The following is a 227,424-nucleotide window of genomic DNA, read 5'->3' as shown; positions in this document are numbered from 1 at the left end:
ACCCGCTCGGCCCGCCCGCCGCCGGCCGCGTGTCCGTCCAGGTCGACTCCGGGCGCGGGGCCGGGGTGGAATCGATCGTCGGTGGCTGCTCGGCGAGCGACGGCAGGCCGGAGGCGAACGAAGCCTGGGACGGCTCGTCCTCGGGCTCGGAGCGCAGGTCGGCGAGCGCGGCGTACGGGTCGCGAATCGGCGGGTCCTCCGCCCGGGACTCGCCGAACGCGTTGAACGGCCGCGGCTCCGCCACCTCCTCGAAGAACGGGCGCTGCTCGTCCTCGCGGGCCGGCTGGTCGCCGAAGAAGCTCCGCTGCGGTTCGGCGGCCGGCGGCTGGACCTCGGCCCGCCCGCTGAAGAACGTCCCCGGGGCCTCGTCGACGGCCGGCTCGGCCGGCGACGGGGTGCCCCAGGCGGAGAAGGGCTGCTCGGCGGGCTGGCTGTTCGCCCACGCGCTGTCCGCCCAGGACGTCTGGCCGCTCTCGGGGCGAGCCGGCTCGGCGGGCGGCTGTTGCGGGTGCGAGGACGGCTCGAACAGACTCCGGCCGCCCGCGTCGGACCCGCCGCCGAAGAACGGGTGCTCGTCGAGGTCGGCCGCGCGGCCGAAGCCGGCGCTGCGCGCCGCCGAGGACGTGTCACCGAACGACTCGGACGAGGGCTCGTCGGCCTCGGGGCTCTCGACGTCGAGGCGGCTGAAGCCGGGCCGGTCGAACACCGGGCGGTCGAACGGCAGCGGCGCGGACGGGTCCGGGTCGGGCGCGGGCGGCACCGGCGTCGGGGCGGCGGAAGCGGCCTGCGACCACGACTGGCCGCCGTTCGGGGGCTCGGCGGGCTGGAAGGCCTCGCCACCGCCGTGGGCGGCGAGTCCGGGCCGGCCGGGGCGGACGTCGGCGGAGCCGCTCCACCCGGACCGGATCGGCTGCGTCGCCTCGCGCGGCACGACGGGCTCGGCGGGCGGGTAGGGCGCCGGCTCGGCGGGGACCGGCCGGGACGGCAGCGGGTCGCCGGACCGATAGGAACCGGAGCGGTAGGAGCCGGTGTCCACGGCACCGGGCCGCGGCGGCAGGACCTCGCCCGAAAGCGGCCGGGACGGCAAGGGCTCGCCCTGGACCGGCCGGGGCGGCAGCGGCTCGCCCGAGCGCGGGCCGGTGCCCGAGCCCGAGCCCGGTCGCTGCGGCAGCGTGCCACCGGGGCGGAACGTCGGCTGCGAGTCCGCCTCCGGCCGCGAGGTCTGCGGCTGCCGGGTCGGCAGCGGCGGCCCCGACGTCAGCGGAAGGTCCGGCGGCGGCTGCCACGCGGCCGGAATGACCGGCTCCGCGTGCTCGGTGTAGATCTCGCCGAGGCTGCGGGCGGGCTCGCGGCGCGGCCAGTACCGGCGCGGATCCCCGCCCTCGTCGCCACCCCCGGCGGGCCTTGAGGGCAGACCGGAGTCGCTCACCGGGCGCTGCGGCAGGCCGGAATCCCCGGAGGGGCGCTGGGGCAGACCGGAGTCGCTCACCGGGCGCTGCGGCAGGCCGGAATCCCCGGAGGGGCGCTGGGGCAGGCCGGAGTCGCCGACGGGGCGCTGGGGCAGGCCGGGATCGGCCGCGGGGCGCATGGGCGGGCCGGGGTCGCTGAGCGCGCGGGAAGGGCGGCCGGTCGGGCGCCCGGGCAGGATGGACGGCGGGCGCTCGGCGGGCGGGCCCGAGGCGGGACGGTCGACGCCCGAGAACAGCTCGCGCTCCCCGGGCACGTCCAGCGACTTGCGGTCGGAGTCGTCGAAGAGCCCGCGCGGCGCCGCCCCGGGGAACGACGCGCGGCCGCGGACCGACCCGGCGCCCGAGGTGGGCGCGGGCAAGGTCGGGCCGTTGTCGGCGGGTGGCGGAGGTGCGGGGCGAGCGGGCGCGGCCGGTGGGGGCGTGAAGGACCGGCCCGCGGAGCGCTCGAAGTTGATCGGGCGATCCGCCCGAGTGGGCAGGAAGGCCCCGGGAGGCGCCACATCCGGCATCGGTACCTCGCGCCGAGGCGGCGCGGGCGGGACCGGGGGCACCGGGGGCTGCTCCGCCTTCATACGCTGACGCTCGATCGGCGTCGGCGCGGGCTGGTTCGGCACCGGGCGGACGGGCACCTGCGCGGTCGCGCGGGTGCGCTGCGACGCCTGCTCCATGCGCGCCCGCGCCCCGAGGGTGCGCCCGGGCAGCCGGACATCGCCGCGGCTGATCTGGGTCACGAACCACGACGGCAGGTAGCCCTCGATGGGCAGCCCCGGATTGACCGCGAGCCACCACTCGACGTTGGGCCAGATCCCCGCGAGCTCGCGGAACGGAACCCGCCGGTGCGTGCCGGGGTGCCCCGCGAGGCACTCCTGCAGCGCGGACGGTGAGGTGAAGGCGAGCACGTGCGTGCGGCCCTCGGTGGTCCAGGTGCCCCACCCGCCGTCGCTGCCGGGTGAACTGTCGGGCGCGATCGGCAGCAGGACGTCGGTGCGCGCCAGGATGCGGAAATACTGCTCCTGGTCGTTTGCGCGCAGCGCGTCACGCATGGCGACCTCGGCCTCGGTGGCCGGTTCCCACTCGCTCAACGGCCACCCCCTCTTCGGGCTCGGAAACCGCCGCGTCGCGAAACCTAACCTATACGGCCACGGCAATTCGAGGGGTACGACGCGGGCAAGCGCTTCGGCCAGCATAGCGATCGAAGGCCGGGGGCTCACAGGGCTGTCTCATTCGCGGCACCCGTACGAGCCGTTCGACGCCTGAACCCGTCGAGTCGGACGACAGGAGCGCAGCGACGGGGCAGCCCATCGATGCCTCAGCCCCTAGCATGACGCCCATGCCCCGCCGGCGCATCTCGACCGCTTTGGCGGCTTTGTCGACTTTTGCGGCAATGCTCAGCATGAGCCCGATCGCGCACGCTTGGGCCCCCGTCGCCTGCCCGAGCCCGCCACGCCGGCCCGAGCCCGCGCCGACCGGGGTGCCGTGGCCTTGGCAGCGGTACGACCAGTCAAGGCTCAACGCTCTCGCCGACGGCCACGGGATCGTGGTCGCGGTCGTCGACTCCGGCGTCGACGCGCGCCACCCCCAGCTGCGGGGCGCCGTCGAGCCCGGCCCCGACCAGCTCGACGGCGGCGACTCCGCGCTCGACTGCGTCGGCCACGGCACCGGCGTCGCGGGCATCATCGCGGCCCGTCCGTCCCCGGCGACGGCGTTTCGCGGCCTGGCCCCGGCGGCCACGATCCTCGCCCTGCGCGTCAGCGAGCAGACCGAGGGCGGCGACGGCACCCCGACCGGCCGCCGCGGCACGCCCGCCGGCCTCGCCAACGCGATCCGCGACGCCGTCGCCCACAAGGCGCGGGTCATCAACCTCTCGCTGGTGTCGTACTCCGACGATGCCGCCGTCCGCGACGCCGTCGCGTTCGCCCAGCGCAACGACGTCGTGGTCGTGGCCGCGGTGGGCAACGGCGCCGAGCGGGGCAACCGCACCCCGTTCCCGGCGGCCTACGACGGCGTCATCGGCGTCGGCTCGATCACGCCGGACGGCCAGCGGGCCCCGTCGTCGCAGACCGGCGCGTACGTGGACCTGGTCGCCCCCGGCGCCGGGATTGTGACGACCGCAACACCGCAGGGCTGGGCGACGATGGACGGCACCAGCTTCGCCGCCCCGTTCGTGTCGGCGGCGGCCGCGCTCCTGCGCCAGTACCGCCCCGAGCTCTCCGCCCCGGAAGTGGCCGCCCGGCTCATCGCCACCGCGGACGGCGGACGGGCCGGACCGGGCTACGGCGCCGGGGTCCTGAACCCTCTCCGCGCCCTCACCGAGCTCACCGGCGCCTCGCCGGACCCGGGCGCCCGCGCCCCGGCCGAACCCGCCCGGCCCGACGCCGCCGCGCGAGCCGCGGCCACCCGAACGACGGTGGGCTGGGCGTCTGCGGGCCTGGCCGCGGTGCTCCTGGCGCTCGTCCTGTCCGCGGTCCTCCCCCGAGGCCGCCGGCGCGGCTGGCGACCCGGCCTCCGAGCACTCCGATCCGCATCCGAGCCGCCCGCGGATCCCACGGCACCGGCATTCGGCCCGCCGAACTGAGAGACGGCGCCCCCCGCCCAGGGGCGCGCCTCTCCCGGGTCTGCGCTCCTCCACAATTGGGGGGCAGCGCCCCCTGCCCAGAGGCGCGCCGCCCCGGGCCGCCGGTGACCCCCGGCGGCACCGGCGTTCGGCCCGCCGAACTGAAGGGCGGCGCCCCCTGCCCAGAGGCGCGCCGTCCCCAGGCCGCCGGTGACCCCCCGGCGGCACCGGCGTTCGGCCCGCCGAGTTGAGGGCAGCGCCCCCTTTGCTCGGAGGCGCGCCGCCCACTCACGCCGGGAGCCGCGCGTCAGCCGCTGCCCGGGAAGAGGTGCGTGTTGCGGGCCTCGGTCTCCTGGTACCGCTGCATCGCCTCTTCGACGCCCACCTTGATGTCGCGCAGCATCTGCGCGAGGTCGGCGCCGGCCCGCTCCCAGTTCGCCTGCCGCAGCGCGTAGGCGTCCTTGGCGTCGCCCTCCCAGCCGCCCGTGAGGCGCCGGCCGAGCTGCGACACCTCGTCGAGGCGCGAGTGCAGCGTGTTGAGCGCGGTCTGGATGGACTGACTCGTGTGCTCCAGCGCCCCGAAGTCGACTACCAGCATGTCGTCCATGTGAGCCTCCGGTCTCAGCCGCCGAGCGCGGACAGGTCGGCGTTGCCCGCGCGGCGCATCGCCCCGGCCGCCTCGGCATCGGTGGCGCCGTAGTTCCGCCCCGCCGTGCGCAGCCCCTCGGACGTCTCGAGCAGGTTCCGGTTGAGCACGCCCTGGTCGTGCTTGAACGCGAGCTTCACCTGCTCGAAGGTGCGCCCGCCGGCCCCCTGCCAGCCCGCGCGCGTGACTTCCAGCTCCCGCATCAACGTGTTGAGCATGCCCTGCAGCTCGCCGTTGACCTGTTCGAACCGCTGCGCGGCCGAGCTGAGCTCGGCCTGTTGCGCCTGCGTGGTCTGCACCACCGGCGATCACCCCGTTTCTCCTAGTGGACGCCGGGCCGGACCGGAGTTCCGCACGCAACGACAGCGGCCGATAACCCTTGGTCAGCCCGAAAACAGGCCGACCGTATCGGCCTCGACCGATCCCCCACCAGTCCCAATGCTTCGCTGTGGATAACTTCCGGCATTTCGCCCACCGGCACCGCCGCGCTCTCGGCTTCGCAGGCCCGGATCTGCTCCTGTCCGGCGCGGCGTTCACCGGCACCGCCTGCTTGGCGGCAGTCGATCAGCGCGGAGGACGCCGCACCCTGGCGGCCGCCGGCAACGGCGCTGACCAGCGCGCCGGCCCCGAGCGGTGGTGCCGAAGGCCGAACGAAGGCCGCCGTGGGCGTCGGCCTTTAAGATGTCCGGCATGGCGGAGGGCCGCTCGTTCATCAAGTGGGCCGGCGGCAAGACGCGGTACGCCGCCCAGCTCGTCGCCGCCGCGCCGCCGTTCACCGGCCGATACTGGGAACCCTTCATGGGCAGCGCCGCCGTCTTCTTCGAGCTGCGCCCGGCCAAGGCGGTGCTCTCCGACGCCAACCCCGAACTTGTAGCCTGCTTCCAGGCCGTCGCCGCCCAGCCGGAGGCGGTGATGGAGCGCCTGGACGCGATGGCGAACACGCCCGAGGAGTTCGAGCTCGTCCGGCGCCAGGACCCCGCGAGCCTGGGCCCGGTCGAGCGGGCCGCGCGCGTCATCTACCTCAACAAGACCTCCTTCCGGGGCCTGTGGCGCGTCAACCGCCGCGGCGCGTTCAACGCTCCCTATGGGGCCTACGACCGCCCGTACTATCGCCGCGAGACGCTCCTGGAGGCCTCCCAGGCGCTCGCCGGGGCCGACGTTCGCCTGTGCGACTTCGCCGACGCGCTGCGCGAGGCGGCCGCGGGTGACTGGGTGTTCCTGGACCCTCCGTATCTGCCGGAGGGTGGGTTCGCGGATTTCAAGCGGTACACGCCGGGGCAGTTCCGAAACGCCGACCACGAACGGCTGGCGGCCGAGATGCACGACGCGTCGAGGCGCGGGGTGTTCCTGACGATGACGAACAGCGACACCGCCGCGACGCGGCAGATCTACGCGGGCTTCAACGAGACGCGCATGGCGACGCGCCGCGACATCAACCTGCGGGCATCCGCCCGAGCGAGCTTCGACCTGGTGCTGACGAACTACTGACGGCTCCTCCTCCCTAGGCCCCGTGCTGCGCGGGTTACGACACCGGTAGCCAGGCCCGCGCGGGTCACACGCAGACGAAATCTCGGCTCCGCGTCGCTCCGACCCCAGTCATGAAACAGGCGCTAGCCGACGACGGCGGCGGCCGCGCCCGGGTCGAGCGCCGGTCCCGCGGGCAGGAGCGCGACCACCTGACTCGGGACGGTGACGGGCCGCTCGCCGTCGAACCCGAGCGCGCCCAAAGCGTCGGGCACCGGCACCGCGTGGCGCTTTCCGAGATCGGTGACGAGGGTGAGAACACCTGTGTCCGTCCGCACCAGCGCGCCGGTTCCGGGCCGGATCACCACGCGATCGGCCAGCACCGCGCCCTCCGCCGTGGCCGCGGCCGTGCGCAGCGCGTGCGTGAGGTCCGGGAGCTTGGGGTCGAGGGTGAGGGCATCGGCGGCACAGACGGCGTGGGGAGGGCTGTCGACCAGCTCCGGCGGCGTGACGGGCAGCGCACCGGCGCCGCCCGGGTCCGGTGCGAACGCCTCGACCCGCCGGCCCTGCACCAGCGCGGAGAACTCCGCGGGGCTGAGCGGCAGGAGCTTCCCGCCCGGCTGCACGCCCTGCGTCTCGGGCGCGGCGAGCAGGAGCTGGGCCTGCAGCGGCGTGACCGAGGCGAGCCCGTCGGCGGTGACGATGAACGCGTCGGTGCGTTGGCCGGCTGACACGCCGTACAGCTGCCCGATCTTGCCGGCCGGTGCCGAGTCTCCGCGGTCGGGCACGGCCGGGGTGACGAGGTCGGTTCCGCTCGGCACGGCGTGCAGCAGCGCCTGCGCCGCCGCCACCTGCGGTCGCGCCGACCAGACCAGCGCGGGCAGGGCCGTGGCGGGCTGCCGGACGAGGTGCTTGAACCCGTGCCACAGCAGATAGGTCTGCCGGTCCGCGGAGGTCATCAGCAGGCCTTTGTCGGCTGCGGGTGTACCGCCCGAGGGCCCCCCACCCACGAACAGCACCGACCCCTCGGGCGTCGAGCACACCGCCCACGGGTCCTTGAGCAGGGCGGACGCGGGCGGCAGCGAGCTCGGCGCGCCCGGGATGCCCAGGGTCTCGCCGCGCGGCGCCCCGGACAGCGCCGAGCGGGGCACGACCACGGTCGGCGCGCCGGTCGAGCCGAGGATGAGCAGCGCGGAGGCCTGGTTGAGGACGGGGTGGAGGACCTCGTCGCGGTACACGAACAGGGCTCCCGACTCCTGCTCGACGATGACCGCTCGGTCGTTGCGCCATTTGCCAGAACTCCCCGGGCGCAGCGCCCCGACCGCCGCCGCGCCGCCGACACCCAGCGCGGCGAGCAGAACGCCGACCAGCGTGGCCCCGGCGACCCGGCGAAATGGCGGCTGAGCAGGGTCGGTGTCACGGACGACGAGGGCGGAGACGACCCGCTGAACCACGAACTGGTACGACTGCAGCTGGTCCTGCCGCGACGCCATCGGCCCCCCAAAATTGTCGTACCGGCGCCATACGATAAGTCCCTCACTTCATCGGCGGGGGGCGATATGTCGACGGGGACGCGAGTGGTGCTCGGCCAGGGCGCGGTCGCCCTGGCCGCCGTGGCCTGGGCGCTCGGCGGCTGGGCGCTCGCGGCGATCCCGGTCGCCCTGGTGCTCCTGGCGCTCACGCCCCTGCCGCTGGCGCGGTGTCTCCGGCGGCGGGATCTCCCCGTGGGCGCCGGACCAGCCGCGCTGCTCGGCCTGATCCGGCCGGGCGCGACGACCTCGACCATCGACGTCGACGGCGCCGACGTCGGCGTGCTCGAGGACACCGACGGGCTCGCGGCGATCATCCGCGTCGGCGACCTGTCCGCCCTGCTCGGCACCGCCTTACCGCCCTTACCCGCGCTCAGCTCGCTGGTGCCGGCGCCCCGGCCGGGCGTGCCGGAGGTGCGCGTCCAGCTGCTGATCAGCGCGGTCACGGCCGCGGCACCGTCGCCCGCGCCGTCCATGACCTCATATCGGCAGCTCACGGACGGCCGCGTGCTCGCGCACCAGCGAGTGCACGTCGCCGTGCGGGTGCGCCGGGCGGGCGGGTTCCGGCGAGCTGATCTGGAGCAGTCTCTTCTGGTTGCGGTACGGCGTGTCGAGCGCATGCTCGCCCGAGCGAGACTGCCGGCTCGGCCGCTGTCGGAGCTCTCGGCGCTGGCGGCGATCGCGGAGGCGGCCCAGCACGACCCGGCGCACGCCGTGCGCGAGACGTGGTCGGGCCTGCGGCTCGGCGGGCTGCACCAGGCGGTGTTCCGGGTCCGGCGGTGGCCCGAGCAGGGCCCGCTGATGAGCCGCCTGCTGGCCCTGCCGACCTCGGTGACGACGCTTTCGCTGGCCGCCCAGCCCGTAGCCCGCAGCGGCGGAGCGCTCGGCGATGGAGCACTCAGCGGCCGAGCACTCAGCGGCCGAGCACTCAGCGGCCGAGCACTCAGCGGCCGAGCACTCGGCGGCCGAGCACTCGGCGGCGGAGCGCTCGGCGGCGGCTCCGGCCCGCCCGCCGACGCCGGCGGGCCGCCGGTCCGGGCCGAGCTCGTCGTGCGGCTGGCGACGCCGGACGCGGCCACGCTGACGCAGGCGAGCACGGCGCTGCTCCGGCTGGCCGAGAGCATGGGGGCGCGGGTGGCGCGGCTCGACGGCGCTCAACTCGACGGCCTCGCGGCGACGCTGCCGCTGGGCGGGGGCGCGCCCCGCGACGACGCGGTGCTCGCCGGGCTCGTGGCGGGCCGCGACGGGCTCGCGCTGCACGGTGGCGAGCCGGTGAGCGTGAGCGGGCCGCGGCTGGCGGCGGCCGCGCCGGCGATCGGCGGCGAGGGCGTCATGCTCGGCGTCGACCGCAGCGGGGAGCCGATGGTCGTGCGCCTGTTCCGCCCGGAGCCGACGCGAGCGACGCTGATCGGCGGCGCGCGGTGCGCGCAGTTGGTCATCCTGCGAGCCCTGGCCACCGGCGCGCGGGTCGTGGTCCAGTCCACGCGCCCGCACGAGTGGGAGCCGTTCCGCCGCAGCCTGGGCAACGCGGAGTCCCTGGCCATGATCCCGCCGGGCCGCGTGGCCGACCCGCCCCCGGCCACGGCCACGCGCCCACAGCTGCTGGTCGTGGACGTGGGCCCGGTCCCGGGCCGAGCAACCCCGATGCCGGAGAGCGCCTGGCGCTCGGTCCTGTTCCTGCGCGACGAGCTGACCGGGGCGGACGTCGACCTGCTGACCCGCTCCGACCTGGCCCTCCTCCAGCCCTTGAGCCCCCGGGAGGCCGCCCTCGCGGGCGAGGCTCTGGGCCTGGGCGACTCCCGCAACTGGCTGACAAAGATCGGCCCCGAGATGCTGGCCGTGGTGGTGAACCGCCAGACCGTGCGCTGGACCCACCTGTCGACGACACCGATCGAGCTCCACCTGACGGGAGGCCCCGCCCGCTGACCACTCCCCCCGGCGACCTGTGCGGGCCGTGCGCCGACTCCTCGCGGCTGAGACCCGGCCGGGCTGGGCCAGCGCCAAGGTCACACGCCCAGGCCGAGCAGTGCTCACGACACGGCGAAATCACATCGGAACAATCGGTAGTCCAGCGGGCCGAGGACGGCAGGCGGCCGACGACTGCCACAACAGCGCGCGGGACAGCAGAGAGCGACCGCAACGACCACGCCAGACGGCAGGCGGCCGACGACTGCCACAACAGCACGCGGGACAGCAGGGAGCGACCGCGACGGCTACGGCAGGTGGAAGAGGGCGGCCAGCGGTCAACGATGGCGGCGCCGACGGCCCGTGCGAGCCCTCGGAGGCGCGCGGCGAGCGGGTGCGGGCCCGCCGCGGACGGCGCGAGCCCAAGGGGCGGCCCACAGGAGGCGGCACGAGCCCGCGGGCGATACACGGCAGGCGCCGCCGCCAACCGCCTCGACGGCCCGACCGCTGTGCGGGCGACGCACGGCAGGCTGTGCGGGCGACGCACGGCAGGCTGTGCGAGCGACGGACGGCAGGCTGTGGGGCCGGGTGCGGACAGCGCGAGCCACAGCGGGCGGCAGGCGGCGGGCCCGAGGCTGCGAAGGTACGACCGCAGCGGCCGATGGCACCGTCGTCGACCGACCCCGCGACGGCGGCTGCGGCATGGCGGCGGGCTAGACGACCAAGCAGCGGGCCTCACCGACGCCGTGAGGCAATTCGGGCGGCACCGGAGCAGCGAGCCCTCGTGCTGGGGTGCGCGCGAGAGCCGGGTGAGGAGGGGTCCGGCGGACGCTATTCGGTGGTAGGTGAGGCGGGTGGTGGTGCTTCGGTCTCGTCAAACGGGGATTGGGGTGATAGCGGGGTGTTCCGGGCTGGCCGCGACGTGGCACGATCACCCGCATGGGAATCCTCATCCGGCTCGCCGTGAGTGCGTTCACGGTCTGGCTGGCGACGCTGGTGATCTCCGGGATCACGGTTGAGGGCGACACCGGGCGCAAGGTGGTCACGCTCGTCGCGGTGGCGGCGATCTTCGGGGTCGTCAACGCGGTGCTGCGGCCGATCATCAAGACGATCGGGTGCTTCGCGTACATCCTCACGCTCGGGCTCGTCTCGCTCGTCGTCAACGGGGCGTTGCTGCTGCTGACGAGCAAGATTGCCGAGTATCTGGATCTGCCGTTCCGGGTTGACCGGTTCTGGCCCACGGCCGTGCTCGGGGCGCTGTTCATCGGCGTGGTCAGCTGGCTGCTCAACTTCTTCGTGCCGGACGGCAAGGACAAGAAGCGTCGGCGGGACGACCGCGACGACTACGACCGGCGTCCCCCGCGCCCGCAGCAGTACGGCGGCGGCTACCAGCAGGGCTACGGCGGCGGCAACCGTGGCAACCAGGGCTACGGCGGCAACCAGGGCTACGGCAACCAGGGATACGGCGGCGGCAACCAGGGCTACCGCTGAACCAGAGGCAGGACCGAGCGCCGTAGGGCCGCAGGCGAAGAGCGGTGACGAAGAACATCACGTGAGGGGCGGGTCCGCGACCCGCCCCTTACCGTTTGGGCATACGGTGTAGGGCGTGGACCCGCTGCGCCGAGGATATGTCTCCGCACTCTCCGCCAACGTGCTCTGGGGCGTCTTTCCGCTGTACTTCCACGCACTGCGCCCCGCCGGCGCGGTCGAGGTGCTCGCGCACCGCATCGTGTGGTCGGTCGTGGCGATGACGCTCGTGCTCGTGGCCATCCGGCACTGGCGACGGGTCCGGGAGCTGCTGCGGCAGAAGAAGCGCATGGCGGGCCTCGCGGTCGCGGCGGTGCTCATCGCCGTCAACTGGGGCGTCTACATCTTCGCGGTGAACACGGATCGGGTGGTGGAGGCCTCGCTCGGGTACTTCATCAACCCACTCTTCGTCATCCTGCTCGGCGTGCTCGTCCTGCGCGAGCGCCTCCGCCCGCTGCAGTGGACCGCGCTCGGCATCGGCGCGGTCGCGGTGGTCGTGCTCAGCGTGGACTACGGGCACCTGCCGTGGATCGCGCTCACCCTGGCCGCGTCCTTCGGCTGCTACGGGCTGGTCAAGAAGCGGCTCGGGCTCCCCGCGGCCGAGGGGCTGTTCCTGGAGTCGGGCGTGCTGACCCTGCCCGCGCTCGCGTACCTCGTCTGGCTCACGACCCAGCACCAGTCGACGTTCGGCACCGTCTCCGTGTGGCACTCGGTGATGCTGGCCGGCAGCGGCGTGCTGACCGCGGTACCGCTGCTGCTGTTCGCGGAGGCCGCCAATCGCGTGCCGCTGTCCGGGCTCGGCATGCTGCAGTATCTGACGCCGACCCTGCAGCTGATCATCGGCGTCGCGGTCTTCAGCGAACCGCTCCCAGCGGCGCGGCTGGCGGGCTTCGCGATCGTCTGGCTCGCGCTGGCCGTCTTCAGCTGGGACGCGATCCGAGTGGCCCGCCGAAGCCGGGCCCGGCGCGACGCGGCGGCGGCCGCCCAGAAGGAGGCGACCGCCGCGGCCATCTGAGTGAGCAGAGCCGAGCGTCAGGTCCGCAGCAGCGCCGTCCCATCGCCCTTGCGGATCTCGATGTGGTCGATGTTCGACTCCTTGATGGCACTGTGCGCCGACAGCTGCATCTCGTCCCCCGGCCGGGCGGTCCACGTGCTGACCACTTCGGCCTGACCGGACTTCGGCACCACCACGAGCGTGTACGTCCACTTGGCGTAGTCGTCGCTCTCGCCGCTCTTGTACGCGCAGCGCATCCGCACGGTAGCCCCGGCCGTGTCCGGCGAGACGGCGAGCGACGCCGTGATCGGCACGGTCGAGGCCACCTCACGCATCGACTCGTAGTCCGGCTGCCCCACGCCCGCGGCGCGCACACCGATCACCGCGAGCACGCCGATGAACGCGGCCACGAGCGCGGTGCCCACCGTCTGCCAGCGGCGCCGGCGACGGGCCGTGCGGCGGGCGCTCTGGGCCCGGTCGAGCACGCGCGGCAGCAGCGGGTCGACCGCGCCGCCGCTGACGGTCGCGGGCACCGCGGTGGGGCCGGCCCGGCGCGCATCGGCCGGGAACGGCGGGCCGGCCGGGTCCGGGCCGTCCGGGTCCGCGGCGCCCTCGTCCGGCTCGAGGGCGATCTGCGCGGCGATCTCCGGATCGAGCCGGCCGAGCAGCCCCGGCAGGTCGGAGAACTCCGCCACCTCCGCACGGCACTGCGCACAGTCGGCGAGATGCCGCTCGTATGCCTCGCGCTCGGGCGGAGACAACGCCCCCAGCACGTAGACGGCCGAGTCATGGAGGTGCTCACACCTCATTGCGTCACCCCCAACTCCTCTAGGACGACCTTCAGCGAACGCAGTGCGTAGTATGTGCGCGATTTGACCGTGCCCACGGGCACGCCGAGCCGCTCCGCCGCCTCGGCCACGGTGCGCCCCTGGTAGAAGCACTCCACCAGGACCTCGCGGTGCGGGCGGGAGAGCCGGGTCAGCGCCTCCGCGACCACCCAGGACTCCACCGCGCGCTCGGTCTCGTCGACCACGATCCAAGTCTCCGGCATCTGGTCGGTGTAGACCTCGCCCACCCGCGCCGAGCGTCTTCGCCATGCGTCGATGGCGAGATTGCGGGCGGTGGTGAAGAGCCAGGCGCGGACCGAGCCACGGGCCGGGTCGAGCGCCTCCGGGTGTTGCCAGGCCCGCAGCAGGGTTTCCTGCACGAGGTCCTCGGCCCGTTGGCGGTCGCCGGTCAGTCGCAGGGTGTGTGCGAACAGCGCGTCGCCGTGCTCCGCGTGGAGCGCCTTCAGCAGGTCAGCATCGTCTCTACTCACGCTTCGTTATGTTTCCGATCCCTTCCACCAGCTTCTACGCACTGATACGCGGAGAGGTTCAGGTGGAGAAGACATGTCGCGGATGCGACACGGGTCACGTGCGCGCGAGCGGTCGGGATGTGGGCAAAAGCCCTGGATGCGGCCTACTCGGCGAGGACGGTCGCCAGGTGGTGAGCCGTGGCCAGGAGCCGTGTGCGCACGACCTTGGCCGACGACATCAGCTCCGCCGGCGGCAGCGCGCACGCCAGCACCACCCGCCGGTCCTGGTCGCGGTCGTTGACCACCATCACGGCGGCGCACGCGAGTCCCTGGCGGAACTGCCCGATCTCGATCTGCATCCCCCGGCGGTCGCCGGCGGCCAGGTCCGAGTCCAGCGCCTCCGGGGAGGTCAGGGTCGCCGAGGTGTAGGCGCGCATGCCGTACTCCTTCAGGAACCGCCACCGCTGGTCCGCGCTCATCGTGGCGAGCAGCGCCTTGCCCAGCGCGGTCGCGTGCGCGGCATCGTCGTAGCCCGGCACGAGATCGTCCGCCGGCGGGGTGCGCGGCCCCTCGGCCATCGCGGTCACCGCCACCCTGCCACCGACGAAGCGGCCCAGGTAGTGCGAGTAGCCGGTCTCGGCCGCCGCGCGACGCAGACGGTCGATGACGGCGCCCGGGCCGCGGAACGCGAGCACGAGCTCGCGGTAGCGGTCGGCGATCTCCAGGCCGACCACATAGGTGCCGTTCTCCCGGCGGATCACGTAGCCCTCGTAGGCGAGGGTCCGCACCAGGTGGTACGTGGTGGCAACGGTGAAGTCACATCGCCGCGCGATCTGCTTCACGGTCAGGCCACGCGGCGACTGACCGACCGCCTCCAGCACTCGTAGGGCCCTCGAAACGCTTCGAATCAAATCCGAGGGTTCGGCTTGTGGATCCCGCACGCCGCCCCTCCCAGACCACAGCAGCAACCGGAGTCACACCATATGAAATCGGAGAGGGTGGAGGGAACATGCTGATCATTCATCGCGCCAGGTCAGGGGAAATGCAAGGGCTGCACATAGCGATGAATGCACCATTTTGGACATGGTGATCGTGTTACTCACCCAACGACACGCCGTGGTGCTTGAGTAATGGCCCTAGGTCAGGGCGAACGACTTGAGTAAGTAATTGCCAACCTAGCGAGTACTGCGAGCGCAAGTGCGCATGCGCCACTTCGGGGTGTCATCGTGCCGTCGCACGCCGATGTCGGGGCGGGTATCGCGCCATATGGCTTTGAGCAACGTGGACTTGCCCGGCATGCTCCCGGTCCAACCGGTACCAGCGCATGAAAAAGCGACCGACGCCGGTGATAGTTACATTGACCGGCGTCGGTCGATACCGCGAAAGGTCAGTTGGTGCGGTCCGCGATGAAGTCGCAGAGGGACTCGAGGGCGGCCCGAGCGGGCGCGTCCGGCAGCACCGCCAGGGAGGCCCGGGCGGCGTCCGCGTAGCCCCGCACGGTCTGCCTGGCCTGCTTCAGGGCGACGGAGTCGCGAAGCAGGCCGAGCGCCTCGGCGTGCAGGGCGTCGTCGGTCACCGGGCCGGCCGCGAGGATCTCGCGCAGCCGGACCGAGGCCGCGTCGTCGTCGGAGGAGGCCAGCGCATACAGCACGGGAAGCGTCGGCACTCCCTCGCGCAGGTCGGTGCCGGGCGTCTTGCCCGACTCCGTGGCGTCGCTGGCGATGTCGATGAGGTCGTCGGAGAGCTGGAAGGCGATGCCGAAGGTCTCCGCGAACCTCGCCAGCGCCTCGACCTGCTCCGGCGGGCACCCGCCGAACATCGCGCCGAAGCGGGCGCTGGTCGAGATCAGCGAGCCGGTCTTGTGCTCGAGGACGCGCAGGTAGTGCTGGATCGCGTCCTCGCCGTCCAGCGGGCCCGCGGTCTCGTCGATCTGACCGTGCACCAGGCGGGAGAACGTGCTCGCCTGGATCTTGACCGCGTCGACCCCGAGCTCCGCGGCGAGGTCGGCGGCGCGGGAGAAGAGGTAGTCGCCGACCAGGATGGCCAGCGCGTTGCCCCAGCGGGAGTTGGCGCTGGGCGCGCCGCGGCGCACCTCGGCCTCGTCCATAACGTCGTCGTGGTAGAGCGTCGCCAGGTGGGTCAGCTCGACGACCGCGCCGGCGATGACCACGTCGCGGGAGGTCCCGTCGCCGAACTGCGCGGCCAGGCCGACCAGCAGCGGGCGCACCCGCTTGCCGCCCGCGTCGACGAGGTGGCGGGCCGCCTCGGTGACCAGCGGGTTGGCGCTGTGCACGGAGTCGATCAGCACCGCCTCGACGTCCCGCAGGATCGCCGCCACGTTGCGCTCCAGCTCCGGATCGGCCAGGGTCAAGCCCACCGAAGCGACCGACTGCACGGTTCCCGTACTCACCACAGCTCCAACGATGCCATACGAACTCCCGACTCCCGATACAGGGACGTCCCCACGTGGCAGGCCACGGGGGACGTCACCGTCGGTGTTGCTGACAGGCTAGCTGAGGAACTTGCCCGCGTTCTGGGTGACCTCGAGCAGCGCCCCCGGCGCGATGCCCAGCACCAGCGTCGCGACCGTCCCGATGACCAGCGCGGCCGCCGTCATGGCGCCCGGGATGGACACGGCCGGCGTGGCCTCGCCCGGCTCGGACAGCCACATCATGACGACCACACGCAGGTAAGGGAAGGCGAGGATGGCGGAGCTCACCACGCCGGCGATCACCAGCCAGGTCTGGTTCCCGTCGACCGCGGCCGCGAACACGCCCACCTTAGCGGTGAAACCGCTGGTCAGGGGCAGACCGGCGAAGGCCAGCAGGATGAACGTGAAGAGCGAGGCGTACAGCGGCGAGCGCCGCCCCAGCCCGGCCCAGCGCGACAGGTGCGTGGCCTCGCCGTCGGCGTCGCGCACCAGGGTGACGACCCCGAACGCGGCGAGCACGGTGAAGCCGTACGCCACGAGGTAGAACAGCGAGCTGGACAGGCCCTTCTCGTTCAGCGAGATCACGCCGAGCAGCAGGTACCCGGCGTTGGCGATCGACGAGTAGGCCAGCAGGCGCTTGATGTCGGTCTGGGTGACCGCCAGGATCGCGCCGATGATCATCGTCAGCACCGCGATGGTGCCCAGCACCGGCTGGATCGTCCACTCGGTGCGGTGGAAGCCCACGTAGACCAGGCGCAGCAGCCCGCCGAACGCGGCGACCTTGGTGCAGGCGGCCATGAGCGCGGTGATCGGCGTCGGGGCGCCCTGGTACACGTCCGGCGTCCACACGTGGAAGGGCACCGCGGCCGCCTTGAACAGCAGACCGATGGCGAGCATGGCCAGCCCGACGTACAGCAGGATGTCGTCCTTGCCCCCGGACTGGATGGCCGCGTCGATCGCCTTGAAGTCCACCTGGCCCGCGTAGCCGTAGACCAGCGCGATGCCGAACAGGAAGAACGCCGACGCGAACGAGCCGAGCAGGAAGTACTTCATCGCGGCCTCCTGCGACAGCAGCCGCCGGCGGCGAGCCAGCGCGCAGAGCAGGTACAGCGGCAGCGAGAAGACCTCGAGCGCGACGAACATGGTCAGCAGGTCGTTCGCCATGGTGAACAGCAGCATGCCGCCGAGGGCGAACATGGCCAGCGGGAAGACCTCGGTCGCCCCGCCCAGGCGCTGGGCCTGCTCGCGGTCCCGGTCCGTGTTGGCCGTGACCGCGGCCTGGGCGACGAACGCGCCGCCCGGCTCCAGCGTCCGCTCGCCGATCAGCAGCAGCGCGACGATGCCGAGCACGATGATCGCGCCCGAGAGGAACAGGCCCGGCTTGTCCACGGCGACCGCGGTCGCGGCGGTGATGACCGGCTTGTCGCCCTGGCGGATCACCATGACCAGCGCGGCCACGAGGCCGGCCAGCGCCAGGGTGAGCTGGACGCTGTGCCGCACCCGCTTGGGCACGAAGCCCTCGACGAGGACCCCGACGCAGGCAACGCCGAAGAGGATCAGCATCGGGGCCAGCGCCGCGTAGTCCAGGTGCGGCAGTTGGAGTTTGTCGTTCACTTGCCGGCCTCCACGGTACCCACGTTGGGTTTCGGGTCTTGCTTGCCGACGTCCTGCATCGTCGCCTTCACCGCCGGGTTGATCACGTCGGTGAGCGGCTTCGGGTAGAAGCCGAAGAGCAGGATCAGGGCAATCAGCGGGGCGACCACGACCGCCTCGCGCACTGACAGGTCACGCCCCATGGCCTTGATCTCGGCCAGCTGCGGGTTCGGAGTGCCCTGCGTGGTGCGCTGGATCATCCAGAGCACGTATCCGGCCGCCAGGATGATGCCGGCGGTGGCGATGATCGCGACCGTCTTGTTCACCGTGAACGTGCCGATGAGCACCAGGAACTCGGAGACGAAGGGCGAGGTGCCGGGCAGCGCCAGCGAGGCGAGACCGGCGATGAAGAACACGCCCGCCAGCACCGGCATGAGCTTGCCGGCGCCGCCGAAGTCGGTCACCAGCGCGCTGCCCCGGCGGGCCACCAGCATGCCGACGACCAGGAACAGCAGGCCGGTCGCGAGGCCGTGGTTGACCATGTACAGCACCGCGCCCGTGCCCGCCTGAGTGGTGAAGGCGAAGATGCCGATGCCGATGAAGCCGAAGTGGGCGATGGACGTGTAGGAGACCAGGCGCTTGAGGTCCTTCTGCCCGATCGCCACGAGCGCGCCGTAGATGATGCCGACCAGCGCGAGCGCGAGCCCGAGCCACGCGAAGTGCTTCGACGCGTTCGGGAAGAGCGGGAGGCAGTACCGCAGGATGCCGAACGTCCCGACCTTGTCCAGCACGCCGACCAGCAGCGCGGCGGCCCCGGCGGGCGCGGCGCCACCGGCGTCGGGCAGCCAGGTGTGGAACGGGAAGAAGGGCGCCTTGATCGCGAAGGCGACGAAGAACCCGAGGAACAGCCAGCGCTCGGTGTTGGTGGAGAAGTCGGCGTTGACCAGCGTCTGCCAGTCGAACGTCTGGCCGCCCAGCACCCACAGCCCGACGAGCGCGGCCAGCATGAACAGGCCGCCGAGCAGCGAGTAGAGGAAGAACTTCACCGCGGCGTACTGCTTGTTCTTCCCGCCGTAGGAGCCGATCAGGAAGTACATCGGCACCAGCATGACCTCGAAGAACACGTAGAACAGGAACACGTCCTGGGCGGCGAAGACGCCGATCATCGTGCACTCGAGGGCGAGGAGCAGCGCGAAGTACGCCGGGACGGACCGCTTGCTGTTCTCCGCGTCGTGCCAGGAGGCCAGGATGACCAGCGGCACCAGCAGGGCGATCAGCGCGATCATGACCAGCGCGATGCCGTCGACGGCGAAGGTGAACTTGGCCCCCCACTGCGGGATCCAGGTCCAGGAGTCCTTGAGCTGGAAGCGGTCGCCGTCCGGCTTGAACTGCGTCCACAGGCCCACGCCGAGCGCCAGGATCAGGACCGACCAGCCCAGCGCGACGCGCTTGGCGAGCTCGGGCTTGTCCTTGGGCAGCAGCGCGACCGCCGCCGCGCCGACGAGCGGCGCGGCCGTGAGGACGGTCAGGTATGGAAAGTGGCTCATCCGAACCTCACCGCGAGCGTGGCGGCCACCACGAGCACCGCACCTCCGAGAATGGAAAGGGCGTAGGAGCGCACGAACCCGGTCTGGGCCCGGCGCATTCGGCCCGATCCGCCGCCGATGCCCGCGGCGAGGCCGTTGACCAGCCCGTCGATGCCGCGGTTGTCGAGGTAGACCAGGGCGCGGGTCAGGTAGCGACCGGGCGCCTCGAACACGATCTCGTTGAACGTGTCCGTGTAGAGGTTCCGGCGGGCGGCGGTGACCAGCGCACCGGCCGGCTGCTCTTCCTTCGCGGTGCCCTTGTTGAACAGCAGGATGGCCAGGCCCGCGGCGAGAACCGTCAGCACCAGCGACAGCGTGGTGATCAGCCAGTGGGCCAGCACCGGCTCGTGCTCGACGTGCTCGGCGCCGAAGGTCGGCGTCAGCCAGTCCGGCACCGAGGTGGCGAGCAGGCCACCGGCGGCCACCGATCCGATCGCCAGGACGATCAGCGGGATCGTCATGACGGCCGGCGACTCGTGCGGGTGCTTGATGTCGTCGGTCCAGCGCTTCGGGCCGTGGAAGGTCAGCCAGAACAGCCGGGTCATGTAGAAGGCGGTCAGGGCCGCGCCCAGCATCGCCGCGCCGCCGAAGAGCCAGGCCGTCCAGCCCTCGCGCTCGAAGGCGGCCGCGATGATCGGCTCCTTCGAGAAGTAGCCCGAGAACGGGAACATGCCGATGATCGCCAGCCAGCCCAGGCCGAACGTGACCCAGGTGATCTTCATGTACTTCCAGAGCCCGCCGAAGCGGCGGATGTCGGTCTGGTCGTGCATGCCGTGCATGACCGAGCCGGCCCCGAGGAACATGCCGGCCTTGAAGAAGCCGTGCGCGAGCAGGTGGATGAGGGCCAGCGCGTAGGCGCCGCCGCCGAGCCCGACGCCCAGGAACATGTAGCCGATCTGGCTCACCGTCGACCAGGCCAGCACCCGCTTGATGTCGTCCTTGGCGCAGCCGATGATGCAGCCGATCAGCAGCGTCAGCGCACCGACCGCGACCACCACGGTCTGCGCGTCGGGCGACGCGTTGAAGATCGGGTGGGAGCGGGCGACGAGGTAGACGCCCGCGGTCACCATCGTGGCCGCGTGGATCAGGGCCGAGACCGGGGTCGGGCCCTCCATCGCGTCGGGGAGCCAGGCCTGCAGCGGGAACTGGCCGGACTTGCCGGCCGCGCCGAGCAGGAGCAGCAGCGCCATCAGCAGCACCGTGCTCTGGCTCAGGCCGCCGACGCTGTTGAAGACCTCGTCGTAGTTCACGGTGCCGAGGTAGGCGAACATGATGAAGATGGCGATCGCGAAGCCCGCGTCACCGACGCGGTTCATCAGGAACGCCTTCTTCCCGGCGGTCGCCGCGCTCGGGCGCAGGTACCAGAAGGAGATCAGCAGGTAGGAGGCGAGACCGACGCCCTCCCAGCCGAAGTAGAGCATCACGTAGTTGTTGCCGAGGACCAGCAACAGCATCGCCGCGATGAACAGGTTGAAGTACCCGAAGAACTTCCGCCGGCCCGGGTCGTGCTCCATGTAGCCCACCGCGTAGAGGTGGATCAGGGAGCCGACGCCGGTGATGAGCAGGACGAACATCGCCGACAGCGGGTCGAAGAGCAGCCCCATGTCCACGTGGAAGTCCCCGACGTGGATGTAGTCCCAGAGGGTGATCTCGACGCCGGAGCGGTTCTCCAGCCCGCGGAGCGTGAAGAAGTACGTCAGGCCGAGCACGAACGACGCGGCGACGCTCAGGACGCCGAGCCAGTGACCCCAGCGGTCGGCCCGCTTGCCGAGCAGCAGCAGGATCGCCGCGCTGGCCAGCGGGATCACCGGAAGCAGCCAGAACGAGCCCAGCCACCCGGTCGCCGCCGAGTAGGCGATATGTTCCACCACCCGCTCCTTAGTACTTCAGCAGGTTCGCGTCGTCGACGCTGGCCGAGCGCCGAGTCCGGAAGATCGACATGATGATCGCCAGGCCGACGACGACCTCGGCCGCCGCCACGACCATGACGAAGAACGCCATGATCTGCCCGTCGAGCGTGCCGTTGATCCGGCTGAACGTGACCAGCGCGAGGTTGGCCGCGTTCAGCATCAGCTCGATGCACATGAACAGCACGATCGCGTTCCGGCGGACGAGCACGCCCATCGCGCCGATCGTGAACAGGATCGCCGCGAGGACGATGTAGTACGTCGGAGTCACTTCTCGGTCCCCTTTGGTGCGACGTCGGCGGACGTCAACTCCCGGGTCGGGAGGATCTTGGAGATGCTGCGGTCGGACGGCGTTCCGTCGGGCAGCCGCGCCGGGGTCGCCACCGAGTCGGAGCCGGCGAACACGCCGGGGCCGGGCTTCGGCGCCGGGTAGTTGCCCGGGCGGAAGCGCGCCACCATGCGCTCCGGCTGGCTGATCTTGTCTTCCTTGCGCTTCTCGATGTGCGCCAGGATCATCGCGCCCACCGCGGCCGTGATGAGCAGCGCGGACGTGACTTCGAAGACCCAGACGTACTTGGTGAAGAGCAGGCGGGAGATGCCCACCACGTTGCCGGGCGCGTTCGCCTCCACCAGGCCCTTCGGCTCGATGCCGCCGAGCGCCCGGTAGAGGCCGATGCCCAGCAGCAGCGCGAGGCCGACGCCCAGGATGATGGCCGCCATCCGCTGCCCGCGCAGGGTCTCGATCAGCGAGTCCGAGGAGTCGCGGCCGACCAGCATGAGCACGAACAGGAACAGCATCATGATCGCGCCGGTGTAGACGATGATCTGCACCATGCCGATGAACGGGCCGGCCTGCAGGATGTAGAACACGCCCAGGCTGAGCATCGTGATGACGAGCGACAGCGCGGAGTGCACCGCGTTGCGCGCCCAGACCATGCCGATCGCGCCGAGCACGGCGAGCGGCCCGAGGATCCAGAAGGTGACGGCCTCGCCGCCCTTCACCTCGCCCGCCGACGCAAGCGTCTGCAGCGCCAGGGTACTGGTCACGAATGAACCCCCTTGTACCGCTCGGCACCCGCGGAGGTGCCCGGGTTCTCCAGCGCCCCGACGTAGTAGTCCTTCTCGGAGTTGCCCAGGCGCATGTCGTGCGGCGGGCGCTCCATCCCCGGCAGCAGCGGCGCGAGCAGCTGCTCCTTGGTGAAGATCAGGTCGCGGCGGTTGTCGCGGGCCAGCTCGTACTCGTTGCTCATGGTGAGCGAGCGGGTCGGGCAGGCCTCGATGCACAGCCCGCAGAAGATGCAGCGGGCGTAGTTGATCTGGTACGTCTGGGCGTAGCGCTCACCGGGCGAGAAGCGCTCGTCCTCGGTGTTGTCCGCGCCCTCGACGTAGATCGCGTCCGCCGGGCAGGCCCACGCGCACAGCTCGCAGCCGATGCACTTCTCGAGCCCGTCCGGCCAGCGGTTGAGAATGTGCCGGCCGTGGTACCGCGGAGCGGGCGGCTTGCGCTGCTCCGGGTACTCCTCGGTGACCACCTTCTTGAACATGTGCGAGAAGGTGACCCCGAACCCCTTCAGGGTTCCACCAATGCTCATGCCAACACTCCGCTTCGCTCCGCGTCGGCCTGAGTACGAGGCTGCGACATGATTCGCTCGCTTCGCTCACTCATAAGTCAGCTCTCCTTGCCGGTCGGGACGGTTTCCCGCTCGACGATCACGCGCTTGGCCCGCGGGCTGGGCGGCACCTCGAGGTTCATCGGCGGCAGCGGGAACCCGTTCGCCCCGCCGACGCGGCCGCCCGGGTGGACCTTCGGCAGGTCGACGGCGGCGCCGCGGCGGGTGCGCTGCAGCGCGACGAGCGCCAGGACCAGCACCACCAGGACGACGATGCCGATGATCACGCCGGTGCGGGCGCCCGTGCTGATGCCGCCGTTCTGCAGCACCCGGATGCCGGACAGCGCCAGGATCCAGACCAGGTTGGCCGGGATGAGCACCTTCCAGCCGAAGCGCATGAACTGGTCGTAGCGCAGCCGGGGCAGGGTGCCGCGGAGCCAGACGAACACGAACAGCAGCAGCAGCACCTTGATCGTGAACCAGAGCACCGGCCACCACCCGTGGTTCGCGCCGTCCCAGAGGGAGAGCGGCCACGGGGCGCGCCAGCCGCCGAGGAAGAGCGTCGTGCACAGGCCGGAGACGGTGACCATGTTGACGTACTCGGCGAGGAAGAACAGTGCGAACTTCAGCGACGAGTACTCGGTGTGGAAGCCGCCCACCAGCTCGGACTCGGCCTCGGGGAGGTCGAACGGCGCCCGGTTCGTCTCACCGACCGCGGCGGTGAAGTAGATCAGGAAGCTCGGGATGAGCAGGATGCCGTACCAGGCCGGCAGGTGCCAGGTCATCCCGAAGACCTCGGCGGTGCCGTTGCCCGCCTGCGCCGCGACGATCTGCGAGGTGGACATCGAGCCCGAGACCAGGAAGACCGAGACGATCGACAGGCCCATCGCGACCTCGTAGGAGATCATCTGGGCGCTCGAGCGCAGACCGCCGAGCAGCGGATACGTCGAGCCGGAGGCCCAGCCGCCGAGCACGACGCCGTAGATGCCCATCGAGGAGCAGGCGAGCACCAGCAGCACGGCCACCGGGATGTCGGTCAGCTGCAGCGGCGTGTGGTTGCCGAAGACCGAGACCACCGGCCCGAACGGGATCACCGAGAACGCGGTGAACGCGGTGATCGTCGAGATGACCGGTGCGAAGAAGAAGACGACCTTGTCCGCGAGGCGCGGCATGATGTCTTCCTTGAACGCCAGCTTGAGCCCGTCGGCCAGCGACTGCAGCAGACCGAACGGCCCGTTGCGGTTCGGACCCGGCCGCACCTGCATGCGGGCGACGACGCGGCGCTCGTACCAGATGGCGAAGAGCGTCATGACGACCAGGAACGCGAAGATGATGACGACCTTCGCGAGCACCAGCCACCAGACGTCTTTGCCGAACTCGTCGAGGTTGCCTGCAGCGGTTGTCATCGTGCGCTACCCCCAGTGCTGATCTCGACCAGCGCGCCCTCCGTGACGCCGAGCGTCCGGCGCAGGGTCGAGCCCGGTGAGTTCGTCGGGATCCACACGACCCCGTCGACCATGTCGGTGACGAGCGCCGGCAGGGTGATCGCACCCCGCTCGGTGCCGACGGTCACCGCGTCCCCGTCCACCACGCCGAGGTCGGCCGCGGTGCTCTTGGAGATCCGGACCACGGCGGGGCGAGCGGTCCCGGCCAGGTGGCCGTCCCCGTCCTGCAGCGAGCCGCCGTCGATCAGGTGGTGCCAGGAGGCGAGGATCGCCTGCCCGCTCGCGGGCCGCGCGGGCGCGCCCGGGGCGACGTCCGGCGCGGTGCCGCGCACCAGGCTCGGGTTGCCCGCGCCGACGGTGCCGACCGCGACCGTGCCCGGCAGCGGCAGCTGAGCCAGGGCGGCCAGCTGTGCCCGCACCAAGGCTACGTCGCCGACGCCGAGCTGCACGCCGAGTTCGCGGCCCAGCGTGTCCAGCACGCGCGCGTCGGTCATGGCCTGCGTCTTGAGCACGGTGCCGAACGGGCGGACCCGGCCCTCCCAGTTGATGTAGGAGCCGGACTTCTCGGCCGCCGGGGCGACCGGCAGGACGACGTCGGCGCGCTTGGCGACGGCGCTCATCCGCAGCTCCAGGCTGACCAGGAAGCCGACCTTGTCGAGGGCCTCCTCGGCCGCGATCGGGTCGGTCAGGTCCGCGGGGTCCACGGCGCCGACCACCAGCGCGCCGAGCCGGCCCTCGCGGGCGGCCTCGACGATGGCGTCGGTGTCGCGGCCGGAGGCGCTGGGCAGCACGCCCGCGTCCAGCCCCCACGCGGTGGCCACCTCGGCCCGGGCGGCCGGGTCGAAGACCTGGCGACCGCCGGGCAGCAGGGTCGGCAGCACGCCGGCCTCGACCGCGCCCCGGTCGCCCGCGCGGCGGGGGACCCAGGCGATGCGAGCGCCGGTGGATTCGGCCAGGCGCGCGGCGGCGGAGAGCCCACCGGGCACGCTCGCCAGGCGCTCGCCGACGAACAGGATCGCGCCCTCCTCCGACAGCGCGGTGCGCAGCTGCTCGGACTCGGCGAGCACCTCCGCCTCGGCGCCGGGGGCGGTGAGCAGGACCGTCGCGCCGAGCTTGGTGTAGCCGCGGCTCACGAACGGGGCGACCGCGTAGCTGGGCAGGGCCCGCTTGAGGTAGGCCTTGCGCGCCCGCAGGAAGATGATCGGGCACTCCTCCTCGGGCTCCAGCCCGACGAAGACGACCGCGGGGGCCCGCTCGATGTCGGCGTAGGTGACCTCGGCCCGCCCGACGACGTTGGAGCCGAGGAACTCGGTCTCCTCCGTCGACAGCGGCCGGGCGCGGAAGTCGACGTCGTTGGTCCCGAGGGCGACGCGGGCGAACTTGGCGTACGCGTAGGCGTCCTCGACCGTGAGCCGTCCGCCGGCCAGCACGCCGACACCGCCCTGCTCCTTCGCGGCGGCCAGGCCGGCCGCGGCGACGCTGAGCGCCTCGGGCCAGCTGGCGGTGCGCAACTCGCCGGTCTTGCGGTCGCGCACGAGCGGCGTGGTCAGGCGGTCGGTGGCGGTGACGTACTGGAACGCGAAGCGCCCCTTGTCACAGTTCCACTCCTCGTTGACCGCCGGGTCGTCGCCGGCCAGGCGCCGCATGACCTTGCCGCGGCGGTGGTCCGCCCGCTGGTCGCAGCCCGCGGCGCAGTGCTCGCACGTGTTGGGCGTCGACACCAGGTCGAAGGGCCGGGCCCGGAATCGGTACTGCGAGCTGGTGAGCGCCCCCACCGGGCAGATCTGGATCGTGTTGCCGGAGAAGTAGCTGTTGAAGGGAGCGTCGTCCTCGGGCGACTCCGGGTTGCCCCGGAACACGCCGATCTGCTCGTTGCTCGAGCGCTCCATCAGGTCGATGAACTTGTCGCCGGCGATCTCGTCGGAGAACCGCGTGCAGCGCTGGCAGAGCACGCACCGCTCGCGGTCGAGCAGCACCTGGGTGCTGATCGGCAGCGGCTTGGGGTATTCCCGCTTGTGCTCGACGAACCGGGACTCGGACTGGCCGTTGCTCATCGCCTGGTTCTGCAGCGGGCACTCGCCGCCCTTGTCGCAGACCGGGCAGTCGAGCGGGTGGTTGATCAGGAGGAACTCCATGATTCCCTCCTGGGCCTTCTTGGCCACTTCGGAGGTCATCTGGGTCTTGACCACCATGCCCTCGGCCACCGGCTGGGTGCACGAGGCGACCGGCTTGCGCTGGCCCTCGATGTCGACCAGGCACTGGCGGCAGGCGCCGGCCGGGGCGAGCAGCGGGTGGTCACAGAAGCGCGGGATCGAGATGCCCACCTGCTCGGCGGCCCGGATGACGAGCGCGCCCTTCGGCGCCTCGACCTCGATGCCGTCGATGGTGAGCTTGACGGTTTCGACCGCCGGCACAACGTCCGTCATCAGTGAGCTCCTACCAGCTCGCCATGGAACATCGGCGCCTTGCGACCCTCGATGTAGTCCAGGTAGTCCTGCTTGAAGTACTTGATCGAGGACGTCACCGGGCTGGTCGCGCCGTCGCCGAGCGCGCAGAACGAGCGGCCCAGCAGGTTGTCGCAGGCGTCCAGGAGGGTGTCGAGGTCCTGGTGAGTGCCCTGGCCGGCCAGGATGCGGTGCAGGATCCGGACCATCCAGTAGTTGCCCTCGCGGCACGGCGTGCACTTGCCGCAGGACTCGTGGTGGTAGAAGGCGATCCAGCGGTACGTCGCGTAGACGATGTCGTCCTGGTCGGAGAAGACCTGCACGGCGGTGGTGCCGAGCATGGTCCCGACGCTCATCATGCCCTCGAAGTCCATCGGGGTGTCGAGGTGCTCGTCGGTCAGCATCGGCGTGGAGGAGCCGCCCGGCGTCCAGAACTTGAGCTGGTGGCCGTCCTGCATGCCGCCGGCCAGGTCGATGAGCTGCCGCAGCGTGACGCCGAGGCCGCACTCGAACTGGCCGGGGTGCTTGACCCGCCCGGAGATCGAGTAGATCTTCGGGCCCGGGGACTTCTCGGTGCCCATGCTGCGGAACCACGCCGCGCCGCCGAGCACGATGTACGGCACGCTGGCGATCGTCTCGACGTTGTTCACGACGGTCGGGGAGGCGTAGAGGCCGTGCGTCGCCGGGAAGGGCGGGCGGAGCCGGGGCTGGCCGCGGTAGCCCTCCAGCGAGTCCAGCAGCGCCGTCTCCTCGCCGCAGATGTAGGCGCCCGCGCCGCTGTGCACCACCAGGTCGAGCGAGAAGCCGCTGCCCAGGATGTTCGCGCCGAGGTAGCCCTTGGCGTAGGCCTGCTCGACCGCCGAGCGCAGCCGCCGGGCCGCGTGCACCGCCTCGCCGCGGATGTAGATCGCGGCGAAGTTCGCGCGGATCGCGTAGGAGGCGATGATGACGCCCTCGACCAGCGCGTGCGGGTCGGCCATCATCAGCGGCAGGTCCTTGCAGGTGCCCGGCTCGCCCTCGTCGGCGTTGACGACGAGGTAGTGCGGCTTGCCGTCGTTCTGCGGGATGAAGCCCCACTTCATGCCGGTCGGGAAGCCGGCGCCGCCGCGGCCGCGCAGCCCGGAGTCCTTGATCAGCTGGATCAGGTCGTCCGGGTGGGCCTTGAGCGCCTTGCGCAGGCCGGTGTAGCCGTCGAGCCGCTCGTACACGTCGATCTTCCACGCGTCCGGCGAGAGCCAGCGCTTGGTGAGCACCGGCGTGAGCTTCGACAGCGCCTCCTGCGAGGGCTGGTAGTCAACCGTCATGACTTCGCCTCGTCCTTCTTGGCGATGGGCGTCTCCGGGTCGAAGCCCGGCACCGAGATCCCGAAGCGCTCGGCGAGCCGGTTGCCCGCGAGGGTCGGCTCACCGGCGGGGCCGTCGGCCATGACCTCGTCGCCGCGGTCATCGGCGAAGCCGGCCAGCTGCACCGCCATCTCCTTGAGCGTGCAGAGCCGGGTGCCGCGCGTGGGCTGCGGGCGCTCGCCGTCCTGCAGCTGCTTGACCAGCTTCAGCGCGGTGTCGTCGTTCACCTGGTCGAAGAACTCGTAGTTGACCGTCATGACCGGCGCGTAGTCGCAGGCCGCGAGGCACTCGGCGTGCTCCAGGGTGATCTTGCCGTCGGCCGTGGTCTCGTCGTGCCCCACACCCAGGTAGTCGCTCAGGGCCTGGTAGGCCTTGTCGCCGCCGAGCACGCCGCACATCGTGTTGGTGCAGACGCTCACCAGCCAGTCGCCGGTCGGCTTGCGCTTGTACATGGTGTAGAACGTCGCGACCGCGCCGACCTGGGCCTTGGTGATCCCGAGGATCTCGGCGCAGAAGGCGATGCCGTCGGGAGAGACGTAGCCCTCCTCCGACTGCACCAGGTGCAGCAGGGGCAGCAGCGCCGAGCGCGAGCGGCCCTCGGGGTAGCGCGCGATGATCTGACGCGCGCGTTCGCGCGTGAGCTCACTGAACACCATTAACGATCACACCCACCCATGACGGGGTCGAGCGAGGCGCCACCCACGATGACGTCGGCGAGCAGGCCGCCCTCCGCCATCGCCGGGATCGCCTGCAGGTTGACGAAGCTGGGCTCGCGGTAGTGCACCCGGAACGGGCGCGTGCCGCCGTCGGAGATCGCGTGCACGCCGAGCTCGCCGCGGGGCGCCTCGATCGGCACGTAGACCTGGCCGGCCGGCACCCGGAAGCCCTCGGTCACCAGCTTGAAGTGGTGGATCAGGGCCTCCATCGACTGGCCCATGATCTTCGCGACGTGCTCGAGCGAGTTGCCGAGGCCGTCGCCGCCGATCGCGAGCTGGGCCGGCCACGAGATCTTCTTGTCGGCGATCATGATCGGGCCCGGCTCGAGCCGGTCCATCGCCTGCTGAATGATCTTCAGCGACTCGCGCATCTCGTTGAGCCGCACCTTGTACCGGCCCCACGCGTCGGCGGTGGTCTCGGTCGGGACCTCGAAGTCGTAGGTCTCGTAGCCGCAGTAGGGCTGCTGCTTGCGGATGTCCCAGCCGAGGCCGGCCGAGCGCAGCACCGGCCCGGTGATGCCCAGGGCCACGCAGCCGGTGACGTCGAGCACGGCGACACCCTGGGTGCGCTCGCGCCAGATCGTGTTGCCGGAGAGCAGGTCCTCATACATGTCGATGCGGTCCGGCATCCAGCCGAGCAGCTCGCGGATCTTGACGATGGCCTCGTCGTTGAGGTCCTGGGCGAGGCCGCCCGGGCGCACGTAGGCCATGTTCATCCGCAGGCCGGAGACCAGCTCGAAGATGTCGAGGATGTACTCACGCTCGCGGAAGCCGTAGATCATCATCGACAGGGCGCCGAGCTCCATGCCGGTCGTGGCGAGCCAGACCAGGTGCGAGGAGATCCGGTTGAGCTCCATCATCAGCACGCGGATGGTCTTGGCGCGCTGGGTGATCTGGTCCTCGATGCCGAGGAGCTTCTCGACCGCCATGCAGTAGCCGGTCTCGTTGAAGATCGGCGCCAGGTAGTCCATGCGGGTCACGAACGTCGTGCCCTGGGTCCAGTTGCGGAACTCCAGGTTCTTCTCGATGCCCGTGTGGAGGTAGCCGATGACGGTCCGCGCCTCGGTGACCGTCTCGCCCTCGAGCTCGAGGACCAGGCGGAGCACCCCGTGGGTGGACGGGTGCTGCGGGCCCATGTTGACGACGATGCGCTCTTCGGAACCGGCCTCGTTGACGACCGAGTCCCAGTCACCGCCCGTGACGGTGAAGACCTTGCCCTCGGTGGTCTCGCGAGCGGCCGCGTAGTCGGTGGTCACTGGTAACTCCTCCGCTGGTCCGGCGGCGGGATCTCCGCACCCTTGTACTCGACCGGCACGCCGCCGAGGGGGTAGTCCTTCCGCTGCGGGAAGCCCTCCCAGTCGTCCGGCATGAGGATCCGGGTCAGGTTCGGGTGGCCGTCGAAGATGATGCCGAACATGTCGTAGGTCTCCCGCTCCTGCCAGTCGGCGGTCGGGTAGACCTGGGTGACGCTCGGCAGGTGCGGGTCCTCGGCGGTCACGGCGGCCTCGAGGCGGATCCGGCGGCGGAACGTCATCGACGTGAGGTGGTAGACCGCGTGCAGCCGGCGGCCGTCGCTGCCCAGGTAGTCCACGCCGGAGACCGAGGAGCACAGCTCGAAGCGCAGCGCGTGGTCGTCCCGCAGCGCCTGGCAGACCTCGGCGATGCGCTCCGGCACGATGTGCAGCGTCAGCTCGCCGCGGTCGACGACGATCCGCTCGATCGCGTCGTTGAAGCCCGGGTAGGCCTCCTCGAGAGCGTCCACGACCTCGTCGTGCTCGCCGCCGAAGGGCCGCGGCGAGTCGAGGTCGCCCGTGCGCCGGCGACGCAGACCGCCGAAGCCGGAGGTGTCGCCGGTGCCCTGCACGCCGAACATGCCGCGCCCGGCGCCGCTTCCGGGCGGGGTCTGGGCGGCGGACCCGAGCTGGGCGCCGACCGGCTCTACTTCAGTCACTTCATGCCCCCTTGTTCCCGGGGTTCGCCAGGCTCGCCCGCTCTTCCATCCACTTCTGGATGCGCAGCTGCTCCTCGGTGCCCTGGGCCACGGCCTTGGTCCACTCGGCGCGCTTGACCTTGTCGTAGCGGTAGCTCGACGGCATCGCGCCCGGCGCCACCACCGGCGCGCCGTCGCGCTCGACCCGCGCCTCGATCATGCGGCGGCGCCGGTCACCCAGCGGCTCGGCCATGACCTTGTCGTGCAGGCGCAGGATGGCATCGATGAGCATCTCCGGCCGCGGCGGGCAGCCCGGCAGGTACATGTCCACGGGCACGATGTGGTCCACGCCCTGGACGATCGCGTAGTTGTTGAACATGCCGCCGCTGGAGGCGCAGACGCCCATGGAGAGCACCCAGCGGGGCTCCGGCATCTGGTCGTAGATCTGGCGCAGGACCGGGGCCATCTTCTGGCTCACCCGGCCGGCCACGATCATCAGGTCGGCCTGGCGGGGGCTGGCCCGGAAGACCTCCATGCCGAAGCGCGCGAGGTCGTAGCGGGCCGCGCCGGTCGCCATCATCTCGATGGCGCAGCAGGCCAGGCCGAACGTGGCCGGCCAGAAGCTCGCCTTGCGCGACCAGTTGACCAGCTTCTCGACCGTCGTCAGCAGGACGCCGGTCGGAACCTTTTCCTCGATGCCCATGGCTCAGTCCCAATCCAGCCCGCCGCGGCGCCAGACGTAGGCGAACGCGACGAACACGGTGACGATGAACAGCACCATCTCCACGAACCCGAAGAGGCCGAGCGCGTTGAAGTTCACGGCCCACGGGTAGAGGAAGATGATCTCGATGTCGAAGACGATGAACAGCATCGCGGTCAGATAGAACTTGACCGGGAAGCGGCCACCGCCCACGGGCTGCGGAGTCGGCTCGATGCCGCACTCGTAGGCGTCGAGCTTCGCGCGGTTGTACCGGCGGGGGCCGACGAACGGGGCGGCCGCCACCGAGAACAAGGCGAATGCGGCGGCGAGGGCGAAGAGCCCAAGAATCGGTACGTACGGCGCGAGCGACATCGTGCTGCTCCGTCCTTTCGGCGAGCCCGAGGGGCGTTCGGCCCCGGGGACCACTCAAGCTGTATGCGGTTTAACACTATTCGGTGAGTCCTGGACGGCTTCGTCCGGGGCACCCCAAATGCGGCTTTGGCCAGCGCCTTTGGGGGTCAGGCAGCCGGCGCGAGCCGGGTCATCGCGTTGATCACGCGGTCCATGGCGTCTCCACCTCGCGGGTCGGTGAGGTTGGCGAGGAGTTTGAGCACGAACCGCATGAGGGTCGGGTGGGGCATGCCGTGCTTGGTGGCGATCCGCATGACCTGTGGATTGCCGATGAGCTTGACGAACACGTTCCCGAGCCGGTAGTAGCCGCCGTAGCGGGCCTTGAGCTCGGTCGGGTAGTTGGCGAGCACCCGCTCGCGCGCGGTGCCCTGCGGCCGGGCCAGCGCCTGGACGGCGATCTCCGCCGCCAGCTCGCCGGACTCCATGGCGTAGGCGATCCCCTCGCCGTTGAAGGGGTTGACCATGCCACCGGTGTCGCCGACGAGGAGCACGCCCCGGGAGTAGTGCGGCACCCGGTTGAACCCCATCGGCAGCGCCGCCCCCTGGGGCTTGCCGTCGGCGTTCGCCGGGTCGGACAGGCCCCAGTCGGCCGGCGTGTTGTCCAGCCAGTCGGCGAGCAGCGTCTTGTAGTTCGTCTTGCCGTAGGCGACGCTGCTGTTGAGCACGCCCAGGCCGACGTTGACCCGGCCGTCACCGAGGCCGAAGATCCAGCCGTAGCCCGGCAGGAGCTTGTCGCCGGACTCGCGGCTGCGCAGCTCCAGCCAGGACTCCAGGTAGTCGTCGTCGTGGCGGGTCTCGCTGCGGAAATACTGCCGGACGGCCACGCCCATCGGCCGGTCGTCGCGCTTGGCGATGCCCAGCGCGAGCGCGAACCGCCCGGAGACGCCGTCGGCCGCGATGACCAGGGGTGCGCGATACTCCCGTGGCTCCCGGTCCGGCCCGGTGGCCGTGACGCCCACCACTCGGCCGGTCCGGTCGAGGATCGGCCCGGTCACGTTCGTGCCGCTGCGCAGCTCGGCCCCCGCGTCGATCGCGGCCGTGGCCAGCATGTGGTCGAAGTCCATGCGGGTGCGGGTCAGCCCGTAGTCGGGGAAGCTCGCGAGCTCCGGCCAGTCCAGCTCCAGGCGCACGCCGCCACCGATGACGCGCAGGCCGCGGTTGCGCAGCCAGCCCTTCTCCTCGGTGGTGTCGATGCCCATCTTGACCAGCTGCTTCACCGCGCGCGGGGTGAGGCCGTCGCCGCACACCTTCTCGCGCGGGAACTCGGTCTTCTCCAGCAGCAGGACCTTCAGCCCGTGCCGGGCGAGATGAAACGCCGCGGCCGACCCGCCCGGTCCGGCGCCAACGACGATGACATCCGCATCTTTTCCGGTGTCGGTCACAGCCGTCACACCTCCAACCGTTCTGCTTCTGCCCGGCTCGTGAAAGTCTTCACAAAGTCATCCGTGCAGCAGTCTAGAACCGTGAAGTGCGCCGCTGTCGGTAAGGCGACCCTAATTTTTCACCCGGTCGGGGGGAGACTTGACCGGTCCACCCGACGCGCGTTTCGTGATCCACTGACCCAGCTTGTCGTGGACAGCACGTGACCGCACGGTTATTTGGAGTAACCGCGCGGTGTGAACGTGAAAGAACTCAGATTCGGAAGCCGCGGTGGAGCGCCACCACGCCGCCGGTGAGGTTGCGCCAGGCGACCTTGCGCCAGCCGTTGTCGGCGATCTTCGCGGACAGGCCCGCCTGGTCCGGCCACGCCTTGATCGACTCGGCCAGGTAGACGTAGGCGTCGGGGTTGGACGACACCCGTTTGGCGATCGGCGGGATCGCGCCCACCAGGTAGCCCTGGTAGACGGCCCGGAACGGCCGCCACGTCGGGGTCGAGAACTCGCAGATCACCAGGCGCCCGCCCGGCTTGGTCACGCGGGCCATCTCGGCCAGCGCGGCGTCGGTGTCGGCGATGTTGCGCAGCGCGAAGGAGATCGTGACCGCGTCGAACGTCTCGTCGGCGAACGGCAGGTGCAGCGCGTCGGCGGCCAGCAGCGGCACCTCGGGGCGCTTGGCCCGCCCGGCCTGCAGCATGCCGACCGAGATGTCGGCGCCCACCGCGTAGGCGCCCGAGCGGCTCAGCTCCAGCGTCGAGACCCCGGTGCCGGCGCCGAGGTCGAGCACCTGCTCGCCCGCCTTGAGCCCCAGCGCCAGCCGGGTCTCCTTGCGCCACATGCGGTCGCGGCCGCCCGAGAGGACCGTGTTGGTCAGGTCGTAACGGCGGGCCACGCCGTCGAACATCGCCGCAACCTCGTGCGGCTCCTTGTCCAGGCTGGCGCGCGTCATGAGTTCACCGGAGTCAGGGGAAGGCTGCGGCCCGTGCCGCCGCCGGGGATGGCGATGGAGGAGAAGTGCGACTGGACCCGCTCGTCGGTCGGGTCGTCCGCCTCGGTCCAGTGGACCTGCAGGTGGCGATACTGCGTGTCCCGCTGCGCCGGGATGCGATCGGCCCCGCGGATCATCTGCACGAGCTCGGTCAGGCGCGAGCGGTGCCGGGCGCCGGCCGAGGAGATCACGTTCTCCTCCAGCATGATCGAGCCGAGGTCGTCGACGCCCAGGTGCAGCGACAGCTGGCCGACGTCCTTGCCGGTGGTCAGCCACGACGACTGCAGGTGCGGGATGTTGTCCATGAACAGCCGGGCGACCGCGACGAGCCGCAGGTATTCCATGCTCGTGGCCTGCGTGCGGCCCTTGAGGTGGTTGTTCTCCGGCTGGTAGGTCCACGGGATGAAGGAGCGGAACCCGCCCACCGTCCCGGCGAGGTCGGCCTCGACGGAGTAGCCGTTGGCGACCGCCTTGTCCTGCACCTCGCGAATCAGCCGCAGGTGCTCGATGCGCTCGGCGTTGGTCTCGCCGGTGCCCATCATCATGGTCGCGGTCGAGGACACGCCGAGCCGGTGCGCGACGGTCATGACCTCCAGCCAGCGGGCGCCGGACTCCTTGAGCGGCGCGATCGCCTTGCGGGGCCGCTCGGGCAGCATCTCCGCGCCGGCGCCGGCGATCGAGGCCAGGCCCGCCGCCTTGATGCGCAGGATCGCCTCTTCGATCGTGGTGCCCGAGACCTTCGCCATGTGCAGCACCTCGGACGGGCCGATCGAGTGCACGACCAGGCCGGGGAAGGCCTGGTGGACGGCGGAGAAGAGCTCCTCGTAGTACTCGACGCCGTAGTCGGGGTGGTGACCGCCCTGCAGCATCACCTGGGTCGCGCCGAGCTCGACCGCCTCCGCGCAGCGGCGCAGGATCTCCTCGGTGCTGTGCGTCCAGCCCTCGGCGTGCTTCGGCGCCCGGAAGAACGCGCAGAACTTGCAGGCCGTGACGCACACGTTGGTGTAGTTGATGTTGCGGTCGATGATGTAGGTGACGATGTTGTCCGGGTAGCGGCGGCGGCGCACCGTGTCGGCCGCCTCGCCCAGCGCGTGGAAGGGCGCCTCCGTGTAGAGCAGGAGCGCCTCGTCCGGGCCGATCCGCCCGCCGTCGGCGGCACGCTGCAGAATCTCGCTGATCACCGGAGCAGTCACACCCAGAGCGTACCCAGCTCCCCCGGCCGGTCGAGCAGGCGTGCCTAGGATCATAGGAGTGACTGATATGCGCTACCGGCGCCTCGGGCGCTCCGGGCTCACCGTCTCCGTGGTCGGCATCGGCTGCAACCAGTTCGGCCGGATCGATGCCGCGAGCAGCGCGGAGGTCGTCGGGGCGGCCCTTGACAACGGCGTCACCCTCTTCGACACCGCCGACATCTACGGCGCCATGCCCGGCGCCTCCGAGGAGGCGCTCGGCGCCGCCCTCGGCAAGCACCGCGACGAGGTGGTCGTGGCCACCAAGTTCGGCATGGACGCCCGCGGGCTGCACGGGCCGGACTGGGGTGCCCGCGGCGGCCGCCGCTACATCATGCGCGCCGCGGAGGCCTCGCTGCGCCGGCTCGGCACCGACTACATCGACCTCTACCAGATGCACCAGCCGGACCCGGCCACTCCGATCGAGGAGACCCTGGCCGCGCTGGACGACCTGGTCCGCTCGGGCAAGGTCCGCTACATCGGGCACTCGAACTTCTCCGGCTGGCAGACCGCCGACGCGGCCTGGGAGGCCGAGACCGGGCACATGACGCCGTTCGTGAGCGCCCAGAACCGCTACTCGCTGCTCGACCGCTCCGTCGAGGCCGAGCTCGTGCCGGCCCTGGAGCGCTTCGGGCTCGGCCTGCTGCCGTACTTCCCGCTCGAGATGGGCCTGCTCACGGGCAAGTACCGCCGCGGCGACGCCCCGCCGTCGGGCACCCGTCTGGCCCGCGAGGGCATGGAGCGCGTCCTCGCCGAGGCGCCCTGGGACCGCATCGAGCGGCTGGCCGCGTTCGGCGCCGAGCGCGGGCTGGACCCGCTGACCGTCGCGATCGGCGGGCTGGCCGCCAAGCCGACCGTGACCAGCGTCATCGCCGGGGCGACCCGGGCCGAGCAGGTCACGGCGAACGCCGCCGCGGCGGACTGGGAGCCCACCGCGGACGACATGGCCGAGCTAGCGCAGATCTAGCTTCCCGACGACCTCCGTCGGGGTCTTGGACCCGCCCTTCGGCTCCTTGCTCAGGCCGAAGGCCGGGGCCAGACCCTTGATGTAGAAGCGGCCACTGCCCGACTCCGTCAGGCCGACCGGACGAGCCGTGGCGTCGATCATCCACAGCTGATACGAGCCCTCCGGCGGCTTGAGGCCGGACAACAGCGCCACCGCCGCGTCGCGGGACGGGGAGACGATCATCGTGATCTGGCCGCCCTCGACGCCCTGGGTGACCATGCGGGCGTCGGCCGCCGCCAGCACCGCGTCGACCTGCGAGGCCTGGTCGATGAAGTGCTGCCGCGTGATCGCCCAGGTGCCGGTGCCCACGCCGCCGGCGAACAGGACGGCGGCCGCGACGGAGGCGACCCAGGCCCACCGGCGGCCGGGCTCCGCGCGCTTCGCCGGCGGCTGCTTCGGACGCTCCTGAGGCGTGTGCGCGATCCGCGCCAACACCGAGTCCCGCAGTCGCGGCGGCGGCGCCTCGGCGACCGGCTGCGCCAGCCGGGCCGCGGTCTCACGCAGCTCGGCGACCTCGGCCGCACAGGTCGGGCAGTCGCGCAGGTGCCGCTCGAACGCGACCCGCTCGAGGTCGTCGACGGCGTCGAGGGCGTACGCGCCGACGAGCGAGTGAATGTCCACGGCGGTCATGCGAGCGTCACCCCCAGGCAGTCGCGCATGCGGATGAGTCCGTCGCGCATGCGGGTCTTGATCGTCGGCAGGGCCGCACCGAGGAGATCCGCGACCTCCCGATAGCTGTTCCCGCCGTAGTAGGCCAGCGTGATCGCCTCGCGCTGCAGCTCCGTCAGCGCGCCCAGGCACCGGCGCACCTGCTGCTGCTCGATGCGGGCGGTCGCGGATTCGACCACGTCGTCGTAGGGCGTCTCGGCGCTGACCGCGGCGGCCCGCCGGACCCGCTCGGCCCCGGCCTGCTCGGAGCGCACCCGGTCCACGGCCCGGCGGTGCGCGATGGTGAAGACCCAGGCGGTGGCCGAGCCGCGCCCGGGTTCGTAGCGGGCGGCCGTGCGCCAGACCTCGACCATCACCTCCTGGGCGACCTCCTCGGACTGGGCGGGGTCCCGCAGCACCCGGCGGATCAGCCCGAAGACGCGCGCGGACACCAGATCGTAGAGCTCGGCGAAGGCTCGCTCGTCGCCGCGCGCCACCCGGGCCAGCAACTCGTCCGCGTCCGGCGCGCGAAGCTGGGGCGGGGGCACCGCGACGAGCCGCTGGGTGGGCGGCTCCTGTTCCGGTCTCATGTCGCTCATTCGCGGCGGCGGCCGTCGCGGATGGGTGTGACTCCCGTCATACGTCGAAGTCGACCACGACCCGGTCGGTGATCGGCATCGCCTGACAGGTCAGGACATATCCGGCGGCGAGCTCGTCGGGCTCCAGTGCGAAGTTGCGCGCCATCTCGACCCGGCCCTCGACCACCTTGGCGCGGCAGGTCGAGCAGACACCGCCCTTGCACGCGTAGGGCAGCTCGGGCCGCGCCCGCAGCGCCGCGTCGAGCACCCGCTCGTCGTGCGCCATGGTGAACGTCGTCGTGCGCCCGTCGAGCACGATGCCGACCTCCGCGCGCTGCGCGGTGTCCTCGGGGGCCGCGGCGGGGCGAGCCACCGGGGGCGCGTCGTCGACGTGAAAGAGCTCAGTGTGTACCGCCGAATCATCGACGTCCCGCGTGGACAGCGCGACCTTCGCGTCCAGCACCATGCCGTGCGGGCCGCAGAGGAACCACTCGTCGACCGTCCCGGCCGGCAGGAGGGCGTCGAGGACCGCGCCGATGCGCGCCTCGTCGAGCCGGCCGGACAGCAGCGGCGACTCCTGCGCCTCGCGGGACAGCACGTGCATCACGTGCAGCCGCTCCCGGTACCGATCCTTGAGGTCGGCCAGCTCCTCGGCGAACATCACCGTGCCGGCCGCCCGGTTGCCGTAGACCACGGTGACCCGGCTGTCCGGCTCGGTCTCCAGCGCCGTCGCGGCCAGCGAGAGCACGGGGGTGATGCCGGAGCCGGCCGCGATCGCCGCGTAGTGCCGGGCCCGGGCCGGGTCGAACTCGGTCGTGAAGTGCCCGAGCGGGGGCAGCACGTCGACCTCGTCGCCGGGGGCGAGCCCGGACAGCGCGTAGGTCGAGAACGCCCCGCCGGCGACCCGCTTGATGCCCACCCGCAGCTCGCCCTCGTCGCGCAGGCGGGACGGGGTCGAGCAGATGGAGTACGACCGGCGGATCTCCTCCCCCGACTCGGCGTGCCGCCGGACGGTGAGGTGCTGGCCGGCCCGGAACGCGAACAGCTCCCGCAGCGCGACCGGAACCTCGAAGGTGACGGCCACGGCGTCGTCGGTCAGCCGCTCGACGTCGAGCACGGTGAGGCGGTGGAACCTGGGCCGCCGCTTCACGGGCCGCCGGATCTCGGAAACGGTCATCGGCTCAGATCGCCTTCACGCGCTCGAACGGTTCGCGGCAGGCCCGGCAGCGCCAGAGCGCCTTGCAGGCCGTGGCGCCGAAGCGGGACAGCTCCTCGGTCTCGGGCGATCCGCAGCGGGGGCAGCGCACGGTCAGCGTCAGGCCTCTCTTCGTGGAGCTGGGCGGCGCGATCCCGGCCGCGGCGAGCTTCTCGAGGCCGGCGGGCGTGATCCAGTCCGTGGTCCACGGCTCGGTCAGCGTGGTGTCGACCCGCACGTCGCCATACCCGTCGGCGTGCAGGGCCGCGGTGATGTCGGCGCGGATCGCGTCCATGGCGGGGCAGCCGGAGTAGGTCGGTGTGATCGTGACCGTCACGCGCCCGTCCCGCTCGGCGACGTCGCGCAGGATGCCGAGCTCCTCGATGGTGACGACGGGCAGCTCCGGGTCGCGCACCGCGGCCACGGTCGAGCGCGCGCTCACCAGGTCGCCCCGGGGTGTGCGCGATGCAGGACCTGCATCTCGGCGAGCAGTTTGGACAGGGCCTCGGTGTGTACTCCACGCCGCCCGCCCGAGGGCGCCCAGCCGTCGGCCGGGCGGTGCAGCGTCGCCTCCCGCAGCACCCCGGTGATCTCGGCCTCCCAGGCGTCGCGCAGGCTCGCCGCCTCGCCCTCGAACAGCTCATGCGTGTAGGGCCACAGCGCGTCGACGGCGGCCTGCATGCGCCGGTGCGACTCCTGCGTGCCGTCGCCGAGGCGCACGGTCCAGAGGGCGGCGTGCTCGGCGTGGTAGACGGACTCCTTGCGCGCCTTGGCCCCGATCTCGGCCAGCCGCGCGTCGTCCCCGGCGGCCAGGCGCTCGTAGCGCAGCCGCTGGTACACCGCCAGGAACAGCAGCTTGCCGATGGTCACCGCGAAGTCGCCGTTGTCCAGCTCGACCAGCAGCGCGTTGCGGAACTCGCGGTCCTCGCGCAGGAAGGCCAGGTCGTCCTCGGTCCGGTTCCGGGACTCGCCGGCGTAGGTGAGCAGGAGCCGGGCCGCGCCGAGCTGGTCGAGGGCGATGTTGGCCAGCGCGATGTCCTCCTCCATCTCGGGCGCGCGCGAGCACCACTCGGCGAGGCGCTGGGCCGCGATGAGCGCGTCGTCGCCGAGTTCGAGGGCGATGTCCGGGCTGGTCATATGTGTTGCGCACCCTCGGGGACGGCGTAGAAGGTCGGATGGCGGTACACCTTGTCGGCCGCCGGCTCGAAGAACGCGTCCTTCTCGTCGGGGCTGCTCGCGGTGATGGCCGTCGCCGGCACCACCCAGATCGACACCCCCTCCTGGCGGCGGGTGTAGACGTCGCGGGCGTTGCGCAGGGCCATCTCGGCGTCGGGCGCGTGCAGGGAGCCCACGTGCGCGTGCGAGAGCCCGCGGCGCGGCCGGACGAACACTTCCCAGAGCGGCTCAGACACCGACGGCCCTCTTCTCGGCGTGCTTTCTCGCGGCCTCACGGACCCACGCGCCCTCTTCGTAGGCGCGGCGACGGTGGTCCATCCGCTGACGGTTGCAGGGACCCTCGCCCTTGATAACGCGCATCAGCTCGTCGTAGTCGGGCTGGGTGAAGTCGTACCTGTTCTCCTGCTCGTTCCACCGCAGGTCGGGGTCGGGCAGGCGCAGGCCCAGGATCTCGGCCTGCTGGACGCACATGTCCACGAACCGCTGCCGGAGCTCGTCGTTGGAGAAGCGCTTGATCTTCCAGGCCATCGAGCGCTCGGAGTGCGTGGAGTCGCCGTCCGGCGGGCCGAACATGGCCAGCGACGGATACCACCAGCGGTCGACGGCGTCCTGGGCCATGGCCTTCTGCGCCTCGGTGCCGTGCGAGAGCGTGTGCAGGATCTCGTACCCCTGCCGCTGGTGGAACGACTCCTCCTTGCAGATGCGGATCATGGCGCGCGCGTAGGGCCCGTAGGAGCAGCGGCACAGCGGGACCTGGTTCACGATCGCGGCCCCGTCCACGAGCCAGCCGATCGCCCCGATGTCGGCCCAGGTCAGCGTCGGGTAGTTGAAGATGGAGCTGTACTTCTGGCGCCCCTCGACCAGCATCTCGACCAGCTCCTCGCGGGAGACGCCCAAGGTCTCGGCGGCCGCGTAGAGATACAGCCCGTGCCCGGCCTCGTCCTGCACCTTGGCCAGCAGGATCGCCTTGCGCTTGAGCGTGGGCGCGCGCGAGATCCAGTTGCCCTCGGGCTGCATGCCGATGATCTCGGAGTGGGCGTGCTGAGCGATCTGCCGGATCAGCGTCTTGCGATACGCCTCCGGCATCCAGTCCCGCGGCTCGATCTTCTGGTCGGCCGCCACGATCGCGTCGAAGTACTCCTGCAGGTCACCGTCCTTGACCAGGACCCGCTCGTTCGTCAGCTCGCGCTCGGCGCTGTCGACCTCGTCGTCGTACACCCCTTCAGTGTTACAGCTTCCGACACGACCGGCAAGAAGGTGTCACATCGCAACGAGCCAACTACCAGGGACTTTTGAGCGCGTCCGGGCTGCGGGTGACTCGGTTGAACGACAGGATGAGTGGGCAATAGCGCACGCCGGGTGAGCGTTCCGTTTCGCTTACGTGCTGTTAACACCGGGAACACCTGTTCATGACCGGCGGTCGATGGAATTCGATCTCACGCATCGCCAGGGAGGGACCACCGACTCATGCGTAAGCGTGTCGGACTGACCGCATTCGTGCTGCTCGTGGGGGCACTCCTGGTCGGCGTGCCCTTCGTGTGGGGCAGCGACCTGCTCGGGCCCACCGCCGACTACGCGGCACCGGCGGCCACGGTCGGCGAGAGCATGGCGGCCAGCGAGGCGCCCACGCGCAAGGCGGCCCCGGCCCCGCCGACCGCCCCGCCGCTCCCGCCCGCCCTGCTGCACCCGGCGACCGTCGCCGTCGACGCGACCGGCTTCTGGTCGTGGACCGTCCTGGACCGCCGCACGGGCGCGCTGGCCGGCTCGGCCAACGCGAACTCCGCGCAGCGCACCGCCTCGATGATCAAGGCCTGGCTCGCGTCGGACTACCTGCGCCGCAACCCCGACCCGAGCAGGTCGAACCTGTCCGAGCTCAGCGAGATGATCCGCAACAGCGACAACGACGCGGCCTCGTACTTCTGGGGGCTCGACGGCAGGAGCGCCAGCATCACGCGACTGATCCAGACGTGCGGGCTGACGGACTCGAAGGCCTACATCGACTGGGCCTCGACCCTCATGTCGGCCCGCGATGCCGCTCGGATGGGCGCGTGCATCGGCGACGGGCGCGCGGCCGGCCCGAAGTGGACGGACTGGCTGCTCAACGAGATGCGCAACGTCGCCAAGGATCAGAAGTTCGGGATCACGCCGGCGCTGCCCGCTTCGGAGCAGGCGGGGACGGCGGTGAAGAACGGGTGGATCGCGCGCAGCGACGGGAAGTGGCACGTGAACTGCCTGGCCATCGGGGGCGACTGGGTGCTCAGCGTGCTGACGGTGTACCCGGCCTCGAAGGGGCAGGGCTACGGCGAGAACATCTGCTCGAGCGTGGCGAAGCAGCTGCAGGCGTGATGCTCGGCCTCTGTGTCTTCGGGCGCTCGGGTGTGGCCCGGATAAGTCCGACACTTCGTGATCGGACTTATCCGACTTTTCGCCTGACAGGTCATAAATACGAAAAGTCGCGGCGCGGAGCGCTCGACTTTTCGCAAACAGCGCTTTTCGGGCACTTCCTCGCCGAGTCCGCTGCCAGGAACGCCGGGCCGCCTGACAGCAGCGTCGGCACCGCCCGCCGCACGAACTTACGGCCGTGCGGCCCCCAAGACATCGCGGCCCAGAAGGTGCGCGCGGGCTGGGAGGACGTCATCCTCGCCCGCGGCGGAGAAGCCGAACAGCAGCGCGGGCGTCCGCGCCGAGACCGCCGTCGAAGAGGACAAGCCGCCCGACGGCAGCGCGGGGCGGCCCGCGAAAGCGCAGCTCGGGCGGATCAGCCCTCGAAGAACGCCGGGCCGCCGGACGGCAACGCCGGCGTCCGCGCCGGGTCGGCCCGCAGCAGCAGCCCGAGCGGGTCAGCCTTTGAAGAACGCCGGGCCGCCGGACGGCAGCGCCGGCACCGCCCCCCGCTCCGCCGCCCGCCGCGCGAACTCGCGAACGCCCGCGACCTGGCGCTCGCCCAGCGAGAAGTCCAGCACGCGGAAGTAGGTCGCCAGCGTCTCGGCCGACAGCGTCTCCCAGCGCGCCGCCGCCGCCGCGACCTCGTCCAGCTCCGTCAGGCACAGCTCCCGAGAGCGGAGGAACGCCTCGTGCACGTCCTTGACCAGGCCCGGATGCGCCGCGGCGAAGTCCTTGCGCACGGCCCAGGCCGCGAACACCATCGGCAGCCCGGTCCACTCGCGCCAGGCCTGGCCGAGGTCGGTGACCTGCCAGCGCTGCCGCGGCGCGTCGTGCATGGCGCGCAGGGCCACATCGCCGATGATCACCGCGGCGTCGGCCTCGTCGAGCATGCGGGCCAGGTCGGGCGGGCTGTTGAAGTACGTGGGGCGGACGCCGACGTGCGACTCGAGGTACATCTGCGCGAGCATCACCCCGGTGCGCGAGGTGGCGCCGAGCGCGACCCGGCGGCCGTCCAGCGACTCCAGCGGCACCGTGGACACGAGGTTCACGGACAGGACCGGGCCGTCGCTGCCCACCGCGAGATCGGGCAGCAGGAGCAGGTCGTCGGCGTTTCGGAGGTACTCCACCAGCGAGATCGGCCCGATGTCGAGATCGCCCGCGACCAGCGCCGTGTTGAGCCGCTCCGGAGAGTCCTTGAACAGATCGACGTCGATCAGCGCCCCCGATCGCATCAGACCCCAGTAGATGGGCAGGCAGTTCAGGAACTGGATGTGGCCGACGCGGGGCCGCTGCAATGCAGGCACAACGCCCATGTTGCCCCAGTGGTCGGGCGCCACGCGGGCGGGGCGGCGATTCTCACAGCGGATACCCTCGGCTGATGCGACGCCCCCTCGCTGTGCTCGCACTCGTCCTGGTCACCGCGACCGGGTGCTCGGCCAACGCCGCGCCGAAGGCCGCGAGCAGCCGCGTCCCCGCCGCCGACACCTCGCAGTCGCCGGCCGCCGAGCCCAGCGCCGCCCCGAGCACGGCGCCGAGCGGACCGCTGTTCACGCCGACCCAGCCGGTCACCATGAACGTCAAGGGCTTCTGGTCGTGGGCCTACTACGACCACAAGACGGATCAGATGTACGGCTCCACGCCATACACCACCAGCGACACGGCATCGATGGCCAAGGCCTGGGTCGCCGCGGACTGGCTGCGGCGCCAGGCGGAGTCCGGCAAGCAGCCCGGCAGCACCGCGCTGAACGAGCTGAGCCGCATGATCCGCGATTCCGAGACCGAGAACACGTTCAAGTACCACGTGCAGAACGGCAATCTCGCGTCGATCAAGCGCATGATCTCGCTCTGCGGCCTGACCGAGACCAAGGGCACCCAGAACTCGTGGAGCCTGACCCAGATGTCGGCCCGCGACGTGGCGCGCCTGGCCAGGTGCATCGGCGACGGGCGCGCGGCCGGCCCGAAGTGGACGGGCTGGCTGCTCAACGAGATGCGCGGCGTGCGCGGGCCGGGGCGCTTCGGGCCGATCGAGGTGCTGCCGGCCGACGTGCAGAAGACCACGGCGATCAAGAACGGCTGGCTGGCCCGCGACGACGGCCAGTGGCACATCGCGTGCATGGCGCTCGGCGACGGCTGGAGCCTGGCGATCATGGCGCACTACCCGAGCTCGCTGGGCAAGGACTACGGGGTCAAGACCTGCCGCGAGGTCACGAAGCAGCTGCTGACCCAGCACTGAGCAGCCGCCCGGTGACGCTGGGGATTCACGTGAAACGGTCCCTTCAGACGATCAATATCATCTGACCTTTTCCTTACCCTGCTTACGTGCGAGTACGAGGCTATGCGCCCGCGACGCCCTGCTGGTCGGTGCTGACCAGCCCCGACCCGACTGCCGCGGCCGCGTTATACGCCGGCCTGTTCGGCTGGACCACGAGCGCGGCCGAGGACGGGACCACGCTGCTCCTGCTGCGCGACCTGGTCGTGGCGGGCGTCGCCGCCGGGGAGCGGGCGGCCTGGCTCACGTACGTGGCGAGCGAGGACACCGACGCGACGGCGCGGGCCGTCCTCGACGCGGGCGGCACCGTGCTCGGGCAGTCGACGTCGAGCCTCGGCCGCGCGGCCCTGTTCGCCGACCCGGCGGGCGCGGTCTTCGGCGCGTGGCAGGGGGAGCGCTTCGCCGGCGCCCAGGTCCACGACGAGCCGGGCTCGATCTGCTGGAGCGAGGTGGTGACCCGCGACATCGAGGCGACGGCCGCCTTCTACGGCAAGGTCTTCGGCTGGGTCGACCAGCAGGGCACCTTCCCGGGGATGATCCACGAGTACCACGAATGGATCTTGAACAACCGCGTGGTCGGCGGCCTGAGCATCATGGACGCGAACTACCCGCCGGCGACCCCGCACCACTGGCGCACCATCTTCTCGATCGATGACTGCTCCGGCTTCATCGCGCGCGCCGCGGACCTGGGCGGCCGCGTGCTGGCGGGCCCGGTGGACGCGGGCATCGGCCAGGCCTGCCAGATCCTCGACCCGACGGGCGGCCCGTTCCTGGCCATCGAGATCATCCCCGAACTGCGCGACCTGACGGGCTGACCCGCCGGCCGTCACCGTCGGCGCAGCAGCGCTCGCGTCTCGATCTCGATGGCGAAGGGTCCGTCGGCGGTGAGCGTCTCGCCGTCCTTCGCCACCGCGTGCTCGACGTAGTGGTGGCCGTCGAGCCGGAGCAGCCGCAATGTGATCGAGCCCGTCGGCTCCGGCTCGACGAGCAGATACCACTCGATCCGCGCGGCCGCGTACAGCTGCATCTTGAGCACGCGATCGGCTCCGGCATTGCCCGGTGAGACCACCTCGCCGACCAGGACCACGTCAGCGGCATCGAATACCGTGGCGTTCTCGACCGGGGTCACCACCAGATCGGGAATGAAGATTTGCCCGCTGGCGAGACGAACGTTCACCGCCTCGTAGACCCACAGATCAGCCGCGTCCGCAGCCTCGTCGATCAGGCCGGCCAGCCGCCGGGAAATGTGCTGATGCCGCGGGGTTCGCGCCGGGCTCACCAGCAGGCTCCCATCGAACAGCTCGATTCGATTCGGGGTCTCGCCGAGAGCGAGATACTCGTCTTCGGTCCATGGGCCGACGTGCTCCAGCACGGCCACGCTCATCGGCGACTCACCTCCTGACGAATCCTTCAATAAGGTTGCCACGCCTACTGCCCCGAGTCTGCGGGAAACTCGGTGGGCAGGCCGAGAAGATCGCGTAGGATGATTGGCCGCTTGACGGCCGCGGTGAGGTAGGCACCGCAGCGGACGTCCCCAGGCGCCGGGTGGAGCAAGGCCCGGATACGCGAGCGAGCCGAACGCGACCTCGAAGAGGATCACCGTGCCCTCACTCGAAACCGAGCTCGCCCAGGAGCGAGCGCATCTCGACGCCTCCCGGCTGGCGCTCAAGCGCATGCGCGAGCGCGCCGAGGACCTGTTCGCGACCGGAGATCAGGTCGCGGGAGATCCGTTCGCGGCCGAGACGCTCGGGCGGGCCCTCGCGCGGAGGATCGCCGATCTCGCCGACAACCCCGACACACCGCTGTTCTTCGGGCGGCTCGACATCGAGGAGCACCAGTACCACGTCGGCCGGTGGCACGTCATCGACGCCGTCGGGGAGCCGATGGTGCTCGACTGGCGCGCGCCCCTGAGCCGCAAGTTCTACCAGGCCAGCGCCGTCGACCCGCAGGACGTCGAGGTGCGGCGGCGCTTCGGGTCGTCAAGGGCGAGCTCACCAGCTTCGAGGACGAGCACCTGGGCCGGGGCGAGCAACAGCAGACCAGCCAGATCCTGCTCGACGAGATCGAGCGGCCGCGGCACAACGCGCGGTGCGTCACGTTCGCCGCAGGCAACCTCACGGCAGACGAGATGATCGCCCTCTTCGTGCAGCGCCTTCCGGCCATCGCGAGGATCGCCGAGGATCCTGGCCCCTTCGTCTATCACCTGACCCGAGATCGCCTGGTCAAGATGGCGCTGGACGCTTCTTGCAGCGCGGTGAGCAGGAGGAGCGCCCGCCGGTATCGGTGCTTGTCGCCGCTGTCGTTCACCTGAATCCGCTCACGGAATGGTCAACGGCGCCGGGTGTCGGTCTGCTTCGGGTGACCGGTGCCGGCCCGCGTGATCCACAAAGTTCGGGCGTCGTCGTCGATCGCATACCAGATCCGACCGCCGCCGGTCACCTCGAACTGCCACTGCTCCAACGCCGCGCCGCCGACCTTGACCACACCCAGCGCACCCTTCAACGGGTGCTGACGCTGATCGATGCGTCGTGGATCGCTGGTCAGCGCGACCCAGGCACGATCCAGGTTCTCCGCGGTCCCGGCCAGCAACTGCTGCCAGCCCTGATACGCCTGGCGGTCCGCGGCACGCACCGACCACGGCCGCGGACGCGGCAGCTCGTCGCCGCGGCCGCTCACGCCGCCGCCGGGCGGTCGATCGCCGGACCGTCACCATCGAACGGCCCCTGCAACTCACGAGCCAGCCGCGGGTCCGACCACGCCTCGGCGGTCGAACGCCACGACACCAGGTTGCGGGCGAACGGCGTCAACAGTCCGGTGTCGGCCCCCGCCACCAGGTCCGCCAGCAACTCCTCGACGCAGGCCACCCGCTCGGCCGGCGGCAGCCAGGTCAGCCAAGGCAGTTCCTCGGCCAGCAGCTCCTCGGCCAGCGCCCGATCGCGCCGAGCGAGCATCGCGAACGACCGCGCGGCGATCCGCAGCCCGGTCGCCGTCGCCTCGAACCGCTCGGCCCGCATCAACACCAGGTTCTCGTCGTCGCGCCGCTCCAACACCACGTCGGCGTCGGCCAGCGCGGGCAGCACCCTTGAGGGCCCACGCAGGAACGCGCTGTACTGGAACGTCTGCACCACCATACAGCGAGTATATCTGCACTAGTTCAGATCAGCCATGGCCACGAGAGAGGCCTCGCAGCCACCGCTTGCCCTGCTCGCTGCTGTGCCACCACGCGAAGCCGCGCGACGGCCGCCCGGCAAACCGTCATATGAACTCGCACCATCGATGCTGGCCAGCGTGACCATCTGCTGGAGCAGCCGCTTGTGGCGCTCAGTCCGCTTGCCCCGGCTGCTGCACCAGCTCGAACTGCAGCCCCAGCGCGGGTTGCTCGTCCTCCTGACAGTCCGTCCGCGGGCTTGCGACGGCACTGACCAGTTTGGACACGGCGCCTTCCCAGGCCGGTGCCCTCACCACGCGACCACGGCCGCGCGGCTGCTTCGCGGCGGCGGGCCGACGGGTCTCGCCGGCAGGAGCTTCCTCGGCTGACGCGAGCAGCGCCAGCGCCTCGGGGCGAACGCAGTCGCCCCGGTCGGCACAGGTGCACGAGCCTTCGAACCGCGTGCACTCACCCTCGCGGATCGCGAACGTCGCGGTCACTGACGCCGAGCGAGGGCTGACCAACCGGCCTTCGAACAGTCCCTGCTCCGGCCGCCAACCAAGCCCGACGACCTCGCCCTGCGCGGCGCTCTGCCGGGCTCGTAGGAAGCTGCGGTGTGCCGAGGAACGCCCGAGGCGCTGCCTCCGACTCTGACAGCAACAGCCGCATGATCCGGTTCTCCCGTAGCTTGCTGACCAGTTCGGACCACCGTAGCGCCACAGGATGTACGGGTACGCCATAGGAAAATCGATGGTGTGACGACCGCGCCGGCAGTAATGTGGTTGGCCGCTTGACGGCCGCGGTGAGGTAGGCACCGCAGCGGACGTCCCACGCGCCGGGTGGAGCAAGACCCCGGATACGCGAGCGAGCCGAACGCGACCGCCAAGAGGATCACCGTGCCCGCACTCGAGACCGAGCTCGCCGCCGAGCGAGCCCACCTCACCGCGTCCCGCCAGGCGCTCAAGCGCATGCGCGAACGCGCCGAGGACCTGTTCGCCACCGGAGACCAGGTGGCCGGCGACCCGTTCGCGGCCGAGACCCTGGGACGGGCCCTGGCCCGGCGCATCGCCGACCTGGCCGACAACCCCGACACCCCGCTGTTCTTCGGGCGGCTCGACATCGACGAACACCGGTACCACGTCGGCCGCCGCCACGTCACCGACGCCGTCGGCGAGCCCATGGTCCTCGACTGGCGCGCACCCCTGAGCCGCAAGTTCTACCAGGCCAGCGCCGCCGACCCGCAAGACGTCGAGGTGCGCCGGCGGTTCGGCTTCGTCAAGGGCGAACTCACCAGCTTCGAGGACGAACATCTCCGGCAGGGCGAGGAGCACGCGACCAGCCAGATCCTGCTCGACGAGATCGAACGGCCCCGCGTCGGACCCATGCGCGACATCGTCGCCACCATCCAGCCGGAGCAGGACGCGCTCGTGCGCGCCGAGCTCGACGAGTCCATCTGCGTGCAGGGAGCGCCCGGCACCGGCAAGACGGCCGTGGGGCTGCACCGCGCCGCGTACCTGCTGTATCTGCACCGCGAGCGCCTCCGCCGCGCCGGCGTGCTCATCGTCGGGCCCAACTCGGCGTTCCTGCAGTACATCGCGAGCGTTCTGCCCACCCTCGGGGAGCTCGAGGTGCGCCAGTCCACGATCGAGGGCCTGCTCACCACGCCGGTCCGCGGCACCGATTCCGAGGCCGCCGCCGAGGTCAAGAACCGCGAAAAGATGGCAGGCGTACTGCAGCGGCGCCTGCTGGCCAAGATCGGGCGCCCGGAGGAGCCGCTCACGGTGTCGGACGGCTCGTACCGCTGGCGGATCTCGGCCGACGCGCTGCGGCGGGTCGTCGACGACGTGCGGCGGGAGGCGCCGCCCTACGGCATCGGCCGCGAGCGCGTCCGCGCCCGGATCGTGGGCCTGCTCATGCGCCAGTCCGAGGCCCGCCGCGGCGACTCCCCCAGCGAGGGCTGGCAGCGCCGGATGGGCAAGGCCGCCCCGGTGACCGAGGTGCTCGACGCGGTCTGGCCCGCGGTCACGCCGGAGCAGCTCGTGTTCGAGGTCCTGACCGACCCGGCCGACGACGAGCTGGACGAGGCCGAGCGCGCGGCGCTCACGTGGGCCAAGCCGCCGAAGACGGCGAAGTCGGCCCGCTGGAGCACGGCCGACGCGGTGCTCATCGACGAGGCCGCCGGGCTGATCGACCGGGTCGCGAGCTTCGGGCACGTGGTCGTCGACGAGGCGCAGGACCTCTCCCCGATGCAGGCCCGCGTGATCGCGCGGCGCAGCGAGCACGGCTCGATCACGCTGCTCGGCGACCTGGCGCAGGGCACGGCGCCGTGGGCCGCGCGGGACTGGCGGGGGCTGCTGGCGCACCTCGGCAAGCCGGAGGCCCGGGTGGTACCGCTGACCACCGGCTTCCGGGTGCCCGCGGCCGTCATCGCGCTCGCCAACCGCCTGCTGCCGGCGCTCGGGGTGCAGGTGCCCGAGGCGCGCTCGCTGCGGACCGACGGGGCGCTCACCGTCAGTGCCGTCGCCGACGTCGAGGAATCGGTCGTGGACGCCACCCTGGCCGCGCTCGGCCACCTCGGCTCGGTCGGGGTCATCGCCGCCGACGCGACCGTCGACGTGCTGGCCGAGTCGCTGCGCAAGGCCGGCGTGGCGCTCGCCGACGCCGACCCCGAGGCCCGGGTGACGGTCCTGCCCGCGACCCTGGCCAAGGGCCTCGAGTACGACCACGTGATCGTGGTCGAGCCGGCCGACATTGTCTCCGCCGAGCCCCGCGGCCTCAACCGGCTCTTCGTCGTGCTGACGCGCGCCGTCTCCCGGCTCGACGTGCTGCACTCGCGCCCGCTGCCGGCCGCGTTGGAGGGAACCGCCGCCTGATGGCACCATCTCGCCATGCGAATTCGGGGTTATGCGCCGGGCACGCCGTGCTGGGCGGAGCTGGTCAGCCCTGACCCGGCCGCGGCCGAACGCTTCTACGGCGAGCTGTTCGGCTGGGCCCGCAACGCCGACGGGCACTTCACGCTGGGCGGGCGGGCCGCGGCCGGCCTGCGCGAGGGGCGCCGGGGCGGCTCGGCGGCCTGGCTGATCTCGATCTCCACGGACGACCCCTCGGGCACCGCCGGGGCCGTCGAGCGCTCCGGCGGGGCCGTGCGCGTCCCGCCGGCCAGCGTGCGTGACCTCGGTACCGCCGCCGTCTTCTCCGATCCCGGCGGAGCGCTCTTCGGCACCTGGCTGCGCAGCCGGTTCGGCGGGGCTCAGGTGTCCTTCGAGCCCGGCGCGATCTGCTGGTACGAGCTGGCCACCCACGATCTCGACCGGACCGGCGCCTTCTACAAGGAGGTGTTCGGCTGGCACACCGTCGAGGCGCCCAGCGACGGCCGGCCGTACTTCGAGCTGCACCACCACAACGACACCGTCGGCGGGCTGCTGCCGATCGACGACCGCTTCCCGCCCGGCATCCCCGACCACTGGACGGCCTGCTTCATGGTCGAGGACGCGGCCGCCGCCTGCGCACGGGCCACCGAGCTCGGTGGCTCGGTGGCCCATGCGGCTGCACCGGCCTCGGCCGGCCGCTATGCGCGCCTGGCCGACCCGACCGGCGGGCACTTCGCGGTCATCGAGCTCAGCGAGGACTGGGCGCTGTAGCGCACAGCTGCTGCTTGCCGATCACGCGGTACGCGCAGTCCGCGTACTCGGCGAGCGTCAGGCTGGCGTCCTGGTTGCGGGCGGTCTGCGCGTCGATGACGCTCGCGGGCGGGTAGAAGCCGCCCTTGGACGGCGAGTTCGGGTACATCTCGAACGTGAACGCCCAGACGCCCTGGGTCGCCCAGAGCCAGTCGATGATCGAGCCGTCGGTGATGTACAGGCTGCTGGACTGCTCGGGCGTGTACCCGTTGCTCCGGGCGAACGTGCGGCCCAGCGCCGCGAAGGTCTTCTGCTGGTCCGGGCCGAGCCCCGCGGCCGTCGTGTTCATCGTGTACCCGTACGGCCAGAGGATCAGCTCGGAGTACGTGTGGAAATCGATGGCCGCCTTGATCTGCTGCACCCCGCCGACCCGCCGGCTCAGCACGAAGTCGCGCAGCCGCTGGGTCTCGGGGGCGGAGAACGCCTGCGGGCCGTGGTAGGTCTCCGACGACAGCGCCGAGCTCGACCCGTTGCAGCAGGCGAACTTGTAGCCCCAGTTGCGGTTGAGGTCGACGCCCTTGTAGCCGCCGCCGACGGGCTGGCGGTTCTTGCGCCAGTTGTGGTACTTGCCGCCGGCGAGGTCGTACTCGCCGCCGTCCGGGTTCATGTCCGGCACGATCCAGATCTCGCGGGTGTCGACGAGCCTGGTGACGCGCGGGTCCTTGCCGTAGCCCTCGGTGAACATCCTCACCAGGTAGAGGGCCATCTCGACGGTGAGGTGCTCCCGCGCGTGCTGGTGGGCGTCGTAGAGGATCTCGGGCTCGTCCTCGTCCTTCGCCACGTTGTCCGAGATCTTGATCAGCGGTATGTCGCGGCCCTCGTACGTCTTGCCGAGGCTGAGCTTCTGCATGATCTTCGGGTACGCCTTGGCCGCCCTGTCGAGCTCGGCCTGCATCTCGGCGTAGTCGTGGTAGCCGGAGTCGGCGGCCGGGAAGCCCTCGGTCCGGGTCCGGCTGATGCTGAACCCGAGCCGCTCGATCTGCCTCGCCTCGTCCGGCGTGGCCGTCACGGCGGCCGTGCCGTTCTCGATGCTGTCGATGCTGGCTCCGGTACCGCCGACACGGTTGCGATCCGCGGCGCTTTCGACCCCGCGGACGACGTAAGGTCCGGACTTTTGCTGATATTTCGGACTAGCCGGGCTCGCGTCGGCCGGGTTGACCGCGAAGAGCGTCACCACCCCGACGACTGCGAAGGACACCACCGACACGAACCTGCGACCCATCAAGCCCCCTGGAGTGACTAAGCGCCATCCAAGGCTTAAGTGGTTTCAGTCCGATTTGGTGGCGCTTTCACCCCCATCATCATCCCCGTTGAGGGCGGCACGCAGCCGTTTCTTGTTGTCGGCTCGCTTCTGGGCCATGCCGACGGCCTGCACGGAGGCCTCCTCGCGCAGCCCGCGGAGCAGGAAGAACGCGGCCACGGCCGAGACGATCACGGCGATCATGAGCTTGAGGAGCACGCTGACGTCGAGCGGAATGGAGAGCATCACGAGCGCGGCGAGCCCGAAGAGGCCGAGCCGCGCGAGCGTGTACTTCAGAAACGGTGACATGGTGACCCCAGCCTAGCCTCAGGCCCAGACCTTCTGCGGTTCGCTGCGGCGCTCGGCCAGGGGCGTCGGCTTGTCGTACTCGCGGACGACCTCGTACTTCGTGTTGCGCTCGACCGGCTGGAAGCCCGCGTCCCAGATGAGGTGCAGCAGGTCCTCGCGGTGCATGGTGTTCGGCGTGCCGTAGCTGTCGGCGTCGTGCGTGATCTTGTACTCGACCACCGAGCCGTCCAGGTCGTCCACGCCGAAGTTGAGCGACAACTGGGCGACCGAGAGCCCGTGCATGACCCAGAAGCACTTCACGTGCGGCACGTTGTCGAACATCAGGCGCGACACCGCGAAGGTCTTCAGGCTCTCCGCCGGCGAGGCCATCCTCGTGCGGGCCTGCAGCCGGTTGCGGATCTTGCCGTCGGCGGAGTCGACGAAGTCGTGCTGGTAGCGCAGCGGGATGAAGACGCTGAAGCCGCCGGTCTCGTCCTGCAGCTCGCGCAGGCGCATGACGTGGTCGACGCGGTGGCGGGGCTCCTCGATGTGGCCGTACAGCATCGTGGAAGGAGTCCGCAGGCCCTTGCTGTGGGCCAGCCGGTGGATGCGCGACCAGTCCTCCCAGTGCGTGGCGTGGTCGACGATGTGCTGGCGGACCTCCCAGTCGAAGATCTCCGCGCCGCCGCCGGTCAGCGACTCCAGGCCGGCGTCGATGAGCTCGTCGAGGATCTCGTCGGCGGGCAGGCCGGAGATCTTCTCGAACCACTGGATCTCGGTCGCCGTGAACGCCTTCAGGTTCACGCCGGGCAGGGCGCTCTTGAGCTCCCGCAGGACCTTCGGGTAGTACTTCCACGGCAGCGTCGGGTGCAGGCCGTTGACGATGTGCAGCTCCGTGAGCTGCTCACCCTCCATCTCCTTGGCCTTCTCGACGGCCTCGTGGACCCGCATGGTGTAGGCGTCCTTCTCGCCCGGCTTGCGCTGGAAGGAGCAGTACGCGCAGCTGGCGGAGCACACGTTCGTCAGGTTGAGGTGCCGGTTGACGTTGAACATCACCCGGTCGCCGTTCTTCTCGGTGCGCACCTGGTGCGCGAGCCGGCCGAGCCAGACCAGGTCGTCGGACTCGTAGAGCGCGACACCGTCCTCCCGGCTCAACCGCTCGCCGGCGGTGACCTTGGCCTCGAGTTCGCGCTTCAACCCTGCATCCACGGCCGCCAGCCTACTTCGGACCCCTCGTTACCCCCGCATTCACCTCTTGACGACGAAGCTGACATTGATCGCCACTCGACGCGTGTCGCTTCGTGAGGTAAACAAAAGTGGGCAGGAACACGGTCGGGCGGCAGACCGACTGATCGATCGGCGACGATCGACCATGTGGCATGGCTAACCGACTGGGGACGGTGGCGATGAGTGGGTTGGTGCTGAGGGCTGCGTATCCGGGCGAGATCCCGGCCACGCCTTCGGTTGAGCAGGCGCATCCTCCTGCGGTTATGCGGCAACGCACCCGCCGGCGGCCGGGTCCGGTGAGGACCGCGGTCGTGGTGTGCGGGATGCTCTGCGCCCTGATCGCGCGCCCGGCCTACGCCGACCCCGGAAGCGGCATTCCGGACACCGGCTCGCGGCCGGTCGCCTCCGGCGAGCTCCTCCTGCCGGGCGCCACCGGCGCGGCGACCCTGCCGCCGGCCACCACGACGACCCAGCGCGGGCCCAAGGCCGCCGAGCTCGCCCAGCTCGAGCTGACCGTCGCCCAGCTCGGGGAGAAACGCAACCGGGCCTCGACCGACCTCGACACCGCGCGCAACACCCTCGCCGACGCCCAGGTCAAGCTCACCGAGGCGGGCAAGCGCGTCGAGGAGCAGCGGCAGCGGGCCGACGACGCCGCGGCCGAGGCGTACAAGCGCGCCCAGCAGCTCGGACCGCTGAACGGCTACGCCAACGACCTGCACCAGTTCGGGCTGATCGCGCCCGGGCTCGGCGGTCAGCCAGGCGGCGAGGAGGCGGCCCGCGACCTGCTGCGCGCCCAGGAGGCCGAGTCGGCCGCGCGCCAGGAGGTCCAGGCGGCGCAGGACGCGATGCAGGCCGCGCAGGGCACCTACACGCCGATCGACACCGAGTTCCAGGCCAAGAACACCGAATACGTCAACCTGCGCGCCCAGAACGACCAGCTCGTGCTCCAGCTCGAGGCCGAGCAGGACGCGGCCGAGCAGGCGCTGAGCCCCAACCTGGCCGACAACCCGAACATCGACGGGATGGTGGCCAACCCGAAGGCCGTCCAGGCGCTGAACTACGCGCTGAGCAAGGTCAACATCGCCTGGTACGTCTGGGGCGACGAGGGCCCCGACACGTTCGACTGCTCCGGTCTCGCCTACTGGGCCTACGGCAAGGTCGGCGTCCGCGTCCCGCGCGTCGCCGCCGACATGTACCACGGCACCCACGCCATCCAGGTGACCAAGAACAGCCTCGGCGACCAGCTGCTCCCCGGCGACCTCGTGTACTTCGCCACCGACAAGAGCGACTGGCGCTCGATCTACCACATGGGCATCTACATCGGCGGCGGCAAGATGGTCAACGCCCCGACGAGCGGCCAGAAGGTCAAGATCGCCGAGGTGCGCTGGTCGAAGCTGTACGGCGCGACGCGAATCTTCGACGCGGTGCCCGGCCCCGGCGCGAACCCGACGACCTCGGCCCCGCCGGCCAACGGTGGCGGCGGGACGAACCCGTCGAACTCCGCCTCGCCGTCGCCGTCCAACTCGGCCTCGCCGTCGCCGACGCAGAGCACCTCGCCCTCGCCGTCGACCCAGCCGCCCTCGTCGGCGCCGCCCTCGCCGACCGCGAAGCCGTCCGAGACCCCGTCCGAGACCCCGTCCGAGACCCCGTCGGTGATCCAGTCGGCGCCGCCGAAGGTGCCGGCCAAGCCCTCCACGGCGGCGGCGTCCTCGCAGCCGGCCACGGCCCAGTCCTCGGCGGCCGGCGCGAGCACGGAGGCCAAGACGTCGGCGAGCGCCTCGGGAAGGTGACCCTTCCCGGGGATTGCGACGCGGAACCCTCGCTGAGGGTTGTGATCCAAAACCCGACGGACTCCGATCCAGCGCTGCGTGACTCGATGTGGCACCGTGGACCCGTTGACTGACGGACGGGGAGCCCGTCGGGCACGTAATGATGCCCGTCTCATGGAGGCAGCGATGGACGATCGGGAGACGCGGGACGGTACACGCGGCGAGGCGGCTCGCAGCGGCCCGCCCCCGGGCGACGGCGCCGACCTGCCGCCGTTGCCGCCCCCGCCCCCCGTGGGCGCGGAGCTGCCGCCGGAGCCCTCGGACGAGGAACTGCCCGACCAGGCGTACGAGCCGCCGCCGACCCCGGTGGACGGCGCGCTCTGGCCCGGGGCGAACCCGTTCGAGTCGGCGGGTGGCCAGGACGAGGACGACCCGGAGCTGGCCGCGATGATGGCCGCCTTCGGCGACAGCTCGGACGCGGCCCCGGCTGCCCCGCCCTCCGCTGCACCGGCTTCGACCCCGGCGGCAGCGGCCCCTTCGCCAGCCCCTGAGTCGGCCCCGTCCCCGTGGGAGCCTTTCGCGCCGTCGTCGTCCGCGCCCTCTGCGGCGCCGACGTCCTCGGGGTCCTCGTGGGAGGCCTTCACCCCACCGGCGCCCTTCTCGGTGCCGACGTCGGAGCCTTTCGCGGGTGTGCAGCAGGGGGCGCACGCCGCCGAGCCGAGCTCCGCGCCTCCGGCTTATGAGCCGCCGTCCTTCGCGCCCGCCTCGGCGCCTCCCGCCTACCAGCCTGGCGCCTATGAGCCCGACGCCTACGCGCCCCGCTCCTCGTCGCCGGCCCCCGAGCCTGAACCCTCGGCGGCGGTCGACGAGTCCCCGGCGTTCCAGCTGCCGAACCTGAACCCGTCTCCGGGCGTGTACGGGCCGCCCCCGACCGACCCGACGCCTCCGCCTCCGTCGGCCCCGGAGCCCCACGCCGCGGACGAGCCCTCGGACGGCCTGGCTCCCCCGTTCGCCCCGACCCCGCTGGAGGGCTTCGCGCCGGCGGCCGAGGAGTCGGACTCATCGGACATTTCGGGCTCTTCGACTCCGCTGAACCCGGTGGTGGGCCGCGCCACCGTGGCGGGCATCACGTCGCCGAACACCGATTACGAAGAGGTACGACACGAGGCCGGCATGTACCGCGCCAACGTCTACTCCTCCGACCCCGAGCCGTCGTCCCCCGGCCGTCCCGCCGACTCGGACGCGCCCGATTCCGACTCGTCGTCGTCCTACGAGCCTCCGGCCTCTTCTTCGGCTTCTTCGGCTTTTTCAGCTTCTTCGGCCGAGCCGGATGCCCCGTCGTCCTACGAGCCGCCGGCCTTCTCAACTTCGGAGCCGCCGCCCTACCAGCCCTTCGGCACCACCTCGGCCCAGCCGGACGCCCCGTCGTCCCACGAGCCGCCGGCCTTCTCCTCCTCGGAGCCGCCGCCCTACCGGCCTCTCGGCACCACCTCGGCCGAGCCGGACGCCCCGCCGTCCTACGAGCCGCCGGCCTTCTCCTCCTCGGAGCCGCCGCCCTACCGGCCTCTCGGCACCACCTCGGCCGAGCCGGACGCCCCGCCGTCCGTGCCCGCCGAGGAGGAGCCGCCGCCGCTGCCGAGCCGCTCGCGCGCCCCTCGCCCCGCGGCGGAGTCGTCGTGGGACGCGTTCGCCCGCCCGTGGAAGGCCCCCGAGCAGCCGGCCGCCGAGGCCGAGCCCCCGGCCTACAACCAGCCGTCCGACCCGGCCCCGGCATACGGCGCCTCGGACGAGCCCGCACCGGCATACGGCGCCTCGGACGACCCGGCCCCGTCGCACAGCCCGGTGGGCGAGTCGGCACCGTCTTCCGCACCTCCCGCGTACGAGCCCGCACCCTCCTACGGCCAGGCCGACGAGCCCGCGCCGTCCTACTCGCCGCCCAGCGAGCCTGCCCCCGCGTTCGGGCAGGCGAGCGAGCCGGCGCCGGTGGTCCACCCGTTCGCGATCCAGCGCTCGCAGGTCCCCGCGGCCGATGCGCCGAGCGACGCTCCCTCCGGCGCCGGTTCGCCGTTCGCCGGAGCCGGAGCCGGTGCTGGTGCCGCAGTCGCCGGGGTCGGAGCCGGTGCCGCGGTCGCCGGGGGTGCCGTCGCGGCCGCGCGGGCCAGCGCTTCGGTGCCGGGCCTGCACACGGTCAGCGCCGAGGAGGCGGCCCAGGCGGCACGGGGGTCGACCCCCACCGTGTACCGCGGCGGGGGCGCCCTCACCGCCGACCAGTCCGCCGCGAGCGACTCGCCGTCCGAGGACGAGCCGGCCGAGCCGATCCCCGGCCCGGCGCCCTCGCCCTTCCCGAGCCCGGAGCCGGCCCCGCGGCCCGAGCCCTCGCCGTTCCCGCCGGCGCCGGCTCCCGAGCCGATCCCGCACCCGTACCCGCCCGCGCCCGAGCCGGAGCCCATCCCCCAGCCGGAGCCGACGCCGCAGCCCGGCCCGACGCCGGGGCCGTTCCCGGAGCCCCCGCCGCGCCCGCCGTTTCCCGGCCCGTCGCCGTTCCAGCCCGGCCCCTTCCAGGCCCCGGACGCACCCGACGCCCCGGCGTTCAACCCGCCCCCGATCCCGGGGACGCCCGACGCCCCGGCCTTCAACCCACCCCCGATCCCGGGCACCCCGGACGCGCCGGCCTTCAACCCGCCGCCGATCCCAGGCACCCCGGCGTACAACCCGGCGGGCTTCCCGCCCCCGATCCCCGGCACGCCCGACGCTCCGGCGTACAACCCGCCGCCCATTCCGGCCGCGCCCGAAGCACCGGCCCCGGCGTACAACCCGCCGCCGATCCCGGGCTCCCCGACGTACAACCCGGCAGGCTTCCCGCCCCCGATCCCCGGCACGCCCGAGGCGCCCGAGGCGCCCGCCTACAACCCGGCCGGCTTCCCGCCGCCGATCCCGAGCACGCCGAGTTATCCGGGCGCGCCCGGCATGTCGACGCCGCCCGAGCCGCCCGGCCCGCCGAGCTTCGGCCCGCCGCCGATCCCGGATGCCCCGTCGTACGGAGTCCCCGACTCCCAGCCCGCCCCGTCGTTCGGCGGGGCCAGCGCGCCATCATCCGGAGCCCCGTCCTACGGAGTCCCCGACTCCCAGCCCGCCCCGTCGTTCGGCGGAGCGAGCGCGCCCTCGTCCGGAGCGCCCTCGTACGGCGTCCCGGACTCCCAGCCCGCCCCGTCGTTCGGCGGAGCGAGCGCGCCCTCGTCCGGAGTGCCGTCCTACGGAGTGCCGGACTCGCAGCCGGCCTCGTCGTTCGGGCCCGGCGGAGGATCGGCGTACGGGCTGCCCGACAACAGCCCCGCCCCGCCCTTCGGCGGCGACCGCACCCCGCCGCCGGTCTCCAGCTCCCCGTTCCTCGTGGCCGAGGAGCCGCCGCCGCTGCCGGACGACGAGGGCGCGGACCCGAGCAGCGACGCCCGGCCCGACGAGGGCAGGCCGGGCGGCAGCCAGCCCGCGTACTCGATGCCCTCCGCGGAGCACCCGTGGGGCCACAACGGCGACGCGTCCGCGGAGCAGGAGCAGCCGCCGCCGGTGCAGCAGGGGTGGAACCGCCCCGGCTACGTCGCGCCGCTGCCCGGGCAGCAGAGCTGGGGCCCGCCGCCCGCCCAGCCCCCGCACGGGAACGCGCAGCCGGCCTGGCAGGGTCACCCGCCGCAGCCCCAGCCGGGCCAGCCGGTTCAACCGGGCTGGCAGCCGCCGCAGCACCCGCCCCAGCAGCAGGGCTGGAACCCGCCCGGCCAGCAGCCGCCCGTCCAGGGCTGGCAGCCGCAGGCCGGACAGCCTCAGCCCGGGCAGCCGCAGCCGGGCTGGCAGGGCCAGCAGCCCCAGCCGGGCCAGCCGGGCTGGCGTCCACCGCAGCCCCAGCCGCCGGGCTGGCAGCAGCCGGGCTGGAACGCACCCCAGTCGGCACCTCCGGCGCAGCAGCCGGGCTGGAACGCACCGCAGTCGGCACCTCCGGCCCAGCAGCCGGGCTGGAACGCACCCCAGTCGGCGCCACCGGCCCAGCCGGGCTGGAACCAGCCGCAGAGCGGACCCCCGGCCCAGCAGCACGGCTGGAACCCGCCCCAGTCGGCCCCGCCGGCGCCGCAGGGCTGGAACCAGCCGCAGAGCGCACCCCCGGCCCAGCCGGGCTGGAACCCGCAGCAGCCGCCCCAGTACGGACAGCAGCCCCCGCAGTACGGGCAGCCACCGGCGTACGGGCAGCAGCCGCCACCGCCCCAGCACGGTCAACCCCAGTACGGACAACCGCAGTACGGCCAGCAGCAGCCGGGTTGGAACCCGCCCGGCCAGCCGCCCGCCTGGGCACCGCCGCCGGTGCCGGGCGCGCCGGGAACGGAGAGCGACGAACATGAGGTACAGCAGCAGAACTGGCCCGGTGCCGGGGGCTATCCGCCGCCGGCCAACCGCGCGCCCGGCAGCGTCTACCCGTCCAGCGGCGCGCCTTCGCAGCACGGACCGGAGCACGGCCAGCCCCCGGCCATCCCTCCGCCCGACAAGGAGGGCGAATTAGCCGAGGACGAGGCGGAGTCCGAACGGGACGAGGCCGAAGTCGCGCAACCGGCCCCAGCGGCCGACAGCTACGGGAAGTGGGCCCGTAACGAGCGGGCCTCCGCCGGCACGGTTTACGGCGGGAAGGGCGGCGCATCGCCGACGCCCCTCCCCGCCGTCGACGGCGGGGGCAGCTTGTTCGAGAACACCGGGTCACTCACCGGGCACATCCTGAGTCAGGGCACCGTGGAGTCGGACGACGACGAGGAGCCCAGCAAGTCCGGCGATCGCCGGGTGTGGATCATCATCGGAGTGCTGGTGGTCGTACTCCTGGTGGGCGGCTACTTCGCCGTCACGCTCGCCCACAACCTCATCGACGGCGTGAGCTCGCCCAAGTGAGGCGCGACACGGCGGCTGGGACCCTTCGGGGGAGATCGGATACTCTTAACCGTTCTCCAATCGGAAGGTCCCAGCTCCTTGCTGCTCGCTGACCCCAGCTCGTATCCCTCCCTCTTCGAATCGACCACCGAGCAAGAGCCGGCCACCGGGCCCGGGTTCGCGAGCCTCGGACTGCCGCACAAGCTGGTGCGGGCGCTGGCCAAAGAGGGCATCACCGAACCGTTTCCGATCCAGTCGGCGACCGTCCCCGACGTGCTCGTCGGCCGCGACGTGCTCGGCCGCGGCCGCACCGGCTCGGGCAAGACGCTCGCGTTCGGCCTGCCGCTGCTCGCCCGGCTCGCCGCCTCCGGCCGCTCCCGGCCGCACGCGCCCAAGGCTCTCGTCCTGGTGCCGACCCGCGAGCTCGCGATGCAGGTCAATGACGCGCTGACCCCGCTGGCCAAGGTGCTCGGCCTGTTCTGCAAGACCGCCGTGGGCGGCGTGCCGTACGACCGGCAGATCTGGTCCTTGGAACGCGGTGTCGATGTGCTGGTGGCGACGCCGGGCCGGCTCGGGGACCTCATCAAGCGGGGCGCCTGCCGCCTGGACGCGGTCGAGATCACCGTGCTCGACGAGGCCGACCAGATGGCCGACATGGGCTTCCTGCCCGAGGTCACCGAGATCCTGGGCCAGACGCCGGCGAGCGGGCAGCGGCTGCTGTTCTCCGCGACGCTGGACAAGGACGTCGACGCGCTGGTGGCGAAGTTCCTGGTCGACCCGGTGACGCACTCGATCGAGCCGCCGGTGGCCTCGGTGGGGTCGATGGATCACCACGTGCTGCTGGTGCCGCCGCACGACAAGATGGCCATCGCCGCCTCCATCGCCGCTCGCAAGGGTCGCACGATCCTGTTCGTGAAGACCCAGCTGGCCGTGGACGAGCTGGTGGAGCAGTTCGCGCGGGTCGGGGTGCGGGCCGGGGGGCTGCACGGCGGCAAGACGCAGCGGGTGCGGACCCGCACGCTGGCCGAGTTCCGCGAGGGCACGGTCGACGTGCTGGTCGCGACCGATGTGGCGGCGCGCGGGATTCACATCGACGATGTTTCCCTGGTCGTACACGTGGATCTCCCACGGGACCAGAAGGACTATCTGCACCGGGCGGGCCGCACGGCTCGGGCCGGGGCCGCGGGCACAGTCGTCTCGCTGGTGCTGCCGCGGCAGCGACGGCGGGCGGCGGCGCTGCTGGCCAAGGCCGGCGTCACCCCCCACGAGCTGCGCGTCCGCGCGGGCGACCCGGCGCTGGCCGAGGTCACCGGCGCGCGTCAGCCGAGCGGGGTGCCGGTGCGCTTCACCCCGAAGGCGCCGACCAACGCGCCCGGTCGCCGATTCGCGAACGACCGGCGCCCACCCCGCAATCGCTAACCCTCGGTAGCGAGGCCCACACGAACGCTCGCGGTCGAGTACGGTCCGGGGATGACCGTGCTACCGCGAGCGTTCGCCTGGCAGCGGACCGACACCGTCGGCGGAGAGTTCGTCACCCTGGATGACAGGCGGGGCCTGCACGCCAAGGGGGTCGCGTTCGCGGCGGACAACGCGCTGTACACCTGCCGCTATGACCTGCACGCCGACGAGTCGTGGGCGAGCACCCGGCTGGAGGTCGCCGCCGAGGGCGCCGGCTGGCTGCGGACCCTGCGCATGGAGCGGGCCGCCGGGCGCTGGCGGGTCACCACCAGCGAGCAGGGCAACCTCGAGCGGCTCCTGCCGACCGCGCCGATGTCGGGCATCGAGGAGCCGGACCGGCTGCACGCTGTGCTCGACGTGGACCTGCACAACTCGCCGCTGACCAACACGCTGCCGATTCGGCGCCTGGGGCTGCACCGCGCCGAGCCCGGCACCAAGGTCGACATCGAGGCGGCATGGGTCCTGCTGCCGAGCCTGGCCGTCCTGCCCTATGCGCAGAGTTACGAGGTCATTGCGAAGAGCCGGATACGGTACCGCTCCGAGAACTTCGTCGCCGACCTCGACCTCACCGCGGACGGTTACGTCGCCGAATATTCGGGCCTGGCGACGCTGGCATGAACCGCCTTCGTGGCCCGGACCTACCTCGCCGGATTCGTTCAGCCGGCCGGCCGGATCCGCCCCTCCCATTTCGTGGAAAGCGCGACGGTGGTGCGCGTCCGGGCCACGCCCTTGACGCGGTTCAGGTCCACGATGAGCCGTTCGAGATCACCTATCGTTTTCACCCGCGCCTTGCACAGAAACGATTCCTCGCCGGCCATGAAGTAACACGACTCGATCTCCTCGCGTTCGCGCAGGGCATCGAGAACGGCGTCGGTGTCACCGCTGCTGTCCTGCACGATTCCGATCACGGCGGTCAGCGGCAGGCCCAGCGTCTCGGGCTCGACCTCGGCCCGGTAGCCGCGGATGACGCCGGAGGACTCGAGCTTGCCGACGCGCTCGTGCACGGCCGGGGCGGAGAGGCCGACCTTGCGGGCGAGCTCCGCATATGGAAGCCGGGCGTTGTCCCGCAGGAGGTCGATGAGTTGTCGGTCGATCGCATCCATCGCGACAAGCCTAACGGTCCGGCTTTTAACACAGCTAAATACCCAGAAGTGCGTTTTCCTCGTTTCCCGGACACGGCACGTGAGCGGTGCTGTAATGGGCGTACATCCCAGGATGACTCGCGCTTTCAGACTCGCAGCATGGGGGTGCGCGAGCCCGGCGAGCCACCCAGGGTAAAGGAGGGGCCGTGGAGACGGGAGATCGTCTGCTGACGCCCGGTGAGGTCGCTGCCTTGTTTCGCGTCGATCCGAAGACGGTGACACGTTGGGCCGCGGCCGGCCGGATCAGCAGCATCCGAACCCCGGGTGGACACCGGCGGTTCCGGGAATCCGAGGTGAGGGCGTTGCTCGAAGGGGATGACGCTCTTGATGACACCTCTAACGGGAATGGCCGAGCTCACCCGACCAACGAGTGAACAGGCTGTGCGATACGGCGACGGCGTCGAGAACTTTGCCGGCGACGAAATCGACCAGCTGAGCGGCCGTGGCCGCGGCACCGGCGGCATAGAAGCCGGGGCTCGCGGGCAGGATCACCGCACCCGCGTCGTGTAAGGCGATGAGGTGCTCCAGGTGACTGCGTGTCACCGGGGTCTCTCGTGGCACGACCACGACCGGGCGGCGTTCCTTGAGGTTCACCTCGGCGGCGCGCTGAAGGAGGTCCTTGGACAATCCGATGGCGATACCGGCACACGCGGCCGTGCTCGCCGGCACCACCAGCATGCCCTTGACCGGGTATGAACCGCTGCTCGGCCCGGCCGCAAGGTCACCGGCCGGCCAGTAGGCGACGTCGGCGCTCTCCAGCGACCGGCCGAGCCAGGCGGCGAGATCGTCCTTCCAGTGCGCGTCCCGGAAGGACACTCGGGTCTCGTCGAGGATCGTGAGCCGTGCCGCACGGGAGACGACGAGGTCGACGGCCTCGCCGGCGTCGAACAACGCCCGGAGCACGGCCGCCGCATACGGTGTGCCGGACGCCCCGGACACCCCGACGACCCACGGGCTGCGCTGATACACGCGACAACTCTGCCACGACGGCCCCGAAAGGCCGGGCAGGGAGGGGCGCCGACGAAAATGTCGTACCCGGTTGCGAGGATGCAGGCATGGCTCGCGGATTTCCCTATGCAGACCTCAACGAGTTTTTGGCCGCCCTGCAGAAGGCGGGAGAGCTGCATCGGGTCGCGGCGCCGGTCGACCCGCACCTGGAGATCAGCGAGATCGTCACCCGCACCGTGCGGGCCGGCGGTCCCGCCCTGCTCTTCGACAAGCCGACCCGCGGCGACATGCCGGTGGCGATCAACCTGTTCGGCACCGAGCGGCGCACGGCGATGGCGCTCGGCGTCGAGCACCTCGACGAGGTCGGGGCGCGCATCGGCGAGCTGGTCAAGCCCGAGCTGCCGGTCGGCTGGGCGGGCATCCGCGACGGCATCGGCAAGCTCATGCAGCTCAAGTCGGTGCCGCCCAAGCACGTCAAGACCGCGCCCTGCCAGGAGGTCGTCTACAAGGACGACCAGGTCGACCTCAACCGGCTGCCCGGCCTGCAGGTGTGGCCCGACGACGGTGGGATCTACCACAACTTCGGCCTGACCCACACCCGGCACCCGGAGACCGGCAAGCGCAACCTCGGGCTCTACCGCCTCCAGCAGCACAGCCACAACACGATCGGCATGCACTGGCAGATCCACAAGGACTCCACGGCGCACCACGCGGTCGCGGAGCGGCTCGGCCGGCGGCTGCCGGTGGCGGTCGCGATCGGGGCGGACCCCGTGGTCTGCTACACCGCGAGCGCCCCGCTGCCCTCCGACATCGACGAATACCTGTTCGCGGGCTTCCTGCGCGGCGAGCGGGTCGAGATGGTCGACTGCCTCACGGTGCCGCTGCAGGTGCCGGCCAACGCGCAGATCGTGCTGGAGGGCTATCTCGAGCCCGGCGAGCGGCTCCCCGAGGGCCCGTTCGGCGACCACACCGGCTTCTACACGCCGGTCGAGGACTTTCCGGTGCTGCACGTGACGTGCATGACGACCCGGAAGCAGCCGATCTACCACTCGATCATCACGTCGAAGCCGCCGCAGGAGGACCACGGCCTGGGCAAGGCGACCGAGCGCATCTTCCTGCCGCTGCTCAAGCTGCTGATCCCGGACATCGTGGACTACGACCTGCCGGCCGCCGGGGTGTTCCACAACTGCGTGATCGTCTCCATCCGCAAGCGATACCCGAAGCACGCGCAGAAGGTGATGAGCGCCGTCTGGGGTGCCCACCTGCTGTCGCTGTCCAAGCTCATCGTGGTCGTCGACGACGACTGCGACGTGCACGACTACGCCGAGGTCGCCTTCCGCGCGTTCGGCAACGTCGACTACAAGCACGACCTGCTGCTGACCGAGGGCCCCGTCGACCACCTCGACCACGCGTCCTACCAGCAGTTCTGGGGCGGCAAGGCGGGGCTGGACGCCACGCGCAAGACGCCGGCCGAGGGCTACCATCGCGGCTGGCCGGAAGAGATGATCATGTCCCCCGATGTCGTGGCGCGGGTCGACAAGCGCTGGAGAGAGTATGGGTTCAAGTGACGATCGCTGAGGCACCTCCGAGCCGGGTCAAGGCGTTCCTGCGGCTGGTCGCGATCGAGCACTCGGTGTTCGCGCTGCCGTTCGCCTACCTGGCCGCACTGACGGTGATGACCACCACCGGCGGCGACCGGCCCCGCATCGGCTGGCTCGACCTGCTGCTGGTCACGATCGCGATGGTCGGCGCGCGCACGTTCGCGATGGCCGCCAACCGGATCATCGACCGGCACATCGACGCGCGAAACCCGCGCACGGCCCGGCGCGAGCTCGTGACCGGCTCGGTGAGCGTGCGCACGGCGTGGACGGGCGCGATCGTCGCCATCGTCGTGTTCCTGGGGGCCGCGGCCCTGCTCAACCCCCTCTGCCTCGCCCTGGCGCCGCTGGCGGTGGTGCCCCTGATCGTCTACCCCTACGGCAAACGCTTCACCAACTGGCCCCACGCCATCCTGGGCATCGCGCAGCTGGTCGGGCCGGTCGGCGCCTGGCTCGCGGTCACGGGCGACCTGCGCGGCTCCGGCCCGGCGTGGGTGCTCGGCGTCGCGGTCGGGCTCTGGATCGGCGGCTTCGACCTGATCTACGCGTGCCAGGACACCGAGATCGACCGGGAGATCGGCGTGCACTCGGTGCCGGCCCGCTTCGGCGTGCCCTTCGCCCTGCGGCTGTCCAGCATCGCCCACGTCGTCACGTTCGGCCTGTTCGTCTGGTTCGGCCAGCTCGTCGGCCTCGGCTGGCTGTGGTGGATCGGCCTCGCGATCACGGCCCTGGCCTTCGTCTACGAGCACGCGATCGTGCGCCCGAGCGACCTGTCCCGCGTGAACCGCGCCTTCTTCACGGCGAACGGGTTCGTGGGGATCGCCCTGTTCGTGTTCGCGCTGCTCGACCTCGTGGTCCGCGGCGGGCTACGAATCTGACGATGGGCGCCTCTACGATGCCGCAGATGGCCGACGACCCCGAGGACCGCTCGAGCACCCACGCGTCCCCCGCACGGGCCGAGGCGTCCGCTGGACGACCGTCGTCACCCGCGGAGTCGCTCGCCACCGCCCGGCTCGGGGCGTCCGCCGGGGGAACGTCGTCGGCCGCGGATTCGGCGTCCCCCGCACAGGCCGAGGCGTCCGCTGGAGGCCCCTCGCCGGCCGCGGAGCCGGCATCCCCCGCACAGGCCGCGGCATCCGCCGGAGGACCCTCGCCGGCCGCGGAGCCGGCATCATCCCCCGCACAGGCCGCGGCATCCGCCGGAGGACCCTCGTCGGGGGCCGCGGAGCCGGCGTCTCTCGCACGGCCCCGCACCGCCCCGGACGCGGCGGGGTCGCCCTCGGCCGCTGAGTCGCTTGCCGCCGCGACTCCCACGACCGCATCTCCCACGACCGCGTCCCCCGCAGCTTTGTCGCCCGCGACTGCGTCCTCTGCCGTTGTGTCGCCCGCGACTGCGTCCTCCGCCGCTGTGGCCGAACGGCTGCCGGCAGCGCTCACCCGGGCGACGGCCGACCAGACAGCGGGGCCGGGCCGGGCCACTGCGTCGGGGCCGAGCGGGGCGGCGGCGGGGCCGAGCGAGGCGGCGGCGTCAGGGCCAGGCCGGGCCACTGCGTCGGGGCCGAGCGGGGCGGCGGCGGGGTCGAGCGGGGCGGCAATGAGCGCGGTGGCCGACGGACGAGCGTCGGTGACAGCGGCGCCGGGCGACGAAGTGCTGACAAAGCGGACGAAGCCCACCGAACCGGACGAGCCGACGGGGCCCGAGGCCGGGACGGTGGCGGGCGGGGACCGGCCGTGGCGGCGGGCGTTGCTCGCCGGGTTCGGGATCTTCGCCGCGAGCAAGATCGCGCTCGCGGTCGTCACGGCGTTCGCGTGGATCGGGGAGAAGCGGCCCAACGTCACGGCGACGTACATCGCGGCGCAGTGGGCCTCACAGTGGGACTCGAAGTGGTTCATCGACATCGCCCAGCGCGGGTACTACCCGGATCCCGACAAGGCGCCCGCCGCCTTCTTCCCGATGTACCCGATGCTCATCCGCGCGCTCACCCCGCTCTGTCTCGGCAAGCCCTGGGTGGCCGCGCTGCTCGTCGCCAACCTCGCGTCGCTCGGGGCGCTGGTGGTGCTCTACCGGCTCGCCGAGCGCGAGCTCGATCGCGTCGTGGCCGGCCGCACGGTGCTCTACCTGGTGGCGTTCCCGACCGCGTTCTTCCTGACCGCGGGCTACAATGAGGGGCTGTTCATCGGGCTCATGCTCGCGTCGCTGTACTGCCTGCGCCAGCAGCGCTGGTGGTGGGCCGGCGTGTTCGGCGGGCTCGCGGTGTTCACTCGGTCCGCCGGGGTGCTGCTGGCGGCGGCGTTCGTGTGGGAGTACGTCCGCGTCAATCGCTTCAAACTGCGCAGTAGCGCGCTCGCGGTGCTGCTCATCCCGGTCGGGGTGGCCGGGGTCGTGGCGTTTTCGCTCAATGCGTACGGGGAGCCGTTCGCGTTCCTGAAGGCCCAGCGCTACTGGGGACGGCACCTGGACTGGCCGTGGGCGCCGGTCTGGCGCGGGTTCCAGTCGCTGCACAGCGGGTTCGGCCTGCGCTTCGGCTTCAGCGACCTGTGGGTGCACAACCTGCTGGAGCTGGCGACCGCGCTCGCGAGCATCGCGCTGCTCGTGCTGTGCTTCGTCGGGCCGTGGCGGCTGCGGCGCGACCAGTGGGTGCTGCCCCTGGTCGGCGTCGGGCTCACGCTGCTCATGATCAGCTTCCCGTCGTCGCACATGCCCTATCCGCTGTACTCGGCCTCGCGCTTCGGCCTCGAGGTCTTCCCGGCGTTCATGATCCTGGCGCGCATCGGGGCGCGGCCGTGGATCGATCGGATCGTGATCGCCCTCTTCTTCATGCTGCAGGCGATTCTGGCCGCTTACTTCGTGCGGGGCGGCTGGGTCGCGTAATCGTAGGGATGTGCGGATGCGCAGTGGTGCCTTCTCCGAGCAGCCCGCCGCCGATGAGCCGGACGGCCCCGAGCCGACGACCATGCGGTGGCGGGTCTCGCCCGGCTTCACGGCCCTCAAGTGCGCGGTCACGGTCGCGCTCGGACTCGGCGCCGCGTTCCTCGCCGACGACCGGCCGGCCCTGAGCGCGGCCATCGTCGCGACCGTCGTCGCCGGGGCCTACGCGCTGCGCGACCTCCTCGCGCCCGTGCGCCTCGCCGCCGACCCCGACGGCGTGACGGTCGTGTCGGGCTACGCGGGCCACCGCCGCCTGGCCTGGCCCGAGATCGAGCGCGTCCGCCTCGAGTCCCGCTCCCGCGCGGGCCTGCGCAGCGAGTTCCTGGAGATCGACACGGGCGACAACCTGCACCTGCTCAGCACGTACGACCTGAACGCCCGCCCCGCCGACGTCGCCGCCGCCCTGGACCGCATCCGAGCCGCCAGTGGCGCCACCGGCTGACCCGAGCCCGCCCCCGCCCCCGACTCCGGCTCCGTCGGCGGAGTCGCCGGGCGAGCCGAGCGCGGGAGACCCAGCGCTCAAGCCGAACGCGGCCGAGACAGCGCCGGCGACCCCGCCTGCCTCACCGCAGATAGCGCCAGCCTCGACGGCGGCGGCCAGGCCCAGCGGTGCGTCAGCGACGGCGGCGACGGTGGCCAAGCCGAGCGCAGCGTCAGCGGCGACGACGGCGGCCCAGCTGAGCGCAGCGACGACGACGACGGCCAAGCCGAGCGCAGCGCCGGCGGTGACGGCGGCGACGGCGAGCGCAGCGCCGGCGGTGACGACGGCGACCCCGGGCACAGCGGAGGCGGCGCGTCAGCCGAGTCGGAAGGCGCCCGGTCAGAGGCGGCCGACCAACGCCGATGGCGAGGCGGACGGGGCCGCCAGGCGGGCCGGGGATCGTCCTTGGCGGCGCGCGGTGCTGGTCGGCGGCGCGACCTTCGCCGCGAGCCGGGCCGGTCTCGCGGCCGTCTCCGTGTTCGCGTGGGTCGGCGACCAGCGGCCGCACCGGACGCCCGTCCAGGTCGCCCGGCTGTGGGCATCGCAGTGGGACTCCAAGTGGTTCGTCGCGATCGCCGAGCACGGCTACCAGCCCACGCCCGACGCCTCGCCCGCGGCCTTCTTCCCGCTCTACCCGCTGCTCATCCGAGCCTTCACGCCGCTGTGCGTGGGCCGGCCCTGGGTCGCGGCGCTGCTCGTCGCCAACGGGGCCCTGCTGGCCGCGCTCATCCTGTTGTACCGCCTCACAGACCTCGAACTCGGCCGAGCCGCCGCCGCACGGGCGACCTTCTACCTCGTCGCGTTCCCGACCGGCTTCTTCCTGAGCGCCGCCTACAACGAGGGCCTGTTCCTCGCGCTCATGCTGGCGACCGTGTACTGCCTGCGCCGCCGCCTCTGGTGGTCCGCCGGCGCGCTGGGCGCCCTGGCCGCGACGACCCGCTCGGCGGGGATCCTGCTCGCGGCGGCCTTCGCGTTCGAGTACGTGCGGGTCCACCGCGGCATCCCCGCCCTCCAGCACCTGCGGGCACGTCGCGGTATTTCCGCCTTCCGCTACGTACGGGTCCGCCGCGGCATCCCCGCCCTCCGGCACCTGCGGGCGCTCCGAGGTATCCCCGTCCTCCGGCGCCTGCGGGCGCTCCGCAGCATCCCCGCCCTGCCGCGCCTGCGGGCGCTCCGCCGCGTCCCCGCCTTCGGACACCAGCGGGTGCACCCCCGCGTCCCCGGTCTCGGACACCAGCGGGTGCACCCCCGCATCCCCGGTCTCGGACACCAGCGGGTGCACCGCGGCGTCCCTGCCTTCCAGCCCAAGGGCGCCGGAAATCTCCGCCGCTGGTCCGAATTATGCGCATTTATCGTCATCCCTTCCGGGCTCGGCGCGGTGATGCTCGTGAACCTGAAGGCGTACGGTGACCCGCTCGCGTTCTCCCACACCCAGGCCGCGCACTGGGGCCGCCATCTGACCTGGCCCTGGGTCGCGCCCATCAACGCCGCCCGGCACGCCGGTCCGTGGTTCACGGAGATCTGGGCCCACAACGTCCTCGAGCTCGCCACGGTCGCGACCCTCGCCGTGTTGCTGATCCCCTGGTTGCGCCGAGGATGGGACCGGGCAATCTTTCCGCTGCTCGGGCTGGCGCTGGTGGTGTTCATGGTGAGCTTTCCCAGCCGGTACACGAGCGATATCCCGTATCCGCTCTACTCCGCTTCCCGCATCGGGCTGGAGGTGTTCCCCGCGTTCATGGCGCTCGGCGCGCTCGGGAGGCGCCCATGGCTCGACCGCGCGGTGCTCGCCACGTTCCTGAGCACCCAGGGAGTGCTCGCCGCCTACTTCCTGCACTCCGGCTGGGTGGCCTGAACGACGACGGCCCGACAAAACGCCACGAGTCGCTCAAAAACCACGAAAGCGGAATAACGCCACAGAGCGGGCCGCGCGGGTGCCAGGGGCGCGGGTGCAAAAGGGCCGCGCGGGCACCGAGGACCGCGGACGCAGAGGGATCGCGCGGGCAAAAAGCGCCGCGGGCGAGGCGGGCAAGGCGGGCGAGGCGGCAAGGCGGGGCTGCGCGGGGGAAGCGTCAGGCGTCGTTACGAACCGCGAAGATGGCGATGTCATCACGCGGGATCTCCGGCGAATAGCTCAGCGTCCGCGCCCGCAGCCGCGCCGCCACCACATCCGCCGGGAAGCCGGCCAGATTCGCCGCCTCCTCGCGCAGCCGGTCAACCCCGAACAGGTCGACGCCGCGCCGCCGCTCGGTCACCCCGTCGGTGAAGAAGATCAGGGTGTCGCCGGGGTCGAGCAGGACCTGGCTGCGCGGGGTGTTGATGGTGTCGAGCAAGCCCAGGGCGGTGCCGCAGGCGCCGACGAGCTCCGTGCTGCCGTCCGCGCGCAGCAGAACCGGCTGGTCGTGCCCGGCGAGGTGGAGCGTCACGTCGAGCCGGTTGTCCCCGCGGCGCAGGATCTGGGCCAGGCAGAGCGTGCAGAACCGCCCGCCGCCGCGCTCGAGGAGGGTGTCGTTGAGCCGTACGAGCACCTCGGGCAGCGGCCGCCCGTCGCGGACGAGGACCCGGGTCACGTCGCGGACCAGGCCGGTCACGGTCGCGGCCTGCACGCCCTTGCCGGAGACGTCGCCGACGACGACCATCCAGCGGCGGGCGGAGAGCGACACCACGTCGTAGAAGTCGCCGCCGACGTCGACGCCCTCGCCCGTGGGCACGTACTCGGCGCCGAACTCGACCCCGTCGGCCTTCGGCAGCTGGGGCGGCAGCAGCGAGCGCTGGAGGGTCTGGGCCACGCGGCGGCGCTCGGCGTGGATGTTGGCGTTGTCGATGGCGAGCGCCGCGCGGCGGGCCACGTCCTCGACGACGGCCACCTCCTCGGCGCGCTGCCAGGTGTCGCCCTTGCCGCCGACCGCCAGCGTCCCGAGGTGCTGGTTGCGGGCGATGAGCGCGACGATGTAGCCCTCCAGGGGCGCACCGAGCGGCACCACGGCGTCGGTCGCCATCGCCTCCTTGAGCTGCGGCGCGGCCTGGGCGAGGGCGTCGAGGAGGCCGGCGACCTGGGACTCGTCGGCGTGCGTGGCCGCGGCCAGGCGCAGCTCGCCCCCGGCGTCCGCGGAGTGGATGGCGCACCACTGCCCGAGCCGCGGTACCACCAGCCGCGGGATCAGCGCCAGCGTGAGCTCGACGTCGAGGGACTGGGCCAGCAGCTCGCTCGCGTCGGCGAGGAACGTCAGCCAGGTCCGGCGCTCGGCGTCGGCGCGGCGCAGCCGGTGGTTCTCGACCAGCAGCGTGAGCCGGTCGGCGGCCAGGGCGATGAGCGGCCGCGCGTAGGGGCTGCTCCCGCCCCCGGCCACGAGCAGCTCGGCGCGCCACGGGCGGGCCACGCGCAGCGGTACCCGGCGGCCAAACCCGCCGCCGGCCGACTGGGTCTGGACCGACGCGGCCGGTGTCGCCTGACGGCCGCCGCCGGCCGACTGGGTATCGACCGACGTGGCCTGCGTCGCCTGACTGCCGATGCCGCCGCCGAGGCGCCCGTAGGCCGTGACGGTGTGCGGCCCGTCGCCCTCGTCCACGGTGAGCGCCGCGCCCTGGGCCCCGATCGCCCGGCACAGCCGCTGCAGCAGCTCCTCGGCCAGCTCCTCCAGCGAGACTCCGGTGCCGGACCAGATCAGCGAGTCCACGGCGGAGGGCAGGTCGAACGAGGGCACGTCGAGGCGATCGGCCGGCGTGACGTCGAGGCGGAACCAGACGCCCTTGCCGCCGGTGAAGTGCACGGTGCCCCAGGCCGTGGCCATCTGCTCGACGAGGAGCAGGCCGCGCCCGCGCTCGGGCAGCTCGCCGCCGGTCTCCGAAGACCTGGGCGTGACGACGCCCGGGCTGAAGTCGAGCACGGCGACGGTGAGCGAGGTGTCGCTCGCGGTGATCTCGAGGTCGACCTCGGTCCCGGCGTGCACGACGCTGTTGGTCGTAAGCTCGGTGACGAGCAGCAACGCCTCGTCGAGCACCGGGACAAGGTCCCGTTCGTGCGCGATCGTCCGGATCGCCTCGCGGGCCAGACCGGGAGAGCTATGGTCGGCCGGGAGCCTGAGCCTCCGGACGGTCTGGGTTGTCACATCTCGCAGTCTCCACTGAACGGTGGTAACAATCCAACCTGAAGGACGACGATGGGTGGACGCCGCCTGCCCCCGAGACCGGTGGAGACGCCATGACCACAGTCGACGAAGTCACCCGGAAGAGTCCGGAAACGCTGCTCCTGGAGGAGCTGTCCAAGGCGCTGGACCAGATGCTGTCCGGCAATCTGAAGATCAGGCTGAGCCGCCGCGACGGGCTGCCGGGCGAGGTGGTCGAGCGCTTCAACCGGCTCGCCGAGACCAAGCAGCGCCAGAATCGCGAGCTGCTGCGGATCAGCCGGGTCGTCGGCCGCGAGGGCCGGATGACCGAGCGGCTCGACGAGGAGGGCTTCGAGGGGTCGTGGCTCGACCACATCCGCGCGGTCAACTCGCTCATCGATGACCTCGGCCGCCCGACCACCGAGATCGCCCGCGTGATCGTGGCGGTCGCCGAGGGCGACCTGTCGCAGCAGCTGGCCCTGGAGATCGACGGGCGGCCGCTGCGGGGCGAGTTCCTCACCATCGGCCGCACCGTGAACACGATGGTCGACCAGCTCTCGTCGTTCGCCGACGAGGTCACGCGCGTGGCCCGCGAGGTCGGCACCGAGGGCAAGCTGGGCGGCCAGGCCCAGGTCACCGGCGTCGCCGGCACCTGGCGCGACCTCACGGACTCGGTGAACTCGATGGCCGCCAACCTCACGGGGCAGGTGCGGTCGATCTCGGCGGCGGCGACGGCGGTGGCCCGCGGCGACCTGTCGCAGAAGATCACGGTGAGCGCGAAGGGCGAGATCGCCGAGCTGTCGGAGACGATCAACTCGCTGGTCGACACGCTGCGGATCTTCGCCGAGCAGGTGACCCGGGTGGCCCGCGAGGTCGGCACCGAGGGCAACCTGGGCGGTCAGGCGGAGGTGCCCGGCGTGGCCGGCACCTGGAAGGACCTGACCGACAACGTCAACTCGATGGCGTCCAACCTGACCAGCCAGGTCCGCAACATCGCCCAGGTCGCGACCGCGGTGGCCCGCGGCGACCTCTCGCAGAAGATCACGGTGGCCGCCCAGGGCGAGATCCTGGAGCTCAAGGACACCGTGAACACGATGGTCGACCAGCTGTCCTCCTTCGCCGACGAGGTCACCCGCGTGGCCCGCGAGGTCGGCACCGAAGGCAAGCTCGGCGGCCAGGCCCAGGTCACCGGCGTCGCCGGCACCTGGCGCGACCTCACCGACAACGTCAACTTCATGGCGTCCAACCTGACCAGCCAGGTCCGCAACATCGCCCAGGTGTCCACGGCGGTCGCTCGGGGCGACCTGTCGCAGAAGATCACGGTCGACGCCCGCGGCGAGATCCTGGAGCTCAAGAGCACCGTCAACACCATGGTCGACCAGCTGTCCTCGTTCGCCGACGAGGTCACCCGCGTGGCCCGCGAGGTCGGCACCGAAGGCAAGCTCGGCGGCCAGGCCCAGGTCACCGGCGTCGCCGGCACCTGGCGCGACCTCACCGACAACGTCAACTTCATGGCGTCCAACCTGACCAGCCAGGTCCGCAACATCGCCCAGGTCGCGACCGCGGTGGCCCGCGGCGACCTCTCGCAGAAGATCACGGTCGACGCCCGCGGCGAGATCCTGGAGCTCAAGAGCACCGTCAACACCATGGTCGACCAGCTGTCCTCGTTCGCCGACGAGGTCACCCGCGTGGCCCGCGAGGTCGGCACCGAAGGCAAGCTCGGCGGCCAGGCCCAGGTGCGCGGGGTGGCCGGCACCTGGCGCGACCTGACCGACAACGTGAACTTCATGGGCTCGAACCTCACCGCCCAGGTCCGCAACATCTCGCAGGTCGCGACGGCCGTGGCCCGGGGCGACCTGTCGCAGAAGATCACGGTCGACGCCCAGGGCGAGATCCTGGAGCTGAAGTCGACGGTGAACACGATGGTCGACCAGCTGTCCTCGTTCGCCGACGAGGTCACCCGCGTGGCCCGCGAGGTCGGCACCGAGGGCAAGCTGGGCGGTCAGGCCCAGGTGAAGGGCGTCTCCGGCACCTGGCGGGACCTCACCGACAACGTCAACTCGATGGCGTCCAACCTGACGAGCCAGGTCCGCAACATCGCCCAGGTGACGACGGCTGTGGCCCGCGGCGACCTGTCGCAGAAGATCACGGTCGACGCGCACGGCGAGATCCTGGAGCTCAAGAGCACCGTCAACACCATGGTCGACCAGCTGTCCTCGTTCGCCGACGAGGTCACCCGTGTGGCCCGCGAGGTCGGCTCGGAGGGCAAGCTGGGCGGTCAGGCCCAGGTGAAGGGCGTCTCCGGCACCTGGCGGGACCTCACCGAGAACGTGAACCAGCTCGCCTCGACGCTGACCACGCAGCTGCGCGCCATCTCGCAGGTGTCCACCGCGGTGACCCGGGGCGACCTGACCCAGCGGATCGCGGTCGAGGCGCTCGGCGAGGTGGCCGAGCTCAAGGACAACATCAACCAGATGATCGTCACGCTCCGCGAGACCACGAAGAAGAACGCGGAGCAGGGCTGGCTGGACTCCAACCTGGCCCGCGTCGGCGGCCTGCTGCAGGGCCAGCGCGACCTCGGCGAGGTCTGCCGCATGATCATGGCCGAGGTGACGCCCCTGGTCGACGCCCAGATCGGCGCGTTCTTCCTGTCCGGCGCCGACCCTGAGATCGGGCTGCGGCTGCGCCTCGAGGCCTCGTACGGCTACGTCGCCCCCGGCGCCGACATCAGCTTCGCGCCCGGCGAGGGCCTCATCGGCCAGGCTTCGCTGTCCCGCCGGGCGATCCGTGTGCAGGCCGCGCCCGAGGCGCGCCTGCGGGTGCGCTCGGGCGTGACCGAGACGGCCCCGGCCGACCTCGTCGTGCTGCCGGTGCTCTTCGAGGGCGAGCCGCTCGGCGTGATCGAGTTCGGCAGCGTCTCGCCGTTCAGCGACCTGCACCTGTCCTTCCTCGACCGGCTCGTGGTCACCATCGGCGTGGCGCTCAAGACGATCCTGGCCAACCGGCGCACGGAGGAGCTGCAGGACCAGTCGGCCGAGCTGCAGCGGACCAACGCCGAGCTGGAGGAGAAGGCGACGCTGCTGTCGGAGCAGAAGGGCAACATCGAGAAGCAGAACCGCGAGATCGAGATGGCGCGGCTCGGCCTGGAGGAGAAGGCACAGCAGCTCGCGCAGGCGTCGCAGTACAAGTCGGAGTTCCTGGCCAACATGAGCCACGAGCTGCGGACCCCGCTCAACTCCATGCTGCTGCTGTCGCGGCTGCTGGCCGACAACCCGGACGCGAACCTGACCGCGCGGCAGATCGAGTTCGCGGCGACCATCCACAACGCCGGCTCGGACCTGCTCGCGCTCATCGACGACATCCTCGACCTGTCCAAGATCGAGGCGGGCCGGATGGACGTGGAGCCGGGCGAGGTCTCGTTCGAGGAGATCCGGGCGTACGTCGAGCAGGCCTTCGCCCCGCAGGCCGAGGACAAGGGCCTGGAGTTCACCGTCGTCGCCGACCCCTCGCTGCCGCCCGCGATCGTCACCGACCCGCAGCGGCTCCAGCAGATCCTGCGCAACCTGGTCTCCAACGCCGTCAAGTTCACCGACCACGGCACGGTGACGCTGGCCATGGGGGTCGCCCCGGCCGACCTGGAGTTCCAGGCGCCGACGCTCGCCGGTGCCCGCCGGGTGATCCAGTTCGCCGTCTCCGACACCGGCATCGGCATCTCGGACGACAAGGTGGCGCTCATCTTCGAGGCGTTCCAGCAGGCGGACGGGACGACCAGCCGGAAGTACGGCGGAACCGGCCTCGGCCTGTCGATCAGCCGCGAGCTCGCCCGCCTGCTCGGCGGCGCGATCGGGGTGACCTCGCAGGTCGGGCACGGGGCGACGTTCACGCTCTACCTGCCCGACGTCATCGCGACCGAGGTCACGCCGACCCTGCACCAGCAGCTGCACCAGTCGCTGTCGACCCAGCCGCAGGCGCTGCCGCCGGCGAACCGCCCGCTGCCCTCGGCCCCGCCGATGCTGCGCTCGTTGCCGTCGGCGGAGCGCCGCTCGACCACCGCCGCGGCCCACCAGCTCGACGGCGCCACCGTGCTCATCGTCGACGACGACGTGCGCAACGTCTTCGCCCTGACCAGCGCGCTGGAGCTGCACGGGATGACGGTGCTCTACGCGGACAACGGCGCCGACGGCGTGCGCATCCTCTCCGAGCACCCCGACGTCGACATCGTGCTGATGGACGCGATGATGCCCGACCAGGACGGCAACGAGACGACCCGCGCGATCCGCCGCAACCGCCGCTTCGCGGAGCTGCCGGTGGTGTTCCTGACCGCCAAGGCGATGCCGGGCGACCGCGAGTCGTCCCTCGCCGCGGGGGCCAGCGACTACATCACCAAGCCGGTGGACCTGGACGAGCTGCTCGACGTCATGGCCGCCTGGGTGAACGGGGAGGGCCGGGCCGTCTGAGGCCGGTATCGAAGCGGGGGTCGGGCCGGGCCGGCCGCGGCCCGGCCATCCGCTTCGGCCCGGCCGCTGGGTGTAGGTTGCTGTGGTGACTGGACCGGACCGGCCCGCGAAGGTGCTGCTCGTCGACGACCGGCGGGACAACCTGCTCGCCCTCGAGGCGATCCTGCAGGGCCTTCCGGTGCAGACGGTCGGGGCGGACAGCGGCGAGGACGCGCTCAAGCGGCTGCTCGTGGACGACTTCGCGCTGATCCTGCTCGACGCCCAGATGCCCACGATGGACGGCTTCGAGACCGCCCGGCACATCAAGCGCCGCGAGAAGACCCGGCACGTGCCGATCATCTTCCTCACGGCCGCCGACCGGGACTCTCACCTCGCCCTGCGCGGCTACGCGGCCGGTGCCGTGGACTACCTGACGAAGCCGTTCGATCCGTGGGTGCTGCGCGCCAAGGTCTCCGTCTTCGTCGAGCTCTGGACGATGACGCAGCAGCTCGCGGCCCAGTCGGAGCTCGTGCGGGTGCGCGAGGCCGAGCTGCGCGCGGCCGGCCTGGCCGTGGACGAGGCCACCGCCCTGCTCAAGGGCGCGCTGGCGGCCGACGGCGAGCTCGGCCGGGAACAGGTGGAGAAGGCGATGGCCGCGCTGGCGAAGGCGCGCGCGAGGATCTAGGCCTCCTGGATCATCAGCGCGTTGCGCAGCCCGGTGATGTCCAGCACCCGGATCAGGAACGCGCCCACGTTGACCAGCACCAGGTAGCTCTGCGCCAGGGTGGCCTTGCGGCTCAGCACCACCAGCGTCCCGAGGCCCTGGGAGTCACAGAACGTCACGCCCGCCATGTCGAGCACCACGCGCGCCGGCGGCTCGTTCAGCACGTCGTCCACGGCCGCGGCCAGGCGGGGAACGGTCGACATGTCGATCTCACCGGTCAGCGACACGACGGTCTCGCTCGGTGCTCGGCGCACGGAAACGGAGAGATCGGGTCGATCCACGACACCAGCCTATATCTGATCAGGCCTCGCAGTGGCGTCGGGCACACGGGCCCGAGGGCCGCGCGTCGCACGCCCGGAGCGGCTGTCAGAATGGGCAGGCTGTGACCGATATTGACACCGCCGGTCTCGGCCCGTTCGCGGGCGACGCGCCGGCCTCGCAGGCCCTGTTCGACCGTGCCCAGGCCATCGTGCCGGGTGGGGTGAATTCACCTGTCCGGGCCTTCCGGGCGGTCGGGGGCACCCCGCGCTTCATGGTCGGCGGCTCCGGCTGCTGGCTCACCGACGCCGACGGCCGGCGCTACCTGGACCTCGTCTGCTCGTGGGGGCCGCTGATCCTCGGCCACGCCCACCCCGAGGTCGTCGCCGCCATCACCGAGGCCGCCGCGCGCGGCACCAGCTTCGGCACGCCGACGCCCGGCGAGGTCGACCTCGCCGAGGAGATCGTCGCCCGCACCCCGATCGACCAGGTGCGCCTGGTCAACTCGGGCACCGAGGCGACGATGAGTGCCCTGCGCCTGGCGCGCGGGTTCACCGGGCGGTCCAAGGTGATCAAGTTCGCCGGCTGCTACCACGGGCACGTCGACGCGCTGCTCGTCGCGGCCGGGTCCGGGGTGGCCACGCTGGCGCTGCCGGACTCGCCCGGCGTCACGGGCGCGGCCGCGGGCGACACGATCGTCCTGCCCTACAACGACGTCGCCGCGCTCGAGGAGGCCTTCTCGGCCCACGGCGACCAGATCGCCGCCGTGATCACCGAGGCCGCCGCCGGCAACATGGGCGTGGTCGCGCCGCGCGACGGGTTCAACGCGAAGCTCGCCGAGCTTGCGCACCGCCACGGCGCCCTGCTCATCCTCGACGAGGTCATGACCGGGTTCCGGGTCAGCCGCGGCGGCTGGGCCGGGCTCGAGCCCGTGGACGCCGACCTCTACACGTTCGGCAAGGTCATGGGCGGTGGCATGCCGGCCGCGGCGTTCGGCGGACGGGCCGAGATCATGTCGCGGCTCGCCCCGGCCGGCCCGGTGTACCAGGCCGGCACGCTCTCCGGCAATCCGCTGGCGTGCGCGGCGGGCCTCGCGACCCTCCGGCTGGCGACCCCGGACGTCTACCACCGCCTGGACGCCACCGCCGCGACGGTGTCGAAGCTGGCCTCCGATGCCCTGACCGCTGCCGGTGTACCGCACGTGCTGTCCACCGCCGGCAGCATGTTCTCGATCTTCTTCACCGACCGGCCGGTGCGCTCGTTCGCCGACGCGCAGACGCAGAACGTGGCCGCGTTCCGGGCCTTCTTCCACGAGATGCTCTCGCGCGGCGTCTACCTGCCGCCGAGCGCGTACGAGTCCTGGTTCGTCTCCACCGCGATCGACGACGAGGCGCTCGGCGTGCTCGCGGCGGCCCTGCCGCACGCGGCCCAGGCGGCGGCGCGGGTGGCGGCATGAAGACGATCGTCCATGTGCTGCGCCACGGCGAGGTCTACAACCCGACGAAGATCCTCTACGGGCGCCTGCCCGGCTTCCGCCTCTCCGAGCTCGGCGTGCAGATGGCCAAGGCCGCGGCCGAGTCGCTGGCCGGCCACGACATCACGCACCTGGTCGCGAGCCCGCTGGAGCGCGCGCAGCAGACCGCCGAGCCGTTCGCCGAGCAGCTCGGGCTGCCGGTGGCGGTCGACGAGCGGCTGATCGAGAGCGCGAACTTCTTCGAGGGCAAGCAGGTCGGCGTCGGCGACGGCTCGCTCAAGGACCCGCGCAACTGGTGGGTGCTGCGTGACCCGATGACCCCGTCCTGGGGCGAGCCCTACAACGTCATCGCCGCACGGATGTACCAGGCCATCCTGACCGCCCGCGAGGCGGCGGAGGGGCACGAGGCCGTGTGCGTCTCGCACCAGCTGCCGATCTGGACGCTGCGCCGGCACATCGAGAAGAAGCGGCTCTGGCACGACCCGCGGCGCCGCGAGTGCTCGCTGGCCAGCCTCACCAGCTTCCACTTCGACGACACGAAGATCGTCGGCATCGCCTACTCGGAACCGGCCGCGCACCTGGTCGCCCTCTCGGCCTCGGCCCGCAACGCCAAGGGCGCCTGAGATGCGCCGGGCGCTCGTGCTGGTCCTGGTGCTGCTCCTGGCCGCCTGCACCAGCAGCACACCCAAGAACGCGCTCGGCAGCCGCAAGATCGACGTGGCCAACCGGGTCGCGGCGCCCACCATGGGCGGCGAGCTCATGGACGGCTCCGGCCGGTTCGAGCTGGCCCAGCACAAGGGCCAGGTCGTGGTGGTGAACTTCTGGGCGTCGTACTGCCCGCCCTGCCGCTCCGAGGCCCCCGAGCTGGAGAAGGTGCTCGCGGCGACCAAGGCCCAGGGCGTCACCTTCATCGGCGTCAACATCCGCGACCAGCGTGACCCGGCCGAGGCGTACCTGGCCGACATCAAGCCGACGTACGGCAGCATCTTCGACCCGTCCGGATCGCTCGCGCTCAACTTCGACGTGCCCCCGAACTCGATCCCGGCCACGCTGGTGATCGACAAGGCCGGGCGCATCGCGGCCGTCATGCGCTCCGAGGTCGACCAGGCGCTGCTCGAACCGGTCGTTCGCGACCTGCTGGCCGAGAAGGCCTGATGGACGCCGGCTCGGTCGCCGCGAGCGGTCCCCTGCTGCTGGCCATCGCGGTGGCCGCGCTCGCCGGGCTGGTCAGCTTCCTGTCGCCGTGCATCCTGCCGCTCGTGCCGGGCTACCTGTCCTACGTCACCGGCCTGGCCGGCGCGGACCTCGACTCCGGCAGGCGCCGCGGCCGGGTGCTCGCCGGCGTGGGCCTGTTCGTCGCGGGCTTCGGCGTGGTGTTCGTCGGGCTGATCGTGCTCGCCACCCAGGCCGCGATGGCGATGGTCGTGCACCGCCGGACGATCGAGATCGTGGTCGGCGCCGCCGTGATCGTGCTCGGCCTGGCCTTCATGGGCCTGGTGCCGGGCCTGGAGCGGCAGTGGCGCATCCAGCGGCTGCCCTCCGCGGGCCTGGTCGGCGCGCCCGTGCTCGGCGTGGTGTTCGCGCTGTCGTGGGCGCCGTGCACCGGCCCGACCCTGGGCGCGATGATCGCGCTCGGCTCGACCAGCGGCTCGCAGGCCCGGGCGGTCACGCTCGCGGTCGCGTACTCGCTGGGCCTCGGCATACCCTTCATCGCCATGGGGCTGGGCTTCCAGCGGCTCATCGGGGTCGTGAAGTTCATCCGCCGCAACAGCCGCTGGGTGACCCGCATCGGCGGCGCCCTGCTCGTGCTGATCGGGCTCGCCCTGGTCACCGGCGTCTGGAGCTACCTCATGACCGCCCTGCAGGCGAACATCGGGCCGGCCGGAACGGTGCCGATCTGATGCGCCGGCTCTACCACTCGGTCGTGGCCGTGAGCCGCCGCGCCTGGCGCCAGCTGACCAGCATGCGCACCGCGCTGGTGCTGCTGTTCCTGCTCGCCGTGGCCGCGATCCCGGGCTCGGTGCTGCCGCAGCGCAACGTGTCGCCGGAGAAGGTCGACACCTACCTCGACACGCACAAGCAGTGGGGGCCGACGCTCGACCGGCTCTCGTTCTTCGACGTCTACGGCTCGCCCTGGTTCTCGGCGATCTACCTGTTGCTGTTCGTGTCGCTCGTCGGGTGCCTGGTGCCGCGGTTCCGGCAGCACTTCGTCGCGCTGGTGAAGGTACCGCCGAAAGCTCCGGCTCGTTTCGAACGGCTGCCGCAGCACGCCGTGCTCGCCGGGTCGGGGACCGCCGAGGACGCCGAGCGCATCCGTCGCGTGCTGCGCAAGCGCCGCTTCCGCACCACGGTGCGCGCGGACGGCGAGGTGCTGGAGATCTCCGCCGAGAAGGGCTACCTGAAGGAGACCGGCAACCTGGTCTTCCACTTCGCCCTGCTGTCGCTGCTCTTCGGCGTCGCGTTCGGCTCGTGGTTCGGCTGGCACGGCAACCGCCTGCTGGTGGAGGGCGACGACTTCGCCTTCTGCAACACGCTGCTCAACTACGACGAGCACGCGCTGGGCGCCCAGGTCGGCGAGAACGACCTGCCCCGGTTCTGCCTGCGGCTGGACAAGTTCAACGCGAGCTATCTCGACAACGGCCAGCCGGTGACGTACAAGGCCGACGTCCACGTGACCCAGAACGGCAAGTCGTCCGAGCGCCGCCTGCAGGTCAACGACCCGCTGCGCCTCGACGGGGCGAACGTGTCGCTGCTCGGGCACGGGTACGCGCCGGTCCTGCGGTACACGGACAGGTATGGCAAGACCTCGGAGAACGTGTCGAACTTCCTGCCCTCGGACGGCCTGCTCACCAGCCAGGGCGTGGCCACGTTCCCGGACGTGAACATCAACCCGCAGACGCACACCCGCGACGACAAGGCGCAGATCGGCTTCTCGGGCATCTACCTGCCCACGGTCCCGTCCGACCCGTCCGTCAACTCCTCCGCGTTCCCGGCCGAGAACGATCCTCGCCTCATGCTGCAGCCGTACCGCGGGGTGCTCGGCTTCGACGCGGGCGCCCCCCTGTCCGTCTACACCCTCGACACCCGCCAGATCGAGGCCGGACGGCTCGCGAAGTTCGGCGACCCGCTGATGCTCAAGCCCGGGCAGAGCGCGACCCTGCCCGACGGCACCACCGTGCAGTTCGTCGGCACCCGCCAGTGGATCAGCATCTCGGTGCGCCACGACCCCGGCCAGCCGATCGTGCTGGGCGGCGCCATCGCGCTGCTCGCCGGCCTGCTCGGCTCGCTGTCGGGCAAGCGCCGCCGGGTCTTCTTCCGCATCTCCCCCACCGGCATCACGGCCGGCGGCCTGCCGCGCAGCGACCACCCCGGCTTCGCCGAGGAGTTCGCCGAGATCGTGCGCGCGGCCGCCCCCGCCGCGTCCGTGCCGGAGCAGGTGGCGCAGACTGAGTCCGTCGAGGAGGTTGTGTGATGGGCGGGTTGTCGAACCAGCTGTTGGTCGTCACGATCTTCAGCTACGTGCTGGCGATGATGGCCTACGCGGTTGAGTACGCGTTCGGCGGCCGCGGCGTGGTCGCCCGCCTGGCCGTGCGGGAGCTGGCAACCGTGGGCGGCGGCGGAGCCTCGCCCGAGGTCGCGGCCGAGGAGGTCGTCACGGCCCCCTCCCCCGGCGCCCGGCGGGCCGGCGTCACCGCGATCGTGCTCATGGTGCTGGGCTACCTCGCCCACGTGGGCGCCCTGGTCACGCGGGGCATCGCCGCGGACCGCGCCCCCTGGGGCAACATGTACGAGTTCGTCATGATGGCCACCGCGGTGGGCATGACGGCCTGGCTGTTCACGATGGTCCGCCTGCCCCACCTGCGCCACCTGGGCCTGTTCGTCACCCTGGTCGCCGCGGTCCTGCTGTCGATCGCCGGCATGAGCCTCTACGTGCCGGTCGGTCCGCTGGTGCCCGCCCTGCACTCGTACTGGCTGGTCATCCACGTGGGTGCCGCGTCGACGGCATCGGGCATCTTCCTGGTCGGCTTCGTGGCCGCCGCGATGCACCTGATCCGCATGGGCTACGACGCCGGCAAGACCCGCTTCCCGTACTCCCTGGGCGAGCGCCTCCCGGCCGCCGAGACCCTGGAGCGCGTGACCTTCCGGGTCCACGCCTTCGCCTTCCCGATCTGGACCTTCGGCGTGATCTCGGGCGCGATCTGGGCCGAGGCGGCCTGGGGGCGGTACTGGAACTGGGACCCGAAGGAGATCTGGTCCTTCATCGCCTGGGTCGTGTACGCCGGCTACCTGCACGCGCGGTCAACCCCGAGCGTGAGCCGCCGGGTGACGTCCTGGATCGCCGTGATCGGCTGGTGCACCATGCTGGTCAACCTGTTCGGCGTCAACCTGGTGGCGAACGGCCTGCACTCCTACGCCGGCGTCTGACCCGCGCGCCCGGCGGTTCTGGCGCCGCGTGCGCGGCGTCGTCGGCTTCGTCCGCCGCGGCAGCCACCGCACCACCGCACGGCGGACTCGCAGCGCCGCGACCACCGCGGCCCGCACCGGTCGCGGCGGGTCCGGCAGGCCCACCGCGGCCCGCACCGACGGCAGGAGCAGCGCGGCCACCACCGGGCGGACCAGAAAGCGCAGCCAGGGACTGACCCGAGCCCGGGCCATCGCCAGCGTGCGCTCACTGCACACGCGCCCGGCCTCGGAGCGGGCGAACTCCGCCTCACGCGCGGCGAGGTAGGCGAACGGGTCGCTCGGGAAGTCGCGCACGCCCATGCGGTGCGCCAGCGCGGCGTAGAAGCCGATCAGCGCGTCCCGCTCGGCCGGCGTCAACGGGCGCCAGCCGTAGGCGTCCAGCCACCGGATCAGCGTCACGGCGAGGGCGGCCAGGGCGAAGCGGTTGTGCTCGGCGGTCACCGGGGTGCCCCGGTGGCTGCGGTTGACAAAGCGCAAGATCTCCCGGCCGCGCGGGGAGTCCAGGCCGTGCTCCACCAGGTCGCCGAAGGTCAGCGACGTGATCTCGGCCCGCGTGAGCAGGTCGGAGGTCGAGCCCACCGCGGCCGCCGTCGGTGGCCAGGCGTAGAGGTGCCAGATCATCAGGCGGCCGGCCATGCGCACGTCCCACGGGAAGTCGTAGAACATGATCCGCTGAACCGGCATGCCGCCCGAGGTTAGCTACTTCGTCTTCGTTATCGAGGTTGCTGTCATGGACCCGTCAGCCTGCTGGCCCTGGATCGTCACGGTCGAGCCCGCGGTCAGGTCCTTCAGGGCGCCCGGGGCCGAGACCGTGGTCTTGTCGCTGGTCTTCACGATCACCGTCTGGCCGTCCGCGGTCTCCACGTACACCGTGGCGCCGTCGACCAGCTTGACCGTGCCGGTCACCCCGCCGCGGGTGCCCGTGCTGCCCTGGCCGCCACCCTGGGCGCCGCCACCCGGGAACTGGCCGCCGTTGCGGCCCGCGAAGGCGCTCGCGAGCGCGGCCGGGTTGGCGCCGCCGCCCGGGCCCGACGCGGCGGGGGCGGTGCCGTAGGACTTCTGCACCTGGGCGCCGACCACGAAGCCGACCACCAGCAGGGCCAGGCCGGCCAGGACGTAGGTGGCGCGGTTGGCCAGGCGCCGCGGGGCGGCCTTGGCGATCCGCTCGTTCAGGTCGTCGTCCAGCGGCGGCTCGGCCAGCAGGTCGGGCTCGTCCAGCAGCGCCGGCTCCTCCGGCGGGGCGGGCAGGAGCTCCGTGTCGTCATCGGCGGAGCGGTCCGGGCGCTCGTACGGCGACGCGTCCGGACGGCGGAAGGGCGAAGCGGCGTGGGTCACGGAAACTCCTTCTGGAACACCGGCCGTGCGAATGGGACCGGGTTGCGATGCCCGCGGGGGGTTTGGCACCGCAACCGGGACCTACCCGTGCGGAGAACGACAGGGCATTTACTCGTACCGAAGGGCCTCGATCGGGCGCAGACCGGCCGCCCGCGAGGCGGGGTAGCTGCCGAAGAACAGGCCGATCGCGACCGAGAAGCCCAGGGCCAGGGCGACCGAGCTGGGCACGATGACCGGCTTGATGCTCACGATCGTGAACTGGCTGCCGATGATGGCCGCGGCCACGCCGAGCAGGCCGCCGATCAGCGACAGCACCGTCGCCTCGACCAGGAACTGGGTGAGGATCGTGCGCTTCGGGGCGCCGAGCGCCTTGCGGATGCCGATCTCCCGGGTCCGCTCGGTGACGGTCACCATCATGATGTTCGTGATGCCGATGCCGCCGACCAGGAGACTGATGCCGGCCACGGCGCCGAGCAGCAGCGTGAACGTCTCGGCGGTGTTGGCCCGGGTCTCCAGCAGCTGCGACTGGTTGAGGATGCGGTACGCCGACGTCGTCGAGGACCCGCTGATGTTCAGCTTCTCGTTGAGGATCGCGGTGATCTCGGACTGCGCCGCGCTGACCGCGTCCGGCGAGGTCGCCTGCACGAGGAGCTGGTTGAGCGAGCCGTACCCGGTCAGCGACTCCTGCACCGCGGAGACCGGCGCCATGGCCACGTCGTTGGGGTCGTTGAAGCCGCTGCCGCCCTTCTCCGCGAGCACCCCGATGACGGTGAAGAGCTTGCCGGAGACGGTGATCTGCTTGGACAACGGGTCGACGGAGCCGAAGAGCTCCTCGGCGACGGTCGCCCCGATCACCACGACCTTGCGCGAGTCCTTCACGTCGTCGTCGGTGAACAGGGACCCCTTCGAGATCTTGAAGTTGGACGCCGCGACATAGCCCGGATACGTACCGACGAACTGCGCGATGGTGTGATCCGTGCCCTCGTAGGTCGCCGCCTGCGACCCGGTCACCACCGGCGAGACGCTCTTGACGTGCGGGGCCTCGTCCTTGTTCTCCAGGGCCGGCACGAGATCCATGTTCAGCGCGGTGTTCTGCGTCGAGGCCGCACCGCGCGCCCCGCCGCCGGCCCCGGCCGTGACGGTCAGCGTGTTGGTGCCCAGCGACTCGATCTGGTTCTGCACCGCCTGGGCCGAGCCGTTGCCGACCGCGACGAGCAGGATGACCGCGGCGACGCCGATCAGGATGCCCAGCACCGTGAGGCTGGAGCGCAGCTTGTTCGCCGTGATCGCGCGCAGCGCGAAGCGGATGGTCTCGAAGATGTTCACTTCAGCCGCTCATCCTGGACGATGCGTCCGTCGACCAGCCGGATCAGCCGCTTGGCGTGCTCGGCGACGTCCGGCTCGTGAGTGATCAGCACGATGGTGCGGCCCGACCGGTTGAGCTGGTCGAACACCGCGAGCACGTCGTTGGTGGACTGGGTGTCGAGGTTGCCCGTGGGCTCGTCGGCCAGCACCAGGGCCGGCGCGGTGACCAGCGCCCGGGCGACCGCGACGCGCTGCTGCTGGCCGCCGGAGAGCTGGTTGGGCTCGTGGTCCTCGCGCTGGGCCAGGCCGACCATGTTCAGGGCGGCCCGGGCGCGGCGGCGGCGCTCGGCGGCCTTGACCCCGGCGTAGGCGAGCGGAAGCTCCACGTTGGCCAGCGCGGTGGTGCGGGCGATGAGGTTGAACGACTGGAACACGAAGCCGATCCGGCGGTTGCGCACGAGCGCGAGCTGGCGGTCGTTGAGCCGGCTGACGTCGACGCCGTCGAGGAGGTACTGCCCGGACGTCGGAATGTCGAGGCAGCCCAGGATGTTCATGAGCGTCGACTTGCCCGAGCCCGACGAGCCCATGATCGCGACGTAGTCGCCGCGCTCGACGGTGAGGGTCACGCCCCGCAGCGCGTGCACCTCGGTCTCGCCCTGCCCGTAGATCTTCTTGACGTTCTGGATGTCAAGAACGGGCTTGGTGCTCGACTCGACCACGGTCATCGTCTGCGTGGTCATGTCAGTTGCCCCCACGACCGCCGCCGCGGATGGTCCCGCCCCCGCCGAAGTTGCCGCCGCCTCCACCGGGGAAGTTGCCCCCGCCGGGGAACTGGTTGTTCGTGCCGGTGGTCGAGTTCGTCGTGGTCGTGGTGATCACGACCTGCTCGCCGGCCTGCAGCCCGGACTTGACCTCCACGAAGCCGCCGCCGGTGATGCCGACCTCGACCTGCCGCTCCTCGGTCTGCCCGTTGACCTGCACCTGCACCGTGCGCCGGCCGCCGGCGGTGCGCAGGGCGGCGCTCGGGATGCGCAGCACGTTCTGCGCCTCGGCGACCGTCACCACCGCGGTGGTGCTCTGACCCAGCCGTACACCTTCCGGAAGCGAGTCCAGCGAGATCGTCACGGCGTAGGAGTTCACGTTGTTGCTGGTCGTGGCCGTCGGCGAGATGGCGGCCACCTTGCCCGTCGCCCGCGTGCCGGACAGCGCGCTCCAGGTGATGCTGGCGGTCTGGCCCGCCTTGAGCTTGGTCGCGTCCGACTCGGCGAAGCTCGCGTTGACCTGCAGCTTCGACAGGTCCGCGATCTGCACGAAGCCGCTGCCCGAGCTCGAGGAGCTCGACGTCGCCGAGCCGGTGGAGCCGTTGCCGCCGCCACCGCCGCCGGACGAGCTGGAGCCGCCCGACGAGGAGCCGACCGCGCCGCTGACCGCGGTGACCGTGCCGGCGATCGGGGCCGTCAGCACCGTGCCGTTGACGTTGGCCTGTGCCGAGGTCACGTTCGCCTGCGCGGTCGCGACCTGGGCCTGGGCCGAGGCGATCGTGGCGTCGTCGGCAGAGTTGTTCTGGTCGCGGGTCAGCGCCGCCCTGGCCGCGGTCAGGTTCGCCTTCGCGGTGTCCAGCGCGGCCTGGGCCGCGGTCGGGTCCACCTTGGCGAGCGTCTGGCCCTTGGTGACCACGTCGCCGACCTTCACGTCGACCTCGGTGACCGTGCCCGAGGTGGTGAAGTTCGCGTTCGCGGTCGAGGCGCTGGCCACCGAGCCGGTCGCCGAGACCGTCTCGGAGACCGTGCCCTCGGTGACCGCCACGTTGCGGGTACGCGTGGTGCTCGTCCCGGTGCCGGCGTTCGCGGCCGGCCCGCTGACGATCTGGTAAGCCCAGAAGGCCCCGCCGACCGCGGCGAGCACGAGCACGGTGTTCACGAGGGTCACGGAGTTGAGCCGTGGCTTGCCCGCAGAAGGCAGCGACAAACGCATGAGGGGAATGGTGGTGGAAATCGCTCGGAGCAAACCTCAGCGAACCTCGGAGTTGCCTCGGAATCCCGTTGCCCGCATTTCCACCGATTCGTCGGGGCGTTCGGGCTCCGATTCGACGCCCTCATCGAGGTCGATGTCGACGAATTCGTCGGGAAGGTCGTCGGGAAGGTCCAGAGCCGGCAGCAGCACCCGGAACGTGGCGCCCTGCCCCGGAGCCGTCCACAGCTCCACGCGCCCGCCGTGCGCCTGCACGATCGAGGCGACGATCGACAGCCCCAGGCCGGCGCCGCCGTAGCGGCGGGAGCGGGAGCCCTCGGCGCGGTACAGCCGCTCGAAGACGCGCACGGCGTCCTCCGGCTTCATGCCCGGGCCGGTGTCGCTGACCTCGATGCAGCCCAGCGGCGCGCCCTCGGGCAGCGTGGCCCCGACGGTCGCGATCGGCAGCATCTTCGGCGGCCCGGCGCGCCCGACCCTGACCACGATCCGGGTGTCCTCCAGCGTGTGCTGCAGCGCGTTGCTGACCAGGTTCGCCACCACCTGCCGCAGCCGGGCCTCGTCGCCCGCGACCGTGATCGGCTCGAAGGTCACCGAGCGCTCGTCCAGCGCCGCGAGCTGCACGAACCGCGTCGGCACCCGCACGTGCGCGTCCCGCACGGTGTCGGCGGCGACGGCGAGCAGGTCGACGGGGTGCTGCTGCAGCGGGCGCTCCTCGTCCAGGCGGGCCAGCGTCAGCAGGTCGTTGACGAGCAGACGCATCCGGCTGACCTCGGCCTCGATGCACTCCATCGCCTCGTCCAGGGCCGGTCCGGGCGGGGCTCCGCCGCGCCGGTACAGCTCGGCGAAGCCCTGCACGCTGGTGAGCGGGGTGCGCAGCTCGTGCGCCGCGTCGGCGAGGAACTGCCGGAGCCGCCGCTCCGAGGCCGCGCTTTCGTCGACCGCGCCCTCGATGCGGGTCATCATCGTGTTGAGCGCGATGCCGAGGCGGCCCGACTCGGTGTGCGAGTCGGCGTCGTCGATGCGGCGGGACAGGTTGCCGGCGGCGATGTCGGCCGCGGCCTCCTCCATGCGCGTCAGCGGCGCCAGCCCGACCCGGACCAGCGCGGCGGTGGCGATGCCGACCAGCGCGAGCAGGAAGAGGCTGATGCCGGAGGTGTACTGCACCATCTGGTCCCGCGTCGCCGCAGCGTCCTTGAGGGAGATCGCGAACGCCATGTAGCCGTTGCCCGAAGGCCATTCCTGCACGCGAACCCGCCACTGCGCGTTCGGGCCGTCGACGGTGAAGGGCTTCCCCTGCGTGGCCCGCTGCTTGATGTCGCCGAAGAGCTTCGGGTCCACGAGCGGTGTCTCGACGGTGCTGTCGAGCTTGCCGTCGCCGTTGAAGCGGAACACCTGGAACTCAGGCCCGGGCGAGAACTGGCCCTCCTGGCGCCGGTACTGGGTCGAGCTGGCCGGCGGACGAGCCCGCGCGGGGCCCATGAGCTGCTGGTCGACGCGCTGCATGAGGTACCAGTTCAGGAACAGCACACCGATCACATTCGCGGTGACCAAGGCGACCGCGGCGATCGACACGACCGAGACGACGATCCGCGTCCGGACCGTCCACTGTCGCCAGGGCCGCGGGTTCACCCCTCGGTTCTCGGCAGTCTCAGCGCGTAGCCGACGCCGCGGACCGTGTGGATCAGCGGCGGGTCCCACTTGTCGATCTTGCGGCGGAGGTAGTAGACGTAGCTCTCCACGATCCGCCCGTCGCCGCCGAAGTCGTAGTTCCAGACCCGGTCGAGGATCTGGGCCTTGCTCACCACGCGGCCGGCGTTCGTCAGGAGGTACCGCAGCAGATTGAACTCCGTCGGGGACAGGTCGACGCGAATGCCGCCGCGGCGCACCTCGTGCGCGTCCTCGTCCATCTCCAGGTCGGCGTAGCGCAGCACCCCGCCGTCGACGAGCTGCTGCTGCTCGCCCAGGCTGCGGCGCAGGATCGCACGGATCCGCAGCACGACCTCCTCGAGGCTGAACGGCTTGGCCACGTAGTCGTCGGCGCCGACGGTCAGCCCGGAGATGCGGTCCTCGACCGAATCGCGCGCGGTCAGGAACAGCACCGGCACCGGCTGGCCGCTCGTGCGCAGCCGCTGGGCGACCTCGAAGCCGTCGAGGTCGGGCATCATGACGTCGAGCACGACGAGATCGGGGCCGAACTCGGCGGCCGTGGCCAGCGCCTCGTTGCCCCCGGTGGCGACCCGGACCTCGAAGCCGGTCAACCGCAGCGTGGCCGAGAGCAGGGCGCGGATGCTGGCCTCGTCGTCGACGACGAGGACCTTCGGCTGGCGTTCGGTCGCCTGCGTCGCGATCGGCATCGGCTCCATCGTCACTGACCCGCCGCCAGGATCTCGTCGCCCTGGGCAAGTCCGCTCTTGATCTCGGTGTTGACGTCGCCGCGCAGCCCGGTCTCGACGGCCCGTTGCTCGTCCTTGCCGTTCACGCGCACGGTGACGAACCCGTCGTGCACGGCGGTCGAGGGGACGAACAGCACGTCGTCCGCGGACGCGGTGACTACTGCGACAGTAGCGCTCTGACCGTAGAGCAGCGTGTCGGGCACCTTGTCGAAGGAGATCAGGGCCGCGTAGCGCACCAGGCGGTTCGACACCGTGCCGGCCGGGTCGATCTGCAGGACCTTGCCGGCGTACTTCTCCGAAGCGTTGTCCGGCAGGCTGATCTGCGCCGTCTGGCCGACCTTGAGCGCGGCCACCTCGGCCTCGGTGAACTGGGCCTTGACGACCGCGTCGCCGGTGCCGGCGAGCGTGATCACGTTGGAGCCGGCCTGGCTGCCGACCGAGCCGCTGACCGAGAGGATCTTGCCGCCGATCGGTGCCGTGATGACGGTGCCGGCGAGCTTGGCGTTGGCCTGGGTGAGGCTCAGCTTGGCGTTGTTGAGCCGCTGCTGGGCGTTCAGGAGGTTGTCGCTGGTCTGCTGCACCTGGTTGGCGCGGGTCTGGGCGGCGTTCTGAGCATTACCTTGGGTTTTCTGCCCGACCTGACCGGCCTGACCGCCAGTCTGCCCGCCGGTCTGCCCGCCGGTCTGGCCGCCGGTCTGGCCGCCGGTCTGGCCGCCGGCCGATCGTGACGGATTCACGGCGGCCGCCGTCGTCGGGTTGCTCGTGGGCAGGGCCAGCGCGGTGTCGTGCGCGGTCACGGCCTTGGTCAGCGCGTCCTGCGCGTTGGAGACGCTCTCGGCGGCCTGGTCGACCGCGTCCTGCGCCGACGAGTCGTCGATCTTCGCCAGCACCGCACCCTCGGCGACGACGTCGCCGGCCTTGACGTTGAGCTCGGTGAGCGTGCCGCTGGTGGTGAACCCGAGATTGCGGGTGGCCTGGGCCTGCACCGTGCCGGACGCGGACACCGTGCTGCTGACCTGTCCCCGGCCCACCTTGGCGGTGCTGACCCGCACCGGGGCCTTCTCGTCGGCACTCGTCAGCACGACCGTCGTCACGGCTGCGGCCGCGAGCACGGCGACCCCTCCGGCCAGCCACCAGACCTTCATGGGAACGTAGTTCAGCGGGTTCTCCTCCCGGCCAGCTAGGCCCGACCTCAAAGTTCCCTGGGAGCCGCCGTCCGGCCGAATCGCGGCATTTACGCGCCTTGCGGTTGTGAGGAAATTTTGAGCTTCGGCCGACTTCCCGTCGAGCTTGGCGACGTTGCATCACACGGGTGACGAACAAGCGGATCGGCGGCGCCGCTCTGGCGCTCGCCGCGGTGGCGCTCTTCGCCGCCGCCTGCGGCTCCTCCGGCGACAACACCCCGACCGCCGCGGGTGCGTCGGGCGGCACGGACTACGCGTCCTGCCTGCGCAACAACGGCGTCGACCTCCCGCAGTTCAACGCGTCCGGCCGGCCCACCGCGCGCCCGTCGGACTTCCCCGACAGCCGCCCCTCCGGCCGGCCCCGCCCCTCCGGCGAGCCGCGCCCGTCCGGCAGCGCCGGCTTCCGCGGCGGCAACCCGGGCGGTGGCGGCTTCTTCGGCACGGCGGCCCCGAGCGGCGTCGACCAGCAGACGTGGGAGAAGGCCCAGAAGGCGTGCGCGTCGCTGCGCCCGAGCCGCTTCCCCGGCAACGGCGGCGGCAACCGCGGCAACGGCCAGGACGCGGCGTACCGCAACTGCCTCACCGATCACGGCCTCACCATCACCGGCCCCACCGACCAGCTCGACACCTCGGACGCGAAGGTCGCGGCCGCGGTGCAGGCGTGCGCCCCGCTGAAGCCCAGCCCGCGGGCGTCCTGACCATCGACCACCCGACCCCGCGCGCGTCCTGACCCATCGACCACCCGACCCGCGCGCTCCTGACCCATCGACCACCCGACCGGCCGGGCGCTGGACCCGGCGGTGCACGCCACCGGGTCACTGCGCCCAGCGCCTGGCCGGTCGGGTCGACACTTTCGGGCACACCGGGCTGGTGGCCGGTTCCCCGGCGGGTCACCGGGAACCGGCCACCGCGAACCATTCGGGCATGTCCGACACGCCGGACTCGCCCGAACGCGTGAAGGTCTTCACTCCAGGGTGCGCCGGCGTCGCACCCGCTGTGCGCCGGTCTCGCGGCCGCGAATCGGCCAATCCGGACATCGTGGGAGTGTCCGGATGCCGAGGCCGCGAGATCGGCGCTCCAAACGCGTGTCGGTGCGCGATCCCTCTCGTTGCGCACGGTATGGAAGCGCTGGACACCTTCTCACGGACGTTCCTGCCGGCCACGGCGCTGGCGAAGCTGCCGGGCGGCACCGTCGCGCGCCATGTCCAGGTGCTGCGCCGCTGCGCCGGGGACCGCGACGCGGTCGCCGTGGTCGCGCGGTGCACGACGAGCCGCGGCCGGCGCAACGTGCTCATGTTGACGCGCAACCGCCTCGTGGTGACGAGCGAGTCGGCGGTACTGCGCCGAGTCAGCCTCCACCTCAACGCCGACCTCCACCAGCTGGCCGAGGTGGCGTGGACGCCGGAGCCCGAGCGCACCGGGATTCAGCTGGGCGTGACGGCCATCGACGGGGTGCGCGAGAACCTTTGGATCCGCCTCGACTCGACGGCCGAGATGTGGCGGTTGGACGAGGCTCTGAAGCAGGCGTTCCGCACGCCTTGGGGCGTCATCGAGCCGGCGCGCGCCGCGGCTTCGACGGCTTCCGCGGCTTCCACTGTCCGCGCCACGGCACCCGCCAAGTCCCGCCCCGAACTGCGCCTCGCCTGACCCTCTCGCCGGCTTCGCGACCCCTCACCGAGGCCTCGCCTGGCCTCGCCAACCCCGCTGGCCGCCCGCTCGTCGCACCGCCGCCCGAACGCGCGCCCGCTCGTCGCACCGCCGCCCGAACGCGCGCCCGCACGCCGCACCGCTGCCCCGCTCGCCGGACCGCCGCCCGAACGCGCGCTCGTCGGACCGCTGCCCGAACGCTCGCCCGCACGCCGCCCCGCACGCCGCTACCCCGCTCTTCTCGCGGTGCGGCGTGCCGCATTGCTTGCTTGTCGCGTTGTGGCTCTAACGCGCTCCGATTCCGCCGAATCGTATTTATGCCCCGACAGGCGAAAAGTCCGATAAGTCGCGGCGCGGAGCGCCCGACTTATCGAGCAGCAGAGCGCGGCAGGAGCCCACACATGTGATCGGCCCGCCTCGACTGCGGGCGCTGGCTGCCGCCGCGAGGGGGCCGATCGCCATATTGATTTCCGCGGTGGCGCTTCCCCAAACATCTCCCGAACATGCCCAAGGCGCGAAAACCGTCAGAATGTGACGGTGGATCAGGGCAAAGGCCTCGTGGTCGTCGTCGAGGACGAGAAGCCGATCGCCGACCTCCTGCGGATGTACCTCGCCCGCGAAGGCTTCGGCGTGCACGTCGAGCACGACGGCCCCGGCGGGCTCGCGGCCGCGCGCAAGCTCCGGCCCGTCGCGTGCGTCCTCGACATCGCGCTGCCCGGCCTCGACGGCACCGAGATCTGCCGGCGGCTGCGCGAAGCGGGCGACTGGACGCCGGTGCTGTTCCTGACCGCCCGCGACGACGAGGTCGATCGCATCCTCGGGCTCGAGCTCGGCGGGGACGACTACATCACCAAGCCGTTCAGCCCGCGCGAACTGGTCTCACGCGTGAAGGCGGTGCTGCGCCGCACCCAGGGACCGCCGGACGTGGAGCAGGTGCGCACGGTCGGGCCGATCACGATCGACCCCGCGCGCCGTGAGTGCCGGGTCGGCGACGCCCCCGTGAGCCTCACGTCCACCGAGTTCTCCCTGCTGGCGCACCTCATGGGCCGGCCCGGGCGGGTCTTCACGCGGGAGGAGCTGCTGGGGTCGGTCTGGGGGTACGCGGCGCACAGCGGCACCCGCACCGTCGACGTCCACGTGGCCCAGGTGCGCGGCAAGCTGGGCGAGGCCGCTTCGGTGATCCGTACCGTGCGCGGCGTCGGATACACCGCCGATGCTTAAGTCCCTGGCCGCCCGCACGGCGCTCGTCACCTGCGTCGTCGCCGTGGTGTCGGTGCTCGTCACCGCGGCCGTCGGCATCCCGCTCACCGCGACGCAGGCCAACAGGGCCGCCCGGCAGCGGCTCGCCGACGACACCAAGCTCACCGCCGAGTTGCTGCGCCCGCGCTTCGTGAACACGCCCCGCAACCCCACCGACGAGGAGAACGTCGCCAAGCGCCTGGCCGAGCAGAACATCGAGGTGTACCTCATCCGCTCCGGCAAGCCCGACCGCGAGGGACTGCCCGCGAGCGTGGTCAAGGCGATCGCCGCCGGCCAGAACGTCGAGGTGCGCCTGGCCAAGGTGGGCGGGCGGGTCCGGCTGGTGGCCGGGCGCCCGATCGGCAAGGACGGCAACGGCGTGGTGCTGGCCGAGGCGCCGCCGGGCGGGGCGCTCAAGCGCTTCTCCAGCCAGTTGTGGATCGCGCTGCTGGCCGGGCTCGCCGCCGGGCTCATCGCCGGGCCGCTGCTCGCCCGGCGCATCGCGCGGCCGATCCGCAACGTGGCGACGGCGGCGAAGCGGCTCGGCGCGGGCGACCGCACGGTGACGCTCTCCCCCGAGGGGCCGGCCGAGGTCGCCGAGCTCGCGCACGCGGTCAACGCGCTCACCGCCGCCCTGGCCACGAGCGAGGGGAGGGAGCGGGAGTTCCTGCTGTCGGTCTCGCACGAGCTGCGCACTCCGCTGACGACGATCCGCGGCTACGCCGAGGCCCTCGCGGACGGGGTGGTCGGCGAGGAGGGCGCGCAGCGGGCCGGGCAGACGGTGCTCGACGAGGCCGAGCGCCTCGACCGGCTCATCGCCGACCTGCTCGTGCTGGCCCGGCTCGAGGCCGCGGACCTGCCGATCGAGGTGGTGGACGTCGACCTCACGCAGCTGCTCGCCACGACGGCCGAGGCGTGGGGCGGGCGGGTCGCGAGCGCGGGCCTGGTGCTGCGCACCGAGCTGCCGCCGTTCGGTGTCCCGGTGTCGACCGACCCGGGGCGCATCCGGCAGATCCTCGACGGGTTGCTGGAGAACGCGCTGCGGGTGGTACCGGCACAGGCCCCCCTGGTGCTCGCGCTCTACACGAGCCCGTCGGCGGCCTGGATCGAGGTGCGCGACGGCGGGCCCGGGTTCACGGACGAGGACCTGGCGGTGGCGTTCGAGCGGGGGGCACTGTCGCGGCGGTACCAGGGCATGCGCAAGGTCGGCAGCGGGCTCGGGCTGGCGCTGGCGGCACGGCTGTCGCGGCGGCTCGGGGCCCGCATCGACGCCGGGCACGCGCCCGAGGGCGGCGCCAAGTTCACGGTCAACTTCTCGTTGCGCACCGTGTCATGAAGACCGCCGGGGCGCGCCGGGGTTTGCGGCGCGGGATCTGAGGTATGGCACACCCTCGCCCTCTTGCGAGGAGGTACCCCGATGAAGCGACTAGGCCTGCTCTGCGGCGCGGCGGTCCTCACGTTCACCGGCGCGCTGCCGCCCGTCGCCGCGGCCGCGCAGCCGGCCCCGCAGCCCAGCGCGCCGCCGTCCGGGTCGCACGGCGACATGTTCAGCGACGTGCTGCACGGCGAGGGGCTCGTGCAGACGAAGCACGGCCCGGTGCGCGTCGCCATCCAGAACGGCGACGCGACGAAGGTGACCGACACCGCGCTGACCGTCCGCTCGTCCGACGGCTTCACGCGCACCTGGCAGCTGCCGAAGGACCTGAAGGTGTACGCCAAGCGGCAGGCCATCCAGCCCAGCGACATCAAGCCCGGCACCGAACTGACGGTCGCGGGCACCGCACCGGCTGAGAAGTCGGCCACGTGGACCGCGAAGCGGGTGATCGTGCGGACGCCCTCCCAGCCGTCCGGGCCCAACAGTTAGTCGCGCAGTTCGGCGACGCAGCACTTCACGCTGCCGCCGCCCTTCTTGAGTTCGCTCAGCTCGACCGGGACCGGCACGTAGCCGGCCTCGCGCAGCCGCGCCGCCAGCCCGGTCGCCTCGCTGTTGAGCACCACGTTGCGCCCGTCGGAGACGAGGTTGAGGCCGAACGCGAGCGCGTCGGACTCCGTCGCGATCACGGCGTCGGGGAAGAGCTGGGCGAGGACTCGCCGCGAGGACTCGGAGAACGCCTCCGGGTAGTACACGACGTTCGCGTCGTCCAGCGGGGCCAGCGCCACGTCGAGGTGGTAGAAGCGCGGGTCGACGAGCCGGAGCGAGACCACCGGCCGGCCCAGCGTCTCCTGCGCCTCGGCGTGCGCGGCGACCTCGGTGCGGAAGCCGTGCCCGGCGAGCACCAGGCCCCCGAGCGCCGCGGGCAGGTACGTGAAGTCGCCCTCGCCCTCGTTGGTCTCCGACGCCAGGTGGTAGCGCCAGCCGAGCGTGTCGTAGAACCGCCGGTGCGCGGCCGCCTCGGCGGTGCGCTGCGGGTATTTGAACTTCGCGCCGTAGACGACCCCGTCGACCGAGAAGGCGCCGTTGGCCGCGTAGACCATGTCCGGCAGGCCGATCTCCGGCGGTAGCACGTGGACCTCGTGGCCCAGGCGGACCAGCGTCTCGCGCAGGCCCTCCCACTGCTTCACGGCCAGCTCGGTGTCCACCCGGGCGGTGGTGTCCATCCAGGGGTTGATCGCATATTCCACCACGAAGTGCTCGGGTGGCGACATCAGGTAGGACCGCGTCACGAGATCAAACGGTAGATTTCCCGTGTTTCATAAAACAGCGAGAAAAGTTGCTTTCGAGAGGGGATTCGTTGCGCCTCGACCCGATTGACCAGCGAATCATTGCGCTGCTGCAGGAGGACGCCCGTTCATCGTATGCGGACATCGGCGAGCGGGTGGCGCTGTCCGCTCCGGCCGTGAAGCGACGCGTCGACCGGCTCCGATCCAGCGGTGTGATCCGCGGCTATACGGCCCTGATCGACCCGGGCGCGGTGGGCTGGACCACGGAGGCGTTCGTCGAGCTCTTCTGCACCGGGCGCACCTCGCCGGCCCAGTTGAAGGCGGCGGCCAAGCGGCATCCGGCGGTCGTGGGGGCGTACACCATCTCCGGCGAGGCCGACGCGCTCGTCCATCTGCGGGCGATGGACATGGCCGGGCTCGAGGAGGCCCTCGAGCGGCTGCGCGCCGAGCCGTTCGTGACCTCGACCCGCAGCATGATCGTGTTGTCGCGGCTGGTGGAGACCCTGGCCCCGCGAATCGCGGCCGACCCGGGAACCGTCGGGGGCCCGCCGCCGTCCTAGAGCCATGAACCGCGCCGCCGCCACGCTGAGCGCCCTGTGCCTGGTGCTTTCCGGGTGTACCGCGACATCGTCGGACCTGTCCGAAGTAGCCCGGAGCGGCCCCGCCCCCGCGCTGCGCCTCGTCGCCTTCGACGACTGCGAGAAGCTGGCCAAGGGGCTGCGCAAGGCCACCATGGACGCGGTCGGCCCGTGGGGCTTCAACACCCTGCCCGGAGGCATGCGCACCACCCTGAACAGCGGTGCCGTGCCCGAGGCGCAGGCGAAGGCCGCGGGCGGCGATCAGAGCTTTTCCGGTACCAACACCCATGAGGCGGGCGTCGACGAGCCCGACGTGGTGAAGACCGACGGCAAGCGGATCGTGACCCTCGCGCACGGCCGCCTCGTCGTGGTCGACGCCGCCTCGCGGAAGGTCGACGGCACGCTGGCGCTCGACGGCGCGAGCGACAGCGCCAAGCCCGCCGCCGGCGCCGACCGGCTGCTGCTGGCCGGCGACCGGGCGCTGGTGCTCGGCTTCGACTACGCCGATCCGCAGCAGGGCGGGCCGCTGCTCACCCTCGTCGACCTGGCCGGCGCGCCGAAGGTCGTGAGCACCTACCGCACCGACGGCGCCCTGCTCGACGCGCGCCAGGTCGGCGGCGTCGCCCGCGTCGTGATCCGCTCGGCGCCGCGGCTGGCGTTCCCGGAGCACTCGAAGTTCCCGGACGACGAGGCCCGGCTGGCCGCCAACCGCTCGGCCGTCGCCGCCGCGCCCGTGGAGGCCTGGCTGCCGCGGTGGAGCTCGACGGACGCCGCGGGGAAGAAGACCGACGGGCACGTCGGGTGCGGGGCGGTACAGCTGCCGGAAACGTATTCGGGGACGTCGCTGCTCACCGTGGCCACCTTCGACCTCGGCGCGGCCGGCCTCGGATCCGGCGAGCCCGTCTCGGTCGCGGCCGACGGCGGCATCGTCTACGCCAACGGCCCGAGCCTCTACGTCGCCAACGACCAGCGCTGGCGCGTGAACGGGCCGCTGGTCAAGCGGGCCGGCGCGGCGCCGGACCCGAAGACGCAGCTGTTCAAGTTCACGATCGCGGGGACGGCCCGGCCGAAGTACGCGGCGGCGGGTGAGGTGCCCGGGTGGCTGCTCAACCAGTACTCGATGTCGGAGTGGGACGGCCGGCTGCGGGTGGCGACGACCGCGGACGACGCCTCGACCGTCTACGTCCTCGAGCAGCGCGCCGGCGCGCTCGCCGAGTCCGGCAAGGTCGGCGGGCTCGGCCGGGGCGAGAAGATCTACTCGGTGCGGTTCATCGGCACGACGGCCTACGTGGTCACGTTCCGCCAGACCGACCCGCTCCACACCCTGGACCTGAGCGACCCCGCCGCGCCCCGCGCGCTGGGCGAACTCAAGATCACCGGGTATTCGGCGTATCTGCACCCGGCCGGCGACGGACGCCTGCTCGGCGTCGGGCAGGAGGCCAACGAGCAGGGCCGCGTGCAGGGCCTGCAGGTGTCGCTGTTCGACGTGCACGACCTGACCGCCCCGGCGCGGCTGGCCCAGTTCCAGGTGCCGGGGTCCGGCTCCGAGGCCGAGTTCGACCCGCACGCGTTCCTGTTCTGGCCCGCGACGGGCGCCGTGGTCCTGCCGGTGCGCGGCGAGCAGCCCAGCGCCCTGGTCCTGTCGGTGCACGACAACCAGGTCACGGAGGCGGGGTCGATCACGCACCCGGCGGCGCGCTACGCCCAGATGCGGCGCTCGCTCGTGATCGGCGGGACGCTGTGGACGCTGTCCGACCAGGGCCTGCAGGCGAACGATCTCGTGACGCTCGCCCAGCAGGCCTGGCTGCCGCTGGTCTAGAGGTTCCTAGAGGTACATGCCCGTTCGCTCGCTGTCGCCGGTGATCGCCGGCTTCGGCTTGTCGCCCTCGCCGAAGAAGCGCTTCCCGCCGAACTCGCCGTGCAGGCGGTCGTCGAGCTCGTCCGCGAGCCCGGTCATCACCTGCACGGCGAGCATGAGGTGCGTGGCCTGGAAGTCGCGGCCGAACACGGGGACGCTGGCCCAGACCGTGTCGTTGGTGCAGTACAGCCGGCCGATCGGCATCCGGTTGGTGAGCTCCGACAGCTTGACGTAGAGCCGCTCGGTCGGCTCGATCTCGGTCAGGATCGGCGAGAAGACGTCGACCAGGGGCGGGTTGTCGCGCACCCGCACGAACACCATCGCCGAGCCGGAGCGGATGCCGATGTCCCCGTCGGGATCGATCGGCAGCTCCTCGGGCGTGGTCTTCATGAGCTTCGCGACGACCGTGGTCACCTTGTCGTAGAGCGGCAGGTCCTCGGTCTGCTCGTTGAGCTCCGCGAGGCTGCCCGCGCCGGGCCGGACCGCGTCCGCGGCCTCCACCAGCGACGCCAGCGACCGCGCCACCCCGAGCGCCGGCACCGGGGCGATCTGCCCTTCGGCGTCGTGCGCCAGGTAGGTCAGGAACGCCGGGTGCGGCGCGCCGTAGATGTCGCGCAGCGTGCGCGTGATCAACCGGCTCAGCTGCGGCGCCTCGGCCTTGCCGACCCGCAGCCCGAACGACTCGCCGGAGCCGGCCACGACTCCCGGCGGCGACCAGCCGAGCGCCACGATCTCCGCGATGACGGTGCGGTCCAGCCGATACGCGGCGGGCAGGTCGGCATTGCTCACCGCCGTAGCCGCGAGCTGGTCGCCCTCCTCGCCGGTGACCTGGACCGAGTAGATCGCGTCCCCGGTCCCGGAGGCCGTGGGGTCGAGCGTCAGGTCGAGCGTGGTCCCGGGCGCGAGGTCACGCAGCCCGTCCACGAGGTGCCGCGCAAAGTCCCGCCAGGCCTCGGCCACCTTCTCCTTGAGGTTGCCGCCCGCGGGATCCTCGTCGTCGAACAGCGCACTCTCGAATGCCGCGCCGCCGTCGCCGGGCTCACCAGCCATGATCGCCTCCCTATCCCCGCGCCCTCACCCTATCCAGAGTCGATCGCTCACTCGGCGGGGGTGGCCAGGCGGGTGAACTCAGCGGTCGCGGCCTGCACATCTGCCGCACGGACCACCGCCGGCCCCAGCGGACCCGGGCAGGGCGGATCGATCATTCGCCGCCGATGGCCAGCCGGCTCAGCTCACCGCTCGCGGCGTGCACGTCCGCCCCGCGCCCCACCGCCAGCCCCAGCAGAAACGCGGTGAGGGGCGCCCCGGGCCGGGCCACGTTGTGCGCCACGTCCCGCGCGAGGTCGAGCACCGCCTTGCGCGTCTCACCGTCGGGCGCGTCGACGCCGAGCGCCGCCGCCGCGGTGTCCAGCCACTCCCCGAGCACGTTCTCGCTCACAGCCCCACCCTTCGGAGATCTTCCTCGGTATCGCAGTCGACGTACGGCGCCTTCGCCCCGTCCCACCGCACCTCGACAACGCTCAGGTCCTTGACGAGCCGCCGAAGCGACCCGCCGGCGGTGTCCCCGAACGCGTGGATCGCCCGCCAAAGCGCGGCGCGGTTCCAGACCCCGCAGAGCAGCTGCCGCCGCCCGTCCTCGTCCACGAACAGCGCCCCGTCGGCGTCTCCAAGTGCATCCATCAGGACACGGAGCGCCTGCGCGGACATATACGGCAGATCCGCGGCAAGCAGCGCGACGACGCCGACTTGCTCGAGTCCGGCCAGTCCGGCAGCGGCCGCGGCGACCGGCCCTCCCCCGGCGGGCTCCTCCCGGACGACCCGCACACCGGCCGGCATCTCGCCCCGGTCGGGCCCGACCACGACGACGGGCGCGGCCCCGGCCTCCACCGCGGCGCGCACAACCCGCGTCAACATGGGCACCCCGCCGACGGCGATCATCGGCTTGTCCCGTCCGTGGAGCCGCGAGGCCCCGCCGCCGGCGAGAATCACCGCCGCGAGCGTTTCCAGTTGGCCGTCGAGCACAACGAGAACTTACCGTCGGACGAGAACGGGAAACGCCGACGAACGCCGCCGTCAGGAGGGCCGCACCATGGGCCGCGTCACGCAACGCCGCACCATCGTCCGGATGCACCTGGCCGCCGGCCAGACCGAGCCTGCGCCCCCACGGCCACCGGCGACCGCAACGCCCCCACCCGCTCCCGACGCCGCACGGCTCACCGCCACCATCTCGCGGCCGACCGACGAGCGGGTCGAGGCGCAGGTCGAGGCGCGGGTCGGGCCGGACACGCTCGCCGCCGAGGAGCCGCTCGAAATCCGAGTCGGCGGGCAGGCCCTCGCCGTCACCATGCGCACGCCCGGTGACGACCTCGACCTCGCGATCGGCTTTCTGCTGACCGAGGGCGTCATCGGGCGAGCCGCGGACGTGGTCACCGCGAAGTTGTGCGCCGGCGACGAGGAGCCGAACTCGTACAACGTCGTGGACATCCGGCTGGGCGCCGACGTCCCCGCGCCGGTCGCTCAGCAGGCCGCCCGCAACTTCTACACCACCTCCTCGTGCGGCGTGTGCGGCAAGGCGAGCATCGACGCCGTGCGCACCCGCTCGACGTTCGACGTGAGCCGCGACCCCCTCACCGTCACGCCCGCCGTCCTGGCCGGGCTCCCCGGCACGCTCCGGCGTCGCCAGCGCGCGTTCGACACGACCGGCGGCCTGCACGCGGCCGGGCTGTTCACGGCCGGCGGCGAGCTCGTCTGCCTCCGCGAGGACATCGGGCGGCACAACGCGGTCGACAAGGTCGTCGGGTGGGCCGTCCGCCAGGAACGGCTCCCCCTCGCCGAGCACATCCTCATGGTCAGCGGGCGGGCCGGCTTCGAGCTGTGCCAGAAGGCCTGGATGGCCGGCATCCCGCTGCTCGCCGCCGTGTCCGCGCCGAGCACCCTCGCCGTGGACATCGCGGCCGAGGCGGGGCTCACGCTCGTCGGCTTCCTGCGCGGGCCGACGTTCAACGTGTATGCCGCCCCTCATCGTGTCCAGGGCGCTCCGGCCCTCCCTCGCCGTTGACGGGCGCGTCTTCCTCGCCGAGGCCGGCGGCCCTCAGGCTGTCCTCGGGCCCGAAGACCCAGAAAGCGGGGGCCGTGTTGCCGGAAGGGCCGGGGCACAGCTTCGATCGAGCCCCGGAACCGGTCCGCGCGAAGGAGGAGGCCCGCACGGCCACCCGGCGCGTGGTCCGGCGGCGGGAGCGCCCGAGCGGCGGCACCTGCCTCGGCGACAGCCCGCGCGCGAGGATCTCGGCCATGAGGGCGGCCGCGGAGTAGCCGGGATCGGCGTCCAGCGCCCGATCCAGCGCCAGCGAGGCGTGCAGGCCGTTGCCGGTGCGCCAGGACAGGTACGACAGCAGGGTCGCCGACGGCGCGACCGCGGACGGTTCGCAGCGGCGCACCAGGTCGGTCCACAGCTCGCGGTGCGCCTTGGCCAGGCCGTTCGCGCGGCGCACATCGCGGTCGAGGCGCTCCCAGGCCCGGTCGCGGAAGTCGACCACGAGCAGGAGCACCTGCAGCCACGCGATCTCGTCGTCGGTGAGCCGGCGCCCGCTCGCGTAGCAGGCCAGGGCCGCGTCGAGGGCGGCCCGGCCCTCGGCCACGGCGGCCGTGCGCACGCCGCTCGGGTCGCGGCCGGCCACGAGGCGCAGGACGCGCAGATTGGCCCGGTCCCCGGCCTCCTCGATCGCCTCGAGGGCCGGCCCGCTCGGCCCGGCGAACGTGGCGGCGACGGCGGCCCGATCGGGCAGTGCGACCAGCCCGGCGAGGGTGGCCTCGGCCGCCGCGATCGACGTCGCCGGGTCGAACGCGCGCCCCTCGGGCGGGCAGCAGCCGGGGACCTCGCACAGCAGCGACCAGTACCGGCCCTCGTGCGTGCGCAGCAGGTCCAGCACCGCGATGCCGCGCTCCGTCATCGCCGCGCCCACCGCGCGCAGGAACGGCTCGGTCCGCTCGGGCGGGCCGTAGCCGATGAGCATGGCGCCGTCCATCGCGTTGCGCCGGAACAGGCGTCCGTAGTGCTCGGCCAGCACCGCGGCGGCGTCGTGGTCGTCGGGCAGGTCGCCGCGCAGTTGCAGGTGCAGGCCGCAGCCGCGCAGGCCGAGCGCGACGAGGCTGTCGGTGGGGTGAAACCCCATGAGGTAGGGCATGGCCGAGAGGAGCTCGGCGGGTCCGCGCAGGCGCAGTCGGGAAGCCATGCCGACGAGCCTGGACCGCCCCGGGTCCGCCCGGAAGCCCGAATCGTGGCCTGTGGACAACCGTCCACAGGGGCCTACGTCGCCGCGCGAGATGTGCTAACGCGCGCTCGAAAACGGACCAGAGCCAGATTGAAGACAAGCGACAAGTGGCGCGCGGCGCCCTGATCGACTAATACCGGAACCGGCGGTCATACAGGTCGATGCCGTCGTCGAACGTTGCGCTCGAAGGCCGCAGATCGATCGCCAGCGTCACCCGGGCCAGCGCGTCGTAGCCGGCCGCGTGCAGGCATCGGATGGCGTCCAGGTTCCGCGCCGAGGGCGAGATGCTCAGCTGGCCCAGCCCGCGCCGCCGGGCCTGGTCGGCCACGTGGGCCAGCAGGGTGCGGCCGATGCCCTCGCCGCGCCGGGAGGCGGAGACCACCAGCGGCTCGACCTGGCCGCCGCGGCCGTCCAGCAACAGCCCGACCATGCCGAGGACCCCGCCGCTCACGTCCGCGGCGACCCACATGCCGGACAGGTCGAGCCGGGTGAGGTACTCCTCGAAGGCCGCCCCCGAGTCGTCGTCGGACGGGCCTCCGTAGAGCCCGGCATCCGCCGCGGTCATCTCGGCCCACAGCTGCCGGCACGCGCGATGGTCGGTCGGACGGTACGACCGGATCGTGAGCGCGGACACCTGCGTCGCCGGCGACACCTGAGTGCTCATAACTCATAGTTACTCCGCCGGGCCGGATCGCGACACCCACATCGCAGGATTGCTACCGGGACCGATTCGCCGCTTTTTGCTGCATCCCGCGACTGAAGAGCAGGCGGTATCCGGGCCCGGATGCGAGGGATAGCATCGAAAACGGCTCGCAGCTACGACGAAGGGACGACCCGGTCGGGGGTCGTCCCTTCGCTGTTCACCGCATGTGTTGCACCGCCCCGGCAGATGGGGCGGGAGTCCCCGCTACGGGAGGCGGAATTCGCCGTCCACGTCGACCGCGGCGATGAAGGTGTCCCATTCCGCGCGGGTGAAGCGAACCAGGCCCGCGTCGGGGGAGTTGGAGTTGCGGACCTCGACGACGCCGTCGACGAACCGCGCTTCTACGCACTGTCCGTTGTTACCGCTTCGCGTGGGCTTGTGCCACTGCTCGTTCAGCGCAGCCATCTGCGCACTCCTTCGGGTTGGGCCGGACTCAGTTCGCAGAATCCTCGATCAGCTTGATCGACTCCAACGGGCTGAGCGCGGCAGCTCGCAGATTCTCGAACACGTCGGCGTAGCGCTGGACATCATCGGCGGCCGGGTAGATGTCGCCGGTCATGGCCTCGGCGTACACGACGCTTGGTGCATCTTGGAACTTGAGAATCGCGAACGATCCGGCCATGCCGGCATATGCCCCTCCGGAGAAGGGCAGGACCTGGACCGTCACGTTTCTCTCCCGGCCCATGTCGGCCAGGTGCTTGCGCTGCGACCGCATGACGTCCGGTCCGCCGATGCTGCGCCGGATGACGCTCTCATCGAGGACCGCGATGAGCTGCAGGGGCTGTTCGGCGCGGCTGAGCAGGTTCTGCCGCTCGCGGCGCGCCTTGACGTGGGCTTCGACGGCATCCTCGGACTCGCTGGGAGAGGCCGCGAGCAGCGCCCGCGTGTACTCCTCCGTCTGGAGCATCCCGGGCACCACGAGCGCCTCGTAGTCGCGCATCTCGATTGCGTTGGACTCCAACCCGATGTAGCGGGAGTAGCTCGCGGGCAGGTCGCCGTAGCGGGCGAACCAGCCTCGCGTCTTGCCCTGACGCGCGAGGACGACCAGGGTGTCGATCTGTTCCTGGTCGGTGACCTCGTAAATCTCCAGCAGACGCTCCAGCGTGCTGCGCCGGATGCCGACCTTGCCGCCTTCCATCCGGCTGATCGTGCTCGGTGAGCAGTCCAGCTGCAGGCCGACGTCCTCCGTGGTGAGCCGAGCCTTCTCGCGCATCTCGCGCAGCTGCTTGCCCAACTGGAAACGGGGGAACGTGGGGCTGTGGGCGCTGGACACCGCTCACCTCCATTACTCAGCACGAGTGTGTCCGTTACCGGGGTGGCGCGCAAGCGCGTGTTGGGTAAGCGATTGCCTTGCTCTACTCAAGTTCGCAACACCGTATTGCCGTGCGTAACTTGCACGTGCATTCTGAATGCGTCAGATCGCACCTCGGCCGGAGGGAGATCAGTGGTGTTCGAGAACGACACGCTCCTGCTCGAAGGCGCACCACGGCTCTTCGGCATTGTCGCCGATCCACTCGATGACGACCACCCGCAAGTCGTCGCCTGGGGACATGAGCTGCCCGACCAGGCAGTACTCAGCTGGCGCCTCGGCAACGGCAAGACGGAGGTCGCCGTGTTCCGCTCCGCCGAGGCCGCGCTCGCCACGGCGCAGCAGCTCTACAACGCGCGCCTGCTGTGGACCGCACCCGCGGTCCAGGGGGTCTGAGGAGCATCATGCCCGTCATCTACGACCACGCGGTCACGGACGCGCGGCGCCGGGTCGAACACCACCAGCCCGTCACGGGCCGGCCCGGCGGCGGCTGCACGGCGGGGTGCACGCACTGGCCGTGCAAGCCCTTCGCGACGGCATGGGCGGTCGTGACGCGCAACTCGAACACGCGCGCCGGACGGTGACGCCCCGAAAGCCGAATCGGCCGACCGGAACTGTCCGATCGACCGACCCTGGTGGATACCGTATGACGACTCTTTGATGGTGCTGTCCCAGCCGGGCCACGCCCGGTCCTGTATCGGCGTCTCGTCCGTCTTCGGGGGTGACGCCTCCATCGAGGGGTTGAGGCGATGGGGCGTTCTGCCGGAAGTACCGCTGCCGCCTCCCGATCCCCCGGAACCCTGCGTGGACCGTGGAGTCGTGCGGGGCCGCAGCGGCGGCTGGGGCGCGGTCGGCACGGCGGCGATCCAGTGACCACCCGCCGGCCCCGAGGCGTGCGGGCCGGACGCGGGGCCCGAGCCCACCACGACCGGACCCGGCTGCGGGTCGGCCACGACAGGGGTGCGGGTCGGCGGCGCACTGTCCAGCGTCGCGCTGCCGGCCGCCACGACGATCATCGTCGGCACCGAGGTGAGCAGAACCAGCAGCGCGGAGATCAGCAGCGGCCGCCGGTTGGGCGAGAACAGCCGATGGTTGCGCACGTCCGAGGACAACGGAACTCCAAACTCAGCGGGGTCATTCGGACTAACGCGACGTAACGCGGAGAAGATCTGCCCGACGTGGGGGGATTTTCCGGTATTAGCCCGTCGGTGAGGGCCGACTCCAGGGTGTCGACGGACACGCCTTCTGCGATGCTGGACACACACCGGCAACGGGGCCGTAGCCTCCGCATACCCTGCGAGGCAGAGCCCGGGGTCGGCTCCCGGGCACGAATCCTCGTGCCCACCCGCGACGCGCCGATCCCACCGGGTCGCCGCGTGGCAGACACCCCCGCCGCGTGGCAGGGTCAACCCCCGCTGCCGACGCGAAAGACGACAGGGAGATACGGATGGCGAAGGGCGAAGTCAAGGCCCGGGCGTCAGGAACACGGGCCGCGCCGGAACCCGCGTTCGTGCAGCTGCTCACCCCCGAGGGCGACCGGGTCGAACACCCCGACTACACGGTCGACTTCACCGATGACGAGTACCGCGCCCTCTACCACGACCTGGTCGTGGTCCGGAAGCTCGACGCGGAGGCCACCGCGCTGCAGCGCCAGGGCGAGCTCGGCATCTGGGCGAGCCTGCTGGGCCAGGAGGCGGCCCAGGTCGGCTCCGGCCGGGCCCTGCGCGCGCAGGACATGGCGTTCCCGACCTACCGCGAGCACGGCGTGCTCTACACCCGCGGCATCGACCCGATCATGCCGTTGAGCCTGTTCCGCGGGGTCGACCAGGGAGCCTGGGACCCCAACGAGTTCAAGTTCAACATGTACACGATCGTCATCGGCGCACAGACGCTGCACGCGACCGGCTACGCCATGGGCATCACCAAGGACGGCAAGGTCGGCTCGGACGACGGCGAGGCGGTCATCGCCTACTTCGGCGACGGCGCCACCAGCCAGGGCGACGTGAACGAGGCCTTCATCTGGGCCTCGGTCTTCAATGCGCCGCTGGTGTTCTTCTGCCAGAACAACCAGTACGCGATCTCCGAGCCGCTCGAGCGCCAGACCCGCGTCCCGCTGTACCACCGCGCCAGTGGCTTCGGCTTCCCCGGCCTGCGCGTGGACGGCAACGACGTGCTCGCCTGCTACGCGGTCACCCGCAAGGCGCTGGACGACGCGCGGCACGGCCAGGGCCCGTCGCTCATCGAGGCGTACACGTACCGCATGGGCGCCCACACCACCTCCGACGACCCGACCCGCTACCGCATCGCGAGCGAGGTCGAGGCCTGGCAGGCGAAGGATCCCATCAAGCGGCTCCGCGCGTTCCTGACCAAGCAGGGCATGGCGAAGGACGACTACTTCGACGCCACCGACGAGGAGGCCCGGGTGGCCGCCGTCAACCTGCGCGAGCGCGTGCTCTCGATGCCGGACCCCGACCCGATGACGCTGTTCGATCACGTGTACCCCCACGGCTCCCCCGAGCTCGAACAGCAGAAGGAACAGTTCGCCAAGTACCTCGCGTCCTTCGAGGGGAGTGGGCACTGATGGCCGCCGCGGAGAACCTCTCGATCGGCAAGGCGCTCAACACCGGCCTGCGCCGCGCCATGGAGCGCGACGACAAGGTCCTCATCATGGGCGAGGACGTCGGCAAGCTCGGCGGCGTCTTCCGCATCACCGACGGGCTGCAGAAGGACTTCGGCGACGAGCGGGTCATCGACACCCCGCTGGCCGAGTCGGGCATCGTCGGCACCGCGGTCGGCCTCGCCATCCGCGGCTACCGCCCGGTGTGCGAGATCCAGTTCGACGGGTTCGTCTACCCGGCGTACGACCAGATCGTCTCCCAGGTAGCCAAGATCCACTACCGCTCCGGGGGCAAGCTCAGCCTGCCGATCGTCATCCGCATCCCGTTCGGCGGCGGCATCGGCGCGGTCGAGCACCACTCGGAGTCCCCGGAGGCGTACTTCGCCCACACCGCCGGCCTCAAGGTCGTCTCGCCCGCCACGCCCGACGACGCGTACTGGATGATCCAGCAGTCGATCGAGTCCGACGACCCGATCGTCTTCATGGAGCCCAAGCGCCGCTACTGGGAGAAGGGCGAGGTCAACGTCGACTCGGCCAGCCTGCCGCTGCACGCCTCGCGCGTCGCCCGGCCCGGCACCGACGTCACCGTGATCGCCTACGGCCCGATGGTCCGCACCGCGCTGGACGCCGCCACCGCCGCGGCCGAGGACGGGCGCTCCATCGAGGTCATCGACCTGCGCACGCTCTCGCCGCTGGACATGGCGCCGGTGTACGAGTCGGTGCGCCGCACGGGCCGGGCGGTCGTCGTGCACGAGGCGCCCGGGAACCTGGGCCTCGGTTCGGAGGTCGCGGCCCGGGTCACCGAGGAGTGCTTCTACTCCCTCGAGGCCCCGGTCCTGCGCGTCACCGGCTTCGACACTCCCTACCCGGCCGCGCGCCTGGAGGAGGAGTACCTGCCGGACCTCGACCGGGTGCTCGACGCCGTCGACCGCTCGTTCGGGTTCTAGGGGGCCGCGCGCACATGACCAGGGTCAAGGAGTTCAACCTGCCCGACCTGGGCGAGGGCCTCACCGAGGGCGAGATCCTCAAGTGGCTGGTGGCCGAGGGCGACACGATCACCCTCAACCAGCCGATCGTCGAGGTCGAGACCGCCAAGGCCGCGGTCGAGATCCCGGCGAAGTGGGCCGGCAAGGTGATCCGGATCTTCCACGCCGAGGGCACCATGGTCGAGGTCGGCCACCCGATCATCTCGATCGACACCGACCCGGCCGCGGGCGACCTGCCCGCCGGCGCGCCGACGCCGTCGGCCGCCTCGCTCGCCGCCGTCGAGGTGGCCGGCGACGGCCCGGTGGAGCCCGGCATGATCGGCGGCCCCGCGCCCGGCGGCCGCACCGCGGTGCTGGTGGGCTACGGCCCCCGCACGACCGCCGCGAAGCGCCGGCCTCGGGTGCCCGCCTCGGAGCCGGCGCCCGTCGCCGCGCCCCCGCCACCCCCGCCCCCGGCTCCGGCGGCGCCCGCGGCTCCGGCTCCGGCCGCCCCGGCCGCCCGGAACGGCGCGGTGCTCGCCAAGCCTCCGGTGCGCAAGCTGGCCCGGGATCTCGGCGTCGACCTGAGCACGATCGCCGGCACGGGCCCGTCGGGCTCGATCACGCGCGACGACGTGCTCGGCGCCCAGTCGGCCCCCGTCGGGGCCGCGATCCCGGCCCCGGCCCGGGCGCCCGGCGAGCGCGAGGAGCGCATCCCGGTCAAGGGCGTGCGCAAGCTGACCGCCGAGAACATGGTGGCCAGCGCGTTCACGGCCCCGCACGTGACCGAGTTCCTCACGGTCGACGTGACCCGCTCCATGAAGGCGCTCGAGCGGCTCAAGGCGCACCGCGACTGGCGGGACGCGCGGGTCTCGCCGCTGCTCATCGTGGCCAAGGCGTGCCTGCTCGCCCTGCGCCGCCACCCGCTGGTCAACTCGGCCTGGGCCGGCGACGAGATCGTGGTCAAGCACTACGTCAACCTGGGCATCGCCGCCGCCACCCAGCGCGGGCTCATCGTGCCGAACATCAAGGACGCCCAGGACCTGACCACCCGCGAGCTCGCCGACGCGCTGACCACGCTGGTCGGCACCGCGCGCGACGGCAAGACCCCGCCGGCCGACATGACGGGCGGCACCTTCACGATCACGAGCGTCGGCGTCTTCGGGGTGGACTCCGGCACCCCGATCCTGCCCCCGGGCGAGTCGGCGATCCTCGTGTTCGGCGCCGTACGCGAGCAGCCCTGGGTCCACAAGGGCAAGATCAAGATCCGCCAGGTGACCACCCTCGGCCTGTCGTTCGACCATCGGATCATCGACGGCGAACTGGGCTCGAAGTTCCTCCGCGACGTGGGCGCGTTCCTGGAGGACCCGGAGGGCGCCCTGCTCGCCTGGAGCTGACCCGGCACCCACGCACCTCCAACGGTGGCCTCGCGCACTCGCGCGGGGCCACCGTTGCCGTTGCGGTTCGACAAGTCCTGAGTCCGAGTCGGGCCAGTCATGCATCAAGATCGATATCCGCGCGAAAAGCGGCCGCGAGCAGGCCAATTCGCGCGCGGTGGACTGCCCCGCGGATGTCACATGGCCGACGAACAGGGCGTTTGCGCAGGACGGAGCCTACGAATCATCGGCGGGTGGGCCGCGTCACCTCGTAATCGCTGGCTCTGGATCACCGTTTCGGCGTGTAATGGATGTGAAGCAAGTACATCCCTTACAACTCCCTGAGGAGCCGTCGTGAGCACCCTGTTCGAGCGCATCAAGGCCCGCCGCAGCCACGCCCGCCGCATGGACGCCATCGAGCGCGCCATCGCCAAGAACCCGTCCAGCGCCCTGCGCGACGAGCTCTACGCCATGATCAACCGCAACTAGGCCGAAGACCTTGCACACCCCCGAACCGCCCCGGTCCGACCTCCCCGGACCGGGGCGGTTGTGTGTCTGTTGTCCGGTGCTGGTTTGCTGAACATCCGAACCGACGAACCTCGGCACCGGCTCTGGGATGTCACACTCCGGTCGACTACGGTCGGGATCTGACCAACAGGAGGCACGCATGACGTCCGACCAGCAGCACCCGTCCGAGCAGCCGGACGAGGCTGCGTCGAGCACGCCCCCGCCCGGCCGCCCCCCGGCCGTGCGCGCGAAGGCGTCGGTCCCCGTCCCGTCCTCGCCCGCCCCGGGTCAGCAGCAGCCCGGCCACGACCCCGCCGACGCGGACCCCGCGGCCCGCCCCGGCCCGTTCCCGCCGGCCGGCCCGACCGCGCCACCGGCCGCCATCCCGCCGCAGGTCCCGCCCGCCGCCGCGGCCTACCCGCCGCCCGCCGCGCCGCCACCGTCCTACCCCCCGGCCGCCGCGCCGCCACCGTCCTACCCCCCGGCCGCCGCGCCGCCACCGTCCTACCCCCCGGCCGCCGCGCCGCCTCCGCCGCCGTACCCCCCGGCCGCCGGCTCCGCCCAGCCCTACTCCCCGGCCGCCCCGGTGCCGCCCACGAGCGCACCCCCCGCGCCCCAGTTCCCGATGCCGGCCCAGGCCCTGCCGAACATTGACGCCCCGCCCGCCTCGGGCTCCGCCCGAGTCCCCGGTGCCAGCGGATCGGCGAGCGTCCCGGGCGTCTCCGGCTCCGCGAGCGTCCCCGCCCCGGGCGCCGGCACCACCTACGGCTCGGCGAGCGTCCCCACCACCTACGGCCAGCCGACGACCTATGGCCAGAGCCCCGCGCCGGCCGCCGTCCCCGGCCCGCCCGGAAGCTTCCCGGGATTCACGCCGGCGAACCAGAACCCCGTGAACCCGAACCCCGCCCACCAGCCGCAGGACGAGCCGAGCCCCGCCCCGGCGGATCCGAGCCCGAACCCCTGGGCCCCGACCTCCGGCGCGGGCGCATCAGGATCGGCGAGGGTCCCCACGGGTAGCGCCAAGGTCCCACCCCCGAACCCCGAGGTCCCCGCCCCGGTCAACCTGGGCCAGATCCCACCGGAGCCGGGCCCGCGCACCTACGGCGCACGAGCCCAGGTCACCCCGACGTCGGCCCCACCGGCCGGCTACCAGGCCGCCACCCCGGCCAGCGCGCCGCCGTTCGGCACCCAGCCCTCAAGCGCCCCGCCGTTCCCGGCGCAGCAGTTCGGCGGAGCCGCCCCGTCGAGCGCCCCGCCGTTCCAGGCGCAGCCGTTCAGTGGTGCCCCGGCCGGAGCCGCCCAGGTCAGCGGCGCGGGCACCGGCATCTACCAGGCTTCTCCGGCCCCCGACGGCACCTACCAGACCTCGGCCCCGCCCGCGACCGGCCAGTTCCCGGCGTCGGGCGCCCCGCCGTACGGCGACCTCGTCACCATGCCCGGCGAGCACCAGCCCCATGACGGCGAGCCGGTCCCGACGCCCGAGCCCCCGGTCAAGAGCCGGCGCGGCCTGCTCATCGGCCTGCTCATCGTGGCCGCGGTGTTCCTCGTCGCGGTCGCCGGCACGGCCATCATCGTGAAGATCAGCGGCGCGGGCGGCACGAGCTTCGCGGTCAACTCCTGCGTGAAGCAGGACGGCGACTCGGCGACCGGCGTCGACTGCTCGAGCAAGGACGCCTTCAAGATCGTGTCGAAGGTCGACAAGCCCGAGAGCTGCTCCGACGCGAGTCAGCCGTACATCGTGCTCCAGCACAAGGGCGAGAAGGACCAGGTGCTCTGCCTCCGCCCGGCCAGCGAGAAATAAGGGAAATGCCGGAAAAGTACGCCAGGGTCCGCGCGCCCGAGCTCAAGGGCCGCGGCTGGCTCAACGTCGACCAGCTCAGCCTCCAGGACCTGCGCGGCAAGATCGTGCTGCTCGACTTCTGGACCTTCTGCTGCATCAACTGCCTGCACGTGCTCGACGAGCTTCGCCCGCTCGAGGAGCGCTTCGGCGACGTCCTCGTGACGATCGGCGTGCACAGCCCGAAGTTCGAGCACGAGAAGGACCCGGACGCGCTGGCCGCCGCGGTCGAGCGCTACGGCGTCGACCATCCGGTGCTGGACGACCCCGAGCTGAACATGTGGCAGCAGTACGCCGCGAAGGCGTGGCCCACGCTGACGGTGGTCGACCCCGAGGGCTACGTCGTGGCCAACATGGCCGGCGAGGGCCACGCGCAGGGGCTCACCAAGCTCATCGAGGACCTGATCGGCGTCCATGAGGCCAAGGGGACGCTCCGGCGGGGAAACGCGCCTCATGTCGTACAGAACAGTGATCTGACGCTTCTGCGGTTCCCCGGCAAGGCGCTCGCGCTGCCCGACGGGCACTTCCTCGTCGCCGACGCCACGCACCAGTCGCTCGCCGAGCTCGACGCCGACAACGAGACGCTCGTGCGGCGCATCGGCACCGGCAAGCGCGGCCGCAAGGACGGCACCGAGCCCGAGTTCTCCGAGCCGGGCGGCCTGTGCCTGCTGCCGCCGCACGCGGCCGAGGTCGCCGGCTACGACGTCGTCGTCGCCGACACCGTCAACCACCTGCTGCGCGGGCTCAAGCTCAAGACCGGCGAGGTGAGCACGGTCGCCGGCAGCGGGCGGCAGTGGCGCGGGACGGTGGACTTCGACGCGCACGACTCGCTCGCGGTGGATCTCTCCTCGCCGTGGGACGTCGCCTGGTACGACGACCGGGTGGTCATCGCGATGGCCGGCATCCACCAGCTGTGGTGGTTCGACCCGGTGCGCCGCACGGCCGGCATGTACGCCGGGACGACCGTCGAGGCGCTCAAGGACGGCCCGCTGCACGAGGTGTGGATGGCCCAGCCGTCCGGCCTGTCGGCGTCGCCCGACGGCTCCCGGCTGTGGATCGCCGACAGCGAGTCCTCGGCCGTGCGCTGGATCGAGGACGGCGAGATGCACACCGCGGCCGGCCAGGGGCTGTTCGACTTCGGCCACGTCGACGGGCCCGCCGACGAGGCGCTGCTGCAGCACCCGCTCGGCGTGCTCGCCCTGGCCGACGGCAGCGTGCTCGTCGCCGACACCTACAACGGCGCCGTCCGCCGCATCGCCGGCGGGCGCGTCTCGACCGTGCTCGACGGGCTGTCGGAGCCGAGCGACCTGGTGCTGACCGCGGACGGCGACATCGTCGTGGTCGAGTCGGGCGCGCACCGCCTGGTGCGGCTGGGCGCGGGCACGCTCGCGGCGGCCGGCATCGACGTGGCCGGGGTGCGGCACCGCACCGAGCGCCCGCCGACCATGCTGGCGCCGGGCGAGGTCGAGCTCGACCTGATCTTCGAGCCCGCGCCGGGGCAGAAGCTGGACGAGTCGTTCGGCCCGTCGACCCGGCTCGAGGTCTCCGCCTCGCCGCCGGAGCTGCTCCTGGAGGGCGCGGGCGTGACCACGGACCTGCGCCGCCGCCTGGTCCTCTCGGCGGATGTCGCCTCGGGCGTCCTGCAGGTCGTGGCCCAGGCCGCGACCTGCGACGTCGACGCCGAGTTCCCGGCCTGCCACCTCACCCGCCAGGACTGGGGCGTGCCGATCCGCGTGGTGCACGACGGCGCGGCCCGCCTGCCCCTGATCCTGCGCGGGATGGACGCCCCGGACCGGGCCTAAGCCCCGTCGTCCTGGACGAAGGCCGCCACGGGGACGCCCGCCGCGACGAGGGCGTCCCGCACGGCCCGGGCCATGTCGGCCGCGCCGGGAGTGTCGCCGTGCACGCACAGCGACTCGATCGGCATCGGGATCACCGAGCCGTCGACCGCCTCGACCACGCCGTCGACCGCCATGCGCACGGCCCGCGCGGTCACCGCGGCCGCGTCGGTGACGAGCGCGCCGGGCTGGGAGCGCGGGACGAGGCGGCCGTCGGGGAGGTATCCGCGGTCGGCGAACCCCTCCGCGACCACCCGCAGCCCGCGCTCGGCCGCGAGCCCCGCGAGCACCGAGCCCGGCTGGCACAGCACCGGCAGGTCCCCGGCGGCCGCGGCCGCGGTCACGACGGCCACGGCGTGGCCGGCGTCGACCGCCGCGGCGTTGTAGAGCGCGCCGTGCGGCTTGACGTACGCGACCGGCCCGAACGCGGCCAGGGCGCCGATCTGGTAGCGCAGCTCGTCGGCGAGCTCGTCCGGCGGCACGTCGATCCGGCGCCGGCCGAAGCCGGCCAGGTCGCGGTAGCTCACCTGCGCGCCCACCCGCACCCCGAGCGCCCCCGAGCGGTCGCTGACCCGGCGCATGGTCGCCGGGTCGCCCGCGTGGAAGCCGCAGGCGACGTTCGCGCTCGTCACGATCGTCAGGAGGGCGTCGTCGTCGCCGAGGCGCCAGATGCCGAAGCCCTCGCCGAGGTCACTGTTGAGGTCCACCACGGAACCGAACGCTATCGCCCGGCCGGGCCTGCGCGAGCAGCGGCAGATCGGCGGCGTGGACGACCGCGACCACCGGGTAGCCGCCGGTCGTGGGGTGGTCGGCGAGGAAGACCAGCGGCCGGCCGTCGGCCGGGACCTGCACCGCGCCGAGCACGATCCCCTCACTGGGCAGCTCCCCGGCGTCCGCGCGGGTCAGGGCCGGACCGTCCAGCCGGGTCCCGACCCGGTTGCTTTCACTGCGGATCCTGTACTCCCCGGTGCCGAGCCGCCCCGCGTCCGTGAACAGGTCGGCGCGCGGCCCCCACGCGATCCGCAGCACGACGGGCCCGCCGAGTGCGGCTCGGGGCGCCAGGTCCACGGGCGCCGGTGCGCGCCCGGGTGCGCTGAGCGGGAGCCGGTCCCCGGCGCGCAGCACGGGCGGGCCGAGCAGCGACAGCGTGTCCGTCGAGCGGCTGCCCAGCACCGGGTCGGGGGCGAGGCCGCCGCCGACGGTGAGGTACGCCCGCAGCCCCGAGACAGCCCGCCCGACCTCGATGCGATCGCCCGCCCGCACGGGCACGGGCGCGTTGAGCGGGGCCGGGCGGCCGCCGACCCGCAGCGGCGCGGCGGCCCCGGTGAGCGCGACGGTGCCGGCCCGGGTCGCGACCGCCGCGAACGGCCCGAGCGTGATCTCCAGCCCGGCCGCGCCCGGCGCGTTGCCCACGAGCCGGTTGCCGAGCTCGAGCGCCGGCCGGTCCAGCGCGCCCGAGCGCGCCACGCCGAGGTGCGCGAAGCCGGGCCGGCCGAGGTCCTGCACGGTGGTGAGCGGGCCGGCGACCTCGACCCGCAGCTCGGCGCTCATGCGGCCCGGAATCGCACGGTGCGGCCCGGCGTCATGAGCGCGGGCGGGGTGCGGGCCACGTCGAAGAGCTCGGCCTCGGTCCGCCCCACGATCCGCCAGCCGCCCGGGGACGGGGTCGGGTAGACGCCGGCGAACTCGGCGGCGAGCGCGACCGAGCCGGCCGGAACGCGGGTGCGCGGGGTGGGGAGGCGGGGGATGTTCCAGGGCAGGCCGCGCAGGTACGCGAAGCCGGGCGCGAAGCCGCAGAACGCGACCATAAAATCGGTGCTCGTGAGCTTGTCGACCAGGCCGGCGACGCTCAGCCCCGCGAGCTCGGCGACGAACGGCAGGTCCATCCCGTCGAAGCGGACGTCGACGGTCAGGGGTGGCTCGGGCAGTTCCGACGCCGGATCGAAGGTCCAGTTGGACAGTCGCGCGGCCAGTCCCACGGGGTCGGCCACCCCGTCGAGCAGGACCGTGCGCGCGCCGGGCACGATGTCCACCACCGCGAGGCGACCGGCGGCCCGCTCGGCGTCCAGCGCCGCGAACCAGTTGAGGGGAGTGTCGACCTCGATGAGGAGCGCGTCGGCGCCGACCCGGCGAAACTGCACGCCGCCACGATAGACGTCACATCGCCGCTACTTGCGAGTAACCTACGGTACCGTAACCTTGGAGTCGTGACCGTGAAGTCCGAAACCCGCCTGCGACCGGTCGACCTCGGCAAGCCGCGGATGCGCGGCTGGCTGCACGCCTACGCCGCGGGCGTAGCCGTGATCTGCGGCATCGTGCTGTGCTCGCTCGCCGCCACCCGCCCCGGCTGGGGCCCGTTCGTGAGCTGTGTCATCTACAGCCTGACGGTCGTCGCGCTCTTCGGCACCAGCGCGCTGTACCACCGCCGGGTCTGGTCCGGGCGCGGATACAAGATCATGCGCCGGCTCGACCACTCCATGATCTTCATCTTCATCGCGGGCACCTACACGCCGTTCAGCGTGCTGCTGCTCAGCGGCCACACCCGGGTGGCGATCCTGGCCACGGTGTGGACGGGCGCCGTGCTGGGGGTCGCGATGAAGATGGGCACGGCGATGAGCAAGCGGCGGTGGCTCTCGGCGCCGCTGTACGTGGCGCTGGGCTGGGTCGCCGTCGCCGTGCTGCCGGACATCCTGCACGTGGGCGGCGTGACCGCGCTGGTCCTGACCCTGGCGGGCGGGGCCTTCTACACGATCGGCGCGGTGTTCTACGCCCTGCGCCGCCCCAACCCGTGGCCGACGGTCTTCGGCCACCACGAGTTCTTCCACGCGTGCACGCTGGTGGCCGCGATCTGCCACCACATCGCGATCTACTTCGCCCTTTACGCGCGCTGAAAAGGGGCCGGTCCAGGACCGGCCCCTCGTTGGTCCAGCGTTCAGTAGCGCCGGGTGCGCCGCTCGATGACCTCGTCGGCCGAGGGCGGGATCACGGTGCCGGCCGCGGGCGGCGGCGGCGGCGGGGCCGCCGCGACCACCGTGCGGCGGCGCGAGTTCCAGAAGTACAGGGTCAGGACCAGGCCGACGAGCCCGGCGAGCTGGAGGATCCAGCCGATCGTGTCGAGGTTGAACGGGCCCACGTCGGTGTCCTTCAGCCCGAACGTCAGGATCGCGCCGACAACGATCAGTAGGATGCTTCCGCCGATACCCATCGAAGGCCTCCCGAGGCGTCTGTTGGGTAACTGTCTGTGGCAGGGATACCCACGCGGGACGTTCTTCAATCGGGGAGGCTGTGCCCATGACCGTCCGCACGCTCATCCTTCTGCGGCACGCCAAGGCGGCCGACCCGGACGACTACGCCACCGACATCGAGCGGCCGCTCGCGCCGCGCGGGCACCGCGACGCCGCCGCGGCCGGGGCGTGGCTGCGGGAACAGTCCCTCCGGCCGGACGCCGTGCTGTGCTCGACCGCCGTGCGGACCCGCGAGACGCTCGCGGAGCTCGGCATCGACGCGCCGGCCGTGTTCGAGCACCGGATCTACACCGGCCCGGCCCTCGACACGCTGGAGCTGCTCCAGCAGGTCGGCGTGACGGTCGAGACCCTGCTGCTGGTGGGGCACAACCCGACGCTGTCCGATTTGTCGCACGAGCTGGCCCCGTACGCCCTCAAGGACCGCGGCCTGGCCACCTCCGGCATCGCGGTGCACCGGTTCGAGGGCGCCTGGTCGGGCCTGTCCACGGCGGAACTCACCGCGGAGCACACGGGACGAGGTTAAGTGGGAGGGCTCCGTTGCCCTCCCACTCAAGCATCAGAACGAGTCTTCGCCGACCTGCATCGCGTCCAGCGTCGTCGACTCGATGACCCGCCGGTCGGCGCCCACGCGCGGCAGCACCTCGTGCGCGAAGAACTTCGCCGCGGCCACCTTGCCCTCGTAGAAGGCCTTGTCCGCGGGCGACACCGCGCCGGCGAGGGCCTTCAGCGCCACCTCGGCCTGCCGCTGCAGCAGCCAGCCGACCACGATGTCGCCGAGGTCGAGCAGGAACCGCCGGGTGTTGAGGCCGACCTTGTAGAGCGCCTGCGGGTCGCCGGCCTGGGCCTCGCCCAGCCAGCCGGTGAAGATGCCCAGGATCTGCTGCACCTCGGCGAGCGCCTTGCCCAGCGCCGCGCGCTCGACCTTGAGCTGCCCGTTGCCGCCCTCGGACTCGAGGAACTGCTGGATCTCGCCGGCCACGGTGAGTAGCGCCTTGCCCTGGTCCTTCACGATCTTGCGGAACACCAGGTCGAGGCTCTGGATCGCGGTCGTGCCCTCGTACAGCGTGTCGATCTTCGAGTCGCGCACGTACTGCTCGAGCGGGTAGTCCTGCAGGAACCCGGAGCCGCCGAAGGTCTGCAGCGACTCGTGGCCCAGCAGCTCGTAGGCACGCTCCGAGCCGACACCCTTGACCAGCGGCAGGAGCAGGTCGTTGACCCGCTTGGCGATCTTCGCGGCCTTCTCGTCGCCCGCGGCCTCGGCCAGGGCCACCCGGTCCTGCCAGGTCGCCGTGTAGCAGACCAGGGCGCGCAGGCCCTCGGCGTAGGACTTCTGCATGAGCAGGGAGCGGCGCACGTCCGGGTGGTTGATGATCGTGACCCGCGGCGCGGCCTTGTCCGTGGAGACCAGGTCGGCGCCCTGCACGCGGCTCTTGGCGTATTCGAGCGCGTTGAGGTAGCCCGTCGACAGCGTCGCGATCGCCTTGGTGCCGACCATCATCCGGGCGTACTCGATGATGAGGAACATCTGCCGGATGCCCTCGTGCACGTCGCCGAGCAGCCAGCCCTGGGCCGGCACCCCGTGCCCGCCGAAGGTGACCTCGCACGTGGTGGACACCTTGAGGCCCATCTTGTGCTCGACGTTGGTCACGAAGACGCCGTTGCGGTCCTTGAGCTCGCCGGTGTCGGCGTCGAAGTGGAACTTCGGCACGACGAAGAGCGAGAGCCCCTTGGTGCCGGGGCCGCCCGCGCCGGGCGTGTCCACCGGCCGCGCCAGCACGTAGTGCACGATGTTCTCGGCCAGGTCGTGCTCGCCGCTGGTGATGAAGCGCTTGACGCCCTCGATGTGCCAGGACCCGTCGGGCTGCGGGATCGCCTTGGTGCGGCCCGCGCCGACGTCGGAGCCGGCGTCCGGCTCGGTTAGCACCATCGTGGAGCCCCACTGCTTGTCGACGAAGAGCTTGGCCCACTTCTTCTGCTCCTCGGTGCCCTCGATCCGCAGGGTGTTGGCGAACGAGGGGCCGGAGGCGTACATCCAGATCGGCGCGTTGGACCCGAGCACCAGCTCGGCCAGCGACCACCACAGCGCGCGCGGCGCCGCCGTGCCGTCGAGCTCGGCGGGCAGGTCGAGGCGCCAGAACTCGGCGGCCATGAAGGCCTCGTAGGACTGGCGGAACTTCTCGGGCATGCGCACGGAGAAGGTCGCCGGGTCGTAGACGGGCGGGTTGCGGTCGCCGTCGACGTAGCTCGCCGCGAGGTCCTCGCGCGCCAGCCGGTCCACCTCGCCGAGGATGCTGCGGGCGGTGTCCACGTCGATGTCGCCGTACGGGCCCTGACCGAGGACCTTCTCGACGCCGAAGACCTCGAACAGGTTGAACTCAAGGTCCCGCAGATTGCTCTTGTAATGGGTCATCGCGGAGTGGCCCCCGTCTCTGGGTCGCAGCATCTCGTGCCGAGGAGCATGGCCGACGTGGGTTACCAGTCGGTAACAGCCATCTTATTACTCGCTGGTAACGAGGAACAAGGCGCACCCGCGAGTGAACCAGGCCACAGCGGAGCCCACTGAGTACCGCCCGGGAGCAGTTGAGTAGCGGACACGCCGTCACCCCCGGGTGACGTGGTCGTTGATCGGTTACTCCCAGTCAGAAGGAGGGCCGCCGCCATGATCGTCCGCCTCATGGGCTCGCTCTTCGCCCCCAAGTACCCGCGCTTCTACACGGGCCGCCACCGCGCCCCGATGCGCCGACTCATTCCCCGCCAGAGGGCCGTCGAAGCCGCCTAGGTTTTTGCTCGGGCCCGCGTCACCTGCGGACCGTCGCTCCCGCCAGGAATCCCGACGTCCGTGGGTGGCCAAGAGCCGCCGCCTCCGCGGTGGCTGCGGCCGCTCGGCCGGCGGCGCCCCACGACCATGGGCCGCCGCCGGCGGGCCGCGGGCGACCGCGACGGCCCCCGCGCCGCGCTGAGCGCTACGAGGACGCCACTCCCGCGCCGCCGATTTCCCAGCTCGGCACCGCCGCCTGCGGCTTCACGCCCTGGTACTCCACCAGCACGAGCGCGATGTCGTCGTCGAGCCGCCCCCGCACCCACTCCACGAGCGCGCTCTCGAGCGACTTCAGCCCGTCGGCGACCGTACCGTGCCCGAGCAGCCGCTGAGCCCGCTCGGCGGTCGGGAAGAACTGCCCGTCGCGGCGCGCCTCGGCCAGCCCGTCGGTGAAGAACAGCAGCCGGTCGCCCGGCTCCAGCCGCTCCACACGCGGCTTGACCACCGGCATGAAGCCCAGCGGGGGCGCGTTGGCCGGCGGGTCGAGCGGGATCACGCGACCCCGGCGCAGCAGCAGCGGGGCCGGGTGGCCGCAGTTGACGATGGTCAGGGTGCCGCCGCGCTCCTCGATCAGCGCCGCCGTCACGAAGTCCTCGTCGCCCAGCGAGCGGGCCACCGCGCGGTCGAGGTCGGCGACGATCGCGCGCAGGTCGGCGCGCTCGAAGGCGACATGGCGATACGACCCCAGCACGATGCTCGCCAGGCGCACCGCGTCGAGGCCCTTGCCGCGGACGTCGCCGATGATCATGCGCACGCCGTACGGGGTGTCCAGGGCCTCGTACAGGTCGCCGCCGATGTCCGCGGCGGCGCTGGCCGAGATGTAACGGGCCGCGACCGTCAGCGGGCCGACCTGGGGGCCCAGCGGGCGCAGCACGGCGCCCTGGGCGACCTGGGCGAGGTGGGACAGCTCGGCGTACCGCGCGATCTGCCGCTGCCGGATCGCCCCCACGGCGGATCCGATCCCGCTGGCCACGAGCACGCCGCCGAGGTTCAGCATCAGCACGAGCAGGCGATCGCGGCTGTGCATCAGCTCGATCGAGCAGAAGACGAAGGCCAGCAGCGTGGCGGTGCTGCCCACGGCGAGCACCTCCGGCCACGACGCGAACGCCGCGGCGAGGAAGGGCGCGGCCGCGAGCAGGCCGACGTAGTCGGCCCGGAAGCCGTCCGCCACCTCCGCGGTGAAGACGAGCGCGAGCAGCACGAAGGCCGCGCCGACACCGGCACGGGCTTCGGGAAGCAGCTGACGTTTCATAGGTCCGGCCAACAGCATGCCACCAACCGACCGCCGGACCGCTCCATCAAACGGCCGGGTCTGCCTTACTTGAGTACTTCATACTTCGCGTTGATTACTCCAGCGCTCACCGAAGCGACCTTCACGAAGGCGCCCTTGGCGAGATCGAGACAGCGTCCCGCTACGAAGGGTCCCCGATCGTTGATCCGTACGTCGACGGACTTGCCGTTGGCCAGGTTCGTGACCCGGACGATCGTGCCGAACTTCAGCGTCTTGTGAGCCGCGGTCAGCCCGTTGGGGTCGAAGTTCTCGCCGTTCGCGGTCTTCTGCCCATCAGCGTAGTACGACACCTGGCAGGTGCCGCTGTCCGCCACCTCGGCCGGCGCCTTGGTGGTCGGGCTCTTGCTCGGCGTCTTGGTCTTGCTCGGCGTCCTCGAGGGCGTCGGGGAGGCCGTGACCTGCACAGACGCCAGTCCCTGGTCGAGGCTCGGCTGAGCCGAGGGCGACGGGCGCTCGCCGCGGTCCGCGCGCTCCTGCGGGCTGCGCGGGGCGTCGACCGCCGCGACCGGCTTGGGGTCGTCACCGCCGAGATTGATGGTCGCCACCGCGACCCCGACGAGCACGACGACGGCACCGACCCCGGCGATGATCGGGATGAGGTGACGGCGACCCACAAAGGAATGTCGGCCGGACAACGTCTGCACCCTTCGTCGACAGCAAGGTCGTGACTGAACGTATCCGCCACTCCCGCTCGGCCGTCAAACCGAAGAGTGCTTCATGTGGTGATTTGCCCGCATACTTCCGTCCGTTCGGCCGATCCGCCAAGGAGCCGATCGGCCGAACCCGGAAATGCCGAAACTGTACGGATAGCGAACTAGGAGCGAACGGCCGCGACCACCGCGTCGACCGCGGTGCCGGTCTCGATCTCCGTCTTCTCGCCCGACTTGCGGTCGCGGAGCTCGACCACGCCGTCGGCGAGCCGCTTGCCGACCACCACGATCGTCGGCACGCCGATGAGCTCGGAGTCGTTGAACTTCACGCCCGGCGAGACGTCCTTGCGGTCGTCGAGCAGCACGGTCAGCCCGGCCGCCTCGAGGTCCGCGGCCAGCCGCGCGGCGCCGTCGCGGATCTCCTCGGTCTTGCCCGCGGCGACCACGTGCACGTCGGCCGGGGCCAGCTCGCGGGGCCAGCACAGGCCGCGCTCGTCGGCGGTCTGCTCAGCGACCACGGCGACCGCGCGGGTCACGCCGATGCCGTAGGAGCCCATCGTGACGATCTGCGCCTTGCCGTTCTGGTCGAGCACCGACAGGCCCAGGGCCTTCGCGTATTTGCGGCCGAGCTGGAAGATGTGCCCGATCTCGATGCCGCGCGCCTGCTCCAGCCGGCCGCCGTCGACCGGGCAGATGTCGCCGTCGACGATCCGGACCGCCTCGATGGTGCCGTCGGGCGTGAAGTCCCGGCCGGCGACGAGGTGCACGACGTGCTTGCCCGGCTCGTCGGCGCCCGTGATCCAGCTCGTGCCGTCGACGACCCGGGGGTCCACCAGGTATCTGATGCCGGAGGAGTTCTTCTCGCCCAGCACGCCGGGGCCGATGTACCCCTTCACGAGCGCCGGGTGCTGCGCGAACTCGGCCTCGGTCATGGGCGCCACCTCGGCCGGCGCGACGACCGCCTCGACGCGGCGCAGGTCGACCTCGCGGTCGCCGGGCACGCCGACGGCCAGCGGCTCGCGCTTGCCGTCGGGCATGGTCAGCATGAGCATGACGTTCTTGAGCGTGTCGGCGGCGGTCCAGGCCCGGTCCTCGCGCCGGAGGTCCTCGCGGGCGTTGAACAGGTCGACCAGCGTCTCGATCGTCGGCGTTTCGGGCGTGTCGGCGACCCGGGCCGCGGGCTGGCCCTCGATCGGCAGCGCGGCGGGCGGCGGGGTCACGACCGCCTCGACGTTGGCCGCGTAGTCGCCGTTGGCGCAGCGCACGAACGTGTCCTCGCCGATGTCGCAGAGGGCCAGGAACTCCTCGGAGGCGCTGCCGCCCATCGCCCCGCTCGTCGCCGAGCAGATCACGTAGTCGAGGCCGAGCCGGTCGAAGATCTTGACGTAGGCCTCGCGGTGGCGGCCATATGCGGCGCGCAGGCCGTCGTCGTCGACGTCGAAGGAGTACGAATCCTTCATGACGAACTCGCGGCCGCGCAGGATGCCGGCCCGGGGACGCGCCTCGTCGCGGTACTTCGACTGGATCTGGTACAGCGTCAGCGGCAGGTCCTTGTACGAGGAGTAGAACTCCTTCACGGCGAGCGTGAACATCTCCTCGTGCGTGGGGCCGAGCAGGTAGTCGCCCTGGCGGCGGTCCTTGAGGCGGAAGATGTTGGGGCCATACTCAGTCCAGCGGCCGGTCGCCTCGTAGGGCTCGCGCGGCAGCAGGGCCGGGAACGAGAGCTCCTGGCCGCTGATCGCGTCCATCTCCTCGCGGATCACCCGCTCGACGTTGCGCAGCACCCGCAGGCCCATCGGCAGCATGGTGAAGATGCCCGGCGCGACGCGGCGCACGTAGCCCGCGCGGACCAGCAGCTTGTGGCTGGCGACCTCGGCGTCGGCAGGATCCTCGCGCAGTGTCCGCAGGAACAGCGAGGACATCTTCAGGACCATCTGTGTCCACCTTCTTGTGGCCGTTTCCGTCACATTGGACGATACCGAACGCGTCTTGCGGGTTTTTCGGCTGACGGGACCGTCGTGCACTCGGAGCGCTCCCGGCTTTCACCCGGTCCCGGGCCCGACGAGCCGATATCGCGACCATGCGTCGACTCCTCATGAGCGCCCTGGCCGCCACGGCCGCCGTCCTCGCCGTGGCCGCCCCCGCCCAGGCCGCCACCCCGGCCCGCTGGCAGCCCACCGTCGGCCTGAGCTGGCAGATGCAGTTCAGCGGGAAGCTTGACACGAGCGTCGAGGCGCAGGTGTACGACATCGACGGCGCCGACTCCACGAAGGCCCAGGTCACCGCGCTGCACAAGGCGGGGCGGAAGGTCGTGTGCTACGTGGACGCCGGCTCCTACGAGAACTGGCGCGCGGACGCCGGGCAGTACCCGGCCTCGGTTCGCGGCAAGGCGCTGGACGGCTGGCCCGGCGAGCAGTGGCTCGACGTGCGCAACTGGACCGTGCTCCGGCCGATCCTGGCCGCGCGCTTCGCCGACTGCAAGGCCAAGGGCTTCGACGCGGTCGACCCGGACAACATGGACGGCTACAGCAACGACTCCGGCTTCCCGCTCACCGCCGCCGACCAGCTCACGTTCAACCGCCGGGTGGCCGACCTCGCGCACGGCCTGGGCCTGGCGGTCGGGCTCAAGAACGACCTCGATCAGGTCAAGGCGCTGCAGCCGGCGTTCGACTTCGCGGTCAACGAGTCCTGCCGGGAATACGGTGAATGCGGTCAGCTCAAGCCGTTCATCGCCGCCGGTAAGCCGGTGTTCCACGTGGAGTACGGGCCCGCCCAGTGCCCGACCCCGGCTTCGTTGCAGTTCAGCAACATCCGCAAGAACGTGAACCTGAACGCCTTCCGCGCCGCCTGCTAGAACCGGCGCGGCGTGTCGGCGGGAATCACCCTCGCCTACACTCCACCGGGTGAGAATTCGGGGGCGGGTGACGGGAAAGACCGTCGACGCGCTGGTCATGGTCGGTTTTGTCCTCGGTGCCATCTACGTGCTGGGACGCCTCTGGGTGGACCCGAACGGGCGCTACCTGACGCTGAACTTCCAGGACAGCTTCACGTTCGAGTGGTTCCTGACCCACGCGACCGAGCTGTTCACGAAGGGTGAGTCGCCCTTCTTCTCCGACGACATCAACGCGCCCCTGGGTGTCAACCTGATGGCGAACACGTCGGTGCTGACCCTCGCACTGCCGCTGACCCCGGTGACGCTGTGGCTCGGCGCCGGCGTGACCTTCGCGTTCATCTCCACGCTGGCCCTGGCCGCGACCGCGATCGCCTGGTACTGGGTGCTCACCCGCGAGTTCGGCCGCTCCCGCCCCGCCGCCGCGGTCGGCGCCGCGTTCCTGGGCTTCGCGCCGGCCATGATGTCGCAGATCGCCGGGCACCCGAACATCGCCGGGCAGTACTTCATCCCGCTGATCATCGCCGCGGTCTTCCGGATGCGCCACCCCGGCAACGTGTGGAGGCAGGGCCTCTGGCTCGCCCTGCTCGTGGTGCTGCAGGCCGGCATCAACGAGGAGATGCTGTTCTTCACGGCGATGGCGCTGTTCGTGTTCATCCTGGCCTACGTGCCGTGGAAGCAGCTGCCCGGCTTCGCGAAGGTCCTGCTGCCCAAGTGCGGCGTGACGCTGCTCGCCGCCGGGGTCGTGCTCGCCTACCCGCTGTACTTCCAGTTCACCGGCCCCCAGCACTACAGCGGCCTCGACGCGGGCGTGCGCGCGATCAACCTCGACGCATACTCCTACGTCACCTTCGGCCGCTACTCCATCGCCGGCGACGTCGCCGAGGCGGCCCGGCTGAACAAGAACAACGCCAGCGAGGAGAACGGCTTCTTCGGCTGGCCGCTCGCCATCGTGCTGGTCGCCGGCGCGGTCGCCCTGTGGCGCAACCGGCTGTCCCGGGCCCTGTTCCTCACCGCCGCCGTCTTCGCCGTCTTCTCCCTCGGCGACGTGATCCGCTTCAACGGCGTCGAGCACACCCACGTGCACGGCCCATGGAAGTGGATCAGCAAGCTGCCGCTGTTCGACTCGGTGGTGCCGACGCGGCTCGGGCTCATCGTGACGGTGTGCGTGGGTGTCGGCCTGGCCCTGCTGGTCGACAAGCTCGTGGTCGAGCGCCTGCGGCCCGCCAGTGTTTCTGGTGCCGCTCCCGCAGCGGTTCCGGCTCTCGAGCTCGAGCCCGCGCTGGTCGGCTCCGGTTCTCCCGGGGAGGTTTCCGAGGATTCTTCCGGGGAGGTCTTCGAGCAGCAGCCGCCGCCTCCGCCGGCCCGCGGCGGGGAGCCGGCCCCGCGCCGCAGCCCGAAGCTCGCCCTGATCTGGGGCATCGCGCTGCTAGCCGCGCTCGTCCCGCTGTTCCCGACCCCGCAGCCCGCGACCGGCCGCCCGCCGCTGCCGGCGCTGTTCACCAACGGCAACTGGCGCACCAAGCTGCCCCCGAACCCGGTCGTGGCTCCGCTGCCGGGCGGCTGGGACGACAACATCAAGATGATGCGCTGGTCGACCGAGACCAACTTCGAGGTGAAGCTGACGGCCGGATACTTCCTCGGCCCCAACGACACCGAGCCGGACGACAAGTTCGCGCACTTCGGCCCCGGCTACCGCGACACGATCATCTACCTGAGCTGGGTCGCCCGCCAGAACACGTCGCCCGCCGTGACCGAGGCGCAGAAGGCCGCGATCCGGGCCGACATCAAGCACTGGAAGGCCACCAACCTGGTGATGCCGGTGGGCTACTGGAACGAGAAGGTCCTGCGCGAGACGATCGACAAGCTGGTCGCCCCGGACGCGGCCCCGTCCCAGGTCGTCGACGGGGTCTACCTCTGGGACGTCCGCTCGATCAGCGGCGCCTGAGCACCAGCTCCGCGGCTCGGCGGGGGTGCATCTCCGGAATCCAGTGGCGCACGCCACGCAGGATTTCGAAGGTGTACTCCCCGTCGACCCACCGTTCACACCGGCGCGCGAGCCGCTCGGTGACGAACTCGTCCCCGTCGCCCCACGCGAAGACGGTCGGCACCCCGACCCGCGGGAAGGTGGCTCGTAGCGGCATCGCGCGGTACCAGTTCAAGGCTCGCCGGTTCTTCGCTCGCGCATAGCGGCGCGCGTGCTCGACCCCGAGCCCGCTGCGCACGAGCCACCGCTCGAACCTTCTCGGGGTCAGCACGAGCTCGGGCAGCCACGGAAGCTGCAAGAACCCGATGTAGGCCGACCGCCGCAGCTGCCGCACCCCGGCCCCGCTCCAGGCCCCGCGATGCGGCACCGACAAGGCGGTGAGGGTGCGCACGAGCCCGGGATGCCGCCCGGCCACATGAAACGCCAGCGCGGCACCCCAGTCATGCCCGACGAGGTCGAACCGTTCGATGCCGGCCGTTTCGGCGAGCGCGACGACATCGGTCGCCAGGGCATCGAGGGTGTACTTTCCGCGCTCCTTCGGGCTCGCCTTGTCGCCGTAGCCTCGAAGCTCCGGCACGAGCACGCGCCGCCCGTTCGCCACCAGGATCTCCGCCACCGCGGCCCAGGCCCGCCGATCCTGCGGAAACCCGTGCAGCAGCACGACCGCGGGCGCGTTCGCGTCGCCCAGATCGTCGACCGCGAACTCGAGCCCGTCGTTGCGGAACCGCTCCATCGCCTCATTCTGCGCCGCTTTTGTGCCGCTTCAAGCGCCGATGTCGGGAACGCGCAACGGGGCGGCACGGGATTGTCGGCGCGACTTACGCTCATCGCGATCCGCGGGGGGATCGGCCACCTGCGGTAACGGGAGGACGAGGTTCTGTGTCACGACGTCCGCGCCGCGGTGCGCTGTTGTCCGCCGTGGTGCTGTCCGTGGCTGCCGGCCTGTTCGGCGCCGCCACACCGGCTCAAGCCGGCCAAACCAACATCGATGCGCCCCTGATCTCGTGGGCCTACACGGACTCGGCGCATCCCGACACCACATACCTCAACCCCTCCGGCGACGCGCCGCTCGGCGCCTGGCGGGACGGCAGCAACCGGCAGCACGTGTCGCGCGTCTACGCGACCTTCGACGTCGCGGCGGTGCTGAGCAAGCACATCCTGTCGGCGAAGCTCGCCGTGCCGGAGACCCAGGCCGGCGACTGCGCGCACCGCCAGATCGAGGTCTGGGCGACCGCCGAGAGCGCGCGGCCGACGTGGCGCAACCCGCCGCGCGAGCTGCTCAAGCTGGGCACCCTCGGCCCGGTCGACCAGTGCCCGACCACCTACCCGCTGCTCGACCTCATCGACCTCGTCAACCGAGCGACCGCGGCCGGCGCCCACCTGCCGTCGCACGTCTCGATCGAGGTGCGGCTGCCGGAGGCGCTCGAGCATCGCCTGCCGCTCGGCCGCCGCATCGCCGCGCCGGTGCTGTACCTCGGCTACAACACCCCGCCCGCCGCGCCGGCCCCGATGTTCAACGGCCTCCGGCCGTGCGCGACCGGCGCCCCGTACCCGTACCTGAGCGGCCTCACGCCGGTCCTCGAGGCCATGGTGCGCGACGCCGACCCGGACGACACCTACCTCACCGGCGAGTTCACGATCTGGCCGGTCGACCACCCCGACCAGCGCACGACGATCACCGACCAGCTCATGTCGAACGGCCACGTCGACGGGGTCACCCCGCCGGCCGGCGCGCTCGCCGACAACACGACCTACGCGTGGCAGGTGCGGACCAACGACGGCGCCGACAACTCGCCGTGGTCGCAGACGTGCTACTTCACCACCGATGCCACGGCGCCGGACAACGCGCCCGAGGTGACGTCGCCCAACTACCCGAGCCACGCCACGCGCTACCCGGGCGGCGACCCGATCGTCTACAACCTGGCCCCGAACGGCGTCGGCGACGTCTACGGCTACCAGTACAGCTGGAATGGCGTCTTCTCCGAGTTCGGCGCCTTCATCGGCCCGAACGGCGTGCCCGAGTGGACCGACCCGTTCTCGATGCCGGGCGTCGTGCACGCCGACCAGAACGGCGGCGCGACCCTCACCCTGTCGCCGCCGAGCAGCGGCTTCGTGACCCTGAGCGTGCGCAGCTTCGACCGGGCGTTCAACCCCTCGCCGATCACGTCGTACCGAGTGATCATCGCCAGCACCGCCCCGACGGTGACCGGCCCGGCCGCTGCGATCGTCGGCGTGCCGTTCCGGATCGACTTCGCGCCCGGCCCCAACACGGGCACCATCACCAACTACGTCTACACCGTGAATGGCGGCGCCGAGCAGACGGTCGCCGCGGCCTCGGACGGCACCGCGTTCGTCGAGGTCACGGCCGACCGGCCGGGCGCATTCCAGGTCGACGTCTCCAGCCGCAGCGCGAACGGCTGGGTGTCGCCCGCGGCCCACGGCCTCTGGTCCGCGACGGCCTCCTAGGCCTCGAGGTGCGCTGACCTCGTGACGACGAGAAGGGCCCGCGCTGCTCGAGCGCGGGCCCTCACTCGTGTTCGCTGTCGGCGTTCGGCCAGGTCAGCGGTCGAACTGCTCCCACGGGCCGATCGCCGTGCGGTTCGCGATCAGCGACGAGTTGCCACCGTTCTCCGCCGTCACGTACCGGTTGTTGACCCCGGCCAGCAGACTGATGCTGCCGTCGGCGTTGGCGATCACCTTGAACTTCTCCCACGGGCCGACGGCCGCGCGGTTGGCGATCAGCGGCTGGTTGCCGCCCGCCTCCGCGGTGACGAAGAGGCCGTTGGCCCGCGAGTACAGCGCCACCCAGCCGCCGCCCACGTCGACCAGGTCGAACTGCTCCCAGGAGCCGATCGCCGTGCGGTTGGCGATCAGGGGCGAATTGCCGCCGTTCTCCGCCGTGACGTACCGGTTGTTGGCCCGGGCCCGCAGCGTGACGGTGGCGTTGGCCGCGTCGACCGGGCTGAACTCCTCCCACGGGCCGATCGCGGCCCGGTCGGCGGTCATCATGCTGACGCCGTGGTTGCTGCTCAGGTACCTTCCGTTCACCACCGAGCGCAGGCTGATCGTGCCGTCGGCGTTGTTCGTGATCGTGAACAGCGTGTCGTCGCTGCTTGTGGACGCGCTCCAGGCTCCCACGACGTTCGAGCCGGCGGGAACCTCCGGGCCGACGAGCGCCGTGCAGTACAGGCCGTTGACGCGGGACCGCAACGCGACCAGGTCGCCGCCGACCTTCACGAGCTCGAACAGTTCCCCGCCGCCGATCGTGGGCTGGTACGCCCGCATCTGCATGTTGCCACCCTCGGTGGCGCTGACGTAGCGGTTGTTGTCGTGCGCCAGCAGCGCGAACGTCCGGGCCGCCGGCCACAGCGACTTGGACTGCTGCTGGGTTCCGCTGTACCCGTTGACGTCGACGGCCGTGACCGAGATGGAGTACGTCCCCGGCGTCGAGTAGTGGTGGGTGGCGACCGGCGACGTCTGCGTCACCGGGCCGGTGGAGTCGCCGAAGTCGAAGCGGTACTTGGCGATGGGCACGTAGCCGGGGACCGTGCGCGACGCGTCCACCGCGACCGAGTTGCCGGCCTGGTCCGCCGTGACGGTCACGATCGGTGACGGGCCCGGGATGAACTCGGAGTTTCCGCGGTCGGCGTAGGTGACCGGCCCGGCGCCCGTGTTGGGCTGCGCCGGGTTGTCCTCGCGCGGTTTGCCGAAGGAGTCGGTGCTCTGATACCCCGGCGCGGCCGAGTTCGCCGAGTCCTCCAGGTGCGCCTGGTCGACGACGTCGGTGTCGTGCGCGGCCTGACCGGAGGCGGCCCGGAAGCCGGCCAACCCCAGGGGGCCGTTCCACCAGTACAGCGAGTTCGGCGACGCCGAGCGGGAGACGGCGTTGTAGTCGACCACCGTGGTGCCCGCCGCGCCGTCGTACAGGCCGATCTCGGGCCCGCTCGGCACGGCCGGGTCGCAGCCGGTCGTGAAGGACACGTCGCTGGTCGCGACGTTGTTCTGCACGGACACGCCGGCGGACGCGCCGGCCACGCGGATGCCCCCGAGGCAGTTGAAGTCCAGCGAGTTGTTCGTGATCGCGGTACCGGTGGCGCCGTTGTTGAGGATCCCGACGCCGTGGCCGCTCATCACCGTGTTGTTGACGATCGTGTTGTCCGCCGCCCCGGGCCGCAGCGCGATGACCGCGACCGCTCCGCCGTAGGTGCTGCTGCTGACGATCGTGTTGTTCGAGCCGGCGACGTCGACGGCCACGCTGCCGGCCGGCCGGCCGACGCTGACCGTCAGCCCCTTGAGCACCGTCCGGGACGTCGCCCCGTCCAAGGCCACGCCGGCCGACACCGCACCGCCGTTGACCTTCACGCCGGTGAGCGCCGAATCCGTCACGGCGGAGAGCCGGATCGCCGGCCCGCTCGCCTCGTTCGCCATGGTCACAGTCGCGTCGGCGACCGAGATCCGCGCGCCGTTGCTCACCGCGAACGCGGGCGCACTCGCCACGTTCAGCACGTCGATGCCGAGGATGGCGACGTCGTGCTGCCCGTCGACGGTGAACCCGGCGTTCGGCCCGGCCACGCGCGCCGCCCCCGCCGCGGAGGCCTGCAGCGTGACGTCGGACTTGCCGACGGTCACGCGCTCGTTGAACACCCCGGTGACCTGGGCCGCCTGCCCGGGCGCCAACGCCCCGACCGCGGCCGTGATCGTGCAGAACGGCTTGCTCTGGCTGCCGCCTCCGGTGTCGGAGCAGCCGGAGCCGAAGGTGTTGTTGACGTACAACGGGGTCGTCGCGGCGAATGCGGAGCCGGCCCCCGCGACCAGCCCCACACCGGCGGCCACCACGACGGTCGTGAGGCCGGAAAGGATGGATTTACCCACGCTGCTCCTCTTTCAGGGGCACTCGGCGGGATTGCATAGTCGCTGATCATTCAGCGGCGCGCGCCGATTATGCGTGGCCCGACCACATTGGACAACCCCGTATCGTGCAGGGACAGCGGTCGTGGTGATCCGGCCGGTTGGCGATCCCAGAAGTTGTACGCATACTCGCCCGGCAGCGGGCGCGAGCGCGGCCCGAGGCGGACGCGGCCGACGGAGAGCAGGGCTAATCCGAGCGCGACGCTCAACAGCTCCGGCAGGTCGCTCACCGGCGGGAGCAGGCGACGCGCTCCCCGTCACCGGCGGAAATCTGGCACGCATCATCGGCCTGGTGTAGTGGCATGCTGACGACACGTCCGGCCATGAGCCGCCTCCGTGCCCAGACCGGAGAACCGCCGCTCAGCCCGCCGTTGCATCACCGCCAGGTCATGATCTACGTTGCGACCCGCAGCGCGATACCACACCGGCGGCGCGGGACATGAGGTACTGCGTGAACAGTTGGCACCATGCGGTCTCGGCGGCCCACAAATGGGGCGGTGCACCTGAGGACTATATCGATATTGAGGAGTTCATCGATTCCTCGAAGAAGCTCATCGGCGACGTCCGGCACCGGTCGCTGTACCACCACACCGAAGGCGTCTGGCTGTGTCAACGCATCTTCGGCCGCACCATTGACATCACACGTAGCGCAGGCAAAGTGATTCAGGTCCCCGTACGGCTGGTTGCGGAGCGACACGTGCTCGAGGACCTCGGCTGGCTTCCATCACCAGCTGACTACATCGCCGGCATGCCGATCAAGCCGTGGATGTCCGGCACCCAACGCACCGAGCTGCCCTTGTCGCATCTCCTGAAACACGAAGACCGAGAAGAAGGACCCACCGAATGAGCCAACAGAATTTTCTCGGCATCCCGGTTGACGGCGAAATCACCCGAGCCGACCCCCGGGTCCGGCAACGACCGCTTTCGGACCTCGAACCACTGATTCGCGCTCTGCTCGACGACAGCACAATCGTCGAGTTCGGCTGGACCCAGTACACCCCTTATTTCAATGATGGCGAACCATGTGTGTTCAGGGTCAACCCGCCATGGTTCCGCACTCCGGATGATCCGGTGCTCGACCCGCAGCTCACCTACGAGCTCTCACTCAGAGGCGACGAACACCCGACTCTCGGCGGGCGCCCCTTCCAATGGGCGGATGGCCAGTACAGGGATCTCCCCTACGTCGGGCCGGATGAAGAACGCTACAACCGCGCCCGCCTCCTGAGCGACGCGTTCGACAGCGGCGCCTTCGATGATGTGCTGCTTGAGGCGTTCGGCGAGCACGCCCACATCACTGTCCGCCGGAGCGGGATCACGGTGGATCGGTACGCACACGAATAGCTCGCGATCCGCCGCAACCTACGAACGCCAGGCACACTGCCCCGACCTGGCGTTCGTTGTGGCTCGAATGGGCGGCCGGAGCCGACGACGCAGCCGTTCCAGCCCTGCGAACGCAGACGCCGACGCGATGCGGCGACGCTTCTTCGCGTTGATGCCCCGCACCCCGTCCGCCCGGACCAGTTCAGGGGGGCACGCGGCGGACACGGCTGACCGCAGGCCGACCACGAGCGGTTCGGGGTCTTCGCCGTGAAGGTCGTGTACGCCGCCACGCCGGCCGGTGCCGGCGCTTGCGCCTCGCGACGAGCCGGAAGCTGCCCTTGACCAGCCGGCCCGGCCGTGACCAGGTCATCGCCGACCGGCTCGGTCAGATGATCGAACAGAGCCGGTCTACGTCTCCGGCGGCAGAGGATTGATCGGAACGTACGACAGCGCCCAGCGGGTGAGGCGGAGCAAGGTCTTCCCGTCAACGTCCGGCAATTGATCGAAGTCTTCGGCAAGGAGGTCGAGCGAGAAATGTTCGACCTCCTTGTCCGGCATCCGGACAAGGATCAGACAGCGGTAGGAGAGCTGAGGGGTCCGCTCGCGCAGCACCGCGCGAAGGAAGCCGCGAGCGCTGTCCGGCAGGTGCTCCATCAGCCAATCGGGGCGGCGCCCCGCCCCGAGGTGCAAGCTCCGTGCTTTCGCGGTGAGGTCGATCAGTTCTTCCTTGGTGATGCGCTTGATGGCGTCGGGCACCTCGTACTGCACCCGCGGAGGGTACCTACGCACGCCAAGGGGCACGCAGAGGGCACGTGCACCGGGGGGAGATCGATATACGGCGGCCCGGGAGCGGCGATCATGCCGTCTACTTGGGCCGGACCGACCGGAGCGGGTGAAGGGAATCGACGCGGGGCACCCCGAGACGGGGCCACCAGGCTTGACGGTCGCGGCACTCGACGCCGACGACGGCAGCGCCTGCCGGCTCCCGCTCGCGCGGGATGTGGCCACGGTCCGTGCCGAAATCGTGTGAGAGCTGGGCGCGAGAGACCCGAACCGACCAGGACGGCCGCTGCGTTCAGCGGCCGTCCTGATCAGTGGAGGTGCCGGGTCGTCCGACAGTCAGATCTTGTTAACGATCATGAAGTCGACGTCGGACCCGGCCTCGGCTACGGGCAGGACTTGATCAACTCGGCGGTTACGTCCCTGCTGCGCTGCAGCAGGTCGTTGCCTCCTTCGACGCCGTCGCCGGCGTTGTAGCGCTTGAGGGCGGCGACAAGGTCGTCGAGTGCCTTGCGCAACTCGGGTCCCTGCACTTGGGCGGCCAGCGGTTCAAGTTTGCCGACCCACTCGATCGCCGTGGCGCGCAACTCTTTCACGGCAGCATCGCCGGCCGCGGCGTCGCCCTTCTTCATTGCGGCGTTGTCCTTTTCGACATTGTCGCTGAACTTGACCGAGTACTGGAGATGGACGGCCTTGACGTCGACGCAGGCGTGGGCGTCCGGTGGAGCGGAGGCCGAGAGAGTTGGTGCGGCCGAGGTCGTGGCAGCGGTATCGGCTTCGGCCGGGCCGTTGTCGCCGCAGCCGGCCCCAAGGAGCAGCACTGCCGTCGCGACCATGGCGGCCGTGAGGTGACGCATAAGGGGGTCTCCTTCGGATCGTGTGACCCGCAGGAGTCTAGGTACCCGACCATCCGCCATGTGTCCGTGACATTGGACACTGATGGCAATACATTCCGTCCAAGATTTCTTCGCCGCCGCGTCGATCGGCCGGCACTGCGAGCACTGCCTACCGATGCGATCCCGAGTCAGTGCCCGCACGCCGTGCGAACAGATCCGCGGCCTGTTCGAGCTCAACGGGACGCCGCAGATCCGGCGACTCCGCACCGCAACTCACGCTGCAGCCGCACCTAGCTACTGCGGTCGGCGTTCGCGGCCCGGTCCTCGGTCATGCCGGTGGGCTCGGGGCGCTTCGTGTTTCTGGCCCTCTCGCTGGATCTGGCGTCGCTGATTCGCTACGGGCGCGGGGCTTGCCTGCCGCGTCGCCGAAGGCGTAAGCGGCAGGGCGAGAAGCGCCCTCCGAGCGCCGCGGTGCGCCGCGTCAGCGGCGCCTTGAACTTCCAGCGCACCGCCGACTGGACCGTCGCCGTCGCTGCTGCCGGGCTGCCCGGCTTCCACTTCCACGACCTGCGCCACACCGGCAACACCCTCGCTTCGCGCACCGGCGCGAGCCTCGGGGACCTCATGGCAGGATGGGACACAGCTCCACCCGGCCGCGTTGATCTACCAGCACACGGCCAACGAACGGAATCGGCACATCGCCGACGCACTCAGCGACCAGATCACCCGGCAGCGCGATCGGGCATGTCGCCTGGCCTGGGCTTCTCCGGTGGAACGGGTGGAGGGAATCGAACCCTCACTGTCAGCTTGGGAATCGTGTTGATCTCTACAGTCGGTGACCGGCTGGGCGAGCTGACCAACACGGAACGTAGATGTTCGGGTGGGACGTTGACCGTTGGAGACCGCCGCCTCCCCTGCGATCGGGCACGGTTCGGGCACGCGCGACCGGTGGAGAAGACATGGCACGCAAGACGACGAATCGGCGCGGCGCTCCTGCGCTTCTGACGCTTACGTGTCAACTTCGGGTTGACGCTATACACGACCGCGAGCGTTCCTAGTCCGGACCCGGCGGGGCCGCGCGAACAGCGCGTGGAGGTTCTCAGCGGTGACCGCTCACAGCGGTGGCGCCCTCACCGGTGCCAGGTTCTAGGGATGGCGGCGGGGAGGGTGTCACCGCACCGCAAGTCGCGCTGTGACCGCAACTCGGCTCCTACGGTCGGCGTTCCGCGCCCTGGTCCTCGACTATGGCGGCTCTTCGAACTTGGTGGGGTTTGGAGCGCCGGGCGGCGTGCCACTGGCCGTAGTTGCACCGCATAGCAGTTCCTCGCATTGCTGAGCCCGGCCGTTTCGCAACGGAGAATCATCGGTCATGCTGCATGGGTGACACCAGCCGTGCTGCGACGGACACTCCCTAGAGTCGGATCGATGCTCATCCTCGCGGGGCTTCTGGCTTGGCTCGGCACTCCACAATTCTTCCTGGAAGCCAGGCGCGTGAATGCCTGCACCAACCCGAACTATCAGTCGACGATGTTGCTCGTCGCCTGCGGTGTCGGCGGCCCGCTGCTCGTCGCGGTCGGGTTCGGCCTGGCGCGTCGCCCGCGAGGCGCGCTGATCTGGATTGCACTCGCACTCCTCACGCTGGGCGGGCTTCTTGCCATCGGCGCGGTCACTGCGGAGCAGGTCGGGCTGGAGCAGTCGTACGTTCGGTGCGACGGCTAGGCAACCTAGATCCGCGGGCATCTCGACCACCGCCAACTTCGAAGAGCCGCTATGCCGGCGGGTCGAGGCGTTTTCGTGTTTCTGGGCCTGTGTCGGCTGGATCTGGCGTCGCTGAGCCCGGTGCGGGCGCGGGGGGGCTTGCCTGGCCGCGTGGCGAAGCCTAAGCGGCCAGGGCGCGAAGCGCCCCCAGGCGCCGCGGTGCGCCGCGTCAGCGGCGCCTTGCTCGCTGGCGTCGAAACCCAGATCCTGACCAGCACGTGGCGGAACCCGGATGTGGGCCGCATTTCTTTCGGCAACTACATCGCCGAGTGGATCGCGCAACGGCCGAACCTCCGGCCCCGGACGATCGACCTCTACCGCTGGCTCTACCGGCGGTACCTCGAACCGAAGCTTCAAGACGTGGCGCTCGGCGACATCACGCCGGGCCTGGTTCGCGCATGGCGAGCCGACCTCATCACCGAGGGCATCACCGCGACGATGGTCGCGAAGGCGTACCGCCTGCTCCGCGCCGTGCTGAACACGGCCGTTGACGACGAGCTGATCCGCCGCAATCCGTGCCGTATCAAGGGCGCCGGTACCGAGCGTGCCGCTGAACGCCCGACGGCCACCGTCGCCCAGGTCTTCGACCTCGCCGGGCGCGTCCCTGCCCGCTACCGGGCGCTCATCCTCCTGGCTGCGTTCACCAGCCTGCGCCACGGCGAACTCATCGCGCTGCGACGCCAAGACTTCGACTCTCGTCGCGGCACCCTCACGGTGCGCACCACGCTGGTCGAGCTGCAAGATGGCCGGCTGCTGTTCGGCCCGCCCAAGACCGAGGCCGGTATGCGCACCGTCACGGTGCCGACCGCGATCCGCCCGGACGTGCGGAAGCATCTCAAGGACTTCACCGGCGAAGCGCCCGATGCGCTGATCTTCACCGGTGTGACCGGCGCCGTGCTGCGCCGTTCGAACTTCCAGCGGACCGCCGATTGGACCGTCGCTGTAGCCGCCGCCGGCCTACCCGGCTTCCACTTCCATGACCTGCGCCATACCGGCAGCGCGATCGGACACGTAACGGGCACGCCGGGAAACGGCAGCGACCGGCATAGATGAAGGCCCAGGCTCGGCATACCGCCTGGCCTGGGCCTCAACAGTGGAGCGGGTGAAGGGAATCCGCCCACTAGGCCGTGTGTCATAAGTGCTTCGCGAGGCGGCGCAGCCAGATGTCGATGATGCTGATGGTTGTGGTGGTCTCGTACCGCACGGCGAGCTTTTCGTAGCGGGTGGCTACCGCTCGATGGGCTTTGAGCAGGTTGATCCCGCACTCCACGGCGTGGCGCTGCCGGTAGGCCACCAGGTCGAACGCTGGTGGCCTACCGCCCCGCGAACCGCGTGCGCGGCGGTGGGCGGCCTGATCAACTTTGATCGGGATGACGCACCGGATCGACCGCCGCCGCAGGTACTCCCGGTTCGCGCGGCTGCTGTACGCCTTGTCAGCCAGGACCCGGTCCGGGCGGACCCGCGGCCGGCCACCACCGGCACGGACCACCCGGATCCGGCGCAGCACCGTAGTGAACTGCGGGCTGTCCCCGCGCTGCCCGGCAGTCAGTACCAGCGCCAGGACTTTGCGGCCCTGCTCACAGGCCAGATGCAGCTTCGTGGTCCAGCCGCCCCGGGACCGGCCCAGCGCGTGATCACCCGGCTCCGCCGCGCCGTCCCCACCCGGCGGCTCGACCTGCAGATCGGGCCGCTTGCGGGCACCGGCGGCGTGCTGGTGCGCCCGGGTGATCGTCGAATCCACGCTCACGTCCCAGCCGATCAGACCCGCCGCGTCGGCGCGGCCCTGCACCACCGACAGGATCCGCGCCCAGGTACCGTCGCGCTGCCACAGCCGGTACCTGCCATAGATCGTGCGCCAGTGCCCGTAGCACTCCGGCACGTCCCGCCACGGCGACCCGACCCGGATCCGCCACCGAATCCCGTCAATAAGCTGCCGCTTACTCCACCTCGGCGGCCGGCCTGACTTCTTCCCCGTGGGCAGCAGCGGTTCCAGCAGCGCCCACTGCGCGTCGGTCAGGTCGAACCGCCTCGTCACCGCTACGCTGGCCACGAGGTCTCCGTGCAGATGGTTGTCTTGGTCGATAACCCATCTACCGGAGACCTCGCCACATATCGATCACCGACACGCCCGACCAGTCAACTCACCACCACCACTACACGACCCACTTCTGACACACGGCCTAGGCACATGAACTTCCAGGTCGCGCCTAGCTGCAAGCGGCCTGGACCGGCCAGCTGTCGCCTGGGCTACTGGCCCGCGAATGGCCCGGACGTGCGTTGCTCCCGGTAGAACCAGCTGACAGCCCGCAAGTAGCATCAACGGCTCCGCTGATCCGCCTACACATCGATCATCTGTCGCAGCACCGTCTTCACAGCTGACTTCTCATCATCGGTAAGCACCCATGCTGGCCGCTGTCCTTGCAGACGCGACCTGGCGATAGTCCGCACCTGCTCCGTGATGACAAACCCGGCTGGGCGGTTTGCTGGGTGCACCGGAACGCGGTGCAGCCAGCCGGAGCGGTCCCGTGTCGTCACCGGAAGCACGGTAACGAGCGCCTCTCCGGTCAACCGAAGGTGGAACGCGCTGGAGACCACCAGCACCGGACGACGGCCGGCCTGCTCGCGGCCTTCAGTCGGGTCTAGGTCAGCCCACCAGACCTGCCACGGCTGAACAGCCGTCACGCAGCCTCATCCCATGCGTCGGCCGTCGGCGCAGAGGCTCGATCTTCCCGGTCGGCCTCGGCTACGTACTCGCCCCAACCCTCCGGATCCGTCGCCCGGTATGCGTCCATGGCGGCAATGGCCTTCATCTGCCAGTGCTCAGCCAACAACCGACGGATCGTCTCGTCCGCCGACGCACCACCCATATCCTCACCGGCGACACGGGTCAGGTCGTCTCGGGTGGACTCGTCTACCCGGATCATTACGCTACCCATACCAGGAGAGTACCCCACCTGAAGACAGATCCGTATACATCGACGTATACACGCAGCGCTCGACGCGGCCACGGCGTCGATACTCGAGGTGCGGAGCAGCACTTCAAAGTGATCGACCAAGCAAAGGCCCCGGTCGGACCAACGTCCTGACCAGGGCCTTTGCGATGGAGCGGGTGAAGGGAATCGAACCCTCACTGTCAGCTTGGGAAGCTGATGTTCTGCCATTGAACTACACCCGCGAGCGACGCCTACTGTACCGAATCCACGGCGTTAGCGCACGGACCATTATGCCGCGCCCGCGGAACATGCCCCGGCCGGTCCTTCCACACGGTGCGCGTCGACGTCGTCGGAGTGTCGTACTGCACGTACATCGCCAGGTCGACGGTCAGTTCGTACAGCTTCCAGTCGATGCCCGGCGCCGCGTGCATGAGCAGGGCGAGGCGTTCGACCAGACCGGCGTCCGACACGACGCTCGCGTGGCCGGACACGTACGCCTCGTCGGCGGTGTCCTCCGACGGGAAGCTGTGCAGGGAGTAGCGGCCGTCGCGGTCGAGGTCGTGGCGCTTCGGGGAGCGCAGGACGAAGCAGAACAGGCCCTCGTCCGTGATCACCGGTGAGACGGGGTGGATGCGGGGGCCGCCGTCGGGGCGGACGGTTGCCAGGTAGCCCAGGCCCGGGCCGTACTGACACACGAGCGTGCGAATGGCCGACGCCAGCAGGGGGTCGGCGGCGGCGAACTCAGCCCACGTTGCCATGCCTCAAAAGTACTCGAACACGTGTACGATCGTTGCCGAATTCCCCGAACGGGGCAAACTGAAACGGTGACGCCTGCCGACGAGCTCATCGATCTTCTCCGCCGGTTCAACGTCGAGGCGGACCGGTTCGTCGACGTGTTCGCGCGGGCGCACGGGCTGCATCGCACCGACATGAACGCGATCGCGCACATCTGGCGCGCGGCCGAGGAGCAGACGCCGCTGACGCCCGGCGAGCTCGCGCGCCGGCTCTCGCTCAGCCCCGCGGCCACCACGGCGCTGCTCGTGCGGCTCGAGCGCGCCGGCCACGTCGAGCGGCGGCCCGATCCCGAGGACCGCCGGCGGCTTCACCTGCACATTCAGCCGAAGGCCCGGGCGCTGGCGGCGGAGTTTTTCGCGCCTCTGGGAGTACACATGCGGGAAGCTTTTTCGCATTTCTCCCCAGATGCCCTGGAAGTAGCAATCGGTGTCACCAAGCAGGCGTTGGCCGCCACCGGCCGGGCAGCCGACGAAGCCAACTCGGTAACCTCTGAAGGTGCTGCTCTCCGACCGTGACCTAGGCAAAGAGCTCGACGCCGGCCAACTGCGCCTCGAGCCCTTCGATCAAGCGCTGGTGCAGCCGTCCAGCATCGACGTGCGGCTCGACCGTTGGTTCCGGGTGTTCAACAACCACCTCTACACCCACATCGATCCCGCGATCCAGCAGGACGAGCTCACCTCCATGGTCGAGGTGCACGACGGCGAGCCGTTCGTGCTGCACCCGGGCGAGTTCGTGCTCGCCTCGACGCTCGAGGTGATCACGCTGGGCGACCAGCTCGCCGGGCGCCTGGAGGGCAAGTCCAGCCTCGGCCGGCTCGGCCTGCTGACGCACTCGACCGCCGGGTTCATCGACCCCGGCTTCAGCGGCCACGTCACGCTGGAGCTGTCGAACGTCGCGAACCTGCCGATCCGCCTCTGGCCGGGGATGAAGATCGGGCAGCTGTGCATCTTCCGGCTGTCCTCACCGTCCGAGCACCCGTACGGCTCGGCGGTGTACGGCTCGCGGTACCAGGGTCAGCGCGGCCCCACCCCGAGCCGCTCCTGGCAGAACTGGCGCACCTGGCCGACGCAGTAAAAAAGGGTGGGCCCGAAGGCCCACCCTTTTTAAGCCACCCGGCCGTATCCGGATATCGGCTCGGAGTCGATCTTCTTCATCTGCACCGGTTGGCTGGGGTTGGGTGCGTGGACCATCCAGCCGTTGCCGACGTACAACCCAACGTGGTGCTTGTCGGGGTAGAAGAAGACGAGGTCACCGGCCTTGAGGTCGGCCCGCGAGACGCGCTTGGTGTCCTGGTACTGCCACATCGTGTAGTGCCGCAGGTAGGTGACGCCGACCTGCTTCCAGGACCACATCGTCAGGCCCGAGCAGTCGAACGTGTTCGGACCCTCGGTCGCCCACACGTACTTCTTGCCGATCTGCTGGCATCCGAACTGGGCGGCCCGGCTGCCGGGGCTCCCGTCGTACTGCTGCGGGCACGCGACCGGCTTGAGCGACCCGGTGCCGCTGCCGCTGCCGTAGGCCTGGAGGCGCATGTCCTGCAGGTTCTTGATGTCGGCGTTGATCTGCGTCTCCTGCTGATTGAGCGCGGCCTCCTGCTCGGCCTGCTTCGCGATCAGCTCGTCGAGGGGACGCTTCTGGGCGTCGTACTGCTGCTTGGCGACGAGAACGTCCTTGATCCGGTCCTGCTCGTCCTTGGCCACCATGTTGAGCATCGTCATCTGGTCGATGAACGTGTCCGGCGACCCCGTGGTGAGCATCGCGTCGAGCTTCGAGATGCGCCCGTTCTTGTACTGCAGCACGGCGAACGCGCTCACCTTGTCGAAGGCGGCGTCGACCTGGGCCTTCAGCGGCGCGATCGCGTCCTCGAGCTGCTTCTGCTTGGTCTTGTTGGCGGCGAGCTCGAGCTTGAGCTGGTTGTGCTGCTCGACGACGGGCTCGATCGTGTTCCACTTCTCGTCGATCTGCTTTTCGATCTCGCCGGGCGTGGGGTCCGCGTGCGCGAGGCCGGTGACGCCGACGGCGAGGGACAGACCGCCGAGGGTGGCGACGAGGAGCCGGACCAGTCGGTTGGGCCGCCGCGTCCACCTCAGATGGGTCTCCACCGAGGAGATACTCCTTCTTCCATGGCCGCCTACCGGGTTAGCTGACGGGTTCGGGCGGGAAGGTCGCCCTACCGCGATCTCGCGGATTCACCCCGGTGGAACACGTGGGTCCCCGGCTCGAAATCGACTCGGCGGTGCCGCCTGGCGCGCCCGTGGTGGGCGCGGACATCCAGCCGGCGCGAATTCACGTTAGGCGCGCCAGGTTCTCATGGACAAGTCGGCATCCAATTGTTGTCCGATTTGTCCCGAAGGTCAGGCAATTCGAGTGACGAACACATCATCGATTGCCCCTACAAACTGATCGTTGTTCGCGCTAGTCCCCTTGCCGCCAATACAGAGCGGATCGTCGTTCACTATCGACAGTGACGACGGAATGGTGACCCGCCCCGCCTCAACCCCGTCGACAGACACCGTGAGCAGCGAGTTACTGCGCGAACACGCGAGCCGGTGCCACCGCCCGTCGGCCACGGAACGTGTCGAGAGCGCTACGAAAATGCTCGACGAACGCGTGCCGACAATCACACAACTGGGCCGCCCGGCCTCGCCGTCGACCTGCAACTTGAACTGACTGTCACCGACCGAGAACCCTTTTTGGACGACATTGGCGCCCTTGGAAGTCTCTTCCGGCTGAACCAGCACACTGGCCCCATACGTAATGGGTCCACGACCGGGATTGAGAAACCCGGCCGGAGCACTCTGCAGGATCACGCGGGCACAACTCTGCGCACCGTAATGCTCACACCGGGGCGGAAAACGCACCGCGAGTCCGCCGTCGTGGGCCACGGTGGCGAGCTGCCCGCCCTCGGCCCGCCGCGAGCGCAGCGCCAGCCGCCCGGAGACGTCCGCGACCGGTTCGGCCAGGCCGTCGTCGAAGGTGTACCGCACCGTGACGGCCCCGTGCACCGGCGAGCCGGCCGGCCCGCTGGACGGCACCGCCACGGCCGGCGCGCTACCCATGCCGGGCGCCTTCGCGGACTGCCCGGTCAGTGGTTCGGCCGCACTCCGCCCGGGCGGCGCCGACGCCCGCCGCACCGCGAGGCCGGCAAGCCCGACAAGACACGCAAGCAGGGCACACAGCAACAACCGGCGGCGGCGCATAACCGGGCATGGTGCCCCGAATCGCCACGCCGGCGCGGCCGTTTCGAGCGCGTTCCCTCCAATGCGTTACAAGATTCATTGCTCCGGTCCGCCGGGGGCACGACCGTTGCTCCCGTCAGACACCGTTCGGCCCTGGCGGGCCTCTCTGCCACGTCCGTGGGCCCAGAAAACCCACACTCGGCGTAACGTGTCCGGCCATGCCCGACGACGCATGGCGCGAGGAGACCCGCGCCTCCTACAACACCGTCGCCAAGAGCTACGCCGAGTTCGTGACCGGCGCCTTGACCAGCGACCCGTACCTGACCGCCATCCTGCGACTGTTCGCGGACCTGCTCCCGCCGGGCGCCCGGGTGGCCGACATCGGCTGCGGCCCCGGCCACGTGACCGCCCACCTGGCGGAGCTCGGCGCGGACGCCTTCGGCATCGACCTGTCCCCGGCCATGATCGACCTGGCCCGTGCGACCTACCCCAGGCTCACCTTCGAGGTGGGCGACATGACGGAGCTGACCCTCCCCCCGGTCGGAGGCATCCTGTCCTTCTGGTCGCTGATCCACATCCCCGACGAGTCGATCCCGCCGGCCCTGGCCGGCTTCCACCGAGCCCTGAACCCGGGCGGCGTCCTGCTGCTCGGCTTCCACGCGGGCGACGGAGCCCGCCTGAAGACCGAGGGCTACGGCGGCCACCCGATGCGAGTGAACGTCCACCGCCGCCAACCGGCCCGGATGACCGAGTGGCTGACGGAGGCCGGCTTCACGGTGGAGACAACCGTGTTGTTGGACCAGCACACCAAGTCCCCGGGCGCGGCCATCTTCGCCCGCAGACCCTGAGCCGGCGACGCCGGCGATTGGTGGTTCCTAGCGGCGCGGGAAGCCCATGGTGACGCGCTCCGGGCCGCCCAGGCCGGCCGAGAGCGCGTCGGCGAGCGGCCACGCCGCCGTGCTCCGCTGGGTTGCCACCTGCGCCAGGTCGTCCATGACCCCGCTCTAGCGCCGGCCGTCCATCGCGACCATCACCTGGTCCGCCGACCGCGACCCGCTCGTGTCGCGCACCGCCGACTCGATCGGCCCGTGCGGCGGCGAGTACCCGTTGACGTGCGGCAGCGCCGGTCCGAGCGCATCCAGGATCCCGCGCCACGTTTCGGCGGGCAGGGTGACCCGGTAGGTGTGGTACTCGTCGAGCCGCAGATCCGCCCGCGCGACGGTGAACTCGCACCACCGCGACCAGCCCGCGGCCGCGACCTTCGGGGGCGTGGCGCGGACCCGCCAGCGGTAGGACACCCCGTGCCCGAGCGGCCCGATCCGCTCGATCGGCAGCGCCGTGGTGTGCTCCGGCCAGTTGCCGTCGCCGCCGAACTGCTCGCCCTCCTGCGGGATGGGGCCGTCGAGGCCCTGGAGCTGGAACGCGGTCTCGACGTGCGGCACGCCGGGCGCGGCCGGAACCGTCGCGGACAGCACCGGATACACGGTCGTCACGACGGGCCGGTTCGCGCCGGTCGCACAGCCGCGGTTGTCGGACTGCAGCCCGACGGCGAGCACCACACCGGCGTACACGGGGTCCTTCGGGTCCGCCGCGGGTGCCCCGGCCGCGCGATCGCGCTCCTCCTGCGGGTAGTCGCAGGTCTCCTGACCGCTGAGGACGTTGGCCGGCGCCGCGATGCGGGCCTGGCACTCGGCGAGCGTGATCCCGCTGGGCCGCCACGCCGCCTCGGCCGGGGACCCGTCGGTGGGCCGCACCGCGATGGCGGTGCCGAGCGCCAGAACCAGGACGCCCGCGGCGCCGGCGGCCATCCGGGTCAGCGTTCGGGACGCCTCGGACTCGGTCGGCGCGGACACGGGCGCGGGTGGAGGCGGCGCGGCCGGCTGGGTGGGCACGTGTGCCCAGCCGGCGTAGTCGGGCGGGAGGTGCGGAACGGTCACGGCCCCGTCCATCGGCACCGGTGCCCCGAACCTGAGCACCGCGGTGTCAGACATCAACCAGAACTGCTCCCAGTCGCCATCGCCGCGCGGTTGGCGATCAGCGGCTGGTTGCCGCCCGCCTCGGCGGTGACGCTGCCGCCGCGAACTCCCCCAACACGCGAAAGTTTCATCGCCGCGAGGCCTCCGCTCGGTGTGACCCAGGAAAGCGCTTGCCTCATCGATGGTCAGGCGTTGAGCATTGACTGCTCTGGATTCGATGCCCTGGGAGGACACATGCGCACAGGGAGCATCCTGCTCATCGCCGCCGGTGTCGTGGCGGCGAGCGGGACGCCGGCGTTCGCGGCCACGACCGTCACCGTGGCGGCTGACGGCTCCGGCAACTACCGCACGGTCCAGGCCGCGATCGACGCCGCCCCCGCCAACAGCGGCAGCACCTACACGGTGAACATCAAGCCCGGCACGTACCGCGGCACGGTGAGCATCCCGTCCAACAAGCCGAACATCAGCCTGGTCGGCACCGGGTCGGCCGCCACCGCCGTGGTCATCGTCGAGGGGCACGCGGCCGGGCTCACCAAGCCGGACGGCAGCACCTACGGCACGGCCGGCAGCGCCACCGTCACCATCGCGGCCGCCAACACCACCGTGTCCAACCTGACCATGTCCAACGACTTTGACGAGGCCGCGCACAACCTCAGCGCCGAGCAGGCCGTGGCGGTCAACACCTCCGGCGACCGCGTGCAGTTCAGCAACGTGCGGATCCTCGGCAACCAGGACACGCTGCTCGTCAACACCTCGGGAACGGCGGTGCGCCGGCTGTACGTGCGCAACTCCTACGTCGAGGGCGACGTCGACTTCATCTTCGGCGCCGGCACCATGGTCTTCCAGAACGGCGAGGTTCGCTCGCTGACCCGCGGCTCGTCGTCGAACAACGGCTACATCACCGCCGCCGCGACGAACGTCAGCAACAAGTACGGCTTCCTGTTCTGGGGCACCCACCTGACCAGCAACGCGCCGGCCAAGACGGTCTACCTGGGCCGGCCCTGGCACCCGGGCGGCGACGTGAACGCGATCGCGCAGGTGCTCTATCGCGGCGTGAGCATGGACGCGCACATCCGCGACGACCCGTGGACGGACATGTCCGGCTTCTCGTGGCGCAGCGCGCGCTTCACGGAGTACAGCAGCACCGGCGCCGGCGCCGTGGTCAACAGCAACCGGCCGCAGATGAGCGCCTCGACCGCGGCCCAGTACACCCCGACGGCGTACCTCGCCGGCTCCGACGGCTGGAATCCGATCCACTAGCGACCCGGGTGACTACGGCACCAAGGTCTAGGTCGACCGGCCCGATGTGAGCAGGGGCGCCCGCACCGCGGGCGCCCCTTCCGTTCACAGGCCGGTGAACTGTTCCCAGCTCCCGGCCGCGGTGCGGTTGGCGATGAGCGCGGAGCGGCCGCCGTTCTCCGCCGTCACATAGCGGTTGTTCGCGCCGGCCCGCAGCATGGCGCTGCCGTTCCAGCCGGGCTCCACGGAGAACTTCTCCCACGGGCCGACCGCCGTGCGGTTGGCGACCAGCGGGGCGTTGCCGCCGTTCTCCGCGACCACGAAGCGCTGGTTGGCGTGGGAGAACAGGGCGATGTACCCGTCCCCGGCCTCGATCTCGTCGAAGCTCTCCCACAGGCCGGGCGCGTCGCGGTTGGCGATCAGCGGAGAGTTCCCGCCGTTCTCCGCCGTCACGTACCTGTAGTTGCTCAGCGAGATGAACTGCCGATACGTCGACCTCGTCGCGTAGAACTGCTCCCACGGGCCGATGGCGGCACGGTCGGCGGTCAGCGGGCCGGAGCCGTTGTTGCCGCTGACATACCGGTTGTTGGAGACCGACAGCAGGCTGAACAGCCCGTTCCCGCCCGTGACGATCTTGAACCGGGACGCGTCGGCGACCGCCGCGGCATTCGCGGTCAGCTTGCCGGCGGCGTCGACGGTGAGGTACTTGCCGTTGACCGTGGCCCGGAACACCACCACGCCGCCGCCCACGTCGATCTGCGCGAGCGTCTCCCACGGCCCGGCCGTCGTCCGGTCGCCGACCAGCGGCTGCGCGCCGGCGCCCTCGGCCGAGACGTACCGCAGGTTGCTGGCCGACAGCATCGCGAACCAGCGGGTCACGGACTGCAGCGTGATCTGCTGGCTCGTGGTCGCCTTCGCGCCCAGCTCGTCGGTCACCGTCAGGGTCACGGTGTAGGTCCCGCCGTGCGCGTAGTCGTGGAAGTTCGGCGCGTCGACGCCGGTGTTGCCGTCGCCCCAGTCGATGCTCCGGCTGAGGGAGGAGCCGAAACCGTGCTTCGAACCCGAGGCGTCCCAGAAGACGCGGTTCGATTCCGGCTGCGGCGTGAGCACGAGGCTCGCGGTGGGCGGGGCCGGGTGGACGGTCGCGATCGCGAGGCCGACCGGGTTGAAGCCGAGGTCGCCCTCGGTCGCCTTGGCGGTGTTGGTGGCCGTGTCGATCACGACCAGGTTGTGGTCGTTGTTGGTGACGATGGCGCGGGTCCCGTCGGGCGTGATGGCGACCGATTTCGGGGCGACGAACCCGGCGACGGTCGCGGTGACCGTGTTCGTCGCCGTCGAGATCACCCGCACGGCCCGGTCGCCGGGCACATACGCCCGGGTGCCGTCCGGCGTGATGGCGATGTCGCGGGCGCCGTCGTTCGTCGGGATGGTCGCGGTCACCGTGTTCGTCGCGGTGTCGATCGCCGACACCGAGCCGGTGCCGGCCGAGTTGGCCACGTAGACCCGGCGGCCGTCGGGCGTCACCGCGACGTGCTGCGGCTGCCCGGGAACGGAGACGGTCGCGGTGACCGTGTTCGACGCGGTGTCGACGACCTTCACCGAGGCTCCGGATTCGTCGGCGACGTAGGCCCGGCGGCCGTCCGGGGAGACGGCCACGTCGGCCGGCTGGGAGCCGACCTGGACAGCCGCGACGACCGCGTTGGTGCGCGCGTCGATCACCGACAGTTTCGTGGTGCTGGTGACGTAGACGCGGGCGCCGTCCGGTGAGACCGCGATGCTCATCGGCCCCGGGCCGACCTCGACGTTGGCGGTGGTCGTGCTGGTCGCGGTGTCCACCACGGCGACGGTGCTGCCACTGAGGCCGGCGATGTAGGCCCGCGCGCCGTCGGGGCTGACGGTCACGCCGGTCGGCTTCGCGCCCACGCCGTCGAGGTAGGTGAGGAACTCGTAGGTGTTCGCGTCGAGGACGACCAGGTAGCCGTCGTCGGGGTCTGTTGCGTAGACGACCTGCCGGGCCGCCGCCGCCGCGGCGGCCGGGCTCGCGATGGCGACGACGGTGGTCGCACCGACCGCAAGCGCTGTGATCCCGGCTAAGAGAGGTTTGTGCACAGAGGGAATTATGGATGGGCGTCCCGTTCGGCGCTGCCCCGTTTCAGGCGGGCTGGGGCTCGTTCGCGACCGGCTCGCCGACCACGGCGGTCAGCACGTCGTCGAGCGTCACCACGCCGAGCGGGATCCGGCCGTCGCTGACCAGGACGATGTGCTGGCGCTCGCGCCGCATGGCCAGCAGGAGCTCGGCCAGCGTGCGGGTCGGCGGGACGATCCCCAGCGGGCGGATCAGGTCGGCGGGGATCGGCGCGCGGCGCTGCGGGCCGACGAAGCCCAGCACGTCCTTCACGTGGACGAAGCCCAGCACGCGGCGGCTGGCCCGCTCGACCACGGGGAAGCGGGAGCGGTTGGTGCGGGTGGCCAGGACCTCCAGCGAGGCCGGGGAGACGTCCTCGGCGATCGTGGTGATCTCGGACCAGGGGCGCAGGGCGTCGCGGGCCGTGCGCCGGGACAGGGCCAGGGCGCCGGTGATGCGGGCGTGCTCCTCGGGGGCCAGCAGGCCCTCCGTCGTCGCCTGGGCGGCCAGGCCGGCCAGCTCCTCGGCCGTGAACACCGTCTTCACCGAGCCCGTGGCCTCGATGCGCCACAGCGACAGGATCGTGCGCGACGCCCACTTCATGGCGACGAGGACGGGCTTGGTGGCCATGCAGAAGGCGTACATCGGCGGCCCGAGCCACAGCACCGCACGCTCGGGCGAGGCCAGCGTCAGGTTCTTCGGCACCATCTCACCGACCACGGTGTGCGCGAACACCACGACCGCGAGGGCGAGCGCGAAGGCGACCGGGTGCACCACCTTCTCGGGCAGGTGGACGGCCTCGAACGGGCCCTGCAGGCCATGGGCCAGCGCGGGCTCGGCCAGGGCGCCGAGACCCAGGGTGCAGATCGTGACGCCGAGCTGGGCGCCGGCGATCATCAGCGGGATCTCGTTCATGGCGCGCAGGGCCGTGCGGGCGCGCCGGGACGTGGCGGCCATCGGCTCGATCACGGTGCGGCGGGAGGCGATGAGCGCGAACTCACCGGCGACGAAGAAGGCGTTGCCGAGCAGCAGCAGGACGGTGACGACCAGCTCAATCATCCTCGGGCACCTCCGGGCGCACCACGCGCACCTGCTCGATGCGGCGGCGGTCGACCTCGACCACGGTGAACTCCCAACCGTCCTCGTTCCAGGTCTCCCCGACGGTCGGGATGTGCCCGAGTCGCGCCATCAGGAAGCCCGCGAGCGTCTCGTACGGCCCCGGCGGCACGTGGAACCCGGTGAGCTCGGCCAGCTCGTCCTCGCGGAGCACCCCGTCGACGAGGACGGTGCGCTCGGCGCCGGGGGCGGTCAGGTCGGGCATGCCGTGCATGGTGGCCGGCTCTTCCTCGACGTCGTGCTCGTCGGCGATCTCCCCGACCAGCTCCTCGACGAGGTCCTCGACGGTCACGACGCCGTCGGTCCCGCCGTATTCGTCCACGACGATCGCCACATCGGAGTTGCCCTTGCGCAGCGCGGCGAGGACGCCGTCGAGATCGAGGCTCTCCGGCACGAACAGCGGCTCCCGGGCGACCGAGCTGACCCGGGTGGTCGGGCGGCGCACGGGCGGCACGCTGAGCGCGTCGGTGACCGTGACGACCCCGGTGACCTGGTCGAGGGTCTGCTCGTAGATGGGGAAGCGGCTGTAGCCGGTCTGCACCGAGGTGGCCAGCAGGTCGGCGACGGTCGCGTCGGCGCGCAGCGAGACCACGTCGACCCGCGGGGTCATCGCCTCCGCGGCGCGCTTGTCGCCGAAGCGGATCGTGCGCTGCAGCAGCACCGCGGTCTCCTTCGGCAGCGCGCCCGCCTGGGCGGAGATCGCGGCGAGCAGGCCGAGCTCCTCCGGCGAGCGGGCGCTGGCCAGCTCCTCCTGGGGCTCGACGCCGAAGCGGCGCACGACCCAGTTGGCGGTGCCGTTGAGCAGGGTGATCAGCCACGAGAAGAACTTGGAGAAGCGGCGCAGCGGCCCGGCCGTCGAAAGCGCCAGCGGCATGGGCTTGGCCAGGGCGGCGTTCTTGGGGACGAGCTCGCCGAAGAGCATCGAGAGCAGGGTGGCGACGATCAGGCCGCAGACGTGCGCGGCGGTGTCGGTCACCGAGCCGAAGATCGGGTGGAGCACGGGCTCGAACAGACGGGAGATCGCGGGCTCGGCGAGGTAGCCGGTGAGCAGACCCGCGAGGGTGATCCCGAGCTGTGCGCCGGAGAGCTGGAACGACAGCTCACGCAGGGCCAGGCGGACGGTGCGGGCCTTGCGGTCGCCCGCGCCGGCCCGCTGCTCGATCTCCGCGCGGTCCACGGTGACGAGCGAGAACTCGGCGGCGACGAAGCCCGCGTTCGCGGCAGTGAGCAGCGCGAACGCCAGCAGAGGCAGCAGTGTGGTCAACACGTTCGCGCGACGATCCCTTCAGGAGTGTCCCGATTGTTCCACGTGAACCCGAGCACTGCCGAGGGCGCCCACGAGTCCGTGTCAAACGAGCCACCAGAAGATCGAGATGCGTAGATCACCTTCCCTCTTTCGAGGGCTTTGCCGCGCGTTGGACAGCGCCGATGCTGATGCCGACGGGGGTCTGGCCAAGCATCGAGGGGGACTTTGATGAGTGCGGCATTAGTAGGCGCCTGTATCGCGCTCGCGGCCGGCATCGCGGTGGGCAACGCGGCCGCGAAGACGAAGCGGGCACGGTTGGACTACGTGCGGACGAAGGCGCTCGTGCCCGGGGCCCGCAAGGCGGCGCTCGCCGAGGGGCTGAAGGGGCTGCGCGTCGTGGCGACGGCGGCCGCGGTGCTCATCGCGCTGGGCCTGGCCATGAATGTGATCGGCCAGCGCTGATGCGGTCTTGCCACCGCGGAGGCCGGTGCGCCCGGTCTGGCTCGGTGCGGCTGCGCGGATCCGCCCCGGACCGGGCGTCCTGACGGGGGCAACGGTCGTGCCCCCGACGGACCGCGGCCGTGGCTTACGGCTTTTGCACCGCCTTGAGCAGCACGGACGCCACGTCGACGACCTCGATCTCCTCCGGCGCGGCCCCGGCGGCCTTCTTGCCGGTGACGCCGTCGCCGAGCATGGTCAGGCAGAACGGGCAGGCCACCGCGACGGTCTTGGCGCCGGTCGACAGCGCCTCCTCGACCCGCTCCACGTTGATCCGCTTGCCGATCCGCTCCTCCATCCACATGCGCGCGCCGCCGGCGCCGCAGCAGAACGAGCGCTCGGCGAACCGGTCCATCTCGACCAGGCCCTTGTTGTCGTCCGCCGGGCCGGCGACGGCGCCGAGCACCTCGCGCGGCGGGGCGAAGACGCGGTTGTGCCGGCCGAGGTAGCAGGGGTCGTGGTAGGTGACGGCGCCGTCCAGCGGCTGCACCGGCGTGAGCTTGCCGGCCGCGACGAGCTGGGCGAGCAGCTGCGTGTGGTGGATGACCTCGTAGTCGCCGCCGAGCTGGCCGTATTCGTTGGACAGCGTGTTGAAGCAGTGCGGGCAGGTCGCCACGATCTTCTTCACGCCGGCCTCGTTGAGGGTCTCGACGTTCTGCTGGGCGAGCATCTGGAAGACGAACTCGTTGCCGATGCGGCGGGCCGGGTCGCCGGTGCAGGTCTCGCCCTGGCCGAGGATGGCGAACTTGACGCCGGCCTCGTGCAGCAGCGTGGCCACGGCCCGCGTGGTCTTCTTGGCCCGGTCCTCGAAGGCGCCCGCGCAGCCGACCCAGAACAGGTACTCGTAGTCGCCCTCGTGCAGCTCCGCCACGTTGGGGACCTCGAAGCCCAGCCCCTTCGTCCAGTCGTCGCGGGTGGACTGGGCCGCGCCCCAGGGGTTGCCCTTGTTCTCGAGGTTGCGCAGCATGACGCCGGCCTCGGTCGGGAAGTTCGACTCGATGAGGACCTGGTACCGCCGCATGTCGACGATGTGGTCCACGTGCTCGATGTCGACCGGGCACTGCTCGACGCACGCGCCGCACGTGGTGCACGACCACAGCACGTCCGGGTCGATGATGCCGTTCTCCTCGGCGGTGCCGATCAGCGGGCGCGCCTGCTCCGCCAGCGCGAGCGCGTTGACCTGGGAGTGATCGTCGCCGGCGAGCAGGTAGGGCGCCTTGGCGTAGGCGTGGTCGCGCAGGTTGAGGATCAGCAGCTTCGGCGAGAGCGGCTTGCCGGTGTTCCAGGCCGGGCACTGCGACTGGCACCGCCCACACTCGGTGCAGGTGGTGAAGTCCAGCATGCCCTTCCAGCTGAACTGCTCGACGGTCGCGACGCCGAACTGGTCCTTCTCCGGGTCGGCCTCCTCGAAGTCCAGCGGCTTGCCCTCGCTGGTCATCGGGCGCAGCGCGCCGAGGCCGGAGCCCTTCCGGCCCGGGGCGCGCTTGAAGAAGATGTTGAAGAAGGCGAGGAAGCGGTGCCAGGCCACGCCCATCGTCACGTTGCTCGCGATGACGATCACCCAGGCCATCGAGATGATGATCTTCACCATGGCGATCAGGCTCACCGCGGCCGGCCAGGCGGGCAGCGCGGAGCCGAGCGCGTGGCTGACGGGCGCGGCCCAGGTCGGCCACTCGAGCTCGTCGTTGGCGGCCTTGAAGCCGCGGATGAAGAAGCCGCAGAGCAGAACGCCGAGGATCGTGTACTCGACGTAGTACGCCTGCCACATGGTGGAGCCGGTGAAGCGGGACCGCCGGTTGGGGTTGCTCGGCAGGTTGCGCAGCCGGATGCCCATCAGCACCAGAATGCCGATGAACCCGAAGACGCCGATCCACTCGGTGACCAGGCCGTAGATGTTCCAGGCGCCGATCAGCGGCAGGCCCAGGCCGGGCTTGACGACCTCGAAGTAGGCCTCGATCACCAGCAGCGAGAGCGCGATGAACGCGATCATCACGAACCAGTGCGCGGCGCCGACGACGGTCCAGCGCAGCATGCGCGTGTGGCCGAGCGTCTCGGCGAGCATGGTGCGCAGCCGCAGGCCCTTGTCGCCACTGCGGGTCGGGTCGGGCTGACCGAGCCGGATGACGGCGAGCATGCGCCGGACGGTCCGCACGACAAGGATCACCGCGGCGATGGTGATCGCCGCGGCGACACAGGTCGTCACGATCTGCACTGCGCCCATGCCGAAGCCTCCCACGATCCGGGCCCGAAGATCTCCAGAAGGACCTTAGCCCCTCGTGTTACCAGTCGGTAACGTGAAAATTGTCGCAGCGGCCCGGCAACGCGAAGAGATCAGCAGGTCAACGCCACTTCGAGAAGACGGCGAGCGACGCGACGAGGAAGCCGAACCCGATGGCCAGGTTCCAGTACTTCAGATCGGCGAGCGTCGACAGCCAGTTGACGTCGAAGAACCCCTGCGTCAGGTAGTAGGACACCAGCCAGGCGATGCCGATCACCACGAACGCGACGGCGAGCGCGGGCACCCACACCGGGCTCGGACGGCGCTTCGCGGCCGCAGTCTCCTGCGGTCGCAGCTCCGCCGGAGCGGTGTAGACCTTCTTCTTACGAACTGTCGACTTCGGCACGGCGCTCTCCTGGAGGGGTCGTCTGGCCAACACTATCCACGTGACGCCGCCACCTCCGCCAGCGTCGGCCTGAATAATGTTCTGCGACTAGCGTAGTCAAGTCGGCACGCGCGTGCGGGGAGGGGTCGTGGTGGAGTACACATCAGGCGGCTCCTCGTGGACCCACGCACTGCGCCGGCTCGGTCGCGCTATGCTGCCGCGCCGACCCCAGAAGCGCGGTTTTGCCTGGTCAGTGCTGACGCCGGTGGTGCTCGTGGTGGCCGGGATGCTCTTCTCCCTCAGCGCCGCGACCGCCCACGGCACCGACCTTCGCGACGACCGGCGGCCGGAATTGACGAACCTCATCGCCGAGCGAAAAAAATCCATCGCCGACGACCGGGACCGGGCCGCCCGGCTGCGCTCCGAGATCGACCGGCAGCAGCAGGGTCAGGCCGGTGCCGACGGACAGGTGGACGAGCAGCGCAAGCGCGGCGACGCCGAGCAGGCCGCCGCCGGGCTGACCGCCATGCGCGGGCCGGGTCTGGTGGTGCGGCTCGATGACGCTCCGCGCCGCGCCGACGGCACCCGCCCGGCCGGCGCCACCCCCGATGACCTGGTCGTTCACCAGCAGGACGTGCAGGCGGTGGTCAATGCGTTGTGGGCCGGCGGCGCCGAGGCGATGACGCTGATGGGCGTCCGAGTGATCGCAACGAGCGCGGTACGCTGCGTGGGTAACACGCTGCTGCTCGACGGACGGGTCTACTCCCCGCCGTTCGAGGTCGCCGCCATCGGCGACCAGGCCGCCATGCGACGCGCGCTCGAAGGCTCCGAGGGGGTCCGGTTGTTCAGCGAGGCCGCCGATTCGTTCGGGCTCGGCTACCAGGTCAAGGTGGAGGCGGACATCCGCACGCCGGCCTACGACGGCTCGACCGCCCTCCGCGCCGCGCAGGCCGGGTCCTGAAGCGATGGAGCACTCGCCCCGCCACCGCGCGCTCGACCAGGACGACATCGCCACCACCGTGATCCCGCGGCTCCCGCCGAAGGACGACGCGACCGCGGTAATCCCGAAAGTCGCCACGGACGCGACCGAAACTGTCTATATTCCAAAACTCAGCGGGACCGAAGCGGCCGCCCCTGCCGCCGAGGACGAGAAACTTCCACCGACTCCCACCCCCGAGGACGAGGACCAGCCCGCCGCACCCGCGGCATCCAAGGGCGCCGTGGTGGTTCCACTGCGCCCGGTCCGCACCGAGGAAGGGTACCGGAGCGTGTACTCCGAATACACGAGGACCACATTCGGCTCGGTGGCACGCGCCATCAGCCGCGGCACGGGCGAGGTGCTGATCACCTTCGGCCTGATCGTGCTGCTGTTCGCCGGCTACGAGGTCTGGGGCAAGTCCGCGATCGTCGACGCCCACCAGGACGAGCTGAACCGCCAGCTCGAGCAGCAGTGGGCCCAGCAACCCACCGTCGGGCCCAGCGCCGGCCCGTCGCCGCAGGTGGTGAAGCCGGCCAACGGCGCCGTCATCGCCTCCGTGCACATCCCGCGGCTCAACAAGAAGTGGGCGGTCGTGCAGGGCGTGACCCCGGCCGACATCCGCTACGCGCCCGGGCACTACCCGGAAACGGCCCTGCCCGGCCAGATCGGCAACTTCTCGATGGCCGGTCACCGCACGCCGGCCATCTGGTGGGACCTCGACCAGCTCAAGCCCGGCGATTCCGTGGTCATCAAGACCGCCGACACCTGGTACGTCTACAGCGTCACCGGCCACGAGATCGTGCTGCCCACCGCCGTGCAGGTGGTGGCGCCCGTGCCCGACAAGCCGGGCGAGACGCCGACCAAGGCGATGCTGACCATGACCACCTGCAACCCGAAGTTCAACAACTACCAGCGGCTCGTGGTGCACGCCGAGCTCACCCGGTCCCAGCCCGCCACCGACGGCGACCCCGCCGAGCTGAAGGGCTGAGCGCGTGTATTCCTGGCTCTGGCGCCACATCCCGTTCAAGCAGTGGCAGCTCAAGGCGCTCGTCTCGGCCGTGCTCGCGCTCGGCGTGGGCGCCCTGCTGTGGTATCAGGTCTTCCCCGCGGTCGAGCCGATCCTGCCGTTCGACGACGTGCAGGTCGAGACCAACGACCCGGGTGCGGACATCACGGTCGAAAGCCCCGCCCCGTCGCAGGCACCGTCGCCGGCGAAGCCCCCCGCCAGCTCCGCCCCCCAGGTGGTCCTGCCCAGCTAGGAGAACCGTGCGCGTCCTGGTCATCGACAACTACGACTCGTTCGTCTTCAACCTGGTCCAGTACCTCGGCCAGCTGGGCGTCGAGTGCGAGGTCCGCCGCAACGACGAGCTCACCGTGGCCGACGTGGCCGCGGTGAACCCGGCCGGCGTGCTGCTCTCCCCCGGCCCGGGCACCCCGGAGCGGGCCGGCATCTGCATGGACGTCATCGCCGAGCTCGGCGGGAAGCTGCCCATCTTCGGCGTGTGCCTGGGCCACCAGGCCTTCGGCGCGGCCTTCGGGGCCACCGTGACCCGCGCGCCGGAGCTCCTGCACGGCAAGACCTCGCTCGTGGAGCACACGGGGCTGGGCGTCCTTGCCGGGCTGCCGAATCCGTTCATCGCGACGCGGTACCACTCCCTCGCCGTCCTCGAGGAGACGCTCCCGCCGGAGATCGAGGTGACCGGCCGGACCGAGTCCGGCGTGGTGATGGCGATGCGCCACCGCGAGCTGCCCATCGAGGGCGTGCAGTTCCACCCCGAGTCGGTGCTGACCCAGGGCGGCCACCAGATGCTCGCCAACTGGCTGGCGGTCTGCGGGCTGCCGGGCGCGCTGGAGCGGGCTCCGGAGCTCGTGGCGGAGGTCGAGGCGCGGCGGGTCGCGGCCTTCGCCTGAGCCGCGAGGTTGTGCACAACCCTGTGGATAACTACCAAGTTATCCACAGGGCACGGGTGATGAGGCTCAGCCCCCGGCGCTCTTGCTCGGGTTCGCCGACGGCGGTGTCGACGGGTTGTTGTCGCCCTGGCCGACCTTGAGCACGATCTTGTCGGTCTTGAGGTAGGTCTTGCCGACCGTCTGCTGCACCGAGACCACGAGCCCGACCTTCGAGTCGTCGGTCACCGTGATGCTCTGCGTGGTCACGTTGGTGAAGCCGGCCGCCTGGAGCAGCCCCTGGGCCTCGCCGGGGCTCTTGTCGAGCACGTTGGGCATGATCGCCTGGTTGAACTTCGAGACGTAGACCGTGACCGTCGAGCCCGGCTTGACCTGGGTGCCGGACGCCGGGTCGGAGCTCTGGACCTCGTCCTTGGGCTCGGTGCCGTCGCGATCCTGGATCTGCGGCACCAGCTTCAGGCTCTGCAGCTGCTGGGTGGCCTCGTCCTTGCTCATCCGGGTCAGCGAGGGCACGGTGACCAGGGTCGGCGCGCCACAGATCTCGTAGTCGATCTGCGTACCCTGCTTGACCTCGGTGCCGGGCGTCGGGTTCTGCAGCGTCACCACGCCGGGCTGGCAGTTCTCCGTCGAGCCGCCGCGCGGGTCGCCGGTCAGGCCGGACTGGCGCAGCACCTCCGCGGCCTCGCCCTGGTTGCGCCCGGTGATCTGGGGCACCCGCACCGGCGGCTCCTGGTTGGCCAGGTAGAGCCCGATCGCCAGGGCGGACACCGCGAGCAGCCCGAGCACCGTCAGCATCACCACGACGCCGGTGGAGCTCTTGCGCTTCTGCCGCTGGTTGGCCCGGGCCGGCTGGCGCGAGGCGGGCGGCGGCCGGTAGGCGGTGGTCTGCTGGGCCATGACCGCGGCCATCTCGTCCTCGGTCATCACCGGGGGCGCGGAGACCGGGCGGCCGGCCGCGGCGCGCATGACGTCCGCGCGCATCTCGCCGGCCGACTGGTAGCGGTTGAGCGGGTTCTTGGCCAGGGCCTTGAGCACCACCGCGTCGATCTCGGGCGTCACGTCGCGGTTGCTGGAGCTCGGCGGCCGCGGGTCCTCCCGCACGTGCTGGTAGGCCACCGACACCGGGTTGTCCCCGACGAACGGCGGGTGGCCGCAGAGCAGCTCGAAGAGCACGCACCCGGTCGCGTAGACGTCGCTGCGGGCGTCGACCGGCTCGCCGCGGGCCTGCTCCGGGGAGAGGTACTGCGCGGTGCCGATCACCGCCGACGTCTGCGTCATCGTCGTGGCCCCGCTGGCCAGCGCCCGGGCGATGCCGAAGTCCATCACCTTGACCTGGCCGGTCTGCGTGAGCATCACGTTGCCCGGCTTGATGTCGCGGTGGATGATGCCGTGCCGATGGCTGAACTCCAGGGCGGCGCAGATGTCCGCCGTGATCTCCAGCGCCCGCCGCGGCATGAGCCGGCCCTCGGCCGCCAGCACCTCCTTGAGGGTGCGGCCGTTGACGAACTCCATGACGATGTACGGCAGTTCCTCGCCCGCCGGACCGCGCTCCTCGCCGGTGTCGTAGACGGCGACGATCGCGGGGTGGTTGAGGGAGGCGGCGTTCTGCGCCTCCCTGCGGAACCGCAGCTGGAACGTGGCATCGCGGGCCAGGTCGGTCCGCAGCGTCTTGATCGCGACGTCGCGGCCGAGCCGCAGGTCGCGACCCCGATGGACCTCGGCCATACCGCCATAGCCGAGCAGCTCCCCGACCTGGTAACGGCCGCCGAGGAGGCGTGGCTGGGCGGTCATGTCGTGTCGTCCTTCGGTCATCGACTATCTACCTTGCCACGTCATGCGACGGGGATACATTCCAGCTGGTACGCGTGTTGCCCGGGTCATCCCCCGGCGCACTTGCCATTGACGAAGTCCAGCGGGTTGCAGGTGGGGCTGGTCTTGGTGCCCGGCCCGTTGGACGATCCGTTGCCCGGGTCGGCCGTGGTACCGGTCGGCTCGGGGTTGTCGTCGATCGCGCCCTGGTTGACGGTCAGCGTGATCGTCGTGCCCTGCGCGATGTTCTCGCCGCAGGGCACGACCTTGGTGACCGCGTTCGGGAACGCGCCCTTGGTCGGCTCGGCGACAATGTTGACCTTCATGCCCTTGCGCTCGAGCTCGCGCTTGACGAAGTCCCCGGTGCCGGGCGGCCGGCACGCCACGGCGACCGGCTTGCCCGTCGCCTTGGGCGGAGCGGACGACTGGACCGGGGCGGCCGAGGTGGGATTGTCGCCGACCGGGTTCGTCGGCTCGTCGTTGCCCTTGTTGGCCAGGTAGAGGCCGCCGATGCCGACCAGCACCAGCAGCACGACCGCGGCCACGCCGACCAGGAGCAGGTTGTTGTTGCGCCGGCCGCCGCCGTTCGTGGGCCGCGGGCCGGGCGGCGGACCCGGCTGGTAGCCGCCGGTCGAGCCGAGGTAGGTCGCGGTGTCGTTGGAGGGCGGCGGGGCCACGCCGGCGGCCCCGCGCGCGTTGTGGGCGCCGAGGCCCGCGGCGGCACCGGCGGCCGCGCCCGGCACGGCGCCGGGCATGATCCGGGTGCCGGCCGCGCCCGAGGTGGGCGGGCCCGACATCGGCGAGCCGGACATCGGGTGGTTGCCGTAGCCGGGCGAGACGGGCGACGCGGAGACCGGGCCGCCGGAGACCGGGCCGTGGCCCATCGGCGAGCCGGGCGGGCCCATCGGGGCGCCCATCGGCGGGATCGCGGGGCCGGCGGCCGTGCCGCCGGAGAGCTGGCCGGAGACGCGGCGCGCGGCCTGGGCGAGGGCCGCGGCGCTCGGCCAGCGGGCGGCGGGGTCCTTCGCCATGGCCCGCTCGACGAGCTGGGCGACCGGCGGCGGAATGTCGGCGGGCAGCGGCGGCGGCATGTCGCGGACGTGCCGCATCGCGATCTCGAGCGGGTTCTCCCCCTCGAACGGGCGCGCGCCGGAGAGGCACTGGTAGGCCACGACGCCGAGCGCGTAGACGTCGGAGAGCGGGGTGGCCTGGGCGCCCGAGGCCTGCTCGGGCGAGATGTAGGAGGCGGTGCCGAGCACCGAGCCGGCCGCGGTGAGCTGGGCGACGGCGGCCGATCGGGCGATGCCGAAGTCGGTGAGCACCAGCGTGCCGTTGGGGCGCACGAGCAGGTTGCCGGGCTTGACGTCGCGGTGGACGATGCCCTTCTCGTGGGCGGCGTGCAGCGCGTCGGCGGCCTGGGCGATGAGCGCCATGGCGCGGGCCGGGGTCAGCCGGCCGACCCGCGAGAGGGTGCGGGAGAGCGCGTCGCCCTCCACGTACTCCATGATCAGGAAGGCGGTGCCGTTCTCGCTGCCGTAGTCGTAGATGTCCACGACGCCGGGGTGGTTGATGGTCGCCATCGTGCGGGCCTCGCCGCGGAAGCGCTCGGCGAAGCCGGGCTCCTCCATCAGGGCGGAGAGCAGCACCTTGATGGCCACCGTCCGGCCGAGCACCTCGTCGGTGCCCCGCCACACGTCGCCCATCCCGCCGCCGGCGATGCGTTCGTCCAGGCGGTATCGGCCACCGAGGGTGGTGCCGGCGCTCAACATGTCGCGCACCTCATTATCGAATGCCCTTTTCGTCCGCGTATGCCTTCATGATCAGGCCGGCAATCCGAGCCGCCTCGCCGCTGCCACCCTTGCCAGCGTTCTCGAGGAAGACCGCGACCGAGACGATCGGCTTGCCGTCCTTGAGCGCGAAGCCGATGAACCAGCCGTGGTCCTCCGACTCCTCGCCGTTCTCCGCCGTACCGGTCTTACCACCCACGTCCAAGCCCGAGATGCGCGCGCTGCGGCCGGTGCCGTCGTTCGACGTCACGACGCTGAACATCATGTCCTGCAGCTCTTTGGCCACGCCGTCGTTGATCGGCGTGCGCAGCAGCTTGGGCTCGGTGTGGTCGGCGATCGACAGGTCGGAGTTCTGCAGACGGTCGACAATGTAGGGGCGCATCTGCTTTCCACCGTTGGCAACCGTCGCCGCAATCATGGCGCCTTGCAGCGGAGACATCTTCACCTCGCGCTGTCCGATGCTCGACTGAGCGACGGCGGGCGGGTCGACGCGGTTGTCGGTGCCGGCGGTCATGGGGCCGGTGTGGCTGGCCACGATGCCGCAGTAGTTGCGATCCTGGTCCTCGATGAGGCGGGGCTCCTGCTCGAAGCCGAAGGCCTGGGCCATCGACTTGAGCTTGTCGGCACCCACCCGCTCGACACCGATGCGGGCGAAGACCGTGTTGCAGGAGACGGTCAGCGCCTGCTTCATCGTGATGCTGTCGGGGCAGATGCCTTCGTGGGAGTTCTTGATGCGGAAGGTCGAGGTCTCCGGCGGCTGGTAGAACTCGCCACCCTGCACGGTCGAGTCGGGCGTGAGGGAGGAGTCGGCGCTCATCGCCGCCGCCGAGGTGATGATCTTGAAGGTCGAGCCGGGCGGGTAGACCTCCGAGGTCGCCCGGTTGAGCAGCGGCTTGTTCGGGTCGTTGTTGAGCGTCTTGTAGTTCGCCGAGGCCGCGTTGATGTCGTGGGTGCTGAGCAGGTTGGGGTCGTAGCTGGGCAGCGAGACCTCGGCCAGGATCTTTCCGGTGGCCGGGTCGAGCGCGATGGCCGCGCCCTTCTTGATGCCGAGCTTGTTGGTCCCCAGCGCCTGGTAGGCCGTGTCCTGCGTGGCCTTGGACAGGGTCAGCAGGACGTTGCCGCCGGCCGGCTCCTTGCCGGTGAACATCCCGGCGATCCGGTCGGCCGCCTGCTTGTCCGAGGTGCCGATCAGGAAGTCGTTGTTGAGCTTCTCGAGCTTGGTCGAGCCCAGGTTGACCGGCTTGTAGCCGAGGACGGAGGCGTACTCCTCCTTGAGCGGGTACGTCCGCAGGAACTTCAGCGAGTCCCCGGTCGCCTGCGCATCGGCGAGCACGTTGCCACTGGCATCGACGATCTTGCCGCGCGGCCGCTCGTACTCGGTCGCCTGCACGCGCGCGTTGCGCGGGTTGGTGCGATAGTCGTCGGCCTTGACCACCTGGCGGTAGTTCAGGTTCAGGAACAGCATGGCGAACAGCACCATGACCACGACCCCGACCCGGCGCAGCGGGGCGTTCATCGCACGACCTCCGTGGGCATCTCTTTGATCTGGACCGGCGCGCCGCCGCCGCCGGGCGCCGTGCCGCCGAGCCCGGCCGAGGGGGCACCCCCGGCGGGGCGGCGCGACGCGTCGGAGATGCGCAGCAGCAGACCGACCAGCAACCAGTTGGCCACCAGCGACGAGCCACCGGCCGAGAGGAACGGCGTGGTCTGCCCGGTCAGCGGGATGAGCTGGCTGATGCCACCCACGATGACGAACACCTGCAACCCCAGCGTGAACGCGAGGCCGCCGGCGAACAGCTTGCCGAAGGAGTCGCGGACGTTGATCGCCGCGCGCAGGCCCCGCTCGACCAGCAGCAGGTAGGTCACCAGCAGCGCGGTCAGCCCGAAGAGCCCGATCTCCTCGCCGAGGCCGGAGAAGATGAAGTCCGTCCAGACCTCGGGCACCTTGGTCGGCTGCCCGGCGCCGGGGCCGGTGCCGGTGAGCCCGCCGGTGCCCAGCCCGAGCAGCGACTGGACCAGCTGGTAGCCCTTGTTGTCCGCGTCCCCGAACGGGTCGAGCCAGGTGGTCGCGCGCTCGGAGAAGTTGAGGAAGGGGCCGCCGACGGTCTTGCCGAGGAAGTACGCCAGGAACGCGCCGCCGAGGAAGAGCCCGAGGCCGATGATCAGCCAGGAGACCCGCTCGGTGGCGACGTAGAGCGTCACGACGAAGAGGCCGAAGTACATGAGCGAGGTGCCGAGGTCCTTCTCGAAGACGAGGACCATCAGCGACATCAGCCACACGAGCACGACCGGCCCGAGGTCGCGGCCCCGGGGGAAGTCGATGCCGAGGAACCGCTTGCTCGCCAGGGAGAGCACCTCGCGCTTGCGCACCAGGTAGTAGGCGAAGAAGACCAGCAGCGCGATCTTGGCGAACTCGCCCGGCTGGATCGTGAAGCCCGGCAGCTTGATCCAGAGCTTGGCGCCGTGGATCGCCGAGTACCGCGCGGGCAGCACCGCCGGGATCAGCACGAGCACGATGCCGGTGAGGCCGAGCGTGTAGGCGTACCGAGACAGCGAGCGGTGGTCGCGCACGATCGCCAGGAGCGCGACCGCACCCACCACGGCCGCGGCCGTCCAGCCGAGCTGACGGAAGCCGTCGCCGCCGAAGACGTTGAGCTCGGGCCGGTCGACCGCCTTGGTGGTGGCCAGGTCGAGCCGGCGCAGGAAGGCGACGCCGATGCCGTTGATGAGCGCCACGGCGGGCAGGATCGTCGGATCGGCATACGGCGCCAGGAACCGCACCGCCATGTGAGCGGCGAAGAAGATCACCGCGATGATCGCGGTCTGGACCCAGAAGTCGCCCGTGACCTGGCCGATCGCGTTGCCCTCGACGACCGCCGCGTAGATCGTGAGGATGGCGATCACGAAGAGCAGCAGTCCCAGCTCGACGTTGCGCCTGGTCGCGGGGCGGGAGGGCGCCGAGACGCCCGCTCCGCCGCCCATGGGCGACGGAGCTGGAATGGCGGTGGCGGTCACGACTGTCTTCCTTTTCGCCTCAGCACGTCAGCAACTGGCGCCGGGGGTCGGGGTCAGCGTGGCGGACGGGTCGTCGGTCGGTGACGGCGGGACGGCGGGATCCCCGGCGGGCGCGCTGACACCGCCGCTCGGGTTCGAGGTGGCCGACACGGAAAGAGACGCAGAGGCGGAATCGGAGGGTTGCGCCGTCGGGCAGGCCTGCTTGCGGTTGGGGTTGGCCGGGTCCTCGAGCTGGGCCAGCTTGTCCTGGGCCTGCGCGAGGGTGTCGACCTGGATGCCCTGCTTGACGGTGCCCTGGGCGGCCGGCGTGAGGTCGTCGAGGGTGAGCGTCGGGCTCTCCATGTAGACCTCGGAGAGGTCGAGCCAGGCGACCTTGCCGGGCACGCCCTTGAAGATCGCGATCCGGCCGGCATCCGTGGCGCCGACGTAGTAGCGCGACTGGGTCACGCTCCAGCCGTACCAGAGGCCACCCCCGAGCAGGCCCAGCAGCACCACGAGGAGGATCGCGGTGCGCACCGGGTGGCGGCGGGAGCGCTGCTCGCCGTCCTCGCGGGTGTTGCCCGCGGCGTTGGCGCGCTGCTCGGCCTCGTCGTCCGGCACCGGCGGGCGAGGCGCGGCGAGCGCGGCACCTCGAGCCGAGGACATGGACTGGTCCGCTGAGGTCGCCATGCCCCGGTCCTGGGCCGCCGCACCGCCGACGATCGGCCGCGCCTCGACGATGTCCTCGTCGGTGACGTCGGCGACGATCACGGTGATGTTGTCGGGCCCGCCGCCGCGCAGGGCCAGCTCGATGAGCCGGCCTGCGCACTGGTTAGGGTCGACGTACTCGCGCAGCGTGGACTCGATGGTCTCCGCGCTCACCACGCCCGACAGGCCGTCGCTGCAGAGCAGGTAACGGTCGCCGGGCTTGACCTGGCGGACCGAGTACTCGGGGTCCGCGTCGCGGCCGTCGAGCGCTCGGGTCAGCAGCGAGCGCTGGGGGTGGCTGTTGGCCTCCTCCAGGCTGATGCGGCCCTCATCGACGAGCATCTGGACGTAGGTGTCGTCCTTGGTGACCTGGGCGAACTCGCCGTCGCGCACGAGGTATGCGCGCGAGTCGCCGATGTGCACCATGCCCATCTTGGAGCCGGAGAACAGCATGGCGGTCAGGGTCGTCCCCATGCCCTCCATGGCCGGGTTCTCCTCGACCGCGTCTCGGATCTGCTGGTTCGCCAGGTCGACGGCGCCCCGAAGGGTGTCGATCATGGCGTTGCCGGGCACATCCTCGTCGAGTGGCGCCATGGTGGCGATGACGATGTTGCTGGCGACGTCACCGGCGGCCATGCCGCCCATGCCGTCGGCCACGGCAAGCAGCCGCGGTCCGGCGTAGACGGAATCCTGGTTCCCGCTCCGGATCAGACCGCGGTCGCTGCGTGCCGCATAGCGCAAGGTGAGGGTCATGGCCGTAACTCGAGTGAAGTGCGGCCGATGCGAATCGGCACGCCGAGGGGGACGGGGGTAGGCGCGCTGACCTTGGTCTTGTCGAGGTAGGTGCCGTTGGTGGAGCCCAGATCCTCGAGGTACCACTGGCCGGCGCGCGGCACGAGACGGGCGTGCTTGGACGAGGCGTAGTCGTCGGTTATCACCAGCGTCGAGTCCTCGGCGCGCCCGATCGTGATCGGAGCCTCACCAAGGGTGATGCGGGTGCCTGCCAGCGCGCCTGCGGTGACGAAGAGCTGGTTGGCGGTCTTGCCCCGCTTCACCTTCGCCGGACGGCCGGGAGCCGTCACCGCACCAACCCCCCGGGGCGCAGCGACGATCCGGCTCGAACGCGAGCCCGCGAACAGGTCCCGGCGGATCACTCCCACGACCGTGAATACGAAGATCCACAGCAGCACGAGCAGCCCGTACCGGGCGACAGTGATGACGAATTCCATCTACGACGCGCTCATTCAGATCCGCCTACGTGAAGTACGGTCATCCATCCACGCGGTAGGTCAGCGTGGTCGTGCCGAGCTGGATCATGTCACCGGGGTTCAACGCGACAGCCGAGACGCGTTGGCCGTTGACCATCGTGCCGTTCGTGGAGCCGAGATCGGTCAGCACGACCTGCGCCCCGTCGAAGTCGAGCCGCGCGTGGCGACGCGAGATCCCGACATCGGGGAGCCGCATGTTGGCCTGGTCGCCCCGGCCGATCACGGTCGAACCGATCGACAGAGGGTAGCTTCGCCCGTCGCCGGACACCAGTCGAACGTTGCGCGCCGGGCCGCCGGGTCCGCCGGGCGGGGGCCCGTAGCCGCCGCCGGCCGGCTGCTGGTTGTAGCCACCATACGGGTCCGGGGTCGGCGGGGGCGCGACGTCGGCGCCGGTGTAGACCTCGGCGGTCACGCGGAACATGCCGGTGTCGAGCCCGTCGCCGCGCTCGATCTCGACGATGACATCGCCGTAGACCGTCCAGCCCTGCTCGCCGATGAACTCGGCCTGCGACTGGGCGAGCTCCTGGGCGAGCGCGGCGGCATACGGCGCCAGCCGGCTGTGGTCGTAGGGGGACAGGTCGATCACGTAGCGATTCGGCACGAGCGTGCGCCCGCCGGCCAGAATCGCCTTGTGGGCTTCCGCCTCCCGTTGCATGGCGTTGAGGATCTCCACGGGGTGGACGACCCCCTTGAAGACCTTGGCGAAGGCCCCCTCGACCAGGCCCTCTAGGCGCTTCTCGAAGCGCTGCAGCACACTCACCGGTTCCTCCTCGGGTTCCGAGGTCATGATGGTATCCGGACGTCGCACGCCCGTATGCAAGCTGACCGGCTGGCCCGTGCTACTCTTCCGTGGCGCCCAGGGAAGCCTAGTGCCTACCCGGTGATTCTGCCGAGTGGGACTTGAGTTATGCTCTGACGCGCCGGACCAAACGAAGCTTGCTTCAGATGGTCCAAGGGGAAGTGGCGGAATGGCAGACGCGCACGGTTCAGGTCCGTGTGCCCGAAAGGGCGTGGGGGTTCAACTCCCCCCTTCCCCACCGCTGAGGCGGCTCCTGCTCAGGCAGCGGAGCCGCCTTTCGCCGTATCAGCGGTGGATCCTTCGCGCTCCCTTCGGTCGCTCCCCATTGGGGGGCTCCCGCCCACCCAAACCCCCCGGTCGCTGGTTGCGGTCCGTCTGCTGGGTGCGGTCTTCTGCACTCGGCCTTCGGCCCTCGTGACTTGCTTCGCTTCGTCGGGTTCGTGGCTTTGTTCGTCTGCGGCTGCGGGGGGCTTTGTGTCGCCACGGGTATGCTGCCGTCTCGTGAGCGTTGCACTAGTGACCGGGTCGGCCGGACTCATCGGATCTGAAGCCGTGCGCCACTTCGCCTCTCTGGGGCTGGACGTTGTCGGCATCGACAACGACATGCGCAAGCGCTTCTTCGGCGCCGAGGCCTCCACCGCCTGGAACGTGGTCCGTCTTACGAGTGACCTCGGCGAGGCGTACACCCACCACGACGTGGACATCCGGGATCGCGACGCGCTCGCGGCGATCTTCAAGAGGTATGCGAAGGACATCGCGGTCGTCATCCACACGGCGGCCCAGCCGTCGCACGACTGGGCGGTCCGCGACCCCTTCACGGACTTCGACGTCAACGCCGGCGGCACCCTCAACCTGCTGCAGAACGTGCGCGAGCACTGCATCGAGGCGCCGTTCATCCACTGCTCGACCAACAAGGTCTACGGCGACCGGCCCAACTCGCTGCCCTACGACGAGCTCGAGACCCGCTGGGAGATCCAGGCCGGCCACGAGTACGAAGGCGGCATCAAGGAGGACATGTCGATCGACTCGTGCCTGCACTCCGTCTTCGGCGCCTCCAAGGTCGCCGCCGACGTGATGGTGCAGGAGTACGGGCGCTACTTCGACATGAAGACCGCCTGCTTCCGCGGTGGCACGCTGACCGGCCCGGCGCACTCCGCGACCGAGCTGCACGGCTTCCTCGCCTACGTCATGCGCTGCAACATGGAGCGCCGGACCTATCGGATGTTCGGCTACAAGGGCAAGCAGGTCCGAGACGCCATCCACAGCCACGACGTGACCAGCGCGTTCGAGGCATTCTTCCGCAACCCGCGCTCCGCCGCGGTCTACAACCTCGGCGGCGGGCGGCACTCGAACACCTCCATGCTCGAGGCGTTCGCGCTGGCCCAGTCGATCACCGGTAACGAGATGGTGACCGAGTACCACGAGGCCAACCGGGTCGGCGACCACATCTGGTGGATCGGGTCGAACGAGCGCTTCCAGATGGACTACCCGGACTGGAAGCAGGTCTACGACGTGCCCATGATCTGCCAGGAGATCTACGAGGCCAACGTCGGCAAGTGGACGCCGGAAGCCTGACGTCGTGATCGATCAGGGCAAGCGGAACGTCCTCGGCGTCGAGGTCAGCGCCGTCGACTACGACAGCGCCGTCGACAAGGTGATGAGCGCGGCCCGTGACGGGCGCTCGCTGGCCGTCACCGCCCTCGCCGTGCACGGGGTCATGACCGGCGTGCAGGACAAGGCGCACGGGGCCCGGCTGAACTCCTTCGACCTCGTGACGCCCGACGGTCAGCCGGTGCGGTGGGCCCTCAACCTGCTCCACCACGCCCAGCTCGCCGACCGGGTGTACGGGCCGGACCTGACCCTCAAGGTGCTCGCCGCGAGCGCCGAGGAGGGCCTGCCGGTGTACTTCTACGGCTCCACCCAGGAGACGCTGGACCGCCTCGCCGGCAAGCTGCACGAGCGCTTCCCGGCCCTGAAGATCGCCGGGATGGAGCCCTCCAAGTTCCGCCCGGCCGCCGACGGTGAGCCGGAGCAGATCGCGGCCCGCATCAAGGCCTCGGGCGCTCGGGTCGTCATGGTCGGCCTGGGCTGCCCCCGCCAGGAGGTGTTCGTCTACGCGATGAAGCACCTGGTCGACGCGCCGATGCTGGCCGTCGGCGCGGCGTTCGACTACCACGCCGGGGGCCTGAAGAACCCGCCCGCCTGGATGCAGCGCTACGCGCTGGAGTGGCTGTGGCGGCTCGGGCTCGAACCGAAGCGGCTCTGGCGGCGGTACATCCTGCTCAACCCGAACTACCTGGCCCGCCTCGGCGCCCAGAAGACCCGCCTCTGGCGCGCCGCGCCGCCCGCCCCCGCGACCGAGCCGCTCAAGACGTTCGCGGTCTGAACATGCTGATGGGCGCCGCGACGGCGCCCATTCCGCATTCTTTGGGATTTGTCACATCAAGCGGACAATTCCCGCATCGTGAGAAGGTCAGCGGCCGGTGATGGCGTCGACCTTCGCGGTGCGGCGCTTGAAGGTGCCCCGCTTCTCGAAGGCGCGCTCGGCCGGCCACAGCATGAGGGCGAGCGGGGCCGCGATGTACCAGCGGTCCAGCATCACGTACGCGACGATGTTCGCGACGACGCCGAGGGCGTAGAGACCGATCAGCCAGTCGATTCGCCGATCGCCGAGGCCGCGCTTGTGGTAGGCGTCCAGCACGCCGAATGCGCCGACACTCAACGCCAGCAGGCCGAACCCGCTGACACAGGCGAAGATCAGATCCGAATCGGTCACGTCAGTTCCTCCTTGCTCCGCTGCCCGTTACACCGGCAAACTTCGACCCAAGCTAAGCGGACATTTCAAGATCGACCATCAACTTTGCGACACGGCACTCGGCCGAAGGTGGCGCGACCAATCGGACATTCAGCCGATACCACTGATCTTGCCCACCGTGTTGATGCATCGGCCACGCGGCCGCGGTCTTGAGGCGTCTCTGCCTTCACGTGGGCGCCGGCCGCGCCCAGGGATCGAGCCAGAAGGATGTTCGAGCACCGGTGCTCATGACGGGCCCCGGCCACGCTGACGACGCACCCGGAGCCCGTCCGACCTCCCCAGGTCGAGTCCTCCCTGCTTTGTACAGGGTGCGGATCGACCTGTCGATAGACAGGCAAGGGCGCACGCTCGCCCTACTTCAGCTGCCGGGACTCCTGGGAGTAGATGAGCTCCAGGATGCTGCGCGCCGCCTCGAACCAGCGGTCCAGCCACTCCTGCTGCGGCATGGTGCCCTTCGGCGGCAGCTCCATGAGCAGGCCGCGCAGCAGCGGGTGGTCGGCCATCGACCCGGTCGGCGTGTCCAGCCAGGAGTCGCGGCCGAACATCGGCTCGGTCAGCGGGGAGGCGGAGCTCAGCGAGCTGGAGCTCAGCGAGCCTCCGGTGAGCGGGCCGAGGTCCGCGACGAGCGACGACTCGGGAAGCTTGGGCGGCGTCATGTCCAGCGGCATCGTCGCCCGGTCCAGCGGCGAGCCGTTGCGCGGGGACAGGTCGTCGAGCGGCCCGTCGCCGAGGCCGTCGCGGCGACCGCCCGGACGGTAGCTACCCAGTTGCCCGGAGAAACGGTCGTCGGTCTTCGACGATCCGTTGCCGAAGTTTTCGGGGCCAATGTTCACGGTAGGAAGCCTTATCTCACTCGGGGGGAAGTGTCGGAATCGGGCGATTCGCGGCACTCACTCCTACAACGACGTTGCTGGTGCAACGGCCACGCTCCGGGGCAAACACCGGGCGAAAAACCCCCGCCCGCACCGGCGCGTCGCGCCCGGGGCCCCGAAAACGTCCGGCCCGTCCCGCTGGCGAATCGCCGCGGAAACGGGCCGGCCGGATTGGCGCGGGGCGTGATGTCACGCCAGGTCGAACTCGCCGTCCTTGGTGCCGCCGACGAAGGCCACCCACTCCTCGGGCGTGAACAGCAGAACCGGACCGGTCTTGTCCTTCGAGTCGCGGAGCGCCACAGCCCCGCCGGCGAACGCGACCTCGACGCAGTTGTCCGAGTACGGCCCGCTGCGGGTGCTTTTGCGCCACGCGGCACCGTCGAGGTTCACGCTGAAGCCCTTGGCTTCGATCTCCACTACAACTCCTTTGCCAGCTTCACGAACATCGACACTGACTCGTCCGGACGCAGTGCGTTGGCGCGCAAGTAGTCAAAGATGAATCCGTAGCGCTGAAGCTCGTCGTCCTTCTCGAGAAAGAGGCCGCCGGCCGCGTTCGACGCGAACGCGAAGTTCTGCCCGGCAGACTCGTCGTACAGCAACATCGTGAAAGCCCCGTCCATCCCGGCGTGCGCACCGGCGGAGAAGGGCAGGACCTGGAGAGTCACGTTCGGCCAGCCGGCCGCCAGAGCAAGATGCTCGAGCTGGCGACGCATGACCGCCCTGCCACCCACCGGGCGGCGCAGAACGGCCTCGTCCAGCACCACCCAGAGATCGATCGGGTCATCCTGAGTGAGTAACGACTGTCGGCTTATTCGGACACGCACGCGTTTCTCGACATCCGTGGCACCGATGTCGGGGCGGGCGGCGTGAATCATGGCCTGCGCGTATTCCTCGGTCTGCAACAGCCCGGGGACGACGAGCGCCTCATAGGAGCGGATGTGGTCGGCGGCGGCCTCGAGGCCCACGTAGGCGCTCGTGAGCACGTCGCCGTACAGCTGCCACCAGCCCTTCTGCCGCGCCTCGCGCGCGATCTTCAGCAGCTGGTCGGCGTATTCCGGGTCGACCCCGTAGATGTCGAGCATGTCGCGCACGTCGCGGGGCGTGACGCCGGTCTGCCCGGTCTCGATCCGCGAGATCTTCGAGCCGGAGCACTCCAGCCGCTCGGCGACCTGGTCGATGGTGACGTGTGCGGCCTCGCGCAGCCGTCGCAGTTCCATGCCCAGCTGCCTGCGCCGGAGGGTCGGGCTGCCTCGTCGACTTGCCACGTTCGTCGCACCTCCACGCCGCGGGATCCAGGTATAGATCAGCGCAACATCGTAGAGCCGCGCAAGGCTGCTCGGCACAACATTCTGTGACTCATACCTGCGGTGGAAAGTTCGACTTGCAAGTTGCATTGATCACCGTTGTGGGGCAACCTGTCCGTGTAGCTGGGGTCACGGATTGTTCACTGGGCCGACCAATCCCCCTCAAGTGGACGCAGCGACAAACGATCCAGCCGATCGGCGGTTACGGACAAGCCCCCGCGAAGGGCCCCGTGACCAGCCCCTTCCCCCCCAGGCCGACGGAGAAGACGGGAGTCCCACCGTGTTACCGAGGACAGGTGACGTGCTGCGCGTGACGAAGACCGCGAGTGTGCAGTTCACGCAGCCCATGCTGTTCCGAGTGATCCGCGTGCACGACTGGCAGACCTACGACGGCTGGGCGTGGCTGGACGGGTATCAGCTCAACACCTCGGGCGACGCCGTGGAGCGCCGCTCGATCTTCGTCCTGCTCCAGGGCCTGCAGCCGGGCTTCGTCACCCGCAACCAGCGCTCCGCCGCCCCGGCACGGGCCGGCATTCCGGTCACCGTCGGCTGACCGGCCCTCCTCCGTTCTCCGTGGCCCGCCTTCGCCACGCCCTCAGCGGCTGGCGGAGACGCTGGGCTGCGGATTCGCCGACGCCGGCGGGGCCACGGCGACCGAGAGGGTGACCGTCTCGCCCGCCAGCACCGTCGCGCCCTCCCCGGGCCGGGAGGACAGCACCTCGCCCGGCGGCAGCGAGTCGTCCACCGTGCGCTCCACCCGCACGTCGAGCCCGAGCTCCTGCAGCTTCACCGTCGCCTCGGCCAGCGAGTTGCCCCGCAGCGGCGGAATCGTCACCGGGCCGGGCGGCGCGCTCGCGGGGGCCTCCGTGGACGGCGCGGCCGAAGGCGGCGGCGGGGCACTGGACGGCGGCGGCGCGGACGAGGCCGCGGCGGGCGTGGAGCTCGAATCGACGACCTCGGGTGCGTTGCGGCCCTCGGCGGTCGCGCGGTAGATGAGGTACAGCCCGACGCTGAGCGCGGCGACCAGCACCAGCGCGACGATGCCGACGACGACCGGCATGAGCCAGGAGCGCCCCTGGTACGGGTCCTCTTCCTCCTCGGTCCACTCCGGCTGCGCGGACGGGCGCAGCGCGGGGTCGCCGGGCACGGGCACGCCGGCGCGGGCCGACCAGCGCTCGCGCTGCGCGTCGGCGTAGGTCTCCTCCACGACCCGGGCCGTCGGCCGGACCCGGCGGACCGGTTCGGCATCCGGGGGGCGGACCTGGGTGGCATCCGGATCGGGGCGCTGGACCCGCGTCGCGTCGGCGTCTGCGTCGTCCTCGTCGCCCTCGAAGGGCCAGAACGGCTGCGTCGAGGACTCGTCGTCGCGCTCGTTCGCCATACCTCCAGTTCACCATCATGTCCTCCCGGTCCGCCGCAACGCCGCGAGATGGCCACCCGCGCGCCTCGCCCGGAGGGTTCTGACGCACCCCCGGCTTGGACTCGCCGAGGTGGACGGGTGGGCTTATGCTGCGCGGCATGGCGGCGAGAAGCTGGGCGACCTCAATATCTACGGCGATCGGCGTCGCGGCCGGCGCCGGTGCCGCGCAGCTCGGGCTCGGCTACGGACTCGGCATCATCTCCTGGCAGCCGACCGGCGACAGCGCCACCGTCTGGGTCAGCAGCATCGCCTGGGTGACCTGGCTCGCCGCGTCCTCGACGGTCATCGGCGCGATCTGTGCCGACCGGCTCGCCGGCGCCGGGGCAATGGTCCCGGCCGACCCCGAGAGCGTCGGCGGCAAGGCCCACACGATCGCCTGGCGCATGGTCATCGCGCTCGCCGCGGCCGTCGGCTCGCTGATCATCGTGCCGCTCGTGGCCATCCCGTCGCGGGTGCCGCGGCCGGACAACGCCGCGCCCTACTTCACTGCGGGCGGCTACGCCGTCGCCGGCCTGATCGTCGGGCTGCTCATGGCCATCGGCGCGCTGTCCGTCCGAGCCGTTGCCGCGAACGTCATCGCCTCGTCGGCCTGGGTGTGGACGCTCGCCGTGGTCGCCGTCGCCGACGTCGTGCGCGCCGACGGGAACACCGCCACCGCCGCGCAGCTCGGCACCTGGCAGTTCACCGACGCCACCTGGATCAACGGCATGGTCAACCTGCCGAGCGCCCTGCTCATGATCGTGGCCGCGCTGCTCATCGGCGCCCTGGCCGCCTGGCCCGCCAGCCGCCGCGGCGACAACCGCGTGGGCGTGGCCTTCGCCGGCGGCGCCGGCCCGCTGCTGGTGGCCATCGCGTACTCCCTCTCCAAGCCCGTCCTGGGCGAGCACGACCCGCACCTGTCGGCGTTCTTCATCACGCCGTACGTGGTGCTGGCCGGCCTGGCCGGCTCGGTCATCGTCTCCTCCATCGGCCCGCGCGGCTCGCGGGCGCAGTCCCGGGCCGCCCGCCGCGCCGCCGCCGAGGACCGCGACGCCCGCTCGGCGGCCGAGTACAACGACTGGCACGCCGCGCTGGCCGAGGTGGACGCGGCCGAGAACCGCCGCCGCGACTCCGAGGAGGAGGCGACCGCCAAGGAGCCCGTCGCGGTCGGGGCCGCCCCCGTGCTCGACTCGGCCACCGACCTGGAGTCGGACGCCTACGCCCCCTCGCGGGCCTACGGCGGCGGCAGCGTCGAACCCGCGGGCCGCACCTACTCCTCCGACGCCTCGAAGCGCGCCTACGCCGAGGAGACCGTCGGCGAACAGCCCGCGCTCGCCGCCTCGACCAGCTCGTCGACGACGTCCACGGGGCGCGCCTCCGTCGCGCCGCTCTGGCCGGAGGAGCCGGGCGCCGGGGAGTCGAGCACGGAGGACGAGAAGAAGAAGCCCGCGCGAGGACGGGGCCGGGGTCGCGCCAAGCCGTCCGAGTAGCCGATCCGGGCCGCCCGTGCGGCGTGCTTGCATACTGCGGTGTTCGCCGCGTGGGTCGTCAGGTTGCGCTGGGTCGTCGTCGGGCTGTGGCTGGCGGTCACGATCGCCGGGGCCGTGTTCGGCGGAGGGCTGTTCGACCGCCTGAGCAGCACCGGCACCAACCGGCCGGACAGCGAGTCGGCCGTCGGGCAGCGGCACATCGACGAGCTCGCGCCCACCGGCTCGCAGGTGTTCGCGGTGGTGGAGGGGGCGGACCCGTACGACCCCGGCCTGGTCGCGAGCATCGGCTCGGCGGCGCGGGAGATCCGCGCGATGCCCGGGGTCAAGGAGGTCAACGACCTCTACACGGGCGTCGGCGGCCGCATCGGCGCGGACAACCGCAGCGTGAGCGTGCAGGTGGAGCTCGTCCCGGGCCTGGCCGACGCGCCGCGCGAGGAGCTGGAGGACCGGGTGCGGGCCCGCCTCGAGCGCATCGCGGCGCCCAGCGTGCAGGTCGGCGGGGACAAGCTGGCCGAGCGCGCGTTCGCCGAGCAGTCCGTGCACGACCTCGCGATCGGCGAGAGCGTCGCCTTCGCGGCCCTGCTCGTCGCGCTGTACCTCTTCTTCGGCGGCTTCCTCGCCGCCGCGCTGCCGCTGGCCGTCACGGTCGCGAGCGTCACCGGGTCGCTGCTCGTCCTGCTCGGGCTGAGTCACGCGACGAAGGTCAGCGAGTATTCCCTCAACGTCGTGACGCTGCTCGGGATCGGGCTGGCGGTCGACTATTCCCTGCTCATCGTGGCCCGGTACCGCGAGGAGCGGCTCAGCCACGACCCGGACGAGGCGCTGCGGGTCGCCGTGCGGCGGGCCGGCCGCGCGGTCGCGATCTCGGGCCTCGCGGTGACGCTGACCCTGGCCGGGCTGACCGCGTTCGCCGAGCCGCTGCTGGCCGCGGTCGCCCTGGGTGGGGCGGCGGTCGTGGCGCTGGCGACGCTGTCCGCGCTGACGCTGGTCCCCGCCCTGATCTCGCTCACCGGCGACCGGATCGGGCCCGCGGCCACGGTCCGCTGGGGCGGCCTGCTGGCCCGGCTGGCCGCGCGGGCGCAGCGGGATCCGTCCCGGGTGGCCCTGCTCGCGGCCGTCGGGCTGCTGGTGCTCGCCGCGCCCCTGCTCGGGGCCAACCTCGCCAACTCCGACGCCCGGGCGCTGCCGAGTTCGAACGAGGCGCGGCGGGCGTACGACGTGATGGAGTCGAAGTTCCTCAACGACACTCCCCCGACGGTCTCGGTGCTGCTGCGGGCCGGGCCGGAGCGCGCGGACGTGCGGGACCTGATGAACCGGATCGCCGGGCAGCTGCCGGCCGAGGTCCTGCGCCAGGACGTGCGCGCCGACGTCCCGGCCGGCTGGACGATCCTCGACCTGACGCCCAAGGGCCGCGTCGGCGACCGGCAGAGCTACGACCTGGTGCGCAACGTCCGCGCGCTGCCCACGCCCTACGCGAAGTGGGTGACCGGCCCGGCGGCCGAGGTCGTGGACTACCGCGACTCCCTCGCCGGGCGCCTGCCCGTGGCCGCGCTCGTCGTCCTGCTCGTCACCGTGGTGCTGCTGTTCTGGCTGACCGGCTCGGTGGTCGTCCCGCTCAAGGCCGTCCTGATGAATCTGCTGACCCTGGCCGCGACGCTCGGCGTGCTGATCGTGGTGTTCCAGTGGGGCTGGGGCCAGGTGCCGCTCTTCTTCGACTCGTGGGGCGGGCTGGACCTGACCACGCCGGTGCTGCTCTTCGTGTTCATCTTCGGGCTGTCCATGGACTACGAGGTCTTCCTGCTCGCGCGGATCAAGGAGGAGTACGACCAGCGCCCCGACACCGACCGGGCGGTGCTGCGCGGGATCACCCGCTCGGGCCCGGTGGTCACCGCGGCGGCGATCTGCATCGGGATCGTGTTCCTGGGCTTCGCCGCCGGCGGGCTGGTCGCCGTGAAGGAGATCGGCGTCGGCATGGCGGTGGCGATCCTGCTCGACGTGACCGTCGTGCGCGGTCTGCTGCTGCCGGCCCTCATGGGGATGCTCGACCGCTGGAACTGGTGGCCCCGCCGGCACTGACCGAATATTGACAATCGTCGTGGTTCTGACGCGTGGCTACTGCGACGGGCCTCGGCTCAGTACCCTTCGACAACATGTCTCCCGTTGCGGATCATGATCCGCGCAATGCCGGGGCAGGCTTCGCCGCGACGCTGCGAGCCAGCCGCCTGGAACGGGGGCTCACCCAGGACGAGCTGGCCGCCCGGTCCGGGCTGGGTGTGCGCACCCTTCGCGAGCTCGAGCGCGGGCGGGTCGCCCGGCCGCAGCGCAACACCCTCGCCCTGCTGGCCGACGCGCTCGACCTGACCGGCTCGGCCCGCGAGGCGTTCCTGAACTCGGCCGCGAACCGCAACCTCGGCCCGCGGCACGACAGCGTGGCCCGCCGTTCCCGGCACGTGGAGAAGCCGGTCCTCGCACCGCTGCCGGTGCCGAGCCACGCGGCCCGCACCGCGCTGCCGCTGCCCACCATGCCGCCCCTGGTCGGACGCGACGCGGACATCGCCGAGCTGCTGGGCCTGCTCGGGTCCGGCTCGGCGGAGATCATCGCGCTGATCGGGATGGCCGGGGTCGGCAAGACCGGGCTCGCGCACGCGGTCGCGCACCGCACGGTCGCGGCCGGCTGGACCGCGGTCTCCGTGACCGTCACCGACATCTCCCAGCCCACCGACATCTTCTCCGCCGTCGCGGCCGTCTTCGGCGTGGCCCGCGCCGAGGAGCTCATCGAGCGCTTCGGCGACCATCCGCACGGCGACCGGGCGCCGGCCGCGCTGCTGGTGCTCGACGGGGTGGACCACTCGCCCCGGGCCGCGGCCGAGGCCATCGCGTGGCTGCGGGCCCGGGTGCCGGCCCTACGCGTGCTGGTCACCAGCCGCCGCCCCCTCGCCGGGGATCTGCCGGGCGTCGTGGACTGGCAGGTGCACCCGCTCGAGGTGCCGGTCGGGCGGCGGCTCGACCCGGCGGAGCTGCGCCGGGTGCCGGCCGTGGCGCTGTTCGTGCAGCGGCTGCGGGCGGTGCGGCGCGAGCCGGTCCGGGACGACGAGCTGGCCACGATCGCGGAGCTGGTGCGCCGGTTCGACGGGCTGCCGCTCGCCATCGAGCTCGCGGCCGCGCGCGGGCGGGTGCTGGAGCTCGGGGAGCTGCTGGCGCGGTACGGCAACCGCGTCCTCGACCTCGCCGCCACCGACCCGGCCGGCCGCCGGCTGCGTGACGCCGTCGCCGACAGCTACGCGCTGCTGGCCGGGCACGAGCAGGCGGCCCTGCGCCGGCTCGCGACGTTTCGCGGGAAGTGGTCGGTCGAGCTGGCCGAGGCCCTGCTCGACGGGGTGGTCGACGACGTCGAGGCGGTGCTCGACCGGCTGGTCGGGCTGGGGCTGGTGAGCGTGCGCGGCCCGGGCGACCTGCGGTTCCGGCTCCTCGACGTGGTCTTCGACTTCGCCGCCGAGCGCTGCGCCGACGCCGGGGAGCTGCGCGCCGCCCGCCTGCGGCACGCCGAGGTCGTCACGCGGACGGCGGTGCGGATCTCGGCCGAGCTGACCGGGGCGGGCAGCGCCGCGGCGGTGCTGCGGCTGGACTACCTCAACAGCGACATTCGCACGGCGCTGCGCTACGCGTCCGTCCGCGATCCCGAGCTCGCGCTGCGGCTCGCCGGGGCCATCCCGCGCTGGTGCCGGCTGCGCGGGCGCGACGTCGAGGGCTTCCACCTGCTGCGCCGGCTCCTCGACGACCGGCGCACGGCGGGCTGCGATCCCGTCATCCGGGCCTGGGCGCAGGTCGGCGCGGCGATGCTCGCGGCCGCGCACGGGCGCGGGGCCGGCGAGGTGTGCGCGACCGAGGCGGCCCTGACCGTGCTCGCCGCGCGCGGCGACGTCACCGGCGAGCTCACCGCGCGGGCCGTCCTCGCCGGGATCTGGCAGGCGCTCGGCGGCAGCGACGAGGCCCGCCGGCACAACGAGGCCGCCCTCGGCCTGGCCATCCGCTCCGGCCGGGCGCGCGAGATCGCGGTCGTGCAGAACAACCTCGCCTGGCACGACGTGCTCGCCGGCGACCTGGGTGCGGCCGGGCGGCGGCTCGAGGGCGCGGGGCGGCGCGCGCTGGAGGCGGGCGACACCCGGCTGCGGGCGCTCACGGAGGCCAATCTCGCCGAGGTCGCCCGGCTCGACGGCCGCTTCGAGGAGGCGATCGCGCTGGCCCGGCGGGCCGCGATCGCGATCGCCGAGGTCGGGGACCCCACGCACCGGGTGCGGGTGCTGGGCACCCTCGGCCAGGCGTTCGCCGAAAGCGGACGGGTGGGCGAGGCCTCCGCGGTGCTGTCCGAGCTCGCCGCGGTGCCCGGCAGCACGGGGATGGCGGCGCTGGTCAGCGGCTATCTGGCGCTGGAGCGCGGGGCCCGGGCCACGGCGGCGGTCGCGTTCGAGTCGGCCGCGAACCTCCTGGCCGGCCGCGACGACGTCAGGGACGTGCTCGAGGCGCTCGTCGGCCTGGCGGTGAGCGCCGAGCCGGCGGGGCGGGAGCGGGCGCTGTCGGACCTCGCGGGGGTGCGGGAGCGGGCCGGGATCCGGCTCCTGCCGCGCGAGCATCGGCTGCTCGACCGGCTTGAGGGCACGGACGAAGACCCCCTGGGTGCGTTGACACGCCGACCCACCTAACTTCGCCCGTGCTCGAAAAGGCTAGGCGAGGCAGAAGCGGACGAAAGCGATAAGCCGGACGTCCGTTCCGGACCTGCCGGTAGTTCTGCCGGTGGCCGATTTGTCGACCGGCATCGACGGGCGTAATGGTTGAGGGGTGCCTCAGGCGGCGTTGCGCATCGACGGAACGCCGGAGGTGGCGTCCGGGCGGACCGCGTCGCGGATGGTCCGCAGGCCGCCGAGCAGGGTCTCCAGCTCGGCCGGGCCCAGGCGCCCGGTGAACCACTGCTCGATCAGCGCGATGTGGCCGGGCAGGACCTCGCGCATCTTGGCCAGTCCGCGCTCGGTGACGACGGTGAACGAGCCGCGGCGGTCGGTCGGGCAGGCCCGGCGCATGGCCAGGCCGTCGCGCTCGAGGCGGTCGACCACGCGGGTCACGCCGCTCGTCGACAGGCCGGTCTGCGCGGCGAGGTCGGTCATGCGCAGCTCGCCGCCCGGGGAGCGGGCCAGGCGCACCAGCACCTCGAAGTCGACGTTGCCGAGGCCGTGCTCGGCGAGCTGGACGTTGAGCCGCGCGTTCACGCCGGTGAAGGCCTCCACGAACAGCCCCATGGCGGTGATTCGCGGGTCTTCCAGCATTTCGTCGGTCACAGTGCGAGTCTAACAGAGAGAGCTTGACGTACGAGAGTCTGCCGAGTGTATATTTGCGGCGACAATCTTCTTCGCAGCCGCACAACCGAGGAGTCGCCATGACGGCACCCACCAACACCCGTGACTACAACGGCCTCACCATCCCCACGCCCGGCAAGTTCGAGATCGACCCGGCGCACACGCGGGTCAGCTTCGTCGCCCGGCACATGATGGTCAGCAAGGTGCGCGGCGGCTTCACCAGCGCCAGCGGCAGCATCGTCGTGGCCGAGGACCCGCTGCAGTCGACGGTCGAGGTCAGCATCGACGCGGCCAGCATCGACACCGGCGTGGCGGACCGGGACGGCCACCTGCGCAGCCCCGACTTCCTGAACGTGGAGCAGTGGCCGACGCTCACCTTCAAGAGCACGCGCGTCGTGGGCCTGTCCGGCAACGAGTTCAAGCTCGTCGGCGACCTGACCATCCGCGACGTCACGCGCGAGGTCGAGCTCGACGTGGAGTTCGAGGGCCACGCGAAGAGCCCGTGGGGCCAGGAGGTCATCGGCTTCTCCGCGACGACCGAGATCGACCGCGAGGAGTTCGGCATCACCTGGAACCAGGCCCTCGAGACCGGCGGCGTGCTCGTCGGCAAGAAGGTCAAGATCGAGATCGGCGCCGAGGCCGTCCGTCAGGGCTGACGCCGAGCCGGCGATTGGTCGGCTTTGCCGCGTATAGCGGCAAGGCCGGAGTTTGACCATCGTGCAGAGGGTGGGCGAAATCTCCCACCCTCTGCAAGGTTCCGCTCACCCCCCGCTGCCATCACGTCCTTTTTGTCCCTAGCGGTACATCTGGAACTCCTCCTAACGTGGGGGGTCCAAGAGGGGGCCAGGGGGCGAGGCATGGGCCAGGACGTCACACGGGGTGCTTTCTCGCGTGAGGACCGCGCTCGATACCGGCGCAAAGTACGTCGTTGCCTCGACGTCTTCGCGCTCATGCTCAACGACTTCCGCTTCGACTCCGACCGGCCCATGACGGGCCTGGAGATCGAGGTCAACCTGATCGACCCGGACGCGCAGCCCGCCATGCGCAACGCCGAGGTGCTGGCCGACCTGGCCGACCCGACGTTCCAGACCGAGCTGGGCCAGTTCAACCTCGAGATCAACGTCGCGCCGCGGCTCATCGAGGGCGACGGCCTGGAGGTGCAGGAGCGCGAGGTCCTCGCCAGCCTCCTGCACGCCGACGAGCGGGCCCGCAAATCCGACGCGCGCCTGGTGCTGATCGGCATCCTGCCGACGCTGCGGCCCGAGCACCTGGTGCTCGCGAACATGTCGCGCGACCCGCGGTACATGCTGCTGAACGACCAGATCATCAACGCGCGCGGCGAGGACATCGCGCTCGACATCCGCGGACACGAGCGGCTCGAGGCGCAGTCGGACTCCATCGCCGGCGAGTCGGCGTGCACGAGCGTGCAGTTCCACCTCCAGGTCGCGCCGGAGGCGTTCGCGCAGGCGTGGAACGCGTCGCAGGCGATCGCGGGCATCCAGGTCGCCGTCGGGGCCAACTCGCCGTTCCTCTTCGGCCGGCGCCTGTGGGCCGAGACCCGCATCGCGCTGTTCGAGCAGGCCACCGACACGCGGCCGGAGGAGCTCAAGGCGCAGGGCGTGCGGCCGCGGGTCTGGTTCGGGGAGCGCTGGATCACCTCGATCTTCGACCTGTTCGAGGAGAACGTGCGGTACTTCCCGCCGCTGCTGCCCATCACCGACGACGAGGACCCGGTCGCGGTGATCGAGGCCGGCGGCGTGCCCCGCCTCGGCGAGCTGCGGCTGCACAACGGCACGATCTACCGCTGGAACCGGCCGGTGTACGACATCATGAACGGCCGCCCGCACCTGCGCGTCGAGAACCGGTGCCTGCCGGCCGGCCCGACCGTCGTCGACCAGCTCGCCAACGCCGCGTTCTACTTCGGGCTGGTGCGGGAGCTGTGCGAGCAGGACCGGCCGATCTGGACGCGGATGTCCTTCTCGGCGGCCGAGGAGAACTTCCACGTCGCCGCGCGCGAGGGGCTGGACGCGCGGGTCTGGTGGCCCGGCCTCGGCGATGTGCCGGTCGGCGACCTCGTGCTGCGCGAGCTGCTGCCGCTCGCCGAGGCCGGCCTGGACCGCTTCGGCGTGACGCCCGCGACCCGCGACCGGCTCCTCGGGGTCATCGAGGGCCGGTGCCGCACCGGGGTCAACGGCGCCGCCTGGCAGACGCGCGTCGTGGCCGGCCTCGAGGAGCGCGGCCTGTCACGGCCGGACGCGCTGCGGCAGATGCTGCAGCGGTACGCCGAGGGCCTGCACGAGAACGTTCCCGTGCACACCTGGCCGATCTAGAGCCCCATCGAGCGCGAGATGATCATGCGCTGGACCTCGGACGTGCCCTCGCCGATCTCCAGGATCTTCGCGTCGCGGTACATGCGCCCGACCGGCGTCTCGTTCATGAAGCCGTATCCGCCGTGCACCTGCGTCGCCTCGCGCGCGTTGACCATGGCGGCGTCGCTGGACGCGAGCTTGGCGATGGCCGCCTGGCGCTTGAAGTCACGCCCGCTGACCAGGCGGCTCGCCGCGTCGTAGTAGGCCAGCCGCGCGGTGTGCGCCCGGCTCTCCATATCCGCGATCTTGAACTGGATCGCCTGGTACTCCCCGATCGCCTTGCCGAACGCGCGCCGCTGCCGCGCGTAGGCGACGGACTCGTCCACGCAGCCCTGCGCGAGGCCGACGCCGAGCGCGGCGAACGCGACCCGGCCCTCGTCCAGGATGCGCAGGAACTGGGCGTAGCCGCGGCCCCGCTCGCCGAGCAGGTTCTCGGCCGGCACGCGCACGTCGTCGAAGCTCAGCTCGTGGGTGTCCGAGGCGCACCAGCCGACCTTGGAGTAGGCGGGCTGGACGGTGAACCCGGGCGTCCCGCTCGGCACGATGATGGCCGTGAGCTCCTTGCTGCCGTCGGGGTTGACGCCGGTGACCGCGGTGACCGTGACCAGCGCGGTGATGTCGGTGCCGGAGTTGGTGATGAAGGCCTTGGAGCCGTTGATCACCCACTCGCCGGTCTCCTGGTCGAGCACCGCGCGGGTCTGGGTGCCGGAGGCGTCGCTGCCGGCCCCGGGCTCGGTCAGCCCGAACGCGGCGAGGGCCTCGCCCGAGGTGAGCTTGGGCAGCCAGCGCTCCTTCTGGGCCGGCGTGCCGTACCGATAAATGGGCATGGCGCCGAGCGAGATCCCGGCCTCCAGGGTCACCGCGATCGAGGAGTCGACGCGAGCCAGCTCCTCCAGGGCGATGCACAGGGCGAAGTAGTCGCCGCCCATGCCGCCGTACTCCTCCGGGAACGGCAGCCCGAACAGCCCCATCTTGCCCATCTGGCGGACCAGGTCGTAGGGGAAGGCGTGCCGCTCGTAGTAGTCGCCGATCACCGGCGCGACGACGTCGTGGGCGAACTCGCGGACGCTCTCGCGCAGCGCCTCGAGCTCCTCGCTGAGCATGAAGTCGACCATGACGAATGCCCTTCTAAACCGGAGTCACGCCGTGACGGCGACGGGAGAACGTGCGGTCCTTGGCCCGGGCCGCGGTGAAGCGGCGCACCAGCTCGCCGCGCAGGGCCGCCGGCTCGACGATGGTGTCGACGACGAGCTCGCCGGCCAGCCGCATGATGTCGATGTCACGCTCGTAGTCGGCGCGCATCCGGGCCACGAACGCGGCCCGCTCGCCCTCGTCCGCGATCGCGGCGATCTTGTTCGCGTAGACCGCGTTGACCGCCGCCTCCGCGCCCATCACGGCGATCTTGGCGGTCGGCAGCGCGATGGTGGCGTCGGGCTCGAAGCCCGGGCCGGCCATCGCATAGAGCCCGGCACCGTAGGCCTTGCGCATGACCACGCAGATCTTGGGTACCGTCGCCTCGGAGATGGCGGTGATCATCTTGGCCCCGTGGCGGATGATGCCCTGCTTCTCCACCGCCGAACCGACCATGAAGCCGGGAACGTCGGCCAGGAACAGCAGCGGCACGTTGAAGGCGTCGCAGAGCTGGACGAACCGCGTCGCCTTGTCGGCGGAGTCGACGAAGAGCACGCCGCCCTTGAACATCGAGTTGTTGGCGACCACCCCGACCGCCCGCCCGTCGAGGCGGCCGAAGCCGACGGTGAGCTCGCGGGCCCACAGCGCGTGGATCTCGAAGAAGGAGCCCTCGTCGAGCAGACCCTTGACGACCTTGCGCATGTCGAAGGCCTGACGCTCGCTCGCCGGGATCTCGGGCAGGCCGGTCTCGGCGCGGGCCTCGGCGACCGGCGGCTCGGCGGTCCAGTTCGACGGGAGGTAGGACAGATACTGCCGGATGGTCTCGATCGCGTCGTGCTCGGTCTTGCACAGGAAGTGCCCGACGCCGCTCTCGGCGCAGTGCACCCGGGCGCCGCCCATGGCCTCGAGGGTGGTCTTCTCGCCGGTGACCATCTCGACCATGCGGTCGGACCCGAGATACATCGAGGCGTTGCCCTCGACCATGGCCACCACGTCGCAGAAGGCCGGGATGTAGGCGCCGCCGGCCGCGGAGGGGCCGAAGAGCGCGCAGGCCTGCGGGATGCTGCCGCTGGCCCGGACCTGCGTGTGGAAGATCTTGCCGGCGCCGCGCCGGCCGGGGAAGAGCTCGACCTGGTCGGTGATTCGCGCGCCGGCGGAGTCCACGAGGTACACCATCGGGACACCGGTGTCGTAGGCCCGCTCGATGATGCGAATGATCTTCTCGACGGTGCGGGCGCCCCAGGAGCCGGCCTTGACGGTCGAGTCGTTGGCCATGAGGCAGATCGGCCGTCCGTCGACGGTCGCCGCTCCGGTGACCACGCCGTCGGCCGGGAGGCCGTCGGCCAGGGCGTTGGCGTAGAGCCCGTCCTCGACGAAGGACCCCTCGTCGACGAGCAGGGCGACGCGTTCGCGGGCGAAAAGCTTGCCGCGGGCGGCGTTGGCCGCATGGTACTTCTCCGCGCCGCCGGCCTCGACCCGCTTGCGCGTCTGATTGAGGGCATCACCCTCCATGGTGCGACCTCCGCGTCGGCTGCCTGAACGATCGTTCATGTCTAACGATCGTTCAGGTTAGCCGACGCGGAGGTGAAGTTCCAAGCGTGGACTTCTTCGCTGCTACGACGGACCACTTCCGGACACGGGTCGGCGTGCGCCATGGGGTCCGGGTACCCCCTGCGGATCAGGGGGTACCGCTATCGCCTCAGCAGGAGTAGGCCAGCGCCCCGCCCGAGCTCTGCGCCTGCGAGAAGCCCAGGATCGAGACCGCGTTGCCGCTGATGTTGACCGGCAGCTGGATGGTGGTGTTGGCCTGGTTGCCGTTGAGCAGACCCGCGTTGAACCCGGTGGTCCAGTCGCCGCAGCCGCCCTTCACCGCGGTGGCCCCGCCGTTGCCGTTGCCGTTGCCCCGGCCGTCGTGGTGACGGTGGTGACGACGGCCGCCGTTGTCCCAGCCGCCGTTGTCGTCGCCGTTGCCATTGCCGTTGCCGTTGCCGTTGCCGCCGTACCCGTTGTCGCCGTTCGCGGCGGCGTTGCCGTAGCCCGGGTTGCTGGCGGCGGACAGGCCCGCGCCGGTGCCGTTGTGGTGCTTCTTGGCGTGCTCGCCCAGGTCGATCGACTTGTGCGTCTTCTTGCTCGCCTTGTGCACCTTCGACGCGTTGTTGGCGGCCGCACCGGTGTCGCTGGCGTTGCCGGCCGCGTTGCTGTAGGCACCGTTGCTCTGGCCGTTGTCGTCGCCGTAGCCACCGTTGGCGCCGCCGTTGCCGTCGTCGCCGTAGCCACCGTTGCCGTTGCCGTTGCCGTTGCCGTGCCCGTTGCCGTGCCCGTGGCCGTGGCCGTGGCCGTGGTGGCCCGAGCCGCCGTTGCCCTGGCCCGCGCCGTCGCCCATGCCGCCGTCACCCTTGTAGGCGACCGCGCCGCCGCCGCAGCTGGCGCTCGAGAAGCCGAGGATGGCGATCGAGTTGCCGCAGAGGTTGACCGGCAGCTGGAGCGTGGTGTCCAGCTGGTTGCCGTTGAGCAGGCCGGCGTTGTAGCCGGTGGTGTGGCTCGCCTCGGTGGTCGCGCTCTCGGTCTGGGCGCTCTCGCCCTTGACCGCCCAGGCGCCGCCCTGGCTGGACGCGCCCGCGAAGCCCAGCAGCGCGATCGCGTTGCCGGAGATGTTGACCGGAGCCTGCAGCGTGGTGTCGAACTGGTTGCCGTTGAGCAGGCCCGCGTTGTAGCCCGAGGTCCAGTCCTCGGTCCGGTTCGCGGCGCTCTCGGTGTAGTCGCCGTTGGCGGCGGCGTTGTAGTCGCCACCGTTGCCGTTGCCGTTGCCGTTGCCCTGGCCGTTGCCGCCACCGTGGTGACGGTGGTGACGACGGCCGCCGTTGTCCCAGCCGCCGTTGTCCGAGCCGTTGACGTCGCCCTTGACGGCGGTCGCGCCGCCGGCCGAGGAGGCGCTGGAGAAGCCGAGCAGCGAGACGGCGTTGCCGCTCACGTTGACCGGCACCTGCAGCGTGGTGTCGAGCTGGTTGCCGTTGGCCACACCGGCGTTGTAGCCGGAGGTCCAGTCCTCGGTGGTGGCGCTCTCGGTGGCGCTGGCGCTCTCGGTCTTGACCGCGGCGGCGCCGCCACCGCAGTTCGCGTCGGCGAAGCCGAGCACGGCGATCGAGTTGCCGCAGACGTTGACCGGCACCTGCAGCGTGGTGTCGAACTGATTGCCGTTCAGCAGGCCGGCGTTGTAGCCCGTCGTCCAGTCGGCGTGCGCGGCCCCGCCCGAGACGAGCAGGAAGCCCGCGGAAAGCACACCCACGTTGAGCGACTTACGAACCCACGTCTTCATGGGGAATTGAGACCCTTCGGTAGTTATTGATCCTCGGTACTGCAAGGAAGTGGGCGCGGTACGGAGCCCTGAACCCGCGTGCGGGCAGGCTCTGTCCGGCTCCGCCCTGTCGACGTGCGCCCTGGTTGTTTCGTGTTGCGTGTTCAGATGCCGCGATGTGCTCAATGCGGGTCCGCGAAGACCTAGGCAACGTTCCGTCGGCCCGCAGCGCGTCGCGGCGGCGGCCGGAACGGCCTCAGTCGGGTGAGACTGTCGGCTTCTCGGCTGCTAGCAGCCGCAATTCGACGTCCTCGACCGCGTCCGGCCGGAAGGTCAGCACCTTCGTGCCGACCGGCGCGGCGGGCATCACGGCGGCGGAGCCACTCTCGTGGTTGAGGCCCGAGCCGGAGCTCGGCAACCCCGAGGCGAGGCCGGCCGCCGGCGGCGCCGGAATGGGCGCCGGGCGGGGCAGCAGCGGCACGTGGTTCGTGCCCTGCGCAACGTTCCGGTCCATGACCGGCATGGCGTGCACGCCGCTCAGCGCCTCGGCGGCCCGCAGGGCGCGGAGGCGGTCGGCGGCACGTGCGGCGACGACCGGGTCGACGCCGGCACGGGAGGTGCCGGTCGCCGCGGCGGCGATGTCGCTCGCGGACCCGAACCGGACCGGCACGGCCTGGACGGCCGGCTCCTGCATCCGCTTCTGATGGGTCCCGGTGATGCCGGCCTTTGCCGGCCTCTTGGTGCTCGCGTGCTTGACACTCGACACGTCAGCCGTCGTCGAGCGGGCCGCGCGGTCCACGGTTTGGACCGGCGCCTTCGTGAGTGTCACCGTCCGGTGCACGGTCCCGGTCACGGCCCCGGTGACCGTACCGGTCACGGGTGCGGCGGCCTGCGCCACCGGGCTCAGCACCGTGAGCACGGTGCTGGTCAGCAGGTCACCTTGCTGGTGGTCCGAGCCCGGCTGCGGCCGGGCCGGCCGGTGCTGGAGAACCTGGTGCTGGTCGCCGCTCATGCCGGTATGCCGCGCGCTGCCGTCGCCGATGAGCAGGTTGGTCACCGGCGTGAGCAGCGTGGGCCGGTCGGAGTCGATCGAGCCGTGGGAGGCGTGCGCCGCGGAGGCCGACAGCAGCCAGGCGACACCGGCGAACCCGGCGACCACCAAACCGCGAACGGCGTACTTCGCGACGCGGGAAACGGCCGGCAGCGAAGCCGTGCGCGGGTTGCGCTCGCTCCTCGACTGGGCCATGTCCGCCTCTCAGTACGGGCTCAATGTCGGGCATACGCCCCACATGTGACTCTTTCCGTACTGAGCAACGAACCGCCCCGGCCGGGGACACGCCACAACACCGGGCGAATCGGACACAAGCCTCACAGGGGGAGTCTCGGGCCCGCCTTCAGCACGCCCGACGGCAGCTCGCGACCCACGATCTCCTGGGCCAGGCGGGCGGCCTCGAGCAGCGCCCCGAGGTCGACCCCGGTGTCGTACCCCATGTCGTGCAGCATGTGCACGACCTCCTCGGTCGCCACGTTGCCGGTGGCGCCCGGGGCGTAGGGGCACCCGCCGAGCCCGCCCACGCTCGCGTCGAACTCGGTGATCCCCAGCCGCATCGCGGTCAGGATGTTGGCCAGCGCCGTGCCCCGGGTGTTGTGGAAGTGCAGCAGCAGCGGCAGGTCCGGGTGCCGTTCACGCACCGGCCCGACGACGTCCTCGACCCGCCGCGGCGTGCCCATCCCGGTGGTGTCGCCGAACGCGACCCGGTCGGCGCCGTCGGCCACCACGCGGTCGACGATCCCGGCGACCCGCTTCGGGTCGATGTCACCCTCGAAGGGGCAGCCGAAGCTGGTCGCGATGATCACCTCGGCGCTCGCGCCGGCCGTGTGGAGCAGATCGATCAGCCCGGCGATGTCGTCCAGGGACTCCTCGGTCGAGCGGTTGACGTTGCGCCGGTTGTGCGTGTCCGACGCGGAGACGACGACCTCGATCTCGGTGAACCCCGCGGCGAGCGCGCGCTCGGCGCCCTTCGTGTTGGGCACGAGGGCGCTGTACCGCACGCTCGGGTTCTTCTTCGCCCGCTCCCACACCTCGCCGGCGTCGGCCATCTGCGGGATCGCCTTGGGATGGACGAACGAGACCGCCTCGATCCGCCCGACGCCGGTGCCGGAGAGCGCGTCGAGCAGCCGGATCTTGTCGTCGATCGGGACGGGGTTTTCGTTCTGCAACCCGTCGCGCGGACCCACCTCACGCAAAGAAATCATGGCTTCGTCCTCATGCGTCCGACGATTCCCGTGTCGTAGTCGCCGCTGGTGAACTCGGGGTTGTCCAGCAGCTCGGCGAAGAAGGGCAGGTTCACCTTCGGCCCGGCGACCTCGAAGCCGGCGACCGCGGCGCGCAGCCGGTCCAGCGCGTCGGCCCGGTCGGCGCCGTGCACGATCAGCTTGGCCAGCAGTGAGTCGTAGTTCGGCGTCACGATGTTGCCGTTCGCGTATCCGGAGTCGACCCGCACACCCTCGCCGACCGGCTCGGTCCACGCGGTGATCGCGCCGGGCCCGGGCAGGAAGCGCTTGGGGTCCTCGGCGTTGACCCGCACCTCGATCGCGTGCCCGGTGACCGCGAGCGCGTCCGGGTCGAAGCTCGGCGCGAGCCCGGAGGCGACCCGCAGCTGCTGCTCGACCAGGTCGATGCCGAACACCGCCTCGGTGATCGGGTGCTCGACCTGCAGCCGCGTGTTCATCTCGAGGAAGTAGAACCGGCCCGCGTCGGGGTCGAAGAGGCACTCGACGGTGCCGGCGTTGCGATACGCGACCGCCTCGCCCGCTCGCACGGCCGCCCTGAGCAGGTCCGCGCGCTGCTCCCGGGTCAGCGCGGGCGAGGGGGTCTCCTCCACCAGCTTCTGGTTGCGCCGCTGCACGGAGCACTCGCGCTCGCCCAGCGCCACGACGCGCCCGTCGGCCAGACCCAGGATTTGTACCTCGATGTGCCTGACCCGCGGGAAGTAGCGCTCGATCAGCACGGAGCCGTCGCCGAACATCCGCTCCGCGAAGGCGCGCACCTTGTCGTATTCGGCCCGCAGCCCGTCGGCGTCGTTCGCGACGGCCATGCCCATGCCCCCGCCGCCGGCCGCGGCCTTGACCATGACCGGGAACCCGATCGCCTCGGCCGCTCGCAGGGCCGCGTCCGCACTCGTCGCCGGGTCGGTCGTGCCGGGCGCCACCGGTACCCCCGCCGCCGCCATCAGATTGCGAGCGTTGATCTTGTCGCCCATCGCCGCGATGGCCTCCGGCCCCGGCCCGACCCAGATCAGCCCGTTGTCCACGACGGCCTGGGCGAAGGCCGCGTTCTCCGACAGGAAGCCGTATCCGGGGTGAATGGCCTCGGCGCCGGCCGCCTTCGCGGCGGCGAGCACGGCCTCGGCGTTGCGATACGACTGGGCCGGGTTCGCGGGGCCGATCGGCACCGCCTCGTCGGCCTCCCGGACGAAGGGCAGATCGGCGTCCGCCTCCGAGTGCACCGCGATGGTCCGGATGTTCAGTCGGCGCGCGGTGCGCAGGACCCGGCGGGCGATCTCACCCCGGTTGGCGACGAGCAACGAGGTCAGCATGTTTCTCCTGTGGACAACTCTGTGGAAAGGAATGCGGCGACCCTGTGGATAACCAGATTCTGGCTGGTCAACACGGTGACGCCTGTCGTTGTGCGTTCAGCCTCACGACGCATCCCGGTCCACCGCTCGTTACCCCTTTTCCGCGTCTGACCCCTGCAGCGCCGACAGCGTCGCGGCCCGCAGCAGCTCGGCGCGGCGAACGCGGTCGACCTCGCCGCCGAGGAACGGCGTCGAGTTCATGAGACCGAACGCGGCGTGGGCGAGCACGCGGGCCTCGCCGTCCGTGAGCTCCCCGGCGCGCAGGGCCGTGAGCGTCGCGACCCACTCCTCCACATAGAGGCGCTGGAGCCGGCGGATCTGGCGCCGCGGCTCCTCGGGCAGCCGGTCGAGCTCGTGCAGGTGCAGCGCGATGACCGCGGGGTTGGCCAGCGCGAACTCGACGTGGAAGTCGACGAGCGCGGCGAGCGCGGCCCGCGGGTCGTCGCCCGCCTCGGCGATGTGCGCCTGCCCGCCGGCGAGCAGCTGCTCGCTGACGGGGATGAGCGCGGCGGCGAGCATGGCTTCCTTGCCCGCGAAGTGGTGGTAGAGCGCGGGCCCGGTCACGCCGGCGGCCGCCCCGATGTCGTCCATGGACACGCCGTGATAGCCACGCGCGGCGAACAGGCCGACGGCGATCTCGAGGATCTCCTCGCGCCGGGAACGCCGCCCGGCACCGCGAGTCTGAGCGGGCGGACGTACGGCTTGCCGTTCCAGCGTCATTGGGAAAGCCTATCCTCCTGTCAAGCCTCGGGCTGAACGCTCGTTAAGTCAATCACACCTCGTCACTGCCCCTGCGCCGGCCCACCCTTGCGTCAACCCGCGCCCGCCGCGCCCCTGTTTCGGCCCATCCCGCGCACGCGGCCACCCCCTCCTCCGACGACGTGTCGGCGTCGCGGTGGCGAGAATCGCGTACTGGCGCTCGGGCGGATCTCGCGGCGGCTCGCGGCGGCTCGCGGCGGCTCGCGGCGGCTCGCGGTGAGCCCAGCGGCGCGAGGCCGTCGCCGCAGCGAGATCGCGCTGCCGTGGCCAATCACGCTCCCCTGGCCAATCACGCTGCCGTGGCCGTATCGCACTGTCGTGACCGATCGCGTTTTCGTGGCCGTGCGGCCGTCAGCTGGCCGAACCAGAGCCGTGCGGCCGTCAGCCAGCCGGAATCGCAGCCGCGCAGCCCCCAGGCCGTCGAAAAACCGTGGCCTGGGGCTCTAGCGCCGCCGGAACCGTAGCCGCGCAGTTCCGAGCACACCGGAGTCCCTGCCTCAGCACGCCGCCACGGCGAATCTCAAGCGCGGAACGCTCGCGGCCTCGCACGACAACGCCGGCCACGCCACTCACCCACCCCTGCGCAACCAGCCGAACAAACCGCGCGAAGGCTCAGGAATTGCCCGTCCCAAGCTTTGCCAAACCCCACATATCCGGGCATATCCGTCGTCAGGGTATAAATCCGATAAGTCGCGGCGCGAAGCGCCCGACTTATCGCGCCAAAACCGCCGCGCCAGCAGCGCAAACCCCAGCGCGGCGGCGGCCAGCCAACCTACTCGGACAAATACTTGCCCCGAACCTCATCAGCCTCGTCCGAGCGCCCCTGCGCCTCCAGCGACTCCGCCAGCATCCACGCCGAGTTCTGCTCCAGCTGCGACCCCCGCGGCACCGCCCCCAGCACCGATCGCAGCCGAGCCTCGGCCCCCGCCGGGTCGCCCGCGCGCATCAGGGTCTCCGCGTGCAGGAAGTCGGCGTCGAGCGCGTCGCTCAGGGAGCCGATCGCGCGCAGCGCCTCCGCCGCGCTCGCCGAGCGGGTCGCGGCGTCGTCCAGGCGGCCCGCGCCGATGTGGATGCGCGCCGCGTCGGTGTCGAGCATGGCGCGCTGCCAGATCAGCCAGGGCTCGGACTCGTCCACGGTGCCGTCGAGGGAGCGGGCCAGGGCGTCGGCCTCGGCCAGGGCGTCCAGCGCGGCCGGGATGTTGCCCGCCCAGCGCAGGGAGAGGGCGCGCAGGCGCCGGGCATACATCTCGGCCTGGATGATGCCCGCCGCGCGGAACGCCTCCGCCGCCGCCGCGAACCGCTCCGCGGCCTGGGCGTCGCGGTCGGCGTCGTAGAGCAGCTGGGCCGCCTCCTGCAGCATCCGGCCCCGGGCGGGCAGGTTGTCGTAGCCGTCGAGGTTGGTCGCCAGCGTCTCCAGCAGGCCGAGCGCGAGGTCGAGCTCGCCGAGCTCCCGGTAGACGCGGGAGAGCAGGTAGCGGGTCTGGTCCGCCTGGTCCTGGGCGCCGGCCCGGTCCAGCGCGTCGAGCGCGCTCTCCGCGGCCTCGGCCGCGTCCAGGGACTGCCCGGCCTGGTGGTAGGCGGTGGCGAGGTCGTAGCGCAGCAGCGCCGCGGGCACGTCCTCGCCGTGGGCCACGTGGTCGGCGACCGCCTCCACCAGGTCGTCGATCGCGCTGTCGGGGCGGTCGGCGGCGAGGCGGGAGCGGGCCCGGCCGACGAGGGCGGACAGGCGGTAGTTGCGATCGGCGGCGAGGGCGAGCGCCTGGTCGAACCCGGCGGTCGCGTCGTCGAAGCGCTCGAGGTTGCCCAGCGCGTGGGCGCGGATCAGCGCCGCAATGCCGGCGGCGGGCGGGGTGCCGAGCTCGGCGTAGCCCCGCAGCGCCTCCTCCGCCGCGGCCACCGCGTCTTCGTAGCGCTCGAGCACGAGCAGGGCCCGGGCGCGCCGGGCCTGCAGCTCGGCCCGCAGCGCGGCCTTCGCCGGCCGCTCGGCGACGGCGGCGTCGACGGCCGCGAGCGCCTCCTCCGGCCGCTCCAGGCGCATGAGCGCGCCCTCGGCCCGCAGCCGCGCCTCGGCCCGCAGGTCGGCGTCGGCGTCGGGGTGGGCGACGATCCGCTCGGTCAGCGCGGTGAGCTCGGCCAGCATCTCCTCGTCGGGCCGGCGGGCGAGCACGCCGCGGGAGTCGGCGGCCAGCGCCTGCAGGTCGTGGCCGAGCGCGCGGTGGGCCTCGGCGGTCTCGCGGAACAGGGCCTCGGCCTCCGCGCCGCCGTCGTCGCGGATGGCGGTGAGCCGGGCCCGGCCGTCGAGGCGGCGCACGGCCAGCTCGGCGGGCGGGTCGGGGTGCAGCTCGTCGAAGCGGGCGAAGGCGGCCTCGACGGCGTCGATCCGGTGTTCGTCGTAGAGCTGCCAGGCCCGATCCATGAGCGCCGTCGCGTCCGTGGGCAGCTCCTCGACCGGCGCGGGCGGCACCACGGCGGCCTCGGTGCGGCGCGCCACCGCGCTCAGCGGCAGGTGCCCGACCAGCGGCGCCGCGCCGAGCAGCGCCTCGATCCGCCCGGAGACCGCGTCCGAGCCGTTGCGCTCGTCGAACTTCGCGGCCCAGTCGCGGGCCCGCGCGGCCAGGTCGGCGCCGAGCTCGCCGGCGCTCGACGGGCCCAGTGGCAGGGCCGGGTCGAGCCGGCCGAGCAGCAGCGCCGACGCCGCGCAGAACCACATCTCGGCCTGCGGGCTGGGCGAGCGCTCCAGCCACGGCAGGTGCCGCTGCACCATCTCCAGGCCGCGGGTCTCGTTGCCCGTCCGCGCGCAGAACTCGATATGGCTGGCGACGCTCTGCATGTCGGCGAGGTTGCCGCGCAGCCGGCGGTAGGCCTGCCGGTGCGCGTCCGCGGCCTCGCTCAGCCGGCCGGTGCGCACGTAGGGCACCATCAGCGAGGTCAGGATCGACTGCGGCTGCTCCACACAGGTCAGCCGCCCGGCGAGCACCGGCGCGGCCATGGCCACCGCCTCCTCGTCGAGGCCCCGGCTGACGAGGTGGTCGACCTTCTCGCCGGGGTCGCACCCGGCGCAGTCGGAGTTGCCGTCGCGGGGCGCGGCGTTCCACTTCGCATACCAGTCGTCGGCCGCCGGATCGCCCACGTGCGCGGCGACCTGGTAGCGGTAGGCGTAGACGGCGTGCAGGCTGTGCCCGCCCGCCCGGAACCGGCGCTCCATGTCGTCGAGCACGTCGTAGGTGCGCCCGAGCGGGACGGCGGGGAACTTCAGCAGGCCGTTCACCATGTACTTGAAGTGCCAGAGCAGCATGTGCTCGTCCTGCTCGTCGAAGCGCTCCGGGTGCGCGTCGTACTCCGCGCGGCACCACGAGAACGTCACGAACGACTTGGCCGTCTCACCGCCGTGCACGTAGGCCGTGGTCGCGAACAGCCGCGAGGCCAGCCGCAGCTCGTCGTGGCCGCCCGCGTCGGCGTGCTGCATCACCTGCTCGACCAGCGCGATCTGGGCCCCGCCGTAGGGCATCTGGTAGGCCTCGCGGAGCAGCGACCACAGCTCCTCTTCACGCTTCATGTCCCACCGCCTTGTTGAGCAGGCCCAGGAACGAGCCGTTGAGCAGCGCGGCGTCGGCCGGCCGCAGCGGATGATGCCCGAGCAGCAGGGCCTGGCCGTAGAGCCCCTCGACCGCGAGCCGGACCAGGTCCGCGTCGGGGATCTCGGTGACCCGCCGCACGAGCGGGTTGCGGTAGTTGAGCACCAGCTGCGAGCGGTCCTGTTCGTCGGTGCGCGCGAGGGCGTCGAGCACGTCGGCCCACACGTCGTCGACGCGCTCGCGGGTGGCCCGCAGCTCGGCCGCGAAGGAGGCCGAGCGGCTGGTCAGGTACATCGCCGGGACCCCCGCCGGGTCGAAGGAGCGCAGCACGACCTCGCACCCGAGGCGGTCCAGCGCGCGCTGGGCCAGCTGCACGAACGGGCGCTTGGCCAGCTCGACCTCGGGCTCGAGCGCGTCGAAGGCGGTGCTGAGGTCACCCGGCTCGACCCGCTCGATGAGCGCGCCCGGCTCCACGTGCGGCAGCCGCTCGATGATCTCGGTGTCGTAGATGTATCCGGCGTTGACCAGCGGCAGCCCCTGCGCCGCGGCGACCGCGCCGATCTGGCGGAACTCGTCGAGCTGGGCCGAGTAGCGCACGAGCCCGTGCTGGGCCCGGAAGTCGGCGAGCGTCATCCGGCCGGTGTTGGTCTCCATCGGCCACCAGCGGTCGACCAGGCGCAGCATCTCGTCGTCGTGCAGCGCGAGCGCCTTGACCCCGAGGTGGTGCACGTCGAGGAACTCGCCCAGCCGGCGCGGATTGCGCCCGGCGAGCTGCATCAGCCAGCCCCGCAGCTGGTCGCCGAGGGCCTCGCGGGTCGCCTCCAGCAGCGAGTCCTCGTAGAGCGCCTCGCGGCTCGCGGTCGGGCGCAGCTCGCTGGTGTCGATCACGCACCGGGCGAAGAACGCCCAGGGCGGCAGCACTCCCTCCGCCCCCTCGGCGAGCAGCATCCGCTTGAGGTAGACCCGGTGCCCGGCCCGTGCCGCCGGGTTGGCCGGCGTGGGCAGCACGAACGCGACCCCGGTGAGCCCGGACTCGGGCACCTTGAGGTCGATCACGTCGAAGGGAACAAAACCGAAGACTTCCCGGCAGTACTCACTGAGCCGCTCCCGGCGCCCCGCGGCGCCCGGCCGCCACGGCAGCCCCTCGCCGCTGATCGGCACCCCGGCGATCTCGACCCGGAAGGGCAGCAGCGAGCCGTAGAGCGCGGCGAGCTCGGCGACGGTCCGCCGCTTCAGCCACTCCTGCGCGTCGCGGCGCGGGACGAGCGTGACCGTCGTGCCGGTCTCGGCCCGATACTGGTTGTCGGTCTCGACGCTGTAGCGCCCGTCGGCGTAGCCCCGCCACAGCACCGCCGGCCCGTCCGCGGAGCGGGTCAGCACCCGGATCTCGTCGGCGACGAGGAAGCAGGACAGCAGGCCGATGCCGAACTGCCCGAGGAAGTCGTGGCGGGCGAAGCCGAGGTCGTCGCGCTTGGAGCTGCGCCCGATGGTGGCCAGGAACTGGTGCACCTGGTCCTCGGTGAGCCCGATGCCGGTGTCGGTGACCCGCAGGGTGCCGTCGCCGGTGACGTCGGGCGGCTCGATGGTGATCGCGGCCGGGGCGCCCGGGTCGGCCGAGCGGCGGGCCGTGATCGCATCGACGGCATTCTGCAGCAGCTCCCGGACGTAGACCCGGGGGCTCGCGTAGAGGTGGTGGCTGAGCAGGTCGACGATGCCGCGCAGGTCCACTTGGAACGTCCGATCCACGCGGGCACGCTACCTCGTGGGTGTGACATTTCCCGACCCGTTTCGGGCGCGATGATCGTTCTGCTGGGAGTACACCTGGAAAATCTCCGGCCGTCATCGACTATCTTCGGCCGGTGAATCTTGCCGCCGCGGCCGCGAGCCTGACCGGTCTGTCCGTCGGGGACGCGCTGGGCGCCCCGTTCGAGATGAAGCCCGCGATGGCCGACGGCGCGGTGTTCGAGCCGCCGCCCGCGCCCTGGCGGTGGACCGACGACACGGAGATGGCCTGCACGCTGTTCGAGGCGCTGCGGCGCGACGGGCGCGTGGACCAGGATCGCCTGGCCGTCGCGTTCGCGGAGCGCTGGAGCGCCGACCGCGGGTACGGCCGCGGCGCCGTCTCCCTGCTCGCCGGCATCCGCGCCGGGGTGCCCTGGCGCTCGGCCGCGGGCGCGCTGTTCTCCGGGCGCGGCTCGGCCGGCAACGGGGCCGCGATGCGGGTCGCGCCGCTGGGCGCCTTCTTCCGCGCCGACCCCGATCTCGCCGCGCGCGAGGCGGTGCTGTCCGCCGAGGTGACCCACCGGCACCCGGAGGGCGTGGCCGGCGCGGTCGCGGTCGCGCTGGCCGCCGCGCACGCCGCCGGCGACCGGCCGGCGGGCACGCCGAGCCTCCTGCGCCAGGTGCTGCACCACCTGCCGCCGTCCGACGTGCGGGACGGGATCGCCCGGGCGACCCGGATCGCGCCGGACACCGACTCACGCGAGGCCGCGGCCGATCTCGGCAACGGCTCCCACGCGCTGGCGCAGGACACGGTGCCGTTCGCGCTGTGGGTGGCGGCGGTGCACCTTGAGGACTATCCGGCGGCGCTGGAGGCCTGCGTGCGGGCGGGCGGCGACGTCGACTCGGTCTGCGCGATCGTGGGCGGGGTGGTCGCGGCTCGGGTCGGCACGGCCGGCATACCCTCCGAATGGATCGGCGCCCGTGAACCGCTCCCGGAATGGTTCCAGAGGCCGTAGTCACGGTACGTGAGTAATGGGCGGTTGCGCAGGCGAATGCGATATATTGACCATTATCCCTCATTTCTCTCGGGTGATATCGGGCATGAGCTGCGTAGGAGCTTGATCAGCGCAGGTTCCTCATCCCGGCGAATGAAGGTTTTTCGGAGTCGCCGGGGGTAACAATGTGCTCATGCCACACCCTGCCGCGACCTATCGACTCGGTATCGTGTCGACCTATCTGCCCCGCCAATGCGGTCTCGCGACCTACACCGCGGACCTTCGCGAGGCGCTGGGTGTCGCCACCGACGACCTGGAATCCGTCGTCGTGGCCATCGACCGTGACGGGCACACCTACGGCGACGAGGTCGTCGCCACCATCACCCAGGATCGCATCGAGGACTACTCGTCAGCGGCCCGCATGCTGCGCGAGGCCGGCGTCCAGGTAGTGCTGATCCAGCACGAGTACGGGATCTTCGGCGGCCCCGACGGCTCACACCTGCTCGAGCTCACCCGCGCGCTCAACGCGTGCGGCATCCCGTACCTGTTGACGCTGCACACCGTGCTCCCGCACCCGTCGCCGGGCCAGGCCGCCACGCTGCGCGCCCTGTGCGCCCGCGCCGCCCGCGTCACGGTGTTCACCGAGACCGCCCGCCGGGTCGCGATCCGCACCGGCATCGCCGCCGGGCACCAGCTCGTCGTGGTGCCGCACGGGGCGCCGGACGCGATGCGCCGCCCGCCGGAGCCCTCCACGCTGCGGCCGGAGCTGCGCGAGCTGCTCGACAAGGTCCGGGACAAGCCGACGCTCACGACCTTCGGCCTGCTGGGCAAGGGCAAGGGCATCGACATCGCGATCGACTCCCTCGCCGAGGTGGTGGGCAAGCACCCCGACGTGCAGTACATCGTCGCCGGCACGACTCACCCCGAGATCAAGCGGCAGGAGGGTGAGACCTACCGCGACAGCCTGCACGAGCAGGTGCGGCGGCTCGGGCTGGCCAACAACGTGCACTTCGTCGACGCCTTCCTGGCCCTCGACGAGCTCTCCGCGATCCTGCACGCGAGCACGCTGTTCGTGACGCCGTACCGCCAGCCCGAGCAGATCTGCTCGGGCGCCCTCACGTTCGCGCTGGGCGCGGGGCTGCCCGCGGTTTCGACGGCGTACTCCTACGCGGAGGACATGCTGGCCGGCGGCGCCGGTCGCGTGGTGCCGATCGGCGACGGGGCCGCTCTCGCCGCCGAGATCATCGACCTGCTCAGCGACGCCCGGGCGCTCGCCGCGGCCAAGACGGTGGCCGAGGCGTGCGCCTCCTGGCTGCCCTGGCCGGCGGTCGCGGCCCGCGAGGCGGATCTCGTCATCGACGTCGTGCGCCAGGCCGAGGCGGCCACCGCGCGCCCGGGCCACGCGACCGCCGCCGCGCCGCCGCTCAACCTCGACCACCTGAGCCGGCTCACCGACGAGATCGGCATCATCCAGTTCGCCGGCGGCCCGATCCCCGACCCGTCCTCCGGCTACTGCGTCGACGACGTGGCGCGGCTGGCGATCGTGGCCGCGGACCTGCTCGCGGTCGGCGCGGAGGCGCGGCCGACCACGGCGGCGACGCGCTGGCTGCGGCAGTCGATCCGGTTCCTGACCGCGGCCTACGACCCCTCCGGGGCGATGCACAACGTGCTCAGCTACGGCGGCACCTGGCAGGACTGGCCGCACATGGGCGATCACGTCGGTCGTACGGTCTGGGCGCTCGGCGTGCTCGTGGGCACCCCGGCCGTCCCGGACGACATCCGGCGCCCGGCCGCGGCGCTGCTGGACGAGCTCGGCCCGCGCACCGAGGGCCTCGCCGGCCTGGGTCTGCGCGCGGCGGCGTACGCGCTGATCGGCCTCGCCCGCGCGGGCCGCACGGAACAGGCCGCCCCGCTGCTGTACCGGCTCGACGAGGCGCTGACGGAGACGTCGGCCGCCGACCCGGCCTGGCGCTGGTTCGAGCCCGAGCTCACCTACGACAACGCCCGCCTGCCCCAGGCCATGCTCCTGGGCGCGGCCCTGCTCGAGGACGACGCCGCGGCCGCCCGGGCCGTCGCCGCCCTCGACTGGTACGTCCAGCACGTGGGCCTGGCCGACGGCACCCTGCGCTGCGTGGGCAACAAGTGGCACCAGCGGGACGAGCCCGCCGCGCACTGGGTGGCCGACGACGGCGACGAGCAGCCGCTCGACGCGGCGGCCGTGACCGAGGCGCTCGTGGACTCGTGGCAGCACACCGCCGACCCGCATCACGCGCGGCTGGCCGGCTGGGCCTTCGCCTGGTTCCTGGGCCGCAACCGGGCCGGGGCCCGGATGTACGTCGACGCGACCGGGGCCTGCCATGACGGTTTGTCTGCCACTGAGCCAAATGGGAACCAAGGGGCCGAGTCCACGCTAGCCTATTACCAAGCGCTTCTCAGCCTGCTCAGGGCCGGTTTGGCCGCGCTGCCGCATCCAGTGGCGGCTACGACCCCGGTCCCGACCTCCCTGCCGACGACCACGCTCTCCAAGCCCACCAACAAGGGCCGCGTGGTCGGGCGGGCATCGGCCGGCTTCAGCGCGACGGCCACACCGCCCCGCCTGCGCACGACGGAGGACCATTCCGATGCACTTTGACGCGGAGCTCTTCCATCGGGAAGCGAGCAACCCCCTGGTCAGTGCCGGGGACTTCCCGTATCCGATCAACAGCGTCTTCAACCCGGGCGCCTGCATGCACAACGGCGACACCGTCCTGCTCTGCCGGGTCGAGGACCGCCGCGGCATCTCGCACCTGACCGTCGCCCGCAGCAAGGACGGGCGAACCGGGTGGACGGTCGAGGGCAAGCCGCTCATCGCCGACGACCCGACCGACGCCCACAGCTGCTGGGGCGTGGAGGACCCGCGGGTCACGTACGTCGAGGAGCTCGGCGGCTACGTGATCGCCTACACGGCGTACGGCCCGAGCGGCCCCTGCGTCGCGCTGGCCAGGACCGAGGACTTTCAGACCGTTGAGCCCCTCGGCATCGTGATGCCGCCCGAGGACAAGAACGCGTCGCTGCTCCCGCGGCGGATCGACGGCGACTACGTGCTGTTCCACCGCCCGGTCTCCGTCCTGTCCGCACGCGCCGACGTGTGGCTGTCCAAGTCCAAGGACCTGCGTTCGTGGACGACGCCCGAGCCGGTGATGCAGTCGCGCTCCGGCCCCTGGTGGGACGCCACCCGGATCGGCATGGGCCCGCCGCCGATCGAGACGCCGCACGGCTGGCTCGCGGTGTACCACGGCGTGAAGCAGATGGTCGCGACGTCGATCTACCGCGTCGGGCTGGTCATGCTCGACCTGGACGATCCGACCAAGGTCATCCGCCGTACCCCGAGCTGGGTGCTCGGCCCCGACGCGGACTACGAGCGCGTCGGGGACGTGCCGAACGTGGTCTTCCCGACCGGTCTCGTCCACGACGAGACGCGCGACGAGCTGCGGCTGTACTACGGCGCGGCCGACCTCACCGTGGCGATGGCGAGCGCCCGGTACTCGGAGGTCGTCGACTACCTGGTCTCGCTGCCGCCCGAGGACGAGTGACCCGGGTGAGGGGAGGGGATCGCACCCGCTACCTGGGCGCGGTCCCCTTCGCTACGGGCACCCGCACGAGGTTGCCCCACTCCGTCCACGACCCGTCGTAGTTGCGCACGTGCTCGTAGCCGAGCAGGTGGGTGAGGACGAACCAGGTGTGGGACGAGCGCTCCCCGATGCGGCAGTACGCCACGATGTCATCCTCCGGCCGCAGCCCGAGCTCGTCGGCGTAGATCGCGCGCAGCTCGTCGGCCGGCTTGAAGGACCCGTCCTCGCGGGTCGCCTGCTTCCACGGCTTGCTGAGCGCCCCCGGGATGTGGCCGCCCCGCAGCGCCCCTTCCTGCGGATAGTCCGGCATGTGGAGCAGTTCGCCCGTGTACTCCCCCGGCGAGCGCACGTCGACGAGCGGCCGATCGGCCTTGATGTGCTCGAACACGTCCTCGCGGAAGGCCCGAATCCGCTCGTCGTCCCGCGGCGTGACCGGGTAGTCGGTGGCCTCCCGCGCGGGCACGTCCCGCGTCATCGCCCGCCCCTCGGCGACCCACTTGGCCCGGCCGCCGTCGAGAATGCGCATGTCGCGGTGCCCGAACAGCTCGAACACCCACAGCGCGTAGGTGGCCCACCAGTTGAAGTTGTCGCCGTAGAACACGATCGTGTCGTCGGCCTTGATCCCCTTGCGCCGGCAGAGCGCGGCGAAGTTCTCGGCGTCGAGGTAGTCGCGCGTGACCTGGTCGTTGAGCTCGGTGTGCCAGTCGACCTTCACCGCACCGGGGATGTGCCCGGTGTCGTAGAGCAACACGTCCTCGTCGGACTCGACCACGACGAGGCCTGGCTCTCCGAGATGCTCCGCCAGCCAGTCGGTGCTGACAACCCGCTCCGGGTGCGCGTACGCAGTCATTGCTCGATTGTCCCTCGTCCGGTGCCGCTCGTCCGGTGCAGTTCGCCGAGGAGCTGCTCCACGCGGCGGCGGATCTCGTCGCGGATCGATCGGACGGCTTCGAGCCCCTGGCCGGCCGGGTCGTCGAGCGGCCAGTCCAGGTAACGCCGGCCGGGGAAGACCGGGCAGACGTCGCCGCAGCCCATGGTGACCAGCACGTCGGAGGACTCGGCCGTGTCCCGGTCGAGCTTGCGCGGGGTGTTGGCGGTGATGTCGATGCCCACCTCGCGCATGGCCTCGACCGCGACCGGGTTGATCCGCTCGGCCGGCTGGGAGCCCGCCGAGCGGACCTCCACCGAGTCACCGGCGAGGTGGCGCAGCCAGCCTGCGGCCATCTGCGAGCGGCCCGCGTTGTGCACGCAGACGAACAGGACCGAAGGCTTGCTCACGACGTGTGCTCCTGGAGTGCGGGGCGGGCGATGACGGCTGGGGCCGGGTACAGCGCGGCGACGAGCACGACGCCGACGACGAGGCCCGCGAGCTGGGCGGCGATGAAGCCGGGAACGGAGGCGGGCGCGATGCCGGCGAAGGTGTCGGTGAAGGCGCGGCCGATCGTCACGGCCGGGTTGGCGAAGCTGGTCGACGAGGTGAACCAGTACGCGGCGCCGATGTATGCGCCGACGGCGGCCGGGGCGAGCGCGGTGCGGCCCGAGCGGGTGAGCGCGAAGACGAGCAGCAGCAGCCCGGCGGTCGCGACGGTCTCGCCGAGCCACAGGTGCCCGCCGGTGCGGTTCGTGGCGGAGAGGTCCACCGCCGGGAGCCGGAACATCAGATCGGCGAGCGCGCAGCCGCCGATCGCCCCGGTCGTCTGGGCGGCGATGTAGGCGCCGAGGTCCCGGCCGTTCAGGCCGGTGCCCGTCCGGCGGCCGAGGAACCAGTCCGCCGCCGACACGACGGGGTTGAGGTGCGCCCCGGACACCGGCCCGAGCATCAGGATCAGCGCGCCCAGGGCGAGCGCGGTCGCGATCGAGTTCTCCAGCAGCCGCAGACCGACGTCGCCGGGGCTGAGCCGGGTGGCCATGATCCCGGAGCCGACGACCGCCGCGACCAGCAGCCCGGTGCCGACGAACTCCGCGAGGAGTCGCCGCCAGAGGACCGCATTCACCTCGGCACCGCCGGTGCGATGCGTTCGATGCGCCCGGCGAGATCGGCGTAGGCCGCCTCAAAGGCCTCGTCGGTGTCGGCGCGCGCCGGATCCGGAACCGACCAGTGCAGGCGCGGGGCCGCCGGCCCGGTGAGCTCCTCGTGGGCGTTGTCGCACACGGCGATCACGAGGTCCCCGTCCCGGACCACGTCGCCGACGCGCGCGGTGCCGGTCGGGTCGAGGGCGAGGCCGTGCCGGTGGGCGACCCGCACCGCCCGGGGATGGACGCGCGCGGCCGGGTGGGTGCCGGCCGAGGCGACGGGGCCGCCGATCCGGTCCCGCCAGAGGGCCTCCGCCAACTGTGAGCGGGCCGAGTTGTGCGTGCACACGAACACCACCCGCGCCGCGGGGTCCAGCGCCGGCGGGGTCAGGGCGGCGAGGGCCCCGGGAACGAGCCGGAGATAGGTGCGCCGGCGGTCCCCCTCCGAGCGGGCGCGGGTGACGAGACCGGCTTCCTCGAGGACCCTCACGTGATGCGCGATCAGGTTCGTGGACATGGCGAGCCGTTGCCCGATCTCGCCGGGGGACGCGTCGCCCAGGGTCAGAGCGTCGACGATCGACAGCCGGGCCGGGTCGCCGAGCGCGGCGTGCACGCGGGCCCGGCGCTGCAACGAAGAAAGCTCAGCATCCATTGAGTCAATAGTTGCTGAGTTACCTTACGGTCGTCAAGCGATCAGCTGCTGCGACCGAACGTCGCCTGCGACAATCCGGGCAAGGCGACTTGATCTTCAAACGGGGGCATTCTGATGGGAACCAGCTACGAAACCGTGCTCGTCGCAGCCGAGTTCGACGACGTCGTCGGAGTCGTCCGGGCGACCGGGCGGGCGGCGCTCGTGGTGCCGGTGGTTGCCGGGCGCGTCGCCGTCATCCCGCGCGAGGAGGATTGGGGCGGGGCGCTGTTGAAGCCCGTCGCGCTGCCCGTCAGCCAGATGCTGCACTGTCCGGTGCTCACGTGCGAGGTGTTCGACTCCGACGTCGTGCTCTGCTCGGTGTACGAGGACGGGCGGCCCACCCACCGCTACGTCTCCGAGCTCGAGATGATCGTCGAGTGGTTCGAGGACTCCGACGGGGAGTTCAAGGCCCGGCTCGACGGCAAGGTACTTCCGCCGGATCAGCTGCCCAAGGGCGCGCTCGGGGCCGACGCCGCCGCGTTCGCGCCGTTCGCGGTCGGCGACGCCGACCTCGGGGCGATCGACGCGGCGCTGCGCAACGTGGACGGCTCCAGCTCCGCCGAGGAGCAGCACGAGGCCATCCTCAGGGCGCTGGGGCTGCCCGTCGAGGCGCTCACCGTCGCGTTCCGGCACGTGCGGGGCGGGCAGTTCGCTGATGCGGTGGGCCTCAACCTGTAGGCACCCGGCCGACCGGATGCCGTGATCGTTAAGAGGATCGTGAGCTGGGTACCAGCTCTGCATCGAAGGTCGGGAGGTCTTGGCGATGACGATGCAGACGGTCCGGGACGTGATGACCACCAACGTGGTCTACCTGCCGAGCGAGACGACGCTCGCCGAGGCGGCAAGGACCATGCGGGAGCAGGATATCGGCGACGTGGTCGTGGCCGACGGGCCCGAGCTCAGCGGGCTGGTGACCGACCGCGACATCGTGGTGCGGGCGGTCGCCGAACGGTGCGACCCGGCGGCGACGACGATCGGGGAGATCCTCACCAAGGAGCTGGTCACCGTCCGGCCCGAGGACTCGATCCACTCGGCGGCGCTGCTCATGCGCGACCAGGCGGTGCGCCGGGTGCTGGTCTGCGACGACAACAACGGGCTCGTCGGGATCGTGTCGATCGGGGATCTGGCGGAAGAGATCGACCCCGATTCGGTCCTCGGTGGCATCAGTAAGGCCGAACCCAACAACTGACGGTCTACGCGACACGCGCGCCTCGATCAGTCCGTGTCGAGGCGCGCGTGCACGTGCATGTCGTGCCAGCCGTCGAGGTGCCGCAGCGCCTTGCGCTGCACGCCCTCGGCCGCGAAGCCGGCCGCGGTCGCGACCCGGCACGACGCGGTGTTCTCCACGGAGTGCCGGACCTCCAGCCGGTGCAGGCCCAGCGTGCCGAAGGCCCAGCCGGCCAGCGCCCCGAGCGCCCGCGGGGCGATGCGGCGGCCGCGGAAGGCGGGCAGCACCCAGTACGACACCTCGGCCTGCCCGTCGACCAGCTGCAGGCTGCGGAGCGAGATCTGCCCCGCCACCTCGTCGCCGTCCGTCGTGACCGCCCAGCCGGCCCGCGTCTCGGTGCTCCAGCGCTCCGGCCACGCCGCGACCCACGCGGCCGCCTCGTCCTCGTCCATCGCGCGGCAGTGCCAGCGCTGGATGGCCGGATCGGCATACGCCGCGAGGACCACGGGCTGGTCGGCGAGCCGCCACGGGCGCAGCGTCAGGCCCTCGGCCGTCAGGGTGGGCTGCGTGAGGGCGGCGAGACTTCCGGGCTTGAGCACATCTGCGACGAGGGCCGGCACAGCGGTACGTTAGCAAGGTGGAGATGCCTGGCAAGCTGGCCGCGATCGTGGAGGATTTCGCCTCCGCGCCGCGGGACGTGGTGCTCGAGATGCTGCTGGAGTTCTCGGATGCCGTCCCGCCGCTCCCGCCTGAGCTCGCGGAGCACGCCGGCATGGAGCAGGTGCCGGAGTGCCAGACGCCCTTCTTCCTGAAGGCCGACGTCACCGAGCAGAAGACCGTCCGGCTCCACTTCGACTGCCCGCCCGAGGCCCCGACCACCCGTGCCTTCGCCGGCATCCTGGCCGAGGGGCTCGAGGGGGCGACGGCCGACGAGGTGCTGGCCGTGCCGGCCGACCTCTACCAGCGGATGGGTCTGGCCGAGGCGATCAGCCCGCTGCGGGTGCGGGGCGGCACGGCGATTCTGCAGCGGCTCAAGCGCCAGGTCTCAGAGGGCCAGGCCGTCCACGACGGTGGCGCCGGGGATTGAGGCCAGCACGGCGCCGGGCAGCACGATCTTGCTGCCCCGGATGCCGCTGCCGATCACGGCGGCGTCGACGGACCGGACCCGTGCGTCGATGTAGACCGGCCAGTCGGCGGGCAGACCGATCGGGGTGATGCCGCCGTACTCCATGCCGCTGAGCCCCACCGCGTCGTCCATGGGCGCGAAGCTGACCTTGCGCGTGCCCAGCAGCCGCCGGACCGCCCCGTTCACGTCGGCGCGGGTGGTCGCCAGGACGACGCAGGCCGCGAAGATGCCGGCCGGCTTGCCGACGACGATCACGCAGTTCGCGGATTGTTCGAGGGTGACGTCGTACGCCTCGCAGAAGGCCGCGGTGTCGGCGAGCCCGGGATCGATCGGCGCGACCTGAATCCGGTCGGCGTCCGGCAGCGTCTGCAGCGCGGTGTGCACGGGCGGGGCGAGCAGCGCGGGCGCGTCGAGCGCCGGCGTGAGTTCCAAGTTCAAGTACTACGCCTTTGGCTCTGACCGAGATCGTCCAACTTCAAGTTCAGCGTCCGTCGTCGAGTGCGAGGGCCTTCATGAAGATGTCCCCGATCTTAGACGGGTCGGAGGCGATGAAGACCGCGCCGCCCGTGGCGTCGACGATGCGCTGCATCTCGGCCTGGTTCACCTCGCTGCCGACGCCGATGATGATGATCTGCACCGGCTGGTCCTTCTTCTCGGCCTTGTTCAGCGAGCCGACCAGCCCGTCGAGCGACTGGCCGCTCGAGTCGTTGTTGCGCCCGCCGGTCACCACGACGACCGAGTTGCCGCGCCCGGGGTCCCAGCCCTGCTGCACCGTCTGGTACGCGGCGAGGATGGTGTCGTACAGCCCGCTCCCGCCCTTGGGGTTGGGCTTGAGGGCCCCGAGCGCGCCCCGTAACTGGTCGCGCTGGGTCGTCAGCGGGCCGATCGGCACGAGCTCCTGGAAATCGTGGCCGCCCGCCATGGCCGTGGAGAAGCACCACAGCCCGACGGCCCACGAGTCGGGGAACAGGTCCAGGCCCCCCTGCGCCGCCTGGACCGCGACCTCCCCCTTGGTGAGCCCGCCGGCCGTGGGCACCGGCGTCTTCATGGCGGACGAGACGTCCACGACGGCGAGCATGCGCGACGGCCGCGTGATCTCGGTCCACATCTGCAGGGCCTTGGAGATCACGTTGGCGTCCGGCACCGGGGTGACCTGGCCGCCGGGCGGCGCGCTCGGGCTCAGCGTCATGCCGGTGCCGACCGTGCCGTCGTTGGCGCGCAGCTGGTGCTGGGCCAGCAGGTTGCGGAACGAGGCGCCGGCGAGCTGCTGGCGGAACGCCTCGGCCGCGGCCTCGCGGTCCGGGGCCAGACGGGGCATCGCCGCATAGGGGAAGTCCAGGGCGATGGGGGCCGGGTCGGGGTACACGGCGACGAGCGGCACGGCCGGTCCGGCGGCGTTGTAGGCGTGCAGCGCCTGCTCGGACAGCGGCGCGAGGGTCACCGCGGTGGACAGGGTCCGGGGGTCGGCGTCGCGCGGGAAGCGCCCGATGAGGCCGGACTGCTGCTCGGTCTTGCCCGACATCAGCGACTTCACGGCGCCGACGGTCAGCGAGTCGCCCGTGGGGCCGAACTGGTCGCGCACCGAGGCCATCGCGACCAGGGTCGACACGCCGACCGAGTCGCGCTGAGGGTCCACGATGCCCGGCACGACCTGGCTGTTGCCGACGATCTGCTCGAGCACCTGCTTCCAGGTGACCTTGTTCTCGACCCAGCCGAGCTGCTTCGCGGTGGGTTCGGGCACGGCCAGCACGATGGGGCTGCGGGCCAGGGAGGGCGACGCGAGGGTCACGAGATCCTCGCGCGCCGCGCGCATGCGCTGGATCCAGATCGACGAGTCGGGGATCCAGACCTGCGGCACCTGCGTCTTGCCGTCGGCCTGGCCGACGCCGGGCACGGTCGCGCCGCTCTCACCGGCGATCGCCGCGGCGACCTCGCTGGAGGCGACCGAGACCACGTCGACCGCGACGCACTCGTCGTTGACCCGTGGGTTGGTCTTCACCCACCGGCCCGCGACGTCCTTGATGACCGGCGCGATCTCCGGGCTGGCGGCGATGGACAGGCGCACCGTCCCCGCGCAGCCCGACGTCGACATGGCGCGGTACCCGCCGTAGACGGCACCGATGGCGACGAGGGGAAGGATCATGCCGGCCGCGAGGGCTACGAACCCGTTGCTCCTCAGGTCCGCTGCCCGATGCCGTCCTCTCACAGCTACCAATATTCCCTAGACAAGCGCTTCTCGGGTCACGCGTTCGGCCAATCGTGAAGGTGTTTCGCGGGCTCCAAATACACTGTGCTTTTGTACGATTACTTTGGGTTCGAAACTCTTTGAGTTTGCTTTAGAGACTCTTAGCAAGCGCGGCGATCAGATTCCGCCGTCGTTCGTTGCCACCGTCCGGCCGCCAGGTGCAGGCGACGTCGAGCCCGGCCACGCGCCCGGTCGCCACCAGGCCGCGCACGGCGTCCAGGAGCTCGCCGGCGGAGGGCCCGCCATCGACCGGATACATCAACCCCGGGAGTTCCACCGGATCCACGACGTCGAGATCGACGTGAACGAGAAACTTACCGTCCGGGGGTCGAATTGCATTGATGTCGTACCGCACGAGACTAGCCCCGGCGAGATATTCGACCTCCGCGGGATCCAGGTCCCGCGCGTCGACGAGCACCGCGCGCTCCTCGGGCACGGCCCGCAGCCCGAGCCGCTCGGCGATCAGTTCGGGGCGATACCCGACGAGCAGGCGCAAGGGCATTCCGCCGACGTACCCCGACGTTGACGTCTCCAGCGTCTGCACGTCTCCGTGCGCGTCGAACCACACCACCCCGACGTCCTCGCCGGCGCGCTGGAGCCCGGCCACGGCCGCGAGCGAGACGGTGCAGTCGCCCGAGATCACGATCGGCGGCCGCTCGGCCCGGGCGACCTCGTCGGCGACCCGGTCCTAGATGATTGATGCCTTGAAGGCTCAGTGGTCGTAGGCGATGAGGGACCGTTTGCTGGGGGCGCCGATGGTCCAGTTGTGCCAGATCACGGCGGTGAGGGCGAGGAGGCGTTGGGCGACGCGGACGAAGACCCCGGCCAGGGTGCGGCCGCCGTGGGCTTCGAGGTCGAGTTGGCCTTTGAGGGTGTCGAAGACGGCCTCGACCCATTGGCGGACGCGGGCGAGTTTGCCGAACCGGGCGGGTTCACCCTTGCGGTCGGGGCGCACGAAGTGCGCTCCGAGCTGCCCGGTGATGAACCCCTCGAAGTCCGCGCCGGCGAAGCCTTTGTCGCCGAGCAGCACCTGGCCGGCATGGACGAGGTGATGGTCGGCCTCGAGGAGGGCGGTCATGACCTCGCGTTCGCCGAGTTTGGGGTTGGCCAGGCCCCAGATGACCGGCATGCCCTCCGGGGTGCAGACCAGGTACAGGCGGAAACCCCAGAAGTAACGGGAATGGGAGGCGCAGTAGCCGTAGCCGGCGTCGCCGGCCAGGTCGGAGCGTTTGACGGTTTCCCGGGAGGCGCCGCAGGGCAGCGGGGTGGAGTCGATCAGGCGGAGCTGGTCGTACCAGGACGGTGTGCGGGTGGCCAGATGCCGTATCACCGTGGCCAGCAGCGGACCGGCTTTGCGCATCCGTTTGTTGTAGCCGTCCTGGTCGGGCAGGTAGGGGAACATCCCGCGCAGATGCTTGCGGGCGTAGCGCAGCCAGTGCCGCTCCGATGGGTAACGCAGCAGCACCTGCATCACCGCCAGGCACAGCAGCTCGGCGTGGGACAGCAACGGCCGGCGACCCCGGCCCCGGGGCCGCTCGATCAGATCATCGATCTCCACGTACAGTGCGGTCACGAGGGTGTCCAGATCAGCGTCCAACGACGGGCTCCAAGAGTTCGGCGGCTGGGTCAGCAACGCCGATCTTGGACACCCTCCCCGCATCTACCAAGCAGCGACACACACCCGAATCTTCAAGGCATCAATCATCTAGAGCGCGGCGAGCCGCGCCCAGATGTCCCCGCCGGGCAGCTCCGCGCTCACCACAGTGTCGGGCGCGGCCGGAAGGTCGGCCTCGAGCCCGGCGCGGCGCTCGTCGAGGTGGTAGGGGACGAAAATCATGCGTTGACCCTAGCCAGGTGAGCACGATTCATCCACAGTGCCGACCCGCGCCACCCAGAGCCGCTCTGAACTGGCCCTTTCCCTCCCACGGGACCGCTTGTGCACAGCTTTGTCCACAAGTACACAGGCGTCATCCACAGGCCGTCCTCGCCCTTCGTGTCAGGAAGGGTGTGGTGTGCGGCAAAGTCGCTTTCCCACGCACATGGGCCCTGACAGGATGCCAAAGGGGCAGCTGACGGGGAGGAGCAGAGGGTGGCGCGGTGGTCGAGTTTCGTGGCGGTGGGCGACAGCTTCACTGAGGGCCTTGACGATCCCCAGCCCGACGGACGCGGCTACCGAGGATGGGCCGACCTGGTCGCCGGGGTGCTGGCGGCGTCGAGCCCCGAGTTCCGGTACGCCAACCTGGCCGTCCGGGGCCGCCTGTTCGACAACATCGTGGCGGAGCAGGTGCCGCTGGCGGTCGCCATGAAGCCGGACCTGATCAGCTTCGCCGGCGGGGGCAACGACGCCCTGCGGCGAAACTGGGAGTACGAAGGCATCGTCGCCCGCTTCGACCGGACCATCGAGAAACTGCGAGCCACCGGCGCGGACGTGGTGATGTTCCGCTGGGCGGACATGACGGGCCGCATGCCGGGCGGCAAGATGCTCCGCCCCCGGGTCGACCTGTTCAACAACGCGATCGAGTCGGTGGGCGAGAAGTACGGCGCTCACGTGATCTCCCTCTGGGACGACCTGGAGTTCGCCAACCCCCGCCTGTGGGGCATCGACCGCCTGCACCTCTCTCCCGCGGGCCACCGCCGAGTGGCCGCCCACGTCCTGACCAAGCTGAACGTGGCGTGCGACCCCGACTGGCTGGCGGCCCCGCCGCCGCCTGAAGAGCTGTCGTGGATGTCGCGGAAGGCGGCCGACGCCAAGTGGGCGACCCAGCACCTGGCCCCGTGGGTGAAGCGCCGCCTGACGGGCAAGTCCTCGGGCGACATGGTGACCGCGAAGCGCCCGGAGCTCGCCCCCCTCTCCGACTGACCCCGTGACTTGACGGGGCTGCGGTGCCTGGGCAGGCGACTCGCGGTGAACGCGGACCAGGCGGGCGGTTCGGTCTCGAAGGTGGGCACCTGCGCGGCGTGCTCGAAGCTCATGCGGTCGCCGCCGCGGTGACGGTGGACGTGTCGTTCCCCGGCGCTGACAGTCGACGAGACCGGCCTCGCGCAGCACCTTGAGGTGGTGCGAGATCGTCGGGCCGGTCCGGGTGAACGCGTCGGTCAGCTCGCAGACACAGACCTCACCGCCGGCACGAGCGGCGACGAGGGACAGCAGCCGGAGCCGGACCGGATCGCCGAGCGCGCGCAAGGTCCACGGCGGTCCCCTCGTTGACCATCGGCGCGCAGCAGTCGTCCTGTCTTGACGCCCGCCTAGTTTGACAGTCATCTAGTCAGGCGAGCAGGCTCTTGCTTAGACCAACGTCTATACAGGGGTGATGTGATGTCACGGGTACAGCTGGCACTGCGGGTCGCGGACCTGGAGAGCTCGGTGGCGTTCTACTCGAAGCTGTTCGGGGTGGAGCCGGCGAAACGGCGGCCGGGCTATGCGAACTTCGCCGTCGAGCAGCCGCCGCTGAAGCTGGTCCTGCTGGAAGGCGAGGCGGGACAGGAGACCGTCATGGACCACCTCGGCGTGGAGGTCTTCTCCACCGAGGAGGTCACCGCCGCCACGACCCGGCTGACGGAGGCGGGCCTGGTCACGCTGGAGGAGAACGACACGTCGTGCTGCTACGCCTTGCAGGACAAGGTGTGGGTGCGCGGGCCCGGCGCGGAGCCGTGGGAGGTCTACGTCGTCAAGGGCGACGCCGACCAGTTGGCCAAGGACGCGGACAGCGAGCACTGCGCCTGCGGCGTCCAGGAGAACACCGCTACCTGCGGCTGCTGACCGATCCGACACGAGCGCGGCCCGGTCTCACACACCGGGCCTGCGCCCTCACTGCAGGAAGTAAACACCGCCAGCTCGGTCGTCCTGGACAACCGGCTGTGCGCGTCTCCTCCAGCCAACGTGGACACATTCACCGACGCAGTATTCGAGGCCGAGGGAATGACGTGCCGTATGACAAGCACCTTCGCCACCAGCTCCGCGAACACGTGAAGCGGCACATGACGAGCTGGGAAGCACCCGAATAACATCCCGAAAACGCACGACACGAACTCAGGGGTCCGCGGGACCGAACCCGACAAACCACCCACGACCAAGAAGATGACGATTCACAACTGGAAGCGAAGCGACCCAGTGGAATGCGAAGCGACCATGGGGGGTGCGGGGTGGGAACCCCCCGCCTCGAGCGAGCGAAGCGAGCGGGAAGGATCCACCGTCGCAACGGCGAACAGGGCGCAGCCCTGTGAGCAGGGTGCGCCCATCGACGGTGGAAGCGAGGGGACTCGAACCCCTAACCCCCGCCTTGCAAAGGCGGTGCTCTGCCAGTTGAGCTACGCCCCCGCTCGGGCTGGGCTACAGACTAGCGCAGGTCCGGGGCGGTCGTCGCCTCGTGCCAAAGGGCGCGCTCTTCGCTCGCGGCCTTGACGCGCTTCGCGACATAGGCGGCGGCTCCGACGACGGCAACCACCAGCAGCACCTTTTTCCACATGTGGGGCTAGCTGGAATCGAACCAGCGACCTCAGAGTTATCAGCTCTGCGCTCTAACCGACTGAGCTATAGCCCCAGCAACACACCCCCGAGAAGACTCCCCGAAGCGGTGCGAACAGAAGGTTACCGTACCCCACGCGCCCGCCCCAAACCGGTTCCCCCCTGGCGCGGCGCGCCGGAGCCAGGGGGGAGAAAACCGCAGGTCAGTCCTTTTCGGCGAGCGTGAGCTCGATGCCGCCGACGAGGTCGGCGCACACGTTGTAGATGAACGAGCCCAGGGTGGCCAGGGCGGTGAACAGGACCACGTTCACGACGCCCAGGAGGGCGGCGCCGCCGATGACGCCCTTCGCGGTGATGCGGAAGGTGCTGTCGGCCGAGCCGCCCGTCGAGCTGACCAGGTCGGCGAGGAGCTTGTTGATGCTCTTGAAGACGTCCATCGCGTCCAGGGCCAGGTACAGCACCGACGTCGCGACGATCAGGACGACGAAGAGGACGAAGCTCACGGCGAAGGCGAACTTCATCACCGACCACGGGTCGATTCGCTTCAGGTGCAGCCGGGCTCGCCGTGGGCCGCGGCCCACGGCGGAGCTGACCGTCTTGCGGGCCGCGCGGACGGCCTCGGTGACGCGGGCCGAGCCGCTGACCGCGGGGGTCGGCGTGTTGATGGCCTGCGTCGCGGCCGCGGCCGGCGTGCGCACGGCGGCGCGGGCGATGGCCGAGACGCTGGCCGTGCCCGTGGCGGTCGTGCCCATGCCGGAGCCCGGGAACGAGACCGGTTGCGTCGAGCTGCCGGCGCTGGCCGGTGACTGGATCGGCACCGTCAGGGAGTCGGGCGGTGGCGCCATGCCCGGGGCACGCGTGAACTTCGGCGTGCCCCCGCTCGTCGTCTCGCCGGACGTGCCGGCCCCGTTGACGGAGCCAGGCTCCCCACCGGCGGCAGGCGCCCCCGAGTCAGATCCCGCCATGGCAGCCTCTCCGGCCTTCTTGGCCTCATCGGTTGCCGAGGCGGTCCCCGACTTCGCCTGAGTGTCTGTCATCAACTAGTCCTGTTCGTCGGGCTCATCGGCGTTGCGGGCGATCGCGACGATGGTTACACCTTCGGGAAGGTCCATGAGCTTGACCCCCATTGTGTTCCGATCCCTCGTACGCCGTACAGGCTTCACGGGAGTCCGGATCACGCCACCATTTGAGGTGATGGCGAACAACTCGTCATCCGGGCTTATAACCGCAGCGCCGACGAGACCACCGCGCCGCGACGTGATTTTAGCGGTGAGGACGCCCTTGCCGCCGCGCCCTTGCACCGGATACTCCTCGATGGGAGTCCGCTTGGCAAAACCACCATCGGTGGCCACCAGAACGTCCAGGTCCATCCCCTCGCGGACCACTTCCATGGCGAGCAGCTCGTCACCGTCGGTGAAGCGCATCCCGATCACGCCCGACGTGGCTCGGCCCATCGGGCGCAGCGTGTCGTCGTTGGCCGTGAACCGGATCGCCTGGGCCTGCTTGCTGACCAGCAGGAGATCGTCCTCCGGGCCGAGCAGCGCGGCGCCCACCAGCTCGTCGTCCTCGCGCAGGTTGATGCCGATGATGCCGCCCGAGCGGTTGGAGTCGAACTCCTCCAGCTTGGTCTTCTTCACCAGGCCATCCTTCGTCGCGAGAACGAGATACGGCGCCACCTGGTAATTCGGGATCTCGATCACCTGCGCGATGTGCTCTTCGGGTTGGAAGGCCAGCAGGTTGGCGACGTGCTGACCCTTCGCCGCCCGGCTCGCCTCGGGCAGCTCGTACGCCTTTGCCCGGTAGACCCGACCTTTATTCGTGAAGAACAACATCCAGTCGTGCGTCGAGCAGACGAAGAAGTGGCTGACGATGTCGTCCTGCCTCAGTGTCGCACCCGAGACGCCCTTGCCGCCGCGCTTCTGCGAGCGGTACAGGTCGGCCTTGGTGCGCTTGGCGTAGCCGGTCCGCGTGATGGTCACCACAACGTCCTCCCGGACGATGAGGTCCTCCATGGAGACCTCGCCGTCGAAGGGGATGACCTGGGTGCGCCGCTCGTCGCCGCGGCGGGCCACGATCTCGGCGAGCTCCTCGGACACGATCTGCCGCTGCCGCTCCGGCTTGGCCAGGATGTCCTTGTAGTCCGCGATCTCGATCTCGATCTTCGCCAACTCGTCGAAGATGCGCTGGCGCTCCAGCGCGGCGAGCCGGCGCAGCTGCATGTCGAGGATCGCGGTGGCCTGGATGTCGTCGATGTCGAGCAGGTTCATCAGGCCGGTCTTGGAGTCCTCGGCGCTCGGCGAGCGCCGGATGAGGGCGATGACCTCGTCGAGCATGTCGAGGGCCTTGACCAGACCGCGCAGGATGTGCGCGCGCTCCTCGGCCTTGCGCAGCCGGTAGCGGGTGCGCCGGACGATGACGTCGATCTGGTGGGCCACGTAGTAGCGCACGAACTGGGCCAGGTTGAGCGTGCGGGGCACGCCGTCGACCAGCGCCAGCATGTTGGCGCCGAAGGTCTCCTGCAGCTGCGTGTGCTTGTAGAGGTTGTTGAGCACCACCTTGGCGACCGCGTCGCGCTTGAGCACGATCACCAGGCGCATGCCGGTGCGGCCGGAGGACTCCTCGCGGATGTCGGCGATGCCGGCGAGCTTGCCCTCCTTCACCAGGTCGGCGATGCGCTCGGCGAGGTTGTCGGGGTTGACCGCGTAGGGCAGCTCGGTCACCACGAGGATGGTCCGGCCGCGGGGGTCCTCCTCGACCTCGACGACCGCGCGCATGCGGATCGAACCGCGGCCGGTGCGGTACGCGTCGATGATGCCCGCGGTACCGACGATGAGGCCCTTCGTGGGGAAGTCGGGGCCCTTGACGATCTTGATCAGCTCGTCCAGGGTCTCGGACTCGTCCGCGTCCGGGTTGTCGAGGCACCACTGCACGGCGGCGGCGATCTCGCGCAGGTTGTGCGGCGGGATGTTGGTCGCCATGCCGACCGCGATGCCCGTGCTGCCGTTGACCAGCAGGTTGGGGATGCGCGAGGGCAGGATGGTGGGCTCCTGGGCCCGGCCGTCGTAGTTGGGGACGAAGTCGACGGTCTCCTCGTCGATGTCCCGCAGCATCTCCATGGCCAGCGGGTCGAGCCGGGCCTCGGTGTATCGCATGGCCGCGGCGGGGTCGTTGCCCGGCGAGCCGAAGTTGCCGTTGCCGTCGATGAGCGGGTAGCGCAGCGACCAGTTCTGGGCCATGCGCACGAGGGCGTCGTAGATCGACGCGTCGCCGTGCGGGTGGTAGTTACCCATCACGTCGCCGACGACGCGGGCGCACTTGACGTATCCGCGGTCGGGCCGGTACCCGCCGTCGAACATCGCGTAGAGGATCTTGCGGTGCACGGGCTTGAGGCCGTCGCGCACGTCGGGCAGCGCACGCCCGACGATGACGCTCATCGCGTAGTCGAGGTACGAACGCTGCATCTCGACTTCGATGCCGACCGGCTCGATACGGCTGGCGACCGCAGACCCACCCTCGGCCGGAGTCGCTTCCGGGTTCTCAGGGGTGGAAGTCGGTTCCGTCACGCTCTCTATTCCTTCTCTCTAGCCGGCCGGGATCAGATGTCGAGGAACCGGACGTCCTTGGCGTTGCGCTGGATGAACGAGCGCCGAGCCTCCACGTCTTCGCCCATGAGGACGCTGAAGAGCTCGTCCGCGGTTGCAGCATCGTCCAAGGTCACCTGGCGCAGCATCCGGGTCTCCGGGTTCATCGTGGTCTCCCACAGCTCCGGGTAGTTCATCTCGCCCAGACCCTTGAACCGCTGGATGTCGTCCGGCTTCGCGTTCGGCTTGGCACGCTGCCGGAGCTCGATCAGGCCGTCGCGTTCCCGGTCGGTGTACGCGTACTGCGCATCGTCGCCCTTCTTGTTCCACTTGATCTTGTACAGCGGGGGCGCCGCGAGATACACGTGCCCGAGCTCGATCAGCGGCCGCATGAACCGGAACACCAGGGTCAGCAGGAGGGTCTGGATGTGCTGGCCGTCGACGTCGGCGTCGGCCATGAGGATCAGCTTGTGGTAGCGCAGCTTCTCGATGTCGAACTCGTCGTGGATGCCGGTGCCCAGCGCCGTGATGAGCGCCTGGACCTCGTTGTTCTTCAGCACGCGGTCGATGCGCGCCTTCTCCACGTTGAGGATCTTGCCGCGGATCGGCAGGATCGCCTGGACCCGCGGGTCACGGCCCTGCTTGGCCGAGCCCCCGGCCGAGTCACCCTCGACGATGAACAGCTCGCACAGGCGCGGGTCGTTGGACTGGCAGTCGGCGAGCTTGCCCGGCATCGAGCCGGACTCGAGCAGCGACTTGCGCCGGGCCAGCTTGCGGGCTTGAGACGCGGCGATGCGCGCCCGGGCGGCCTGCGAGGCCTTGGTGATGATGGTCTTGACCTCGGCCGGGTTGCGGTCGAACCAGTCGACGAGCCACTCGTTGCACACCTTCTGCACGAAGCTGCGCGCCTCGGTGTTGCCGAGCTTGGTCTTGGTCTGGCCCTCGAACTGCGGGTTGGCCAGCTTCACCGAGATGATCGCGGCGAGGCCCTCGCGGATGTCCTCGCCGGTGAGCTTCTCGTCGCCCTTGAGAAACTTCTTGTCCGCGCCGTACTTGTTCACCACCGACGTCAGCGCACTGCGGAAGCCCTCCTCGTGGGTGCCGCCCTCGTGCGTGTTGATGGTGTTGGCGAACGTGTAGACGCTCTCGCCGTACGACTCGTTCCACTGCATGGCGATCTCGACCGCGATGCCCTCGCCCTCGGCGCCGAACTCGACAACGGTGCGGTGGATCGGGGTCTTGGTCGCGTTGAGGTGCCGCACGAAGTCGGCGATGCCGCCCTCGTAGCAGAAGACGACCTCCCGCTTCTCCTCCGGCGTGTCGGGGCGCTCGTCGCGCAGCTCGATCTTGAGGCCGCGGTTGAGGAAGGCGTACTCCTGGATGCGCCGGTACAGCGTCTCGTAGACGAACGTGGTCGTCTCGAAGATCGTCGGGTCGGGCCAGAAGGTCACGCTGGTCCCGGTGCGGTCGGTCTCCTCGCCCTTCTGCAGCGGCTCGGGCTTCGAGTTGTTGTACCGCTGGCGCCAGACGTACCCGTCCTTGTGGATCTCCAGGTCGATGCGCGTCGAGAGCGCGTTGACGACCGAGATGCCGACGCCGTGCAGACCACCGGAGACGGCGTAGGCCTGGCCGTCGAACTTGCCGCCGGCGTGCAGGACCGTCAGCACGACCTCGACGGTGGGCCGCTTCTCCTTGGGGTGCATGTCGACCGGGATGCCGCGGCCGTTGTCCACGACGCGCACGCCTCCGTCGGCGCGCAGCGTGACCTCGATCGTGTCGCAGAAGCCGGCCAGCGCCTCGTCGACGGCGTTGTCCACGACCTCCCACACCAGGTGGTGCAGACCGCGCTCGCCGGTGGAGCCGATATACATGCCTGGCCGCTTGCGGACCGCCTCGAGCCCCTCGAGGACGGTGATCGAAGAAGAGTCGTAGGACTGTTCGGGCTTGTTTGCTGCCACCCTCGGTCGCTTTCTCGCACTGGCCGGCCGCGCTGGTGGGCGCCCCGGGTCGCGTGCGGAGTCGGTGCGTGTGCGCTCGGTGACGGAAGCAGGCACGCTGGTAGCCGACGCGCCTCTGGCGAGCGCCCTGACCTCCTGCGGCCGACCACCGCTGTGACGCACGCGCGGGATGTGATCGACTGTTCTCTGAGCCGATGCAATCCTACTGTGTCCGAACGACAATTTCGCGCCGGGACGGGCCTGTAGTCCTCGTAGCGGGCCGAACGGTGCGGGTCGAAGGTCCCCCCACGCGGGAGGGGTACTCCGGCCTGGTGGCGGGCGGCACGGGCAGCGCAACCTCGGATTCCGGCTTTTGGAGCTTCCGGGGGTCGCGCAAGGGGCCGTTCGTGCCGTATGTTCCCCGCCGCGGGGCGGGGCGGGCAGATGTGAAAGATGAGGGGTGCGCGATGGGGCTGGACAACGTCGCCGTGCAGTGGCCGCGCACCGGCCGCTTCTACGATCCGGTGGCGCCGGCCGAGTTCGTCGACTTCGCCGACCTGGCGGAGAAGCTGCCGCTGCACGCCGGGCCGGCCGCGGCCCTGGCCGATCACGTGGCCAAGACGGGCACCGTGCGCGTGACCGGGTACACCGAGCTCGTCGACCTCCTCTTCGGGCTCAACGGCGTGCTCTTCGCCACAGATGCGGCCGCCGAGGACGAGGATCCCGTCATCAGCCCGGACGACTGCGCCTGGATCGCCGGCGGGCTGGAGCGGTTCGTCAACGGCCACGCCGAATACGGCGACGAGATCACGTTCGAGACCGTGAGCTCGGTGCTGCGCAAGGCCCTCGAGGGCTCCCGCCTCGCCGAGCAGCAGCTGCGCTGGCTCCAGAGCCGGCTGGACGCGCTGCGGGACGACTCCGGCAACGCGCCGCAGTGGTCCTACTCCATCTCCGAGCTCGACGTGCTGGCCAAGTTCTACCGCCGCTGCGCCCACCGCGGCTTCGCGGTCTACGCCGACTTCTGAGCCGGCTCAGCCGTAGGTGTCGCGGGGCCCGCGGCCCCGGATGCGGCGCGGCCCGCTGCTCCACGACGGCGTGCTCGGCCCCTGGATGTGCAGGCGCTTGACCACGTTGTGACCGACCTCACGTGCGATCCCGGCCAGGAGCTTGCTCGCGAGCATCTTCAGCTGGGTCGCCCACGCGGTCGACTCGGCCTCGATGGTCAGCTCGCCGTCCTCCAGCTTGAGCGGGCGGCTGTGCGCGGCGATGTCCTCGCCGACGACCTTGGCCCACTCGCCGAAGATCCGCGCCTCGCGGGTCGGCCGCGACCAGCCCCGCTGCTTGACCAGGCGCTCGAGCACCGAGCCGAAGGGCTGCGGGTCGCGGGGGTCCGGCCCCGGTCCGGTGTACCCCCGCCGGCGCGGCTGCCCGTCGAGCACGGACTTGCGGCGCGGCTGGGCACGGTGCTTGGCCAGCGCGGCCTCGACCGCCGCGCGCGCGAGCTCCGGCCCGGACTTCTCCGGTTTCGCCTCAGACACGTCGAACCTCCCCGCCGCCGACCTCGAAGCGCATCCCGCGCAACGTCGACGGGACATCATCCTCCACCGCGCAGGTCACGATCACCTGGCTCGCCGAGCCGACGAGCGCGGCCAGCCGGTCGCGCCGGCCCGCGTCGAGCTCGGCGAACACGTCGTCGAGCACGAGCACCGGCTCGACGCCGTCGTCGCGCAACAGCTCGTACGCGGCCAGGCGCAGCGCGAGCGCGTACGACCACGACTCGCCGTGGCTGGCGTACCCCTTGGCCGGCAGCTCGCCCAGGGTCAGCGTCAGCTCGTCGCGGTGCGGCCCGACCAGGGTCACGCCCCGCTCGATCTCCGACGGTCGCGATTCCGACAGCGCGGCGAGCAGGGCCGCCTCGAGATCGTCGCCGAGGGCGCACGACGCGTTGTACGCGATCCGCGCGTCGGAGCGGCCGGCGCTGACCGCGGAGTACGCCTTCGCCACGTGCGGGGCGAGCGCGTCGACGAGATCGAGCCGGGCGCGCACCAGCTGGGCACCGTGGCGCGCCAGGTGTGCGTCCCACACGTCCAGGGTGGACAGGTCGCCGCCGCGGCTGCCGCCGGTCTTGCGCGCCAGGTAGGAGCTGCGCAACAGGGCGTTGCGCTGCTTGAGCACCCGGTCGTAGTCGGATCGGACCCCGGCGAAGCGGGGCTGGCGGGCGACGAGGAGCTCATCGAGGTACCGTCGCCGCTCGGAAGGGTCTCCGCGAATCAGCGAGAGGTCCTCGGGCGCGAAGAGCACCAGGCGCAGGGCGCCGAGGATGTCGCGCGTGCGGGTCACGGGCGAGCGGCCGAGGCGGGCCTTGTTGGCGCGGCCGGGCTCGATCGACAGCTCGATGAGCAGCTCGCGCTCGTCGTGCACGACGGCGCAGCGGACCACGGCACGGGCCGCGCCGAAGCGGACCAGCGGCGCGTCCGTGGCGACCCGGTGCGACTCCAGGGTCGCCACGTAGGCGAGGGCCTCGACGAGATTGGTCTTGCCGACCCCGTTGGGGCCCACGAGCACGCACGGCCCGGGGCCCAGCTCGACGACGACCCGCTCGTAGCTGCGGAAGTCGACGAGCTCCAGGCCCCGGACGTACAAGTTCAGTCCTTCTTGACCGCGTGGCCGCCGAACTGGTTGCGCAGCGCGGCGACGGCCTTCATCGCCGGCGAGTCGTCCTGGCGCGAGGCGAAGCGGGCGAACAGCGAGGCGGCGATGACGTTCATGGGCACGGCGAGGCGGATGGCCTCCTCGACGGTCCAGCGGCCCTCGCCCGTGTCGTCGGCGTAGCCCTTGATCCCGGCCAGATCGGGGTCCTCGTCCAGGGCGCGGTCGAGCAGGTCGAGCAGCCAGGACTGCACGACGGAGCCGGCCCGCCAGCTCTTGATGACATCGGGGATGTTCTCGACGTACTCCGACGCCTCGAGCAGCTCGTAGCCCTCGGCGAAGGCGTGCATCATGCCGTACTCGATGCCGTTGTGGACCATCTTCGCGTAGTGCCCGGCGCCGGGTCCGCCGGCGTGGGCGAAGCCGAACTCGCCAGCCGGCTTGAGGCCCTCGAAGATCGGCATGCAGTGATCGACGTACTGCTTCTCGCCGCCGACCATCAGCGCGTAGCCGTTGGTCCGGCCCCAGACCCCGCCGGAGACGCCCACGTCGAGGTAGCCGATGCCCTTGGCACCGAGCCGCTCGGCCCGCGGCCTGTCGTTGCTGAAGCGCGAGTTGCCACCGTCGATCACGATGTCGCCGGCCTGCAGCAGACCCGAGAGCTCCTCGATCGTGGGCTCGGTGAACTGCACCGGCACCATGATCCAGACGACGCGCGGGGCGGCCAGCTTCTCGACGAGCTCGTTGAGGTTCGCGACGTCGGTGACGTCAGGGTGGTGGTCGAAGCCGATGACCTCGTGCCCGGCGGCGCGCAGCCGCTCGCGCATGTTGAAGCCCATCCTGCCCAGGCCGATGAGACCGAGCTGCATTGTGGTGCCTCCGAATCAGCTGCCGATGCGAACCGGCATGATCAAGTACCAGTACCCAGGGACGATTTCTCCATCATCCTTTGCCGGGGACATGACCGCAGGCTTCTTCGGGTCAGTGAACGACAACACCGCGATCGGCGCGTCGAGCGCCTTGAGGCCGTCGAGCAGGTACTGGTGATTGAAGGCGATCGTCATCGGCTCGCCTTCGTACTGGCAGTCCATCGCCTCGCTGGCCTTCGCGTCCTCGCTGCCGCTGGCCTCCACGACGAGCCCGTCGGTGCTGAACGACAGCCGGACCGGGGTCTGGCGCTCCGCGACCAGGCCGACACGCCGGACGACCTCGTTGAGCGCCGCGACCGGGACCCGCGCCTGCGCGTTGTGGGTGTCCGGCAGCAGGGCCCGGACCTTGGGGAAGTCGCCGTCGAGCAGCCGGGACGTGGTGCGCCGGCTGCCGCCCGCGAAGCCGATCATGCCCTCGCCGATCTTGCCCCGCGACAGGGCGACCGACACCGAACCGCCGAGCGGGCCGAGGGTCTTCGCGGTGTCGTCGAGCGTGCGGGCGGGCACGAGCGCGGCGATGCTCATGTCGGGCTCGTCCGGGCGCCACTCGAGCTCGCGGACGGCCAGGCGATACCGGTCGGTGGCCAGCAGCGTGAGCTTGCTGCCCTCGATCTCGATCCGCACGCCGGTCAGCATCGGCAGCGTGTCGTCCCGGCCGGCCGCGATCGCGACCTGCGACACGGCGCCGGCGAACACGCTGGCCTCGACGGTGCCCGCGGACTCGGGCATCTCCGGCAGCGTCGGGTAGTCCTCGACGGGCATCGTCGGCAGCGTGAACCGCGCGCTGCCGCACGTGATCTCGACGTGCGCGCCGACCGCGGCGAAGTCCACCGGCTTGGCCGGCAGGGCCTTGGTGATCTCGGCGAGCAGGCGGCCGGACACGAGCGTCGCGCCGTCGGCGTCGGCCTGGACCTCGACGGTCACCTGGCTGGAAACCTCGTAATCGAAGCCGGACACCTGCAGGCGACCGTCAGCGACGCGCAGCAGAACGCCGGCGAGCACGGGCACCGAGGGGCGGCTGGGCAGGCTCTTGGCCGTCCAGGCGACGGCATCGGCGAGCGCGTCGCGCTCGACTCGGAACTTCATCGCGGTCCTCCCGCATCGTCATCGGTACTTCATGTTCGCCGCTGTTCGCGCGCCAGATGCCCTGGCCGCCGGGATTTCGCTCCGGGGCGTACGTGTCTGGGCTCGATTGTCGCCGGTGCCGGGTCGCTCATCGAACCTTAGGGCCTCCGGAGGGCGGTCGTGCACCGACCCCGCCGGACCCGGCGGCCCGACCCGATCCACACGCTGATGATTGCTTTTCTTCTCTTCTTAAAAGAAAAACTACTCGTAATCATAGGTGGTGTGGAAACTGTGGAAAACCCGCCTTTGCGCAGCTCAGAGCACTTATAGCACTGGGTATGAGCTGTGCATGAGCCGGTGGGCTCAGCCCTGTGGATTGTGGACGAACGATTATCCACAGGAGTTTTCCACCGGTTGTCCACCGGTAATCCCCAGGGTTTTCCCGTGGTTGTGGATATCGTATGGCCCGAACCTTGCTCACGTTCGGTCGCTTGTCCACCACTCTACGGATGCATCCACATGTCTTCCACACGTGCTCCCCAGGAGTTATCCACAGCCTGTGGGCAAGGCCTGTGTGCTTTCGGTAGTCACCCGATCACTCACCCCCGGAATTTGGCACGAACGAAGTTATCCACAGGATTTCTGTGGACAGCGTGTGGAAGTTGGGGACAACCCGACCGACCCGGGGCCCTACGTGCCTGTGGATGACCAGGCAAAACCTGTGGGCGGGGTGTGGACAACGTAGGGCCACTTGGCAACTACCGCGAGGTCGGCCGGGCGCGCGGGGTGTGGACAACAACTTGTCCACACCCTGTGAAAAGGGCCGGTGGACGACCGGATCACTGTGGAAAAGCGGCTCAGGTCGTCTGCTTGATGCGGTTCGTGAGCTCCGCGATCTGGTTGTAGAGCGAGCGCCGCTCCGCCATCTGCTGCCGGATCTTGCGGTCGGCGTGCATGACGGTCGTGTGGTCCCGGCCGCCGAACGCCTGCCCGATACGGGGCAGTGAGAGGTCGGTCAGCTCGCGGCAGAGATACATCGCCACCTGGCGCGCGTTCACCAGGACCCGCGACCGGCTGTGCCCGCGCAGGTCCTCGAGGCTCACGCCGAAGTAGTCCGCCGTCGACGCCATGATCTGGTCGGCCGTGATCTCCGGGCCGGAGCCGTCGGGGATGAAGTCGCGCAGAACCTCCTCGGCGAGGCTGAGCTCGACCGGGGAGCGGGTCAGGTTGGCGAACGCGGTGACCCGGATCAGGGCGCCCTCGAGCTCGCGGATGGACGAGGCGATCCGCGACGCGATGAACTCGAGCACGTCCGGCGGGGCGAAGAGCCGCTCCTGGGCCGCCTTCTTCTGCAGGATCGCGATACGGGTCTCGAGGTCCGGCGGCTGGATGTCGGCGAGCAGGCCCCACTCGAACCGCGTGCGCAGCCGGTCCTCGAGCGTGGCCAGCTGGCGCGGGGAGCGGTCGGAGCTGATCACGATCTGCTTGTTGGCGTTGTGCAGGGTGTTGAACGTGTGGAAGAACTCCTCCTGGGTCCGCTCGCGGGTCTCCAGGAACTGGATGTCGTCGATCAGGAGGATGTCGACGTCGCGGTACCGCCGCTGAAACGCCTGCGTCTTGTCGTCCCGCAGGCTGTTGATGAAGTCGTTGGTGAACTCTTCCGTCGACACGTAGCGCACGAAGCGCGCGTTGCCGAGCATGGTGGCGTACTGCCCGATCGCGTGCAGCAGGTGCGTCTTGCCCAGCCCGGAGCCGCCGTAGATGAACAACGGGTTGTAGGCCTTGGCCGGCGACTCGGCGACCGCGACCGACGCGGCGTGCGCGAAGCGGTTGGACGAGCCGATGACGAAGGTCTCGAAGGTGTACTTCGGGTTGAGCCGGTTTCCCGCGGAGTCCCCGGCCGGCGTGGCGTTGCGGCGGTCCTCGCGGCCGGTGCCCGGCGTCGACGGGCGCGGCGGGGGCAGCTCGTCGCGCGGGGGCTCGTGCGGCTCGTACGGCGACTCGTACTTCGACGGCTCGTAGCGACCGAGGTCGGCCGCGGCCTCCACGGCGGTGCCGGAGTGCTCGTTGCGCCAGGAGTCCGCGGGCTTGACGTCGCCGGGGAGGTCGAACAGGCGGTCGTGCTCCGGCGGCGGTACCTGTGCGACGCCCCGATGCTCCGAGACCCGCCGTTCGCCGCCGATCGGGTTGACGCGGTGCTCGGGCATCCGCTCCGTCGGCTCGTCCGAGATCGAGACGCCCGGCAGCGGCTCGCGCAGTGACTGCGACGCGCCGTTGGACCAGTGCGACGCCGACGGGGCCGGCAGCGAGGGCGCGTCCTCGGGCGGCCGGACGGTCACGGCCACCTGGATGGCCCGGCCCAGCAGCCGCGAGAGCGCCTCGGTGATGACCGGGCGCAGCCGGCTCTCGATCATGTCGCGCGAGTACGGGTCCGGCACCGAGAGCAGCGCGGTGTCCTCGACGATCGCGCGCAGCCGCGTCATGCGTAGATACGCACGCTGCTGCGCCGAGTCGAGCCCGTCGGCGAGCTGGTTCGTCGCTGCGTTCCAGATCGCTGCGAGGTCGGTGTCAGTCAC

Annotated in this window: 204 protein-coding genes, 4 tRNA genes, 6 pseudogenes and 1 riboswitch (1 of these 215 only partly in view); of the genes and pseudogenes, 82 read left to right on the top strand and 132 right to left on the bottom strand. The window is 71.2% G+C overall.

Translation table 11 applies throughout. The annotated features are described in order from the left end of the window. On the bottom strand, positions 1-2,551 hold the 5' portion of the coding sequence (locus ACQP2P_RS01070) for an SseB family protein (RefSeq protein WP_433612345.1). Its footprint begins 1,445 nt before the window's first position; only the first 2,551 of its 3,996 coding nucleotides appear in the window; it begins with the start codon at positions 2,549-2,551; its stop codon lies beyond the left edge, outside the window. Between the two features lie 248 nt (positions 2,552-2,799). Here ACQP2P_RS01070 and mycP point away from each other — a divergent pair, with 248 nt between their 5' ends. Next, positions 2,800-4,044: a type VII secretion-associated serine protease mycosin gene (gene mycP / locus ACQP2P_RS01065; protein ID WP_433612343.1), complete on the top strand. Its 1,245-nt coding sequence runs from the start codon at positions 2,800-2,802 to the stop codon at positions 4,042-4,044. A 286-nt stretch (positions 4,045-4,330) separates the two neighbouring features. Here mycP and ACQP2P_RS01060 read toward each other — a convergent pair whose 3' ends face one another. Further along, positions 4,331-4,630 carry a WXG100 family type VII secretion target gene (locus ACQP2P_RS01060; RefSeq protein WP_433082183.1) on the bottom strand — a complete coding sequence of 100 codons (300 nt, stop codon included), beginning with the start codon at positions 4,628-4,630 and terminating at the stop codon, positions 4,331-4,333. A 14-nt stretch (positions 4,631-4,644) separates the two neighbouring features. Then, a complete protein-coding gene (locus tag ACQP2P_RS01055; protein ID WP_350610215.1) occupies positions 4,645-4,971 on the bottom strand; it encodes a WXG100 family type VII secretion target in 327 nt (108 codons plus the stop codon). Positions 4,972-5,359: 388 nt separating this feature from the next. Between ACQP2P_RS01055 and ACQP2P_RS01050 the strand changes: the two genes are divergently transcribed. Further along, a complete protein-coding gene (locus ACQP2P_RS01050) occupies positions 5,360-6,157 on the top strand; it encodes a DNA adenine methylase (protein WP_433612340.1) in 798 nt (265 codons plus the stop codon). Positions 6,158-6,279: 122 nt separating this feature from the next. On the opposite strand, the gene eccB is transcribed toward ACQP2P_RS01050, so the two are convergent. Beyond that, positions 6,280-7,626 carry a type VII secretion protein EccB gene (gene eccB, locus ACQP2P_RS01045; RefSeq protein WP_433612338.1) on the bottom strand — a complete coding sequence of 449 codons (1,347 nt, stop codon included), beginning with the start codon at positions 7,624-7,626 and terminating at the stop codon, positions 6,280-6,282. A 66-nt stretch (positions 7,627-7,692) separates the two neighbouring features. Between eccB and ACQP2P_RS01040 the strand changes: the two genes are divergently transcribed. The 3 genes and pseudogenes from ACQP2P_RS01040 (at position 7,693) to rarD (ending at position 12,109) form a co-directional block, all read left to right on the top strand. Then, a complete protein-coding gene (locus tag ACQP2P_RS01040; RefSeq protein WP_433612336.1) occupies positions 7,693-9,588 on the top strand; it encodes a type VII secretion protein EccE in 1,896 nt (631 codons plus the stop codon). A 918-nt stretch (positions 9,589-10,506) separates the two neighbouring features. Further along, a pseudogene (locus tag ACQP2P_RS01035) lies at positions 10,507-10,854 on the top strand (phage holin family protein); the annotation flags it as partial. 319 nt (positions 10,855-11,173) lie between these two features. Then, positions 11,174-12,109 carry an EamA family transporter RarD gene (gene rarD / locus ACQP2P_RS01030; protein ID WP_433612334.1) on the top strand — a complete coding sequence of 312 codons (936 nt, stop codon included), beginning with the start codon at positions 11,174-11,176 and terminating at the stop codon, positions 12,107-12,109. Between the two features lie 17 nt (positions 12,110-12,126). Here rarD and ACQP2P_RS01025 read toward each other — a convergent pair whose 3' ends face one another. The 21 genes and pseudogenes from ACQP2P_RS01025 to mqnC form a co-directional block, all read right to left on the bottom strand. After that, on the bottom strand, positions 12,127-12,897 hold the full coding sequence (locus tag ACQP2P_RS01025) for an anti-sigma factor family protein (protein WP_433612332.1): 771 nt from the start codon (positions 12,895-12,897) through the stop codon (positions 12,127-12,129). After that, a complete protein-coding gene (locus ACQP2P_RS01020; protein WP_433618915.1) occupies positions 12,894-13,385 on the bottom strand; it encodes a sigma-70 family RNA polymerase sigma factor in 492 nt (163 codons plus the stop codon). Before ACQP2P_RS01020 ends, ACQP2P_RS01025 begins: the two co-directional genes overlap by 4 nt. 164 nt (positions 13,386-13,549) lie before the next feature. Next, positions 13,550-14,326, bottom strand: a complete 777-nt coding sequence (locus ACQP2P_RS01015; RefSeq protein ID WP_433612330.1) for an IclR family transcriptional regulator — start codon at positions 14,324-14,326, stop codon at positions 13,550-13,552. A 446-nt stretch (positions 14,327-14,772) separates the two neighbouring features. Beyond that, complete coding sequence (locus tag ACQP2P_RS01010; RefSeq protein WP_433612328.1) at positions 14,773-15,795, bottom strand: polyprenyl synthetase family protein; 1,023 nt, start codon at positions 15,793-15,795, stop codon at positions 14,773-14,775. 99 nt (positions 15,796-15,894) lie between these two features. After that, the gene (gene nuoN, locus ACQP2P_RS01005; protein ID WP_433618913.1) at positions 15,895-17,379 is read right to left on the bottom strand and encodes an NADH-quinone oxidoreductase subunit NuoN; all 1,485 of its coding nucleotides are present in this window, start codon (positions 17,377-17,379) and stop codon (positions 15,895-15,897) included. A 47-nt stretch (positions 17,380-17,426) separates the two neighbouring features. After that, positions 17,427-18,956 carry an NADH-quinone oxidoreductase subunit M gene (locus tag ACQP2P_RS01000; RefSeq protein WP_433612326.1) on the bottom strand — a complete coding sequence of 510 codons (1,530 nt, stop codon included), beginning with the start codon at positions 18,954-18,956 and terminating at the stop codon, positions 17,427-17,429. After that, complete coding sequence (gene nuoL, locus ACQP2P_RS00995; RefSeq protein ID WP_433612324.1) at positions 18,953-20,863, bottom strand: NADH-quinone oxidoreductase subunit L; 1,911 nt, start codon at positions 20,861-20,863, stop codon at positions 18,953-18,955. The genes ACQP2P_RS01000 and nuoL overlap by 4 nt, the downstream gene beginning before the upstream one ends. A 10-nt stretch (positions 20,864-20,873) precedes the next feature. Beyond that, positions 20,874-21,119 (bottom strand): NADH-quinone oxidoreductase subunit NuoK, encoded by a 246-nt coding sequence (gene nuoK, locus ACQP2P_RS00990; RefSeq protein WP_433089763.1) that lies wholly within the window; start codon positions 21,117-21,119, stop codon positions 20,874-20,876. A gap of 50 nt (positions 21,120-21,169) precedes the next feature. Next, a complete protein-coding gene (locus ACQP2P_RS00985) occupies positions 21,170-21,937 on the bottom strand; it encodes an NADH-quinone oxidoreductase subunit J (protein ID WP_433618911.1) in 768 nt (255 codons plus the stop codon). Between the two features lie 8 nt (positions 21,938-21,945). Then, positions 21,946-22,494, bottom strand: a complete 549-nt coding sequence (gene nuoI, locus ACQP2P_RS00980) for a NuoI/complex I 23 kDa subunit family protein (RefSeq protein ID WP_433612322.1) — start codon at positions 22,492-22,494, stop codon at positions 21,946-21,948. 77 nt (positions 22,495-22,571) lie between these two features. Then, positions 22,572-23,918: an NADH-quinone oxidoreductase subunit NuoH gene (gene nuoH / locus ACQP2P_RS00975; RefSeq protein ID WP_433612320.1), complete on the bottom strand. Its 1,347-nt coding sequence runs from the start codon at positions 23,916-23,918 to the stop codon at positions 22,572-22,574. Beyond that, positions 23,915-26,383, bottom strand: a complete 2,469-nt coding sequence (locus tag ACQP2P_RS00970; RefSeq protein WP_433612318.1) for an NADH-quinone oxidoreductase subunit G — start codon at positions 26,381-26,383, stop codon at positions 23,915-23,917. Before ACQP2P_RS00970 ends, nuoH begins: the two co-directional genes overlap by 4 nt. Further along, complete coding sequence (gene nuoF, locus ACQP2P_RS00965; RefSeq protein WP_433082159.1) at positions 26,383-27,705, bottom strand: NADH-quinone oxidoreductase subunit NuoF; 1,323 nt, start codon at positions 27,703-27,705, stop codon at positions 26,383-26,385. The genes ACQP2P_RS00970 and nuoF overlap by 1 nt, the downstream gene beginning before the upstream one ends. Before the next feature lie 5 nt (positions 27,706-27,710). Continuing rightward, a pseudogene (gene nuoE, locus ACQP2P_RS00960) lies at positions 27,711-28,400 on the bottom strand (NADH-quinone oxidoreductase subunit NuoE); the annotation flags it as partial. Further along, positions 28,400-29,716 carry an NADH-quinone oxidoreductase subunit D gene (locus tag ACQP2P_RS00955; RefSeq protein WP_433612315.1) on the bottom strand — a complete coding sequence of 439 codons (1,317 nt, stop codon included), beginning with the start codon at positions 29,714-29,716 and terminating at the stop codon, positions 28,400-28,402. The gene ACQP2P_RS00955 and the pseudogene nuoE, both read right to left, overlap by 1 nt. After that, positions 29,713-30,333, bottom strand: coding sequence for an NADH-quinone oxidoreductase subunit C (locus ACQP2P_RS00950; RefSeq protein WP_433618909.1), 621 nt, complete (start codon positions 30,331-30,333; stop codon positions 29,713-29,715). The genes ACQP2P_RS00955 and ACQP2P_RS00950 overlap by 4 nt, the downstream gene beginning before the upstream one ends. A gap of 79 nt (positions 30,334-30,412) precedes the next feature. Next, the gene (locus ACQP2P_RS00945) at positions 30,413-31,093 is read right to left on the bottom strand and encodes a NuoB/complex I 20 kDa subunit family protein (protein WP_433612313.1); all 681 of its coding nucleotides are present in this window, start codon (positions 31,091-31,093) and stop codon (positions 30,413-30,415) included. A 3-nt stretch (positions 31,094-31,096) separates the two neighbouring features. Continuing rightward, positions 31,097-31,462 (bottom strand): NADH-quinone oxidoreductase subunit A, encoded by a 366-nt coding sequence (locus ACQP2P_RS00940; protein ID WP_350610231.1) that lies wholly within the window; start codon positions 31,460-31,462, stop codon positions 31,097-31,099. Between the two features lie 146 nt (positions 31,463-31,608). Continuing rightward, positions 31,609-32,883 (bottom strand): geranylgeranyl reductase family protein, encoded by a 1,275-nt coding sequence (locus ACQP2P_RS00935; protein ID WP_433618907.1) that lies wholly within the window; start codon positions 32,881-32,883, stop codon positions 31,609-31,611. A 250-nt stretch (positions 32,884-33,133) separates the two neighbouring features. Beyond that, the gene (locus ACQP2P_RS00930; protein WP_433612311.1) at positions 33,134-33,826 is read right to left on the bottom strand and encodes a demethylmenaquinone methyltransferase; all 693 of its coding nucleotides are present in this window, start codon (positions 33,824-33,826) and stop codon (positions 33,134-33,136) included. After that, on the bottom strand, positions 33,823-35,058 hold the full coding sequence (gene mqnC, locus ACQP2P_RS00925; RefSeq protein WP_433612309.1) for a cyclic dehypoxanthinyl futalosine synthase: 1,236 nt from the start codon (positions 35,056-35,058) through the stop codon (positions 33,823-33,825). The genes ACQP2P_RS00930 and mqnC overlap by 4 nt, the downstream gene beginning before the upstream one ends. A gap of 67 nt (positions 35,059-35,125) precedes the next feature. Between mqnC and ACQP2P_RS00920 the strand changes: the two genes are divergently transcribed. After that, positions 35,126-36,061, top strand: coding sequence for an aldo/keto reductase (locus tag ACQP2P_RS00920; protein WP_433618905.1), 936 nt, complete (start codon positions 35,126-35,128; stop codon positions 36,059-36,061). Here the strand turns inward: ACQP2P_RS00920 and ACQP2P_RS00915 are convergent. From ACQP2P_RS00915 to paaA, 7 genes are read right to left on the bottom strand one after another with little or no spacing between them, the layout of a single operon-like run. Beyond that, positions 36,047-36,730: an anti-sigma factor gene (locus ACQP2P_RS00915; protein WP_433612307.1), complete on the bottom strand. Its 684-nt coding sequence runs from the start codon at positions 36,728-36,730 to the stop codon at positions 36,047-36,049. The genes ACQP2P_RS00920 and ACQP2P_RS00915 overlap by 15 nt on opposite strands. Beyond that, the gene (locus ACQP2P_RS00910) at positions 36,727-37,338 is read right to left on the bottom strand and encodes a sigma-70 family RNA polymerase sigma factor (RefSeq protein WP_433612305.1); all 612 of its coding nucleotides are present in this window, start codon (positions 37,336-37,338) and stop codon (positions 36,727-36,729) included. The genes ACQP2P_RS00915 and ACQP2P_RS00910 overlap by 4 nt, the downstream gene beginning before the upstream one ends. A 46-nt stretch (positions 37,339-37,384) precedes the next feature. After that, positions 37,385-38,503, bottom strand: a complete 1,119-nt coding sequence (gene paaE, locus ACQP2P_RS00905; RefSeq protein ID WP_433612303.1) for a 1,2-phenylacetyl-CoA epoxidase subunit PaaE — start codon at positions 38,501-38,503, stop codon at positions 37,385-37,387. A 4-nt stretch (positions 38,504-38,507) separates the two neighbouring features. After that, a complete protein-coding gene (gene paaD / locus ACQP2P_RS00900; RefSeq protein ID WP_433618903.1) occupies positions 38,508-38,966 on the bottom strand; it encodes a 1,2-phenylacetyl-CoA epoxidase subunit PaaD in 459 nt (152 codons plus the stop codon). Beyond that, positions 38,960-39,658: a 1,2-phenylacetyl-CoA epoxidase subunit PaaC gene (gene paaC / locus ACQP2P_RS00895; RefSeq protein ID WP_433612301.1), complete on the bottom strand. Its 699-nt coding sequence runs from the start codon at positions 39,656-39,658 to the stop codon at positions 38,960-38,962. The genes paaD and paaC overlap by 7 nt, the downstream gene beginning before the upstream one ends. Then, positions 39,655-39,972, bottom strand: coding sequence for a 1,2-phenylacetyl-CoA epoxidase subunit PaaB (paaB, locus tag ACQP2P_RS00890; RefSeq protein ID WP_433612299.1), 318 nt, complete (start codon positions 39,970-39,972; stop codon positions 39,655-39,657). The genes paaC and paaB overlap by 4 nt, the downstream gene beginning before the upstream one ends. Beyond that, complete coding sequence (gene paaA, locus ACQP2P_RS00885; protein ID WP_433612297.1) at positions 39,926-40,915, bottom strand: 1,2-phenylacetyl-CoA epoxidase subunit PaaA; 990 nt, start codon at positions 40,913-40,915, stop codon at positions 39,926-39,928. Before paaA ends, paaB begins: the two co-directional genes overlap by 47 nt. 249 nt (positions 40,916-41,164) lie before the next feature. Between paaA and ACQP2P_RS00880 the strand changes: the two genes are divergently transcribed. Further along, positions 41,165-42,043 (top strand): hypothetical protein, encoded by an 879-nt coding sequence (locus ACQP2P_RS00880; RefSeq protein WP_433612295.1) that lies wholly within the window; start codon positions 41,165-41,167, stop codon positions 42,041-42,043. A 494-nt stretch (positions 42,044-42,537) separates the two neighbouring features. Here ACQP2P_RS00880 and ACQP2P_RS00875 read toward each other — a convergent pair whose 3' ends face one another. Further along, on the bottom strand, positions 42,538-43,386 hold the full coding sequence (locus ACQP2P_RS00875) for a menaquinone biosynthetic enzyme MqnA/MqnD family protein (RefSeq protein ID WP_433612293.1): 849 nt from the start codon (positions 43,384-43,386) through the stop codon (positions 42,538-42,540). Positions 43,387-43,460: 74 nt separating this feature from the next. Between ACQP2P_RS00875 and ACQP2P_RS00870 the strand changes: the two genes are divergently transcribed. Together ACQP2P_RS00870 and ACQP2P_RS00865 are read left to right on the top strand one after the other, a co-directional pair. Continuing rightward, a complete protein-coding gene (locus tag ACQP2P_RS00870; protein ID WP_433612291.1) occupies positions 43,461-44,315 on the top strand; it encodes a hypothetical protein in 855 nt (284 codons plus the stop codon). 86 nt (positions 44,316-44,401) lie between these two features. After that, a complete protein-coding gene (locus ACQP2P_RS00865; protein WP_433612289.1) occupies positions 44,402-45,166 on the top strand; it encodes a VOC family protein in 765 nt (254 codons plus the stop codon). 11 nt (positions 45,167-45,177) lie between these two features. Here the strand turns inward: ACQP2P_RS00865 and ACQP2P_RS00860 are convergent, their stop codons facing one another. Together ACQP2P_RS00860 and ACQP2P_RS00855 are read right to left on the bottom strand one after the other, a co-directional pair. Next, the gene (locus tag ACQP2P_RS00860; RefSeq protein ID WP_433612287.1) at positions 45,178-45,735 is read right to left on the bottom strand and encodes a Uma2 family endonuclease; all 558 of its coding nucleotides are present in this window, start codon (positions 45,733-45,735) and stop codon (positions 45,178-45,180) included. Positions 45,736-45,958: 223 nt separating this feature from the next. After that, positions 45,959-46,186: a hypothetical protein gene (locus ACQP2P_RS00855; protein WP_433612285.1), complete on the bottom strand. Its 228-nt coding sequence runs from the start codon at positions 46,184-46,186 to the stop codon at positions 45,959-45,961. A 17-nt stretch (positions 46,187-46,203) separates the two neighbouring features. Between ACQP2P_RS00855 and ACQP2P_RS00850 the strand changes: the two genes are divergently transcribed. Further along, complete coding sequence (locus ACQP2P_RS00850; RefSeq protein WP_433612283.1) at positions 46,204-46,662, top strand: hypothetical protein; 459 nt, start codon at positions 46,204-46,206, stop codon at positions 46,660-46,662. Between the two features lie 17 nt (positions 46,663-46,679). On the opposite strand, the gene ACQP2P_RS00845 is transcribed toward ACQP2P_RS00850, so the two are convergent. The 3 genes from ACQP2P_RS00845 to ACQP2P_RS00835 all read right to left on the bottom strand — a co-directional run bounded on the left by ACQP2P_RS00845 (position 46,680) and on the right by ACQP2P_RS00835 (position 47,999). Beyond that, on the bottom strand, positions 46,680-47,027 hold the full coding sequence (locus ACQP2P_RS00845; protein WP_433612281.1) for a hypothetical protein: 348 nt from the start codon (positions 47,025-47,027) through the stop codon (positions 46,680-46,682). Beyond that, the gene (locus ACQP2P_RS00840; protein ID WP_433612279.1) at positions 47,024-47,431 is read right to left on the bottom strand and encodes a hypothetical protein; all 408 of its coding nucleotides are present in this window, start codon (positions 47,429-47,431) and stop codon (positions 47,024-47,026) included. The genes ACQP2P_RS00845 and ACQP2P_RS00840 overlap by 4 nt, the downstream gene beginning before the upstream one ends. Before the next feature lie 241 nt (positions 47,432-47,672). Further along, positions 47,673-47,999 carry a hypothetical protein gene (locus tag ACQP2P_RS00835; RefSeq protein ID WP_433612277.1) on the bottom strand — a complete coding sequence of 109 codons (327 nt, stop codon included), beginning with the start codon at positions 47,997-47,999 and terminating at the stop codon, positions 47,673-47,675. Between the two features lie 390 nt (positions 48,000-48,389). Between ACQP2P_RS00835 and ACQP2P_RS00830 the strand changes: the two genes are divergently transcribed. Together ACQP2P_RS00830 and ACQP2P_RS00825 are read left to right on the top strand one after the other, a co-directional pair. Further along, positions 48,390-50,372, top strand: a complete 1,983-nt coding sequence (locus ACQP2P_RS00830) for a HelD family protein (protein WP_433618901.1) — start codon at positions 48,390-48,392, stop codon at positions 50,370-50,372. A 15-nt stretch (positions 50,373-50,387) separates the two neighbouring features. Beyond that, complete coding sequence (locus ACQP2P_RS00825) at positions 50,388-51,140, top strand: VOC family protein (RefSeq protein WP_433612275.1); 753 nt, start codon at positions 50,388-50,390, stop codon at positions 51,138-51,140. Here the strand turns inward: ACQP2P_RS00825 and ACQP2P_RS00820 are convergent. The 3 genes from ACQP2P_RS00820 to mqnE form a co-directional block, all read right to left on the bottom strand. Continuing rightward, positions 51,118-52,380 carry a M14 family metallopeptidase gene (locus ACQP2P_RS00820; protein WP_433612273.1) on the bottom strand — a complete coding sequence of 421 codons (1,263 nt, stop codon included), beginning with the start codon at positions 52,378-52,380 and terminating at the stop codon, positions 51,118-51,120. The genes ACQP2P_RS00825 and ACQP2P_RS00820 overlap by 23 nt on opposite strands. Before the next feature lie 66 nt (positions 52,381-52,446). Further along, positions 52,447-52,728, bottom strand: a complete 282-nt coding sequence (locus ACQP2P_RS00815; RefSeq protein WP_433612271.1) for a DUF4229 domain-containing protein — start codon at positions 52,726-52,728, stop codon at positions 52,447-52,449. An 18-nt stretch (positions 52,729-52,746) separates the two neighbouring features. Next, positions 52,747-53,916, bottom strand: coding sequence for an aminofutalosine synthase MqnE (gene mqnE, locus ACQP2P_RS00810; protein WP_433612269.1), 1,170 nt, complete (start codon positions 53,914-53,916; stop codon positions 52,747-52,749). Positions 53,917-54,257: 341 nt separating this feature from the next. Between mqnE and ACQP2P_RS00805 the strand changes: the two genes are divergently transcribed. From ACQP2P_RS00805 to ACQP2P_RS00790, 4 genes are all read left to right on the top strand, one after another. Beyond that, positions 54,258-55,724 carry an NlpC/P60 family protein gene (locus tag ACQP2P_RS00805; RefSeq protein ID WP_433612267.1) on the top strand — a complete coding sequence of 489 codons (1,467 nt, stop codon included), beginning with the start codon at positions 54,258-54,260 and terminating at the stop codon, positions 55,722-55,724. A 165-nt stretch (positions 55,725-55,889) separates the two neighbouring features. Then, positions 55,890-60,623 (top strand): hypothetical protein, encoded by a 4,734-nt coding sequence (locus tag ACQP2P_RS00800; RefSeq protein ID WP_433612265.1) that lies wholly within the window; start codon positions 55,890-55,892, stop codon positions 60,621-60,623. A 171-nt stretch (positions 60,624-60,794) separates the two neighbouring features. After that, positions 60,795-62,021, top strand: a complete 1,227-nt coding sequence (locus ACQP2P_RS00795) for a DEAD/DEAH box helicase (protein ID WP_433618899.1) — start codon at positions 60,795-60,797, stop codon at positions 62,019-62,021. A gap of 51 nt (positions 62,022-62,072) precedes the next feature. Next, on the top strand, positions 62,073-62,678 hold the full coding sequence (locus ACQP2P_RS00790) for a putative glycolipid-binding domain-containing protein (protein WP_433612263.1): 606 nt from the start codon (positions 62,073-62,075) through the stop codon (positions 62,676-62,678). 38 nt (positions 62,679-62,716) lie between these two features. Here ACQP2P_RS00790 and ACQP2P_RS00785 read toward each other — a convergent pair whose 3' ends face one another. Next, complete coding sequence (locus ACQP2P_RS00785) at positions 62,717-63,163, bottom strand: Lrp/AsnC family transcriptional regulator (protein ID WP_433082115.1); 447 nt, start codon at positions 63,161-63,163, stop codon at positions 62,717-62,719. A 185-nt stretch (positions 63,164-63,348) separates the two neighbouring features. Here ACQP2P_RS00785 and ACQP2P_RS00780 point away from each other — a divergent pair, with 185 nt between their 5' ends. After that, positions 63,349-63,576 (top strand): BldC family transcriptional regulator, encoded by a 228-nt coding sequence (locus ACQP2P_RS00780; RefSeq protein WP_350610253.1) that lies wholly within the window; start codon positions 63,349-63,351, stop codon positions 63,574-63,576. Here the strand turns inward: ACQP2P_RS00780 and ACQP2P_RS00775 are convergent. After that, positions 63,539-64,171 carry a UbiX family flavin prenyltransferase gene (locus ACQP2P_RS00775; protein ID WP_433612260.1) on the bottom strand — a complete coding sequence of 211 codons (633 nt, stop codon included), beginning with the start codon at positions 64,169-64,171 and terminating at the stop codon, positions 63,539-63,541. The genes ACQP2P_RS00780 and ACQP2P_RS00775 overlap by 38 nt on opposite strands. A gap of 86 nt (positions 64,172-64,257) precedes the next feature. On the opposite strand from ACQP2P_RS00775, the gene ACQP2P_RS00770 reads away from it, so the two are divergent. The 5 genes from ACQP2P_RS00770 to ACQP2P_RS00750 all read left to right on the top strand — a co-directional run bounded on the left by ACQP2P_RS00770 (position 64,258) and on the right by ACQP2P_RS00750 (position 71,010). Then, entirely contained in the window at positions 64,258-65,718 is a 1,461-nt protein-coding gene (locus ACQP2P_RS00770; protein ID WP_433612258.1) for a menaquinone biosynthesis decarboxylase, read from the top strand. After that, positions 65,715-66,626 carry a menaquinone biosynthesis prenyltransferase MqnP gene (mqnP, locus tag ACQP2P_RS00765; protein WP_433612256.1) on the top strand — a complete coding sequence of 304 codons (912 nt, stop codon included), beginning with the start codon at positions 65,715-65,717 and terminating at the stop codon, positions 66,624-66,626. Before ACQP2P_RS00770 ends, mqnP begins: the two co-directional genes overlap by 4 nt. 746 nt (positions 66,627-67,372) lie before the next feature. Beyond that, positions 67,373-68,620 (top strand): glycosyltransferase 87 family protein, encoded by a 1,248-nt coding sequence (locus tag ACQP2P_RS00760; RefSeq protein WP_433612254.1) that lies wholly within the window; start codon positions 67,373-67,375, stop codon positions 68,618-68,620. A 16-nt stretch (positions 68,621-68,636) separates the two neighbouring features. Beyond that, positions 68,637-69,119 (top strand): PH domain-containing protein, encoded by a 483-nt coding sequence (locus tag ACQP2P_RS00755; RefSeq protein ID WP_433612252.1) that lies wholly within the window; start codon positions 68,637-68,639, stop codon positions 69,117-69,119. A gap of 457 nt (positions 69,120-69,576) precedes the next feature. Next, positions 69,577-71,010, top strand: coding sequence for a mannosyltransferase family protein (locus tag ACQP2P_RS00750; RefSeq protein ID WP_433612250.1), 1,434 nt, complete (start codon positions 69,577-69,579; stop codon positions 71,008-71,010). A gap of 217 nt (positions 71,011-71,227) precedes the next feature. Here the strand turns inward: ACQP2P_RS00750 and ACQP2P_RS00745 are convergent, their stop codons facing one another. Then, positions 71,228-73,264 (bottom strand): SpoIIE family protein phosphatase, encoded by a 2,037-nt coding sequence (locus tag ACQP2P_RS00745; RefSeq protein ID WP_433612248.1) that lies wholly within the window; start codon positions 73,262-73,264, stop codon positions 71,228-71,230. Positions 73,265-73,356: 92 nt separating this feature from the next. On the opposite strand from ACQP2P_RS00745, the gene ACQP2P_RS00740 reads away from it, so the two are divergent. Then, complete coding sequence (locus ACQP2P_RS00740; RefSeq protein WP_433612246.1) at positions 73,357-77,718, top strand: HAMP domain-containing protein; 4,362 nt, start codon at positions 73,357-73,359, stop codon at positions 77,716-77,718. 85 nt (positions 77,719-77,803) lie between these two features. Then, the gene (locus ACQP2P_RS00735; protein ID WP_433612244.1) at positions 77,804-78,382 is read left to right on the top strand and encodes a response regulator; all 579 of its coding nucleotides are present in this window, start codon (positions 77,804-77,806) and stop codon (positions 78,380-78,382) included. Here ACQP2P_RS00735 and ACQP2P_RS00730 read toward each other — a convergent pair. Further along, a complete protein-coding gene (locus tag ACQP2P_RS00730; protein ID WP_433612242.1) occupies positions 78,379-78,702 on the bottom strand; it encodes an STAS domain-containing protein in 324 nt (107 codons plus the stop codon). The genes ACQP2P_RS00735 and ACQP2P_RS00730 overlap by 4 nt on opposite strands. 101 nt (positions 78,703-78,803) lie before the next feature. Between ACQP2P_RS00730 and hemL the strand changes: the two genes are divergently transcribed. From hemL to ccsB, 6 genes are read left to right on the top strand one after another with little or no spacing between them, the layout of a single operon-like run. Continuing rightward, positions 78,804-80,135, top strand: a complete 1,332-nt coding sequence (gene hemL / locus ACQP2P_RS00725; RefSeq protein ID WP_433612240.1) for a glutamate-1-semialdehyde 2,1-aminomutase — start codon at positions 78,804-78,806, stop codon at positions 80,133-80,135. Further along, on the top strand, positions 80,132-80,776 hold the full coding sequence (locus ACQP2P_RS00720) for a histidine phosphatase family protein (RefSeq protein ID WP_433612238.1): 645 nt from the start codon (positions 80,132-80,134) through the stop codon (positions 80,774-80,776). The genes hemL and ACQP2P_RS00720 overlap by 4 nt, the downstream gene beginning before the upstream one ends. 1 nt (position 80,777) lies before the next feature. Further along, the gene (locus tag ACQP2P_RS00715) at positions 80,778-81,308 is read left to right on the top strand and encodes a TlpA family protein disulfide reductase (RefSeq protein ID WP_433612236.1); all 531 of its coding nucleotides are present in this window, start codon (positions 80,778-80,780) and stop codon (positions 81,306-81,308) included. Continuing rightward, complete coding sequence (locus tag ACQP2P_RS00710; RefSeq protein WP_433612234.1) at positions 81,308-82,054, top strand: cytochrome c biogenesis CcdA family protein; 747 nt, start codon at positions 81,308-81,310, stop codon at positions 82,052-82,054. The genes ACQP2P_RS00715 and ACQP2P_RS00710 overlap by 1 nt, the downstream gene beginning before the upstream one ends. Continuing rightward, positions 81,991-83,625 (top strand): cytochrome c biogenesis protein ResB, encoded by a 1,635-nt coding sequence (gene resB, locus ACQP2P_RS00705; RefSeq protein WP_433618897.1) that lies wholly within the window; start codon positions 81,991-81,993, stop codon positions 83,623-83,625. The genes ACQP2P_RS00710 and resB overlap by 64 nt, the downstream gene beginning before the upstream one ends. Then, a complete protein-coding gene (gene ccsB / locus ACQP2P_RS00700) occupies positions 83,625-84,578 on the top strand; it encodes a c-type cytochrome biogenesis protein CcsB (protein WP_433612232.1) in 954 nt (317 codons plus the stop codon). Before resB ends, ccsB begins: the two co-directional genes overlap by 1 nt. A 129-nt stretch (positions 84,579-84,707) precedes the next feature. Here the strand turns inward: ccsB and ACQP2P_RS00695 are convergent. The 8 genes and pseudogenes from ACQP2P_RS00695 to ACQP2P_RS00660 all read right to left on the bottom strand — a co-directional run. Further along, positions 84,708-85,238 (bottom strand): annotated as a pseudogene (locus tag ACQP2P_RS00695) (oxygenase MpaB family protein); the annotation flags it as partial. Between the two features lie 78 nt (positions 85,239-85,316). After that, positions 85,317-85,952 (bottom strand): hypothetical protein, encoded by a 636-nt coding sequence (locus ACQP2P_RS00690; RefSeq protein WP_433612230.1) that lies wholly within the window; start codon positions 85,950-85,952, stop codon positions 85,317-85,319. Positions 85,953-86,060: 108 nt separating this feature from the next. Then, positions 86,061-87,278 (bottom strand): ABC transporter permease, encoded by a 1,218-nt coding sequence (locus ACQP2P_RS00685; RefSeq protein ID WP_433612228.1) that lies wholly within the window; start codon positions 87,276-87,278, stop codon positions 86,061-86,063. Continuing rightward, positions 87,275-87,997: an ABC transporter ATP-binding protein gene (locus ACQP2P_RS00680; RefSeq protein WP_433612226.1), complete on the bottom strand. Its 723-nt coding sequence runs from the start codon at positions 87,995-87,997 to the stop codon at positions 87,275-87,277. Before ACQP2P_RS00680 ends, ACQP2P_RS00685 begins: the two co-directional genes overlap by 4 nt. Position 87,998: 1 nt before the next feature. Beyond that, positions 87,999-89,231 (bottom strand): efflux RND transporter periplasmic adaptor subunit, encoded by a 1,233-nt coding sequence (locus tag ACQP2P_RS00675; protein WP_433612224.1) that lies wholly within the window; start codon positions 89,229-89,231, stop codon positions 87,999-88,001. A gap of 36 nt (positions 89,232-89,267) precedes the next feature. Next, a complete protein-coding gene (locus ACQP2P_RS00670; protein WP_433612222.1) occupies positions 89,268-90,857 on the bottom strand; it encodes a sensor histidine kinase in 1,590 nt (529 codons plus the stop codon). Next, positions 90,854-91,582 carry a response regulator transcription factor gene (locus ACQP2P_RS00665; RefSeq protein ID WP_433612220.1) on the bottom strand — a complete coding sequence of 243 codons (729 nt, stop codon included), beginning with the start codon at positions 91,580-91,582 and terminating at the stop codon, positions 90,854-90,856. Before ACQP2P_RS00665 ends, ACQP2P_RS00670 begins: the two co-directional genes overlap by 4 nt. Positions 91,583-91,593: 11 nt before the next feature. Then, the gene (locus ACQP2P_RS00660; RefSeq protein WP_433612218.1) at positions 91,594-92,766 is read right to left on the bottom strand and encodes an efflux RND transporter periplasmic adaptor subunit; all 1,173 of its coding nucleotides are present in this window, start codon (positions 92,764-92,766) and stop codon (positions 91,594-91,596) included. Positions 92,767-92,933: 167 nt separating this feature from the next. Here ACQP2P_RS00660 and ACQP2P_RS00655 point away from each other — a divergent pair, with 167 nt between their 5' ends. From ACQP2P_RS00655 to ACQP2P_RS00635, 5 genes are all read left to right on the top strand, one after another. Then, positions 92,934-93,503: a hypothetical protein gene (locus tag ACQP2P_RS00655; RefSeq protein WP_433612216.1), complete on the top strand. Its 570-nt coding sequence runs from the start codon at positions 92,934-92,936 to the stop codon at positions 93,501-93,503. Between the two features lie 226 nt (positions 93,504-93,729). After that, complete coding sequence (locus ACQP2P_RS00650) at positions 93,730-94,452, top strand: hypothetical protein (RefSeq protein ID WP_433612214.1); 723 nt, start codon at positions 93,730-93,732, stop codon at positions 94,450-94,452. 531 nt (positions 94,453-94,983) lie between these two features. After that, the gene (locus ACQP2P_RS00645) at positions 94,984-95,673 is read left to right on the top strand and encodes a response regulator transcription factor (RefSeq protein WP_433612212.1); all 690 of its coding nucleotides are present in this window, start codon (positions 94,984-94,986) and stop codon (positions 95,671-95,673) included. Continuing rightward, positions 95,666-97,027: a histidine kinase dimerization/phospho-acceptor domain-containing protein gene (locus tag ACQP2P_RS00640; RefSeq protein WP_433612210.1), complete on the top strand. Its 1,362-nt coding sequence runs from the start codon at positions 95,666-95,668 to the stop codon at positions 97,025-97,027. The genes ACQP2P_RS00645 and ACQP2P_RS00640 overlap by 8 nt, the downstream gene beginning before the upstream one ends. Positions 97,028-97,108: 81 nt before the next feature. Next, on the top strand, positions 97,109-97,555 hold the full coding sequence (locus ACQP2P_RS00635) for a hypothetical protein (protein WP_433612208.1): 447 nt from the start codon (positions 97,109-97,111) through the stop codon (positions 97,553-97,555). Here the strand turns inward: ACQP2P_RS00635 and ddaH are convergent. After that, positions 97,552-98,337, bottom strand: a complete 786-nt coding sequence (gene ddaH / locus ACQP2P_RS00630) for a dimethylargininase (protein WP_433618896.1) — start codon at positions 98,335-98,337, stop codon at positions 97,552-97,554. The two genes, ACQP2P_RS00635 and ddaH, sit on opposite strands and share 4 nt — an antisense overlap. A 65-nt stretch (positions 98,338-98,402) precedes the next feature. On the opposite strand from ddaH, the gene ACQP2P_RS00625 reads away from it, so the two are divergent. Both ACQP2P_RS00625 and ACQP2P_RS00620 read left to right on the top strand, forming a co-directional pair. After that, complete coding sequence (locus ACQP2P_RS00625; RefSeq protein ID WP_433612206.1) at positions 98,403-98,912, top strand: Lrp/AsnC family transcriptional regulator; 510 nt, start codon at positions 98,403-98,405, stop codon at positions 98,910-98,912. 4 nt (positions 98,913-98,916) lie between these two features. Further along, positions 98,917-100,749 (top strand): beta-propeller domain-containing protein, encoded by a 1,833-nt coding sequence (locus ACQP2P_RS00620; RefSeq protein ID WP_433612204.1) that lies wholly within the window; start codon positions 98,917-98,919, stop codon positions 100,747-100,749. 6 nt (positions 100,750-100,755) lie between these two features. On the opposite strand, the gene ACQP2P_RS00615 is transcribed toward ACQP2P_RS00620, so the two are convergent. The 3 genes from ACQP2P_RS00615 to mobA all read right to left on the bottom strand — a co-directional run bounded on the left by ACQP2P_RS00615 (position 100,756) and on the right by mobA (position 102,810). Beyond that, complete coding sequence (locus ACQP2P_RS00615) at positions 100,756-101,838, bottom strand: T3SS (YopN, CesT) and YbjN peptide-binding chaperone 1 (protein WP_433612202.1); 1,083 nt, start codon at positions 101,836-101,838, stop codon at positions 100,756-100,758. A 151-nt stretch (positions 101,839-101,989) separates the two neighbouring features. Then, entirely contained in the window at positions 101,990-102,226 is a 237-nt protein-coding gene (locus tag ACQP2P_RS00610; protein ID WP_433612200.1) for a DUF6457 domain-containing protein, read from the bottom strand. Beyond that, positions 102,223-102,810: a molybdenum cofactor guanylyltransferase gene (gene mobA, locus ACQP2P_RS00605; RefSeq protein WP_433612198.1), complete on the bottom strand. Its 588-nt coding sequence runs from the start codon at positions 102,808-102,810 to the stop codon at positions 102,223-102,225. Before mobA ends, ACQP2P_RS00610 begins: the two co-directional genes overlap by 4 nt. A gap of 202 nt (positions 102,811-103,012) precedes the next feature. Here mobA and fdhD point away from each other — a divergent pair, with 202 nt between their 5' ends. Beyond that, positions 103,013-103,846: a formate dehydrogenase accessory sulfurtransferase FdhD gene (gene fdhD / locus ACQP2P_RS00600; protein WP_433618894.1), complete on the top strand. Its 834-nt coding sequence runs from the start codon at positions 103,013-103,015 to the stop codon at positions 103,844-103,846. On the opposite strand, the gene ACQP2P_RS00595 is transcribed toward fdhD, so the two are convergent. The 4 genes from ACQP2P_RS00595 to ACQP2P_RS00580 form a co-directional block, all read right to left on the bottom strand. Further along, complete coding sequence (locus ACQP2P_RS00595; RefSeq protein WP_433612196.1) at positions 103,788-105,020, bottom strand: DUF4192 domain-containing protein; 1,233 nt, start codon at positions 105,018-105,020, stop codon at positions 103,788-103,790. The genes fdhD and ACQP2P_RS00595 overlap by 59 nt on opposite strands. Positions 105,021-105,189: 169 nt before the next feature. Further along, a complete protein-coding gene (locus ACQP2P_RS00590) occupies positions 105,190-105,723 on the bottom strand; it encodes an N-acetyltransferase family protein (RefSeq protein WP_433612194.1) in 534 nt (177 codons plus the stop codon). A gap of 243 nt (positions 105,724-105,966) precedes the next feature. Continuing rightward, positions 105,967-106,167, bottom strand: a complete 201-nt coding sequence (locus ACQP2P_RS00585) for a DUF397 domain-containing protein (RefSeq protein ID WP_433082052.1) — start codon at positions 106,165-106,167, stop codon at positions 105,967-105,969. A 28-nt stretch (positions 106,168-106,195) separates the two neighbouring features. After that, positions 106,196-107,035, bottom strand: a complete 840-nt coding sequence (locus ACQP2P_RS00580) for a helix-turn-helix domain-containing protein (protein ID WP_433082050.1) — start codon at positions 107,033-107,035, stop codon at positions 106,196-106,198. Positions 107,036-107,209: 174 nt separating this feature from the next. Here ACQP2P_RS00580 and ACQP2P_RS00575 point away from each other — a divergent pair, with 174 nt between their 5' ends. The 8 genes from ACQP2P_RS00575 to ACQP2P_RS00540 all read left to right on the top strand — a co-directional run bounded on the left by ACQP2P_RS00575 (position 107,210) and on the right by ACQP2P_RS00540 (position 116,175). Beyond that, a complete protein-coding gene (locus ACQP2P_RS00575; protein ID WP_433612191.1) occupies positions 107,210-107,467 on the top strand; it encodes a hypothetical protein in 258 nt (85 codons plus the stop codon). An 8-nt stretch (positions 107,468-107,475) separates the two neighbouring features. Continuing rightward, positions 107,476-107,655, top strand: a complete 180-nt coding sequence (locus ACQP2P_RS00570; protein ID WP_433612189.1) for a hypothetical protein — start codon at positions 107,476-107,478, stop codon at positions 107,653-107,655. Between the two features lie 863 nt (positions 107,656-108,518). Beyond that, entirely contained in the window at positions 108,519-109,652 is a 1,134-nt protein-coding gene (gene pdhA / locus ACQP2P_RS00565) for a pyruvate dehydrogenase (acetyl-transferring) E1 component subunit alpha (RefSeq protein ID WP_433612187.1), read from the top strand. Beyond that, positions 109,652-110,635: an alpha-ketoacid dehydrogenase subunit beta gene (locus ACQP2P_RS00560; RefSeq protein WP_433082042.1), complete on the top strand. Its 984-nt coding sequence runs from the start codon at positions 109,652-109,654 to the stop codon at positions 110,633-110,635. Before pdhA ends, ACQP2P_RS00560 begins: the two co-directional genes overlap by 1 nt. A gap of 14 nt (positions 110,636-110,649) precedes the next feature. Then, positions 110,650-112,050 (top strand): dihydrolipoamide acetyltransferase family protein, encoded by a 1,401-nt coding sequence (locus tag ACQP2P_RS00555; protein ID WP_433612185.1) that lies wholly within the window; start codon positions 110,650-110,652, stop codon positions 112,048-112,050. A 333-nt stretch (positions 112,051-112,383) separates the two neighbouring features. Next, positions 112,384-112,518 (top strand): hypothetical protein, encoded by a 135-nt coding sequence (locus tag ACQP2P_RS00550; RefSeq protein WP_433082038.1) that lies wholly within the window; start codon positions 112,384-112,386, stop codon positions 112,516-112,518. Between the two features lie 178 nt (positions 112,519-112,696). Then, positions 112,697-114,337: an LppU/SCO3897 family protein gene (locus ACQP2P_RS00545; RefSeq protein WP_433612182.1), complete on the top strand. Its 1,641-nt coding sequence runs from the start codon at positions 112,697-112,699 to the stop codon at positions 114,335-114,337. Positions 114,338-114,342: 5 nt separating this feature from the next. After that, positions 114,343-116,175: an NHL domain-containing thioredoxin family protein gene (locus tag ACQP2P_RS00540; RefSeq protein WP_433612180.1), complete on the top strand. Its 1,833-nt coding sequence runs from the start codon at positions 114,343-114,345 to the stop codon at positions 116,173-116,175. Here ACQP2P_RS00540 and ACQP2P_RS00535 read toward each other — a convergent pair. From ACQP2P_RS00535 to ACQP2P_RS00525, 3 genes are read right to left on the bottom strand one after another with little or no spacing between them, the layout of a single operon-like run. Further along, a complete protein-coding gene (locus tag ACQP2P_RS00535; protein ID WP_433618893.1) occupies positions 116,172-116,918 on the bottom strand; it encodes a LamB/YcsF family protein in 747 nt (248 codons plus the stop codon). The genes ACQP2P_RS00540 and ACQP2P_RS00535 overlap by 4 nt on opposite strands. After that, the gene (locus tag ACQP2P_RS00530) at positions 116,902-117,762 is read right to left on the bottom strand and encodes a biotin-dependent carboxyltransferase family protein (RefSeq protein WP_433612178.1); all 861 of its coding nucleotides are present in this window, start codon (positions 117,760-117,762) and stop codon (positions 116,902-116,904) included. The genes ACQP2P_RS00535 and ACQP2P_RS00530 overlap by 17 nt, the downstream gene beginning before the upstream one ends. Beyond that, on the bottom strand, positions 117,759-118,352 hold the full coding sequence (locus ACQP2P_RS00525; protein ID WP_433612176.1) for a 5-oxoprolinase subunit B family protein: 594 nt from the start codon (positions 118,350-118,352) through the stop codon (positions 117,759-117,761). The genes ACQP2P_RS00530 and ACQP2P_RS00525 overlap by 4 nt, the downstream gene beginning before the upstream one ends. A gap of 120 nt (positions 118,353-118,472) precedes the next feature. Between ACQP2P_RS00525 and trhA the strand changes: the two genes are divergently transcribed. Further along, entirely contained in the window at positions 118,473-119,102 is a 630-nt protein-coding gene (trhA, locus tag ACQP2P_RS00520) for a PAQR family membrane homeostasis protein TrhA (RefSeq protein WP_433618891.1), read from the top strand. A 41-nt stretch (positions 119,103-119,143) separates the two neighbouring features. Here the strand turns inward: trhA and ACQP2P_RS00515 are convergent, their stop codons facing one another. Then, positions 119,144-119,416: a DUF6458 family protein gene (locus ACQP2P_RS00515; protein ID WP_433612174.1), complete on the bottom strand. Its 273-nt coding sequence runs from the start codon at positions 119,414-119,416 to the stop codon at positions 119,144-119,146. An 86-nt stretch (positions 119,417-119,502) separates the two neighbouring features. Here ACQP2P_RS00515 and ACQP2P_RS00510 point away from each other — a divergent pair, with 86 nt between their 5' ends. Continuing rightward, complete coding sequence (locus ACQP2P_RS00510; RefSeq protein ID WP_433612172.1) at positions 119,503-119,979, top strand: SixA phosphatase family protein; 477 nt, start codon at positions 119,503-119,505, stop codon at positions 119,977-119,979. A gap of 33 nt (positions 119,980-120,012) precedes the next feature. Here ACQP2P_RS00510 and ACQP2P_RS00505 read toward each other — a convergent pair whose 3' ends face one another. The 5 genes and pseudogenes from ACQP2P_RS00505 to ACQP2P_RS00485 form a co-directional block, all read right to left on the bottom strand. Further along, the gene (locus ACQP2P_RS00505; protein ID WP_433612170.1) at positions 120,013-121,866 is read right to left on the bottom strand and encodes an acyl-CoA dehydrogenase; all 1,854 of its coding nucleotides are present in this window, start codon (positions 121,864-121,866) and stop codon (positions 120,013-120,015) included. Between the two features lie 553 nt (positions 121,867-122,419). Next, a pseudogene (locus ACQP2P_RS00500) lies at positions 122,420-123,217 on the bottom strand (PP2C family protein-serine/threonine phosphatase); the annotation flags it as partial. Positions 123,218-123,336: 119 nt separating this feature from the next. After that, a pseudogene (locus ACQP2P_RS00495) lies at positions 123,337-123,544 on the bottom strand (serine/threonine-protein phosphatase); the annotation flags it as partial. 47 nt (positions 123,545-123,591) lie between these two features. After that, positions 123,592-124,179: a septal ring lytic transglycosylase RlpA family protein gene (locus ACQP2P_RS00490; RefSeq protein ID WP_433612168.1), complete on the bottom strand. Its 588-nt coding sequence runs from the start codon at positions 124,177-124,179 to the stop codon at positions 123,592-123,594. 200 nt (positions 124,180-124,379) lie between these two features. Then, positions 124,380-126,149, bottom strand: coding sequence for a proline--tRNA ligase (locus tag ACQP2P_RS00485; protein WP_433612166.1), 1,770 nt, complete (start codon positions 126,147-126,149; stop codon positions 124,380-124,382). A gap of 146 nt (positions 126,150-126,295) precedes the next feature. On the opposite strand from ACQP2P_RS00485, the gene ACQP2P_RS00480 reads away from it, so the two are divergent. Together ACQP2P_RS00480 and ACQP2P_RS00475 are read left to right on the top strand one after the other, a co-directional pair. After that, positions 126,296-127,069: an endo alpha-1,4 polygalactosaminidase gene (locus ACQP2P_RS00480; RefSeq protein WP_433612164.1), complete on the top strand. Its 774-nt coding sequence runs from the start codon at positions 126,296-126,298 to the stop codon at positions 127,067-127,069. A 49-nt stretch (positions 127,070-127,118) separates the two neighbouring features. Then, positions 127,119-129,053: a hypothetical protein gene (locus tag ACQP2P_RS00475; RefSeq protein ID WP_433612162.1), complete on the top strand. Its 1,935-nt coding sequence runs from the start codon at positions 127,119-127,121 to the stop codon at positions 129,051-129,053. Here ACQP2P_RS00475 and ACQP2P_RS00470 read toward each other — a convergent pair. After that, a complete protein-coding gene (locus tag ACQP2P_RS00470) occupies positions 129,040-129,825 on the bottom strand; it encodes an alpha/beta fold hydrolase (RefSeq protein WP_433612160.1) in 786 nt (261 codons plus the stop codon). The two genes, ACQP2P_RS00475 and ACQP2P_RS00470, sit on opposite strands and share 14 nt — an antisense overlap. Before the next feature lie 146 nt (positions 129,826-129,971). Between ACQP2P_RS00470 and ACQP2P_RS00465 the strand changes: the two genes are divergently transcribed. Next, positions 129,972-131,558 (top strand): hypothetical protein, encoded by a 1,587-nt coding sequence (locus ACQP2P_RS00465; protein WP_433612158.1) that lies wholly within the window; start codon positions 129,972-129,974, stop codon positions 131,556-131,558. A 93-nt stretch (positions 131,559-131,651) separates the two neighbouring features. On the opposite strand, the gene ACQP2P_RS00460 is transcribed toward ACQP2P_RS00465, so the two are convergent. Next, positions 131,652-133,964 carry a PKD domain-containing protein gene (locus ACQP2P_RS00460; RefSeq protein ID WP_433612156.1) on the bottom strand — a complete coding sequence of 771 codons (2,313 nt, stop codon included), beginning with the start codon at positions 133,962-133,964 and terminating at the stop codon, positions 131,652-131,654. A gap of 50 nt (positions 133,965-134,014) precedes the next feature. After that, a complete protein-coding gene (locus tag ACQP2P_RS00455; RefSeq protein WP_433612154.1) occupies positions 134,015-134,230 on the bottom strand; it encodes a hypothetical protein in 216 nt (71 codons plus the stop codon). Positions 134,231-134,451: 221 nt separating this feature from the next. Here ACQP2P_RS00455 and ACQP2P_RS00450 point away from each other — a divergent pair, with 221 nt between their 5' ends. Further along, positions 134,452-134,847: a DUF6915 family protein gene (locus ACQP2P_RS00450; protein WP_433612152.1), complete on the top strand. Its 396-nt coding sequence runs from the start codon at positions 134,452-134,454 to the stop codon at positions 134,845-134,847. After that, entirely contained in the window at positions 134,844-135,341 is a 498-nt protein-coding gene (locus tag ACQP2P_RS00445; protein WP_433612150.1) for a hypothetical protein, read from the top strand. The genes ACQP2P_RS00450 and ACQP2P_RS00445 overlap by 4 nt, the downstream gene beginning before the upstream one ends. Positions 135,342-135,728: 387 nt before the next feature. On the opposite strand, the gene ACQP2P_RS00440 is transcribed toward ACQP2P_RS00445, so the two are convergent. Further along, the gene (locus ACQP2P_RS00440) at positions 135,729-136,088 is read right to left on the bottom strand and encodes a hypothetical protein (protein WP_433612148.1); all 360 of its coding nucleotides are present in this window, start codon (positions 136,086-136,088) and stop codon (positions 135,729-135,731) included. Positions 136,089-136,486: 398 nt separating this feature from the next. Then, positions 136,487-136,957, bottom strand: coding sequence for a hypothetical protein (locus tag ACQP2P_RS00435; RefSeq protein ID WP_433612146.1), 471 nt, complete (start codon positions 136,955-136,957; stop codon positions 136,487-136,489). A 1,404-nt stretch (positions 136,958-138,361) separates the two neighbouring features. Here ACQP2P_RS00435 and ACQP2P_RS00430 point away from each other — a divergent pair. Further along, on the top strand, positions 138,362-138,655 hold the full coding sequence (locus ACQP2P_RS00430; protein WP_433612144.1) for a hypothetical protein: 294 nt from the start codon (positions 138,362-138,364) through the stop codon (positions 138,653-138,655). A gap of 75 nt (positions 138,656-138,730) precedes the next feature. Next, entirely contained in the window at positions 138,731-139,747 is a 1,017-nt protein-coding gene (locus ACQP2P_RS00425; RefSeq protein ID WP_433612142.1) for a site-specific integrase, read from the top strand. 79 nt (positions 139,748-139,826) lie between these two features. On the opposite strand, the gene ACQP2P_RS00420 is transcribed toward ACQP2P_RS00425, so the two are convergent. The 5 genes from ACQP2P_RS00420 to ACQP2P_RS00400 form a co-directional block, all read right to left on the bottom strand. Further along, positions 139,827-140,744, bottom strand: a complete 918-nt coding sequence (locus tag ACQP2P_RS00420; protein ID WP_433604667.1) for an IS5 family transposase — start codon at positions 140,742-140,744, stop codon at positions 139,827-139,829. Between the two features lie 287 nt (positions 140,745-141,031). After that, the gene (locus ACQP2P_RS00415; RefSeq protein ID WP_433612140.1) at positions 141,032-141,376 is read right to left on the bottom strand and encodes a type II toxin-antitoxin system PemK/MazF family toxin; all 345 of its coding nucleotides are present in this window, start codon (positions 141,374-141,376) and stop codon (positions 141,032-141,034) included. Then, positions 141,373-141,618, bottom strand: a complete 246-nt coding sequence (locus ACQP2P_RS00410; RefSeq protein ID WP_433612138.1) for a hypothetical protein — start codon at positions 141,616-141,618, stop codon at positions 141,373-141,375. The genes ACQP2P_RS00415 and ACQP2P_RS00410 overlap by 4 nt, the downstream gene beginning before the upstream one ends. 177 nt (positions 141,619-141,795) lie before the next feature. Next, a tRNA-Gly gene (locus tag ACQP2P_RS00405) sits at positions 141,796-141,869 on the bottom strand. A gap of 9 nt (positions 141,870-141,878) precedes the next feature. Continuing rightward, the gene (locus ACQP2P_RS00400) at positions 141,879-142,385 is read right to left on the bottom strand and encodes a pyridoxamine 5'-phosphate oxidase family protein (RefSeq protein ID WP_433612136.1); all 507 of its coding nucleotides are present in this window, start codon (positions 142,383-142,385) and stop codon (positions 141,879-141,881) included. A gap of 66 nt (positions 142,386-142,451) precedes the next feature. Here ACQP2P_RS00400 and ACQP2P_RS00395 point away from each other — a divergent pair, with 66 nt between their 5' ends. Further along, entirely contained in the window at positions 142,452-142,937 is a 486-nt protein-coding gene (locus ACQP2P_RS00395; protein WP_433612134.1) for a MarR family winged helix-turn-helix transcriptional regulator, read from the top strand. Then, on the top strand, positions 142,918-143,496 hold the full coding sequence (gene dcd, locus ACQP2P_RS00390; RefSeq protein ID WP_433612132.1) for a dCTP deaminase: 579 nt from the start codon (positions 142,918-142,920) through the stop codon (positions 143,494-143,496). The genes ACQP2P_RS00395 and dcd overlap by 20 nt, the downstream gene beginning before the upstream one ends. A gap of 29 nt (positions 143,497-143,525) precedes the next feature. On the opposite strand, the gene ACQP2P_RS00385 is transcribed toward dcd, so the two are convergent. Both ACQP2P_RS00385 and ACQP2P_RS00380 read right to left on the bottom strand, forming a co-directional pair. Beyond that, entirely contained in the window at positions 143,526-144,524 is a 999-nt protein-coding gene (locus ACQP2P_RS00385) for an NlpC/P60 family protein (protein ID WP_433612130.1), read from the bottom strand. Between the two features lie 11 nt (positions 144,525-144,535). Beyond that, positions 144,536-144,668, bottom strand: a riboswitch (cyclic di-AMP (ydaO/yuaA leader). Between the two features lie 108 nt (positions 144,669-144,776). After that, positions 144,777-145,622 (bottom strand): LamG-like jellyroll fold domain-containing protein, encoded by an 846-nt coding sequence (locus tag ACQP2P_RS00380; protein ID WP_433612128.1) that lies wholly within the window; start codon positions 145,620-145,622, stop codon positions 144,777-144,779. Positions 145,623-145,819: 197 nt separating this feature from the next. Here ACQP2P_RS00380 and ACQP2P_RS00375 point away from each other — a divergent pair, with 197 nt between their 5' ends. Beyond that, a complete protein-coding gene (locus ACQP2P_RS00375; protein WP_433612126.1) occupies positions 145,820-146,449 on the top strand; it encodes a class I SAM-dependent methyltransferase in 630 nt (209 codons plus the stop codon). 156 nt (positions 146,450-146,605) lie between these two features. Here ACQP2P_RS00375 and ACQP2P_RS00370 read toward each other — a convergent pair whose 3' ends face one another. Further along, complete coding sequence (locus ACQP2P_RS00370) at positions 146,606-147,538, bottom strand: hypothetical protein (protein WP_433612124.1); 933 nt, start codon at positions 147,536-147,538, stop codon at positions 146,606-146,608. 273 nt (positions 147,539-147,811) lie between these two features. Between ACQP2P_RS00370 and ACQP2P_RS00365 the strand changes: the two genes are divergently transcribed. Next, on the top strand, positions 147,812-148,837 hold the full coding sequence (locus ACQP2P_RS00365) for a pectinesterase family protein (protein WP_433612121.1): 1,026 nt from the start codon (positions 147,812-147,814) through the stop codon (positions 148,835-148,837). A gap of 84 nt (positions 148,838-148,921) precedes the next feature. Here the strand turns inward: ACQP2P_RS00365 and ACQP2P_RS00360 are convergent, their stop codons facing one another. The 3 genes from ACQP2P_RS00360 to ACQP2P_RS00350 are packed head-to-tail and all read right to left on the bottom strand — an operon-like array spanning position 148,922 to position 153,321. Further along, positions 148,922-150,925 carry a cytochrome D1 domain-containing protein gene (locus tag ACQP2P_RS00360; RefSeq protein ID WP_433612119.1) on the bottom strand — a complete coding sequence of 668 codons (2,004 nt, stop codon included), beginning with the start codon at positions 150,923-150,925 and terminating at the stop codon, positions 148,922-148,924. Positions 150,926-150,968: 43 nt separating this feature from the next. Further along, on the bottom strand, positions 150,969-152,000 hold the full coding sequence (locus ACQP2P_RS00355; RefSeq protein ID WP_433612117.1) for a hemolysin family protein: 1,032 nt from the start codon (positions 151,998-152,000) through the stop codon (positions 150,969-150,971). Then, entirely contained in the window at positions 151,993-153,321 is a 1,329-nt protein-coding gene (locus ACQP2P_RS00350; protein WP_433619579.1) for a hemolysin family protein, read from the bottom strand. Before ACQP2P_RS00350 ends, ACQP2P_RS00355 begins: the two co-directional genes overlap by 8 nt. 210 nt (positions 153,322-153,531) lie before the next feature. Here ACQP2P_RS00350 and ACQP2P_RS00345 point away from each other — a divergent pair, with 210 nt between their 5' ends. Next, positions 153,532-153,765: a hypothetical protein gene (locus ACQP2P_RS00345; protein WP_433081985.1), complete on the top strand. Its 234-nt coding sequence runs from the start codon at positions 153,532-153,534 to the stop codon at positions 153,763-153,765. Between the two features lie 124 nt (positions 153,766-153,889). Here the strand turns inward: ACQP2P_RS00345 and ACQP2P_RS00340 are convergent, their stop codons facing one another. Both ACQP2P_RS00340 and ACQP2P_RS00335 read right to left on the bottom strand, forming a co-directional pair. Continuing rightward, on the bottom strand, positions 153,890-156,022 hold the full coding sequence (locus tag ACQP2P_RS00340) for a (Fe-S)-binding protein (protein WP_433612115.1): 2,133 nt from the start codon (positions 156,020-156,022) through the stop codon (positions 153,890-153,892). A gap of 118 nt (positions 156,023-156,140) precedes the next feature. Continuing rightward, positions 156,141-156,425, bottom strand: coding sequence for a cell division protein CrgA (locus ACQP2P_RS00335; RefSeq protein WP_433081982.1), 285 nt, complete (start codon positions 156,423-156,425; stop codon positions 156,141-156,143). A 130-nt stretch (positions 156,426-156,555) separates the two neighbouring features. Here ACQP2P_RS00335 and ACQP2P_RS00330 point away from each other — a divergent pair, with 130 nt between their 5' ends. Genes ACQP2P_RS00330 through ACQP2P_RS00315 form a run of 4 tightly spaced genes read left to right on the top strand, consistent with a single transcriptional unit; the run spans position 156,556 to position 159,294 of the window. Further along, a complete protein-coding gene (locus tag ACQP2P_RS00330; protein WP_433619577.1) occupies positions 156,556-157,365 on the top strand; it encodes a DUF881 domain-containing protein in 810 nt (269 codons plus the stop codon). A 4-nt stretch (positions 157,366-157,369) separates the two neighbouring features. Further along, positions 157,370-158,371 (top strand): class E sortase, encoded by a 1,002-nt coding sequence (locus ACQP2P_RS00325; protein WP_433612112.1) that lies wholly within the window; start codon positions 157,370-157,372, stop codon positions 158,369-158,371. 4 nt (positions 158,372-158,375) lie between these two features. Beyond that, positions 158,376-158,642: a hypothetical protein gene (locus ACQP2P_RS00320; RefSeq protein WP_433612110.1), complete on the top strand. Its 267-nt coding sequence runs from the start codon at positions 158,376-158,378 to the stop codon at positions 158,640-158,642. Positions 158,643-158,649: 7 nt separating this feature from the next. Continuing rightward, a complete protein-coding gene (locus ACQP2P_RS00315; protein WP_433612108.1) occupies positions 158,650-159,294 on the top strand; it encodes an aminodeoxychorismate/anthranilate synthase component II in 645 nt (214 codons plus the stop codon). A gap of 66 nt (positions 159,295-159,360) precedes the next feature. Here ACQP2P_RS00315 and pknB read toward each other — a convergent pair whose 3' ends face one another. The 7 genes from pknB to ACQP2P_RS00280 form a co-directional block, all read right to left on the bottom strand. Continuing rightward, positions 159,361-161,082 (bottom strand): Stk1 family PASTA domain-containing Ser/Thr kinase, encoded by a 1,722-nt coding sequence (gene pknB, locus ACQP2P_RS00310; protein ID WP_433619575.1) that lies wholly within the window; start codon positions 161,080-161,082, stop codon positions 159,361-159,363. A gap of 86 nt (positions 161,083-161,168) precedes the next feature. After that, entirely contained in the window at positions 161,169-162,869 is a 1,701-nt protein-coding gene (locus ACQP2P_RS00305) for a serine/threonine-protein kinase (protein ID WP_433612105.1), read from the bottom strand. 13 nt (positions 162,870-162,882) lie between these two features. Then, positions 162,883-164,403: a peptidoglycan D,D-transpeptidase FtsI family protein gene (locus ACQP2P_RS00300; protein ID WP_433612103.1), complete on the bottom strand. Its 1,521-nt coding sequence runs from the start codon at positions 164,401-164,403 to the stop codon at positions 162,883-162,885. After that, entirely contained in the window at positions 164,400-165,869 is a 1,470-nt protein-coding gene (locus ACQP2P_RS00295; protein WP_433619573.1) for an FtsW/RodA/SpoVE family cell cycle protein, read from the bottom strand. The genes ACQP2P_RS00300 and ACQP2P_RS00295 overlap by 4 nt, the downstream gene beginning before the upstream one ends. Before the next feature lie 60 nt (positions 165,870-165,929). After that, positions 165,930-167,342 (bottom strand): PP2C family protein-serine/threonine phosphatase, encoded by a 1,413-nt coding sequence (locus ACQP2P_RS00290; protein ID WP_433612100.1) that lies wholly within the window; start codon positions 167,340-167,342, stop codon positions 165,930-165,932. Continuing rightward, a complete protein-coding gene (locus ACQP2P_RS00285) occupies positions 167,339-167,818 on the bottom strand; it encodes an FHA domain-containing protein FhaB/FipA (RefSeq protein ID WP_433054374.1) in 480 nt (159 codons plus the stop codon). Before ACQP2P_RS00285 ends, ACQP2P_RS00290 begins: the two co-directional genes overlap by 4 nt. A 40-nt stretch (positions 167,819-167,858) precedes the next feature. Next, the gene (locus ACQP2P_RS00280) at positions 167,859-168,644 is read right to left on the bottom strand and encodes an FhaA domain-containing protein (RefSeq protein WP_433619571.1); all 786 of its coding nucleotides are present in this window, start codon (positions 168,642-168,644) and stop codon (positions 167,859-167,861) included. 167 nt (positions 168,645-168,811) lie between these two features. Here ACQP2P_RS00280 and ACQP2P_RS00275 point away from each other — a divergent pair. The 3 genes from ACQP2P_RS00275 (at position 168,812) to ACQP2P_RS00265 (ending at position 171,042) form a co-directional block, all read left to right on the top strand. Then, a tRNA-Leu gene (locus ACQP2P_RS00275) sits at positions 168,812-168,894 on the top strand. Between the two features lie 263 nt (positions 168,895-169,157). Beyond that, a complete protein-coding gene (locus tag ACQP2P_RS00270) occupies positions 169,158-170,231 on the top strand; it encodes an NAD-dependent epimerase/dehydratase family protein (protein WP_433612097.1) in 1,074 nt (357 codons plus the stop codon). A gap of 4 nt (positions 170,232-170,235) precedes the next feature. Beyond that, on the top strand, positions 170,236-171,042 hold the full coding sequence (locus ACQP2P_RS00265) for a WecB/TagA/CpsF family glycosyltransferase (protein WP_433081967.1): 807 nt from the start codon (positions 170,236-170,238) through the stop codon (positions 171,040-171,042). Between the two features lie 87 nt (positions 171,043-171,129). On the opposite strand, the gene ACQP2P_RS00260 is transcribed toward ACQP2P_RS00265, so the two are convergent. From ACQP2P_RS00260 to ACQP2P_RS00245, 4 genes are all read right to left on the bottom strand, one after another. Beyond that, positions 171,130-171,432 carry a hypothetical protein gene (locus ACQP2P_RS00260; RefSeq protein ID WP_433612095.1) on the bottom strand — a complete coding sequence of 101 codons (303 nt, stop codon included), beginning with the start codon at positions 171,430-171,432 and terminating at the stop codon, positions 171,130-171,132. Positions 171,433-171,824: 392 nt separating this feature from the next. Beyond that, positions 171,825-172,304: a hypothetical protein gene (locus ACQP2P_RS00255; protein ID WP_433081963.1), complete on the bottom strand. Its 480-nt coding sequence runs from the start codon at positions 172,302-172,304 to the stop codon at positions 171,825-171,827. Positions 172,305-172,532: 228 nt separating this feature from the next. After that, positions 172,533-172,760, bottom strand: coding sequence for a DUF397 domain-containing protein (locus ACQP2P_RS00250; RefSeq protein WP_433612092.1), 228 nt, complete (start codon positions 172,758-172,760; stop codon positions 172,533-172,535). After that, a complete protein-coding gene (locus ACQP2P_RS00245) occupies positions 172,760-173,560 on the bottom strand; it encodes a helix-turn-helix domain-containing protein (RefSeq protein WP_433081959.1) in 801 nt (266 codons plus the stop codon). Before ACQP2P_RS00245 ends, ACQP2P_RS00250 begins: the two co-directional genes overlap by 1 nt. A 367-nt stretch (positions 173,561-173,927) precedes the next feature. Here ACQP2P_RS00245 and ACQP2P_RS00240 point away from each other — a divergent pair, with 367 nt between their 5' ends. Continuing rightward, complete coding sequence (locus tag ACQP2P_RS00240) at positions 173,928-174,200, top strand: hypothetical protein (protein ID WP_433612090.1); 273 nt, start codon at positions 173,928-173,930, stop codon at positions 174,198-174,200. Between the two features lie 42 nt (positions 174,201-174,242). Here ACQP2P_RS00240 and ACQP2P_RS00235 read toward each other — a convergent pair whose 3' ends face one another. Further along, complete coding sequence (locus tag ACQP2P_RS00235) at positions 174,243-175,028, bottom strand: PASTA domain-containing protein (protein WP_433612088.1); 786 nt, start codon at positions 175,026-175,028, stop codon at positions 174,243-174,245. Positions 175,029-175,165: 137 nt separating this feature from the next. On the opposite strand from ACQP2P_RS00235, the gene ACQP2P_RS00230 reads away from it, so the two are divergent. The 3 genes from ACQP2P_RS00230 (at position 175,166) to ACQP2P_RS00220 (ending at position 181,236) form a co-directional block, all read left to right on the top strand. After that, positions 175,166-176,536 carry a hypothetical protein gene (locus ACQP2P_RS00230; protein WP_433612085.1) on the top strand — a complete coding sequence of 457 codons (1,371 nt, stop codon included), beginning with the start codon at positions 175,166-175,168 and terminating at the stop codon, positions 176,534-176,536. A gap of 39 nt (positions 176,537-176,575) precedes the next feature. After that, positions 176,576-178,612 carry an MMPL family transporter gene (locus tag ACQP2P_RS00225; protein ID WP_433612083.1) on the top strand — a complete coding sequence of 679 codons (2,037 nt, stop codon included), beginning with the start codon at positions 176,576-176,578 and terminating at the stop codon, positions 178,610-178,612. A gap of 74 nt (positions 178,613-178,686) precedes the next feature. Then, positions 178,687-181,236: an ATP-binding protein gene (locus tag ACQP2P_RS00220; protein ID WP_433612081.1), complete on the top strand. Its 2,550-nt coding sequence runs from the start codon at positions 178,687-178,689 to the stop codon at positions 181,234-181,236. 141 nt (positions 181,237-181,377) lie between these two features. Here the strand turns inward: ACQP2P_RS00220 and ACQP2P_RS00215 are convergent, their stop codons facing one another. After that, positions 181,378-181,866, bottom strand: a complete 489-nt coding sequence (locus tag ACQP2P_RS00215; RefSeq protein ID WP_433612079.1) for a MarR family winged helix-turn-helix transcriptional regulator — start codon at positions 181,864-181,866, stop codon at positions 181,378-181,380. Between the two features lie 98 nt (positions 181,867-181,964). Here ACQP2P_RS00215 and ACQP2P_RS00210 point away from each other — a divergent pair, with 98 nt between their 5' ends. Then, positions 181,965-182,540, top strand: a complete 576-nt coding sequence (locus ACQP2P_RS00210) for a YceI family protein (RefSeq protein WP_433612077.1) — start codon at positions 181,965-181,967, stop codon at positions 182,538-182,540. Positions 182,541-182,741: 201 nt separating this feature from the next. Further along, positions 182,742-184,214, top strand: a complete 1,473-nt coding sequence (locus ACQP2P_RS00205; RefSeq protein WP_433612075.1) for a glutamate--cysteine ligase — start codon at positions 182,742-182,744, stop codon at positions 184,212-184,214. On the opposite strand, the gene ACQP2P_RS00200 is transcribed toward ACQP2P_RS00205, so the two are convergent. The 9 genes from ACQP2P_RS00200 to ACQP2P_RS00160 all read right to left on the bottom strand — a co-directional run bounded on the left by ACQP2P_RS00200 (position 184,211) and on the right by ACQP2P_RS00160 (position 198,397). Beyond that, positions 184,211-185,368 (bottom strand): acyl-CoA dehydrogenase family protein, encoded by a 1,158-nt coding sequence (locus tag ACQP2P_RS00200; protein WP_433612073.1) that lies wholly within the window; start codon positions 185,366-185,368, stop codon positions 184,211-184,213. The genes ACQP2P_RS00205 and ACQP2P_RS00200 overlap by 4 nt on opposite strands. Before the next feature lie 13 nt (positions 185,369-185,381). Continuing rightward, entirely contained in the window at positions 185,382-186,896 is a 1,515-nt protein-coding gene (locus ACQP2P_RS00195) for an acyl-CoA carboxylase subunit beta (RefSeq protein ID WP_433612071.1), read from the bottom strand. A 187-nt stretch (positions 186,897-187,083) separates the two neighbouring features. Continuing rightward, positions 187,084-188,700 carry a chaplin family protein gene (locus ACQP2P_RS00190; RefSeq protein ID WP_433612069.1) on the bottom strand — a complete coding sequence of 539 codons (1,617 nt, stop codon included), beginning with the start codon at positions 188,698-188,700 and terminating at the stop codon, positions 187,084-187,086. Between the two features lie 235 nt (positions 188,701-188,935). Then, positions 188,936-189,925 carry a hypothetical protein gene (locus ACQP2P_RS00185; protein ID WP_433612067.1) on the bottom strand — a complete coding sequence of 330 codons (990 nt, stop codon included), beginning with the start codon at positions 189,923-189,925 and terminating at the stop codon, positions 188,936-188,938. A gap of 122 nt (positions 189,926-190,047) precedes the next feature. Continuing rightward, entirely contained in the window at positions 190,048-190,935 is an 888-nt protein-coding gene (locus ACQP2P_RS00180; protein ID WP_433612065.1) for a hydroxymethylglutaryl-CoA lyase, read from the bottom strand. Continuing rightward, positions 190,932-192,278 (bottom strand): acetyl-CoA carboxylase biotin carboxylase subunit, encoded by a 1,347-nt coding sequence (locus ACQP2P_RS00175; RefSeq protein ID WP_433612063.1) that lies wholly within the window; start codon positions 192,276-192,278, stop codon positions 190,932-190,934. Before ACQP2P_RS00175 ends, ACQP2P_RS00180 begins: the two co-directional genes overlap by 4 nt. A gap of 129 nt (positions 192,279-192,407) precedes the next feature. Further along, positions 192,408-193,037 carry a TetR/AcrR family transcriptional regulator gene (locus ACQP2P_RS00170; RefSeq protein WP_433612061.1) on the bottom strand — a complete coding sequence of 210 codons (630 nt, stop codon included), beginning with the start codon at positions 193,035-193,037 and terminating at the stop codon, positions 192,408-192,410. A gap of 811 nt (positions 193,038-193,848) precedes the next feature. Next, entirely contained in the window at positions 193,849-196,632 is a 2,784-nt protein-coding gene (locus ACQP2P_RS00165) for a hypothetical protein (RefSeq protein WP_433612059.1), read from the bottom strand. Continuing rightward, complete coding sequence (locus tag ACQP2P_RS00160; protein ID WP_433612056.1) at positions 196,622-198,397, bottom strand: HSP90 family protein; 1,776 nt, start codon at positions 198,395-198,397, stop codon at positions 196,622-196,624. Before ACQP2P_RS00160 ends, ACQP2P_RS00165 begins: the two co-directional genes overlap by 11 nt. Before the next feature lie 113 nt (positions 198,398-198,510). Between ACQP2P_RS00160 and ACQP2P_RS00155 the strand changes: the two genes are divergently transcribed. The 3 genes from ACQP2P_RS00155 to ACQP2P_RS00145 all read left to right on the top strand — a co-directional run bounded on the left by ACQP2P_RS00155 (position 198,511) and on the right by ACQP2P_RS00145 (position 202,940). Beyond that, entirely contained in the window at positions 198,511-199,389 is an 879-nt protein-coding gene (locus ACQP2P_RS00155) for an ADP-ribosylglycohydrolase family protein (protein WP_433612054.1), read from the top strand. 208 nt (positions 199,390-199,597) lie between these two features. Continuing rightward, on the top strand, positions 199,598-202,000 hold the full coding sequence (locus tag ACQP2P_RS00150) for a glycosyltransferase (protein WP_433612052.1): 2,403 nt from the start codon (positions 199,598-199,600) through the stop codon (positions 201,998-202,000). Then, positions 201,990-202,940 carry a hypothetical protein gene (locus ACQP2P_RS00145; RefSeq protein WP_433612050.1) on the top strand — a complete coding sequence of 317 codons (951 nt, stop codon included), beginning with the start codon at positions 201,990-201,992 and terminating at the stop codon, positions 202,938-202,940. The genes ACQP2P_RS00150 and ACQP2P_RS00145 overlap by 11 nt, the downstream gene beginning before the upstream one ends. A gap of 28 nt (positions 202,941-202,968) precedes the next feature. Here ACQP2P_RS00145 and ACQP2P_RS00140 read toward each other — a convergent pair whose 3' ends face one another. Genes ACQP2P_RS00140 through ACQP2P_RS00125 form a run of 4 tightly spaced genes read right to left on the bottom strand, consistent with a single transcriptional unit; the run spans position 202,969 to position 205,644 of the window. After that, a complete protein-coding gene (locus tag ACQP2P_RS00140) occupies positions 202,969-203,829 on the bottom strand; it encodes a sulfurtransferase (RefSeq protein WP_433612048.1) in 861 nt (286 codons plus the stop codon). Next, a complete protein-coding gene (locus ACQP2P_RS00135; protein ID WP_433619569.1) occupies positions 203,826-204,203 on the bottom strand; it encodes an arsenate reductase ArsC in 378 nt (125 codons plus the stop codon). The genes ACQP2P_RS00140 and ACQP2P_RS00135 overlap by 4 nt, the downstream gene beginning before the upstream one ends. Positions 204,204-204,253: 50 nt before the next feature. Next, positions 204,254-204,973, bottom strand: coding sequence for an aquaporin (locus tag ACQP2P_RS00130; protein WP_433612046.1), 720 nt, complete (start codon positions 204,971-204,973; stop codon positions 204,254-204,256). Continuing rightward, positions 204,970-205,644: a helix-turn-helix domain-containing protein gene (locus tag ACQP2P_RS00125; RefSeq protein WP_433612044.1), complete on the bottom strand. Its 675-nt coding sequence runs from the start codon at positions 205,642-205,644 to the stop codon at positions 204,970-204,972. Before ACQP2P_RS00125 ends, ACQP2P_RS00130 begins: the two co-directional genes overlap by 4 nt. Positions 205,645-205,758: 114 nt before the next feature. Here ACQP2P_RS00125 and ACQP2P_RS00120 point away from each other — a divergent pair, with 114 nt between their 5' ends. Further along, positions 205,759-206,361: a hypothetical protein gene (locus ACQP2P_RS00120; RefSeq protein WP_433612042.1), complete on the top strand. Its 603-nt coding sequence runs from the start codon at positions 205,759-205,761 to the stop codon at positions 206,359-206,361. A gap of 85 nt (positions 206,362-206,446) precedes the next feature. Next, the gene (locus tag ACQP2P_RS00115; protein ID WP_223100327.1) at positions 206,447-206,872 is read left to right on the top strand and encodes a CBS domain-containing protein; all 426 of its coding nucleotides are present in this window, start codon (positions 206,447-206,449) and stop codon (positions 206,870-206,872) included. Positions 206,873-206,898: 26 nt separating this feature from the next. Here the strand turns inward: ACQP2P_RS00115 and ACQP2P_RS00110 are convergent, their stop codons facing one another. Further along, positions 206,899-207,471, bottom strand: a complete 573-nt coding sequence (locus ACQP2P_RS00110) for a GNAT family N-acetyltransferase (RefSeq protein ID WP_433612040.1) — start codon at positions 207,469-207,471, stop codon at positions 206,899-206,901. A gap of 23 nt (positions 207,472-207,494) precedes the next feature. Here ACQP2P_RS00110 and ACQP2P_RS00105 point away from each other — a divergent pair, with 23 nt between their 5' ends. Beyond that, a complete protein-coding gene (locus ACQP2P_RS00105; RefSeq protein WP_433619567.1) occupies positions 207,495-207,938 on the top strand; it encodes a SufE family protein in 444 nt (147 codons plus the stop codon). Here the strand turns inward: ACQP2P_RS00105 and ACQP2P_RS00100 are convergent. The 5 genes from ACQP2P_RS00100 to ACQP2P_RS00080 form a co-directional block, all read right to left on the bottom strand. Next, a complete protein-coding gene (locus ACQP2P_RS00100) occupies positions 207,897-208,415 on the bottom strand; it encodes a YbaK/EbsC family protein (RefSeq protein ID WP_433612038.1) in 519 nt (172 codons plus the stop codon). The two genes, ACQP2P_RS00105 and ACQP2P_RS00100, sit on opposite strands and share 42 nt — an antisense overlap. A 43-nt stretch (positions 208,416-208,458) precedes the next feature. Then, complete coding sequence (locus ACQP2P_RS00095; protein WP_433612036.1) at positions 208,459-210,120, bottom strand: substrate-binding domain-containing protein; 1,662 nt, start codon at positions 210,118-210,120, stop codon at positions 208,459-208,461. A 193-nt stretch (positions 210,121-210,313) separates the two neighbouring features. Next, the gene (locus ACQP2P_RS00090; RefSeq protein ID WP_433612034.1) at positions 210,314-210,865 is read right to left on the bottom strand and encodes an arginase family protein; all 552 of its coding nucleotides are present in this window, start codon (positions 210,863-210,865) and stop codon (positions 210,314-210,316) included. A gap of 69 nt (positions 210,866-210,934) precedes the next feature. Next, complete coding sequence (locus ACQP2P_RS00085) at positions 210,935-211,819, bottom strand: IS982 family transposase (RefSeq protein ID WP_433612032.1); 885 nt, start codon at positions 211,817-211,819, stop codon at positions 210,935-210,937. A 108-nt stretch (positions 211,820-211,927) separates the two neighbouring features. Further along, entirely contained in the window at positions 211,928-212,059 is a 132-nt protein-coding gene (locus tag ACQP2P_RS00080; RefSeq protein ID WP_433612030.1) for a hypothetical protein, read from the bottom strand. 252 nt (positions 212,060-212,311) lie between these two features. Here ACQP2P_RS00080 and ACQP2P_RS00075 point away from each other — a divergent pair, with 252 nt between their 5' ends. Further along, complete coding sequence (locus ACQP2P_RS00075; protein WP_433612028.1) at positions 212,312-213,082, top strand: SGNH/GDSL hydrolase family protein; 771 nt, start codon at positions 212,312-212,314, stop codon at positions 213,080-213,082. A 144-nt stretch (positions 213,083-213,226) separates the two neighbouring features. Here the strand turns inward: ACQP2P_RS00075 and ACQP2P_RS00070 are convergent. Then, a pseudogene (locus ACQP2P_RS00070) lies at positions 213,227-213,406 on the bottom strand (ArsR/SmtB family transcription factor); the annotation flags it as partial. 132 nt (positions 213,407-213,538) lie between these two features. On the opposite strand from ACQP2P_RS00070, the gene ACQP2P_RS00065 reads away from it, so the two are divergent. Beyond that, positions 213,539-213,982 carry an ArsI/CadI family heavy metal resistance metalloenzyme gene (locus tag ACQP2P_RS00065; protein WP_433612026.1) on the top strand — a complete coding sequence of 148 codons (444 nt, stop codon included), beginning with the start codon at positions 213,539-213,541 and terminating at the stop codon, positions 213,980-213,982. A gap of 485 nt (positions 213,983-214,467) precedes the next feature. Here the strand turns inward: ACQP2P_RS00065 and ACQP2P_RS00060 are convergent. The 6 genes from ACQP2P_RS00060 to gyrB all read right to left on the bottom strand — a co-directional run bounded on the left by ACQP2P_RS00060 (position 214,468) and on the right by gyrB (position 220,226). After that, a tRNA-Ala gene (locus tag ACQP2P_RS00060) sits at positions 214,468-214,540 on the bottom strand. Positions 214,541-214,559: 19 nt separating this feature from the next. After that, positions 214,560-214,688, bottom strand: coding sequence for a DLW-39 family protein (locus ACQP2P_RS00055; protein WP_345120593.1), 129 nt, complete (start codon positions 214,686-214,688; stop codon positions 214,560-214,562). A 1-nt stretch (position 214,689) separates the two neighbouring features. Then, positions 214,690-214,763 (bottom strand) — tRNA-Ile (locus tag ACQP2P_RS00050). A gap of 127 nt (positions 214,764-214,890) precedes the next feature. After that, positions 214,891-215,724 (bottom strand): DUF3566 domain-containing protein, encoded by an 834-nt coding sequence (locus ACQP2P_RS00045; RefSeq protein WP_433612023.1) that lies wholly within the window; start codon positions 215,722-215,724, stop codon positions 214,891-214,893. A gap of 3 nt (positions 215,725-215,727) precedes the next feature. Then, complete coding sequence (gene gyrA, locus ACQP2P_RS00040) at positions 215,728-218,148, bottom strand: DNA gyrase subunit A (protein ID WP_433612021.1); 2,421 nt, start codon at positions 218,146-218,148, stop codon at positions 215,728-215,730. A 134-nt stretch (positions 218,149-218,282) separates the two neighbouring features. After that, positions 218,283-220,226, bottom strand: a complete 1,944-nt coding sequence (gene gyrB / locus ACQP2P_RS00035) for a DNA topoisomerase (ATP-hydrolyzing) subunit B (RefSeq protein ID WP_433612019.1) — start codon at positions 220,224-220,226, stop codon at positions 218,283-218,285. Positions 220,227-220,672: 446 nt separating this feature from the next. On the opposite strand from gyrB, the gene ACQP2P_RS00030 reads away from it, so the two are divergent. Further along, positions 220,673-221,230 (top strand): hypothetical protein, encoded by a 558-nt coding sequence (locus tag ACQP2P_RS00030; RefSeq protein WP_433612017.1) that lies wholly within the window; start codon positions 220,673-220,675, stop codon positions 221,228-221,230. Positions 221,231-221,236: 6 nt separating this feature from the next. Here the strand turns inward: ACQP2P_RS00030 and ACQP2P_RS00025 are convergent, their stop codons facing one another. From ACQP2P_RS00025 to dnaA, 5 genes are all read right to left on the bottom strand, one after another. Continuing rightward, positions 221,237-221,800, bottom strand: coding sequence for a DUF721 domain-containing protein (locus ACQP2P_RS00025; RefSeq protein ID WP_433612014.1), 564 nt, complete (start codon positions 221,798-221,800; stop codon positions 221,237-221,239). Further along, entirely contained in the window at positions 221,736-222,848 is a 1,113-nt protein-coding gene (gene recF / locus ACQP2P_RS00020) for a DNA replication/repair protein RecF (protein ID WP_433612012.1), read from the bottom strand. The genes ACQP2P_RS00025 and recF overlap by 65 nt, the downstream gene beginning before the upstream one ends. A 2-nt stretch (positions 222,849-222,850) precedes the next feature. Beyond that, complete coding sequence (gnd, locus tag ACQP2P_RS00015) at positions 222,851-223,723, bottom strand: phosphogluconate dehydrogenase (NAD(+)-dependent, decarboxylating) (protein ID WP_433612010.1); 873 nt, start codon at positions 223,721-223,723, stop codon at positions 222,851-222,853. Positions 223,724-223,738: 15 nt separating this feature from the next. Beyond that, on the bottom strand, positions 223,739-224,869 hold the full coding sequence (gene dnaN, locus ACQP2P_RS00010; RefSeq protein WP_433612008.1) for a DNA polymerase III subunit beta: 1,131 nt from the start codon (positions 224,867-224,869) through the stop codon (positions 223,739-223,741). Positions 224,870-225,705: 836 nt separating this feature from the next. After that, positions 225,706-227,424, bottom strand: a complete 1,719-nt coding sequence (dnaA, locus tag ACQP2P_RS00005; RefSeq protein WP_433081882.1) for a chromosomal replication initiator protein DnaA — start codon at positions 227,422-227,424, stop codon at positions 225,706-225,708.

This window comes from Dactylosporangium sp. CA-139114, assembly GCF_050955725.1.
GTDB lineage: Bacteria > Actinomycetota > Actinomycetes > Mycobacteriales > Micromonosporaceae > Dactylosporangium.
This window is presented reverse-complemented; position numbering and strand designations above follow the sequence as displayed.

What these genes read in the sequence shown, in the direction of transcription:
- ACQP2P_RS00720 (WP_433612238.1), top strand. Translation starts at nt 80,132, where the DNA reads ATGAAGACGATCGTCCATGTGCTGCGCCACGGCGAGGTCTACAACCCG.
- ACQP2P_RS00195 (WP_433612071.1), bottom strand. Translation starts at nt 186,896, where the DNA reads ATGGAGGGTGATGCCCTCAATCAGACGCGCAAGCGGGTCGAGGCCGGC.
- ACQP2P_RS00435 (WP_433612146.1), bottom strand. Translation starts at nt 136,957, where the DNA reads ATGCGTCACCTCACGGCCGCCATGGTCGCGACGGCAGTGCTGCTCCTT.
- ACQP2P_RS00635 (WP_433612208.1), top strand. Translation starts at nt 97,109, where the DNA reads ATGAAGCGACTAGGCCTGCTCTGCGGCGCGGCGGTCCTCACGTTCACC.
- ACQP2P_RS00680 (WP_433612226.1), bottom strand. Translation starts at nt 87,997, where the DNA reads ATGACCACGCAGACGATGACCGTGGTCGAGTCGAGCACCAAGCCCGTT.
- ACQP2P_RS00915 (WP_433612307.1), bottom strand. Translation starts at nt 36,730, where the DNA reads ATGACCGCCGTGGACATTCACTCGCTCGTCGGCGCGTACGCCCTCGAC.
- ACQP2P_RS00340 (WP_433612115.1), bottom strand. Translation starts at nt 156,022, where the DNA reads ATGGGCGCAGTGCAGATCGTGACGACCTGTGTCGCCGCGGCGATCACC.
- ACQP2P_RS00590 (WP_433612194.1), bottom strand. Translation starts at nt 105,723, where the DNA reads ATGAGCACTCAGGTGTCGCCGGCGACGCAGGTGTCCGCGCTCACGATC.
- ACQP2P_RS00660 (WP_433612218.1), bottom strand. Translation starts at nt 92,766, where the DNA reads ATGAAGGTCTGGTGGCTGGCCGGAGGGGTCGCCGTGCTCGCGGCCGCA.
- ACQP2P_RS00640 (WP_433612210.1), top strand. Translation starts at nt 95,666, where the DNA reads ATGCTTAAGTCCCTGGCCGCCCGCACGGCGCTCGTCACCTGCGTCGTC.
- ACQP2P_RS00170 (WP_433612061.1), bottom strand. Translation starts at nt 193,037, where the DNA reads ATGACGCTGGAACGGCAAGCCGTACGTCCGCCCGCTCAGACTCGCGGT.
- ACQP2P_RS00080 (WP_433612030.1), bottom strand. Translation starts at nt 212,059, where the DNA reads ATGATTTTCGTCCCCTACCACCTCGACGAGCGCCGCGCCGGGCTCGAG.
- ACQP2P_RS00175 (WP_433612063.1), bottom strand. Translation starts at nt 192,278, where the DNA reads ATGCTGACCTCGTTGCTCGTCGCCAACCGGGGTGAGATCGCCCGCCGG.
- ACQP2P_RS00510 (WP_433612172.1), top strand. Translation starts at nt 119,503, where the DNA reads ATGACCGTCCGCACGCTCATCCTTCTGCGGCACGCCAAGGCGGCCGAC.
- ACQP2P_RS00485 (WP_433612166.1), bottom strand. Translation starts at nt 126,149, where the DNA reads ATGGTCCTGAAGATGTCCTCGCTGTTCCTGCGGACACTGCGCGAGGAT.
- nuoH (WP_433612320.1), bottom strand. Translation starts at nt 23,918, where the DNA reads ATGACAACCGCTGCAGGCAACCTCGACGAGTTCGGCAAAGACGTCTGG.
- ACQP2P_RS00290 (WP_433612100.1), bottom strand. Translation starts at nt 167,342, where the DNA reads ATGACCCTCACCTTGCGCTATGCGGCACGCAGCGACCGCGGTCTGATC.
- ACQP2P_RS00185 (WP_433612067.1), bottom strand. Translation starts at nt 189,925, where the DNA reads ATGGCCCAGTCGAGGAGCGAGCGCAACCCGCGCACGGCTTCGCTGCCG.
- ACQP2P_RS00930 (WP_433612311.1), bottom strand. Translation starts at nt 33,826, where the DNA reads ATGACGCGCGCCAGCCTGGACAAGGAGCCGCACGAGGTTGCGGCGATG.
- ACQP2P_RS00870 (WP_433612291.1), top strand. Translation starts at nt 43,461, where the DNA reads ATGCGACGCCCCCTCGCTGTGCTCGCACTCGTCCTGGTCACCGCGACC.
- ACQP2P_RS00515 (WP_433612174.1), bottom strand. Translation starts at nt 119,416, where the DNA reads ATGGGTATCGGCGGAAGCATCCTACTGATCGTTGTCGGCGCGATCCTG.
- ACQP2P_RS00205 (WP_433612075.1), top strand. Translation starts at nt 182,742, where the DNA reads ATGGGCCAGGACGTCACACGGGGTGCTTTCTCGCGTGAGGACCGCGCT.
- ACQP2P_RS00940 (WP_350610231.1), bottom strand. Translation starts at nt 31,462, where the DNA reads ATGTCGCTCGCGCCGTACGTACCGATTCTTGGGCTCTTCGCCCTCGCC.
- ACQP2P_RS01040 (WP_433612336.1), top strand. Translation starts at nt 7,693, where the DNA reads ATGTCGACGGGGACGCGAGTGGTGCTCGGCCAGGGCGCGGTCGCCCTG.
- ACQP2P_RS00140 (WP_433612048.1), bottom strand. Translation starts at nt 203,829, where the DNA reads ATGACTGCGTACGCGCACCCGGAGCGGGTTGTCAGCACCGACTGGCTG.
- ACQP2P_RS00480 (WP_433612164.1), top strand. Translation starts at nt 126,296, where the DNA reads ATGCGTCGACTCCTCATGAGCGCCCTGGCCGCCACGGCCGCCGTCCTC.
- pdhA (WP_433612187.1), top strand. Translation starts at nt 108,519, where the DNA reads ATGGCGAAGGGCGAAGTCAAGGCCCGGGCGTCAGGAACACGGGCCGCG.
- ACQP2P_RS00365 (WP_433612121.1), top strand. Translation starts at nt 147,812, where the DNA reads ATGCGCACAGGGAGCATCCTGCTCATCGCCGCCGGTGTCGTGGCGGCG.
- nuoI (WP_433612322.1), bottom strand. Translation starts at nt 22,494, where the DNA reads ATGAGCATTGGTGGAACCCTGAAGGGGTTCGGGGTCACCTTCTCGCAC.
- ACQP2P_RS00115 (WP_223100327.1), top strand. Translation starts at nt 206,447, where the DNA reads ATGACGATGCAGACGGTCCGGGACGTGATGACCACCAACGTGGTCTAC.
- ACQP2P_RS00910 (WP_433612305.1), bottom strand. Translation starts at nt 37,338, where the DNA reads ATGAGACCGGAACAGGAGCCGCCCACCCAGCGGCTCGTCGCGGTGCCC.
- ACQP2P_RS00190 (WP_433612069.1), bottom strand. Translation starts at nt 188,700, where the DNA reads ATGAAGACGTGGGTTCGTAAGTCGCTCAACGTGGGTGTGCTTTCCGCG.
- ACQP2P_RS00615 (WP_433612202.1), bottom strand. Translation starts at nt 101,838, where the DNA reads ATGGCTGGTGAGCCCGGCGACGGCGGCGCGGCATTCGAGAGTGCGCTG.
- ACQP2P_RS00805 (WP_433612267.1), top strand. Translation starts at nt 54,258, where the DNA reads ATGCTCTGCGCCCTGATCGCGCGCCCGGCCTACGCCGACCCCGGAAGC.
- ACQP2P_RS00145 (WP_433612050.1), top strand. Translation starts at nt 201,990, where the DNA reads ATGCACTTTGACGCGGAGCTCTTCCATCGGGAAGCGAGCAACCCCCTG.
- ACQP2P_RS00920 (WP_433618905.1), top strand. Translation starts at nt 35,126, where the DNA reads ATGCGCTACCGGCGCCTCGGGCGCTCCGGGCTCACCGTCTCCGTGGTC.
- ACQP2P_RS00410 (WP_433612138.1), bottom strand. Translation starts at nt 141,618, where the DNA reads ATGATCCGGGTAGACGAGTCCACCCGAGACGACCTGACCCGTGTCGCC.
- ACQP2P_RS00235 (WP_433612088.1), bottom strand. Translation starts at nt 175,028, where the DNA reads ATGGCGAACGAGCGCGACGACGAGTCCTCGACGCAGCCGTTCTGGCCC.
- ACQP2P_RS00710 (WP_433612234.1), top strand. Translation starts at nt 81,308, where the DNA reads ATGGACGCCGGCTCGGTCGCCGCGAGCGGTCCCCTGCTGCTGGCCATC.
- ACQP2P_RS00105 (WP_433619567.1), top strand. Translation starts at nt 207,495, where the DNA reads ATGCCTGGCAAGCTGGCCGCGATCGTGGAGGATTTCGCCTCCGCGCCG.
- ACQP2P_RS01025 (WP_433612332.1), bottom strand. Translation starts at nt 12,897, where the DNA reads ATGAGGTGTGAGCACCTCCATGACTCGGCCGTCTACGTGCTGGGGGCG.
- ACQP2P_RS00505 (WP_433612170.1), bottom strand. Translation starts at nt 121,866, where the DNA reads ATGACCCATTACAAGAGCAATCTGCGGGACCTTGAGTTCAACCTGTTC.
- dnaN (WP_433612008.1), bottom strand. Translation starts at nt 224,869, where the DNA reads ATGAAGTTCCGAGTCGAGCGCGACGCGCTCGCCGATGCCGTCGCCTGG.
- ACQP2P_RS00200 (WP_433612073.1), bottom strand. Translation starts at nt 185,368, where the DNA reads ATGGTCGACTTCATGCTCAGCGAGGAGCTCGAGGCGCTGCGCGAGAGC.
- ACQP2P_RS00245 (WP_433081959.1), bottom strand. Translation starts at nt 173,560, where the DNA reads ATGGAACTGCGACGGCTGCGCGAGGCCGCACACGTCACCATCGACCAG.
- nuoN (WP_433618913.1), bottom strand. Translation starts at nt 17,379, where the DNA reads ATGCTGATCCTCTTCGGCGTTGCCTGCGTCGGGGTCCTCGTCGAGGGC.
- ACQP2P_RS00400 (WP_433612136.1), bottom strand. Translation starts at nt 142,385, where the DNA reads ATGGCAACGTGGGCTGAGTTCGCCGCCGCCGACCCCCTGCTGGCGTCG.
- ACQP2P_RS01050 (WP_433612340.1), top strand. Translation starts at nt 5,360, where the DNA reads ATGGCGGAGGGCCGCTCGTTCATCAAGTGGGCCGGCGGCAAGACGCGG.
- nuoF (WP_433082159.1), bottom strand. Translation starts at nt 27,705, where the DNA reads ATGACGGTTGACTACCAGCCCTCGCAGGAGGCGCTGTCGAAGCTCACG.
- ACQP2P_RS00675 (WP_433612224.1), bottom strand. Translation starts at nt 89,231, where the DNA reads ATGCGTTTGTCGCTGCCTTCTGCGGGCAAGCCACGGCTCAACTCCGTG.
- gyrA (WP_433612021.1), bottom strand. Translation starts at nt 218,148, where the DNA reads ATGCAGCGTTCGTACCTCGACTACGCGATGAGCGTCATCGTCGGGCGT.
- ACQP2P_RS00095 (WP_433612036.1), bottom strand. Translation starts at nt 210,120, where the DNA reads ATGATCCTTCCCCTCGTCGCCATCGGTGCCGTCTACGGCGGGTACCGC.
- ACQP2P_RS00585 (WP_433082052.1), bottom strand. Translation starts at nt 106,167, where the DNA reads ATGGCTGCGCTGAACGAGCAGTGGCACAAGCCCACGCGAAGCGGTAAC.
- ACQP2P_RS00770 (WP_433612258.1), top strand. Translation starts at nt 64,258, where the DNA reads ATGGCTCGCGGATTTCCCTATGCAGACCTCAACGAGTTTTTGGCCGCC.
- ACQP2P_RS00025 (WP_433612014.1), bottom strand. Translation starts at nt 221,800, where the DNA reads ATGTCCCGTCGACGTTGCGCGGGATGCGCTTCGAGGTCGGCGGCGGGG.
- ddaH (WP_433618896.1), bottom strand. Translation starts at nt 98,337, where the DNA reads ATGTCGCCACCCGAGCACTTCGTGGTGGAATATGCGATCAACCCCTGG.
- ACQP2P_RS00815 (WP_433612271.1), bottom strand. Translation starts at nt 52,728, where the DNA reads ATGTCACCGTTTCTGAAGTACACGCTCGCGCGGCTCGGCCTCTTCGGG.
- ACQP2P_RS00785 (WP_433082115.1), bottom strand. Translation starts at nt 63,163, where the DNA reads ATGGATGCGATCGACCGACAACTCATCGACCTCCTGCGGGACAACGCC.
- ACQP2P_RS00165 (WP_433612059.1), bottom strand. Translation starts at nt 196,632, where the DNA reads ATGAAGCGTGAAGAGGAGCTGTGGTCGCTGCTCCGCGAGGCCTACCAG.
- ACQP2P_RS00740 (WP_433612246.1), top strand. Translation starts at nt 73,357, where the DNA reads ATGACCACAGTCGACGAAGTCACCCGGAAGAGTCCGGAAACGCTGCTC.
- ACQP2P_RS00715 (WP_433612236.1), top strand. Translation starts at nt 80,778, where the DNA reads ATGCGCCGGGCGCTCGTGCTGGTCCTGGTGCTGCTCCTGGCCGCCTGC.
- ACQP2P_RS00950 (WP_433618909.1), bottom strand. Translation starts at nt 30,333, where the DNA reads ATGTTCGGCGTGCAGGGCACCGGCGACACCTCCGGCTTCGGCGGTCTG.
- ACQP2P_RS00595 (WP_433612196.1), bottom strand. Translation starts at nt 105,020, where the DNA reads ATGGCTTCCCGACTGCGCCTGCGCGGACCCGCCGAGCTCCTCTCGGCC.
- ACQP2P_RS00220 (WP_433612081.1), top strand. Translation starts at nt 178,687, where the DNA reads ATGTCTCCCGTTGCGGATCATGATCCGCGCAATGCCGGGGCAGGCTTC.
- ACQP2P_RS00345 (WP_433081985.1), top strand. Translation starts at nt 153,532, where the DNA reads ATGAGTGCGGCATTAGTAGGCGCCTGTATCGCGCTCGCGGCCGGCATC.
- paaE (WP_433612303.1), bottom strand. Translation starts at nt 38,503, where the DNA reads ATGACCGTTTCCGAGATCCGGCGGCCCGTGAAGCGGCGGCCCAGGTTC.
- ACQP2P_RS00030 (WP_433612017.1), top strand. Translation starts at nt 220,673, where the DNA reads ATGGGGCTGGACAACGTCGCCGTGCAGTGGCCGCGCACCGGCCGCTTC.
- ACQP2P_RS00300 (WP_433612103.1), bottom strand. Translation starts at nt 164,403, where the DNA reads ATGAACGCCCCGCTGCGCCGGGTCGGGGTCGTGGTCATGGTGCTGTTC.
- ccsB (WP_433612232.1), top strand. Translation starts at nt 83,625, where the DNA reads ATGGGCGGGTTGTCGAACCAGCTGTTGGTCGTCACGATCTTCAGCTAC.
- ACQP2P_RS00180 (WP_433612065.1), bottom strand. Translation starts at nt 190,935, where the DNA reads ATGATTTCTTTGCGTGAGGTGGGTCCGCGCGACGGGTTGCAGAACGAA.
- ACQP2P_RS00755 (WP_433612252.1), top strand. Translation starts at nt 68,637, where the DNA reads ATGCGCAGTGGTGCCTTCTCCGAGCAGCCCGCCGCCGATGAGCCGGAC.
- ACQP2P_RS00860 (WP_433612287.1), bottom strand. Translation starts at nt 45,735, where the DNA reads ATGAGCGTGGCCGTGCTGGAGCACGTCGGCCCATGGACCGAAGACGAG.
- ACQP2P_RS00530 (WP_433612178.1), bottom strand. Translation starts at nt 117,762, where the DNA reads ATGAGCGCCGAGCTGCGGGTCGAGGTCGCCGGCCCGCTCACCACCGTG.
- trhA (WP_433618891.1), top strand. Translation starts at nt 118,473, where the DNA reads ATGCGCGGCTGGCTGCACGCCTACGCCGCGGGCGTAGCCGTGATCTGC.
- ACQP2P_RS00295 (WP_433619573.1), bottom strand. Translation starts at nt 165,869, where the DNA reads ATGGGCGGCGGAGCGGGCGTCTCGGCGCCCTCCCGCCCCGCGACCAGG.
- ACQP2P_RS00375 (WP_433612126.1), top strand. Translation starts at nt 145,820, where the DNA reads ATGCCCGACGACGCATGGCGCGAGGAGACCCGCGCCTCCTACAACACC.
- ACQP2P_RS00545 (WP_433612182.1), top strand. Translation starts at nt 112,697, where the DNA reads ATGACGTCCGACCAGCAGCACCCGTCCGAGCAGCCGGACGAGGCTGCG.
- ACQP2P_RS00800 (WP_433612265.1), top strand. Translation starts at nt 55,890, where the DNA reads ATGGACGATCGGGAGACGCGGGACGGTACACGCGGCGAGGCGGCTCGC.
- ACQP2P_RS00665 (WP_433612220.1), bottom strand. Translation starts at nt 91,582, where the DNA reads ATGCCGATCGCGACGCAGGCGACCGAACGCCAGCCGAAGGTCCTCGTC.
- nuoK (WP_433089763.1), bottom strand. Translation starts at nt 21,119, where the DNA reads ATGGGCGTGCTCGTCCGCCGGAACGCGATCGTGCTGTTCATGTGCATC.
- ACQP2P_RS00210 (WP_433612077.1), top strand. Translation starts at nt 181,965, where the DNA reads ATGACGGCACCCACCAACACCCGTGACTACAACGGCCTCACCATCCCC.
- ACQP2P_RS00305 (WP_433612105.1), bottom strand. Translation starts at nt 162,869, where the DNA reads ATGTTGAGCGCCGGCACCACCCTCGGTGGCCGATACCGCCTGGACGAA.
- ACQP2P_RS00325 (WP_433612112.1), top strand. Translation starts at nt 157,370, where the DNA reads ATGGAGCACTCGCCCCGCCACCGCGCGCTCGACCAGGACGACATCGCC.
- ACQP2P_RS00430 (WP_433612144.1), top strand. Translation starts at nt 138,362, where the DNA reads ATGCTCATCCTCGCGGGGCTTCTGGCTTGGCTCGGCACTCCACAATTC.
- paaC (WP_433612301.1), bottom strand. Translation starts at nt 39,658, where the DNA reads ATGACCAGCCCGGACATCGCCCTCGAACTCGGCGACGACGCGCTCATC.
- ACQP2P_RS01060 (WP_433082183.1), bottom strand. Translation starts at nt 4,630, where the DNA reads ATGGACGACATGCTGGTAGTCGACTTCGGGGCGCTGGAGCACACGAGT.
- ACQP2P_RS00285 (WP_433054374.1), bottom strand. Translation starts at nt 167,818, where the DNA reads ATGGAATTCGTCATCACTGTCGCCCGGTACGGGCTGCTCGTGCTGCTG.
- ACQP2P_RS00570 (WP_433612189.1), top strand. Translation starts at nt 107,476, where the DNA reads ATGCCCGTCATCTACGACCACGCGGTCACGGACGCGCGGCGCCGGGTC.
- ACQP2P_RS00355 (WP_433612117.1), bottom strand. Translation starts at nt 152,000, where the DNA reads ATGATTGAGCTGGTCGTCACCGTCCTGCTGCTGCTCGGCAACGCCTTC.
- ACQP2P_RS00650 (WP_433612214.1), top strand. Translation starts at nt 93,730, where the DNA reads ATGTCCGACACGCCGGACTCGCCCGAACGCGTGAAGGTCTTCACTCCA.
- ACQP2P_RS00470 (WP_433612160.1), bottom strand. Translation starts at nt 129,825, where the DNA reads ATGGAGCGGTTCCGCAACGACGGGCTCGAGTTCGCGGTCGACGATCTG.
- gnd (WP_433612010.1), bottom strand. Translation starts at nt 223,723, where the DNA reads ATGCAGCTCGGTCTCATCGGCCTGGGCAGGATGGGCTTCAACATGCGC.
- ACQP2P_RS00945 (WP_433612313.1), bottom strand. Translation starts at nt 31,093, where the DNA reads ATGGGCATCGAGGAAAAGGTTCCGACCGGCGTCCTGCTGACGACGGTC.
- ACQP2P_RS00280 (WP_433619571.1), bottom strand. Translation starts at nt 168,644, where the DNA reads ATGACCTCGGAACCCGAGGAGGAACCGGTGAGTGTGCTGCAGCGCTTC.
- eccB (WP_433612338.1), bottom strand. Translation starts at nt 7,626, where the DNA reads ATGGCGTCGCGGCAGGACCAGCTGCAGTCGTACCAGTTCGTGGTTCAG.
- ACQP2P_RS00120 (WP_433612042.1), top strand. Translation starts at nt 205,759, where the DNA reads ATGGGAACCAGCTACGAAACCGTGCTCGTCGCAGCCGAGTTCGACGAC.
- ACQP2P_RS00065 (WP_433612026.1), top strand. Translation starts at nt 213,539, where the DNA reads ATGTCACGGGTACAGCTGGCACTGCGGGTCGCGGACCTGGAGAGCTCG.
- ACQP2P_RS00825 (WP_433612275.1), top strand. Translation starts at nt 50,388, where the DNA reads ATGCGAATTCGGGGTTATGCGCCGGGCACGCCGTGCTGGGCGGAGCTG.
- ACQP2P_RS00135 (WP_433619569.1), bottom strand. Translation starts at nt 204,203, where the DNA reads ATGGCCGCAGGCTGGCTGCGCCACCTCGCCGGTGACTCGGTGGAGGTC.
- ACQP2P_RS00880 (WP_433612295.1), top strand. Translation starts at nt 41,165, where the DNA reads ATGCGTAAGCGTGTCGGACTGACCGCATTCGTGCTGCTCGTGGGGGCA.
- ACQP2P_RS00540 (WP_433612180.1), top strand. Translation starts at nt 114,343, where the DNA reads ATGCCGGAAAAGTACGCCAGGGTCCGCGCGCCCGAGCTCAAGGGCCGC.
- ACQP2P_RS00125 (WP_433612044.1), bottom strand. Translation starts at nt 205,644, where the DNA reads ATGGATGCTGAGCTTTCTTCGTTGCAGCGCCGGGCCCGCGTGCACGCC.
- ACQP2P_RS00970 (WP_433612318.1), bottom strand. Translation starts at nt 26,383, where the DNA reads ATGACGGACGTTGTGCCGGCGGTCGAAACCGTCAAGCTCACCATCGAC.
- ACQP2P_RS00230 (WP_433612085.1), top strand. Translation starts at nt 175,166, where the DNA reads ATGGCGGCGAGAAGCTGGGCGACCTCAATATCTACGGCGATCGGCGTC.
- ACQP2P_RS00380 (WP_433612128.1), bottom strand. Translation starts at nt 145,622, where the DNA reads ATGCGCCGCCGCCGGTTGTTGCTGTGTGCCCTGCTTGCGTGTCTTGTC.
- ACQP2P_RS00620 (WP_433612204.1), top strand. Translation starts at nt 98,917, where the DNA reads ATGAACCGCGCCGCCGCCACGCTGAGCGCCCTGTGCCTGGTGCTTTCC.
- ACQP2P_RS00560 (WP_433082042.1), top strand. Translation starts at nt 109,652, where the DNA reads ATGGCCGCCGCGGAGAACCTCTCGATCGGCAAGGCGCTCAACACCGGC.
- ACQP2P_RS00055 (WP_345120593.1), bottom strand. Translation starts at nt 214,688, where the DNA reads ATGTGGAAAAAGGTGCTGCTGGTGGTTGCCGTCGTCGGAGCCGCCGCC.
- mycP (WP_433612343.1), top strand. Translation starts at nt 2,800, where the DNA reads ATGCCCCGCCGGCGCATCTCGACCGCTTTGGCGGCTTTGTCGACTTTT.
- ACQP2P_RS01000 (WP_433612326.1), bottom strand. Translation starts at nt 18,956, where the DNA reads ATGAGCCACTTTCCATACCTGACCGTCCTCACGGCCGCGCCGCTCGTC.
- ACQP2P_RS00445 (WP_433612150.1), top strand. Translation starts at nt 134,844, where the DNA reads ATGAGCCAACAGAATTTTCTCGGCATCCCGGTTGACGGCGAAATCACC.
- ACQP2P_RS00790 (WP_433612263.1), top strand. Translation starts at nt 62,073, where the DNA reads ATGACCGTGCTACCGCGAGCGTTCGCCTGGCAGCGGACCGACACCGTC.
- ACQP2P_RS00045 (WP_433612023.1), bottom strand. Translation starts at nt 215,724, where the DNA reads ATGACAGACACTCAGGCGAAGTCGGGGACCGCCTCGGCAACCGATGAG.
- pknB (WP_433619575.1), bottom strand. Translation starts at nt 161,082, where the DNA reads ATGACCGCCCAGCCACGCCTCCTCGGCGGCCGTTACCAGGTCGGGGAG.
- ACQP2P_RS00555 (WP_433612185.1), top strand. Translation starts at nt 110,650, where the DNA reads ATGACCAGGGTCAAGGAGTTCAACCTGCCCGACCTGGGCGAGGGCCTC.